Source organism: Streptomyces sp. NPDC002032 (assembly GCF_042890765.1).
In the GTDB taxonomy this organism is placed as follows: domain Bacteria; phylum Actinomycetota; class Actinomycetes; order Streptomycetales; family Streptomycetaceae; genus Streptomyces.
On record NZ_JBIASM010000001.1, the window covers coordinates 528,148 to 754,519 of the forward strand.

Below are 226,372 nucleotides of genomic sequence, written 5' to 3' on the forward strand. Positions count from 1 at the left end.
CAACAATAACAACAACAACGGAGGCGGCGGAGCGAACAACAACAATAACAACAACAACAACGGTGGAGGCGGAGCGAACAACAACAATAACAACAACTGAACTTCACAGTCCGGCGGCAGGTGGCGTGAGATCACCTGGCCGCCGGACTGTCATGTGAGCGAGTCGTGGTGCACGTCACTGTTCGCCCGTGGCTCAGCTCCTGTGCTTCCCAAGGGCGACGGCCGAAGGGCGACGGCGGTGCCGGCGGAGGCGTCGACTACAGCAGTCAGTTCTGGGTGCAGTGGATTTGCAGAGCGCTCGAGATGACGGTGCTGTTCTGCACGATGTACCCCATCGAGGAGGAGCAGACCTGGCGCTTGGTGTAGGCCGCCTGGTTCAGCAGTGGGGCGAGCTTTCCGCTGCTCAGGGTGCGGGTATCGCGATAGGCGCGACGTCCATTGTTGTTGTTGTTATTGTTGTTCGTGGAGGCGCCACCTCCGTTGTTGTTGTTGTTATTGTTGTTGTTCACGCCCCCGTTGTTGTTGTTATTGTTGTTGTTGTACGTGCCGCCGCCATTGTTGTTGTTGTTATTGTTGTTGTACGTGCCGGCGCCGGTGTTGTTATTGATGTTGTTGTTGATGTTCTGGGTCCCGATGTAGGTGTTGCCGCCTCCGACCTGTACCGGGTACGAGATCTCCTGGAGTGCCGAGCGGCCCAGGGTCGATGAGGTCCCGCCGGCCTGGCTCCCAACTCCGTTGTTGTTGTTATTGTTGTTGTTGGCGATACCCTTTCCGCTGTTGTTGTTGGTGTTGTTGTTCGTGTTCTGCGTGCCGGTGTAGGTGTTCCCGTCTCCGAGCTGTACCGAGTACGAGATTTTTTGCAGCGGGGTGTTGCCGAGAAATGAAAGGAACTCCCCGTCGCCTTGAGCCTGGGCGCCGCCGGCGCTGAAGAGAACCGTCGCCGCCGCGGCGACGCTGATCGCGGCAAACTGCTTGGTGAGCTTCACTCGGCCAACCTTTCGTCGTCCCTGAAGTCCGGATCCTGAGACTCAGTCGACAGGATGCGACGGCAGGGGATGAACGATCACCAGGCACGCTGGCGGGGTCGCCTTTTCCCCCGTACAGCCCCCCGAGGCTTTCCGGTGGGGCCACATGCGAGAGATCTGTCTTCCCGAGGCGGCTGTTGGGGATTCGAGGGCGTTCCCGGCCCCCGACCCGGCTCCGGTTCAGGTGGTCGTAGAGTTGCTCGGCGGCGTCGCACACGAGGGTGGGCACCGGACCCGCTCCGGGGTGCCGTCGGGGCGGGTGCGGTCACGGCGGGGGCGCTGAGGGGACCGCGAACTGTCCACGCCCCGTCACGTACGTGCCCTGGTCGATCGCCCCCCGACCCGCCGCGTCCGGGTCAACCGATGCGCGGCCGCCGCCGCCCTCGGTGTCCTGGAAGAGGGTCCGTCCGCCTGCATCCCCCAGCGCCTGGAGGACACGCTGACGAGCTTGCACGGGGCGGTGGAGGCGCCGTTCCCGCGTTCAGACCGGCGCATCGGACGGCATCGAAGCCAGGCCGGCCCCCCATACGTCCGAGGGGTACCGTGGGCGCATGAGCGCCGAGAGCGACCTGCGGAAACTGCTGAGCGGCATGCGCCCCGAACTGAACGAGGGGCGGTACGTGTTCTGCACCCTCCCGGGATCCGCGCCGGTCCCCGCCGGACTCGCGCCCGTCGCCACCGTCCGCGAGGCCGAGGGACTGACCCTGGTTTTGCGCCAGGAGGAGGCCGATGCCGCCGGGCTCGCCTACCCATACGTAGCCGGCTGGATCACGCTGCGGATCCACTCCGCCCTCGACGCCGTCGGCCTCACCGGAGCCTTCGCCGCCGCGCTGGCCGCCCGCGGACTCAGCTGCAACGTGATCGCCGGCTACCACCACGACCACCTGTTCGTGGCCGCCGACCGGGCCGCCGAAGCCGTCGCCGTACTGGAGGAACTGGCCGGCCGATCGGCGGAATAGGCACATCCCGAAAGCAATCCGACCGGGCCCGACCTGGCCCTCCTGCTGCGCGTACGCGAGCGTACTCCGGGCCCGAACCGGCCAGGGCGGTCTCCGCATGACGGAACGTCGGAGCCAGAGCCGCAGGCGCGCGCACGCCCTTCGAACGCGAAGTCGCCGCCGACGAGGCACCGGACCGGCTCACCGCCACAGGTCCCGGCGCGGGCGGCTCGCCGCCGCCGGGGAACCGGCTCGCGCCGGGCTGCGGCTCGCCGAGCGGGCGTGACGCCGTAGGCCCTTGCACTGGTTGGTACGCCATGGCCGTCCCCGTCACCACCCTGCCGGCGCGCGGCCGCACCGACGAGGGCGGGGGCTGGCCGGGGAGCACTGCTATGGCGAGCCGTTCGCGGCGGCCGTGGCCCGCCCCGACTCGCAGACCGCTTGCGCCGAACTCCTGCTGGCCCGAGGCGAGACGAAGGCGGCCGTCGCCGTTCTCGAAGGGGTCGGCCGGCGGTTCACCCCGCGCGGCATCCAGAGCCCCGCATCGTGCCCCTGCCGGCTGGACCTGGCCCGCGTCGTGGCCCCCGACGACCCGGCCGGGGCCCCGCGCCCTCGCCGGAGAAGCCCCGCGGCGCGCCCGCGCCTTCGGCGCCCCCTCCGCCATCGGCCAGGCCCTGCGCGTCTCGGCCGGGGGCGCCGACGGCCCGCGGGAGCGGACCGCCCTGGCGCGGGAGGCCGTTTCCCCGCTCTCCGCCGCGCCCGATCGGTACGAACTCGCTCCCGCGCCGGCCGCCCCGGGCGCGGAGCCAGCGCCGCGTCAGGCAACGTCCGCTCCTCCACGGGCAAACGTTGCCTGACGCTGCACCAGGCGACCAGGACCCTGCTCGCCCGGGCGCTGATCACCAGTCGGGAGTGCGGCGCCGACGGCTTGGCGCGCACACCGCGGAGCTGCTCCGCCGGCTCGGCGGCGCCCTGCCCGGCGCCTCCTCCTGGCAGGACCGGCCCACCGTGGAGGAACTCGCGCGGGCGCGGACGCCGTACGCGGCGACCCGGCCCCCGGTCCCCGGTCCCGGTCTGTCCGCCCACTGCCGCGAGCCCGGCACCGACCTGACCGGACAGCGCGAGGCCTGGGCGGTCTTCGCCCGCAGCGCGCACTGAGTCCGCGCCGGCGGGGGCGGGCGGGAACACCGTTACGGATCGCCCCACCCGGCCCCCGCCGGTTCGCGATGCTCCCGCCGGCCTGCCGGGACCGCCCGGCAGGGCCTACGCGCGCAGCGCCGCTATCGCCGCCAGCTCCGTCGCCGCCAGTGGCGGGGCGGTCAGCTGGGCGCGGCGCGGGCCCAGCGCGGCCGCCAGCAGCACCGGCGGGGTGAACAGCCGCGCGGCCGGGCGCTCCAGGGTCATCACGTCGGTGACCGCCCGCGCCACCCGCCCGTTGCCGGTGCTCGTGTGCAGCAGCCGCCGTACGTAGGCCGCCCCCACCTTCTCGGCCAGCGTCGGGCCGCTCTCGGTGGCGCCCGGGTAGAAGACGTCGTTGCCGGTGGACAGCGCCCACGCGGCGGTCACGGGCGCCGCGACCGCCTTCTGCATGCGCGCGCCGAGCCTTTCCCCCGACCAGCCGTACCGGGCGATCACGGACCGCAGGGCCAGCGCGCTCTGCGCGGCCACCGACATGCCGTGCCCGTACACCGGGTTGTAGGCGGCGACGGCGTCCCCGATGACCACGAACCGCCGGGGCATCACGGCCTTCTCGTAGTGGTGCCTGCGGTTGACGGTCGTCCGGGTGACCACCACGTCGGTCAGCGGCTCGGTCTGCGCGATCAGCTCGCTGACGATGGGGTGGCGCAGGTCCCGCGCGAAGCCCTCGAAGGCCTCGGGGTCCTTGGTGGGCTCGCCGCCCCGCGTTCCCGAGAGGGTGACGAGCCAGCGGTCGCCCTCGATCGGGACCAGGGTCGCCGACCGGCCGGGGCCCGGCGCGCGGGCGTCGGCCTGGACGTTGACGATGACGGGGAAGGTGCTGGCGAGGTCCTTCGGGGCGCGGAAGATGCGGCTCGCGTAGACCAGGCCCGGATCGACGGTCCGCACCGCGGGCTCGGGCAGGCCGAAACCGGCCAGCCAGGCCGGGGTGTGCGAGGACCGGCCGGAGGCGTCGACCACCAGGTCCGCCTCCACCACCCGCTCCTCGCCGCCCCGCTCGCGCATCCGGACCCCGGTGACCAGGTCCGCGTCGCCCTCCAGTCCCAGCACCTCCGTACGGTCGACGACGCTGACTCCGGGCAGCGCCGCGACGGCCCGGCGCACGTGCCAGTCCAGGAGGTCACGGCTGGCGAGGACCACGTAGTGCGAGGCCTCCGCCCAGCGCCGGAACCAGCCCTCGGGGGAGTAGCCCACCATGTTCGTGGGCAGCGCGATCCGGTGCGCGCCGTCGTCCATGAGCCGCCGGACGGTGCCCGGCAGCAGGCTGTCGATCGCCGCGGCCCCGCCGGACCAGAGCAGGTGGGCGTGGTGGGCCTGCGGCAGCCCCCGGCGCGGCCGGGGGCCGTCGGGCAGCGCGTCGCGCTCCACGACGACGACGTCGCCCGACTCGGCGAGCGCGGCCGCCGCCAGCATCCCGGCGAGGCTCCCGCCGATGACGACCGAGGTGCGCGGTCTGCCGGGCGGGGAAGTGCTGCTCATGAACTCACGCTCTCTGGATGGTCCGCGGGCCCGGTCCGGGCACGGAAGGAGATGACGACGGGGGACCGGCGCAGGGCCTTGGAGACCGCGACCAGGTCCGGGACCTGTGCCGGACCCGTCGGAGCCGCGCCGTCCTCGGCGGGGGCGCCGCCGCCCCGCAGCCGGCGCAGCGCCGCGACCACGGAGACCGCGTCGGCGGTGGCCGCCGCCCGCCCGGGCGCCTCACCCTGGGCGAGGGCCTCGGCCAGGGCCCGCTCGCGGACCGCGGGGTCCATGTACGGCTGGAGGCGCAGCAGCCCGTCGCTGATCCGGGTCCTGCGCTGCACCAGGCGGCGACTGATGGGCGAGCGCCGGGGCAGCCGCAGCGAACCGGTGTCGAGCGGCTCCAGTTCCCGGACGAACGGGGCCAGGGCGCGGAAGTGGTAGTAGTCGGTTCCGATCCGCTGGAGCGCCTCGCCGGCGTGCGGCAGGATGAAGCCCACGGCGATGAACAGCGCGCAGACGGCGGCGATCGGCGGGGCCACGTACGTACTGAGCCAGTCCAGGTCGTTGCCGGTCCAGCGGGCGACCACCGCGGTGAGCTTCACGGTGTCGTAGCAGAGGTTCAGCAGGAAGCCGATGACCAGCAGCACCAGGCCGGAGCGCAGCCAGCCCGAGACCTGGCGCAGCCAGGACCAGGTGACCACCGAGGTGATCGCGCAGGCGACGGTGTGGGCGCCCAGGTAGAGCAGGATGTGCTCGCGCATCCAGGGGGTGTTGGCGTAGTACGTGTCCAGGTCCCGCAGCCGCTCCACCGGTACGTCGGCGAACGCGAAGGTGGTCCAGAGCCCGGCGACCACGGCCGAGTAGACGATCCCGATCGTCCAGCTGGTCCGCCGCACCCAGCGCGGGTCGCCGCCCCGCCAGTGGATGATCATCACCAGGCAGGAGGCGCAGAAGAGCGTGAGCAGCGTGTACAGCACCGGCGCCGCGAAGTTCGGGACGCCCGTCCCGCGGTTCATCGCCGCCAGGGTGTCGGGCCGCCCGAAGTAGAAGACGGCGGAGGCCAGCAGGAGCAGGCCGCCGACGGAGCGCACGTTGGGATCGATGCGCCAGAACCTCATCATCACGGGCAGCCGGATCGCGAAGGCCAGGGTGAGGATCGCGGCCGGGATGAGGTAAGGGATGTAGTACTTGTCGGAATTCACCGTCAGCCGATCGGTCCGCGATAGCCGAGGGCGTTGCCGATGCGCCCCGCCACGTCATTCCTGCGGACCGCTCCGGGGGCGTCGCCGCCCACCAGCCAGGGACGGCAGCGGTCGCCGAGCATCAGGCCGAAGCTCTCCGCCTCGATCTCCTGGGCGTCCTCGTAGTGGGAGCGCGCGGCGACGCTGGCGTACGTCAGGTCCGAGGCGTCCGGCAGAGACCGGGCCGCGGCCGCCGCCCCGCGTCCGTGCTCGGTGCAGTGGCCCGCCTTCATGTGCCACAGCTCGTGCCCGAGGATCACCAGTTGGTGGTCCGCGGTCGTGTACTTCTCCACGACGACGATGTCGTACTCCTCCAGGTTCAGCCAGAGCCCGGAGGTCGTCAGCTCGGTGGGGAAGCGCTCGAAGCGCAGCACGATGGGACGGCCGCCGCGCGAGCGGCTCATCGCGTCGCACAAGGCCCGGAAGAGGGTCTGCGGATCGACCGGCGCCTCCAGGTCGAGCGACGACGTCAGCGCGGTGCACAGCTTGCGCATCGAACGGGAGACGTTCACCGGACCTCCTCAGCGGACAGCATCGAGGTGATCATGCCCAGGAGAAGTGTCTCCTGTGTACGGGTGAGGGCTTTCCCCCGGGTCGATATCGAGACCAGCCCGTACTGGTCCATGAGGCCGGCCATCAGATCGCCCGATCCGTTGTTGAGGGACTGGACCGCGGGCTGGAGGGCCCGGTTCACGGCCTGGGCCGGTGTGTCCGTGAGGAAGGTGGCCTCACGGCCGAAGAAGGCGGCGAACTGCGCGCAGTGCCGCAGGTGCGGCAGTTTCCCGCCCGTCACCAGCTGGTTGACCCACCAGGGGGCGGCGCCGATGGCCGCCGCGATGTCCGCGACGGCGTACGGGCGGCCGTCGGTGTCGCGGGAGGCGGCGTACAGGTAGGCGGCACGCAGGCGGACCGTTTCCGCTGCCTCGTCCGGCGTGGGGTCCGCGAACTCCTCGCCCCGCAGGAGGGCGGCGGTCAGCCCGGCGGGGACGCCGGTCCGCTCCGCGAGGGCCTCCACGTTCAGGATCTCGTCCACGTCCAGTTGCCTCTCCTTGGCGAGCGCCCGTATGCGGGCGAGCGTCGCGGCGAGGGGCAGGACAGACTCCGCCATCTGTCTGTACTCCCATACGTCCGAAGGGCAGGTCCGTCTGCGTGCCTGGGGGAGGGTGCCCCCCCCGGGCTGCAAGGTCCACATCAGCGGGCCGGGCCGTCGTCGCTTCGCAGGACGGCCGGAGACCGATGGTGGGGACGGAGAGCAAGATACAGCCAGTGGGCGGGCCTGTGGCGAGAAAGGGAGCGTCTGCCCGGTCCCCCGGCCCCGGGCGCCCCGCGGGTAAGGAGTACCCCGCCGGGTCGGTCCATACCCGCAGGTCCGGGATCTTCGGCCGGTCCGCCCGGCCTCCCGCCACGGCCCCCGCGCCACCCCTCCCGCCGTCCTTCCCGCCCCGCCGGGCGCGCGCCGCCGGGCCGTCGTCCGGTCGTCGTCCGGTCGTCGTCCGGCCGTCGCCCGGCCGGAGCCCCCGGGGCCGGAAATGGTGCGCGGCCACGTACCATGGCCGCATGTCCTTCCTCCGCCGCCACCGCGCCGCCACCCCCGCCGGCCCGGACTTCGACGTCCTGGCCATGGACCCGGGGGACTGGCCGGGCAACCTCGGGGCCGGGCTGCTGCCCGCCCCCGACGGCAGCTGCCAGGGTGTCTTCCTCCGCTACGACCTGTTCGGCGGCCGCGGCCCCGCGATGATCATCGGGAACCTCCCCGAGGGATCGCCGGCCCGGGACCTCGCCGAGGGCCAGGTCCCCTTCGAGGTGGCCCAGCTCCTCGCCGCCCTGGAGAACGAAGAGGACGTCGAGGTCACCGGCTCCGAGGACTGCCCGGTCATGCAGGGCGACAACCTCCTCATCGTCCGCAAGGTCAAGCTCTCCGAGAGCCGGATCTCCTGCGTCCAGTTCGACCGCAGCGACAACGTCCTCGTGACCATCGCGAGCTGGGACCGCCCGATCACCGACGACCTGTACGCGCTGCTGAAGCCCCTCCCGGCCGAGCTCTTCCAGCAGGGCTAGCAGCAGGGCTAGGGGGTGTCCGCGATGTCGTTCGCCGCCACGTAGCCGAACGTCATCGCGGGACCGATCGTCGAACCGGCGCCCGCGTAGCTGTGGCCCATCACCGCCGCGCTCGCGTTGCCCGCCGCCCACAGCCCCCGGATCACCGAACCGTCCGCCCGCAGCGCCCGGGCCCGGGCGTCGGTGACGATCCCGCCCTTCGTCCCCAGGTCACCCGGCACGATCTTGAAGGCGTAGAACGGCGGGACCCAGACCGGCGCCAGGCACGAGTTCGGCCGCACGGCCGGGTCCGTGTAGTAGTGGTCGTACGCCGTGTCGCCCCGGTGCTGGTCGGGGTCCGAGCCGTTCCACGCCTGGGCGTTGAACCGGCTCAGCGTCGCCCGCAGCGCGGCCGCCGGGACCCCGATCTGGCCCGCCAGGGCGTCCCAGGTCCAGGCCTTCTTCGCGGCCCCCGCCTCGTACCAGGAGTCGGGGAAGGGGAGTGTCGGGAGGATGTCCTTGAACAGGTACCGGTCGCGGTAGTTCTGGTCCACGATCAGCCACGCCGGGATGTGCGAACCCGTGCCCCGGTCCTGCTCGTACATCACGTGCACCACGTCGCTGTACGGCGCCGCCTCGTTCACGAAGCGGGTCCCCGCCCGGTTCACCATCAGACCGCCCGGCAGGGTCCGCTCCGCCAGGCAGAAGTACGGCTCCCCGGGCAGCGGGATCGACGGACCCCACCAGGCGTCCTCCATCAACGCCAGCGCGGCGCCCGCCCGTTGCCCGGCCCGGATCCCGTCACCCGTGTTCTCCTTCGCGCCCACCGACCACTGCGTACCGATCGGCTGCTGCTGGTACTGCGCCCGCATCTGCGCGTTGTGCTCGAAGCCGCCCGAGCCGACGACCACCCCCTTGCGGGCCCGCACCACGCCCCGTACGCCCTCCTTCTCCACCACGACCCCGGTCACCGCGCCACCGGGGCCGCCCTCCTGGACCAGGTCGACCAGCGGGCTGTTCAGCCACACCGGCACCCCCGCCCGCTGCAGCCCGGCCCGCAGCCCGGCGGCCAGCGCCTGGCCCATGGTCAGCGGCTTCTCCCCGAGCAGCGCCGCCTTCGCCCCGCGCGCCAGGCACTCCGTGGACACCGCCAGCCCCTTCGCGCTGACCGCCGCGAGGTTGAGCCACTTGTAGTCCTGGCTGAACACCACCATCCCGGCGGGCACCGGCATGTACGCCGGGTTCAGGTGCGCGAGTTCGGCGCCCAGGACGTTCCCGTCGATCTGGTCCGGCTCGATGGAACGGCCGTTCGGCAGTCCGCCGGGGAGGTTGGGGTAGTAGTCGCTGTACCCGTCCATGAAGCGGAACCGCAGCGGGCTGTTCGCCATGACGAAGTCCAGCATCCGGGGGCCGTTGGCCAGGAACGCCCGCTGCCGGTCGGCCGGCACCTGGGGCCCCACCACCGCCGACAGGTACGCGGCCGCCTTCTCCGGTGTGTCCGGCACCCCGGCGCCCAGGATCACCGAGTTGTTCGGCAGCCAGATCCCGGCGCCCGAACGCGCGGCCGAGCCGCCGAAGGTGGGCGCCTTCTCCACCACCAGGACGCTCAGCCCCCGCCGGGCCGCGGTCAGCGCGGCCGTCATTCCCGACGCCCCCGACCCGACCACCACGACGTCGTACTCGCCGATCGGGGCTCCGTCCGCCCGCGCGACGGCGCCGGGCAGCACGGTGGCGGCGAGCGCTCCCGCCCCCGCCCCGGCGAGCACCGTCCGGCGGGAGGGGAGCGGGGGCAGCGCCCGGCCGGTGTTCCCGGTCGGCGGGCGGTCCTGGATCTGGGTCATGGGCGGGCTCCAGCGGGGTGGGAGGGAGGCGGCGCTCCAGCATTCTGATGCTGAGTCAGAAAAGGTGTTAGGGGGATCATGTGATGTCAAGGCACACGCACCCGAACCCGAACCGTCCCGCCCCCGGCCCGCGGCATGCCCGTGGCCCGCACACCAGGTGTGCGGGCCACGGGTGTCCTTCCGCGCCGAGGGAATGCGGTCAGCGGGTGCCGACCGCCGCCCGGACCGCCCTGCGGGCCATCCCGGCGTCGTCGTGCAGCCGGCGCAGCAGCAGCCGCTGCTCCTCCCCCGAGGACAGGGCCCCCGCGGGCAGCGGGTGGGCCGGAGCGGCCGCCGCCATCGACCGCTGCACCGCGGTCTCCGCCATCCGGATCTCCCGGGTCAGCACCAGCATCAGGTTGACCAGGAAGGAGTCCCGCGAGGCCGGGCCCGCCGACTGGGCGAGCCGGCTGATCTGGCCGCGCGCCGCCGGGGCGTCACCCAGCACCGTCCACAGCGTGGCCAGGTCGTAGCCCGGCAGGTACCAGCCCGCGTGCTCCCAGTCCAGGAGCACCGGACCGGCCGGGGAGAGCAGCAGGTTCGACAGCAGCGCGTCGCCGTGGTTGAACTGCCACGGGACCCCCGCCGGACGCAGACCGTGCAGCAGCTTCTGCAGGTCACCGAAGTCCCGGTCGGTCAGCAGCCCCAGCTCGTGGTCCCGGGTGATCCGGCGCGCGTAGTCCACCGGGTGCCCGAACAGGTCGGCCGGCGGCCGCCACTGGTTCACCCGGCAGATCGCGCCGAGGGCGGCCCGTACGTCCGTCCGCGGCGGGGCCTCCACCGGATGCCGCTGGAGCGCCGCGACCCGGCCCGCCATCCGCTCCACGACCAGGACGCAGTTCTCCGGATCGGCGGCGATCAGCCGCGGCACCCGGACGGGCGGGCGGTGCCGGACGAAGGTCCGGTACGTCGCTATTTCGTGGCGGTACCGCTCGCGCCATTCGGGGGAGTGGTCCAGTAAAACCTTCGCCACGGCGGTCATCCGTCCCGTCGTCCCCACCAGGAGGACCGAGCGGCCGCTGCGCCGCAGCACCTGCACCGGCGCGAACTCCGGACAGATCCGCTGCACCGACGCGAGCGCGGTGCGCAGTTGCGCCCCCTGCGGCCCCGACAGGTCGATCCTTCCGCTGAGCGGCTGCGACCCGGTCCCCGGCATCCGCCGGGCCCGTACGGCGCCGGCGGCCTGCGCCGGGGCCGCCGCGCGGCCGGGTTCGAGGTAGGGGCCGCCCCCCGCCTGGAGGGTGCGGTGCTGCCGGACCGGGGCGGACACGGAGGACGTTGCTGCGTACATGGCGTTTACGGTTCCCTTCGTGCGCCGACGAGTTGCGTACGCCACCCCGCCGGATCCCGTGCTTCACCCTGGGGAGTTCCGCCGGTGAACCGGGTCGGGGAGGCGCATTCCTACCTGACACCCGGGGGCCCCTGGCGAACCACGGGGCGTGCCCTGGCGAAGCCTGGCGAATAGTCCACGGGGAACTGACAGGGGGTTACTGTCAACTCAGCCGAGAACCTGGGGGCTTGACGTGAGCAAAGGTCCAAACACCCGCCTGAACGACCTGTTCGGCCTGGCCGGCTGGTCCAAGGGCGAACTGGCGAGGATGGTCAACCGGCAGGCGGCGGCCATGGGCCACCACCAGCTGGCCACCGACACCTCCCGGGTGCGGCGCTGGATCGACATGGGGGAGACCCCGCGCGAGCCGGTGCCCACGGTACTGGCAGCACTGTTCACCGAGCGGCTCGGTCGTGTCGTGACCATCGAGGACCTCGGGTTCGTACGGCAGCGGCGCACCACCAAACGGCAGCCGGACGGGGTGCAGGAGAACCCCGACGGAGTGCCCTGGGCGCCCGAACGCACAGCCGCGGTCCTCACCGAATTCACGGGAATGGACCTCATGCTCAACCGTCGCGGTCTGATGGGCGCGGGAGCCGCGCTCACCGCCGGCTCAGCCCTCAGCAACGCCATGTACGACTGGCTGCACACCGACCCCGCCGCCGCCAAGGACGCCCAGCGTTTCGGCGACCCCTACCAGGCCGACCAGGCGGGCTACGACCGCTACGAGGCCGCCCCCATCGGCTCCCAGGAGATCGAGGCCCTGGAGCGCTCGGTCGAGGTCTTCCGTGCCTGGGACGCGTCCCGGGGCGGCGGCCTCCAGCGCAAGGCCGTCGTGGGCCAGCTGAACGAGGTCGGCGGGATGCTTGCCTACCACCACCCCGACCACCTCCAGCGCAGGCTGTGGGGGGTGGCGGCCAACCTGGCGGTCCTCGCCGGCTGGATGTCGCACGACGTCGGCCTCGAACCCACCGCCCAGAAGTACTTCGTCATCGCCGCGCACGCGGCCCGCGAGGGCGGCGACCGGCCGCGCGCCGGCGAGGCCCTCTCCCGCGCCGCCCGTCAGATGGTCCACCTGGGCAAGCCGAACGAGGCCCTGGACCTGATGAAGCTGGCGCAGTCCGGCTCCGGCGAGCAGACCCTGCCGCGCACCCGCGCCATGCTGCACACCATCGAGGCCTGGGCACAGGCCGCCATGGGCAAGGGCCAGGCCATGCGCCGGACGCTGGGCGAGGCGGAGGAGCTCTTCGTCTCCGACAAGGGCGACGTCCCGCCGCCCTCGTGGATGCAGCACTTCGACGAGGCCGACCTGCACGGCATGCAGGCGCTGGCGTACCGCACGCTCGCCGACCACGACGCCACGGCCGCGCCCGTCGCGGCCCGGCACGCCCGCGAGGCGCTGCGGCTGCGCGGGGACGGCTACCAGCGGTCGCAGATCTTCGACTACATCTCGATGGCCTCGGCCTGTCTCATCGCAGACGACCCGGAACAGGCCGACCGGTACGCCCGGCTGGCCCTGGTCTCGATGAACGAGACCTCCTCGCACCGCACCTGGGACCGGCTCCGCGAGATGTACCGGCTGACCGGCCAGTACGCGGGCTACGGACGTGTCGAGGACCTGCGGGAGGAGATCGAGCGGATCCTCCCCGACGCCCCGGCGCGGCGCTCGGCCAGCGGTGCGCAGGCGTAGGGGCGCGGGGTGGCGCGCAGGGGCGCACGGGACGGGCCGGGCCGGTCGTCCCGCTGCTAGTCGCCGATCCGGGCGACCAGGACGCAGGCGTCGTCCTCGCGCTCGCCCCCCGCGAACTCCCGCGTCACCAGCCGTACGCAGTCCCGGGCCGACGGGGCCGAGGAGAACCCCGCGGCGAGGGCCAGCAGCCGCTCGGCGGCATCCGGGACGCCACCGGCGGACTCTGGGCCGCGCGGGGTCAGTCCGTCGGTGTGCAGGACGAGTACGTCGCCCGGTTCGAGGCGTTCCTCGGCCTGCCCGTACACGGCCCCCGGCGTCGCGCCCAGCAGCACGCCCTCGGGCGGCCGCAGTGCCCGGCCCCGGCCGTGGCGGAACAGCAGCGGCGCGGGGTGGCCGGCCTGCGCCCAGGACAGGACCCGGCGGCCGGGTTCGTAGCGGCAGCAGACGGCCGAACCGAGGGCCGGCCGCACGGAGTTGTCCAGGAGCTGGTTGAGCCAGCCCATCAGCGGGCCCGGTTCGATCCCGGCCATGGCCATCCCGCGCAGGGCGCCGAGCACCATCGCCATCCCGGAGGCGGCGCTCACCCCGTGGCCGGTCAGGCCGCCAGCCGTCAGGAGGGAGCGGCCGTCGGGGAGTTCGAGGGCGTCGTACCAGTCGCCGCCCATCAGTGCGCGGTTCGTGGCGGGCAGGCGGTGCGCGGCGACGTCCAGGGAGGAGGGGTGCGCCCGCGGGAACCGCAGGGAGCCGCGCCACGGGGGGAGCACGGCTTCCTGCAGTTCGACCGCCAGCCGGTGCTCGGTCCGCGCGATCTCCTGCCGGCGCTGCAACGAGTCCTGTGACTCGCGCACCGCCCGCCGGCTGCGGCGCAGTTCACTCACGTCGCGCAGCACGGCCCACATGGTGGCCGTGCAGCCGTCGGAGTCGAGCACCGGCTCGCCCCTCATGTGCAGCGTCCGGACGCGGCCGTCGGGCCGGACGATGCGGAACTCGCCGTCGATCGGCTTGCCGTCCACCAGACAGTCCGTGACCATCGCGGTCAGCAGCGGCTGGTCCTCGGAGAAGAGGGTGGAGCCCAGTTCGTCCAGCGGCAGCGGGCCCGCGCCGGGCGGCCGACCGAAGATCTCGAAGAGTTCCCCGGACCAGCTGACCTCGTCCGTCAGCAGGTTCCACTCGGCGCTGCCGACCCGTCCCCGGTGGTCCTCGGCGGTGGTCTCGGGGGCCGCCGGGGGGAGCCCGGCGGGCTCCGGTGCGGGCGGCAGGCCCTCCTTGAGCTGGCCGAGCTGTTCGCCGAGGTCGTCGAGGTGGTGCACGGCGAGGTCGCACAGCGCGCGCTGCCAGCGTCCCCGGGCGTCGTCCCCGTCCACGGCGGTGTCGCGGCGCACGGCGTCCACGTCGCCCCGCAGCCGGTGGGTCAGGGAGATCAGCGCGTCCACGGTTCCCGGCTCGGGCGGCTGCGCGGGGCGGTCCGCGTACAGATGGGACGGCATGGGCACTCCGATGCAGGCGCGGCGGTACGAACGCGTCACGGCCAGGTCCGTAAGCAGGACCGGCTACGACTGTGGCACAGGCCACGACGGGCCGTAAGGCGTTTGGCAACATCCGTAACGGCCTTGCTCCTGGCATATGCCGCAGGCGATCCGCGCGCCCGGCGCGCGTACGAACGAATCCGGTCAGCCGCGGCGGGGCCCGGCCGGAAGGCCCGCAGGGCCGCCGGGGGGGGGCTCCGGCGGCAGGGCGCCCCGTCCGGGCGCCGGAGCCGACGGCCGGAAACCGGCGTCCCGGGGGTGGTGCGTCGAGCGTACGGCCGAGGTGTACGAGGCCCCGCCCGGGGCCGGCGCGCGGCGGGAGCGGCGGCTCGCCCCGTTCGGGGGATCCCCCGAACGGAGGACCCGCCGCTGCGGGTTGTGGTCACCCAGGTCCCGCCCGCCTCCCGCTTCCCACCCCGCCGGGTGATCGCTACGCTACGTGCCGGTAATGAGGCGGGGTCGGTCCGTTCGGCGGGCCGGGGGCAGGGCGGGGACACGACCAGATGACCGAACAGGGCGGCGCGGCCGGACACGGCGGCGCGGACAGACCGGCCACGGCCGAACTCAGGGCCGCAGACAGGACGGGAACGGCCGGACCGGGCGGCTCCGGACCGGGCGGCTCCGGACCGGGCGGCCCCGCACCGGGCGCCGCCGGGAGCGCCACCGCGCCCGCGCGGAGCCGGCGCTCCTTCCTGACCCACCTCGTCGCGGCGCCGACCCTGGCGCTGGTCACGCGCGCCGCGGCCGACGTCCTCGCCCCCCAGCCCGCGCACGCGGTCGTTCCCAGCCTCCCCGCGATCGCCGACCTGATCGACCTCGGCGACCTGTTCATCCTGGCCGGCGCCCCCACCTCCGCCCTGCTGGCGCTCGCCGTGGACCCGGACGGCACCATCCGCTTCCGGCTGCCCCGCGAGGAGGTCGGCCAGGGCCTGACGACCGCCGTGGCCATGCTGGTCGCGGAGGAGCTCGACGCGCCCCTGGACTCCGTCCGCGTGGAACTGGACGACGCCCGCCCCGAACTGCTGTTCAACCAGCTCACCGGCTCCTCCAACGCGATCCGCTCGCTCTACGGTCCGGTCCGGCAGTGCGCCGCCACCGCCCGGGCCCGCCTGGTCGCGGCCGCCGCCGCGCGCTGGGGCCTGCCCGCGGCCCGGCTGAGCACCGCGGGCGGCGTCGTACGGGCCCCCGACGGCCGCAGTGCCGGCTACGGCTCCCTCGCCGCGGCCGCCGCCTCGCCCGCCCTGACGGTCCTCGGCGCCGCCCCCAAGCCCGCCGCGCGCCACACCCTCGTCGGCACCCCGGCCGGCCGGATCGACGCCCGCGCCATGGTCACCGGCGCGCAGCGCTACACCCTGGACCTGGACGTGCCCGGCGCCAAGCCCTGTGTGGTGCGGCGCCCGCCCACCCTCGGCGGATCCGTCCGCGCCGTCTCCAACCTCGCCGACGTCCGGGCCATGCCCGGGGTCCTGCACGTGGTGAGCGTCCCGACCGGCGTCGCCGTCGTCGCCGAGACCTTCGGCCAGGCCCTCGACGCCAAGGCCGCCCTCCAGGTCGTCTGGGGCCCCGGACCCGCGGACGGGCTCTCGGACGCGCAGATCCGTACGAAGCTGCGCGCGGCCACCCCGCCGCTGCTGGTGCCGCCGCTGCTCACCCCGTACGTGGACGCCGAGTTCGACTTCGCCTTCGTCAGCCACGCCCCGATGGAGACCAACTCCGCGATCGCCGACGTCCGCGAGGACCGGGCCGAGATCTGGTCCGGGCTCAAGTCCCCGATCGTGGCGCGCGAGACCATCGCGGCGGAGCTCGGCCTGCCGCTGGACCGGGTGAAGGTCCACGTCGTCCAGGCCGGCGGCTCCTTCGGCCGGCGGCTGTTCTTCGACGCCGCCCTGGAGGCCGCCCGGATCTCCCGGGCCTGCCGCCGCCCGGTGAAGCTGATGTGGACCCGCGTCGACGACACCCGGCACGGCCGGATGCGCCCCGCCACCCACCACAAGATCCGCGCCACCCACCTGCTCGGCGAGGTGCTCAGCTTCGAACACCGGGTCGCCGCCGCCGAGACGGACTTCCGGCACGGGCTCGGCGAGATCATCACCGCCACCGCCGCCAGCCTGCCCTCCGGCATCGGCAACGCCACCCTCGCCCAGACCCTCTTCCTGACCACGGTCAAGTCCCCGTACCACTTCGGACTGACCACCCAGGCCCTGTCCGAGGTGCCGACCGGGATCCCCACCGGGTCCTGGCGTTCGGTGTACTCGGCCAACACCCGGGGCGCCGAGGAGATCGTGGTCGACGAGCTCGCCGCCGCGACCGGCAAGGACCCGTACCGGTTCCGCCGCACCTTCCTCAAGACCGACGCCCAGCGCGCGGTCCTGGACAAGGCGGCCGCCGAGGGGGAGTGGGGCCGGGCCCTGCCGGCCGGCTGCGCGCAGGGCATCGCCTTCCACGAGGAGTACAAGTCCCGCACCGCCTGCCTGGTGGAGATCGACACCCGGGATCCGCGGCGCGCGCGGGTCACCCGGGCGGTCATCGCGGTGGACGTGGGCCTGCCCGTGAACCCGCGCGGACTGGAGGCGCAGATGATCGGCGGTCTCACCGACGCGATCTCCACCACCCTGCGGGCCGGTCTGCACCTGGACAAGGGGCTTCCCCTGGAGGGCAGTTACAGCCAGTTCCACTGGGCGCAGCAGCGCGACACCCCGCCGGACGTACGCGTCTTCGTGCTCCCGGCGACGGGGACCGAGCCGGGCGGTGCGGGCGAGCTCGGGGTGCCGGCCGCCGTCGGGGCCATCGCCAACGCCTGGGCCCGGGCCACCGGTTCCAAGCCGCGCAGTTTCCCGCTCGACTTCGACGTCGACTTCACCCCCTACCCGCGCTGACCGCTGGAGCACCCCGTGCCTTCCCACACCTTCACCGTCAACGGGCGCAGCGTCACCGTCGACGCGCCCGATTCCATGCCCCTGCTGTGGGTGCTCCGCGACCTGCTGGGCGTCACCGGTCCCAAGTACGGCTGCGGGGTGGACGTCTGCAAGGCCTGCACCAGCCACCTCGACGGCGCCGACGTCAGGCCCTGCGTCGTGCCGGTCTCCGCCTGTGCGGGCAAGGAGGTCACCACCATCGAGGGCCTGGCCGACGGGGACACCCTGCATCCGGTGCAGGAGGCCTGGCTGGAGCAGGACGTGGCCCAGTGCGGGTACTGCCAGCCGGGCCAGATCATGGCGGCCGTGGCCCTGCTGAAGCGGACCCCGGAGCCCACGGACGCCGACATCGACGCCATCGCCAACATCTGCCGGTGCGGAACCTACTTCCGCATCCGCGAGGCCATCCGCAGCGCCGCCGCCCGGATGTGAGGGCCGCGGCCCCGGACCCGGGCGGCGGGGCCGGGGCCACGGTGCTCAGGCCAGCAGCTTCTGCTTGGCCTGCTGGAACTCGGCCTCGGTCAGGTCGCCCTTCGCCTTGAGCTCGGAGAGCCGGGCGAGTTCGGCCGTGGTGTTCTTGCCGGTGGTCCCGGCGGTCTCGCGGATGTAGCTGTTGAGTGCCTCCTGCTGTTCCTGCGCGTGTTTGATCTCGCGCCGGCCCATGTTCTTGCCCCGGGCGATCACGTAGACCAGGACGCCCAGGAACGGGATGAGCAGGAGGAACAGCAGCCACACGGCCTTGAGCCAGCCGTTCATCTCGTGGTCACGGAAGAGGTCCACGATGATCCGGAAGAGCAGGATCAGCCACAGGACCCAGAGGAAGATCCACATCACGGTCCAGAAGGCACCCAGGACCGGGTAGTCGTAGGCCAGGTAGACGGATGCGTCCATGGCCGCCCTCCTTCGGTCGGGCGGCCGCCCGTGCCCGAAGCGCGTGGGCGGCCGATGTGATCACCATCGCAGCGGCCCCGCAAGATCGCCACTGGGCCGAACGGACCGGTAGGTTCCCCGCAAACCGGTCGTAAATGGACGATCATGCCGGAATGAGGCGTATCAATCTGAAACGCATGCTGGTCGGTGAGCCCCTGGACACCGCGCGCCTGGGCGAGACCCTGCTGCCCAAACGGCTCGCCCTGCCCATCTTCTGCAGCGACCCGCTCTCCTCGGTGGCCTACGCCACGGAGGAGATCCTCCTGATCCTCGCCCTCGGCGGGGTCGCGCTGCTCCACCTGGCGTGGTATGCGGCCGCCGCCATCGTCTTCCTGCTGGTCGTCGTCATCGCCTCCTACCGGCAGACCTGCCACGCCTACCCCGGTGGCGGGGGCGCGTACGTCGTCAGCTCCGAGAACCTCGGCCCGACCGCCGCCCTCACCGCGGCCAGCGCCCTCCTCGTCGACTACGTGATGACCGTCGCGGTCTCCGTGGTCTCCGGGGTGGCCGCCATCACCTCCGCGATCCCCTCCCTCAGCGACCACCAAGTCGCCCTGTCCGTCGCCTTCGTGGTGCTGCTCACCCTCATGAACCTGCGCGGCGTCCGGGAGTCGGGCCGGGTCTTCGCCATCCCCACCTACGGCTTCGTCCTCGTCATCTACGTGATGTTCGCCTTCGCCGCCGTCCGCCTCGCGACCGGCGACACCATCCGGGCCGAGTCCGCCCACCTGCCCATCACCGCCGTCGGCACCTACACCGGCTTCGCGGTGGTCCTCCTCGCCCTGCGGGCCTTCGCCTCCGGCTGCACCGCCCTCACCGGCGTCGAGGCCATCAGCAACGGCGTCCCCGCCTTCGCGAAGCCCAAGGCGAAGAACGCGGCCACGACCCTCGCCGTGATGGGCGTCCTGTCCGTGACGATGTTCGCCGGCATCACCGTCCTCGCCATGTCCTACCAGGTGCACGTCGCGGCCGACCCCACCGAACTCGGACTGCCCCCCGGCACCCCGATGTCCACCGCGCTCGCCCAGATCGGCCGCGCCACCTTCGGGGGCTGGCACTTCCTCTTCTACCTGCTCCAGGCCGTCACCGCCGGAGTGCTGGTCCTCGCCGCGAACACCGCCTTCAACGGCTTCCCCATGCTCGCCTCGATCCTCGCCAAGGACCGCTACGCGCCCCGCCAGCTCGCCAACCGCGGCGACCGGCTCGTCTACTCCAACGGCGTCGTCCTGCTCGCCCTCGCCGCCATCGCCCTGATCGTCGCCTTCGACGCCGAACTGACCCGCCTCATCCAGCTCTACATCATCGGCGTCTTCGTCTCCTTCACCCTCTCCCAGGCAGGGATGGTCCGGCACTGGCGCCGCGCGCTCGCCTCACCGGCCACGCCCCGGGAGGAACGGGTCCACATCCACCGCCGGCTCGCCATCAACGCGATCGGCGCCACCATGACCGCCGTCGTGCTGGTCATCGTCCTCATCACCAAGTTCACGCACGGCGCCTGGCTGGTCGTCATCGCCATGCCCGCCCTGTTCATCGGCATGAAGGGCGTCCGCCGCCACTACGACACGGTCGCCCGGCAGGTGTCCGTCGCCCCCGGCGTCAGACCCCGCAAGCCCGCCCGCCACCACGTCATCGTCCTCGTCGCCTCCGTCCACGCCCCCACCCTCAAGGCCCTCGGCTACGCCCAGGGGCTGCGGCCCGACACCCTGACCGCGCTCTCGGTGGCCGCGGACGAGCAGGAGGCGGACCGGCTGCGGGCGGCGTGGGCCGAGCACGACCCGGGGATCGCGCTGAAGATCCTGCACTCGCCCTACCGCGAAGTGGTCGCCCCGGTGATGGCGTACGTGGAGGAAGAGGCCGCCGCCGAGGGCACGGACATGCTCTCGGTCGTCATCCCCGAGTACGTCGTCGGCCACTGGTGGGAACAGCCCCTGCACAACCAGAACGCCCTCCGGCTCAAGGCGCGGCTGCTGTTCACCCCGGGGGTCGCGGTGATCGACGTGCCGTACCTGCTGGAGTCGGCCCAGCAGCAGCCGCAGGAGGCGTAGCGGGGGCGGGGGCGGGGGTTGTGGCCGTGGCCGCGCGCTGGCGGACCGCCGCGTGGGCCAGGGCCAGCTCCACCACGTGCGCCGGGTCCGACAGGGCCCGGCCCGTGAGCCGCTCCAGGCGCCGCAGCCGGTTGGAGACCGTGTTGCGGTGGCAGTACAGCCGCTGCGCCGCGTACGTGGTCGAGCCCCGGCAGGCCAGCCAGGTGCCCAGTGTGTCCAGCAGCACCCGGCCGTCCTCCGGGGGCAGGGCCAGGACCGGCCCCAGCACCACCCGGCGCAGCCGGGCCGCGAGTTCGGGGTCGGACGCCACCAGCGCCGCCGGCAGCCGCTCGTCGAGCAGCGCGGTCCCGGGCCCGGACGCCGCCGGGGCGGTGCGCAGGGCGAGGGCCGCGAGCCGCCGGGCCCCGGCCAGCTCGGCCGGGGCCGCCACGACCGGGCTGACCCCGGCGCGCACCGCGAGCGGTCCGAGGAAGGCGCGCAGCGACTCCAACGGATGGTGGCCCAGCTCCGCGAGGCCGGTCTCCCCGTCGGCGCGCACCCGCCACCACACGCGGGGCCCGTCGCCGGCGCCGCCCGCTCCGGGCCCGGCCCCGCCCGCGCCCGGCCCGCCTGCCGCGAGCCCGCCCGCCGGGTTGCCGTCCGCAGCGGCTCCGCGCGCCCCCGCCGGGCCGGGCGCCGCGAGGACGATCACGGCGAAGCGGCCCCGCTCGGGCAGGCCCAGCCGGGCGGCCGCCGCCGTGGCCGCGCCCTCCGCCGCCGGGCCGCCGCCGTCGAGCAGGGTGTCGAGCAGGGCCGCGCGCAGCTCGCGGTCGCGCTCGCCCCGCTCGGCCTCCACCCGCAGGTACGCCTCCGACGCGGCGTCGGCCATCTGGTCCAGTACGTCCCACAGCACCACCGCCCCCGGCAGCAGCCGCGGCAGCTCCGCCCGGTCGTGCGCGGCCACCGCCTCCGTCAGGGACTGCCACAACAGCCGCCCGCCGTACCGGTAGGTCCGCCGCACGGAGGCGAGCGGCACCCCCTGCCCGGCCCGCAGGGCACCGGTGGCCCGGGCGTCGGCCAGTTCGGCCGGCAGCCCCCGGGCGCCGCGGACCAGGCCCTCGACGGCCTGGCTCAGGGTGAGGTGGATCCGCTCGCGCAGTTCGGCCCGCCCGAGCAGGGCGGCGTAGGCGGGATCCTCGGTCAGCGTCCGGTCGGTGAGCCGGTCCGCCGCGACGGCGATCCGGCGGTTCAGGTCCTCGCGTATCTCCTCGATGATCCGCTCCATGACGGGCAGCGTGACACGGGCGAGGGGGCGCGGGGGAGGGTCCGGGGGCGCGAAGGTCCGCTAGCGTGTGCTGAGCACTGCGCATGCAGTGCTTTCGAGACGGCAGCCACGACCCCCGGGATCCCCCATGCGCCAGAATCCGCAACGCCGCGCCGCGCTCCTCGACGCCGCCATCGAAGTCATGGCGCGCGAGGGCTCGCGGGGCCTGACGCTGCGCGCCGTGGACAAGGAGGCCGGGGTCCCGACCGGCACCGCCTCCAACTACTTCGCCCACCGCGGCCAGCTGCTGGTGCAGATCCTGCACCGCACCCGCGAACGGCTCGCCCCCGGCCCCGCCGAGCTGGAGGGCCCGCTCGACACCGAGGAGCTCCTGCGCCGGCTGCTGGCCCGGATGCGCCGCGAACGCAGCGTGCAGATCGCCGTGCTGGAGCTGCGGCTGGAGGCCACCCGGCGGCCCGAACTCCACGAGGAACTGGCGCGGTTCCTCGGCGCGGAGCTGGAGGAGAACATCGCCGGGCACCTGGACGCGGGCCTGCCGGGGGACCGGGACGGCGTGCTGCTGCTCTACTTCGCCATGCTCGGCCTGCACCTGGACGACCTCACCCTCCCGGCGATGGCGGCCGCCCACCCGGCGGACCACCTCATCGGGGTGATGGTGGAGCGCCTGCTCCCGCACCGGCCCGCCGGCTGACGCCCCGGCCGGACTCCGTTTCGGGCAGGATGGGAGCGGGAGAACGGTCCCGATCGCTCCCCCGATCGCACTCTTGATCAAAAACGGATGCGATCCGGCCAAGCTGCCACGCGGTAACGCGCATGTTCCAGCGGAAAATGCCAGAACGCCCTTCCGCAGAGTGGAACTTGAGTAAGTTCCCTTCTTGTCGCGCCGTACGACCGTGCACACAGCACGTGCGGCCGGGAGGGGAGCCCGCGTGCCCGGGATCGACGAATGCCTGCTCGAAGCCATGGCCCTGCCTGGTGCGCGTGGGGCCGCGCTGGTCGACTGGAGCAGCGGACTGGCCCTCGGCACCGCCGGGGACTCACCCGTCGGTGACCACGAGACCACCGCCGCCGAGACCGCCGAACTGGCCCGGGCGGCCGCCGAGTACGAGTCCTTCGCACCGGCGGCGGGCGAACCCGGATCCAGCGGCGGCCCCCCGGCCTCCGGACCCCCCGTAGAGGACCTGATCGTCACCACCCGCTCCGGCTACCACGTGCTCCGCTTCGTCGACACGAGCTTCGACAGCAGTGTCTTCCTCCACTTGTGGCTGGACCGGACCGACGGCAACCTCGCCCTCGCCCGTCACAGACTCCGCGCACTGGCCGAAGGACTCGTGCTCAGATGACCACCGCCGTCTCCCCGCTGCTCACCCGCCTCGCCGCCGAACGCGCCACCGGCGCCCTGCTCCGCGACCGCGGCACCCTCTTCCTGGAGGACGGCCGCATCGTCCACGCCGAGAGCCCCGCCACCCCGGGTCTCGACGTGCTGCTCACCACCGGCGGCGGACTCGCCCCCGAGCGCTGGAAGGAGGCCGTGAACCAGGCCGGTGCCCGCCGCCAGGTCGCCCGCTTCCTCGTCGACAGCGGCGGCCTCGCCGGGGGCGAGCTGGAGATCTGCCACCTCGCCGCGATCTTCGACGCCGCCTTCTTCGCCCTCTCCCCGGGCAGCGGGCCCTCCCGCTTCCGCCGGGGCGCCACCCACTGGATCGGCTCGGTCCGCTCCGTCCCGGCGGCCGCCGTCGAACGCGAGACCAGCCGCCGCCGCGAACTGCTCGACGCCGTGTGGCCGTATCCGCTGCTGGACATCTCCCCGGTCGTGCCCCGCCGGGCCGCGCCCGGGCAGACCGTCACCGCCCGGCAGCGGACCCTGCTCGCCCAGGCGGACGGCGTACGGACCCCCGCGGACCTGGCCTGGGCGCTCGGCCGGCCCGCCTTCCACACCCTGCTCGACGTACGAAGACTCGCCGCCGCCGGGCTGGTCGAGACTCCGCACACCCGGCCGGTCCCGCTGCCGGCCCCACCCCTGCCCGCCTGGATCACCGAGGCCCAATCCCCGGACGTGGCTCTGCTCCGCCGGTTACGCGACGCACTGGAGGCAAGTCTGTGAGGCTCCCGCTGCGACCGGTTCTGCGAGCCGACCGCTCCGAGCGGAGGCTGCCCGAAGGGAGGAGCGCCGACATGAGTACGGCGATGGTGCCCGCCGAAGCCGAAGCCGAGATACTCGCCGAGCTCCGCCGGCTGCGGGCCCGGGTGCCCCAGCTCACCGGAGCCCTCGCCGCGAGCGCCGACGGACTGGTGCTCGCCCAGGACAGTGCCGCCACCGAGGCAGAGTCCGTCGCCGCGCTGACCGCCGCCGCCCTCGGCGTGGCCCAGCGGCTCAGCGACTGCACCGGCCAGGGCGGCTTCCGCGAACTGCTGGTGCGCGGTGAGCACGGGTACGTCGCCACCTATGCCGCGGGTGACGCGGCGGTCCTGACCCTGATCGCGGAACCGCGCGTCAACGTCGGCCGCCTGCACCTGGAGGCCCGCCGCTCCAGCCTGCGGATCACCGAGCTCATCGACCACAGCCTGGGACGGCGCGGGCCCGGCAGGATCCCGCCGCCCCCCGCCGCGATCGGACCGGCGTCCTGACCCCGTTCCCGTACCCCTCCTCCTTCCTTCCGCTCTTCTTCCGTCTTCTCGCCCAGCAAACGACAGCACGCCCGTCCGTCCCGACCCGGGACGGGGCACAGCAGAAAGAGGAACCCCTCATGGTCAACGTCGAGACCGCCCTCAAGGAAGCCACCAACACCATCGACGGAGCCATCGGCGCCGCCCTCGTCGACTACGGCAGCGGCATGGCCCTCGGCACCATCGGCGGCAGCAAGGAACTGGACCTTTCGGTCGCCGCGGCCGGCAACACCGACGTGGTCCGCGCCAAGGTCCGCGCGATGGAGATGCTCGGCCTGAACGACGAGATCGAGGACATCCTGATCACGCTCGGGAGTCAGTACCACCTGATCCGGCTGATGAAGGCGAGGGGCTCCAGCGGTTTCTTCCTCTACCTCGCGCTCGACCGCGGCCGGGCCAACCTCGCCATGGCCAGGCACCAGCTGAAGAAGATCGAGGCCGACCTGGAGATCTGAGGAGTCCGAGGGGGCCGCGACGGCGCGGTGGCGGGCGGTCGAATTCTTTGCCGTCCGCCCCGGCGACCCCCAGGCATATGTCCGAGATGGGCGGACTTTATCATCCTGTTACAGAGTAAGATGCTGTAATCAGCTGATCATCAACTCATCGACAAAGCAAAAAACGCTGGAGAACCCGCCACCCATGCCCCCGCGCCTGAGCATCGTCGTCCCTGTCTACAACGTCGAGCTCTACCTCGACGAGTGCCTGGAGTCCATCGCAGCTCAGACGTTCGACGACTTCGAGGTCGTGATCGTCGACGACGGGTCCACCGACACGAGCGCCGCCCTCGCGCAGGCGTTCGCGGAGCGTGACAAACGGTTCCGGGTGGTCCTCCAGAAGAACGCGGGCCTGGGCGCCGCACGGAACGTCGGCTTCCGGCACGCCGCCGAGGGCGCCGAGTACGTGGCCTTCGTCGACAGCGACGACACCATGCCCCCGTACGCGTACGAGCGCCTGATCGCGGCCCTCGACGAGACCGGCTCCGACTTCGCCGCCGGCAACGTCAGGCGCTTCCGCTCCGTCGGCATGCAGCAGTCCTGGGGCCACCGGCTCGCATTCGCGAACACGCGCCTCAAGACCCACATCTCCAAGTTCCCGGCGCTGGTCACCGACCGCACCGCGTGGAACAAGGTCTACCGGCGCAGCTTCTGGGACGAGCACGGCTTCGCCTACCCGGAGGGCATCCTCTACGAGGACGCCCCCGTCAGCATCCCCGCCCACTACTTCGCCAAGAGCGTCGACGTGATCGGCGACGTCGTCTACCACTGGCGGGTCCGCGAAACCGGAGAGCGCTCCATCACCCAGCGCTCCACCGACCCGGTCTCCGTCATCGACCGCGTCACCTCCGTCCGCCTGGTCCGCGAGGCCCTCCTCGCCAAGTCCGGCGAGAAGTACGCCCGCTACCTGCGCGAGTACGACCGCAACGTGCTGAGCGAGGAACTCCCGCTCATCTACAAGTACGTCGCCGAAGGCGGCCCGGACTTCCGCGCGGCCTTCGTCAAGGAGGTCGGCGGCCTCATCCGCGAGATCGGCACCGACCCCTGGAGCGACCTCACCGTCGCCGACCGGCTCAAGGCGTACCTGGCCCGCGAGGGCCGCGTAGAGGAGTTCATCGCCCTCCAGCGCCACCAGCGGGACTTCACCTACAGCGTGCCCGTCAAGGGACTGGCCCGCCCGCAGGCCGACTACCCCTTCCTCAAGGCACCCGTCCCGGCCAGGCTGCTCACCCTCGGCCCGCGCGAGCGCCGCGTCGTGAGCCGGCTGGAGCAGGCCGCGTGGAGCGACGGCAAACTGCTGCTGCGCGGCTACGCCCTGCCCGGGCACATGGGCGCGGAGAGCCGCCTCGGCTCCCGCAAGATGCTGATCTTCCGCGAGAACGGCAAGCGCCGCCGCACCGTCGTCAGCACCCGTACCGTCGCCTCCCCGATGGCCACCGTCAACAGCCCGCACCTCGCCCTGCGGCACGCGGACTGGGCGGGCTTCAGCGCCGTCGTCGACCCCACCGTCTTCCAGTCGGGCGGCAAGTGGCGCGAGGGCATATGGTCCACCTCCATCGCCGTCACCGGCCCCGGAGGCCTGCACCGGGCCCGCCTCAAGGGCGGCGAGCACGACAGCGCCCTCACCCCGCCCGCGTACTGGGCCACCCCCGACGTCCGGATCCTGCCGACCGTCAACAACGTCCTCACCGTCCAGGTCGAAATCGTCCGCGCCCGTGTCCTGGACGTCCGCGCCGCCGACGGGGACACCCTGGAGCTGACGGGCGAGCTGGCCGCCGAGGTCGGCGCGGACGCCACCCTCCAGGCCAAGCACGCCGGGACCGTCCTCACCTTCCCGCTCACCACCGCCCCCGCCCGCCCCGGCGGCCGGATCCCCTTCACCGCCGTCGTCCCGCTGGCCGCCCTGGGCGCCGTACCCCAGCGGGAACCCGGGACGTGGAGCCCCGAGCCCTGGAACCTGTCCGTGGTCCGCGGCGACGGCACCCGCCACCCCGTCGCACACGACGAACGCGGCGGCTTCACCGGCCTGGTGGTCCCCCTCCCCGGCGACCCCGGGGAACGCACCGTCTACGCCAAGCGGGGCATGAGCGGCCACCTGATCCTCTCCGTCCAGCCCTCGCCGCCGCGGGTCGACACGGTCAGCGCCCGGGAGGGCACCCTGACCCTCCGGGGCAGCTTCCGCGCGCCCGCCTCCACGGCCGGTGAACCGTACGAGCTGGTCCTCCACAACCAGTACGGCATGGAGTTCAGCTACCCCGTCACCCGCGACGGCGACCGCTTCGAGGCCTCCTTCGAGCCCGTCCTGCCCGAGCCGTACGCCGGCCGCACCACCCTGCCCCAGGGCCGCTGGTGGCCCACGCTGCGCCCGGTCGCCCGGGGTGGCGCCACCGCCGGGCTCCTCGGCGTCGACCGCGGGGTGCACGTACAGCTCTCCGCGTCCGTCATGGCCTCCGGACCGCACGCGATCACCGTCCTCGGCCGCCGGATGCGCGTCGAAGCCCGCCTCCACGACCGGATGGCGCTGGTCGCCGACCCGCTCCTGAGCCCGCACGACCGCTCCGCCTACGCCCAGCGCGTCGCGCGCGACGTGACCTACCCGGCCCAGCGCGCCCTGCCGGTCAAGGACATGGTCGTCTACGACACCTTCCAGGGGAACGGCGCCGGCGACTCCCCCCGCGCCATCCACGAGGAACTCCTGCGCCGCGGCGAGAAGCTGGAGCACGTCTGGCTGGTGCGCGACGGCCGCGCCGAGGTCCCGCCGACCGCGCGCGCCGTCCAGTACGGCAGCCTGGAGGCCTGGGACGTACTGGCCCGCGCCCGCTACTACGTCGTCAACGACAGCGTGCCGCTGCCCTTCTTCCGCCGCCCGGGCCAGACCGTCGTCCAGACCTGGCACGGCACGCCGCTCAAGCAGATCGGCTACGACTTCACGCACGACTACTACACCAGCCCCGAGGTCCTGGAGGGGCTCCGGCACGACAGCGCCCAGTGGTCGCTGCTCGCCTCCCCGAGCTCGTACGCCACCCCCGTCCTCCAGCGGGCCCTCGGCTACGACGGCCCCGTCGTGGAGGCCGGCAGCCCGCGCGCCGACGCCCTGGTGCGCCCGGACGCGGCGCGGATCGCGGAGGTCCGCCGCCGGCTCGGCCTGCCGGAGGGCAAGAAGGTCGTCCTCTACCTGCCCACCTGGCGCGAGAACCGCCTCGGCTGGACCGGCGGCTACAAGCTCGACCTGCGCATCGACCTGGACGCCGCCCGCCGCGAGCTCGGCGAGGACCACGTGCTGCTGGTGCGCGGCCACCACAAGGTGGGGGAACAGGTCCGCGACGGCGTCCGCGACGGCTTCGTCGTCGACGTCTCGCGCTGGCCCGACACCACCGACCTGCTGCTCGTCGCCGACGTGCTGATCTCGGACTACTCCTCCGCGCTCTTCGACTTCGCGCTGACCGACCGGCCGATCCTGCTGTTCGCGTACGACCTGGAGCACTACCGCGACACCCTGCGCGGCTTCACCTTCGACCTGGAGGCCAAGGCCCCCGGACCGCTGCTGAAGGATTCCGCGAGCCTGATCGCGGCGGTGCGCGACGCCGACGCGGTGGGCGCCGAGTACGCCGCTGCGCGGGAGGCGTTCCGCGCCGAGTTCTGCGACCTGGACGACGGCCGGGCCACCGAGCGGGTCGTCGACCGCATGCTCGCCATGTAGCCCGCCGGGGTGAACGTACGGACCGGTTCCGCGGCCGCCGATGAGTTCTGGGCGCGGAACCTGTCTGTAGGGATGGGGACGGCAGCCGCCGCCCCGCACGCTCACCCCCTCGGGAGGCAGTCATGGCCGGCAAGGGTTTCACCACCTGTCTGTGGTTCGACGGCGACGCGGAGGCCGCCGCCGACTTCTACCTGTCCGTGTTCAAGGACGGGAAGCGCGGCCGGACCGGCCACTACACCGCGGAAGGCCCGGGGCAGCCGGGTGCGGTGATGGTCGTCGAGTTCGAGATCAACGGGCAGAGCTTCATGGGCCTCAACGGCGGCCCGCAGTTCACCTTCTCCGAGGCCGTCTCCTTCCAGATCCGCTGTGCGGACGACGCGGAGGCGGACTACTACTACGAGGCCCTGACCAGGGACGGCGGCGAGGAGTCGGCCTGCGGCTGGGTGAAGGACAAGTTCGGGGTGTCCTGGCAGGTCACGCCGGAGGAGGCCATCGACCTGCTCAGCGACCCCGACCCGGGGCGGGCCGCCCGCGCGACCGCCGCCATGATGAAGATGGAGAAGCTGGACGTGGCGGAGATGCGGCGCGCGGCCGACGCCGCCTGAGACCGGCGGCCGGCGGCCGGCGCCCGCCGGGCCCGGCCCGGCCGCCGGCCGGACGGCTCCGGTTCAGGCGGGTCCGGGCCCACGCGGCTCCGGCTCAGGCGGGTCCGGGCCCACGTGGCTCCGGGGTCAGGCGGCGCCGGCCGAGAGGCGGGTCAGCAGGGCCGGCAGGGCGGTGCCGATCGGCTCGCGGACGATCTCGTCGGCCAGCGCGTCGTACGGGGTCTCCTCGGCGTTCACGATGATCAGACGGGCCCCCGCCTCCGCCGCCATCCCGGCGAGCGAGGCGGCGGGCTGCACCTGGAGGGTCGATCCGACGGCGAGGAAGACCTCGCACCCCTTGGCCACGGCCACCGCTCGCGCCAGCACCTCCGGGTCGAGCCGCTCGCCGAACATCACGGTCGCCGTCTTCAGGATCCCGCCGCAGGCCGTACAGGCCGGGTCGGGCTCCCCGGCGGCGACCCGGGCCAGCGCCTCGTCCAGCCCCGTCCGTGCGTGGCAGGCGGTACAGACCACCGACCGCGCGGACCCGTGCAGTTCGAACACCTTCCGCGCCGGCATCCCGGCGAGCTGGTGCAGCCCGTCCACGTTCTGGGTGATCACCCGGACCGGAGTGCCACCGCGCTCGAGCTCGGCGACCGCCAGGTGCGCCGCGTTCGGGCGCGGCGCGGCCGCCCAGACCTCGGCGCGCATGAGCCAGGACCGGCGGCGGATCTCCGGATCGGCCATGTAGTACGCGTACGTCACGAGCTTCTCGGCGTCGGGTTCGCGGCGCCACAGGCCCTGCGGCCCCCGATAGTCCGGGATCCCCGAATCGGTGGACATCCCGGCCCCACTGAACACTGCTACGAGCGGCTTCCCCATGCGCCGACCCTACGCAGCCCCCCGCGCGGCCCGCGACCGCATTTCGCGGGGTCCGGGGCCGGTCGGCGCAGGCGGAGGCACGTTCCTGCGGTGAATCTCCGCGCCCACCGGAGTGAGCCCCCGCCGCGCCCCTGCCGGTGCGGGCGGGCGAGCCGCTAGAACCCGGACATGACGCTCACGCCCCGCCGCTCCGGCGCGCTGCTCCTCATCCTGTCCGCGCTCCTGTCCGCCCTCCTCGCGTCCCCGTCCCGGGCGGCCGCCCCCGCCGATCCGGGGCCGCTGCGCCACCACCACCTGCACAGCGCCAAGGAGATCGAACGCTTCCTCCACTCCTTCTACCGCCAGCACGGGCCCACCGAGCAGGACCGTGCCCTGCGGATCTCGCAGCAGCTGAGCGAGAAGCAGGACCGCACCCCCGACTTCGACGAGCTGCTCTGCGCCCAGGACCTGCCGCGGCACATCACCGTCGGCCCGGCCACCGTGCTCCTGACAGCGCGCGTCGGCTGGGCCACCGTCACCACCGTCTGGGGATCGGGGAAGACCGACACCTTCACCGCCTACGTGCGCCTGGACTCCGTGCCGATCCAGCTCGACGACGTGATCTGCGCGGGCTGAGCCCCGCACGGGCCCGAACTGAGCTCGCGCGCACGGTTCCTGACGGCCGGTCGGGCACTCCTGCGGCGGCCGCGCCCCTTCTGGTACAACACCGGACATGACGGGACTTGAGATCGCCGCCGCGAGCGCGGCCGACATGGAAATGCTCCGCGGCTGGGCCGAGGCGGAAGCCTGGAACCCGGGGGACACCGACCGCTTCGCCTTCGCGGTCGCCGACCCGGCGGGCTTCCTCGTCGGCCGGCTCGGCGGGGATCCGGTGGCCTGCGTCTCCGCCGTCCGCTACGGGGACGCGCACGGCTTCATCGGCCACTACATCGTCCGCCCCGACCTGCGCGGCCGGGGGTACGGGATCCAGGTGTGGAACGCCGCCACCGAGCGGCTGGCCGGACGGCTCACCGGGCTGGACGGGGTGGTCGAGCAGCAGGACAACTACCGCCGGTCCGGGTTCCGTTCCGCCTGGACGAACCTCCGCTTCGAGGGGGTGCCGCGGCCCGCCGGGGACGACGACGGCGGGGACGGCGCAGGGGTGGAGACCGTCGACGCGGCCTCGCTGCCGTTCGCACGGCTCGCCGCCTACGACCGCCGCTTCTTCCCGGCCCCCCGCGACGCGTTCCTCTCCGCCTGGACCTCCCTGCCCGGCCGGACCGCCCTGGCCGCCGTCCGGGACGGGCGGATCGAGGGCCTCGGCGTGATCCGGCCCTGCGCCGGCGCCTCCCGGATCGGCCCGCTCTACGCGGCCGCCCCGGAGGTCGCCGCCGCCCTCGTGCGGCGGCTCGCCGGGTACGCCCCCGGAGGGGAGGTGTCCGTGGACGCACCCGACGTCAACCCGGCCGCGGCCGCCCTGCTGGCCGGGCTCGGGCTCGTGCCGTCCTTCGAGACGGCCCGCATGTACACCGGCCCGGCGCCCGAGGTGGACACCGCCGGACTGTACGGGGTCACCAGCCTCGAACTCGGCTGACGGCCGGGCTCGGCCGAGGGCCGGGAGCCCTGGGGCGCCCTCGGGCGTCTTCGGGCGTCCTCAGACGCCGAACAGCATCCCGGTGCTGGCGTGCAGGCCGCACGGGTTGGCGAACGTGTAGGTGTAGCTCAGCCGGCGCCCCTGCCACACGCCGTCGGCGGTGACGGTGACCGGGTTCCACTCCCTGGTGCAGCGGATGTTCGGGCGGGGCGCGGTGAGGGGGTCCAGGGCGGGGCCGTTCGCCTTCAACTCGGCGCAGGCGGCCGCGGGGTCGGGGTGCGTGCCGCCGGGGCGGGGCGCGCACACCAGCGTCGCCGCGCGCAGCACCGTACCGTGCGCGGCGTCCGGTCCGGCCGTCACGCTGACCACGAGCGCGGACGGTGCGTACAGGGTCTGCGTACCGGTCGGAGCCGCGTCGGCGGCGCCGGTGCCGGCCAGCGCGGTGAGGGCGGTGAGCGCCATGGCTCCGGTGGCCAGTCCCAGATTCCTGGTGATGGACCGCATTTCGAACACTCCTCGGGTCGGTGTTTCGGATAACGGACGGGAGTCTTGCCGATCCGGAGCGTGAACGCTCGTTCGTACCGCTGTTTTCCGTCACTGATCGTGAGTGCGTGAGTGCAGTCCGCAGCGGCGCACCCCGCCGTGACCTGTGGGGGAACGATGCGCCGAAACGGCTGAACACGCCCCCCGGAAAGGGGTTGGCCCGCTGCGGGAGGCGTCAGGAGGCGGTCAGCGGGTCGCCCCGGAGCGGGGGGCGTAGAGGTCCAGGAGCCTGGTCCGGGTCTGCTGGAGCCGTACCGCGAGGACCCGCCCCACCCAGTGGCCGACGGCCGAACCGAAGGCGGGATCGGCGTCCATGAGCAGCCGCACGGTCGCGCCGTCGAAGGCGTAGGCCCGCACCGGGGTCATCGCCTCGGCGCTCAGCTGCCACACGTACGGCGGGAACAGCCAGGACCAGCCCACGAGCTCGCCGGGTCCCAGGCTCTCGACCGGGGCGGCCCGGCGGCCGGGCACCGGAATCTCCAGCGTCACCGTGCCGGAGCGCACGATCCAGAAGGAATCCGCCGGGGCGCCCTCGTCGAAGAGCCGTGCGCCCTCAGGGAAATTGACCTCGCGGGCCTGGGACATCAGCCGCCCGCGGTGTTCGGTGGACAGGACGGCGGAGATCCGGATGGGGGAAGGTGTGCTCACGACAGCCTCCGATCACGCCCCCCGAACCTGCTGGTCCCCCCAGTGTCGCCGAACCCGGTCCGGGATGACGGCATGCCGCGGCCCGGATCGGGGCGGGCCGGTGCGGCCGGCCGCCCGCCGCCGGTCGGGGGCGGCGGCTCCCGCTCCGGAGGGTCACCCGCAACCCGCCGGAGCAAACCATTCCGGCCGGGTTCGGGAGCTACTCCTCGGCGTTGGCCTCCAGGCAGGCCAGCTCCATCGCGTCGAGCACCGCCTCGTGGCTGCGCCGGCTGAGCTCCGCGACGTTCTCGATCTGCGCCGTCGCCCAGGCGGCCAGGGTCATCACCAAAACCCGTAAGCCGTCCGTGCCGTGCTCGGCGAGGATCGCGTCGGCGACGAGCATGGCCTCCTCCGGCACCTGCTCCGGCGGCTCCAGCCCGGCCAGCCCGCGCAGCATCGCGAGCGTGCGCCGGGAGATCTCCGGGGTCATCCCCGCCAGCCGCATGTCTTCTTCCTCGTCCATCAGCCCCACCCTCCGACGCCCGTGCCGAGCCCTTGGGGCACCGTAGGCGGACCGGGCCGAGCGCGGGGCCGTTTCGGCGGCCGCCGCCGTGCGCGGGGGTGGCGCGGGCCCGCCCGGGTTGACGGGGCCGGCGCGCGCGGGCCCCGGCGCGGCGGCCGGATCCCGCCGGGTCCCGCCGGGTCCCGCCGGATCCCGCCGGATCCCGCCGGGTCCCCGCGCCGCCGTCCCGTGCCTTCCCCCGTCGGCGACCGGACGGTAACTTGTCGGCCGCAGCCGCCCGGGACCGGGGCGGCCGGAGCCGGCGGGAGCCGACATGAAGAGCCTCGTACGGGTGGTACTGAGCGCGCTGCTCCTGGCGGGCGAAGCGTTGCCCGCCGCCACGGGCAGTGCCGCGGCCGATGCCCCCGCCCCCTCCGCCTCCGCCGTTGGCCATCCGGCCCCGGCCGCGGATCCGGCGCCGGGCTCCGCCCCGGTGGACGCGCCCTGGACGCCGCCGCTGTCGACCCGGGGCCGCTACATCGTCGACGCCCAGGGCAACCGCTTCCGCCTGCGCTCCGGCAACTGGGACGGCGCCCAGGGCTCCTGGAACGGCTCCGGAGACCAGAGCGACCCCGCGAACCACCACGCGGGCCAGGACTCCCACGGCATACCCCTGGGCCTGGACCGGACCGCCCTGCCCGCCCTGCTCGCCGACTTCCGCGCCCTCGGCCTCAACAGCGTCCGGCTGCCCTTCTCCAACGAGATGCTCCACACGGCCGCCCCCGTCCCGGACGCCGCCGTCGCCGCCAACCCGGCCCTGCGCGGCCGCACCCCCCTCCAGGTCTACGACGCCGTCGTACGGGCCCTGACCGACGCCGGGTTCGCCGTCATCCTGAACAACCACACCGGCAGCACCCGCTGGTGCTGCGGCCTCGACGGCAACGAACGCTGGAACAGCGGCCGGTCGACCGCCCAGTGGGCCGACGACTGGGTCTTCCTCGCCCGCCGCTACCGCGACAACCCGCGCGTGGTCGGCGCCGACCTCTACAACGAGGTCCGCCGCGACACCTGGGACGACCCCAACTGGGGCCTGGGCGACGCCCACGACTGGCAGGCCGCCTCCCAGGAGGCCGCGGACCGGATCCTCACCGAGGCCAACCCCGGCCTGCTCATCGTCATCGAGGGCATCAACTGGACCGGCATCCCCCTCGACGGCCTCGCCCACGGCCGGCCCGCCCTCACCCCCGTCCGCGCCCTCTCCCACACCCTCGTCGTGTCCGGCAAGCTCGTCTACTCCGCCCACTTCTACGGGTACACCGGCCCCCACCACAGCGGCGCGACCGGCCTCGGCGAGACCCACGACGCCCGCTACCAGGACATGACCCCGGCCGAACTCCGCCAGACCCTCTACGACCAGGCCTTCTTCGTCTCCGCCGAAACCGGCACCCATTTCACCGCCCCCGTCTGGATCAGCGAGTTCGGCATCGGCGCCGACGAGACCGCCACCGCCCCGCGCGCCTGGTTCCAGAACTTCACCGCCGACCTCGCCGCCTCCGACGCCGACTTCGCCTACTGGCCGCTCGTCGGCTGGAGCACCACCGCACAGGGCGCCCCGGGCGGCGACAGCTGGGCCGTGCTCCGCTACGACGCCACCGGCCGCCGCAGCGGACTCCTCGACCCCGCCGACTGGCGCACCGCCCCCTGGACGGCCCTCGCCACCGCCCCCGGCCGCACCGGGCCCGTCCCCGCCACGGCCGCCTGGTACCAGCTGAGCACCGACCACCGCGACCACAACGCCTCGCTGCGCACCCGCGCCGCCGGGGACTGGGACACCGGTGCCCGCAAGGCGGTCTGCCCGGACGGCGCCCGCCTGGCGGGGCTCGGCCACACCGGTGGCCGGGGACTGTGCTCCACCTCGGACCTGCGGTCCGCCGCCCCGGGCCAGACGGTGGTCCGCGACGAGACGTACGTCCCGCCGGGCGGCGACTGGGCCGGCGGCTACACCAAACTCCAGTGCCCGGACGGGCAGTTCCTCATCGGCTACAGCCTGCGCGGCGAACGCGTCTCGGCGGCCCTGTGCGCCCCGGCCCGCGCCGCGCTGCCCGCGGGCGGCGGCCGTACGGTCTGGTTCGACCGGGGCGACAACCGCCCGGCGGCCGCCGGAGGAGGTGACTTCGCCACCGGAAGCTACAAGGGCCAGTGCGCGGCCTCCGAGTACGCGGCGGGCATCGCCTTCACCACCCGGGTCGCCGCCCGCCCGGGACCGGCCGCCCTGCTGTGCCGCCCCCTCCCGGCCGGCTGAGCCCGCCGGGGCGCACCGTCAGACCGGGCGCCCGGCCGGGATCCCCGCGTCCCCGGCCGGTCGTACCGTGTCCAGCCCCAGCAGGGCGGGCAGTTCGCGCATGTCGGTGAAGACGGTCGTGCCGGGGCCCGCCAGCGCGGAGGCCGGGGTCAGGCCGCCCGCGTAGCCCAGCGCGCGCATGCCCGCCGCGCGGGCCGCCTCGACGCCCGGCCGGCTGTCCTCGACGACCACGCACGCCGCCGGGTCGACCCCCATGCGGGCGGCGGCGTACAGGAACAGGTCGGGGGCCGGCTTGCCGCGCGGGACCTCGGTGGCGCTGTGGATACGGCCCGCGAAGCGCTCGTAGAGGCCGGTGCGGCCGAGGGTGTGGCGCATCTTCTCGTGGGAGCCGCTGGAGGCGACGCAGGTCGCCAGGGTGATCCGGTCGAGGGCCTCGGGCAGCCCGTCGACCGGGTCGAGCCCCGCGTCGACGGCCCGCGCGTGCAGCAGCGCGAAGGACTCCTCCCATGCGCGGGCCGTCTCGTCCCCGAGCCGGGCGGCCACCTGCTCGCGCACGGAGGCGCTGGAGCGTCCGATGAAGCGGCTCACCACCTCGTCCTCGGTGAGCGGCCAGCCCAGCCGCGCTCCCAGCTCCACCTGGACGCGGGCGGCGATGCGCTCGCTGTCGACGAGCACTCCGTCGCAGTCGAAGATCACCAGCTGGACGGGTTCGGTCTCCATGATCATGGAGTGCAGATTAGGCCACCCGGCGGCCTGCCCTCCAGGGCCGTGGCCCGCCTCCCGGCCCGCGCGCGGCGGGCCGGGAGGCGGACGGGGGAGTCGGCGGGGGAGCGGCGCGTCAGGTGTTGGGCGCGCACTTGAGCGTGAAGGTGAAGCTGTCCGACGCGTTGCCCACGGTGAGCGAGGCCGCGACCTGCGGCATGGCGGCGTTGGGCGCAGGGCGCCCGGGGAACTTCGCCGTGAAGGACGTCGCGGTGTCCGGGGCGGTGAACTTCACCGTCGGGACGCTCGTCTTGGCGCCGCTCCTCCAGGTCGCCTCGACGTCTCCGGTGCCGGTCCCGGTCAGCTTGCCGGTGAACACGACGTTCTGCGGCACCGCGCAGTTGACCTCCGCGGGGGTGGTCGCCGCACCCGAGATGTCCACGTCCGTGATCTTGACGGTGGTCGCGGGCACCCTGGCCGGTTTCGTACAGCCGACCGACCTGTTCTGGTTGCCGTGGTCCTGCCCCTGTCCGCCGCGGGCCTTCGCGGTGTAGTTGCCCTTCTTGACGTCCTCGGTGGTGGACTTGCCCTGCCCGTCGGTTGTGACGGTGAACTTCTCCGGACCCGTGACCGCGACGTTCTGGTTGGGCTTGAAGCCGGTCAGGGTGAGGTCGAATTCCTGGGGGTTGGTGTTGGGCGCGGCCACCAGAGCGCAGGCGGCGGCGGGGGCCGCGGCCGGGGCGGCCGGGGCCGCCGCGTGCGCCATCGTGGCGGGCATGGCGACCGCGGACACCAGGAGCGGGGTGAGCAGTGCGAAACGAGCGTGCCGATTCATGCGTTCCCTCCTCGCGGGGAAAGCATCGGGTGGGAGGTGCGGACATCGCGGTGGCGCGCGCCATCGGCGCGGAGCCGTACCGGGCCCTCGCCGGAGCCGGTCCGCGTACGGCGACCCCGGGGCCTGGACATCCTTTTTCACCCTATCCCCGCAGCCGGGCCCCAGCACCTCGAGTGGCCGCGCCCCGCCGCGTTCGGCATGAGATGCGTCAAGTGCGATGTCCGGGCCGTCGATTCGCCCTAGGGTGCGCGCGTATGTAGGGCCGTGCCGCCGCGCACCCCGCGCCCGGCACCACGCACACCGAACTGGGGGGTTCATGCGTAGACCCATGCGTAGGTCCAGAGGGCTGGCGGCCGCTCTCGCCCTGTCCCTGGCCGGATCCGCAGCGCTCGTCGCGGCCGGCCTCGTCCCGCCGGCGGCGGCCATCACCCCGCCCGTCGCCTTCACCGCCGACGCGCTGCCCACCTGGCAGCCCAACGGCGTCGTCTGGGCCCTCGCCGAGACGGGCGGCACGGTCTTCGCCGGCGGCACCTTCTCCGCGGTCCGCCCGCCCGCGGGTGGCTCGGGCAGCGAGCGGCCGGCGGTGAACTTCGCCGCCCTCGACGCCGCGACCGGGGCCCCCACCTCCTGCCGGCTGTCCTTCACCATCGGCAGCGGCACCGCCACCGTCCGCGCGCTCACCCTCTCGCCGGACAAGAAGACCCTCTACGCGGGCGGCTACTTCGGCGCCGTCAACGGCACGCCCGTCTCCAGCATCGCCGCCATCGATGTGGCGACCTGCACCGTGAAGCCCTCCTTCCGCCCGGCGTTCGCGGCCACCGTCCGGGCCATCGCCGTCACCGGCGACACCGTCTACGCCGGCGGCGACTTCCTCACCGTCGCGGGCCAGCCGCGCCAGAGGTTCGCCGCCGTCGACGCGGCCGACGGCGCGCTGCGCCCCTTCCGGGCCGACGCCGACGAGCCGGGCCGCGCCGTGGAGGTCACCCCGGACGGCGAGAACGTGCTGCTCGGCGGGGACTTCTTCACCCTCAACGGGACGGACACCCACGCGCTGGCCGTCGTCGACGCCACCAGCGGAACCCTCACCAAGGCCTATCCGGGCTTCATCGAGACCAACTCCGTCGTCAAGGACATCGCCACCGACGCGACCGGCTTCTACACCGCCAACGAGGGCACCGGCGGCGGTGTCTTCGACGGCCGCATCGCCCTGGACCTCGCCGGCTTCGGCCAGCGCTGGCGCGACACCTGCCTGGGCGCCACCCAGGCCGTCCTGCCCTACCGGAACGTGCTCTACAGCGCCTCCCACGCGCACGACTGCTCCAGCGTCGGCGAGTACCCCGACGGCCAGCGCCACCACCTCCTCGCCCAGCCGACCACCAGCGTCGGCAAGCTGGGCTGGGCGCCCGACACCAACGACGGCATCGGCGAGGGCATCGGCCCGCGCGTGATGACGGTCGCCTCCGCGGACGGCACCCCGTACCTGTGGGTGGGCGGCGAGTTCACCGCCGTCAACGGGGCGGCGCAGCAGAGCCTCACCCGCTTCTCCTCCACCGGCGACACGGGCGCGCCCACCACCCCCGTGGCGAGCGCGGCCGCCTTCCGGCCCGGCGAGGTCCAGGTGCGCTGGCGCACCAGCCTCGACCTGGACGACAGCGCGCTCACCTACCGCGTCTACCGCAACGGCGCGGCCACCCCGATCGGCACGGTCACCGCCGACTCGCTGTTCTTCCGGCGTCCGCAGGCCTCCTGGACCGACACCACCGCCCAGGCGGGCCAGTCCTACACCTACCGGGTCACGGCCACCGACGCGGCCGGCAACGTCAGCGCCCCCTCGGGAACCGTCGGCGTGAGCGTCCCGGTCTCGGCGGACGCGTACCCGAGCCGGGTCCGCGCGGACGGTGCCCAGCTGTACTGGCGCTACGACGACACCGCCCTGCCGTACGTGGCGGACTCCTCGGACGGCAACCAGGCGGGCGTGCACCACAACGCCCCGGCGCTGCGCCAGTCGCCCGGCGCGGTCGGCGGGGCCAGTACGGCGATCGGCTTCAACGGCACGACCAGCCACGTCTACGGCGACCGCCGGCAGACGGTGGGCAGCACCTACAGCATCGAGACCTGGTTCAAGACGGGCACCACCCAGGGCGGCAAGCTGGTCGGCTTCGGCAACCAGCAGACCAACGGCAGCGGCCAGTACGACAAGCACGTCTACATGACCGACGACGGCCGCCTCGTCTACGGCGTCTACACCGGCGCCACCCGCACCATCACCACCGCGGCCGCCTACAACGACGACCAGTGGCACCACGTCGTCGCCACCCAGGGTCCCGGAGGGATGACCCTCTTCGTGGACGGCGCCCCGAAGGGCACGCTCGCCGTCACCGCGCACGAGAACTACTCGGGCTACTGGCGGGTCGGCTACGACAACCTCAACGGCTGGCCGGACCGTCCGACGAGCGACCACTTCGCGGGCCTGATCGACGAGACCGCCGTCTACCCGGCCGTCCTGAGCGCGGCCCAGGTCCAGCAGCACCACGCCCTCGCCTCGGCCCCGGCCGACTCGGTCGTCCAGCTCACCGCGGCCGAGGACACGTACGCCAACGCGGGCGCTCCCGACGGCAACTTCGGCGGCTCCGGTTCCCTGGCGGTGCGCGGCACCCCGCTGTACGCGAGCTACCTGCGCTTCGACCTGCCGGCCGCCCCCGCCGGCACCGTCCTCAAATCGGCCTCGCTGAGCGTGAAGACCAGCACCATGACCGGCGCCGGCACCACGGACACCGTCTCCGTCGTCCCGGTCACCGGAGCCTGGTCGCAGGCCGGCACCACCTACAACAACCGGCCGGCCCTGGGCGCTCCGCCGCTCGGCACCTTCCCCGGCATCCCGGACGGCTCGGCGGTCCACACCGCGGGCCTCGACACGGCGCCCCTCGCCGGAGCCCTCGGCGGTTCGTACGGCCTGGCGCTCACCGGCGCGGGGACGGACGCGCTGTGGCTGTGGTCCTCGGAGGCCGCGGCGAACGAGGGCACACCGCGGCTGACGCTGACCTTCGGCGCCCCGTAGCCCGGCGGCGCCCGGCCGTTGGGCCGACGGCGCCCACCGCTTGGGCCGAACGCGCCCGCCACGGCCCCGCTTCACGCGCGGGGCCGTGGCGGGCGGCGGGGCGGACGCGGTGGCGGACGCGGTCAGCGGGGCGCTTCCACCTCCAGGAAGCGGCGGCCGCGCGGGCCCCGGTACAAGAGGCACTCCCAGCCGTGCCGCTCCAGCTCCGCCGCGCAGGCCGTCAGCCGCTCCCGCTCCTCCCGCGCCGCCCCGCTCCCCGGCGGCCCCTGCCAGCTCACCTCCACCCGGCCGGCCCCGGGCGCCCCGGCCGTCACCCGGTAGCCCGTCCGGCACCGCAGCCCCCGCGCGTCCACCGCCGACGGCGGGAACCCGGCCGCCTCCAGTACGAGGGCCACCGCGCGCGGCATCAGCCGCAGCTCCCACGGGGCGGGAACGTCCGGGCCGCCGCCCAGCAGGCGCCGGATCTGCACGAGCCCCTCGTACGCGGTGCGCAGCTCGGCCGCCCGCGCGCCGTCTTCCGCCGGCTCCGGGCCGTCGCCGCTCGCGGGCTCGAACGCCCGCTCCGCGGACTCCGCCACCGCCACCACCCGCCCCTCATCTGAGTACCCCGTACGCAACGGCCTGAGTATGCGCGCCGATTCCCGCGCACGCCGCCGCTGCTGGAATGACGCCATGACCACCGAGACCGCCCCCGGCGCCGGGCCCGGCACCCGCCCCCGCCTCCGCACCGTGAGCGCCGCCGGGTCGGCGCTCGCCGTGGCCCTCGTGCCGCTGGTGGCCGGCGTGCTCCTGGCCAAGGGGCTGGCCGCCGACCCGCACGCCCCGGTCAACGCCCTCATCACCGGCGGCGGGCAGCGCGCCGGGCTGCCGCGCGCCGAATGGAGCCGCCGGGGCCACCTGACGGCGCGCCGGCTGCGCACGGTCCGGCGGGACACGGCCCTGCGGACCCGCCGGACCGTGTCCCGCGCGGCCCGGCTCAGGCCGTCAGCGGCTCCTGGAGCTCGGTGACCCACTGGTCCCGGTCCTCGGGGCAGGCCAGGGCGAGCTCCCGCGCGTACCCGGTGCCGCGGTGTCCGTTCTCGTCGATCCACCGGGCCAGGGCCTGCGCCGACGGCAGCACCCCGTCCATCGACCCCCGGTGGACCACCGTCGCCGCCCGCTCGACCCCGGGCAGCACGACGATCCGCACCCCGCCCCCGAGGTCCTCGGCACGGACGGCCTCGGCGACGGGGAGCCCGGCGTGCACCAGCACGGAGCCGGGCTCACCGCCGGGAGCGGGCTCGTAGTGGGCGAGGCCCGGACCGGTCGGGACGACCCCGGCGCCCTCCAGGCGGCCGCACAGCTCCTCGTACAAGGGACCGATGACCGGCCCGATGTCCTGCGGGGCGTACCCGGCGGCCACCCCGGTCAGTTCCGCCAGGCGGACGGGCGGCAGGCTCTTCACGACGACTTCTTCGGTGGGCATGGTTCCCTCGTTCTCGATGGTCCGGAGCCTCGTCTCGACCCGCGCCAGGCGGGCGGCGGCCTCGGCCGCGGCGGATTCCAGCTCCGCCCGGCGCAGCCGCAGCATGCCGCGCAGCTCCTGCGCGCTCACCCGTTCGTCGAGGAGCGCCCCCACCTGTTCCAGGCTGAAGCCGAGCTCCTTGAGCGCGATGACGCGGTTGAGGCGGGTGAGCTGGCCGGCCGCGTAGAACCGGTAGCCCGTCAGGGGGTCGACACGTGCCGGGCGCAGCAGTCCGAGCGCGTCGTAGTGACGCAGCATGCGGACCGATACCCGGCCGTGCTTGGCGAAGTCTCCGATGGTGAACATGACGCCTTCCAGTGGACGGCCTGACACGGTGTGAGGGTCAAGTCTGCCCGGAACACCGAGAAGGCCCGCAGGTCAGCGGCCGTACTGGCGCACGCAGAGATCGACGACGGACGGCGGGACCGCCCCCTCGGCCGCCGCGCACAGCTCCTCCCCGCGCAGCTGGCGCGGACCCGCCGGCCGGGGCGCGTGGGGGATGTGCGGCGGCACGGGGCCCAGCGGCCGGGCCCGTCGGGGCACGGCGGGCTTGCCCGCCCGTTCCCCCGGCGGACGGGCCTTGCGGACGGCCGCCGGATCCGGATCCGGGTCCGGCGCACCGGACGGCGGCTCCGGGTCCGGGAGCTCGCCCAGCGGCAGCGGGGCGGGCGGCGCCGCGGCGCGCTGTCCGGGGGGCGCGTCGGGGGCATCGGACGCGTCCGGAGCGTCGAGGGGCGGTACGGAGCCGCGCGCCGGGCCGGGGCCGCCGGACTCGGGACCGACGCTGACGCAGCCGGCGCTCGCGAGGAGCGCCAGGAGGGAGAGGGGCAGGGCGGCCCGGCGTAGCTGCATCCGACCACCATGCCGTAGTACGGGGCGGCTGGGCGGCGCTCCTCACGCGTCCGGGTGAAACGGGGGCGGACCGGCGGGAGCGCTGGGGGGCGCGGAGGGGTCGTGTGGGGATCACGGGGGTCACGGAGGGGTTCCGGCGGCAGTCCGGAGGGCTTGCGGGGGGGCCTCTATGTTTTTCGTCAAGCGTGTGGGCAGCTCCTGCCCGGGGTTCGATCTTCTCCGTGGGCATGAGACTGTCTGGTCGTGCCAGAGATGACGAGTGGGTTGGAGACGGCCTTGGCTGAGGCGTCGTCTCCTTCGTGGACGCAACGTGTTCGTGCCGGGCTTGATCTCGCTGCCTTCGCTGATGTCCCTGAGGCTGCGGAAACGCTGGTGGGACTGCTGCTGGACGTCGATGACACGGCGGTGACCCGGCAGACGGCAGAGGCCCTGGCCCGGGTGGGGACGGTGGCCGCCATAAGGCTCATCGCTCTCGCGGTTGCCGAGGCTGACGACCACCAGGCTGACTGGCTGCAGATCGGGGTGCATGACGCGCTCGTGGGACCGGGCGGTGTGCCGGACGTTGCAGCGGCCTGCGGGAAGCTCGCCCGGGACCTGGAAGAAGCTGTCCGTCAGGGGGCCGCGGACATCTCGGCATGGGCGGACGGCACAAGGTGTTGATCTGCATAGATCTGTCTGTGGGCTGGTTCATGCAGCCGTCGCCTCAGGGACGCGGGGTTCGTAGAAGGCGCCGTCGCGGAGCATGGCGAACAGGACGCTGATGCGTTGGCGGGCGAGGCGGAGGAGGGCTTGGGTGTGGGTCTTGCCGCGGGCCCGGCATCGGTCGTAGTAGGTGCGGGAGGCGGGGTCGTGCAAGGCGGCGAACGCGGAGAGGAACATAGCCCGTTTGAGCTGCCGGTTTCCGCCTCGGGGCGCGTGTTCGCCGTGGCTCGAGGTGGGCGGCGGTGGGGAAGCCGGTGCCGTCGCCGACGGTGACCAGCAGGACTGCGGCGGTCCTGACGCCGACGCCGAGCAGCGACGTCAGGACCTGGGAAAGAGGGTGGGCCTCCAGCAGTTCGTTGATCTGGGCTTCCAGGGCCCGGCGTTGTTCGTGGACGGCCGCTGGCGAGCGGGCCAGGGACGGGACAAGGATGTCGAGGGTGCTGGTGCCGGGGACCACGACGGTCTGTTCGTCGAGGGCGTCGAAGACGTCGTCGATGAGCCGGGTGGCCATGCGCGGGGCCTTGGGCCGGATCACCTCGACGAGTCTGCGTCGGCCGGCTTTCCGCAGTGCGGCCGGGGAGCCGTAGCGTTCCAGCAGCCATGTGATGGCCTGGTGGTCCAGACGTGGCCCGAGCACGCGCTCCAGGCTGGGGTGGAACTGGGTGAGCAGGCCGCGTATCCGGTTGGAGGTGCGGGTGGCCTCGGCGGCGAGGTCCTGGTCGAAGCCCACCAGGACTGTGAGCTCGGCGGTGATCTCGTCGGTCAACTCCAGCGTGCGCGGGGTGTGGGGCATGGTGCGGGCGGCATCCGCGATCACCGCCGCGTCCTTCGCGTCGGTCTTCGCCTCACCGGGGTAGAGGTCGGCGATCCGCCGCATGGCAAGGCTCGGCAGGTAGGCGACCTGGCAGCCTGCGTCGCGGGCGACGGTCAGCGGCAGGGCGCCGATGGAGGCGGGCTGGTCCACGACCACCAGGACGGTGCCGAATTTGTCCCGCAGCTTGTCGAAGACGGCCCGCAGCTTGGGTTCGCTGTTGGGCAGCGGTTTGTAGAAAACCTTCTTGCCAGCAGGGGTCAGCCCGTGGCCATGGTGTGTGCTCTTGCCGACGTCCAGGCCGAGGAAGACGCCCACGCCTTCGGTGTCGATCATCGTGCCCCCACTCGCTCGATACCGGTGCTGGCCTGGCGTCGGGGCCGTTCTCGCGCATCCACGTTATGCAGACCTGCCGCCCGGATACGACCGGGCATTGCGCCTGGTCAGGCGGTGGTCGGACCTCTCAACAGCGTCTCCGACGGCAACCCCTCGGGCCCGGTGACATCACCCCCCAGGTCATCCGATCGACAGGGGGCAACAGTCATGCCGGGCCCGGAGGCCAGCGGCCCTCTTGCAGGACCGCGAAAAACATAACGGGGCATCCGGGAGGGCTTTCGGAGGGCTTCGGAAAGCGATTCCGCACGCGGTGGTCCGCCGGGGCGCGCCCGGTCGCACCATGGGCGCGGCCGGCGACGGCGCGGGCCGGGGGAGGCGCTACCCCCGGTCCCGCCGACCGCTGCCCGCCATCCGCCACCCGAGGGAGACCCGCACATGCCCGACCCCACCGCGCCGGACGCCCTCGCCCCCGATCCCGCCGTCCCCGCGCCGCCGCCCGCGCGAGCCGCCGAGGCGGGCAGGAAGGGGTGGGCGGCGGTGGGGGCCGTTTCGCTCGGGATCTTCTGCCTGATCACCTCGGAGCTGCTGCCCGTCGGCCTGCTCACCTCCGTCGGCGACGCGCTCGGTGTCTCCGAGAGGACCGCCGGCCTCGACCGGCGCCACGTCCTGTGCGTGCTGATCGCCCTGTTGGCCGCCGCCAACTTCGCCGCCGCGCTCGCCCCGGCCTTCCCGGTGGTGCTGGCCGCTCGTCGGCGTCAGCGTCGGCGGGTTCTGGGCCGTCGCGGGCGGTCTCGCCGCCCGCCTCGTACCGCGGCGGCACATCGGCCGGGCCACGGCACTGATCTTCGGCGGCGTCCCCACGGCCTAGGTGCTCGGCGTCCCGGCGGGCACCCTGCTCGGCGAACTCGGCGGCTGGCGGAGCGCCTTCGCCGCGGTCGGCGCACTCGGCGCCGTCACCCTGGCCGCGCTGCTCCTGCTGCTGCCCCCACTGCCCCCGGCCCGCCGCGTGACCGCCCGCGAACTGCCCGACGTGCTGCGGCGCAACCGCCGGGTCCGGACCGGGGTCGCCGTCACCTTCCTGGTGGTGACCGGCCAGTTCGCCGCCTACACCTTCGTACGGCCCGTCCTGCGGGACGTCTCCGGGATCGACGCCTCGTACGTCAGCACCCTGCTCCTCGGCTACGGGCTCGCCGGAGTCGCCGGGAACTTCCTGGCCGGGCCGCGCGATTCCCGTCGGACGCTGCTCGCCGTCAGCGTCGTCCTGGGGGTGGTGCCGGCGGCGATCGCCCTCGTGCCGGGCGCCGCCCCGGGGACGGGGCTGCTGCTGGTGTGGGGGCTGGCGTACGGAGGGGTCTCGGTCAGCCTCCAGCGCTGGATGCTCCCGGCCGCGCCGTTGACGGGGGCCGCGCTGATGGTGCTCGCGGCGGCCACGGTCGGGACCGCGCTGCGCCGGAGCCGCCCCCGGCGCGGGGAACCGGACGGTGGGGCGACGGTGCCGGGCAGCCGGGGCCGTACCGTACCGAAGGGAAAGATGGGGCGGACCGGACATCCGGCTTGACCTGGGTGGCTCCGGGCGGAAAGAGTCCGTTCAGGAAGCCCCGTCAAGGGGCACCGTATGCGCTGCACTTCGGAGACAACTGGCATGTCGACAACCGTCCGCCCGGCCCCCGGTCCGGCCGCCATCGGCGCTTCGCCCGCCCGGGCCGGCGGGCCTTGGGCGGCCATGACGGTCCCGGTCCCGTTCGGCGGCGCCACCGCGCCGGCCGCGGGTCCGGGCACGGCCCCCGCCGCCCGGCGGCGCGGGGCCTGACCGGCGGGACGGGGCCGGTTCCGCACCGCCGCGCCGGCCCCGACCGTGCCGGGAGACGATCGTGTCCCCACACCCCGACGAGAGCGCCCCCGAGTCCGCCGACCGCCAACTCGTACGCCCCTACGCGCCCCCCGGGCCGGCTTTCGCGCACGTTTCCGAGCCGTCTTCCGGGCACGCTCCCGAGCCGGCCGGCGGGTGGCCCGCCGGGCACGCCCTCGGGCGCGCCGCCGCAGCCCGGCCGTTTCCCGGAACCGTCCTCACGGCGGGGCCGCCCGCGCCCGGGGCCGTGGCGTCAGCGTGGCCGCTGGATCCGGCCGTGGCCCCCGCGACCGCCCCGTCGGGGTCCGGGCCGCTCGGCGGAGCGGGCCTCGAACGGCCCGCGCGGCGTGGCAACCGGCTGCCGGTGGCCGCCCTCGCGCTGCTCGCGCTGGCTTCGGCGGCCGGGCTGCTGTTCCTGCTGCGCGACCCCGCACCGGAGCCCGCGCCCGATGCCCCGCACCCCGGGCTGGCGCTGCCCGCGCTGCCCGCTCGCAGCCCGGGAGCCGAGGACTCCGCCGAGCCCGGCGCCGCCCCGAGCAGCCGTGCGCCCTCGCGCGTGGCGTCCGGCTCCGGGGCGGCGGCTTCCCCGTCCGCCGGGGGCCGGGCGTCGGGCGACCCCCGGAGCCGTCCGCCCGGCCCGGGGTCGTCGAGCGCCCCCGTCGCGAAGCCGCCGGCCGAGCCCTCGGGGACCCTGCGCCCGGGTGACCGCGGGCCCGAGGTGCGCGCCCTCCAGGAGCGGCTCTACGGGCAGGGGTTCACGTACGTCTCCTCGAACGGGGTCTACGACGAGCAGACGCGGCGCGGCGTCGCGCAGCTCCAGCGGGACCGCGACATCAAGGGCGACCCGAGCGGGACCTACGGTCCGGCCACCCGCGCGGCCTTCGGCTGAGCGGGCGCGGGCGCGGGCGCGGGCGGAGGCCCGGGGCAGGGGGCTGCGGTCCGGTCCCGTCCTGTCCCCGTCACACCACGCGGGCGGCGATGAGCCGCGCCACCCGCTCCGGCGCGGTGCCCGTCGTGCGGATCACCTCGGCCTCCCGGCTCAGCCAGGGGCGGGCCGCCTCGTAGGCGTCGAGGTGGTCCAGGCGCCACTGCCGGGCGCCCGCCTCCACCGTGTCCGACTCGATCCGCCGGATCAGGGTGTCCCGGTCCGCGTCCAGTACGAACTGGCGGACGGGGACGCCGGCCTTTTCCAGACCCGTGCGGATCTCCGTCCAGTACCGCTCCACCAGCACCGACTGGGGGATGACCAGGATCCCGCCGACGTAGTCGAGCACCTGAACGGCGCTCTCCACGACCAGCGACCTCCAGGGGCGCCAGTCCTGGAAGTCCTCGACGGGTACGGACCGCAGGACGTGCCGCAGCATGAAGCCGACCTGCTCGGAGTCGAAGACCCGGGACTGCGGGAGCAGGGTGACGAGCTCTCGCGACGTGGTCGTCTTGCCGGCGCCGAACGTACCGTTCAACCAGATGATCATGGCGCTGAGCGTAACCAGCCGTCAGCCGTCAGCCGTCAGCCGTCCCCCGTCCCCCGCCCGCCGTCAGCCGCCCGCCCCGTCCCTCGGCTCCGCTCAGCGGCCGCCCGAGACGCGCAGGACCGTCCCCGTCGTGTACGAGGCGTCCGGCGATAGCAGCCAGGCGATGGCCCCCGCGATCTCCTCCGGCTGCCCGGGCCGCCCCAGCGGGATCCCCGCCGCCGCCCGGGCGGGGCGGCCGGGGTCGCCCATCGCCGCGTGCATCCCGGTTTCGATCATGCCGGGAGCCACCGCGTTGACCCGGATGCCGTCCGGTCCCAGCTCCTTGGACAGCCCCACCGTGAGCGCGTCGACGGCCGCCTTCGTGGCCGCGTAGTGCACGTAGTCACCCGGACTGCCGAGGGTCGCGGCGGCGGAGGACACGTTGACGATGGCCCCGCCGCCGCCTTCCGCCATGTCCCGCGCGGCCCGCCGGCAGCACAGCAGGTAGCCGAGCAGGTTCACCTCCACCACCCGGCGCAGGTCCTCGACGCGGGCGTCGGCGAGTCGGCCCAGCGGCCCGGTCACCCCGGCGTTGTTGACCAGGCCCGTGACCGCGCCGAGTTCGGCCCCGGCGATGTCGAAGAGCCGCTCCACCGCGCACTCCTCGGAGGTGTCGCCGCGTACGGTCACGCACCGGGCGCCGGCCGCCCGTACCCGCTCGGCGACGGCCTCGGCCGCCGCGCGGTCCTGCGCGTAGCCGAGCACCAGGTCATGGCCGTCGGCGGCGAGCCGCACGCTGGTCGCCGCGCCGATGCCGCGGCTGCCGCCGGTGACGACCGTGATCGGACGAGGTGACATGAGTGCCTCCTGAGGACTGGTACGCGAGCCAGCCGGCCCTTCGCGCGCCGCAGGCTAACACCGCGATATTCGCTGGACCAGCGTAAAGGGCCGCCGGACAGTGGTGCGACACACCCACCACGCCCCCGCCCACGAGGAGCCCCGCCATGTCCACGCTGCGCGTCACCGTCGAACGGCTCACCGTCCTCGGCCACCCGAACGCCGACGCCCTGGAGCTCGCCCAGGTCGGCCTCTACCGGGCCGTCGTCGCCAAGGGTGCCTTTCGCACCGGGGACTTCGCGCTCTACATCCCCGAACAGGCCGTCCTCCCCGCCGCGTTGATCGAGGAGCTCGGACTGACGGGGCGGCTCGCCGGCGGCGCCCATGACCGGGTCCGGGCGGTCCGGCTGCGCGGCGAGCTCTCGCAGGGCCTGGTGTGCCGGCCGCGTGCGCTGGCCGCCGTGGACCTGGAGCTCGCGGCGAGGGAGGGCACCGACTTCGCCGAGGCGCTCGGCATAGTCAAATGGTCGCCACCCGTGCCCACGACGATGAACGGGGACGTCGAGCCGGCCCCCGAGCTGCTGCCGTGGACGGACATCGAGAACCTGCGGCGCTACCCGCACGTCTTCGCGGAGGGCGAACCCGTCGTCCTGACCGAGAAGCTGCACGGCACGGCCTGCCTGCTGACGTACGTCGCGGAGGGCGAGCGCGTCCTGGTCTCCTCCAAGGGCTTCGGCGCCAAGGGCCTCGGCCTCAAGGAGGACGACCGCAACCTCTACTGGCGCGCCGTACGCGGCCACGGCGTACCGGGGGCCGCCGCCCGGCTGGCGGCCCGGCTGGGCGCGACCCGGGTCGGGATCTTCGCCGAGGTGTACGGATCCGGGGTGCAGGACCTGGGCTACGGCGCCCGCGGCGGCGCGGCCGACGAGCCGCCCGGCTACGCCGTCTTCGACGTGGCCGCCGAGATCGACGGACACGTCCGGTGGCTGGACCCGGCGCTGGTGCTGGCCGACGGCGAACTCCCGCTGGTGCCGAGGCTCTTCGAGGGCCCGTACGTCCTGGAGGGGGTGCTGGAGCTGGCGAACGGGCGGGAGACCGTCTCGGGGCGCGGGCTGCACCTGCGCGAGGGCGTCGTCATCCGCGCGGCGACGGAACGCCACAGCCCCGTCACGGGGGGCCGCGCCCTCGCGAAGGCGGTCAGTCCGGCCTACCTCACCCGCAAGGGCGGCACGGAGTACGAGTGAGCGGGCCCCGGGTCCCGTCCGGGGGCACCGGCCGATGTGGGCGCCCGAACGGGCGCTTCGCGCACGGGCGTTGACAGGGGCGCCGGTGCGTCGGGATCATCTGGGAGAGCGCTCTCCCATCACCCGTGACGACCGGAACAAGGGGCCCGTACATGCGCGACGGCGGCGACGGCTGTGCAGTGGAACGGGCCATCGGCGAGCTGGACCTGCGGCGCCGGGTCAGGCCGCTCACCGGCGCCGACACCTGGCACACGCATCCCGAACCCGCCCTCGGGCTCGCCCCGCTGGTGTTCTCCGACGGCCCGGCCGGGGTGCGCGGGCCCGGCTGGGACGCGTGTGACACCTCCGCCCTGCTGCCCTGTCCGAGCGCGCTCGGCGCCCTCTGGGACGAGGACCGCGTACGCCGGCTCGGTGAGCTCCTCGGCGACGAGGCCCGCCGCAAGGGTGTCCACGTCCTGCTCGCCCCCACCCTGAACCTGCACCGCAGCCCGCTCGCGGGCCGCCACTTCGAGTGCTTCTCCGAGGACCCGCTGCTGGCGGCCCGCACCGGGGCGGCGCTGATCCGCGGCATTCAGTCGAGGGGCGTGGCCGCGACGGCCAAGCACTACGTCGCCAACGACTCCGAGACGCAGCGGCTCACGCTCGACGTACGGGTCGACGAGCGGGTGCTGCGCGAGGTGTACCTCGCGCCGTTCGAGGCGGCGGTGCGGGCCGGGGTGTGGGTGGTGATGTCGGCGTACAACAAGGTCAACGGCACGACCATGAGCGAGAGTTCCCTGCTCGCGGAACCCCTGAAGGGGGAGTGGGGCTTCGACGGGGTGGTCGTCTCGGACTGGGGGGCCGTGCGCTCCACCGCCGCGGCGGCGCTCTCCGCGCAGGACCTGGCCATGCCGGGGCCCGGGGGGCCCTGGGGCGAGGCCCTGGCGGAGGCGGTCGAACGCGGCGAGGTCCCCGCCGGGGCGGTGACGGAGAAGCTCCGCCGCCTGCTGCGCCTGGCCACCCGCGTCCACGCCCTCCCGGCCCCCGCCCGGCCGGAGGCAGTGGCCCCGGCACCCGGTGCCCGGGCGGGCGCGGCCCTGCCGTCCGGCGCCGCAGCGGAGGCGGGCGCGGCAGCCGCCGCTCCGGCAGCCTGTGCCCCGCAGGCTGTGGCCCCAACGGCGTTGCCCCTGCCGTACGGCGACCTGGCGGGGGCGGCCGCGGCAGGTCTCGCTCCGGCGGGCGGCGGCCCGGCGGGCGTGGGCCCGGCACCTGCCGCTCCGGCGGAGGCCGCCTTGGAAGACGGCGCCCCGGTGGGCGGCGCCACGGGGGGCGTGCCCCGCGCGGGTTCGGCTGCGGCGGGCGTGGCTCTGGTACCCGGTGACCCGGTGGCCGTGGGCCTGCCGTCCGGCATCTCGGCGGGGGCGGCCTTGGCGGGTCTCGCTCCGGCGGGCGGCGGCCCGGCGGTCGCGGGCCCGGCACCCGCCTCTCCGGCGGAGGCCGCCTTGGAAGACGGCGCCCCGGTGGGCATGAACCTGTCGGCCCGCGACCCGGCGGGGGTGGCCTCGGCAGGCGGCGGGCCGGGGGGTGGGGCTCCGGCAGGCGGTGGAGCGGGGGCTCCGGGGGGTGGGGCCTCGGGGCGCGGCGTCTCCGGGGAGGCGACGGGCACGGCAGCCGGGGACGAAGGGGCAGGCGTGTGCCGCGTGTTGCGTGAGGGGGCCGCCGCGTCCTTCGTGTTGCTGGAGAACCGGGGGGTGCTGCCGCTCGACCCCGGGTCGCTGCGGCGGGTCGCCGTGATCGGCCGGCACGCCGTCGCGCCGCGCGTGCAGGGCGGCGGGAGCTCCGAGGTGTTCCCGCACCGGACGGTCACCCCCCTCGCCGGGCTCCGGGCCGCGCTGCCCGGCCGGGTCCGGATCGCGTACGAGCCCGGGCCGCAGCCCGCCGCCGACCCCGAGCCGGTCGGCCCGCGGCACGCCCGGGACCCCGTGACCGGCGCGCCCGGGGTACGGCTGCGGGTGCTCGACGCCGACGGGGCCGAGCTCGCCACCCGCGCGCAGCCCTCCGGACGCGTCCTGGAGCCCGAACTGCCCCCGGGCGCCGCCACCGTCGAGCTGACCACCCTGCTCCATCCCGACGCCACCGGACCCTGGACCCTCGGCCTCGGCGGCTTCGGCCCGCTCCGCCTCACCGTGGACGCGGCGCCCGTCCTGGAGGGCGAGTTCCCGCCCGGCACGGACGACCCCGCCGTCATCCACGTCAGGCCGCCCCTGCACACCGCCCGCGTCCACCTCACCGCCGGCCGGCCCGTCCGCGTCGTCGCCCGCCGCGGGCTGGCCCCCGGCACCGGCCGTGCCACCGTCCTCGCCGCCGCCCCGCCCGCCGCCGGTCCCACCCTGGCGTCGGCCGCCGCGCTGGAGGCCGCCCGCGGGGCCGACGCCGTCGTGGTGGTCGTCGGCACCGACGAGGGCGGGGAGTCGGAGGGGCGCGACCGTGACACGCTCCGCCTGGATCCCGGGTACGGGCGGTTCATCGGCGAGATCGCCCGCGCGAACCCCCGTACGGTCGTCGTCGTCAACTGCGGCGGGCCGGTCGAACTGCCGTGGCGCGCGGACCCCGGCGCCGTGCTCCTCACCTGGTTCCCCGGCCAGGAGGGCGGCGCCGCCCTCGCCGACGTGCTCCTCGGCCGCGCCGAACCGGGCGGCCGGCTCCCCACCACCTGGCCCGCCGCCCTCGCCGACGCCCCCGTCCGCACCACCCGGCCGCGTCGCGGCGTCCTCCCGTACGAGGAGGGCCTCCACGTCGGGTACCGCGGCTGGCTGCGCTCCGGCGCGGCACCCGCCTACTGGCTCGGACACGGACTGGGCTACACCACCTGGGAGTTCGAGGGGATCGGCCGCCCCGAGCCGGTGCCCGGCGGCTACGAGGTCCCCGTGCGGCTGCGCAACACGGGGGGCCGGCGCGGCCGGGAGGTCGTCCAGGTCCACCTGGCCCGCCCCGGCTCGGCGGTCGAGCGCCCCGCGCGCTGGCTCGCCGGCTGGGCGGCCGTGGAAGCGGACCCGGGAGCGGCGGTCACCGCCCGCGTACGGATACCCCTGCGGGCGCTGGAGCACTGGTCGGCGCGCACGCGCGGCTGGGAGCTGGAGCCGGGCCGGTTCACGCTGCTGGCCGGCCGCACCGCGGGCGACCTCCCGCTGCGCTCCGTCCTCGACGCGGGGGCGCCGCACGGGTCATGACACCGGGACGGACGGGCGGCGCTACAGTGCCGCCATGGACACGCGGCGGGGGCGTAGGGGCACGGGCGCGGCGACGGGATCGGCGCCGACCCTGGAGGACGTGGCCCGGGCGGCCGGAGTGTCGCGGGCGACGGTGTCCCGCGTGGTCAACGGGGTCCGCAACGTCGACCCGGCGATCCGCGAAGCGGTCCGGCAGGCCGTCACCGCGACGGGGTACGTGCCCAACCGCGCGGCCCGCTCGCTCGTGACCCGGCGCTCGGGGGCGGTGGCCCTGGTCGTCTCCGGTACGGGCGCCGGGGCCGGCGCCGGGGCCGGGGCCGGGGTCGGCGCCGGAACGGGGGCCGGAGCGGACCGGGACGATGACGACGCCGCCGCGCGCGTCTTCCAGGACCCCTTCTTCGGACGGGTCGCCGGGGCGGTCGTGCAGGCCCTGCGGCCGCGCGGGGTGCACCCGGTGCTGATGTTCGCCGACTCCGCGCAGGACCGGGCGCAGGTGCTGGCGTACCTGGGGCAGGGCGGCGCCGACGGGGCGCTGCTCGTCACCACGCACGCCGACGACCCGTTGCCCGGGATGCTCGCCGGGGCCGGCCTGGCGGCGGTGCGGTTCAGCCGCCCGGAGCCCGGCGCGCCACCGCTGGACTGGGTGGACCTGCGCCACCGCGAGGGCGGGGCCCTCGCCGCCGGGCACCTGGCGGGGCGGGGCCGGCGACGGCTCGCGGTGATCGCGGGCCCGGGGCGGCTGGCGGCGAGCCGGGAGCGCGTGGCGGGGTTCCTGGACGGGGCCGGGGCGGCGACACCCGTCGTGGAGGGGGACTTCACGGTGGAGGGCGGCGAGCGGGCGATGCGCCGGCTGCTGGCCGAACGGCCGGACCTGGACGGCGTGTTCGCCGCCAACGACCTGATGGCCCAGGGGGCCTGCCTGGTGCTGGGGGAGCACGGGCGGCGGGTCCCGGACGACGTGGCCGTGGTCGGCTTCGACGATTCCAGCGCGGCCACGGCCGGCCGGCCGAGGCTGACGACGGTCCGCCAGCCGGTGGAGGCGATGGCGACGGAGATGGTCCGCCTGCTCCTGGACCGCCTCGCGTCCCCCGCCGCACCCCCGGCGGAGGTCCTGTTCGCCCCGGCCCTGATCGTCCGAGACTCGGCCTGACCCGCCGCCCCCCGGCCCGGCCGCCGCGCCGACCCGCGGCCCCCCCGACGGCCCGGCCGCCGCGCCGACCCGCCGCCCGACGGCCCGGCTGCCGCGCCGACCTGCCGCCCGACGACCCGGCTGCCGCCCCCGCCCGCCCCCTACCCCGCCGCCGGCCCCCCGCTGCGGACCTTCAGGGACGTCTGCCAGCCCGGCTGTTCCGCCGGCGGCACGGGGAGCGGGCGGCGCCCGCCCGCCGTGAAGAACGCCGACAGGGGGAGGGTCGCCGCTCCCACCGTGACGGCGTCCGGGCCCAGCGCGCTCAGGTCGATCGACACCCGTGCGGCCGGGTACGGCAGCGCGTAGCGGGTGGCGTGCTCGCGGACCGCGGGCAGGACGTGCGGGCCCAGCATCAGCCCCGCCCAGCCGCCGATCAGGATCCGCTCCGGCTTGAACAGGTTGATCAGGTCGGACAGCCCCGCGCCCAGGTACTCCGCCGTCTCCTCCAGCACCTCCCGCGCGAGCGCGTCCCCCGCCCCCGCCGCCGCGAGCAGTGCGGCCAGCGCCTCCTCCTCGTCCGCCTCCTCCGCGTCCACCGCCCCGCCGGCCGCGCCGGCCGCGCCGGCCGCGCCGGCCGCTCCCGCCGCGCCGCCGCCGCGTTCCGCCCAGCGGGCGAGCACCGACTCCGCTCCCGTGTAGGCCTCCAGGCAGCCCAGCGCCCCGCAGCGGCAGCGCCGGCCGCGCACCGACACCGTCAGGTGGCCCCATTCCAGGGCGGTGCCCGAGCCATCGGTGATCAGGCTGGCGCCGACGCCCGAGCCGAACAGGACCACCACGGCCTCCCGCGCGCCCCGGCCGGCCCCGAACCACATCTCGGCCTGGCCCAGGGTGCGGGCACCGTTGTCGATGAGGTACGGGACCTCGTCCGGGAGCGCCTTAGTGGCGCGCAGCAGCGCCTCCAGCGGCACCGCGTCCCAGCCGATGGTCTGCCCGTGCACGACGGTCCCGCCCGGGGCGTCGCGGTCGACGATGCCCGGCACGCCCACCCCGACGCCGAGCAGCCGGTCGGTGCTCACGCCGGCCTCCGCGAGGACGGTGGCGATGCCGGTGCGGACGTGGTCCACGATCGGCCCGACGTCGTAGCAGCCGCGCGGCGACAACGGCAGCTCCGTGCGGGCCAGTTCGGTCAGCGTGAGGTCGAACAGCTCGACCCGGACCCGGGTTTCCCCGACGTCCACGCCGATCATGTGCGCGCTGTCGGGGGAGACCCGCAGCAGCGTACGGGGGCGGCCGCCGTCCGAGTCGACGATGCCGGCCTCCTCCAGGAGTCCGTCCGCGATCAGTTCCCCGACCACGTTGCTGACGGACCCGGAGCTCAGTCCGGTCGCCGGCCCCAGTTCCTGACGGCTCATCGGCCCGCCGAAGTACAGCTGCCGGAGCACCGCGCTGCGGTTGCCGCGCCGCAGGTCCCGTACCGTCCGTCCGCCCCGCAATGTGGTCATCTGGCCCCTTCCGCCCGTGACTTCGCTCGCAACATACCCCTGCGGGACCCCTTGACGCGACCCTTTCCCGAGGCTTAACTCACGTCCTAAATTAAGGCCTGGACGCGAACGGGTGCCACCGGGGTCCGGGGCCGACACCCCGGCGCCCGCCCGCCGGCCTTCCCACGACCCTGCCGAAAGGGGCCGATCCGCCATGCGCAGAACCCGAGCCGCAGCCGCCGCCGCCGTGACAGCCACCCTCCTCGCCGCCACCGCCACCGCGTGCGGCGGCGGCACCGCCGACAGCGGGGGCGGATCCAACACCGCCCCCAAGGAGCTCACCTACTGGGCCTCCAACCAGGGCCCCGACATCGCGACGGACCAGGCGGTCCTCACCCCCGAGCTGAAGAAGTTCGAGCAGCAGACCGGCATCAAGGTGAAGCTGGAGGTCGTCCCCTGGTCGGACCTGCTCAACAGGATCCTCGCCGCGACCGCCTCCGGCCAGGGACCGGACGTCCTCAACATCGGCAACACCTGGTCCTCCTCCCTCCAGGCCACCGGCGCCCTGCTGCCCTGGGACGCGAAGAACTTCGACGCCATCGGCGGCAAGGACCGCTTCGTCGGCTCCGCCATCGCATCCGCCGGCGCCGCCGGCCAGGACCCCGCCGCCGTCCCCCTCTACTCCATGGCGTACGCCCTCTACTACAACAAGAAGATGTTCCAGGAAGCGGGCATCGACAAGCCCCCGGCCACCTGGGACGAGATGGTCAGCACCGGCCGCAAGCTCTCCAAGGACGGCAAGTGGGCCCTGGGCGCCGAGGGTTCCAACCTCTCCAACAACATCCACCAGGCCTTCGTCTTCTCCCAGCAGCACGGGGCCGCCTTCTTCGACGCCGCGGGCAAGCCCGTCTTCGACAGCCCGGCGAACGTCGACGCCGTCAAGCAGTACGTCGACCTCATGGCCAAGGACAAGATCATCGCTCCGGGCAACGCGGAGTACGACAAGAACCAGTCGCTCCAGGACTTCGCCAACGGCAAGACCGCCATGGTCCTGTGGCAGAGCGCCGCCACCAGCTTCAAGGCCAACGGCATGAAGGACGGCGACTGGGGGGTCGCCCCCGTGCCCGTCCCGGCCGGCGGCGCGCCCGGCTCCGGCACGAACACCAACTCCATGGTCGCCGGCATCAACATGGCCGTCTTCAAGAACACCGACAACCTCGACGGCGCCCTGAAGTTCGTGAAGTTCATGACCGGCGACGAGGAGCAGAAGCTCCTCAACAAGACCTACGGCTCCGTCCCGCCCGTCAAGGCCGCCCAGAACGACCCCGCCTTCGCCGCCGCCGACCTCACCGTGCTCCGCCAGACCCTCGCCACCAGCGCCGCGCCCCTCCCGCAGGTGCCGCAGGAATCCCAGTTCGAGACCGCGGTCGGCACCGCCGTCAAGGAACTCTTCGCCGACGCCGCGGCCGGCCGCCCCGTGACCACCGAATCGGTCAAGGCGAAGCTCACCAAGGCCCAGCAGCAGATGTCGAACTGAACCCGGCCCCCGCGATGACCTCCGCGCCCACCACCCTCGCCCCCGGCACCACGCCCCCGTCGAAGCGCCGCGGCGCACCCCTCCCCGGCCGCCCGCGCCGCCGGGGCGGCCCGCGCCATCCCGGCAGGGCCCGCCGCACCGCCCTGCCCTACCTGCTGCTCCTGCCCGCGCTCGTGCTCGAACTGCTCATCCACCTGGTCCCGATGGTCATGGGCATCGTCGCGAGCTTCCGCGAGCTCACCCAGTTCCACATCCGGGACTGGACCGGCGCGCCCTGGGCGGGCTTCGACAACTACCGGCTCGCCGTCGACGTCAACCGGCCCGTCGGCGAGGCCCTGCTCCGCTCCTTCCTCACCACCTGCCTGTTCACCCTGCTCTCCGTGGCGCTGTGCTGGCTGATCGGCACGGCCGCCGCCGTGTTCATGCAGGAGACCTTCCGCGGCCGCGGGATCCTGCGCGCCCTGTTCCTGGTCCCGTACGCGCTGCCCGTGTACGCGGCGGTCATCACCTGGTCGTTCATGTTCCAGCGCGACAACGGCCTGGTGAACCACGTCATCCACGACCAGCTGGGCATCGGCGGCGCCGAGCACACCTTCTGGCTGCTCGGCGACAACAGCTTCTGGGCCCTGCTGACCGTCTCCGTCTGGAAGGGCTGGCCGTTCGCCTTCCTCATCGTGACGGCCGCACTCCAGAACATCCCCCGGGAGCTGTACGAGGCCGCCGCGCTGGACGGGGCGAACACCTGGCAGCAGATCCGCCGGATCACCCTGCCGTCCGTCGGCCCGGTCAACCAGGTCCTGGTCCTGGTGCTGTTCCTGTGGACGTTCAACGACTTCAACACGCCCTTCGTGCTGTTCGGCAAGTCCGCCCCGGAGGCCGCCGACCTGATCTCCCTGCACATCTACCAGTCCAGCTTCGTCACCTGGAACTTCGGCACGGGCTCGGCCATGTCCGTCCTGCTGCTGCTCTTCCTGCTGCTGGTCACCGCCGTCTACCTGTTCGTCACCACCCGAGGAAGGAGGCACAACGATGCCGGCCGCTGAACGCGACCCGCTCCGCCCGCCCGCGTCCTTCCGGGCCCTGCGGGCGGTCTTCCTGACCCTGCTGGCCGGATTCGTGCTGCTGCCCGTCTACGTGATGGTCACCAGCTCCCTCAAGCCGCTGGAGGACGTCGCCGGACGCTTCCGGTGGATCCCCAGCGGACTCACCGTCCGCCCCTACGTGGACATCTGGCACACCATCCCGCTCGCGAAGTACTTCGTGAACTCGCTGATCGTCGCGGGCGCCGCCACCGTCTGCTCCGTCGTCGTCGCCGTCTTCGCGGCCTACGCCGTCAGCCGCTACCGCTTCCGCGGCAAACGCCTCTTCACGGTCACGGTGCTCTCCACCCAGATGTTCCCGGGCATCCTCTTCCTGCTCCCGCTGTTCCTGATCTTCGTGAACATCGGGAACACCACCGGCGTCGCGCTCTACGGCTCCCGGGGCGGCCTGATCCTCACCTACCTGACCTTCTCGCTGCCCTTCTCCATCTGGATGCTCATCGGCTACTTCGACTCCGTCCCCCGGGACCTGGACGAAGCCGCCACCGTGGACGGCTGCGGCCCCCTCGGCGCCCTCTTCCGCGTCGTGGTGCCGGCCGCCGTCCCCGGGATCGTCGCCGTCGCCGTCTACGCCTTCATGACCGCCTGGGGCGAAGTGCTCTTCGCCTCCGTCATGACCAACGACACCACCCGCACCCTCGCCGTCGGACTGCAGGGCTACTCCACGCAGAACGACGTGTACTGGAACCAGATCATGGCCGCCTCGCTCGTCGTCAGCATCCCCGTCGTCGCCGGATTCCTGCTGCTGCAGCGCTACCTGGTGGCCGGACTCACGGCAGGAGCCGTCAAGTGACCCTCTCCGAAAGCCTCCCCACCGCCGCGCGCCCCGCCGCCGCGCGCCCCACGACCGCAGGCCCCACCGCCCCGGCCGAGCACGCGAGCGGCATCGACCTCGCCGCCCTGCCCCGCGACTTCGCCTGGGGCACCGCCACCTCCGCCTACCAGATCGAGGGCGCCGTCGCCGAGGACGGCCGCGCCCCCTCCATCTGGGACACCTTCTGCCGCACCCCCGGCGCCGTCCACGGCGGCCACACCGGTGACACCGCCTGCGACCACTACCACCGCTGGCAGGACGACATCGCCCTGATGCGCGGGCTCGGCACCAACGCCTACCGGCTCTCCGTCGCCTGGCCCCGCGTCGTGCCCGGCGGCGACGGTCCCGTCAACGCCAGGGGCCTCGACTTCTACGACCGGCTCGTCGACGGCCTCCTCGCCGCCGGCATCGCCCCCTCCGTCACCCTCTACCACTGGGACCTGCCCCAGTCCCTCCAGGACCGCGGCGGCTGGCCCGAGCGGGCCACCGCCGAGCACTTCGCCGCGTACGCGGGGACGGTGGCCGCCCGGCTCGGCGACCGGGTCACCCAATGGGCCACCCTCAACGAACCCCTCTGCTCCGCCTGGATCGGCCACCTGGAGGGGAAGATGGCGCCCGGCCTGCGCGACCTGACCGCCGCCGTCCGGGCCTCCTACCACCTGCTGCTCGGCCACGGCCTCGCTGTCCAGGCCGTCCGGGCCGCCGCCCCCGGCGCCCGGATCGGCATCGTCAACAACCTCTCCACCGTAGAACCCGCCACCGCCTCCGACGCCGACCGCGCGGCCGCCCGGCGCATGGACGGTCACGTCAACCGCTGGTGGCTCGACCCCGTCCACGGCCGCGGCTTCCCCGCCGACATGCGCGAGGTCTACGGCGTCGACCTCCCCGAACGCCCCGGCGACCTCACCGCCATCGCCGCCCCCCTCGACTGGACCGGACTGAACTACTACTTCCCCCAGGTCGTCACCGCCGACCCGGCCGGCCCCGCCCCCCACGCCCGGCAGATCGAACGCCCCGGCGTCCCGCGCACCGGCATGGACTGGGAGGTCGACGCGAGCGGCATCGAGACCCTGCTCATGCGCCTCACCGAGGAGTACGGAGCCCGCCGCATCCACGTCACCGAGAACGGCTCCTCCTACCCGGACACCGTCGCCCCGGACGGCAGCGTCCACGACCCGGACCGGGCCGCGTACCTGACCGCACACCTGGCCGCCTGCGCGCGCGCGGCCCGCCGCGGCGCCCCGCTGGCCGGCTACTACGCCTGGTCGCTGCTCGACAACTTCGAATGGGCCTACGGCTACGACAAGCGCTTCGGCCTCGTCCACGTCGACTACGCCACCCAGCGCCGCACCGTGAAGTCCAGCGGCCGCCACTACGCGGAGGTGATCGCCGCCCACCGGGCCCTGTGAGCCCCCGGCCCGGCCGCCGCCGGGCCCCCGCACCGCACCCCCCGCACCACACCCCACGCACCGCACCCGCCGCGCCGTGCCCGCCCCGCCTCCCGGGGCGGGCACGGCGTTTCGTGATGGGATGGGGAAGGGGTTCTTCCACACGGCCAGAGGAGAGGGCGCGCACATGCCGGAGGACACCGCGGCCACCATGCGGGCGATGACGTACGAGACCTACGGCGGGACGGAGGTGCTCTCCGAAACCAGGCAGCCCGTCCCCAAGGTCGGCCCGGGCGAGGTCCTCGTCCGCGTGCGCTACGCCTCCGTCAACCCCGTCGACTGGAAGATCATGGCGGGTGGCCTCGACGCCCTGATGGACGTCGTCTACCCGGTCGTCCCGGGCTGGGACGTGGCCGGCACCGTCGAGCGCGTCGGCATCGACACCCCCGAGTTCACGGCCGGCGACGAGGTCATCGCCTACGCCCGCAAGGACTACGTGCACGGGGGCACCTTCGCCGAGTACGTCACCGTCCCCGTCCGGGCCCTCGCGCCCAAGCCGCTCTCGCTCAGCTGGAAGCAGGCGGCCGGCCTGCCCCTGGCCGGGCTCACCGCCTACCAGCTCCTCACCCGTCTCGGCGCCGGCGAGGGCGACACCGTCCTGATCCACGGAGCGGCCGGCGGCGTCGGCTCCCTCGGCGTGCAGATCGCCCGTGCCCTCGGCGCCCGCGTCATCGGCACCGCCTCCCCGCGCAACCACGACCGGCTGCGCGCACTGGGCTGCGAACCCGTCGCCTACGGGGACGGCCTCACCGAACGCGTCCGGGCCCTCGCCCCCGACGGCGTCTCCGTCGTCGCCGACTTCGTCGGCGGGGTCCTCGACGTCACCCTGGCCGTCCTCGCCGAAGGCGGCCGGCACGCCTCCATCACCGACCACGCCGTCCTCGGCGCGGGCGGGCAGTGGATGTGGGTCCGCCCCGCGGGCGTCGACCTCAGGGCCCTGGGAGCCCTCGCCGACGCCGGGCAGCTGACCGTCACGGTCGCCGAGACCTTCCCGCTCGCCGACCTCGCGGCCGCCTTCGCCCTCAGCCAGGCCGGCCACACCGCGGGCAAGATCGTCATCGAGGTGTGAGCCCCGGCCGGGGCCCGGACGCACGACCGCGCGCCGCCCGGCGGGGTACGGGGGCGGCGCGCGGAGTGGTGGGCCCGACCTGACGGTCAGGCGTAGACGCCGAACTGGAACAGGGAGTAGCCGTAGCCGGTCCCGCGCTGCGTCAGCTCCAGCCGGACGTAGCGGCCCGAGGCGGAGAGGTCGAAGTCGTCGATCCCGCCGTCACCGGCCGAGGTCGCGTACGCCGTCCGCCAGGTCTGGCCGTCGTCCGACACCCGGATCGTGTAGGCCTTCCCGTACGCCGTCTCCCACACCAGCTGGGCGTGCTTGAGCTGCTTCACCGCGCCCAGGTCCACCTGGAGCCACTGCGGATCGGCCCAGGTGCTCGCCCAGCGGGTGTCGGCGCGCCCGTCCGTGGCGAGCTGGGGGCCGCAGGGGCAGCCCCCGTACCCGTCGTTCTGGTACGTGGACGCCGTGGTGGGCCGGTTCAGGGCCACGTCGGTACCCGCCACCGGAGGCGGGACCACCCGTACCGACCGCTGCTCGACGCCCACGTTGCCCCGCCCGTCCTTCACCTTGACGTACAGCTTCCACACCCCGGTCTTCGCGGGCGCCGTGACCTTCAGCGTGCCGCCGCCGAGGTGGACCGAGGGGACGGAGACCAGACCGCTGCCGCCGTCCACGTACTTGCTGCCCCACAGGACCTCGTAGGACAGCTGGTCGTTCTCCGGGTCCGTCGCCGGAGCCTGGACGGTGATCTCCTTGCCCGCGGGGACGGCGGAGGCGTCGGCCACGGCCGGGACCTGCACGGTGGGCGGCAGGTTGTCCCCGGCGGTGTTCCCGCCGTAGGCCCGCTTGACCGCGTAGTAGGACTTGCGGCGCTCGCCGGCCGGGGTCAGGTTGAACCAGTGGCCGCCGAAGTCGTACTCGGTGCCGTAGTGGAAGAGCGTCGCGCCCAGGGCCACGCCGCGGTGGCCGCTCACGCAGTTCCAGGCGTTGGTGTAGCCATCGGCCTTGGCCTGGTCGCCGGGCTCCAGCGGGACGCCGTTGGCGTCGTTCGGCACCTCCCACTCACCGGCCGGCCCGGTCTCGGTGACGAGGTAGGGCTTGGTGTAACCGCCTTGCTCCCAGGCGGCCTTGATCCCGCAGACCTCCTTGTAGGAGTTGACGGAGTACAGGTCCAGGGCGGGGGAGTTGCGCTTGTAGTACGTCCAGGCCCCCACCCAGGCGTCGGTGGAGGTGACGGGGTGGTTGGCGTCGATGGCGTGGATGGCCTTGGCCACGTCGTTGACGAAGGTGGTGTAGGCGTTGCGCTGGTTCTCCAACTCGGTCCCGGAGTAGCAGTTCTGCAGGCCGAGGACCGATTCGTTGCCCACGTTCCACATCAGCACGCCCGGGTGGTCGCGGTAGGTCTGCACCCACTTGGTGAACTCGGCGAGCATGTTGTTCTTGTAGGTCGTGTCGGTCACGTAGTTGGTGCAGCCTCCGCTGCCCGGGCCGCCGCCCGGCTGGAGCCAGAAGCCGGCCACGACCTTGACGCCGTTGGCGGCGGCCGCGTCGAAGAGCTGGCGGCTGGTGCCGTCGGTCCCCCAGGTACGGATCGTGTTGGCGCCGAGGGACTTCACGTCCGGCAGCAGCCGGGCCGCGTCCGCCGGGGACGGGCCCCAGGTGACGCCCTTGACCGTGTACGGGGAACCGTCCACGGAGAGCTGCCAGTTGCCCTGGCCGCCGGTCACCTTGACCACGCTGCCGGCGGCCTGCGCCGGAGCGGCGGGAAGTGCGGTCACGGCGCCCGCCAGGAGCGCGGCCGTGACGAGGGAACGCATGCGGGAGTGCATGCAGGGCCTCCTTGGAGGGGGTGGGGGGAGGGACGGGGACGGGGCCGTTACGGGAGCCGGTAGTCCGGGCCCAGGACGGCGCCCGCCGCCGGGTGGGTCTCGTCGTAGCCGCGGGCGTTGCACTGGAGGCCGCCCTTGATGCAGTGCTCCACCAGCGCGTTCAGCGTCCGGTCGTCCCAGGCGTTGAAGAAGTCGTAGTGGAAGGAGTGGCCGCTGCCGCTGGCGAGCCTGACCTGAGACATGTCCCCGCTGACCGGGAAGGCCATCTTGAACTCCACCATCGGCAGGGCGACGGGGTGGTCGTTCGGGCAGACGTTGTCGTTGGTGCCGGGCTTGACCACCGGATAGGCCATGTGTGCCTTGTGGTCCGGGGTGTCGAGGTACTTGCCGTCCCAGCAGCTGGGGGACTGCATGCGGATGTTGAGCTGGGTGCCGGCCGGACAACTGGCCGGGAACTCGACGTTCTTGAAGCTGTCCCCGCACTCCCAGCCCTCGACCCAGCCCCGGTGGCCGCGGAACTCCGCCGCCGTCTGGGTCGGGCTGCCGACGACGAAGCGAAGGCCCTTGGGGAAGGGGCGCACGCTCGTGTAGTCGGTGACGCCCGCCTTGTAGTAGATGACTTGCGGGCCGGTCGGCAGGACCTTGGTGCTGCCGTTGAACAGGGACGGCATCCAGTACCCGGACAGGTCGCCGGGCGCGTTGCAGGCGGTACCGCCGGCGCTCAGCGAGGCGGTGGTGCTGAAGGCGTCGGTGGTGGTGTTGCCCATGAAGGTGTGGTCGTGCGAGGCGCCCGGCCGGCCGGCGAAGACGATCGGGTCGTCCGGTGCGGTCCGGGAGACCGCGCAGTTGGCCTGGAACTCGTGGAAGTAGCGGTCCGGCGGGTTGTTCCAGGACGGGCTGACGCCGGTGACCTGCGGGACCGCGGGGATGTAGCCGTCGCCGTCGGGGTCGTCGCCGGTGGCCAGCGGCGCGGCGGCGGCGTGGGCCGCGTGGGGCGCCGCGGCGCCGGTGTCGGGGGTGGCCTGGGCGGTCAGGGTGAGGCCGCCGAGGCCGGCGACGGTCACGGCGAAGGCCGTGGACACCAGCAGGGCGGACAGGGTGCGTGAACGGAGTTTCACTGTTGCTCCTCCTTGGGAGAGCGCTCTCTCGTTCGGTCCGGAAAACGCGGGGCGGCGGCGCCGCCCCGCGTGCTCCGGGGGTCGGTGTGCGGGGGGATCAGGGGAAGGAGACCACCGTGGAGGGGGTGGTGGAGGTGCCCGAGGTGGGGGCCCCGGTGCTGTTGACCACGTGTTCGTACTGGCCGTTGCCGCCCAGCGAGACCACGAGCAGGTCGTGGAACTTCACGCCCGGCTTCACCGGGACCTCGAAGCCGTGGTCCTGGCGGATCGTCGGGTCGACGTTGTAGTAGCAGTAGCTGCCCAGGCCCCAGCCCTCGTGGGTGTTCACCGCGTCGGCGACCTTGTACGCGGCGTAGCCCTTGACCGAACCGTTCTGCACGGCGGCCTGGTTGGGGGCGTCGTAGGCCTTCTCGTTCTGGAAGAACACCGTCCGGCCGCGCTCGCCGTTCCACTCCACGTCGTACTTGTTGAAGTGCTCCACGAACAGGCCGGTGGCCAGGACGTCGTCGCCGTTGACGCGGAAACCGTAGTCGGCGCGGTTGGTCTCCCAGCCGACGCCGTCACCGTGGTCGGCCCGCCAGATCCAGGTGTGGTCGACGATCGTGTCGTGGTTGTTGATCACCATGCCCACCGTGGCCTTGCCGGGGCCGGCCCCGCCGACGCGGATGAACACGTCCTGCACGGTGGTCGGGTTGGCGGCGTGGTCCGTGGTGGTGCCGGCCGGGCCGACCTCCAGCAGGCTCGGCGAGTTGACCGGTCCCGCGTCGATCAGGAAACCGGCCAGTCTGACCCCGTCCACGTCGGCGACCTTCATGGCCGTGACGCCGTTGTCCGGGATCAGGGTGGCCAGGCCCAGGCCCAGCACCACCGTGTCGGCGCGGTTGACCTGGATGGTCTGGTTCAGGTGGTAGACGCCGGGCGTGAACAGCAGGTGCAGGCCCTGGGCCAGCGCCTGGTTGATGGTGGCGGCGCTCGCGCCCGGCTTGACCACGTAGAAGCGGTTCAGCGGGATCGAGGTCCCCTGCGGCGCGCCGTTGCCCCAGGAGGTGCCGCGGGCGCCCGTGCGCTTGGCCGGGACGAACACCTTGTACTCGGCGCCGTCCAGGTAGAGGAAGGGCTTCTCCCGGGAGACGGGGGTGGTGTCGAGGGTGGTGTACGGCGGGTTCGGGAAGGTCTGCGCGGGTGCGCCCTGGACGCCGGAGAAGACCTGGTTCCAGACCCCGTTGGACCAGCCGCCGATGGAGCTGTCCCGGGTGTACCACTGCTGCTGCGAGTAGTTGCCGATCTGGCCGTCGACCTTCGAGTCGGCGATGTACCCGCCCGAGGCCCAGCCGTAGCCGTCGGGGGCCAGGTTGAGGCCGCCCTTGACGTGCATGCGGCGGAAGGGGGCGGCCTGGGAGACGGCCCAGCGGTCGGTGCCGTTGACCGGGTTGAGCGCCAGGTTCTCGGCCGAACGCCAGAAGTTCTGGGTGGCGTTGCCGTTGAACCAGCCGGCGTCGACGGTCACGTCACCGTTGATGGTGGTGTCGTCCGGGCTCAGACCGAGGCCGGAGACGGAGGTGTAGAAGCCGATCTGGGCGTTCAGCCCGTTGTAGGTGCCGGGCTTGAAGAGGAACTGGTAGCGGCCGGTGCCGAACTGGGCCGATTCCTGCTGGTGGAAGACCTCGTCGAGCTTGGCCTGGATGTTGGGCGTCGAGGGGTCGAAGACGATCACGTTCGGGCCCAGGTCGCCGCCGCCCGGCAGTTGCGGGCCGGTGCCGCCGGCGGTCCCGTAGACCTGGAACTCCCAGAGGGAGTAGCCGTAGCCGGTGGTGCGCTGGGTGCCGTACACGCGTACGTAGCGGGCCGTGCCCGTGATGTCGTGCGTCACGGTCCCGCCGGTGGCGTTGGCGGTCGAGTACGCGGTGGTCCAGGCGCTGCCGTCGGTGGACAGTTCGACCCGGTACGCCTTGGCGGCCGCGGTCTCCCAGCGCAGGACCACCTGGCTCAGCTGGGCCGGCGCGCCGAGGTCGACCTGTATCCACTGCGGATCGGCGAACTGGCTGGACCAGCGGGTGCCGTTGTCGCCGTCCACGGCGGCGCCGGCCGGGGTGCCGGCGCCCTCCACGCTGGAGGCGGTGACCGGCTTGCCCTGGGAGAGCAGCGCGGGCGCCGCGGTGGCGGCGGTGGCGGGGAGCAGGGCGAGGAGGGCCGCGACCAGCACGGCGGCGAGCGCCGCGGCGGTGAGCCGCGGCGGACGATCGGAGAGGAGGGGCATGCGGGGTCACTCCTGACGTGAGGATCCGGGGGGATCGAAGCGTGAGTGAACTGCCCGTGGCCGAGGGCGTCAAGGGGTTGAGCGTTCATGAACCGAAGGTCAGACGGGGTGTCAACTGCCTTTCGGTGCTGTGAACTCGGGGTTTCTTCAATCCTTGTGAAAAGTGTTGACGAAAATTCCCCGTGAGGCTGTACTGACGCCCAGGACGGCTCCGTCCCGCCGTGCCCGCTGCGGCGTGGCGGAGCTCGCCACCGCCTTCGGGAAATGACCGTTCCGGGGGCCCCGAGGGCGGTGGCGCCTTCGTTGGTTGTCGGCAGCCGCTGCCGTTCGTCGGTTGTCGTCGGCAGCGGCCCGGCCGCGGTCGCCCGAGCCGGGCCGGCCCGCGCTACGGGAGGTCCGGGACCTCGCCGCCCGGGGTCCAGCTCACCGTCACGCCCGGCAGCCCCGCCGACCAGGGGCCCGCGAGGACCGCGAGGGCGGCGGCGTCCGGCGGGGTGGGGCCCAGGCCGATCGCGTACCGGGCCGTCGTCACGGAGCGCTCGAACGGGCGGGGCCAGGCGTGCGCGTCCCGGCAGCCCGCGTCCGCGAGGGCGCCGAGCAGGGCCCGCAGACGCCCCCGGGCCCGGCCCAGCCGCTCCTCGAACTCCCGTGGCGCGTGCGCCCGTACGTCCACCACCGCCCACGCCGCGTGCCGGCGGTGCAGCGGCGGCGCCGACACGAGCCGGCCGAAGCCCTCCGGATCCGCCTCCAGCGCCTCCCAGGCCCGGTACAGCTCCAGGACCAGCAGGTCCCGCATGCCCTCGCCCACCTGCCCCGTACAACTGCGGACCGGCGCGGAGGGCGTGAGGACGGTGACGGGATCCGGCGCGGCCGGGGACGGGGACGGGGACGCGGGGCCGGGGAGGACGGCGGAGCCGGTCACTGCGGCCAAACGCGCGTCCAGGGCCACCGGCCGGGTCCAGTCCCAGGCCGCCCACGTACCGAAGAACTCCCGCAGCAGCGCCCGCGGGGACCGGTCCCCGGCCTCGCGGACGGTCCGCGCCGCCAGCACCGCCCAGGCCAGCCCCGGAAGCCCGCCGAAGGGCGCGCAGTCCAGGCCGCGCGCCCGCGCCCAGGCCTTCACCTCCCGCGCCAGCCGGGCGAAGGCGGCGTGGTCCGCCCCCACCGCTGCCCGTACGGCGTCCGCGTCGCCCAGCGCGCTGAGCGCCACCGCCGTCGCTTCGTCCGGCTCAGCCCGCGCGGCCGCGCCGACCAGCACCAGGTCCACGTCCAGCCCCGAGGTGCGCAGCCGCACCCCCGGCACCCGTGCCCCCGTCACCTCCCGCAGCCGCTCCGCCCCGGGCAGGGCCGCCGCGAGCCGGGCCCGCACCGCGCCGCCGTCCGGGGCGCCGGGCAGCACGGCCACCAGGTCGAGGTCGGAGTCCGGCAGCGCGCAGCCCATCCGGCGCGACCCGGCCACCCGTACGAGGGCCCCGGGCAGGGCGGCCGCGATCCGCGCCTCGACCCGGGCGGCGAGCGCCGCCGCGCCGGCCTCCGACGGGGTCGCGCTGCCCTCCGGCGGAGCCTCCGACGCCGCCCCGGGCGGAGTGGCGGACGGTGCCTCGGGCGGCGTCCAGCGGATCTCGCCCGTGCCCAGGGCCACCGTCGCCCGGACCCGCATCGGGCCGTCCCCGCGCCGCGACAGCACGGCCAGCGAGCCCACCGGAACGCGTCGCCCGCCGCCGAGCCGGGCCGCGCAGGCGCGCAGGTCCCGCTGCGGGTCGGCGCTCCGGCCCAGCGTCAGGTGCGGGGTCCAGTCGCCCGCCCGGCCCCGGCAGCCCGGGAACCGGTCGGCCAGGGCCTGTCGCAGCCGCCGCCACGGCGCTTCGCCGCCCTCGCCCGCCGCCGGGTCCAGCCACAGCGTCGCCTCCTCGCGCTGTCCGAAGGAGTGCACCCCCTCCAGCCGGGCGGTGAACGGCGCCACCCCTGCGGCGCCTTCGGCCAGCAGCGGCAGCGCCCGCTCGAAGTCGGACTCCGGCACGAAGCCGAACAGCAGGTTCACGTGGGCGGGCCAGCGGTCCGCCCGGGGGTCGTACGCCCGGCGCAGTTCCCCGACCGCCGGGTCCTCGGGCGGCAGCCAGGCCACGGCCGTCCGTGCCGTCGCCGGTACGCCGAGCCGCGCGGGCCCGTCGGCGCCGCGCGCGTCGCCCCCGGCCCGGGCCCCGTAGCCGACGCTCGCCTCCACCCCGAAGTGGTCGGAGGCGAACAGCCCCTGCGCGTCCGGTCGTTCGCCCAGCAGCGCGGCCCGCCGCACCCGGGCGCCACCCGACGGCCGCACCAGGATCCGGTCCAGCCGGGCCGCCCGCCCCGACAGCGAACCGACGGCGGCCAGCGGGTTCACCCCGGGGTCGAAGGTCGGGCTGTCGTCCGCCGGGCCGTGCACCTCGTTCCAGGCGTCCCGCATGCCGAGCACGGCGGCCGGTCCCTCGGCCCCGGAGCGGCCGTCGTTGAAGTCGCCGAGCAGCGCGACCTCCGCCTCGACGCCGCCCAGTCCCTCGCCGATCAGGGCCAGTTCGGCCTCCCGGCGGGCGCCGCCGTCCGCCGTGTGGTCACTGGTCAGGTGCGTCGCCGCCACGACCAGCGACCCGCCCGCCGTGTCCACGGTGACGGCGGTGACCGCCTTGTGCGCGCGCAGCGCGTGCACGCCCGCCTCGCGCACCGGCAGCCGGCTCAGGATCACCAGCCCGTGCCCGGCCACGTCCGGGCCGGCCGGATCGGTGCCCAGCGTGTACCCGGCCCGTACCCACGGAGCGGCCAACAGCATGGCGAGCAGGGCCGGTTCCACCTCCTGGAGCGCGATCACGTCGGCGTCGGCCGCCGCCAGGGCGGCCAGCAGCAGCGGCCTGCGCCGGGCGGTGGCGATGAGCGGGGCGTCGTAGCGGTCCCACAGCGTGTTCCAGGTCAGCATCCGGACGACCTCCGGCGGGGCCGCCCCGGGTCCGGCCCGGTCCGGCCGCCAGCCGCCGCCGTCCGACGGGTCCCACGCGTGCGGGGTCCGGGCGCTGAAGAAGGGCGGCGCCAGCAGCCGGGTCTCCCGTACCCGCCCGGCGCGCGTCGTGTCGATCAGGTCGACTCCGGAGGCCCGGTCCCAGACGAGTTCACCGTCCGCCTCGACGAACAGCACCCGGTGCCAGGGGATGTCCCCGCCCGGCACGAAGGACGGCAGGGGCACCCGCGCGGGCCCGGCTCCGCGCTGGAGCAGCCCCAGCGTGAACCGCGCGGCATCGAAGCGGGGGTCCCAGCGGACCTGGTGGTAGAGCTGCTCACTGGTACGCATCAGAGGTCCTCCCCCTCGCCGCGCGCCGGCCCCAGGCCGCCCGCGGTGTCCTCGACGGCGCCGCCCGCGCCCACGTAACGGGTGCGGTGCGCCTGCCCCGGGTACGGCGGGGCGAACCGGCGCAGCTGCGCCGCCAGCACGGCCTCCGGTACGGGGTGCGGGCGCACGGCGTTGCGCCGCGCCAGCTCCGCTTCCCCGACCAGCACCACCACCTGGGTGACCAGCGCGTTCCGGCGCCGGGCGACCGCACCGGCCAGGCCGCGTTGCCGGTCCGTCAGCGAGGTGGCGTCCCACACCACCGTGCCGCCCGCGGCGAGCGCCCGGTCCAGCCGCTCCAGCCCCTCGCGCAGCACCTGGGGGTTGGCCCGCTGGTCGGCGCGCGATCCCCGTGCGGAGCGCAGCTCGTCCAGGCTCACGTACGCGTCGACGCCCTCCAGGCTCCGCGCGTACGTGCTCTTCCCGCTCCCCGAGGGGCCGCACAGCTGCACCAGCCGGGGGAAGGAGGCCGGGTCGCGCCAGCGCCAGGTCGCCGCGAGGGCCTCCTGGACGGTCGACAGGGTGCCCTGCCCGAAGGCCTCGCGGGCCTGCGCCCAGCACCGGTCGGCGGCGTCTGCGTCCAGCCCGGCGAGGGCCTCCCGCAGGCCGGTCCGCAGACCGCCCAGGGGATCGGGGGCGAGCAGCCCCGCGTCCTCGGCGGACAGCGCCGACCACTCCACGCACTCCCGCGCCGCGGCCCCGTCGGCGCCGTCCGGGAGCGGCAGGGCCGCCGCCAGCGCGTGCAGCACCCCGAGGTCGGCCGCCGCCGCCATCCGTACGAGTCCGGCCCGGCGTTCGTCGTCCGGGAACGGCCTGCGCAGGGCCGGGTACAGGCCGACCAGGTCCGCGACCCGGCGGGCGGTCCGCATTCCGAGCGGTCCCGCCGCCAGCCGGGCGGCGAGCGCGGCTCGCGGCTCGCGGTGCAGCAGGGCGGCCAGCACCCCGGCCAGCCGGGCGTCCCCGGTACGGCCGGCGCCGTCGAGGAGGGCGGTGACGTCGGCGACGGCGCGCGCGGTGGCGGCCGCGACCCCGGCCCCTTCGGGACCGACCGCGCGCAGCAGTCCGGCCACGTCCGGTTCCGCGCCCGAACGGACGTCCCACAGCGGGGCGTTCGGGCCGAGCCCGTTGGGGACGACGGGGGCGTACATCCAGTGGGTGTCGGTCCGGACGTGGCCGCCGCGCACCCACTTGGCCACGTACCGGCCGAAGTCCTCGCGCCGGAAGCCCGCCACCGTCCGGACGACGTAACCCTCCTGGCGGGAGGTGTCGACGCGCAGCCGGCGCAGCGCGCGTTCGTCGTAGACCCCGCGCCACAGGACGCGCGGGGCGGGGATTCCGAGCCGTCCGAGGAAGCGCACCGTCCGGTCCCAGTCCAGGCAGTGGTCGCCCTCCCACACGGAGAACCCGTAGAACCAGCTGTCGAGTTCCTCGTAGCCGAGTGAGTGGCGGGCGTAGAGGTTCTCCCCGCACACGCGCACGCCCGCCGGTATGCCGGCGCCGATCCGGCCCTGGAGGCCCTTGACCCAGGCGCGCGAGGGATGGTGGCCCGAGTCGAGGGAGCGGGCGTGCAGGCCGTCCGCGTAGAGCGTGGTGTTCTCGCCGTCGAGCTTCTCGGTGACCACCACCTCGCGCCCGGCCAGCGCCGACGGCCCGCTGACGCGCACGTCGTCCGGCGTGGCACCGGGGGACCACGGCAGGTGCGCCGTACGGGGGTAGTGCGTACGCATGTTCGGGCTCCAGCTCGTGACGGGGTGCCCGTCACTCTAGGTATCCGGACTCCCCGGATCCACCCGATTAGCCGCCGCCGCCCGGCCGGTCAGTGGCACAGGGCGACGATGGACGGCGAGACCGTGCCGCGCGCCGCCTCGCACAGGGGGGCCATGTCGAACGTACGCCGCGGGCCGGGCGCGGGCGCGGGACGGGGGCCCGGGCGCCGCGCGGGCTGCCGCGTACGCGGCTTCGCGGCGGGCGCGGGTGCGGGTGCGGGGGCGGCGGCCCTGCGGGCGGGGGCGTGTGTACGGGGCGCGTCGCCCCGCTCCGGCGCGGCGGCGGGCGCGGCCGAGGCGACCGGGGCCGGGTCCGGGTCCGGGGCCGGGGTCTGCGGCGCGGACGCAGGCAGCGGCCCGAGCGGCAGCTCCCGCACCACCGGCCGGGCCGGAGCGGACGCGGGCACCCGGGCGGGCGCCGCCCGCACGGTCACGCACCCGGTGGTGAGCACCAGCAGCGCGAGTGCCAACGACACGTAACGGGAAGGCGGCAGGGCCCGGTTGAACGGCATGCGCCCACCCTGCCCCACCCCCACGCCACCTCCCGCACCCCTCACCCGGAAGAGTGAGCCACCCCGCCCAGCCGACATCCCCGATCCCCGCGGCCGAAGCCGCCCCCGCCCCCGCGGCCGGCCGCCCCGCTCCGGACGCGGGCTCAACGGCCCCTGCCGCCCGGCCCCGCCGCCCGGTCTGCCTCGGTCCGGATCAGGGGGAGGCGGCGGCACGGCCGTGCGGCGCCGTCCCGCTCCGAAGCGCCGCCCGCGGACAAGGGCAGCAGGACCGCCGACAAGGTGGGGGCCGCCGCGGCAGGCGTACTGGTGCGAGTACGGCCACCCTCCGCCGCATCGGGCCAAGGCCGCGCTCGGCCGCCGGTGCCGCCCGGTCCGCCTGGCGGCGGAGGGGTGGTGGTCGCAGGCCAGGCCTCGCGGGCCGCCGGGCCGAATGCCGCGGCCCGGCCTCGCGGTTCAGTCCGCACCCCGGGCCGGGGTCGTGCCCCGCCCCCGGGTCCGTTGCCTCGTCCGAGGGGGAGGCGGCGGGGTCGGCGCCGGGGCGGTCTGCCGTGGGGGAGCGGCTGGCCGCGCCCGCGCGGGACGGGGCTCCCTCGCCCCGCCGCCCCGGCGGTGGGCGGCCCGCGCCGCTTACGTGGTCGGACCGGCGGTTTTCACGCCGCCAGTCCGCACCGCGCACAGTAGCAAGATCGGCATAACCGGGTAATAAGGAGGTATAGGGTCGGCAAAGCGAATCCGGTCGACGGTGGGGCCGTCGCCGTAACCCGGGGCGGGCGCCCGCTGTTGCACAGCCGGCGGGTCCACCCACGGTGAACGGAGTCCCATGCCCCAGCTGACCGATGACCCCGAGCGCGCCGGCACCTGGATGACCCCGGAGGAGTACGGGGCCTCCCGCGCCGCCGTCTGGACCGCCGCGGTCGTCCTCGTCACCGACCCCGACGGCCGCGTCCTCGTTCAGAGCGTCGACTACCGCGCCGACCGGCTGCTGCCCGGCGGCGCCGTGGACGCCGGGGAGGCGCCCGCCGCGGCCGCCGCCCGCGAGGTGCGCGAGGAGCTCGGCATCGACGGCTACTACCCGCGCGGACTCGCCGTCGACTGGATCCCCGCCGACGCCCCCGGCTTCCCTCCCGAGATGCGCTTCCCCGGCGAGATCCTGCACGTCTACGACGGCGGCACCTGGACCGCGGAGCGGATCGGCTCCGTCCGGCTGCCCGCGCAGGAGATCACAGGCATCGACTTCGCCGAGCCCGCCGACCTGCCCGCCCTGATGGACCCGGGCGACGCCCGCCGCGCCCTGGCCGCCCTGCGGGCCCGCATCAACGGCTCCGGCCCCGCCCTCCTGGAGGACGGCCGCCCCACCAACCCCACCGCCCTGGACCGGCTCGGCGTCCTGCGCACCCGCCGCACCCCGCAGCACGGCCCCTGGCGGCCCGGCCCCGTCCCCGCGCACCTGCCCGTACGCGAACGCTCCGGCTGGCTGTTCGCCCCCGACGGCCGGGTCCTGCTGCTCGTCGCCCGCGCCACCGGCGCCGCGCACCTGCCCGCCCCCGCCGCGCAGCCCGCCACGGGGGCCGTCCCGCTCGGGTACCGGTACGCCGACGGGGGCGCGGCGGCCCGCACCGTGGCCCGGCTCACGGCGGTGGCTCCGGCCGCGGACCCGGCGTACGCCCGCCTGCTCGCCACCCCGGAACAGGTCCGCGAGCTCAGCGACTGGGGCCCGGCCGGGCGGGAGGAGCTCGCCGCGGTGCACGCGGCCCGCGCCCAGCTCTGCCTGCCGGCCCCGCCCCGGACCCCGCCCACGGAACTCCCCGAACAGGGACTCCGCTGGTGACGCCCCCGCGCCCCGCCCTCGCCCCCGGCCACCCCGCCCCTGGCCACCCCGCCCCCGGCCACCGCCCCCCGCCGACGCCCCGCCGCAATACCGGGTCCGCGGCGGCCGGTCCCGCAGCATGGGGGGCATGACCGACACCGTGATCGACTACACCCTCTACATCCAGGCCGATCCCGCCCGGGTCTGGCAGGCCCTGACCGAGCCGGCCCTCACCCGCCGCTACTGGGGCCTCGGCTTCGAGACGGACTGGGCGGTGGGCTCGCGGATGGACTGGGTCGAGCGCGGCGCCCGCACCAGCGACCCCGCCCAGGTGGTCCTGGGCTGCGTCCCGGACCGCATGCTCTCCTACACCTGGCACACCTTCACCCCCCAGTGGGCCGAGGCCGCGGGCGTCACGCAGGAGCTGCGGGCCGAGCTGGCGGCCGAGCCGCGCACGAAGGTGACGTACGAGATCGAGCCGGTCGGCGACACCCTCGCCCGGCTGACCATCCGGCACGAGGGGTTCCTGCCGGGCGGCACCCTCATCGGGATGTGTGCCAGGGCCTGGCCGATGCTCGCCTCCAGCCTCAAGACCCTCCTGGAGACCGGCGCCCCGCTGCCGGACCCGGGACACGAGCCCCACCAGGGCTCCGGCGGCTACGAGGCGCACCGGAGCTGAGGTCCCGCGCGGCCGGCGAGGGCCCCGGCCGGGGACGCGCGGTGGATGTGATCATGAATGCCGGACGTCGAACGGAAGCGCTGACATGACCTTCGAACACCACCGCGTCGTCATCACCGCCGCAGGGCGGGACTTCGGCCGGACCCTAGCCGTGAGCTTCGCCGCGCGGGGTGCCGAGGTCCACCTCTCCGCCCGCAGTCTCGAAGCCGCCGAACGCGTACGCGGCGAAATAGCCGCGCAGGGCCACGACGCCTCCCGCGTTCACGCCTACGCCTGCGACCTGACGGACCCGGCGTCCGTCCGGGACTTCGCCGCCTCGGTCGGCGCCCGCGCCGGGCACGTCGACGTGCTGGTCAACAACGGGGCCCGCTACCAGCACGGGACGGACCTGCTGTCCGCCTCCGACGAGGACGTCGTGGAGACCCTCGCCGCCGGTGCGACCGGCACCGTCCTGGCGACCAAGGCCTTCCTCCCGCTCCTCCTGAACTCCGCCAAGCCCGACATCGTGACCATGGTCTCCGGCTGCGGGGAGAAGGGGAACCAGCGCTCGGACGCGCACGACTCCTTCTACGCGGCCAAGAGCGCCCAGGCGGGATTCACCGAGGTCCTCTCCCGCCGGCTCCGCGGCGAGGGCGTCCGCGTGATCTCCCTCTACCCGCCGGACTTCGACAACCACGACCCGCTGTCGCCGCAGTGGGAGGGCGCCCCGCGCACCGCGAAGGACCCGCTCACCGCCCAGTCGCTGGTGGACTGCGTGTTCTTCGCCATCGGCCAGCCCCGTGACTGCTTCATCAAGTCGTTCCACTTCGAGCAGGTCTGACCGGCACCGCCCGCGACACCGCCTGCCGGCACCGCCTGCCGGCACCGTCCGCCGGTCCGGGCACCCCGGGGCGCCCCCCGTTCACGCGGATCGTGTGGAATGGGACCCATGGGGAGACGCGATCACCAGACGGGCCGGACGCCGGGGAGCGGTCCGGCGTACCCGGCGGCAGCGCGCGCGGGCCGCGAGCCGGCCTCCCGCCGACCCGTGCCGGCGCCGGTGCCCGTACCGGCGGCGCCGGCCGAAACCGGGGTTCCCGGGCGGTGGCGCTACGCCCGGCATCTCGACCGGCTGGCCGCCACCGCCGCCACGGCCGGGCCGGCCGGGCGGGCGGGGGAGGCCGAGGCGGTGGCCGCCGTCCTGCGCGATCCGGACCCGGTGATGGCCGAGAGCGCGGTGGTCACCCACCTCGACCGGCGCGCCGCCGGCCTGCGGCCCGGGACCGAGTTCCCCGACTGGGCCCGCGTCCTGCACCCCGTCCTCGCGGGCCACGCCTTCCCGGCCCGCCGGCTGCGCGAGTGGACCCTGCTCAAGGCCGTCGCGGCGGGCGCGCCCTGGTCCCCGGCGGAACTCGCCGCCGCCTCCGACTGGTGCCAGCACACCGCCGCGAGCTCCCTCGACGCCCCGGAGGCACTGGTCCTGCTCGCCGCTTCCGCACGCACCCGGCGCGTGCGCAACACGGCTGCCCAGCGCCTGCGCAGACGGGCCGCGTAAGAGCCGTACGGGGTCTCGCCCCGCCCCGAACCCGGCCACACACCCACCCCCGGGCGCCTGTGGGACCGGCCGGCGCCGGGCGGACCGGGGCGGGGGAACCGGAGGGCGTAGTACCGAGGGGCTCGCCATACGCCGCCGGGCAGATTATCTTCTCCCTACCTGGCCGGGTATCAGCGTTGAACCGATGCCATTCCGCTGGAGGATGACTCTCCGTGCAGCATGTTTCACAGGCTCCCGCCACCACCCCCGACGCGGAGCCCGCGCCGCCCGAGCCTCGCGCGTTCAGCGAGGTCAAGGGCTGGTTCTCGGCGTACGACCAGGTCCTCTTCGACTGGTTCCTGAGCCGTCAGAACGCCACCCCGGAAGCGTCGGGCGACATCCTCGAACTGGGCGCGTTCATGGGCAAGAGCGCGATCTTCCTGGCCCAATACCTGAAGGAGGGCGAGGAGTTCACGGTCTGCGACCTCTTCGACTCGCCCGCGCCCGACGACTTCAACCTGGCGGAGATGAAGGACTCCTACCCCACCCTCACCCGGCGCGGGTTCGAGACGAACTACCTGGCCTTCCACCCGGCCCTGCCGACCGTCATCCAGGCTCCGACCTCGGTGGTGGCGGACCGGGTGCGCCCCGGCAGCTGCCGCTTCGTCCACGTCGACGCGTCCCACCTCCACGAGCACGTGGTGCAGGACATCGCCTCCTCGCGCATCGTCGCCGCCCCCGACGCCGTCGTGGTCTTCGACGACTACCGCTCCGCCCACTGCCCCGGCGTCGCCGCCGCCGTCTGGGCGGCGGTGGCGACCGGCGGACTGCGCGTGATCGCCGTGTCCGCCTCGAAGCTGTACGCGACCTGGGGCGACCCGGCGCCGCACCAGGCGGCCCTGCTCGGCTGGCTGGAGGGCCGGACCGACCTGTGGCACGGCGTGGACGTGGTGGCCGGGAGCCCGCTGGTGCGCATCGGGGACGAGGGGGTGAGGGCCCCGGCCGCGCCGCGGCTGCTGCGCCCGCCCGCCGAGCCCGTCGCGGCCCCGTCGGCCGCCCCGAAGCCGCCGGCCCCGAAGCCGGTCCGCTGGCGCCGGCTGGCCAAGGACCTGCTGCCGCCGCTGGTCACCCGGGCGATCGTGACCCGGCGCCGCCGCCGGGCCTGAGCGGCGCCGCCCACGACGCGTACGGCGCCGGCCCCCTTCCCGGGGACCGGCGCCGTACGCGTGGTGCGTCACCGCCCCCGAGCGCGGTGTCAGGGTGTCAGGGGGTCAGACCCTTGCGGACCCGGGCCGCACGACGGGCCTCGGCCGCCTGGCGCGCCTCGATGGTCTTGCGGGACTCCTTGCCCTTGCCGGGCCGCCCCGGACGGGTGCCGATGCCGCGGAACCCGAGGTCCGTGCCGCTCGGCCGGCCCTTCGCGTCGGTCGGCGCGGCCCCGGCCAGCGGGACGCCCGAGGGCGCCTTCGCGCCGGTGATCCGGCTCAGCGCCGCCTCGCCCGAGCGCACCTGGGTGATGGTGGGCCGGATCTTCGCGTCGGCCATCAGACGCGTGATGTCGCGCCGCTGGTTGGGCGTGATCAGCGTGACGACCTTGCCGGACTCCCCGGCCCGCGCGGTGCGGCCGCCGCGGTGCAGGTAGTCCTTGCTGTCGGCGGGCGGGTCCACGTTGACGACGAGATCGAGGTCGTCGATGTGGATGCCGCGGGCCGCCACGTTCGTCGCGACCAGGACGGTGACCAGGCCGTCCTTGAACTGCCCGAGGGTCCGGGTGCGCTGCGGCTGCGACTTGCCGCTGTGCAGGCCCTCCGCCCGTACGCCCATCGCCCGCAGGTGCTTCACGAACTGGTCCACGCCGTGCTTGGTGTCCAGGAACATCAGCACCCGGCCCTCGCGCGCGGCGATCTCGGTCGCCGCCGAGATCTTGTCCGCCGCGTGGATGTGCAGGACGTGGTGGTCCATCGTGCCGACCGAGGCCGACTGCGGGTCCACGGAGTGCGACACCGGGTCCTTCAGGTAGCGGCGCACGAGCTGGTCCACGTTGCGGTCCAGGGTGGCCGAGAACAGCATCCGCTGCCCGGCGTGGTGCACCTGGTCCAGGATCTCGGTGACCTGCGGCATGAACCCCAGGTCGCACATCTGGTCCGCCTCGTCCAGCACCGTGATCTTCACCCGCTCCAGGTGCACGTCACGCCGCCCGACCAGGTCGCTCAGCCGGCCCGGGGTGGCGACGACCACCTCCACGCCGGTGCGCAGCGCGCCCGTCTGGCGGCCGATCGACAGCCCGCCGACGACGGTGGCCATGCGCAGCTTCAGCGCCCGCGCGTACGGGTCCAGCGCCTCGGTCACCTGCTGCGCCAGCTCGCGCGTGGGGACGAGGACCAGCGCCAGCGGCCGCTTCGGATCGGCCTGCTGCCCCGCCGTGCGGGCGAGCAGGGCCAGGCCGAAGGCGAGCGTCTTGCCGGAGCCGGTGCGGCCCCGGCCGAGGATGTCGCGGCCCGCCAGGGAGTTGGGCAGGGTCGCCGCCTGGATGGGGAAGGGCGCCCGCACCTCCTGCTCGGCCAGGGTCGTCACCAGCTCTGGGGGCAGGTCCAGCTCCTCGAAGGCCGCGACCGGCGGCAGCGCCGGGGTGGTCGTCGCGGGCATGGCGAACTCGCCCTGCGGTCCGAGGGTCCGGGGCGTCTTGCCGGAGCCCTTGGCCCCCGGCTTGGAGCCTGCCTTCGCTCCGGCCTTGATGCCGAAACGCCCGTGAGGTGACGGGTTCTTCATGCAGAACCTTCCGTGAGGAGTGCGCACGCGGAATGCGGACAGGGGTGGTGAACGGCGACGAGCCGGGGCCCGTACCCCTCGGTACGGCCCCGGCTCGTCGTACGTGTCCGCACCGGGCGAATGCGCCCCGCGCTTCAAGTTTCCCGCCCATTTTACCAGTCGGCGGCAGGCCCTACGGGGCGACGGCCCCCAGCTCGCCGGACCGTACCCGGGCCAGGTGGGCGCGCATCTCGGCCGTCGCCCGGCCGAACCAGTCGGCGATGACGGCGATCTCGTCGGGGGAGTACGCGGCGAAGAGGGCGCCGAGCCGGTCGTAGAAGGGCTCGTAGACGGCGAAGACGCGGGCGGCGGCGGCCGGGTCGGCCACCACGCGGACCCGGCGCCGGTCGGCCGGATCCGGCTGCCGGTGCGCGTACCCGGCGCGTTCGAGGCGGTTGAGCACACCGGTGACGGCGCCGGTGGTGAGGTTGGTCAGTGCGGCGAGGTCGCCGGCCGCGAGCGGGGTGTCCCCGGCGCCCAGGATGTGGCCCAGGCAGGTCAGATCGGTGACGTTCAGCCCGAGCAGCTGCGCCACTTCCTGCTGTCCGATCAGGCCGAGGGCCACGTACTGGTCCATGCGCGAGATCGCCTCCGCGGCCGTGGCCGGGGGGCGGGGCTTGCCCTGCACGCGAATACTCCTTAGCATCTAAGTTACTTAGCTCGTGAGATAAAAGATCCTGCTCCGAGCGTACTGCCGACCACCCCTCCAGGGAGAACCATGAGTGCGCACGGTCACGTCGACCTCGGCCACACCGTCGCCGGCTGGACCGGCACCACCCTCGCCCTGCTGGGTTGCGCCGGAGCCGGCGCGGCCGTGTGTGCGGCCTGGACCCCGGGCATCTGGCTCGGCCTCGGGCTGGTCCTGGTGGCGGGGGTGGTCACCTGGCTGCTCCACCTCGCCGGCTGGGGGAAGCCGACGGGGCCCCGCCCGGAGGCCGAGTGGGACTGGCGGGTCCGGGACGCGGGCGCCCGTACGGGGCACCCGGACTGCCTGGGCTGCCGGGCCGGCGGCCCGCGCCGGGCCGCCGCCGCGGCCGCTGCCGTGGCCCCGGCTTCCCGGGCCGCCGCCTCGCTGCCCGCCCCCGACGGCGGCGCCTGAGCCCCGCCGCCCCGGTTGGCCGCGCTCGGAGTGTGGCGGGCGGGACGGTTGGGCAGGATCGGAAACGGCCGCACGTGCGGCCCGAGTGGAACGTTGAGAAGGATCAGCCAGATGGCAACAGGCACCGTGAAGTGGTTCAACTCGGAGAAGGGCTTCGGCTTCATCCAGCAGGACGACGGCGGCCCCGACGTGTTCGTGCACTTCTCCGCGATCCAGACGACCGGCTTCAAGGAGCTGGCGGAGGGCGCGAAGGTCGAGTACGACGTCACCCAGGGGCCCAAGGGGCCCCAGGCGGAGCAGGTGGTTCCGATCTAGCGCCGCTTCACGAGCCAGGCCCGTGAGGGAGCCCCCGCCGGTCACCCGGCGGGGGCTCCCGCGCGGTGGAGGGACAGCAGCAGGGGCCAGATCCGCCCCGCGAGCTCCTCGGGGGAGGAGGGGGACGCGGGGGATGCGGGGGTGTCCGTCTCATCGGGGCCGGGTGGAGATCCGGCCGGGATCAGGCCGTGCAGCCAGTCCGCGAGCACACCGGTGAAGGTCGCCGCCACCGCCGAGGCCACCAGGTCCGCGTTCGGGGCGCCGACCGCCAGCCGCTCGGCGCGGGCCCGGGCCCGCAGCTCCCGGTGCAGACGCTCGCCCAGGGGGCCGCCGCCGCCCGGCAGCAGCAGGGTCCGGTACAGGGCGCCGTGGTCCGCGGCGCCGGCGAGGAAGGCGGCGAGGGCGGCCGGGGGGCGGACCGGGGGAAGCGCCGCCGGGCCGGTCTGCCAGGCGTGCAGGGCGTCGACCGCCGCGTGCACGACGTCCGCGCAGGCGTCGACGGCCAGTGCGGGGAGGTCCTCGTAATGCAGGTAGAAGGTGGCCCGGCCGACGCCCGCCCGCCGCGCCACCGCCGAGACGCTGACCCCGGCGAGCCCGTCTCCCGCCGCGCACTCGGCGAGCAGGGCCGCGCGCAGCCGCGCCTTGGTACGGGTGGTACGCGGGTCTCCTGCGCGGGGCGGGGCGGGGGGAGGTGCGCCGGGGGGAGTGTCGGCGGGAGTGCCGGCGGTGTTCACGCGGCGAGGAGCGCTGCGCCCAGGGCGAGCGCGCCGGGCAGGGCCTGGGCGACCAGGATCCGGCGGTTGGCGGTGGCGGCGCCGTACACCCCCGCGACGATCACGCAGGCCAGGAAGAAGACCTGGGTGGCGAGGGCGCCGCTGACCACGCCCCACACCAGGCCGGCGGCCAGGAAGCCGTTGTAGAGCCCCTGGTTGGCGGCGAGCGGCGCCGTCAGGCGGGCCGTGTCCGCGTCGAACCCGGACAGGGCCCGTCCCGGCGGCCGCTGCCACAGGAACATCTCCAGCACCAGGAAGTACACGTGGAGCGCGGCGACGAGGCCGATGAGTATCCGAGCGACCGTGTCCACGGCCACCCCCCTCTCCATGACGGGATCCGGGCGGGATCCGATTTCCTGGACAACTGTACAGGAACTCGGATCCCGCCCGCCGGTGGATGCCGGGGGCGTCGGGGGGTGCCGGGGGTCAGCCCTCTTGCACGGTGATCGCCGAGACCGGGCAGGCCCGGGCGGCCTCCCGTACCAGGGGGCTGCCGTGGCCGTCCTCACGGCCCGGGAGCACCTCGCTGAGCCCGTCGTCGTCCTGGGTGAACAGCTGGGGCGCGGTCAGCGCGCACTGACCGGCGCCGATGCAGACGTCGCGGTCGACCGAGATCCGCACGCCGCTCACCAGGCCACGGGGAGTTCGAGCATGCCCTGGATGGTGTCCCCGGGCTTGAAGGGGATCTCGTCCGGATCGGCCGCCAGCCGCAGGCCGGGCAGCCGCCGGAAGAGGGTGCCCAGGGCGATCTCCATCTCGGCGCGGGCCAGGTTCTGGCCCAGGCACTGGTGGATGCCGAAGCCGAAGGCCAGGTGGTGGCGGGTGGGCCGGTTCCAGTCGAGCGAGTCCGGCTCTGCGAAGACCGCCTCGTCGCGGTTGATGACGGAGGTGGAGAAGACCACCCCGTCGCCCGGGCGGATCGTCGCGCCGCCGATCCCGATCTCCTCGGTGGCCAGCCGCAGCATGCCGTCGGCGATCGACAGGAAGCGCATCAGCTCCTCCACCGCCTCCGACATCAGGGAGGGGTCGGCGCGCAGCTCGGCCAGCTGCTCGGGGTGGCGCAGCAGGGTGAAGGTGCCGAGGGAGATCATGTTCGCCGTGGTCTCGTGGCCCGCGATCAGCAGGATCAAGGCCAGGGCGACCAGTTCCTCCACGTCGGTCTCGCCGGATTCCAGGCGGGTGGCGATCAGTTCGTCCAGCAGCCCCTCGCCCGGAGCGGTGCGCTTGCGCCGGATCAAGGCCTCCAGGTAGGTGTCCAGTCGGGTACGGGCCTCCTCGACATCGGCGGGCTCGGGGCCGCGCAGCAGCCGCCGCGACTGCTCCTCGAAGAACTCGTGGTCCTCGTAGGGCACGCCCAGCAGGGCGCAGATCACCATCGACGGGACCGGCAGGGCGAAGGAGCCGACGAGTTCGGCCCGCGGGCCCCGCGCCACCATCTCGTCGATCAGCCGGTCCACGGTCTGCTGGATCTGCGGACGCAGGGCCGCCATCCGCTTGACCGAGAAGCTCGGGATCAGCATCCGGCGCTGCCGGTTGTGCTCGGGATCGTCCACGCCGAGCAGGGCGGTACGACGGCCCGTCGCGCCCTTGAAGCGACGGGTGGCCATGGGGAAGGCGGCATTGGTGCGGTCGCTCGACAGCCGCGCGTCGGCGAGCAGGGCGCGCGCCTCGGCGTGGCCGGTGACCACCCAGACGGAGCGGCCGTCGTAGAGGGTGACCCGTGAGAGGGGCCGGCTCTCCCGCAGTGGCTGGTACGCCGCCGGGGGGTGGTAGGGGCAGGTGCGGTCCTGGGGGAAGGCGACGGCACCGGGCAGGGCGCCAGGCAGGGCGCCGGGCAGGGCACCGGATACGGCATCGGACATGGCCTCGGTCATGGAGAGCAACACCTCGCAAGCGATGGTTCCGTTCACGCCGGACTCCATTACATGCCTCAGGCACCTATCTCATCCATGCCAGTTTCGGCCAGTCTGCCCAGGTTCACCCGGGCGCGCGTTCCCGGGCCCCGCAGGCGAGCGGAGTCAGAGGTGGCCGTCGAGGAACGTCCGGAATTCCTCCCCCGTCAGCGGACCGGCGTGCGTCGCCACCGCCTCGCCGGACCGGATCAGCACCACGGTGGGGGCGCCGGTCACCTCGTAGCGGCGGGTCGTGCCCGGGCAGCGGGTGATGTCCGTGCGGACGGCGGTCAGCCGGCTCCCGTACTCCGTCAGCAGCTCCGCGACGACGGCGTCCATCGCCGCGCACGCCGCGGCGGCCTTCGGCCAGGTGCCGGTGAAGTAGGCGAGGACCGGCCCCGGCGCCATACCGGCGATGAACTCGAATTCCTGGTCCTCCAGCGGCCGGTGTGCCCGACTGGTCATGGGTGGTGCTCCTCGTTTTCGCATCCGTCGTGACCGCCAGCGTAGGCGGCTCGACCGGCCCGGTTGCGGACGGCACCCGTCGACGGCACCGCCGGCCCGGTGGCCGCCACCGATGCGGCGGCTCGTGCGGGTCCCCGGCAACGCCGCCGACGCCCACCTCCGGGTCCGAGGCGTCTGCCCTGTCCGTGGCGCCGCGCCGGGGGAGTGGGTGGGGCAGGCCCTGCCGGAGGGGTGACGGGCCCCGGGCCGGGCGCCGTTGTCAGTGCCGGCTGTGAAGCTTGGGCCCATGGACGACAGGATGCTGCGGCGCCGGGTCTACGGCGCCGACCACGACGACCCCGATCCGGGCCCGCGCCTGGGTCACGCCTACGGCGAACTCGTGGGCGGCCCCCTCGACGGCCTGCTCCTCGACGTCACCGGCTGGAGCGCGCGGCAGCTGACGGAGGAGGCCCGGCTCCCCACGGAGATAGGACGCTACGGCCCGGGCGGGCGCGCCCACTACCGCCGCAGGCCGGCCGATCCGGACCGCTGGGACTGGGCGGGGGACAGCCGTTAGGGGCCCTCTCGGATCGTGCCGGGCGACGCGGGTCCGGCAGGAGCGGAAGGGACGGCCCGGGGACGGGCCGTCCCGGGGCGTGGGTGAGCCCCCGGTCCGCCGACGTGCGACCGGGGACTCAGTGCGCTCTTCCGCAGCCGCACCGGGGGTGGATGCGCCGACGGGACGGAATCCCCCGAACGGCTCAGCGGCCCGGGGTCCGGCAGGGCGCCGCCGAGCGGCTCACGCTGCGGGCCCACAGCACCAGCGGCACCTGGAGCGGCAGCCGCCCGATCGCCGCCGCCCGGAAGGCGGGGGAGCGCCGGCGCGCGTCGACGGCCATCTTCACGTTCGCCGGGAAGACGCCGACGAAGAACCCCGCCGCGGCCAGCGCCGCCACCCGGCGGGTGCGCGGGTGGGCCACCCCGGCCGCCAGGGCCAGCTCGGCCGCACCGCTCGCGTACGTCCACCGGCGCGGGGTGCCGGGCAGGGAGCGGGGGACGAGCGCGTCGAACTGCTGCGGCAGGGCCGCGTGGGCGAGCGCCGCCCCGGCCAGCAGTCCGGCGAGCAGCAGGGGGGAGGAGGGGGTGCGGGGCATCAGGATGCGGATCCTCTCGCGGGGGCGTGGAGCCGGAAGCCGGGGTCGAAGCCCGGGCCCCGCGATCCTACCCGCGAGTAGCTCCCGAGCCGAGGCCCTGGACCGGCCTGCGGGCCGGGTCGGTGCGGTGGACGGGGTGGAGAAGTCTCCGAAGAATTTCCATCGGAGCTGTCGATCCGGGCGCCTCCCGTTCGACGCAGGGGTGAGAGGCGGGGAGAGACCCCGCCCTTCCGACCGAGGAGTCACCATGCCGCGCTTCCTGAGCCTGATCCGCATCGACGAGCAGAACCTGCCCCCCGAGAGCTTCCCCGCCGACTTCGAGCAGCGGATGGGCGCCCTCATGGAGGAGATCACCAAGGCCGGGGTCATGCTCGACACCGCCGGACTGCTCCCCACCTCCGAGGCCACCCGCGTCAACTGGTCCGGGGGCAAGCTCAGCTTCACCGACGGCCCCTTCACCGAGACCAAGGAGGTCGTCGGCGGCTACGCCCTGCTCCAGTGCAAGGACAAGGCCGAAGCCCTGGAGTGGACCAAGCGGTTCCTGTCGATCCACCCCGACAGCTGGGACGTCGGCGCCGAGCTCCGCGAGATCCAGGAGATGTGACCCCCGGCCCGGCTGACCTGCGCCGGGTTTGCCCTGCTCCGTCACGGCTGCTCTGATGGGTGGCCGTGACGGAACACAGCACGGAGCGGACGGTCGAGGCGGTCTTCAGGATCGAATCGGCCCGGATCATCGCCGGCGTCACCCGCATCGTGCGGGACGTCGGCATCGCCGAGGAACTCGCCCAGGACGCCTTGGTCGCCGCCCTCGAACAATGGCCCCGCACCGGAGTCCCCGACCGGCCCGGCGCCTGGCTGATGACCACCGCCAAGCACCGGGCCGTCGACCTCGTCCGGCGCCGCGAGACCTACGCGCGCAAACTCGCCGAGGTCGGCCGCACCCTGGAGGACGTCCCCCCGCCCGCCGAGCCCGCGGACCCGGACGACATCGACGACGACCTGCTGCGCCTGGTCTTCACCGCCTGCCACCCCGTCCTCGGCACCGAGGCCCGGATCGCGCTCACCCTGCGCCTGGTGGGCGGCCTCACCACCCAGGAGATCGCCCGCGCCTTCCTGACGTCCGAGCCCACCGTCGCCCAGCGCATCGTCCGCGCCAAACGGGCCCTGGCCAAGGCCGGGGTGCCCTTCGAGGTCCCCTACGGCGCCGACCGCGAACAGCGGCTCGCCTCCGTCCTGGAGGTCATCTACCTCGTCTTCAACGAGGGGTACTCGGCCACCGCGGGCGACGACCTCGTCCGGCCCGCCCTGTGCGAGGACGCCCTGCGCCTCTCCCGGGTACTGGCCGGGCTGATGCCCGCGGAACCGGAGGTGCACGGCCTCTGCGCGCTGCTGGAGTTCCAGGCCTCCCGCACCGCCACCCGCACCGGCCCCGACGGGGAACCCGTCCTCCTCGCCGACCAGAACCGCTCCCGGTGGAACCGGCTCCTGATCCGGCGCGGCGTCGACGCCCTGCACCGCGCGGGCACCGGCCCCTACGCGCTCCAGGCCGCCATCGCCGGCTGCCACGCCGCGGCCCTCCGCTACGAGGACACCGACTGGACGGCCATCGCCACCCTCTACGGGCGGCTCGTACGGCTGGTCCCCTCACCCGTGGTCGAACTGAACCGGGCGGTCGCCGTCTCCATGGCCCAGGGCCCCGCCGCCGCCCTGCCCCTGGTCGACGCCCTCGGCCGGGAGGACGCCCTGCGCTCCTACCACCTGCTGCCGAGCGTACGGGGAGACCTGCTGGAGCGGCTCGGACGCGGACCTGAAGCCCGCGCCGAGTTCGAGAGGGCGGCCGCGCTCACCCGCAACGCCCGCGAACGGGACCTGCTGCTGGCCCGCGCCGCCGCCCTCCCGCCCGTCAGCCCCTGACCCGCGCCGGCATCTCCGCGGAGCGCCGCGGCGGCCCGAGCGCGACGGGCCGGCCGAAACCGCCCGAGCGGGCGACGCTGCGCACCGTGCGGCGCAGCGCCTCCTGGAAGTCGCCCATCGTCCGGCGGGCCGCCGGCGTGTCTACGTAGAGGGAGTTCATGTGGAGCCCCTCCGCGTCCCGCTGGAACCAGGAGCAGGCCCCGTTCGCGCGCGCCGACCACACGTGCGTGGCGGGCCGCCACTCGGGGTGCCGTTCGGCGCCCCGGCACTTGCGCATGTCGATGTACGAGAAGAAGTTCACCGGGTACGGCCAGGAGCGGGCCGCGAACTCCTCGGGTGCCAGCAGCTCCCAGGCCCGTACGAACGGCACGTCGATGTGGCCGATCATCTCGCCGAACCCCGCCCGGACCGCCGCCATCACCTGCGTGAAGTCCTGGCCGGGAGAGGCGTCGAACTCGATCGGCATGGTGTTGACGAACCAGCCCACCGCATCGTTCCAGGAGCCGCGCCCGCGCTCGCTGACCGGCATGAACCCGCGGTAGACCCCCGGGCCCCCGGCCTCGCGCAGGCAGACGGCGACCGAGCCGAGCAGCCCCATGAACGGCTTCGCGTCCGCCTCCCGGCAGGCCTTCTCGAACACCTCGGCCTCGGCGGCGTCCAGCAGCTCCGAGGCCTCGTTGACGATCGGGTACATCCGGCCGGGCTCCACGCCCAGGTCCAGCGGGAACCGCGGGAAGAACTCCCCGTTGCGGGCGATGAACGACTTCCAGTAGTCCAGGCGCGCGTCGTCGGCGTCGATGGACAGGTAGCGGCCGCGCTGCTCCTCGGCGAAGTCGAGGTAGCTCGGTGCCGGTTCCGGCGCCGGTTCACCGCCGTCGCACAGGGTCTCGTACGCGGTCATCACCTCGCGGACGACGATCGGCATCGACATGCCGTCGCAGACGATGTGGTCGAAGGCGAGGTAGACGGTCGCGGAGTCCGGGCGCAGCACCGCCCCCATCGTGAACAGCGGCCAGGACAGGGTGTCGATGCAGCGCTTGAAGCGCTCGACGAGGAACTCGCGCAGCCGGTCGGAGGAGTCGAAGAAGGCCAACTCCTTAGACTCCAGCGTGAGTTCGTCGGCCGCCAGCGGCTCGCACGCCACCTCGCCCGCCAGCCGCCGGAACGCGCAGCGCAGTACCTCGTGCCGCTGGACGAAGCTGAGCAGCGACCGGGCCAGGGCCTCTTCGTCGAGGGCGCCCTCCACCTCGAAGGTGACGGCCAGCCACGAGGCGACCGGGTCGTCGGCGCCGCGGCTCTCCTCGGCGACGGTGAAGTGCTTGTCCTGGTTGAAGGAGGCCCATCTGCCCGCCGCGTCAGCCCGGTCCGTGCCCAGCGGCTCGGCCGTGGACCGCAACCGCCACTCGACCACGCGCCCGGGCGCCACGTGGCGCATGTCCAGAGGAAACTGCCGCATTCCGTCATCCCTTCGCCCCCGAGTCAACCCCGAGCGCCTAACGACACCCGGGGCGCGGAAGTGACGCCCGTGCCCCGGTGACGGGTACGGACACGGGTGTGGGAGGGAGGGGAGGGGGCTACGGAGTCTCCGCGGGGTCCTCCGCGTCGTCGCGGCGGATCTCGATGTGGTCAAGGGCCCGGTCGACCGCGACCCGGTGCTCCATGCCCAGCGCCTCCAGGAACTTCTGCGGCAGCTGGACCCGGCCGGTCCGGTCCAGCATCACGTACTCGCGTTCGCTCACCGACTCCGTGCCGTGCTCGTCGGTGACCGTGCGGCGCAGCACCTCGCTGCTCGTGCGGCCGTCGCGGATGGCCACCGTCCGGCGCACCTCGCCCGCCACCAGGGGGTCGTGGGTGACGATCACCACCGTGGCGCCCAGCTCGCGGTTCACGGTGCGGAACGCCTCGAAGACGGCGGCCGCGGTCTCCGAGTCCAGCTCGCCCGTCGGCTCGTCCGCGAGCAGCACCGCGGGCTCGTTGGCCATGCCCACCGCGATGGCCACCCGCTGCTGCTGGCCGCCCGAGAGCTCCTGCGGACGCCGCCCCGCGAGCGGGCCGATCTCCAGCGCCTCCATCAGCCGTTCGACCCGCTTCGCCCGGCGCGCGGCCGCGCCGGGGCGCCGTCCGCCCTTCAACTGCATGGGCAGCGCGATGTTCTGGGCGACCGTCAGGAACGGCATCAGGTTCCTGGCCGTCTGCTGCCACACGAAGCCCACCGTCTCGCGGCGGTAGCGAAGCCGGTCCCGGGAGGACATCTCCAGCAGGTCGAAGCCGCCCACCGAAGCCGTTCCCGCCGTCGGCACGTCCAGGCCCGCCAGGATGTTCAGCAGGGTGGATTTGCCGCTGCCGGAGGCGCCGACCAGGGCCACCAGGTCGCCCTGGGCCACCGTCAGTTCCAGCCCCTGGAGCGCCTGCACCTCGACCCCGGCCGAGGTGAAGATCCGCACCAGCCGGTCGCAGGCGATGGCGGTGCCCGCCGCGCTCGCCCGGGGCGCGGCGGCGGCCAGGGCCTCGCGCCGCAGCTCCTCGTACGTGGGTGCTTCGGTGTTCAACGTGGGTCTCCCGCTCTCAACTCGGTGGTGATCTGGCGCCGCCCCGAGACCGCCGCCTCGGCGAACACCGCCAACGCCAGCAGTGCGGCCAGGCCCAGTGCCAGGGTGAGCACGGGCCGCGGCGTGAGCCGGACGCCGGTGGGCACGGCGGAGCCGACCAGCGTCGACAGGTCCACGGAGGGGCCCAGCAGGGCGACCGCAGCCGCCGCGACCAGACCGCCGCCCAGGGCCGCTGCCAGGGCCTGCGGCAGCGATTCCGCCAGGATCAGCGCCAGTCCCTGACGGGGCCGCAGCCCCATGGTCCGCAACCGGGCCAGCAGGGCCGCCCGTTCGGGCGCCGTCCGCAGCAGGTTCAGCAGTACGGCGAGCAGGGCGAAGGCGGCCGCGCCGGCGAGGGAACCCCAGAACAGCCGGGCCGCCGAGGCCTGGAGCGGGTCGTGGGCCAGCCGGTCGGCCGCTCCCGCGCTGGTGCGCACCAGGTACCCGCCGGCGTCGCCCTTCGGGACGGACGCCGCCAGCAGGCCGCGCAGCGGGCCCTCCTCGACGGCGCCGAGGCCGAACCAGTGCGTGGGGAGCCCCGCCCGGGGCAGCCGGGCCGTCGTCGGGCCGGCGGGCAGGACCACCGTGAGCGTGCCGCCGCCGGGCAGGGCCGGAGTGCCGTCGATCACCGCGGCGGCCCGCACCGGCAGCGTCGCGCCGTCGCCGAAGCGCAGTTCGTGCACGTCCCCGCCGGTGATCTGCGCCGCCAGTGCCTTGCCGAACAGCGCGGGCAGCGGGGCGTCGGCGCCGCCCGCCCCGCCGGCCAGCACGCCGGGGTCGAACCGGCCGCGTCCCACGGCCCCGGAAAGCTCGGCGTACGTCTGCGGGTCGGCCACGATCACCGTGACCTGGGTGCCCTGCTGGGAGGTGCCGAGGACGATGCCCCAGGTGTCGATCCACACCGGGACGGAGGCCCGTACGCCCGGCAGTGCGGTGGCGGCCCGGGCGAACTCCGGCGGCAGGGTGGCCGTCGGCGGCGCGGCCACCTGGGCGTCGCCGCCGACACCGGCCCGTGCGACCTGGTGGCGGGCGGTGTCCACGGACTCCAGGACCGTGGCCCCGAAGCCGCCGGTGGTCACGGCCAGCAGCAGCGCCGTCAACGGCAGGAGGGACGGGTGGTAAGCGCCCCCGCCGCCGCGCGCCGCGCGGGCCAGGCCGACGAAGCCGACCACCCCTCGCCCGCGTCCGGCCGCCCGCGAGAGCGCCCGTACGAGCGGGGGCAGCAGCCGGGCCAGCAGCAGCCCCCCGCACAGGGCCAGCAGCAGCGGGGCGGCCACCAGCAGCGGGTCCGGGCCCGCCCCGGCGGGGGCGACCCCGCGCCGGCTGGTCTGGACGAGGGCCGCGACCGTGGCGGCGAGCACCAGCAGTTCGGCCACCAGCCGGCGGCGCGGGGCCGCCGCACCCGGCCCGGACAGCAGGACGAGGACCCGTACGGGGAAGGCCAGCAGGATCAGCAGGGTGACGGCGCCGGCCGCCACCAGGGCCGGCGCCAGGCGCGGCACCGGCAGCAGCACGACCGCCAGGGCCGTGGCGAGCGCGGCGGCGGGCAGGACGGTGACGGCCCCTTCGGCGAGGAGCCTGCGCAGCACGCCCCACCGCGAGGCGCCCCGGGCGCGCAGCAGCAGCAGTTCGGCCGCCCGGCGGTCCGCGCCGAGCCCCGCCGCCAGGCACAGCACCACCAGGGCCTCCCCGGCCAGTCCGGCCGGGCCGAGCGCGGCGAGCGGTGCGGCGGCCTGCTGGCGGGCCTGCGCCTGGGTGAACAGCCGCGGCAGGTCGGAGGTGATCTGCAGTTCCAGGCGGTCGGTGGTCCGCCGGAGTTCGGTGGCGGTGGGCCCGGCCACGTACGAGGCCACGGCGGCGGACACGGCGGGCAGCCGGTCGGCGCGCAGCGTCCCGGTGTCCAGCGGCAGCCGCCAGAAGTCCTGTACGGAGCCGCCCCAGGAGCCGAACCGCTCCAGCCCGTCGGCCCCGACCACGGCGGTGACCCGCCAGGTGGGCGACAGGCAGGCCGCGGTGGGACAGGGCAGGCCGGTCCAGTAGGGGTCGGCGGGATCGTCGGCGGCGTAGAGCCCGACGATCTCGGCGAGGAAGGGGGTCCCGACGCCGGGGGAGGTGCGCAGCACCGTACCGACCTTGGCGCCCAGGGTGTCGGCCGCGCTCTTGGCGAGGGCGACGGGCAGGGGTGCGCCCTCGGCCGCGCCGCCGGGCCAGTGGCCCTCGACGATGCGGGCGTGGGAGGTCATGCGGGGCAGGTGGAGCAGGTTCAGCAGGGTGGGCGGGGGCGGATCGCCCGGCATCTGCTTCAGCTCGGGGTTGGTCAGCCCCCGCGGGGTCAGCGTGACCGTGCCGTGGACAGGGCCGGTCGCCGCCAGGTCGATGCCGGTGCCCGGGCCGGTGCGGGCGCGCAGTGCCTCCAGTACGGAGTCCAGCGCCTGCGGGGTCCGCTGGCCGGGGACGGGGCGGGCGCTGGCGTACAGGCTGGTCGGGGCGGGCCCCTGCTGGCGCAGGAAGGCGCGCAGGGCGTCGTCGGCGCCCCGGTCCAGGGCCCGCGGCAGGGCGGCCGCCAGCAGCACGGCGACGAAGGCCAGGGCCGCGGCGAGCACCGCCGCCATCGGCATCGCACGCAGCCGCGTCCCCACCCACCCCACCCCGCCGGCCCCCCTCTTGAACCCCGCCCCCGCTCCGGACCCGGCGTTCGTGGCGGGCCCGGAGCCCGCCCCCGGGGCCGGCCGCGACCTGGCGTCCGGGGTCGGCACGGGGCCCGCCCCTGGGGGCGGCTGGGATCCGGCGTCCGGGCCCGGGGTCGGTTCGGGGGTGGGGGGTGGGGTGGTCACATGTCCTCCACGTGCCGCAGCCGGGCGGCCGGGCCTCGGTTGGTGCGGTCGGCCCGGCCGCCGAGCACCGCCGACAGCAGGGGCAGCACCGCGACCGCGGTGGCCAGCAGCAGCGTCTGGCCGCCCGGCAGGTCCACCAGGACCCCCGGCACCGGGCGCCGTGCGGCGGGCGTCAGGACCATCAGCGGCACTACCAGATGGACGATGGCCGCGCCCAGGCCCACGCCGACGGCCGTGCCGAGCCCCACCAGCAGGCAGCCCTCGGCGGCGGCCGTCCCGGCGAGCCGCCGCCGGGAGGCGCCGAGGGCGGTCAGGATCGCGTGCTCCCGGGCCCGTTCGCGCCCCGACGCCGCCGCCGAGGCGGCGAAGCCGATCGCGGCGAGCACCGCGCAGGCCACGGCCAGCGCGGCCAGCGCCGCCTGCGGGCCCGCGCTCAGCGGGTCGCCCAGCAGCGCGGCGGCCACCTCCTCGCGCACCAGCACCTTCGGCGAAGCCGCCCCCGCGCGCAGCTCGGTGGCGGCCCGCTCCGAACCGGGGTCGCCCGGGGCGGCGGCGGGCAGCCACCACTCGTCGGCGGCGGGCAGCTCCTGCGCGCCTTCCGCGCCGAGCAGCCTCCCGGCCGCGCCCAGGTCCACGGCCAGGGCGGTGTCCCCGGCCACCGGCAGCGACCCGACGGCGCCGGTGATCCGTACCCGTACGGTGCTGACGCCGATCCGGACGGGCACCTTGTCGCCCACGGCGGCCCCCACGGAGCTCAGGTACCCGCGCGTGGCGACCCCGAGGAGCTCGGCGGGCGGGCCGCCCGCGCTCAGCGAGAGTTGCAGGGGGGTCCCGGGCGGTCCCCGGTAGCCCAGCCGCAGCAGGTCGGGGCCGGCCGGGCGCAGGGCCGGGGTCAGCAGGCTCTCGGAGACGCCGTCCGCGACGGGGGCGCGGAGCTTCCAGTCGGGTGCGGGGGCCGCCACGGGGACGCCCGGCCCGTCCGCGGCCCCGCTCACCGCGACGCGGCGCAGGGCCAGTTCCCCGCTCACCGGGGCCAGGCCCTCGCCCGGACTGAAGTACGAGGGCGCGGTCCCGTACGACATCAGCAGGCCGACGATGCGCAGCGGCCCGGCGGCGGACCCCACGGGCGCCCCGGTCAGCGGGTCGAGGCGCATCGAGACGGTGCCGTCGCCGCTCTCGGGTAGCACCGAGGCGGGGGTGCGGTAGGTGAGCCCGTACCGGTCGCGCAGCAGCAGGGCGAGGGAGGGCCGGCCGCTCGCCCCGGCGCCGGCCCGCACGGACACGTCGAGGTCGATGCGCCGGGGCGTCCCCGGCAGGGCGATCCCGTCGGCTCCGGCCCGGCCGGCGTCGGCGCCGGCGCCCGTGCCCAGCGGGGCGAACAGTTCGCGCATCGGGCGGCCGTCGCGCAGGTCGGCCCGGAGCGGGAGCCGGTCGGCGGCGTGGGTGTCGAAGGCGAGCAGACGGCCGGGTTTCCCGTCCGGCAGGTCCAGGTCGGTGTGGATCACCGGGAGGATCCGGTCGCCGCCGGGCAGGGCCGCGTACCGGCCCGCCCGGCCCATCGGGGTCAGGTCCCCGCCGGTGATCCGCAGGCCCCCGGCGGTGGCGAAGTCGGCCTGGTCGCGCTGGGAGGCGGACCAGGCGGAGTGCTGACCGAGGGCGAGCACCCCGCTGGACACGGCGAGGACCAGCAGCAGCACGGGCCCGGTGGCCCGCTGCGGACGGCGGGCCAGCTGCCAGCCGACCAGCGCCGGACCGAGCCCGCGCCCCCGGGCGGCGACCCGTCCGCCGAGCCGCGCCGCGAAGGGCAGTATCCGGAGCACCAGCAGGGTGCCCGCGCACAGCGCCAGCGTCGGCGCCGCCACCAGGACGGGGTCCACCCCGAGCGGGCCGCCGGCCCCCGGACCGGCCCCCTCGCCGCCGCTGTACCGGGAGAGCTGGCGGTAGGCGAGGAAGGCGAGCGCGACCAGGGCCAGGTCGGCGCCGGAGCGGGCGAAGCCGGAGACCACGGCCCGGCGGCGTCCGCCGCGCCCCAGGGCCGCGGCCGTGACCCCGCGCAGGACGGCGGGCAGCGCGGTCAGCAGCACGCACAGCAGCGCGCAGAGCGCCGCGACGGGCCACAGCAGCCAGGAGCCGCCCGTGTCGAACGGGACCCGCGCCAGCGGGCCGTACCGGCCCAGCAGCCGCAGCAGCGGCGGGGCGAGCAGCGGGGCGAGCACGGCGGCGGGCACGGCGAGCAGCAGGGACTCGGCCGTGGAGAGCAGGCCGAGCCGCCGCCGGGAGGCCCCGCGCGCGGTCAGCAGGACGCGTTCCGGTTCCTGTCGCTCCCGCAGCAGGGAGGCCACCAGCAGCAGGGCGGCCGAGGCCAGGACGGCGAGCTGGAGCGCGCCGACCAGCAGGGTGGACCGCGAGACCCGCAGGCCCGACTGCAAGTCCGTGATGAAGGAGGGGAGTTCGGTGGTGACCACGAGCCTGGAGGGGTGCGTCGCGGCCAGCTGCGCGGCCCGGCCGCGCACGCCCTCGACCTCGGTGCGCGAGGCGCCCGCGAAGTCCGGGGTCAGCAGCGAGGCCCGGCTGCCCTGCGGCAGACCGCCCACCGTGAAGGCGGAGTCGTCGACGAGCAACGGGCCGTAGGTGGTGAAGCTGCCGACCTGCAACTCCCGCCCGGCGAGCGGGTCGAGGCGCCAGTACGGGGCCTCCGGATCGGCGGCCCGGTAGACGCCGGTGACGAGCACCTCCAGCGCCGGGCCGCCGAGCCGGTCCTCCAGGCGGACCCCGGCGGGCAGCGCCGCCGCGCTCAGCCCGAGCCGGGTCAGGGCCGCCTCGGGCACCGCGACGGCCACCTTGCCCGGGTTCGGGCCGACGGCCTCGGGCCACCGGCCCGCGAGCAGGCGTACGCGGTCCCGGCCGAGGCTGGCGAGCAGGGTGAGGTCGGCCTGCCCGCCGGGGGAGCGGTCGCCCGGCAGCCCGTACGAGCGGCTGCGCGCCACGCTCTCCACGCCGGCCGGCAGCGCGCCGAACACCTGCTCCGCAAAGGTCCGTACGGCCGCGTCGTCCGCGGCGCGGGCGGCGAGCCCGTGCTCACCGCTCAGGACGACGGCCGTGCGCGCCCGGTCGGGTCCGGTCAGGGCGCGGCGCATGCCCGCGTCGCCCACGCCGCGGGTGAACGCCAGCAGGGCGGTCAGCGCGGTGGTGGTGATGAGCACGGTCAGCAGCACAGCGGCCGCGAGGGGCAATCGCCCGCGCAGCCGGCGCATGACGAATCCCAGCATGTGCCTGTTCCTCCCCCATCCGGACCAGAGGCCCCGGATAGCGGACGATGCTGTCAGATTCGATCAGGTATCGGAAGGGACTTGCGATAGGGATGTGACAGATGAGCAGAATCGGACGCGAGGGCAGGAGAACACCGGATGCGCTCTCGCGGCGGCGGCTCTGCCGTCAACCGAGTCGAGGGGGAGCACCATGACGCAGCAGCAGGCCGGCACCACCGGCCCCGGGACCGCGGCCACCGCCCCGCCCATGGTGGTCGTACGGGACCTCCGGCGCAGCTTCGGAACCGGGGAGCGGGCCGTACACGCCCTGCGCGGCGTCTCGTTCGAGGCGCGGCGGGGCGAACTCACCGCGCTCAAGGGACGGTCCGGATCCGGGAAGACCACCCTGATGAACCTGGTCGGCGGACTCGACCTGCCCACCGGCGGCACCGTCGAACTCGACGGCACCGACCTGACCGCGCTGGACGAGAGCGGCCGCCTCGCCCTGCGCCGTGACCGGATCGGCTTCGTGTTCCAGTCGTTCGGTCTGATCCCCATGCTCACCGCCGCCGAGAACGTCGGGGTCCCGATGCGGATGCGCGGGGTGCCCGCGAAGCGGCGCGAGGAACGCGTCCGCACCCTGCTGGCCCTGGTCGGACTGGCCGACCACGCCGGACAGCGCCCCGGGGAGCTGTCCGGCGGTCAGCAGCAGCGCGTCGCGGTGGCCCGCGCGCTGGCCAACGAGCCCGACCTGATCATCGCCGACGAACCCACCGGCCAGCTGGACTCCGAGACCGGCCGCTCGATCATGCGGCTGCTGCGCGCGGTGGTGCGCAGCGAGGGGGTCACCGCCCTGGTGGCCACCCACGATCCGGAACTGATGGAACTCGCCGACCGGGTCGTGGAGTTGCGCGACGGCCGGATCGCCCCGGCGGCCGGCTGAGCGGCGCCGGGCGGGGCGGATGGTGCGGCCGGGGCGAATGGTGCGGCCGGGGTGGCGGGGGGAGCCGCCGGGCCAGGAGGACGGCCAGCAGCAGCGGGACCAGGGTGAGCGCCGTGAACGTCACGCCTCCACCCGCTTCCATCCGGACCGCGGCGGCCGCACGCGCGAGGCGAGGCGGAGCAGCAGGCGCAGGGCCGGCGAGGTGGCGGCCGTCTCCCAGGAGCGTCCGGCGCGGGCCCATGCGTCGAGCACGTCGAGGAGGGACGAGTCGCAGAAGGTGACGAGGGCCGCGTCGAGGAGGAGGCGGCGGGCGCCGCGGGCGGCGGCTTCGTCGAGGAGGCCGCGCAGGGGGCGGCAGGTGTGGAGGTCGAACTCCCCGGCCAGGCTGACGGCGAGGACGCCGTCGCGGAGCGTGGACCGTATGCGGGGCACCGGGTCGGGCGGGGCGGGGGCCGGTGAGGTCGGTGCGGTGAGGGCGTCGGGATGCGCGGCCGCGGGCAGTAGCGGGGCGTTTATCGCCTTTATGGGAGCCTTCATGCCCCCTCCAACGGTCCCGGAGGCGGACGGGAACGGGCGCGGCACCGCAGGTCACCCGCGCGGGGCTGCCCGCTGACCCGTTCCGGCGATCTTCCTCACCCGCCCGGGCCCCCGGTGCGTTCCCGGGTGTCGGGCCGCCGCCGATGCCCGAGAGTGGGTGCGTGGACGCGGACGGAACTCCGGACGAGGTCGTCGACGCGCTGTACGCGGACCCCCCGGACGGGTTCACGGCCGCGCGCGACGCCGCGGTGGCGCGCGCGAAGGCGGACGGCGACACGGCGACGGCCAAGCGCGTCGCGGGGCTGCGGCGGCCCACGCTGGCGGCCTGGGTCTCGAACACCCTGGTCCGGGCCCAGCCCGAAGAGGTCGAGCTGTTCCTCCAGCTCGGCCAGGCACTGCGCGAGGCCCACCGGTCGCTCGACGGCGAGCAGCTGCGGGAGCTCTCGCACCAGCAGCACGTCGTGGTCGGGGCCCTGGCCCGGGAGGCTCAGCGGCTGGCCGGGGAGGCGGGCACGGCGGTGTCGGAACCGGTGGTGCGGGAGGTGGAGCGCATCCTCTACACCGCCCTCGCCGACCCGGACGCGGCCACCGCGTGGGCCTCCGCCCGGCTCACCCGGGCCCCCGCCGAGGCCGCGTCCTTCCCGCAGGCCGACCCGTCCGCCGTCCGGGACCACCGCCCGCCGCCCGGACCGGCCGGGGCAGGCGCGGTGGAGGACACGGACGCGGCCACGGGCTCCCGGAGCGCCCACGCCCGTAGCGAGGCGGCGCGCGAGGCGGCGCGCGAGGCAGGCCGGGAGGCGGCCGCGCGGGAGGCGGAAGCGGAAGCGGCCGACGGGGCCCGGCGACGGGCGGTGGACCGGGCGGCCGAGGCCGACGCCGAACTCACCCGCCTGGAGGCGGCCGCCGAACGGGCCCGCGCCGAGCGGGACCTCGCCCACGCGGCGGTGAACGAGGCCGAGACCCGCCTGCGCGAGGCCACCCGTACGGCCCGGGAAGCCCGCCGCGCCGCCACCGGGGCCGAGCACCCCTAAACCGTCTCCCGGAGGGCGGCCGCCAGGGCGGCGGCGGGGGAGCCGGCGGGGGTGTGGGGGGCGGTGGCCACGCCGATGTGCCGGGCGGGACCGGGGGCCGCGAGGGGGACCACCGCCGACCCGGCCGCCGCGGCCAGGGCGATGCGCGGGATCAGCGCGACCCCGACGCCCGCCCCGACCAGGGTCTGCGCGAAGAAGTAGTCGGTGGTCGAGGCGGCGGTCCGCAGCTCGAACCCGGCCCGGTCCGCGTACCGCCGCAGGAAGGCCTCCGTTTTGAGGCAGCCCAGCACCCAGCGGTCCGCCGCCAGTTCCGCCGGCTCCAGCACCTGCCGCCCGGCAAGCCGGTGCCCCGGCGGCAGGACCGCGTACAGGGGGTCCTCTATCAGCGGCAGCCAGTCCGGGCCCGTGCGCCCCGCCGCGCCGGACGGCAGCGGTCCGTCGAAGTGGTAGGCCAGCGCGAGGTCAGCCGCGCCGCCGCGCACCATCGGCAGCGACACCTCGGGCTCGGCCTCCACGACCGTCAGCTCCACCTCCGGCCGCGCGGCCACGAACGCGCCGAGCGCGCGCGGCAGCAGGTGCCTGCCGCCGCTGGTGAAGGTGGCGACCGTCAGCCGGGGCCGGCCGGCCGCCAGCCGGTCGACCCGGGCGCGGACCAGGTCGATCTCGGCGGTGATCGTGTCCGCGGCCTCCACCAGCAGCCGCCCGGCCCCGGTGAGGGTGACCCCGCGCGTGCTGCGTTCGGCCACGGGGTGGCCGAGGCTCCGCTCCAGGACGGCGATGTGCTGGGAGACGGCCGAGGGGGTCAGCCGCAGGGCGGCCGCCGCGCGGTTGAAGCTGCCGTGTTCGGCCACGGCCCGCAGGATGCGCAGCCGGTGCACGTCGATCAATAGTTTTCCTTCATACGTGTTCAGTATCCGATCGGTTCTGCTGGTGATCCTAGGGCGGCAGGATCGACGGCATGAGCGAATTCCTGGTCATCGGCGGGAGCCGGTACTTCGGCAGGCACCTGGTCACCCTGCTGCGCGACGCGGGCCACGCGGTCACCGTCCTCAACCGCGGCTCCTCGGCGCCGCCGCCCGGCGTGGCCCACCTGGCCGCCGACCGCGACGACGAACCCGCCCTGCGCGCAGCCCTCGGCGCCCGGAGCTTCGACGCCGTCATCGACCAGGTCTGCTACACCCCGCACCAAGCCGCCGTCGCCCGCCGGGTCTTCGCCGGGGGCCGGGCCGGACGGTACGTGATGACCTCCACCATGGAGGTGTACGACCCCGCCACCTTCGCCGGCCCGCGGGCCCAGGCCCCGGCCGGCGGGATGACCGAGAGCTCGCTGGACCCGCTGCGCGGCCTTCCGCGCGCGGCCGGGGCCGCCGCCGCCCGTTACGCCGGGGACAAGCGGCGGGCGGAGGCGGTGTTCCTGCGCGAGCCCGCCTTCCCGTACGTGAGCGTCCGCTCCGGGCACGTCCTCGGGGGCGGCGCCCAGGACTTCACCGGCCGCCTCGCGCACTACGTGGAGCGGATCGGCGCCGGCCTTCCGGTCGACGTGCACGAGGCTCCGTACGCCACCTCCTTCATCCACCACCTGGAGATCGCGCGGTTCCTCGCCTGGGCCGCCGAGGGGACCTTCACCGGGCCGGTCAACGCCGCCTCCCACGGCCCGCTCACCGTGACCGGCCTCACCGGGGCGGTCGGCGAGCGGCTCGGACGCGGGCCGCGCCACCGGATCGTGGCGGACGGGGGCCAGGCCTCGCCGTTCTCCTTCGACCGGGCCTACGCCCTCGACAACGGCCGCGCCACCCGCCTCGGTTTCCCCTTCGGCCACACCGACGACTGGCTGCCGGGGGCGATCGACGAGACCGCGCCGCCCCGCTGACGAAGCCACCACCCCGGCCCCCGCCTCAGCCCCCACCCCGGCCCCCGTCTCAGCGCTCGCCGCCCCCCGGATGGCGCTCCAGGGGAGCGGCTACCGCCGAGTTGCTCACACTGAAGGTGACGCTGCCGGCCCGGTAGCGGTCGTCGGACCACTCGATCGGGCGGCCCGTGCGCGTCGCGGAGACATGGCGTTGGCGCAAAACCGGGCTGCCCCGCCGTATCTCCAGCAGCCGGGCGTCCTCGCTGCCCGCGGCGAGCGCGTCGATCAGGTGCTCCCCGTAGTGCGCCACGATCCCGGAGTCCGCGGCCAGGCTGTCCATCACGGAGCGGCAGTCCTCGGGCAGTGCCTCCACGGCCGCCGCGACCCAGTCGGCGTAGGCGGTGCGCTCCACCATCGTCGGCTCCCCGTCGAGCAGCCGCAGCCGCAGCACGGCGAGCACCTCCGTGCCCGGCGGCAGTGCGAGCCGCTCGGCCTCCTCGGCGGTGGCGGGCCGCCGGGTGCGCGTCAGGAACCGGCTGCGCACCTCGTGGCCCACCCCGTCGGCCCACTGCGCGAAACTGTTCAACTCGCCGAAGCTGTGGCGGCGTTCGTGGCGCAGGACGATCCTGCGCGCACCCTGGCTGGAACCGATCAGCCCCTCGGCGGCGAGCGTGGCGACGGCTTGGCGCACCGTGCCGCGCGAGGCCGACCAGCGGGCGGCGAGATCGCTCTCGGAAGGCAGCCGACCGCCCACGGGGTAGGCGCCGGACAGGATCGCCCGGCGCAGTTCCTCCGCGATCTCCAGATACCGCACCGTTCCCATGCCGTTCCCCCTCGCTGCGACGTACCGCGGCCGGCCTCCGGGAGCCCGAAGGTCTTGATCATCATCGAGGATCGCCCGGACCCGTTCTGTCACGACGCCTTTCGGTCATTCTCTTGTCTTCCTCTTCTCTTCCTTGAGCCGTGCTCCCGGGTCCAGCCGCCGTTCACCGTCCGTACAGCCGGCCCGGGCGAACTGGAGCCAACTTGTTCAGACAAGTGAATCTGACAAGCGCAGCCCCCTTCGTCTCCGGGAGAGACCGTGCTCAGTTCCTCCGCCCGCCGCGGCGCGGCCGTACTGCTCGGCGCCGCCGTCCTGACCACGCTCAGCGCGTGCGGCGCAGCGCCCGACCCGAAGCCCGGCGCCACCGCCCCGGGCGACGCCAAGGGCAACGCCCAGCCGGGCACCGCGGCCTCGGCGGCCGACCTCGGAGGCATGGCGGCCCTCGTCGCCGCCGCCGAGAAGGAGGGCCAGCTCAACGTCATCGCGCTGCCGCCGGACTGGGCGAACTACGGCCAGATGATGAAGGCCTTCCAGGCGAAGTACCCCAAGGTCAAGATCAGCAGCGAGAACCCGGACGCCGCCAGCGCCGACGAGATCGCCGCCGTCAAGTCCCGCAAGGGCCAAAAGCGCGCCCCCGACGTCCTGGACCTCGGCATCGCCTTCGCCCGCAGCGGCGCCGGCGAGAACCTCTTCGCCTCCTACAAGGTCGCCGCCTGGGACAAGATCCCGGCCGGCCAGAAGGACGCCGACGCCCGCTGGTACAACGACTACGGCGGTTACGTCTCCATCGGCTGCGACGCCGCGCGCGTCCCCAACTGCCCGCAGAGCTTCGCCGATCTCCTCAAGCCCGAGTACAAGGGCAAGGTCGCCCTCAACGGCAACCCGACCAAGTCCGGCTCGGCCTTCGGCGGCGTCTACGCGGCCGCCCTCGCCAACAAGGGCTCCTTCGCCGACATCCAGCCCGGCATCGACTTCTTCGGCCAGCTGAAGAAGAGCGGCAACTTCATCCCCGTCGAGTCCACCCCGGCCACCGTCGAAAAGGGCGAGACCCCCATCTCGATCGACTGGGACTACCTGAACGCCGGCTACGCCGAGCAGTTCAAGGGCAAGGGCGTCGACTGGAAGGTCTCCGTCCCCTCCGACGGCGTCTACGCCCAGTACTACTCCCAGGCCATCAACAAGGACGCCCCCAACCCGGCGGCCGCCCGCCTGTGGATGGAGTTCCTCTACAGCGCCGAGGGCCAGAACATCTGGCTCCAGGGCCACGCCCGCCCCGTACTGCTCCCCGTGATGGCCGCCGACGGCACCGCCGACAAGGACGCCGTCACCAAGCTCCCGCAGGTCCAGGGCACCCCGGCCGTCCCGGCCTCCGCCGAGCTCGACAAGGCCAAGGCCACCCTCGCCGAGAAGTGGGACAAGGCCCTCAGCTGATGTCCGCACCCATCACCCCCCAGCAGGGGACCGCCGGCGGCACCACCCCGCGCCGCCGGCGGCGCGGCCCGCGCACCTGGCTCGCCGCCCTCCCGCTCCTCGTCTTCACCGGGCTCTGCTTCGGCGTCCCGCTCGGCGCCATCGCCTTCGGCGCGGTCACCCGCACCGACCCGGCCACCGGCGCCACCAGCCTCACCGGAGAGCACCTCGCGCGCTCCCTCCAGGGCCCCTACCTCGACTCGCTGGCCGGCAGCGTCCAGCTCGCCGCCCTGACCGCACTCCTCGGCGGAGTCCTCGGCGTGCTGATCGCCCAGGCCCTGGTCAGCTCCCGCTCCACCGCCCTGCGCTCCGCGGCGCTGACCGCCTCCGGCGTCCTCGCCAACTTCGGCGGGGTACCGCTCGCGTTCGCGTTCATCGCCACCGCGGGCATCTCCGGGGTCGTCACCCAGCTCGCGAACCTCACGGACCTGGGCTGGGACCTGTACTCCTTCACCGGCCTCACCGTGGTCTACCTGTACTTCCTGATCCCCCTGATGGTCCTGGTGATCGTCCCCGCGCTGGACGGACTGCGCCCGCAGTGGCGGGAGGCCGCCCAGAACAACGGGGCCACCGGAGCGCAGTTCTGGCGACACGTCGGCCTGCCGGTGCTCGCGCCCTCCCTGCTCGGCGGGTTCGTCCTCCTCTTCGGTACGGCCTTCGCCGCGCACGCCACGGCCGCGGCCCTCGTCGGCGGCTCCGTACCGCTGGTCACGCTGAAGATCGCGGACGCCCTCTCCGGCAACGTCCTCACCGGCCAGGAGAACGTGGCGCTCGCCCTCGGCCTCGACATGATCCTGATCGCCGGCCTGGTCATGGCGGTCTACCTGCCCCTCCAGCGACGGAGCGCCCGATGGCTGCGATGACCCCGACCGCCCCCCGGGCGGACAGCACCGAAGCGAGCGCACCGGCCGCCCCGGCACCGGCCGCACCGGCCGCCCCCGCGCGGGGCCGCCGCCCCCGGCCCCGGGTCTGGCGCGGAGCCGTCCTCGCCCTCGCGGGCGCGTACTTCCTGCTCCCGCTTCTCGCCTCCTTCGTCTTCACCGTGCACGTGCCCGGCCAGGGCCTCACCTTCGAGGCGTACACCGAGCTGCTCGGCGCCGAGGGCTTCACCCGGAGCCTGCTGCTCTCCCTCGGCCTCGCCGCCGCCACCATCGCGCTGTCCCTGCTGCTGGCCGTGCCCGCGCTGGTCGCCGTACGGATCGGCTCGCCGAGGCTGCGGCCCGTCGTGGAGGTGATGTGCATGCTGCCGCTGGTCGTACCGCCCATCGCCCTGGTCACCGGCATCACCACCGTGCTGCGCTGGGGGCCCGACCACCTCTCGCGGACCCCGCTCTACCAGACCTTCATCGCCGTCCAGGACGAGGACTTCCCCCTCGTCCTGGTCCTCGCGTACACGGTGCTGGCGCTGCCCTTCGTCTACCGCTCGCTCGACGCGGGCCTGCGCGCCGTCGACGTCCCCACCCTCGTGGAAGCCGCCCGCAGCTGCGGCGCGAGCTGGCCCCACGTGGTCCTGCGCGTCCTGCTGCCCAACCTGCGGGCCTCGCTCGCCGGAGCGGCCTTCCTCACCCTGGCCCTGGTGCTTGGCGAGTTCACCATCGCCTCGCTGCTGGGCTTCCAGCCCTTCGCCGTGTGGATCGTCTCCATCTCCGGCGCCCAGGCCCGGATGTCGGTGGCCGTCTCCATCCTCAGCCTCCTCATCACCTGGCTGCTGCTGCTCGTCCTCTCGCGGGCCGGAACCGCCCCCGCCACGGTCTCCTCCGCCCCCGCCACCTCCCGCAAGGAGTCCTGACCCACATGTCCACGACCCTCCTCGCGCCGCGGAAGCCGGCCGACCCCGCCGCCCCCGCGGGCGCGCGCGTCGAATTCCGGTCCCTGCGCCGGGCGTTCGGCTCCACCATCGCCCTCGACGGTCTCGACCTGAGCGTCGAGCCCGGCGAACTCCTCGCCCTGCTCGGCCCCTCGGGCTGCGGCAAGACCACCGCCCTGCGCGTCCTCGCCGGCTTCGAGACGCCCGACTCCGGCGAGGTCCTGGTCGACGGCGAGGACATCACCCGGGTGCCGGCCAACCGCCGCGACGCCGGGATGGTCTTCCAGTCGTACAGCCTCTTCCCGAACCTCAGCGCCCGCGACAACGTCGCCTTCGGCCTGCGCGTGCGCAAGGTCCCCGCTGCCCGGCGCCGGGAGCGCGCCGCGGAACTCCTCGACCTGGTGGGCCTGCCCGACCACGGTGAGCGCTACCCGCACCAGATGTCCGGCGGCCAGCAGCAGCGCGTCGCGCTCGCCCGCGCCCTGGCCCTGCGCCCGCGCGTGCTCCTGCTCGACGAACCGCTCTCCGCGCTGGACGCCAAGGTACGGGCCAACCTGCGCGAGGAGATCCGGCGCCTCCAGCTCGACCTCGGCATCACCACCGTGTTCGTCACCCACGACCAGGAGGAGGCCCTGTCCATGGCCGACCGGGTCGCCGTGCTGAACGCCGGGAAGCTGGAGCAGTGCGCCGCCCCCGCCGAACTCTACGAACGCCCCGCGACGCCCTTCGTCGCCGAGTTCGTCGGCACCATGAACCGGCTCCCCGGACGCCTCACGGACTCCGGCCTCGTGGAGGTCTCCGGCACCCGGCTGCCCGTCGACGGCCCCGTCCCGGCCACCCCGGACGTGGAGGTGCTGGTCCGCCCCGAGAACCTCACGGTCACCGCCGATCCCGAGGGCAACGCCACCGTCACGGCCGCCTCCTTCTTCGGCGCCGTCACCCGCCTCCACCTCGACCTCGCCGACGGCACCCGCGTCAAGGCCGACCTGCCCTCGCGCGACGCCGCCGGCCTGGCCCCGGGCGCGCGGGCCGCCGTGGGACCGGCCGAGCGGCCCGTGCTCGTCGTGGCGAGGACCGCGTGAACGCACTCGCCGCCGTGCTCTTCGACATGGACGGCACCCTCGTCGACACCGAGGTGCTGTGGTGGGAGACCACCGCGCGGACCGCCGAGCGGCTCGGACACCGCCTGGGGCCGGCCGACGCCCCCGAGGTCGTCGGCCGCGCCGTCCCCGACACCGCCGCCCACCTCGTACGGGTGGCCGGACGCGGGGAGGCCGGGGAGGTCGCCGCCGAGCTGACGGAGGGCTTCTTCCGCCGGGTCGCGGCCGGGGCGCCCGTACGCCCCGGGGTCCAGCGGTTGCTCACCGCCCTGGAAGCCGAGGGCATCCCCTTCGCGCTGGTCAGCGCCTCACCGCGGGTGGTCGTCGACCAGGTGGTCGGGGGCGCTCTGGCGCACGTCCCCTTCGCCTTCACCGTCTCCGCCGACGACACGGTACGGACCAAGCCGCATCCCGACCCCTACCGGGCGGCCGCCGCGCGCCTGGGCCGCCCGCCGGCGCGGTGCGTCGCCGTGGAGGACTCCCCGGACGGCGCCGCCTCCGCCGAGGCCGCCGGCTGCCCCGTCCTGGTGGTGCCCTCGCTGCTGGAGGTGCCCGCCTCGGCGGCCCGCACCTTCGCGCGGTCCCTGGAGGACGTCACCCCGGAGGTCCTGCGCGGCTGCGTCACCGGCGCCGGTCCCGGGGCCGGCGCTCAGGCGGACAGGACGAGCAGCTCCAGGATGCCCTCCGCGTAGGCCCCGCAGACGGACCCCGGGCCGGTCTCCAGCACGCCGACCAGCAGCGGCAGGCCGGTCCGGACGTGCGCGGCGACCTGCCCGTAGAGGCCCGCCCCGTGGGTGTCCCCGTCGTCCTCGGCGCTCAGCAGGGACAGCAGCGTCCACAGCAGCGCCTCGCGGCCCGACTGCCGGGGCGGCCCGGCGGCCCAGACCGCCATCAGCACCGCGCAGGCGGCCGGTGCCGGGGGCCACAGCCGGGTCCCGGTGAACACGTGCCCCTGCAGGGCGTGGAACGCCGCCGGATGCCCCTCCGCCGCGTCCCACAACGTGTCCTCCAGGTGCGCCGCCGGACGGCCGCAACCGCAGGTGACGGCCGCCCAGTCGTGCCGCGCCAGCTCGGCCCGCACGCCGTCCGGCACCAGCGGGCTGCTGCGCGGCATGTCCTTCCCTCTCATGTGGCTCCTTTCATGCGGCCCCAGTATGGGAGGCGGGCGGGGACCGGGTCGAACGGGGCGCCCGCCGCCCCGGCCGCCGTGGCAGGCTGGACCCCGTGAACGAGGCACCGCAGGCAGCAGCACCCGCACCCGCCCCCCGGGAACCGCGCCCGCCGCAGGAGGCTCCCGCACCCCGCCGGGCCCCCGGCCGGACGCCGCTCTACCTGAAGCTCGCCGAGGAGCTGCGCGCGGCCATCACCGCAGGGGAGTACGGATCGGGCGCCCGGCTGCCCGCCGAGGACGAACTCGCCCGCCGCCACGCCGTCTCCCGGGGCACCGTCCGCCAGGCCCTGGCGGCGCTGCGCACCGATGGGCTGATCACCTCCCGCCGGGGCACCCGCCGGGTGGTGCTCGGCGGCCCGGCGGAGGAGAACGCGGCCTGCGAACTGCGCAGCTTCACCCGCTGGGCGCGTTCCCTGGGGGAGGAGCCGGGCGGGCGGACCGTCGCGGTGGACCGGGGCGCGGCGGACGCCGAGGAGGCGGAGCAGCTGCGGATCCCCGCCGGGGCGGCCGTGTACCGGGTGCGGCGGCTGCGGACCCTGTCCGGTGCGCCGGTGATGGTGGAGCGCACCACGTACCCGGAGGCGGTCGGCGTCCTGGTGGCGGCGATGCCGGCGGACACCGTCTCGTACTCGGAACGGCTGGCCCGGCACGGCGTGCTGTTCACCGACGCCCACCACACCATCGACATCGCGCCCGCTGACGCGGAGGACGCGCGGCTGCTGGGCTGCCGGGTGGGCGAGGCGCTGCTGCGCGAGCGCCGGCGCGCCACCGACCCGGCGGGCACGCCGGTGGAGTGGTCGCAGGACCGCTACCTGCCGGGGACGGTGGCCTTCACGGCGCACTCGACGGCGGCCAGCGCGCTGGGCCGCCGACTGCGGCCCTGACGGGCGCGGCCGCGCGGGCGGCGCGGGCCGCGCCGCCCGGCGCGCGCGTCCGCCGGACCGGTGGGCTCAGCCGTGTGCACGGAGCAGCCGTTCCAGCAGCGGCCGGAAGTGCGCGAAGTCCGGGGGGTCCATCAGCGGGTCCTTGGCCCGCTCGTCCCAGCGCCGCACGGCAACCGCGTCGGCCGCTCCCGGCAGGGCCTCGAAGGCCCGTACCTGCTCCGGGTCCATCGGCCCGCCCTGGACGCGCAGGGTGTGCACCGAGGCCTCCGAGAGGAGGCCGAAGTAGCCCGGCTCGGCCGTGCACAGGTACCGCTTGGCGGCGACGTGCAGCCGTACCGGTTCGGTCACCTCCGGGCCGAACCAGCGGGCCAGCCAGTCGGCGCCGGTGTGGCTGTGCCGGTTGTCCAGGCCGTCCTCCATCAGGTCGCGGCCGGTGACCGTCCCGTGGAAGTGGCCGATGTCGTGCAGCAGCGCGGCGGCCACCAGGTGGTCGGGGGCCCCGGCCGCCTCAGCGAGGGCGCCCGCCTGGAGCATGTGCTCGGCCTGGGTCACCTCCTCGCCGAAGTACTCGGCGCTGCCCTCGCCCTCGAAGAGTCCGGCGAGCAGGTCGAGGGGGCCGGGTCCGCCGGTCGCGGCGCTCACGCGGCGGCCCCGTCGCGGCGCAGGACGGCCAGGGCGGAGCCCAGCCCGTCGAGATCGGCGTACGCCCCCTGGAGGTGGCGGGCGCCGGTCTCGGCGAAGGCCGTACGGGCGTGCAGCAGACGGGTGTTGTCGAAGATCAGGCAGTCTCCGGGGGCGAGCCGGAAGTCGAGGCGCAGCTCCGGGCGCAGCAGCAGCTCGCCGAAGCGGCGGTAGGCGGCGTAGAACTCCGCCAGGACCGGGGCGCTCTCGTGGAGGGTCCCGATGGAGCGGTTGTTGAAGCGGATCTCGCGGATCCGGCCGAGCGGGTCGACGTCGATCAGGGGCCGCTGGGCGCGCAGTTCGGTACGGGTGTCGGTGAAGGTGAACTCCACCGGCACGCGGGCCAGCACGTCGAAGGCCCGCGGGTCCTCGCGGCGCAGCAGCGCGGCCGCGTGGAAGCCGTCCACCAGCCCGGAGTCCCCGCCCCGCGCCTCGTTGCGCAGGCAGTGCAGCAGCTGCACGGTGGGGACGGGGTCCCGGTACGGGTTGTCGGTGTGCGGGGTGATGAGGGCGCTGGTGAAGGCCAGGTTGTTCGGGTCGGGCTCGACCCGGACCTCGAAGAGCTCCCCGTAGTTCGTCCGGCGCACGAAGCCGAAGGTCGCCGCCACGTCGAGCACCATCCGGTCCCGGCGCGGCACGTCCCGCAGCAGGACGAAGCCGAGGCGCCGCACGCTCTCCAGCGCCCGGATCCGTACCGAGCGGTCGCCGATGTAGGCCTCCCACGAGGCGCCGGGCAGCCGTCCCGCGAGGTCGGCGGCGGCCCACAGCTCCTTGTCGGCCTCGGTGCGGCCGTCGCCGCCGGTACCGCGCGGGCCCCCGGGGGCGTGGGCGTCGAGCCAGTCGGCCGGGTAGAACGAGCGGTGCCCGTCCGGCTCCCACACCACCTCCCATCCCGCGCCGTCCGGGCCGGCCGCCCCGCTCACCTCGCGTACGGAGCCGACGGAGAGGCCGGCGGGCAGGTCGGTGATCTGGAACAGCTTCTGTCCGTTGCGCGGATCGCGGCAGGCGCCGCAGGGGCAGTTGTCGCGCAGCCAGGGCGCGGGCGAGTCGGTGATCGCGGTCGAGGACATCGGGACTCCCGTCGGGGTCGGGGCAGGGGGGGCGGCCGGCCGGTGAAGTTGTATGTACAACTTTGCTTCCGGTCGGCATGCTGGCAGTCCCGGATGGCCACGAGGTGGCAGGCAGATGGCCGGAAACCATCGGTGCCCCCGGCCGTCCGACGGGCGCGCCGGAAGCGGTCAGGAATGAAGAAGCGTGCCCACGGGGGCGCGACTAGCGTGACGGAGGACGACACACGACCTCAGGAGCGACCATGAACGGCTCTTCCACCCAGGGCATCAAGACCGTCCTGCACCCCGTCTCCGACCTGGCCAAGGCCACGGAGGTGTACGCCGCCCTGCTCGGCGTGCGGCCGACGACCGAGAGCCCCTACTACGTCGGCTTCGAGGCGGCGGGCCAGCAGATCGGCCTGGTGCCCGCCGGCGGTCCGCAGAGCCCGGCCTCGCCCGTGGCGTACTGGCACGTCCCGGACATCGAGGCGAAGATCGCCGAGGTGACCGCCGCGGGGGCCACCGTGCTCCAGCCCGCCCAGGACGTCGGCGGCGGCCGGCTGACCGCCACCGTGACCGACCCCGACGGGAACGTCCTCGGGCTGATCCAGGACCGCTGAGCCCGGGGCGGCCGCGGCCGTCGCCGCGGCCGCCCCCGACGCCGTAGAACCGCACGACGCACGACGCACGACGCACGACGCACGACGACCGGCGGCGCCCCAGGCCGGCCCCGTCCGACAGATGGAGACACCATGAGCAAGGCCCCGAGGACGGACACGGCCACGGCCACGGACACCCCCACGGACGCGGCCACGGACGCGGACGCCCCGGCGCGGCACGCCGCCGACCGCCACGCGCTGATCCGCGTCCACGGCGCGCGCGTGAACAACCTCAAGGACGTCAGCATCGAGATCCCCAAGCGCCGCCTGACCGTGTTCACCGGAGTCTCCGGCTCGGGCAAGAGCTCCCTGGTGTTCGACACGATCGCCGCCGAGTCGCAGCGGCTGATCAACGAGACGTACAGCGCCTTCGTCCAGGGCTTCATGCCGACGCTGGCCCGCCCCGAGGTCGACGTGCTCGAAGGGCTGACGACCGCGATCGTCGTCGACCAGCAGCGGATGGGCGGCGATCCCCGCTCCACGGTCGGCACCGCCACCGACGCCAACGCGATGCTGCGCATCCTCTTCAGCCGGCTCGGGCAGCCGCACATCGGCCCGCCCGGCGCCTACGCCTTCAACGTCCCCTCCGTCCGGGCGAGCGGGGCGATCACCGTCGAACGCGGGACGAAGAAGACGGTCAAGGCCACCTTCCACCGCACCGGCGGCATGTGTCCGCGCTGCGAGGGCCGGGGCTCCGTCTCCGACATCGACCTCACCCAGCTCTACGACGACTCCAAGTCGATCGCCGAGGGCGCCTTCACGATCCCCGGCTGGAAGTCCGACAGCTTCTGGACGGTACGGGTCTACGCCGAATCGGGGCTCCTGGACCCCCACAAGCCGATCCGGGACTTCACCGAAAAGGAGATGCGGGACTTCCTCCACCGCGAGCCGACCAAGGTGAAGGTCGAGGGCGTGAACCTCACCTACGAGGGACTCATCCCCAAGATCCAGAAGTCCTTCCTGTCCAAGGACAAGGAGGCGCTGCAACCGCACGTCCGGGCGTTCGTGGAGCGGGCGGTCACCTTCACCACCTGCCCCGAGTGCGAGGGCACCCGCCTCACCGAGGGGGCGCGGTCCTCGCGGATCGGCGCGCTCAGCATCGCCGACGCCTGCGCCCTGCAGATCAGCGACCTGGCCGCCTGGGTCGCGGACCTCGACGAGCCCTCGGTCGCGCCGCTGCTCAGGACGCTGCGGCACACCCTCGACTCGTTCGTGGAGATCGGCCTGGGCTACCTCTCCCTCGACCGGTCCTCGGGGACCCTGTCGGGCGGCGAGGCGCAGCGCGTCAAGATGATCCGCCACCTCGGATCCTCGCTCACCGACACCACGTACGTCTTCGACGAGCCCACCACCGGCCTGCACCCCCACGACATCCAGCGGATGAACGGCCTGCTGCTGCGGCTGCGGGACAAGGGCAACACGGTGCTGGTCGTGGAGCACAAGCCGGAGACGATCGCCATCGCCGACCACGTCGTCGACCTCGGCCCGGGCGCGGGCACGGCGGGCGGCACGGTCTGCTTCGAGGGCACCGTCGAGGGGCTGCGGGCCGGCGGGACCATCACCGGCCGCCACTTCGACGACCGGGCCCGGGTCAAGGAGACGGTGCGCGAGGCGACCGGCGCGCTGGAGATCCGCGGCGCGAGCCGGCACAACCTGCGCGACGTGGACGTGGACGTCCCGCTCGGGGTGCTGACCGTCGTCACGGGCGTCGCCGGCTCCGGCAAGAGCTCGCTCGTGCACGGCTCGATCCCGGCGGGCGCGGAGGTGGTCTTCGTGGACCAGAGCCCGATCCGCGGCTCGCGCCGCAGCAACCCGGCCACGTACACCGGACTGCTCGACCCGGTCCGCAAGGCCTTCGCCAAGGCGAACGGCGTCAAGCCGGCCCTGTTCAGCGCCAATTCCGAGGGCGCGTGCCCGGCCTGCAACGGCGCCGGTGTCATCTACACCGACCTGGCGATGATGGCCGGGGTCGCCTCCACCTGCGAGGACTGCGGGGGGAAGCGGTTCGACGCGTCGGTGCTCGACTACCACCTCGGCGGCCGTGACATCAGCGAGGTGCTCGCCATGCCGGTCACCGAAGCGCAGGAGTTCTTCGGCGCGGGCGAGGCGCACACCCCGGCCGCCCACCGGATCCTGGGCCGCCTCGCCGACGTCGGGCTGGGCTACCTGACCCTCGGACAGCCGCTCACCACGCTGTCGGGCGGCGAGCGGCAGCGGCTCAAGCTGGCGACGCACATGGCGGAGAAGGGCGGGATCTACGTCCTGGACGAGCCGACCACCGGCCTCCACCTCGCCGATGTCGAGCAGTTGCTCGGGCTGCTCGACCGGCTCGTCGACTCCGGCAAGTCCGTCATCGTCGTCGAGCACCACCAGGCGGTCATGGCGCACGCGGACTGGATCATCGACCTCGGCCCGGGCGCGGGCCACGACGGAGGCCGGATCGTCTTCGAGGGCACGCCCGCCGACCTCGTCGCCGCCCGCTCCACCCTCACCGGAGAGCACCTCGCGGCCTACGTGGCCCCCTGAGCCGGAGCCGGGCCCTGGCCCCGGGGCCGGTCAGCCGGCGGGCAGGATCACCGTCACTCCGGGCTCCGGCGCCGAGCCCATCGCGGCGAGGGCGGCCGGGGCGGCGGCCAACGGGAGGGTACGGGTGACCAGCAGGTCCGCCCGCAGGGCTCCCGAGCGGACCAGTTCCAGCATCGGCGGGTAGGCGTGGGCGGCCATGCCGTGGCTGCCGAGCACCTCCAGCTCCCAGCCGATGACCCGGTCCATCGGGAGCGGCGCCGGGCCGGACTCCGCCGGGAGCAGCCCGACCTGGACGTGCCGCCCGCGCCGGCGCAGTCCCGCCACCGACGCGGCGGCCGTCGCGGGGGAGCCCAGGGCGTCCAGCGAGAGGTGGGCGCCGCCGCCGGTGAGGTCCCGGACCGCCCCGGCGGTGCCCCCGGGCCCGGTGCCGCGGGGGTCCACGGCGTGCGCGGCCCCGAAGGCGCGGGCCAGCTCCCGCGCGGCCGGGGCGGTGTCGACGGCGACCACCCGGGCGCCCGCGGCGACCGCGATCATCACCGCGGACAGGCCGACCCCGCCGCAGCCGTGGACGGCGACCCACTCGCCCGCCGCGACCCGGCCCCGCACGACCACCGCCCGGAAGGCCGTCGCGAACCGGCAGCCCAGGGCGGCGGCGGTGGCGTACGAGAGCTCCTCGGGCAGGGCCACCAGGTTCACGTCGGCGTGCTCCAGGGCCACGTACTCGGCGAAGGAGCCCCAGTGCGTGAATCCGGGCTGCGTCTGGTGCGCGCACACCTGGTGCTCGCCCGCCGCGCAGTCGGCGCAGCCGCCGCAGGCGCAGACGAACGGGACGGTCACCCGGTCCCCGGGGCGCACGCGGGTCACCCCGGGGCCCACCGCCTCGATCACCCCGGCCAGTTCGTGCCCGGGGACGTGCGGGAGCGTGATGTCGGGGTCGTGGCCCTGCCAGCCGTGCCAGTCGCTGCGGCACAGGCCCGTCGCCTCGACGCGGACGACGGCTCCGCCGGGCGACGGCGCCGGGTCGGGCACGTCCCGTACCTCCGCCGGTTCCCCGAACCGTTCGAACACCACCGCGCGCATCGGACCGCCTCCCGTCGACTTCCCCGCACGCTACAGGCCCGCCCCGGCCTCGGCGGCGGCCCGCCGGAAGCCGGTCAGCGTGCGGCCCCGGCCCGCCGCAGGGCCAGTGCGGTGAGGGCCTCGGGAGCTCCGGCCTGGCCGCGGATGCCGGGGAAGGCGTTGACGTCCACGATGAGCGGGGTGCCGTCGCCGGTGTCGATCACGTCCACCCCGTAGACGTCCAGGGCGAACACCGCGCCGACCCGCAGGGCCAGTTCGGCCCGGCCGTCGGCCTGACGGTCCGCGCTGCGCGCCGGTTCCCCGGGCCCGGTGGCGAGTTCGGAGCGGCGCAGGCCCGCGAAGACCCGGTCCCCGACCACCCACAGCTTGTGGTCCCAGCCGCTGTTGGGCGCGAACGGCTGGACGACGACCGGCTCCCGGCCCCATGCGGCCACCAGCGCCCGAAGCCCCTGCGGGCCGTCGACGCGGGTGACGAGGTCGTGCTTGCGGCTGGCCCGGCTCTTGACCACCATCGGCCACGGCAGCTCGGGGGCCGGCGCCCCCAGGCCCCCCGGCTCCGCCGGTTCCGTCCGCTCCGCCAGTTCCGCCAGTTCCGCCACCGAACCGAAGGTACGGGTGGGGGAGAAGGGCAGTCCGGCGCGCAGCGCCAGGGCCGCCATGCCGGTCCGGTCCTGGCAGGCCGCGGTGGCGGCCGCCGAGTTGAGCACGGGCGCGCCGCGCCGCTCCAGCTCCCGCGCCAGGTCCAGCGCGGCCGGCGTACGTGACTTCAGCAGGTAGACGTCCGCCGGCCGGCCGGTCGCCGCCGCGGCCCCGGCCGCCGGGTCCAGCACCTCCACCGCGTGCCCGGCGGCGGTGAGCAGCCGGGCGGTGGCCGCCAGCAGCGGATGGCCGGCGTCGGGGGTGATCAGGCCGGCCCTCACGCGCCGTCCCCCGCCCCCGCCGCCACCTGGAGCGGGATCGACACGGGCAGGGCGAACGCCGGGGCGGGCGGGCAGTCGAGGCCGCTGCCGGTGCGGGCGAGGGTCAGGACGGCGCGGGCCACCCGGGCGGCCGCGTCGGGGACCTGCCGGAAGCTCGGGAAGTCGTTCACGTCGACCACCACCGGCCCGTCGGGGCCCAGCAGCACGTCCACCCCGTACAGGTCCAGTCCGTAGACCTCGCCCACGCGGGCGGCGATCCGCGCCACCTCGGCGGGCAGCGGTATCCGGCGTTCGAGGGCCCCGGCGTCCGGGTGCAGGGGGGAGCGGCGCTCGGTCGCGAAGAGCTCCCCGTCTACGCAGTACACCTTGATGTCGGTGCCCCGGTTCGGTACGTACGGCTGGGCGATGAGCATGCCCTCGCCCGCGAGCTCGGGCAGCAGCGCGGCGAGCCGGTCCGGCGAGGGCACCAGGTGCACGGCCCGGCCGGAGCTGCCGTCCGCGGGCTTGACGACCAGCGGGTACGCGGAGTCGGGGAGCTCCGCGAGCAGTTCGGGGCGGGCGACGGCGTAGGTCTGCGGCTGGGGCAGGCCCCGGGCGGCGCCGATGGCGGCGGCCAGCGCCTTGTCCCGTACGCCGCGGATCGAGCGGGCGTCGTTGACCGTGGTCAGGCCCGCGGCGGCGGCCGCTTCGAGCAGGGTCAGCCCGGGGCCGCCGGAGACCGTCTTGAGCACCCAGGCGTCGTGCGCGCCCGACCGTACGACGTCGCCCATGCACAGCAGCGAGCCGCCCGGCCGCACCACGTCCACCTGGTGCCCCCACGCGGTCAGTTGCCGGATCACCTCGTTCGGCATGCCGTCACGACGGTAGTGCTCCTCCACCAGGAAGCAGAGCCTCATGACCTTCCCCATATTCCCCGGACGCCCCTCCGCCGATTCCGTCCGGCGAGCTGTGACGTCACAGGATGCCATGGCATAGCCCCGAAACCGCGCCAGAAGCAGCCTAAGTGGGCGCTACTCAGCGTGATAATCGTCAAGACCTTTCCTAAACGATCAGCAATCCTCTTATAGTTGTGCCTCGTTGCCACAGGAACCCTCTCTTCCATTTACGCCCGGTTTGAGGCTTTGACTACATGACGGCGTCGCCCTCCCCCTTCCGCCCCTCCGCACTCGCGCTGCTCGTCACCGCGGCCGCGTCGGGCGCCCTTTCCGCGGCGGCCGTGTCCGCGGCCCCGGCCTCGGTCCAGACGCCCCTCGGGTGGTTCTCCGCCTGCGGGTCGTTCCTGCTCGCCGTGTCCGCCTGCGCCGTCACCTGGTGGTCGCGCAGCGCCCGCCTGCTGCGCGGCCGGCTCACCGCCCTCGCGGGCGAGATGGCCGCCCGGGACGCGTACATCGCCCGGCTCACCGCCGACGCGGCCCGCGACGCGGCGGCGCACACCTCCGAACGCGCCCGGCTCCTCGCCGCGCACGCGGCCGAGGTCGAGCAGCTGACCGCCGGCCGCGCCGCCGAGGTCGAGCAGCTGACGGCCCACCACGCCGCCGAGCTCGACAGCATGACCGCGGCCCAGCTCGCCACCCGCGAACGGCTCGCCGGGGAACTGCGGCGCGCCCAGTCCGGACGGGCCGCCGCCATGGCCGCGGCCGCCAACGCGGCCGGCCGGATGCAGGCGCTCGCCACCGGAATGCTGGCCGACCTGCGGGAGATGGAGCACAAGCACGCCGACGAGGCGGTCCTCGGCGACCTGCTGTACCTCGACCACCGCACCGCCCAGGCGGGCCGCCTCGCCGACTCCATCGCCGTCCTCACCGGCGCCCGCTCCGGCCGCCGCTGGGCGAAGCCCATCGTCATGGAGTCCATCCTGCGCGGCGCGATGGGCCGCATCGGCGGCTACCAGCGGGTCCGGCTGCACTCCACCAGCGACGCCGCCGTCGCCGGACACGCCGCCGAAGGCGTCATGCACGCCCTCGCGGAACTCCTCGACAACGCCGCGAACTTCTCGCCGCCCACCGCCGAGGTCCACGTGTACGTGGAAGAGGTGCCCGCCGGGATCATCATCACCGTCGAGGACAGCGGACTCGTCATGAGCGAGGTCCAGCTGCGCCGCGCCGAACAGGCCGTCAGCGCCGAGTCCCTGGACCTGGCAGGGCTCTCCGGCACCCGCCTCGGCCTCGCCGTCGTCGGCCGCCTCGCCCGCAAGCACGGGCTGACGGTCTCCTTCCGGCCCTCCGCGCGCGGCGGCACCGGCGCCCTGATGATGCTCCCGCAGGAGCTGATCAGCCGCAGCCCCGCCGAGCTCGTGGCCGCCCCCGCGCTCCCGGCCGCCCCGGAGCCCCCCGCGCCCCGCACCCGGGCCCTCCCCGCCGCGCCCGGGCCCGTCGAGGCCGAGCCCGTCCACGACGCCGCCGGCACCCCCGGCGCCCCCGGCGACGATCCCGCTTACGACTGCGAATCCACCGGCGAGACCCCGGTGCTCGGCGAGAGCGGACTGCCCCAGCGGCGGCGCGGCCGGACCCTGGCCGCCGCCCATCCCGAGGGGCCCGACGCCGACACGGCGGCCCGCACCCCGGCCGCCCCCGCGGCCGCCTCCCGGTCCGCCGCCCGCTTCGGCAGCTTCCGCCAGGCCGTGCGCGGCACCTCGGAGCAGCAGCCTTAGGGGTGCCCCGCCGGCCCGGCCGGGCCCCCGCCCGGCCGCCCCGAACGCCCCCACGACCCCCTCGTACCCGGAAGGCATCACGCAATGACCGGCTCCACCACCGACGAGACGCTCAGCTGGCTCCTGGAAGGCCTCCTGGAGCGCACCCCCGGCGCCCGGCACGCCCTCGTGCTGTCCCGCGACGGCCTCAAGCTGTGCCGCACGCCCGAGCTCTCCGTCGACCAGGCCGACCAGCTCGCCGCCATCGCCGCCGGCATCCAGAGCCTGTCCCACGGAGCGTCGATCGAGTTCGGCGACGGCACCGGCGGGGTCCGCTCCGCCATGGCCGAGTTCTACGGCGGACTCCTCTTCATCGTCGAGGCCGGCGAGGGCGCCCACCTCGCCCTCGTCGCCACCGAGGACGCCGACGCGGGCCTCGTCGGGCACAACATGTCCGAACTGGTCGAGCAGCTGAGCGAGCATCTGATCGCCAGGCCCCGGGGATGAGCCGCGGCAGGCCGGGCCGGGACGACTCCCCGGACCGGCTCTACACCCTCACCGGCGGCCGCAGCAGCTCCGGTTCCGACGCCTTCGACCTGGTGACGCTGATCGTCGCCGAATGCGACCCGGTACCCGGCATGCAGTCCGAACACGCGGCGATCCTGCGGATGTCGGCCTTCCCTACGGCCGTCGTGGAGATCGCGGCGGAACTGGGCCTGCCGGTGTCGATCGTACGGATCCTGCTCGCCGACCTGCTCGGCACCGGCCGCATCAGTGCCCGGCACCCGCGCGCCACGGCGTACCGCCTTCCCGACCTCGACATCCTGGAGCAGGTGCTCGTTGGACTCCGCAACCTCTGACCGGGGCGAGCCCCGGCAGACCCTCAGCAGCACCGCCGACAACGGTCTCAAGATCGTGATCGTGGGCGGTTTCGGCGTCGGCAAGACCACCATGGTCCGCTCCGTCAGCGAGATCCGCCCGCTGAACACCGAAGAGACCATGACGAAGGCCGGTGAGGCCGTCGACGACACCGAGGGCGTGGGCGCCAAGACCGCCACCACGGTCGCCTTCGACTTCGGCCGCATCACCCTCGACGCCCACAACGTCCTGTACCTCTTCGGCGCCCCCGGCCAGGAGCGGTTCTGGTTCCTGTGGGACCGCCTCTTCTCCGGCACCCTCGGCGCCGTCGTCCTCGTCGACACCCGCCGGCTCGCCGACTCCTGGTACGCCATCGACCGCCTCGAACACCACGGCACGCCCTTCGTCGTGGCCTGCAACGACTTCGGCGGCCCCGGCCACACCCCGGAACAGATCCGCGCCGCCCTCGACCTGCCGTCCGAGGTCCCGCTGCTGTTCTGCGACGCGCGCTCCCGCGAGTCCAGCAAGGAGGTGCTGATCTCCCTCGTCCAACACCTCCAGCGCCTCCAGGGCGAACACCACCCCCAGACGGCCCTCACGTCCCCGATCCCGGAGCCCACCCCGTGACCACCCCCGAGCCCCAGCCCGTCTACCTCGGCGGCCCCCGCTTCCAGACCGACCCCGCCGAGCTGTACCGGGAGATGCGCCGCGACCACGGCGCCGTCGCCCCGGTCGTCCTCGACGGCGACGTCCCGGCCTGGCTGGTCCTCGGCTACCGCGAACTCCACCAGGTCACCAGCGACCCGCAGCTCTTCTCCCGGGACTCCGACCTGTGGAACCAGTGGGACCGCATCCCCGCGGACTGGCCGCTGCTCCCGATGATCGGCCGCAAGCAGCCGTCCATCCTCTACACCGTCGGCGAACGCCACCGCGAGCGCGCCGCCGTGATCTCCGGCGCGCTGGAGGCCGTGGACCCCTTCGAACTCAAGGGCCACGCGGAGCGCTTCGCCGACGAGCTCATCGACCAGCTGTGCGGCAAGGGCGAGTGCGACATCGTCGGCCAGTACGCGATGCTCCTGCCGCTGCGCGTCCTGGCCCGCCTCTACGGCTTCTCCGACGCACAGGGCCCCGGCCTCGTCACCGCCATGAACGACATGATCAACGGCCGGGAGGGCGCCCTGGAGGGCCAGCGCCACCTCGGCGAGTCGATGTACGCGCTGCTCGCCGCCAAGTCCGCCGAGCCCGGACCCGACGTCGCCTCCCGGATGCTCGCCAACACCGCGGGCTTCACCGTCGACGAGATCGCCCAGGACCTCATGGTGATGATGGCGGCCGGCCACCAGCCCACCGCCGACTGGATCGGCAACTCGCTGCGCCTGATGCTCACCGACGACCGTTTCGCCGCCTCCCTGGCCGGCGGTCGGCACAGCGTCGGCGAGGCCATGAACGAGGTGCTCTGGGAGGACACCCCCACCCAGAACGTGGCCGGCCGCTGGACCACCCGCGACACCAAGCTCGGTGGACAGCGCATCGGCCGCGGCGACCTGGTCCTGCTGGGCCTGGCCGCCGCCAACGGCGACCCCCACGTCCGGACCGACGCGGGCGCCCTCACCGGCGGGAACAACGCCTTCTTCTCCTTCGGCCACGGTGAACACCGCTGCCCCTTCCCGGCCCAGGAGGTCGCCGAGGTCATCGCGCGGACCGGCATCGAGGTGCTCCTCGACCGGCTCCCCGACGTCGACCTCGCGGTCCCCGCGCAGGAGCTCACCCGGCGCCCCTCGCCCTGGCTGCGCGGGCTCAGCGCCCTTCCCGTGACCTACACTCCCACCCCCGCGCTTGGAGCCGCCCGATGACCTGCCCGATCGACCACACCGGCCCCGCCCCGCTGGTCCTCGACCCCTTCGTCACCGACCTCGACGCCGAGAGCGCCGCGCTGCGCGCCGCCGGCCCGCTGGTCCCCGTCGTGCTGCCCGGCGGCGTCGGCGTGTACGCGGTCACGCACCACGCCGAGGCGCGAAGACTGCTCACCGACCCCAGAGTGGTCAAGGACATCAACGCCTGGGGCGCCTGGCAGCGCGGCGAGATCCCCCTGGACTGGCCGCTGATCGGCCTCGCCAACCCCGGCCGCTCCATGCTCACCGTCGACGGCGACGAGCACCGCCGGCTGCGCACCCTCGTCGCCCAGGCCCTCACGGTGCGCCGGGTCGAGAAGCTGCGCGCGGGCATCGAGGAGCTCACCACCGAGATGCTCGACCGGCTCGCGGCCCTCCCGGCCGGGGAGAGCGTCGACCTGAAGGCCGGGTTCGCCTACCCGCTGCCCATGAACGTGATCAGCCGGCTGATGGGCGTGGACGCCGCCGAGCACCCCCGCCTGAAGGCGCTCTTCGAGAAGTTCTTCTCCACCCAGACCCGCCCCGAGGAAGTCCCGCAGATGATGGCGGACCTCGGCGCGCTCTTCTCCCGCATCGTGGAGTCCAAGCGCGAGAACCCGGGCGACGACCTCACCAGCGCGCTCATCGCGGCCTCCGAGGACGGCGACCACCTCAGCACCGAGGAGATCACCAACACCCTCCAGCTGATGGTCGCGGCCGGCCACGAGACCACCATCAGCCTGATCGTCAACGCGGTCGTCGCCCTGGAGACGCACCCCGAGCAGCGCACCCTGGTGCTGGCGGGCGAGGTGCCGTGGGAGAACGTCATCGAGGAGACCCTGCGCTGGTCCACCCCCACCTCGCACGTCCTCATCCGCTTCGCCACCGAGGACATAGAGGTGGGCGACCGGATCCTGCCGCGCGGCGAGGGTCTGATCGTCTCCTTCGGCGCCCTGGGCCGCGACGAGGCCCAGCACGGCGAGACCGCGGGCGCCTTCGACGTCACCCGCACCCCCAACCGGCACATCTCCTTCGGCCACGGCCCCCACGTCTGCCCCGGCGCGGCCCTGTCCCGGCTGGAGGCCCTGGTCGCCCTCCCGGCGCTCTACGCCCGCTTCCCGGACCTGGCCCTGGCCGTCGCGCCGAAGGAACTGCGCAACAAGCCGATCCTCACCCAGAACGACCTGTTCGACCTGCCGGTGACGCTCACTACGACCGCAGGCTGACCCCGGGTCAGACCCGGAGCTGACGTACGGTCACGGCGGCCCGCATAGGTTCGGTGTCATGCAGATCAGACACCGCACCGCGGCCGCCGTGGCCCTGCTGGCCCTCTCGCTCCCCCTCCCGCTCGCCGGGGCTCCCGCCGCGCTGGCGGCCCCCGCGGCGGCCCCGGACACCCGCGTGAGCGGCCCCGAACTCCCGCGCCCCACCGGCCGGTTCGCCGTCGGCCAGGAGGACCTCCACCTCGTCGACCGCAGCCGGACCGACCCCTGGGCGCACTCCGGTCCCCGCGAGCTGATGGTCACCCTGCGGTATCCGGCCGAACGCGGGACCGGAGGCGCCCCCGCGCCGTACATGAGCACGGAGGAAGCCCGGCTGATCCTCGCCGACCACGGCCTGGACGGCGCTGTCGACCCCGCCGCGTACGCGGCCACCCGGGGCCACGCCCGCACCGCCGCCCGGCCCGTCCAGGGCCGCTACCCGCTGGTGGTCCTCTCGCCCGGCTTCACCGTCCCGCGCGCCACCCTCAGCTCGCTCGCCGAGGAAATCGCCTCCCGGGGCTACGTGGTGGCCGCCGTCGACCACGCGTACGAGAGCGTCGCCACCGCCTTCCCGGGCGGCCGCGTCCTGACCTGCCTGGCCTGCGAGCAGGCCGAGGGCCCGGGTGGCCGCGAGGCGGTCACCGAGGTCCGCGCCCGTGACACCTCCTTCCTGCTGGACCGGCTGACCGGCCGCCACCCGGCCTGGCAGCGGGCGGGCCTGATCGACCCCACGCGCATCGCCATGGCCGGCCACTCCATCGGCGGGGCCTCCGCCCTCCCGGCGATGGCCGCCGACCAGCGGATCCGCGCGGGCATCAACATGGACGGCACCCTGCCCGAGCCCTACCCGGCGGCGGGCATCGGCGGGCGCCCCTTCCTGCTGCTGGGCTCGGCCGCCAGCGTGCCGGGGGACACCCCGGGCAACTGGGCCGGTCCCTGGCGGCACTTCGACGGCTGGAAGCGCTGGATCACCCTGGACGGCAGCGACCACTTCGGGTTCACCGACTTTCCCGTCCAGCGCGACCAGCTGGGCCTGCCGCACCCCGAGGCGCCGCTGCCCGGAGCCCGCGCCGTCGAACTGACCCGGCGCTACGTGACCGCCTTCCTCGACCGGCACCTCAAGGGACAGGACCGGCCCGTGCTGAACGGTCCGTCCGCCGACGTCCCCGAGGCCCGCTTCCACGACCCTTCGTAAATCCGATGGTCATGTCCTCGACGCCTCGGAGTCCTGGAACCCGGCCCCGTCCACGGACTCCTGGCGGACGGAGGCCGTGCGCACGATCCGCACCAAGAAGGTCCCGCGCCACCACGTCAAGGCCGAGGCCACCACCGGCACCGACGTCACCGACCAGCGCGTCGGCGACGCGGTGTTCGGCTACCTGTTCGGGTAGCCCCGAGAACGCAAACGGAAACTGATATCGCAGCTGAAAGCGGGGGTGTCGATTGGGGGTTCGAATCCTTCCCCCGGCACACGCGCCGGGGTGGCCCAAGCGGGCAGAGACGGCCCCTTTCGCATTCGGACCATCGCTCCAGTCTCAGTATTCGCCGCCTTCCACGAACCGCGGAAATGTGACCGTTCCAGAACGTCGCCCCCCGCACCAGCGCGGCACCGTCGCGTTCCCACGGTCGGATTATCCGCTCGTCGGTCTGGACCGCCCCGCTACCTGATCAACTGACTTTGGTGCCGTCCTGGGGGTGCATGGCTGAATCCTGTAATTCGGCCATCCATTCTGGACAGCGGATCGTGAAGTGGGGAGGCGGCGGGGAGCGGATTCGGTCGTCTGAAAATGCGCTGGCCGAATCGATTCTCCGAATGGCCCTTCGGCCGGCTGTCCGCTTCCGGTGGTCCGTGAAATATGCTAAACCTCCTCACGTGAAAGCGTGTTTGGCGGGAAAAGGGTGTCCATTTCCAGGTCCCTGGCCGGTTTTTTCCAGACGTAATGGCCGGATGGCTGTGCCATGCACCCGCTCCGTATTGCTGTTTCCGTGACCCTCGCCTATTTTATTTTCCGTAGCGGCATATACCGGAACAGGGGCCCCGCAGTTCTGCGGGCGCCTCACCTAACCGTGTCCACAGGCGGGGGTCACCCATGGCGCTGACGGTCGACGAACTGGTTGCACTGTTCCCGGCGGGGGGTGCCGGTACGTTCGAGCTCGACACCGGGAGGCTCGGGCTGAGCGGCGAGTCCGAGTCCCTGGAGCACCTACCCGGCGGCATTCTGACCCTCACTGAGGCGACTGCCGACAACGCCGCTCTGACAGTGACCGGCAAAGTCACTTTGGCCGGTGAGGAGATGCCGGCCAGCGCCCGGTTCTTCGCCACCGGCACGGCGGTCGACGCGCTGCTCTTCGAGGCGAGTCCGGCGACCTGGCTGCTCCAGACCGCCGTCGCCCGCGTCGACTTGTCCGGACTGTCCGGCGGCCGGTCACTGCGGGTCCTGCTGGCCGCCGGACAGGCCGCGGCCGCGGCAGGACGGTGCCCCGGCACCGGGCCCTGGGTGGGCTTCCAGCTCGGCGGGGCGGTCGCCGACCCGCTGGAGTTCCGCGCCGAACTGCGCAAGGAGTCCATCGGCCCGGCCCAGCCCCTCGACGGACCGCCGCTGCTGATCACCCCGCTGCTCGAAGCCCTCGGCGAGTACGGCGTGGAACTGCCCGGACCGCTGGTCGACTGGCTGGAGCGGGTCCAGCTGCACCAGCACCCGATGGGCAAGATGGACAACCTGATGGTCACCGCCGAAGCGCCGGTGGACCACGGCACCGGGGCGAACCCCGTGGAACTGCTGGTGCTGCGGACCACGGTGCTCGGCCGCACCGGCCAGGACGGCAAACCCAAGGCCACCACCGTCGCCATGGTCCGGGCCCGCACGGACTGGGACGGTTCCGGGCTGCCGGTGGTCGGGCCCATGATCGGCAACGGGCTGCTGTCCCTGCCCGCGCTCCAGATCATGTACGTCTCCGAGAACCTCAGCGCCGAAGACGTCACCAAGATCAACCGGGTCGTCACGGAGTACGACCTCGGCCCGCTCCAGCAGTTGCCGGTGGTGAACGCGGCGGCAGGGGTCCCGCTGGGCAAGAACGTGAGTGCGGCGGTCTACCTCGCGGTCATGGGCCATCCGACCCCAGCGCTGGTGATCACCGTCCCGCCGAAGTTCGGACCGGCTCCGGAGAGCCCGGACAAGCCGAAGCTCGAATACGAGTTCGTGATCGGCAAGCAGTTCGGGCCGGTCTACCTCTCGTCGATCGTATTCCGCTACGACCGCAAAAAGGGCCTGCTGATCGAGCTCCAGGGTCAGGTCACGATCGGTTCTCTCACCTGGCAGGTCGCCGGCCTCGGCTTCTACGTCGGCATGAGCGGCGGCTTCCCGCTGCTGCCCTTCCTGCACGGCATGAACATCGAAGCCACCGCCGCCGACGGACTCATCGGCCTCAAGGGCGGCCTGCTCAACAAGACACCCGACGACCCCACCCTCGACTTCGAACTCGCCGGACTGATCCTAGTCCAGGCGATGGCGGTCGAACTCGGCGCCCAGGCCGTATGGGCACGCAGCGTCGAAGGCTGGCACTCGGTCTTCATCTACGGCGAGATCTCCCTCCTCGGCGGCGCCTCGGTCTTCGGCCCGCCGCCCTTCACCGTCACCGGTTTCTCCGCCGGATTCGGGATCAACAGCTCCTTCAAGAAGGTCCCCACCGGCGCCGAGATCGCCGAATTCCCCCTGGTGGCACGGCTGGATGCGGCCCAAGCCCTGCCCGGCATGCCCGCCCCGACGCCGTACACCCCCGAGGACGCGCTCAAGGCCCTCACCGGACCCACCGGCTGGATCCGCCCCACCGAGGGCCAGTACTGGATCGCCGCCGGAGTGAAGTTCACCAGCTTCGGCTTCATCGAGACCAAAGCCCTCGCCGTCATCGAACTCGGCGACTCCGTCAAGGCCATGCTGCTCGGCCGCACCTCCGTCAGCCTGCCGCGCACCCTCAACCCGAACGCCCGGGCCATCGCCAGGGTGAACATCGGCCTGAGCCTCGGCTTCAGCTCCGCCGAGCACTGCCTGTCCATGGACGTGGCTCTGCTGCCCGGCAGCTATGTGCTCGATCCGTCGATCGAACTCACCGGTGGCATCGCCGTCTACGTCTGGACTGGCGCAGGCCGCGCCGGGGACTTCGCCATCAGCCTCGGCGGCTACCACCCCGCCTACAACGTCCCCGCCCACTACCCCCGGCCCAAGCGACTCGGGTTCGTGTGGTCCCCGGCCGGCGACATCACCGTGCGGGCCGAGGCCTACGCCGCGATCACCCCCGCCGCGTTCATGTTCGGCGGTCGCCTGGCCGCCGTCTACGACAAGGGCGTCTTCTCCGCGTGGTTCACCGCACACCTCGACGTGCTGGTCCAGTGGAAACCCTTCTACCTCGACGTCCGGCTCGGCATCAGCATCGGTGTTGCGGCCACCATCAAGGTCTGGTTCGTCCGGGTCCGCATCTCCGTGGAGGTCGGCATCGACCTCCACCTGTGGCTGCCACCCTTCGGGGGCCGGGCCACCGTCAAACTCTGGTTCATCTCCTTCAGCTTCGGCTTCGGCTCCTCCCGCGACAGCACCCCCACCGTGGACTGGCCCGAGTTCCGCACCCAGATCCCCGCGCCCGCCCGGGTCATCCCCAACGAGGGCCTGCTCGCCGACGCCGACCAGGGCGAGATCGCCCGGCGCGCGGCCGCCAAGGAACCGACCCTCGTCTCCTCGGCCGGATTCACCTTCACCACCGAAGCCGGCATCCCCGCCTCGCACCTCTACATCAACGACCGGCTGATCAAGCAGTCCGACGAGGGGACCATCGACATCCGCCCCATGCGGAAGACCGGTGTCACCTCCGCCCACCGGGTCACCATCACCAAGGACGGCACGACCTTCCACCCCACCGACCATCACTGGGTGGTCAAACCGGTCACCGGCACGGTCGCCCCCGGCCTGTGGGGCAAGCCCCTGGCCAAACCCGGTGACGCGCTCGACGGCGACCAGCTGCTCGAAAACCGCCTCACCGGGCTGAGGATCACCCTCCCCGAGCCGGACTACGGCACCGACACCGGGCCCGTCACCTCACAGGCGCTCTCGTACGAAGGACTCCCGGACGGCCGCATGCCCCTGCGCGTGCCCGACCCCGCCGGGCCCGAGCCGCGGGCCGACCGCCAGAGCATCCGGACCATCGTCAACACCGTCGCCGCCCCCACCGTCAAGGACCGCCGCACCGCCGTGCTCAGCACCCTCGCCCGGTTCGGCGCGGGACCCGGCGCCGACACCGACAGTCCGCTCACCGGCTACGCCGGACTCGCCGGCCGCAGCCTGACCACCCCGCCCCTGACCACCACCGCGACGAGGTGACCGGCCGTGCCCGCTGAACCGGATCTGCGCATCCACTTCCTCGACCACCTGATCCCGCGCGCCACCCCCGGCGACTACCGGGTCGTGGTCAAGAACACCCTCAGCGACCCCGGCGGCGAACTGGACGCCCAGGACAAGCTGCTCCCGTCCGAGGAGACCTTCGAGATCAAGGCCGCCCGCTTCGTGCTCAGCGAAGCGTCCGTCCACGCCTACTACCCGCCGCGCGAGAGCACCGGCGCCTACACCAGGACCCTGCCCCACATCACCCTCAGCCGGTCGATCCTGCCCTGGGAACGCAATCTCGCCGGAACCCGCGCCGAGCAGCCCCCGGCCCGCCCGCCCTGGCTCGCTCTGCTCGTCTTCGGCGAGAACGAACTGCCCGACGACCCAGCCGCGTCCGGGGACACCGTGCTGCGCACCGTCGAGGAGCTCCGCAACCCTGCCGAGGCGGGGGTCAAGGGCCCGAACCTGCCGTCCGGCGGCGTCGACGAGGCCGAGGCCCGGAGCAAGTGCCAGACCATCGACGTCCCGGCGGACCTCTTCAACGCGGTCGCCCCGCGCGACGACGAGATGTACTACCTCGCCCACGTCCGCAAGGTCGTCGACGCGAACAAGACCCGGGCCGACGGCGAAGTCCTCGAAGAAGGGGAGTACGCGGTCGTCAACGCCAACCGCTTCCCCCACAACCCCGGCAACTACGCCGTCCACCTCGTCTCCCTCGAAGGCTTCGAGGGCCGCCTGTCCGGCACCCTGCCCGGCGGCACCACGGCCGTCCGCCTGTGCTCGCTGCACAGCTGGAGCTTCACCAGCAGCGAAGGGCCCGCCGCCGACCCCGGAGCGCTGCTGGAGAACCTCGTCGCCCCCGGCGCCGAGGACCCCGAAGAGCTCGCCCTGCGCCTGCCGGTGACGACACCGGTCACCGACGACCCCGAGGACGAATACGTCCGCGACCGCCTCGAACGCGGCTACACCGCCGTCCCGCAGCTGACCCTCTCCGGCGAACGCACCTTCGCCTGGTACCGCGGCCCTGCCACCCCGGTCACCGCCTTTGACGTGCCCACCGAGCACAGCCCCGGCCCGCACACCACCTCCGACCACGCGCTCATCTACGAGCCCGAGCACGGGATCTTCGACGTCAGCTATGCCGTCGCCTGGACTCTCGGTCGCACCATCGGCCTGGCCGACCCCGAATACACCACCGCCGTCGGCCGGGCCCGCCGCGAACTCGCCAACCGGGCGACGACGCTGATGGCCCTGGCCGGAGATCCGGCGCGCGCCTCGGTCGACCCGGATGCCCCGCCCGCCCTCGGCGCGCTGCGCGAACTCGCCTCCGCACGCTTCCGCGAGCGGCTCAGCACCGGGCTCACGAGCCCCCAGCTCCCGGACGACGCCGGACGCAGGACACCGCAGCCGCGAGTGACACGTGCACAGTCAAGGTCCGTGCTCGCGGAAGAACGCGCCGTCTCCCTGCTGCGGACCACCGCGGAACGCAACGCCGGGGCCATCGCCGCCTGGCAGGCCCGCCTCGGCCTGCTCCAGGGCGTGCCGTTCCACCACCTCGTGCCCGACCCGCGCATGCTGCCCCTGGAATCCCTGCGGATGTTCCGCCTCGACCAGGGCTGGCTGGACGCGCTCGTCGCCGGCGCCGCCGATGTCGGCGTGCACACCTCCGTCGACAGCCGCCTCGCCCCCGAACTCAACCGGGCCACCGCCCGGTCGGGCCACACGAAGCGGGCCGCCGGCGGGCTGCTCATCCACTCCGAACTCATCCCCGCCTGGCCGGACATCAAGGTCAACGCCTACCTCAAGGACGGCACCGTCCTCACCGAACTGCGCCGCGGCCAACCGGACAAGAGGATCCTGCTCGTCCTCTGGGACGGCGTTCCCGACAAGGTCGTCATCCGCGAACCGGGTCAGGGAATCCACTACGGCATCGACGCCGGGAACCGCCTCGGCCTGCGCAGCCTGACCACCGACCCGCCGATCGGCACCCCGCTGGAGACCTACTACCCCGCCACCGGCAGCCTCTTCGACCTCCACCTGCGCTCCGACCCGGACACCGGACCCGCGGTGCTCCAGATGTTCGGCACCGGCGGCCTGGTGCCCGCCCTGGCCCGGGAGTTCGGTCTCACCGACCTGGACCCCGGACAACTGGCCCTGGAACTCGTCAACGCCCCGCTGGAACAGGAAATCCTCAGCCCCACCGGCACCGCTGCCCGGACGGAGACCGCGTGATGAGCGCCACGGATCTGATCGTCCCCGTCAAGGTGAACGCCCTCGTCGTCAACCGGCTGACCCGCACCGCCGAGACGTTCAACCGGTGGACACCGAACTTCGACGCCATGATCGAGGAGGGCGCGAGCGCGGAACCGCCCCCCGGCGTCGGCACCGAGACCATGGGCCCGGACAGCGAAGGCGTCTACGTCCACTGGCAGCTGCCCGAGGCGCTGGCCAACGGGCACTACGACCAGACGACGGGGGAGACGACCTTCCCCTTCGTCCCCAACCGCTGGCTGGTCGTGCGCTACAGCACCACAGCGGCGGCGGCGGACCGCAAGGCCATCGGGTGGATCGTGCAGAGCGACTACCTGGAGAGCCGCCCGGTCCAGGACGCCGACGGCAACGACATCTACGGCACCAACAAGCACCCGAACCCCGATTCGCCGGAAGGCGCTCCGCTGGAGCTGACCTTCCTCGGCCGCCGCCACGACCTCACCCAGGCGCCGTGGACCGAACCACCCGCCCAGAAGCCGCACCTGACCGCGGCCGGGCCCGGACTGCCCGGCTTCGCGGCCTACCAGCCGTACAACAAAGACGTGTTCTCCATCCACGACACCCTTGAGGACCTCAAAGGCGACCTGGACAACTACCCGCCCGACGCGACGCTGAGCTACTTCGTCGTCGGCTGGTACAGCGACGACGCACTCGACTACCTCAACCGCGCCGCGTCCGTGCCCGGCCTGCTCCCGCCGGACGCGGACGGGACGGCCGGCCTCCTCGAAGCCCTCGGCTGGAACATCCCCGAAGGCACCGCCGCCGACGCCCTGGACCGCACCCTCTACAGCGGCTCGGCGCTGGGAGTCGACTGGCAGCGTGAAGGCGCCACCCACGAGTCCGACAAACCGAGCAACATCGAACTCAGCAAGATCCTCACGCTGGGCAGCAGCAGCGCCGAAGCCCTCGGCCGGCTGGCCGCCCGCCAGACCCGGTCCGCGCGCACCGGGGACCTCGTACGCTCCCTCTTCCACGGCACCCTCGAAACACTCGACACCGCCGACGGCGAAGAAGACCTCGACACCCTCACCCATCACTCCTGGTTCTCCGGCTCCGACGGTGGCCATGTCTGGAAGGTGACCGCGCGCCCCGTCGAAGGCGACAACGAGCTGCCGCCCCCGCCGCCGGAACCCGGATGGCTGACCGAACTCAACGATGTCCAAAGGCAGTACGACGAACTCACACCCAGGCTGCGCCGCTCCCAGCAGCGCCTGTGGAACATCTGGTGGCTGCGCAACAAGCCGGTTCCCCCGTTCACCCCCGAGCACCCCGCGGGGTTCGACGCCGCGGCTGACGTCCAGCTCAACGAGAGCGATGCGACGAGTCTGGCCGGGCGGACCAAGGCTTTGCTCGACGAGCAGTTCGTGCTGTCGAGGCAACTGCCCACGGGAGGCACCCCGGAGGAACTCGCGGCCGACATCGAGAGGTACGCGACCGAACGCGGACTCGACCCGCGCTACCAGCTGGAGCGCACCGCCCGCGAGTCCTACTACCGCCCCGCCGACCCGGTCGTGCTCATCAAGGACACCGGCGCCAAGGAACCCCTCACCCGGGACACCCCGCTGCCCTGCCGCCTTCCCGAGGCCCTGATCACCCGGATCACCGTCGGCGGCACGACCTACGACCGGCCCACCACCCCGCCCAGCCCCGGACTGGCCGGTCTCCCCGGCGCCTGCACCCCGCTGCTCGCCGAGTTCGCCCTCCTGGACCAGGTGGCCCGGGTCCCCGGCGCTCTCGACGCGGCTCTCAAGGATCCCGCCGCCGTCACCGGGCCCGTCCCCGAGCACACCGCGCCGTGGCAGCAGCCCTGGCTGCCCATGCACCTCGAATACGAACTGAAGTACTGCCCGACGCCCTTCCAAGCCGGCGACACCACCTACTGGACCTTCAACGGCAGCCGCTACGAATGGTCCGGCCGAGGAGCCCAGACCGGCGGTGGCGAAGCCGACCTGCGGTGGCTGACCTTCAAGAACCGGGCGTTCCTCACCCCAAGCGCGCCGTTCGTCCTGCAAAAGCAGATCGACCGCTACCTCGACACCTACTCCGGCGCTCCCACCGAAGGCCTGCTCGCCCTGCGCGAGGAACTCGGCGACCCCGGAATGCTTTCCCAGCGCCTCGACGGCTTCCACGACTGGCTCCTCCAGCAGGACGGCACCGCCAGGACCACCGTGCACGTCCCCGAGGCCACGGCCAGGCTCGTCGGCGACATCCAGAGCGTCCCGGACGGCGGCCCGCTCGAACCGCCCGCCGACGACCCCGGAACACCGTTCCAGCCCGTGCGCGCCGGGCAGTTCACCTTTCACGACCTGCGCATCGTCGACCGCTTCGGCCGCACCTACGACATCGTCAACAGCGGCAACTACGAGCAGGTCTCCCTCACCCTCGCGGAGAGCGTTGCCCCCGACAGCGTCCTGCACGAGGACCTCATCGGCACGGCCCGCTTCGTACAGCTCGGCCCGCGTCTCCTCCAGGGCGCCCGACTGCGGCTGGAGACCGTACGCGCCGTGGACGGGCAGCGGCTCTCGCCGATGGCCCGCGCGGCCACGACGGAAAACCCCCTGGCCGGCTGGCTGCTGCTCAACCATCTCGACCAGACCCTCGTCGTCCACGGACCCGACGGCGTCTGTCTCGGCGAACTCCGCGTCGTCAAGGACATCGACGGCGCGGACGACAGCGTGTGGCTACCGCTCCCCGGCTCGCCCCATCCCGACGTCGACGCCCAGGAGTTCGAGGACGCCATGCCGCACCTGGCCCGGTTCGTCCGCACCCTGAAGGACAAACCCGCCGCCGCACTCACCGGTCTGCTCGACACCATCGACCAGACCCTCGACACCATCCTCGACGACGCGGCCCAGGAGGACGGCTCTCCACTGCGGCTCATCGGCCGCCCGCTCGCACTGGTGCGCGCCGATCTGGGCGTCGAGCTCGAAGGGCCGCTGCTGAGCAACCCGAGCTGGGACCAGGTCCTCGGGGAGTCGGAGGAGGAGTACGACGGCTACCGCTGGCCGGTCCGCCTCGGCAACGAGAAGCGGCTCGGCGACGGCCTCATCGGATACTTCGCCGGGGCGACCGGACCCGACCAGGAGACTTCGTACGAGCTCTTCCACGCGGTCATGCCGCAGGGCGGCGGGGGCTATCTGACCCCGATCGACAAAGGCCACGGCCTGGCCGTGCCCGCGCGCACCCCGGACCAGCCGGTGACGCACCACCTGACACTGCTGATGGATCCCTACGCGGCGGTGCATGCCACCACGGACATCCTCCCGGTGACCAAGGTCCAGCTGCCCGACGACCTGGTGTCCGAGGCGATGCGGCGGATCCGGGCGTCCTTCCGGCTCGGCCCCCTGCTCGCGGCCGAGCGGGTCGACAAGGCCGAGGAAGCCCGGCGGGCACGGGCGGGGGAGGAACCGACGGAGGCAGGTGTGGTGCTGCCGCAGCCCGCGTCGTGGCACGGAGCGTGGAGTTGGGCCGAGCCGCGCGGCTCGGAGACCGAGTGGGTGGAGCTGCCGATCGTTCCGGCTGATTCCGCGGCGCACTTCGGGGATCCGCAGGCGGAGGCCCGGTACGGACACCTGCTGCTCGACGCGACCGAAACTTCCTGAACCTCCGAACTTCCGCTTACAGAGAGGCTGTTGCATGAGCGTTGTGATGGTGAACGCCACCAACCTGCTGCCGTACGAACCGTCGACCGACCCGAAGCCGCTGCGGGTGAGCTCCGCCGAGGAAACCGAATACGGCTCCGTCAACATCAATGTCGGCGGCGGGATCACCACGTCGGCCTGGTGCAACAAAATCACCGTCCGGGTGCCGGTCGGCGCGGGGGCCGAGCACCTCACCACCGAAGGCGCCGACATCAAGACCGGTGCCAGCACCGGCTGGACGCCGTCCGCCCCCGCCGTCTCCGGCGGCTTCGCGGTCATCACCTTCACCCCGGCCCGCGCGGTGCAGTTCACCGGGCAGATCATCACCCTCACCCTGTCCAACATCGCGGTCAACCGCACGGCGGGTCAGGTCTCCATCGCGATCGTGGAGAGTTCGTCAAGGACGAACGGGAGCTTCACCAACAAGGACGCTTCGGTCGAGGTGGACAAGTTCCCGGCCGGGTTCGTGTTCCGGAATTTCGCGCCCGAGAAGATCATGGTGGAGAACGGTGAGGTCGCCGTGCTCCGCTGGGAGGGCTCGGACGCGAAGTACACGATGCACTGGGGCGACACCCCCGCCGGAGTCTCCCTCGACAAGGAACGTGTCTGGTCCACCCCGCGCGGCCTGACCACCGTCACCGGCTTCATGCTCCGCGCCGAAGTCACGGCCGGTGGCGTCACCCTCAACCACACCCTGACCACGGCGGTCACCGTACGCATTCCCGACCTCGTCGTCAGGAACCTCACCGTCCAGGGTCCGGCCACGTTCGCCGACAGCGTCAGCCTCAGCAACACCGCCAAGGACCTGACGGTCGCCGGATCGGTGCGCGGTGCGGGCAGCAACCCGCTGCGGGTCAGCCAGCCCGCGGGCCTGAAGGTCGACGCGGCCCTGAACGTCATCGGTTCGAGCACGTTCGCCAACAACGTCGCGGTCACTGGGACGGAAACGACGACGGTGACCGTCACCGGCTCACTCCGGGGCGCGGGCAGCAACCCGCTGCGGGTCAGCCAGCCCGCGGGCCTGAAGGTCGACGCGGCCCTGAACGTCACCGGGGCGAGCACCTTCAACAACAGCATCACGACCACCGGAGAGGTCACCGCCGCAGGCAATATCAAAGCCGGAGGAAATCGGGTGCTCCGGGCGGGCGACACGCTCCGCTTCGTGAGCCACGCGAACAGGTACCTGCAGGAGGGTCCCGACTACGGCGGCGAGAAGGAGCTGGCCCAAACCTCCAGGACCCTCTACAGCAACGCCTCCTGGCGGACACAGCATGTCTACTCTGCCAGTTCGTCCGGAAAGGAGCCCGAGGAAATGCAGGAGCCGGAAGACCTCGCACTGGATGAGCGGACCGTCACCCCAGACCCGAAACTCTGACCCGGCCGCCGGGGGGGCGCAGCTCACGCATCGGCCCCGGTCACCGTCAGTTCTGCCGGCGCGGGCACCGTCCTCATCGGGGTGAGTGCCCGACGGCGAGCCGACCCGGTGCGCGGGCGCGGGGTCGGCTCCTGGGCCCGGTGCGGCGGGACCTTGCCCGCCGGCTGATCACTTCGCCTGGGAGAGCGAGACCGCGTCGGGGCCGGCGGGGAAGCGCAGCTGGCCGGTCGTGTCGTGCACGGCTCGCCACACCGTCTCGGCGACGTCGCTCTCCTTGGTGAACAGATCCTGCGCCGTGAAGTCGCCCATGGCCCTCTCCGCCCATGACGCGTAGGGCGCCGGGATCAGCTCGTCCAGCGGTGCCCCGTCCGCCGCCTTGGCCGCGTTGGCTGCGAAGTTCGTCGTCAGGCAGGCGCCCGGCTCGACCGTCTTCGCCTGGACGCCAAAGGGCGCGAGTTCGAGCGCGAGGGATGCGGTGAACCCTTCGACGGCCATCTTGCTCGCCTTGTAGACGGCTGTGAGCGGCATGTGCCCCAGCACCACGCTCGAGGTCACGTTGACCACCACCCCGGAGCCGCGCTCACGGAACTGGGGGAGCACCGCTTGTGTCACCGCCATCACGCCGAACGTGTTGGTCTCGAAGACCTCCCGCACCCGGGCCATGGGGGTGCCCTCGAACACGCCGATCGATGGGACGCCCGCGTTGTTGACCAGGACGTCGACGGGCCCGGCTGCCTGGAACGCGGCGGTGACGCTCTCGGGCCTGGTCACGTCGAGCTCGATGACGCGGAGCCGGTCCGACTCAGGAAGGACGCCTCGACGCGGCGTCCGCATCGTGGCGATGACGTTCCACCCCTGCGAGTGGAAGTAGAGGGCGGTCTCCCGCCCGTACCCGGATGAGGTACCAGTGATCAGAACCGTCTTCATGCTGTGCCCCTTTGCGATGTGATGGGATCCCTACGGGTGGGCAGGCATTTTCCTGCTCCACGGGAGAACCGGTGATCCCATTGAATCGCTCTGACCTGCGGAGATAATAGAACTATTCTCGCTCCTCCTTGCACGATCCTCCAGTAAGGCCCATCCGCTCAGGGCAGGACTCCTGCCGGCGCACGCACGGCCTGGCGCAGGCGGGCGGCGTCCTGGCTGGGGGGCGCGCCGAACTGGCGGCGGTACTCCCGGCTGAACTGCGACGGGTTGTCGTAGCCGACGCGGTGGCCGACTCCGGTGACGTCTCCGGGGTGGGTGGCGAGCAGCAGCCGGGCCTCCTGGAGCCGGATCTGCTTCTGGAACTGGATGGGGCTCATCGCGGTCACCGCTTGGAAGTTGCGGTAGAAGGCGGAGACGCCCATGCCGGACTGCCGCGCCACGTCCTCGACCCGGAAGGGCTGCGCGTAGTGCTCGCGGATCCAGCGCACGGCCCGCGAGATGTGGCTGAGGCTGCTGTCGGCCAGGCCGAGCTGGCGAACCGTCGCACCCTGCTCGCCGGTGATCAGACGCCACAGGATCTCGCGCTTGACCAGCGGGGCCAGTACGGCCCGGTCGCGGGGCTCGTCGAGCAGGCGCAACAGCCGGACCACCGCGTCCAGGAGCGCGGCCGGAGCGTCACTGACGGCGATCCCCGACGGCGCGCCCCCGCTGCTCCGGGGGGCGCCTGCGGGCCCGGCGTCGAGCAGCAGCTCGGCAACGGCGGACGGTTCCAGGACGAGACCGAACCCCAGCGCCGGCTGCTTGGGGTCGGCCCGGGTGAACTGCCCTGTGACAGGCAGATCGACGGATGCGACCAGGTACTGCCCGGGCCCGTACTCGAACACCCTCTCACCCAGGGCGAGGCGTTTGGCGCCCTGCGCGATGACCGCCAGGAGCGTGCCTGACATCGAAGGCGCCGGCGGATCGGGGCGGTCGACCTTCGAGATGAGGACGCCGTCGACGGCGGTGGTCCAGTCGGGCCGCGCATGGCGGGCCAGCAGGGTGCGGAGTTCTTCGAGGTACATACGTCCATTGCAGCACCATTCCGCGCCGCGGTTCCCAAAGTCGCGAGGATCGTGCAAGCGCGAACGAGTAACGGTCTAACGTTCCCGCAGGTCAGCCCGCTTGAATGGAATCACCGCACTCCATCACCGAAGAGGAAGAGAAGGAATCCATGATCGTCGACTACGGCTTCGGCGCCACCCTGACCGCCAGGCCCGGTATGGGTGACCAGCTCGTCGACCTGCTGCTGACCGGACTGAACGAGGGCAGCCCCGGCGCGAGCGAATACTGCCTCGTCTACCTCGTCTCCCGCTCCGCGTCCGACCCCGACGTCGTCCACGTCGCCGAAGGCTGGACCAGCGAGGAGGACCACCACCGCGTCTTCGCCGGCAAGACCGCCCAGGCCATCGTGGCGCAGATCGACCCGCTGCTCGCCAAGGACTCCGAGTACACCGACTACGTTCCGGTCCGCGGCAAATCCGCCCTCTGACCCGCCAAACCGCCGGCGCCCCACACCCCACACCTCAGCCCCTGCCGCCTCGGTGCCCGCCGAGGCGGCCCCCGTCCTCGCCCGATCGTCCCGCCCCCACCCACGAGAGGCAACGACCATGACCACAGCACGCCCCTCCCTCGACCCCGAACTGCATGAACTCCTGGCCGACATGCCGCTGATGTCCGAGCTCAGCCCGGAAGTGCTGGCGCAGGTACGCCCCCTCTCCTCGGTGCCCGTCGAACCCCTCCTCGAAGGCCGCGCTGTCGACCGGCGCGAGGTCACCGTTGCGAGTCCGGACGGCACCCCGATCCCCTTGTCCGTCTTCAGCCCCGCGAACAGCGATCGCACCGCTGCCGCACCCTGCGTCTACTGGATGCACGGCGGCGGGATGGTCATGGGCGACCGCTTCTCACAGATCGACATCCCGCTGGAGTGGCTCGACGAGTTCGGCGCCGTCGTGGTCTGCGTCGAGTACCGGCTCGCGCCCGAGTCCACCGGCACCATCCCGGTCGACGACTGCTACCGGGGACTGCTCTGGATCGCCGACCACGCCGCCGAACTGGGCATCGACCCCGCCCGGATCATCGTCGCAGGCGCCAGCGCGGGCGGCGGCCTCGCCGCCGGCGTCACCCTGCTCGCCCGCGACCTCGGCACCCCCACGATCGCGGCCCAAGTCCTGATCGGCCCCATGCTCGACCACCGCAACACCACCACCTCCAGCCTCCAGTACTCGAACGGGCCCGGCGTCTGGACCCGCGAGATGAACGGATTCGGATGGCACTGCCTCCTCGGCGACCTCACCGACGACGAGGTACCCGCATACGTCTCACCCGCCCTGGCCGACGACCTCGCGGGCCTGCCGACCACCTACATCGACACCGGCTCCGCCGAAGTCTTCCGCGACGAGGACACCGAGTACGCCACCCGCATCTGGGCGGCCGGCGGCCAGGCCGAACTCCACGTCTGGGCAGGCGGCTTCCACGGATTCGACGCCCTGTACCCGCAGGCACACATCTCGGCCACAGCCCGCCGGACCCGCACCGACTGGCTCGCCCGGCTCCTGCCCACGAACCCCGCCGCATAGGTGAGGGATCAGCCGGCCCTGTGCCGGGCCCGGGCGACCTGTGACCGGGTGGTGGACCGCGCTCTTGAGCGCGGCCGGTGTGCGCAATGGGTGGCACACAGGAGCCCGGGAGCCGGACATGCTCCCGGGCTCCGTCACGTCCGCGGCTACACCGGTACGGACACGAAGGTCCGGCCCGACTCGTTCTCCACCAGGACCTCCTTGACGTTCGCGGGATCCACCGCCGCCGACCCGTCCAGGGACGCCCCCTTGCCCTCGCCGTGCTCGGCCGTACCCACGACCCAGCCGCCCGCCGTGGACCGCGTACCGTCCCGGGCTACCACCACCAGCCGGCAGCGCTCGCCCGCCGGGATCCCGGTCACCGCCGCGTGCACCCGTACCCACTTCGCCGCGGGCGTCACCTGTACGTTCATCCGCGCGCCCGTGCCCCGGTCCGTCGCGGAGGCCACCTTGGTCCCCGGTACGGGCGAAGGCGCCGCGGAAGCGCTCGGCGTCGGCGGCCCGGGCAGCGCGCCGGCCTGCTCCCGGTCGGCGCCCATGTGCGCCCCGGCCCAGAACACGGCCGCCAGCGAGGCCGCCACGGCCAGTCCGGCCAGCCCCACCCGGCGCCGCGCGGACGCCACCCGCTCCCCGCGCACCTGCCGCAGGGTCCGCTGGAGCAGCAGGTCGCCGCCCTGCGGGGGCCCGTCGAGGAACGCCTCCTCCGGTACTTCGCCCAGCACGCTCTCCATCTCGCGCAACGCGGCCACCTCCTCACGGCACCGCACACAGTCGCCGATGTGCTCCTCGACGCGCCGTACGTCCTCCTCGTCCAGGACACCGAGCACGTACGGTCCGAGCAGTTCCTCCTCGTGCCGCTGCCGGTTCATGCCACCACCTCCCGCAGTCCGCCGGGCTGCTGGGGCGGCCGGCCTGATCGTCTGTTCCCGGTGCCGTCCCCGGCGCCGTCCGCGAAGACCTCGCGCAGGGCCTTCAGCGCGTAGTGCGAGCGCGATTTGACCGTGCCGGCGGGTATCCCGAGCCGGTCGGCCGCCTCCGCGACACTGCGCTGGCGGTAGTACAACTCCGTCAGCACGTCCCGGTGTTCCGGCGACAGCCGGTCCAGGGCCCCGAGCACCGTCATCGTGTCCACGACGGAATCCGCGTGGTCCCCCTCGACGGGCGGCGAGGCCGCCGCGCCCGAGACCTCCGGCGGCCGGGCGGCCTTCGCGCGGTAGCGGTCCGCGATGATGTTGCGGGCCACGGTGAGCAGCCAGCCGCGCACCGACCCCTTCCCGTTGACCAGGACCTCGGAATGCCGCCATGCGCGGATCAGCGTCTCCTGGACGACGTCCTCGGCGGCGGCCCGGTCCCCGGTCAGCCGGGTGGCGTACGCGAGCAGGGCGTTGCCGTGCTCCTCGTAGACAGCCCTGATCAGTGCCTCGTCGGTCGAGCCCCGCCGAGTGCGGGGCCACAGTGGTCCGGCCATCTCACCCTCTCCGTCCGCCTGGTGTTACCTGGTGCGGTCGGAACACGCCGTGGGTACACGTCCGGTTCACGTGACGTGCGTCACTGGCGTCCGTCACTCGCGTCCGTCGCCCGCGTGCGCCGCGCGTTTTCCGGTCAGGTGCGGCAGGCGCGTCCCTCGTTGAGGCAGGCGACGAGCGCGTCCATCTGCCCGTCGGTCATCACGTCCACGAACATCGCGTGGTCCGTGCGCGGGCTGTGCCGCTGCTCGGGGAAGGAGTCCAGCGCGACCGGCACCCCCGGCGCCACCGCGTACGACAGGGAGATCCGCAGCTCGGGCACCGGGAAGGTGCCCTGGGGGCACACGCCCTGCGGGGAGGGGAACAGCAGGTGCGAACGGTGGTCGCGGGCCTGGGTGTCCAGCCCGTTCCAGCAGCTGGGGAAGACGAGCGTACGGGTGATCAGCGAACCGGCAGGACAGCGCGGGTAGTCGGTGGTGGCCCGCCCGGGGAAGCCCGTACAGCCCCAGCGGGCCCGGACGTCGGCGGCCGCCCCCGCCGTGTACGCGACCGCGTCGCCGGTCATCGCCCGCAGGAAGCGGGGCATCGGCACGACCTTGCTGACCGGGCTGCCCCGGAACTCCACCTCCACCGAGGCCTCCGGCAGGATCTCGCCGGTGTTGCCGTTCCCCGCCGTGTGCTCGTGCGCACCGCCGCCCGGGCGGTCCACCCGGCGCAGCACGGGCCAGTAGTAGGCGGAGCGGTCGCCCCCGGCGCAGCTGGTGGCGGCCGCGGCCAGCGAGGCGTCCGTCGACATGGCGTCGGTGGACAGGTTCCCCACGTAGGCGTGGGTGTGGTGGGCGCCCGCCCGCAGACCCGGCGAGACCACCAGGTTGTCCTCGTTCCAGTGGCCCTCCTCGTTGCGCCCGCATTCCACGCGCACCGAGCCGGCGGAGGCCCCGGAGCCCGCCGGGGGCGGGGTCCGCGGATCGGGCGGGACCCGGCGTATGTCCACGGAGGAGCCCGCCACGGCCGCGCGACGGGAGTCCGCGGCGCGGGAGGCGCCCAGCACGGCGGCCGCCAGCCCGGTGCCCAGCACCAGGCAGACGAGCAGTGCCAGAAGTCGGTGTTCGTTCCCCATGGCGGTCACGGTCGCCGGTGCCCGGCACGGCCGTCAACCCGGTGTCCATACCCGCGGGGCTCCGAGTGCCGTACCGGACCGGGGTTGGCCCGTCCGGTGCTTGTCCGGCCCGGCGGTGACCACGCAGAGTGGTCCGTATGACACCGGAAGAACTGCTGCACGACTTCGCCCGCACCCGCGCCTCCCTCGACGGGGAAGAGGTGACCTTCTGGTGGTCCGGCGACGTGTACTCCTCGGCCCCCGACGAGCCGTACCGCCGCCTCTTCGGCTTCGAGGGCCTCAACGTCGCCCGGATCGAGGCCGGAGCGGATCCGCAGGACGGCGGGAGCGGCGGCTACCGCATGCTCTCGCGCGAGGCCGCCTTCTACCTCGACCCCGGCACCCGCGAGATCCTCGATACGTGGGAGGGCAAGCCCGTGGTGCACGTCTGGAACGACCCGGCGAACCAGAAGTGGCGCCCCTTCCCGGTCCCGCGGACCGTGCTCGGCGACCAGGTCTGCTTCAGCCTGGAGATCCCCCTCGCCTACCCCTCCCCGCTGCCCGTCGCCGACTACCCGCTGAACTCCGCCGACGACACCTACCGGGCCCTGGAGCTGTTCCAGTTCTTCGTCCCCGCCGCGGCCCTCGCCGGTGACGCCCCGAGCGTGCCCGCCACGATGTCCTGGACCCGCCGCTCGCCGTGGCTGCCCTGGATGGAGCAGGGGCAGCGGCCCGGCGGCCTCACCTTCCACTGCCGGGGCGTGAAGCTCGGCACCTACGCCGAGGTCCCCGAGCGCACCCGGGCCCACATCGCGGCGCACCACCCCGAGTTCGCCCACGCCCCGGAGAAGTGGAACGAGCCGAACGAGACCAGCTGGACCTACTTCCGCAAGCTCCACCCGAGGTAGGGGAGGGGCAGGAGGGGCGTGGGGCAGGGGGGCGTGGGGCAGGGGGGAGGGCCGGCCGGGGGAGCGGGGCGGGGTCCGGCAGGGTCCGGACAAGGGTTTTCCCCGTATCGGGTTCACCCCCGCGTTGCCTACTGTCTGCCCACCGGCGATCTTCCGGCCCGCGAACGGCCCCGCACCAACCCCACATGGTGTGAAGCCGTACGAGGACGCGCGGACCGCCGGCACCACCGTTGCCGAGGCCCCGCCGTCGTGGCCGGGCAACGAGGCGCGCGGCGGCGGCCGGAGCGGGCCTGACCAGCCCACCCCCCGGTCCCGCGGCCGCCGACCCACCTCCCACACTGCACCGACCGGCCGCTCCGGCCTGCCCGGGGACGGCCTCCAAAGGGGAACACGTGCACGCATCAAGACGTCGGCTGATATCCGTGGTGGCCATGTCCGTCACCCTCCTCGCGGGCTCCGCCACCGCCTCCGTGGCCGTGACGGCGGGGAACGACCCGGCCGCCACCCTCCCGGCCGCCGCGGCCCCCGCCTCGCCCGCCGCGGCCCCGGTCGAGAACCTCATCGTCGGCTACAAGTCCTCGGCCTCCGAGGCGAGTTCCAACGCCGCGGCCGCCGACGACGCAGCCGCCAAGGGCAAGAAGGCGGGCAAGAAGGCGAAGTTCGACCGCCGTCTCGGCACCGGCGCCGCCCTCGTCAGCCTCGGCGGAGCCGTCGCCCCCTCGGACGCGGCCGGTGTCATGGCCCAGTTCCGCGCCGACCCCGACGTCGCCTACGTCGAGCCCGACTCCCGGGCCTACGCGATGAGCACCCCCGACGACACCGAGTACGCCAAGCAGTGGGACCTCTTCGAGCCCACCGCCGGCATGAACGTCCCCGCCGCCTGGGACAAGACCACCGGCTCCGGTGTCACCGTCGCCGTGATCGACACCGGCTACGTCACCCACTCCGACGTGGCCCCCAACATCGTCGCCGGCTACGACTTCATCTCGGACTCCACCGCCGCCCGCGACGGCAACGGCCGCGACAACAACGCCGCCGACCAGGGCGACTGGAGCGCGGCCGGCGAGTGCGGCACCGGCTCCAAGGCCAGCGACTCCTCCTGGCACGGCACCCACGTCGCGGGCACCATCGCCGCGGCCACCAACAACGGCAAGGGCGTCGCGGGCATCGCGTACAACGCGAAGATCCAGCCCGTCCGCGTGCTCGGCAAGTGCGGCGGCGCCACCTCGGACATCGTCGACGCCATCACCTGGGCGTCCGGCGGCTCCGTCCCCGGCGTCCCGGCGAACGCCACCCCCGCCAAGGTCATCAACATGAGCCTCGGCGGATCCGGCACCTGCTCCAGCAGCTACCAGAACGCCATCAACGCGGCGGTCGGCCGCGGCACCACCGTCGTGGTCGCCGCCGGCAACAGCAACGCGGACGCGGCGAACTTCACGCCCGCCAGCTGCAACAACGTGATCACCGTGGCCGCCAGCAACCGCACCGGCGACCGCTCGTTCTACTCGAACTTCGGCACCCGCATCGACGTCACCGCCCCGGGCGGTGAGACCCGCCGCGCCACCGACACGCCCGGCACCGTCACCACCCCCGAGAACGGCATCCTCTCCAGCCTGAACGCGGGCACCACCACCCCCGGCGCCGAGATCTACAAGCCGTACCAGGGCACCAGCATGGCCTCCCCGCACGTCGCCGGCCTCGCCGCGCTGCTGGTCGCCGCCAAGCCCTCGCTGACCCCGGCCGACGTCAAGTCCGCCATCAAGGCCAGCGCCCGGCCCCTCGCCGGCACCTGCACCGGCGGCTGCGGCGCCGGTCTCGCCGACGCGGCCGCGGCCGTGAACGCCGTGACCTCCACGCCCACCACCCCGTCGTTCCAGAACACCACGGACTTCGCGATCGGTGACAACACCACCGTGGAGAGCCCGATCACCGTCTCCGGCGTGACCGGCAACGCCCCGGCCACCCTCAAGGTCGGCGTGAACATCGTCCACACCTACATCGGTGACCTGAAGGTCGACCTGGTCGCCCCCGACGGCACCGTCTACACCCTGCACAACCGGGCCGGCGGCAGCACCGCCAACATCAACCAGACCTACACCGTCGACGCCTCCTCCGAGGTGGCCAACGGCACCTGGAAGCTCCGCGTGAACGACAACGCGGGCGGCGACACCGGCAAGATCGACTCCTGGAGCCTCGGCTTCTGACCGGTCCCGGCCCCTCTGCGGAGCCCCCCAACTCCCTTCTGACGGGCCGATAGTACGGACCATCCCCCAGCGCGCGGACCTGCCGGTACCTCCCGTACCGACAGGTCCGTCGTGCTTTCCGGTCCGGCGACTGAATTCTGCGTCACAATCCGGGTCCGTCCGGCGGCCGACCTCGTATTGTCGCGTTTCACAGGAAGGGCACAGAACTGGGGCGCGAAAGGCTGGTGGCTGTGCGTGGCGGCGACGGGGCACGCTGACACCGATTTCGGACACACCAACGTCGGACACACCAACGTGGGACACCGGGAACTCATCGAGGCGGTCCACCGTGCGCTGACCACGCACGGACGGGCCGTCCTCACCGGACCCGCCGGAGCGGGCAAGACCGAGGTGGCGGGCGCCGTCGCGGCCGCCGCCCGGGGCCGGGGCGAGACCGTGCTGCGGCTCGCCCCGGAAGCCGCCGACCAGTGGATACCCGAGGCCTCGGCGGCCGCCCTGCTCGCCTCCGTCCCCCGCACCGCCCTCGAACGGCTCGCCGGACCCCAGCGCACCGCCATCGCCCTGCTCCGCCGTGAGGCCGACGCCCCCGGCGCGGGCCGCGACCACGTCGCCCTGCGGCTGGCCGTCGTCGAGGTGCTGCGCACCCTGTCCGCCCCCGGCCCCGTCCTCCTCGTCCTGGACAACGCCCAGTGGCTCGACGCCGAGAGCACCGACCTGCTCCGGTTCGTCCTGCGCCTGACCCCGCCGCGCGTACGGGTCCTCGTCGCCGAACGCGTCCAGGGCGGCGCCCCCGTCGCCGAACCCCTCTGCGGACCCGGCACCCCCGCCGTCCGCGTCCCCGCGCTCGGCGCCGACGAGGTCGCCGAACTCCTGCTCCGCCACGGCCTGCCCGCCCGCCTCGCCGGCCGCATCCACCAGGCCAGCGGCGGAAACCCCAGGCTCGCCCTCGCCCTCGGCCACTCCCTCGCCGAAGCCTGCGCAGGCCCGGGCGGCGGCGCCCACCACGCCGACACCCTGCCCGTCTCCGGGCAGGCCCGCGACGTCGCCCGCCGCCTGCTGGCCGGGGCCCCGGCCCGGGCCCGCCGGACCCTGCTGCTCGCCGCCCTCGCCGCCCGCCCCACCACGGCCCTGCTGCGCCGGGCCGGACGCCCCGACGCCGAAGAGGAACTCGCGGAGGCCGAGCGGGCCGCGCTGGTCACCGTAGGAGAGGACGGCGCCGTGACGTTCACCGCCGGCGCCCTGCCGACGGCCCTGGCCGCCGACGCCGGCTGGCCCGAACGCGCCGCCGGACACGCCGCGCTCGCCGCCGCCGTGGACGACCCCGTCCAGGCCGTTCGCCACCGCGCGCTCGCCGTCGACACCCCCGACGCGCGGCTCGCCGCCGAGATCACCGACGCGGCCGCCGCCTGCCGCCGCCGCGGCCAGCGCGCCCTCGCCGCCGAACTCGGACTCCTCGCCGCCGAACGCACCCCGGCCTTCCAGCACCGCGAGGAACTCGCCCGGCTCGTCGCGGCCGCCGAGGACGCCGGCTGGGCCGGCCGCGCCGACCTCGCCCGCCGCGCCACCCGGGCCGTCCTCGCCCGCGACGCCTCGCCCGCCCAGCGGGTGCGCGCCCGGCTGGCCGTGATCGACGCCGCCGGACAGGCCCTCGCCGACCTCGACGAGACCATCGCCCACGCCCTCGCCGACGCCGCCGGGGACCCCTCCCTGCGGGCCGCCGTCCAGCTGCGCATCGCCTGGAAGCACAACATCGGCGACGGCGACCCGGTCCGCTCCCGCGACGCCGCCGCCGAAGCCGGCGCCCTCGCCAAGGCGGGCGGCGACCAGGTCGCCGAGGCCATGGCGCTGACCGTACGGGCCCGCATGGGCCGCATCCTCGGCGACCCCGACGCGGAGGACATCCTGGCCGAGGCCCTCGCCCTGCCCGCCCCCGAGGTCCCCCTCGGCATGCGCAACGCCCCCCAGTACCTCGCCGTCCGCCACGCCCTCTTCGACGACCGGCTCACCGACGCCCGCCGCCAGCTCCTCGTCCTGCTGCCCGCCGTCCAGCGCACCGGCTCCGCCGAGGACGTCTTCGAAGTGCTGCGCAGCCTCACCGAGGTGGAACTGCGGCGCGGCCGCTGCGCCTCCGGCGCCGCGCACGCCCGCCGCGCCCTGGAGCTCACCATCGAGGCGGGCCTCTCGCCCGGCCCCGCCTGGTACGTCGCCGCCACGGCCGAGGCCGCGGGCGGCAGCTTCGCCCGCGCCGCCGGATACGCCCGCCGCGGCATCCGGGCCTCCGAGGAGGAACAGGACCAGGTCTTCCTGTCCCGGGGCCTGTACGCCCTCGGCACCGTCGAACTGGCCACCGGCGACGCCGCCAAGGCCGTCGCCACCCTGCGCCGGGTCGCCGAGCTGGAGGAGGCGCAGCAGGTGGTGGACCCCTCGGTGCTGCGCTGGCACGGGGAACTGGCCGAGGCCCTGATCGCCGCGGACGACCCGCTGGGGGCCGCGGAACTCCTCGACCGGGTCACGCCGGTGGCCCGCTCCCTCGGCCGGACCGCCGTCGTCGCGTCCCTGGACCGGGCCCGGGCCCTGTGCCGTTCCGCCCAGGGCGAGCCCGAACCGGCCGTGGCCCTCCTCGCGCGCACCGCCCAGCGCTTCGAAGCCCTCGGGCTGCCCCTGGAACAGGGCCGTACGCTGCTGGCGCTGGCCCGGGTGGAACGCCGGCGCCGCCGCCGGGCCCCCGCCCGGACCGCCCTGGCGGCGGCCGCCGAGGTCTTCGGGCGGGCGGGGGCGAAACCCTGGCTGGAGCTGGCCCGGGAGACTCCGGGGGACGGCGTCGCCCCGCACCCGGGGGCGGCGGCGCTGACCGAGGCGGAGGCCCGGCTGGCGCTCCTCGTCGGCGGCGGGGCCAGCAACCAGGAGGCCGCCGCGAAGCTCTTCCTCAGCGTGAAGACGGTGGAGGCCCGGCTCACCCGGATCTACCAGAAGCTCGACGTCCGCTCCCGGGCCCAGCTGGCCACCGCGCTGCGCGGGGGCTGAGCGGGGGGCCGGCCGGGCCCGGGGCGGCCGGTCAGCAGCTGAGGTTGTTGCCCGGGGTGACGCCCAGCAGCTGGGTGAAGCTCTGGTACTTGCTGACCCGGCTCTGCACCTGGGCCGGGTTGCCGCCGTTGCACTCCAGCGACCCGTTGATGGAGCGGATCGTCTCGCCGAAGCCCGCGCCGTTGACCATGGCGGCGTGGGCGGTCATCGTGCCGGGGCCGTTCTGGGTGTTCCAGTACCAGAGGGCCGTCTTCATGGCGACCGCCGGGTCCTGCTCGACGAGGTAGGGGTTGGCGAGGAGGTTGATGCCCAGGGCGTCGCCCGCCGCCTTGTAGTTGAAGTTCCAGCTGAGCTGGATCGGGCCGCGGCCGTAGTAGGCGGCCTGTCCGGCGGGACAGCCGTAGGGCTGGCTCGCGTCACAGTAGTGCGGGTAGTTCGCGGTGTTCTGCTCCACCACGTACACCAGCCCGCCCGTCTCGTGCGAGACGTTCGCGAGGAAGGCCGCCGCCTCGCGCCGCTTGACGGTGTCGTCGCCGGTGTTGGCGAAGCCGGGGTACGCGGACAGCGCCGCGACCAGGCCGTTGTAGGTGTAGAAGGAGTTCCGGTTCGGGAACATCTGGTTGAACTGGGCCTCGCTGACCACGAATCCGGACGGGTTGCCGGTGCCGGGGTCGGTGCCGCCGCCACCGCCGCAGGCGCCCTGGTCGGACCAGACGCCCCACTGGCCGGTGGTGCCGGGCGTCTCGCCCTGCGTCCACCACTTCGCCTGCCAGTTGTGGCCGTTGTACGAGGCGTTCGTGCCGCCCGTGTAGACGGCGGAGGAGGCCCAGGCCCCGGCGCAGGCGGGGGCCGCGGCGGCGGGGGAGGCGGGCAGGGCGACCGCGAGGCCGAGGGTCACGGCGGCGGCCGCGGCGAAGGACAGGGTGCGGCGGCGGAGGGTGCGTATCACGTAACTGCTCCTGGAGTGGGGGGACATGTCGCGGGAGGTGGGGGGCGCGACGACTACCGCCACTGAAGCGAAGTGGTCTGGACCTGTCAAGGTCTAGACCAAATGTTTCCGGTTCGGCCCCACCGTGCGCCCCCCGCACCCCGTGAACGCCGGAACGGCGTGACGACCGGGGTCGTCACGCCGTTCCGGATGCCGCTGCCGCCCGGATCAGCTGCCGGCGGACAGGTTCCCCGACAGGACCGGGATGTTGTCCACGATGTGGGACAGGGACTCGTCGCCCTTGGCCTGGGTGGAGTTCTCGGTGCACTGCTGGTTCTGCGGGTTCGACAGGACGTTGATGTCCTGGACGCCGACGTTGATGGCGGCGAGGATCGACTGGGCGTTGACCTTCGCGGGCAGGCCGACGCAGAGCTTGTTCAGCGAACCCTGGATGGCGCTGAGCTGGGGGCTCTGGTCGCCCGAGGTCTCCTGGTTGCCGTAGATCTGCGCGGCACCGTTGCCGTTGACGGTGTTGACGCCGTTGTCGTTGCCGATCGCCATCGCCGGGGAGGCCACGAGGGCGCCCGTACCCAGTACGGTGGCGGTGACCGCGGCGGTGGCCATGAACTTCTTGAGCATCGTGGAGATCCTTCTGTCGCATGAGCTGTCCCCGGCGGGACGTCCTGATCAACTGCCCCCGGCGCCAGGGGTTATCGCCCATCACCCATGCGGCCCAACGATCCCTTCCGTACGGCTCCCGCGACCCGCGCCGTCCCGGCGAACGCCGGGGGCCGCCGGAGTTCCCGGCGGCCCCCGGCGATCCCGGGCGGCGGACCCGCCACCTCAGCCGGTCTTGCGGCGGACCTTCTTGTTCTTGCCGCCGGCCCCGCTGCTGGAGCCCTGGACCTTCGAGCGGTTCTGGTGCCCCTGCTGGGCGTGCGCGTTCGCGGCGTTGCGCTCCAGCGCCTCGCGGAACTTGCGCTTCGCGGCGTCGGCCGGGGACTCGTCCTGCGGAACGTCCGCCTGCGCCGCGTCGGCCTGCGGGGTGTCTGATGCGTCAGCCATGTGTGCCTCCTGGAGTGATCAAGTCAGCCCAGTCTGTCAGCCGCGCTCCCCGGAGGCCATCGGGATCGGTCCGGGCGGCCGTCAGGCGGGCGGGGCCGGGGCCTGCGCCCCGCCGCCGGCCCGGATCGCGGCCAGCGCGGCCCGGTGCAGGGCCTGCGGGTCGCCGTGCGCCACCGGGCTGCCGGTCAGCGTGTACCACTCGTCGGCGTCCGTGTACTGCACCTCGAAACCGACCTTGCCGTCGGGGCCCGCGGTCGTGCGCAGCGTGAGCGGGCCGGTGATCACGCCGACCTCGTCGGTCATCGCCCCGCCCGGACCCGCCGGGACCTCGTCCTGCCACTGCCGGGGCCCGCTCATGAGGCGCAGGTGTCGAGCATGGAGGTGAGCTTCGCCTTCTCGGCATCGGTCACGGTCAGACCGTAATGGGATTTGACGGTGGTCCAGGCGCGCCCGTACTGGCACCAGGCCGCCTTGTCCGTGGGCTGCCACAGGTCGGGGCTCTGGTCGCCCTTGGAACGGTTCGAGGCCGCCGAGACCGCCAGCAGCTGCGGCCGCGTCAGATCGTTGGCGAAGGCCTTGCGCCGGGCCGCGTCCCATCCGGCGGCTCCGGAACGCCAGGCCTCGGCGAGCGGCACCATGTGGTCGATGTCCAGCTTCGACGCCTCGGTGACCGTCGCCCCGTCGTAGAGGCTCTTCCAGCGGCCGGTCAGGGCACGGCACTCGGAGTCCTGGGTGACGTCGGCGCCGTCCCGCTTGAGGACCACCTCACGGGTGTCGCACTTGTTGCCCTGCTCGGCCCAGTGCGTGAACTTGTCGCGGCTGTAGCCGGCCATCGTGCCGGGCTTGCCGACCGTCAGCGCCGCCAGCTGGGTCCGGGCCACGGCGACGGTGACCATCCCCGGCAGCACGTCACCGGGGGCCGGCTGGCCGGCCGCGCCGGAGGGCGCCGGGGCGCTCGCGGCGGGCGGGGCGCCGCTCTTGCCGGTCTTCCCGTCCGGCCCGGAGGGCTGCTGACCCCCGCAGCCGCTCGCTCCGAGCAGCAGCACCACGGCCAGCGCCGCACCGCGTACACCTGACTGACGACCCATGACCCCACCCCGCGCAGACTCCACCGACCCGGGGAGCCTACCCATAACCGGACATCCAACCCGGCATCCGGCCGGACGGAGTGTCCGCGTACGCGATCGGCCGCCCGGCAACCCGGGCGGGCACGCACGCCGTTCGGCCCGGCGCCGCCGTCAGCGGCGTCAGCGCCGGGCGGCGGCCGTACGGGCCGGGGCGCCGACGGGCCGGCGGGCCGCCGCGTGCAGGGCGTGCCGGCACACGGCGGCGGCCGCCGCGAGCGCGACGGCCAGCACCACCGGCCGGCCCGCCCCCGTGGCCAGGACGGCCCCGGCGACCAGGAGCACCGCCAGGGCGGCGAACTGCCCGGGCCCCCAGGGGCGCACGCGCGGAGGGCGGCTCCGGCGGCGGCTCCGGCGCCGGCCGGCCGCTGCGCGGTGACGAACCTCCCGTGGCATCGGACCCCCTCGGCTCAGGGGCCGGCCGCGGTGCGGGGCCCTTCGGGGAAGAGTGTGGCCACGCCGCGAGCGAGAGGGGCCGGATTCGCGACGGAGACCGGGCCGGGGGGCGCGATCCGGCCGCGCCCACGGCCCCGCGCAGGCTCCCGTCCGGTCCCTCCGAAAGCCGCCGCAGGGATCGACCGCACCGCCGAGTTGGCCGAAATCCACCGGCGCGCACCCTTCCCCGCTCCACGCCGGAGCCGCCGCCCCCGGCCGCCGGACCCCGGCGGGGGAGACACCGCGCGCGGGGTGACGGCGTCGCCTCCGGCATCAGGTCCAGGAGGCGGTGACCAGGGTGCGCCGGGCTGCCGTCAGGTGGACGGAGGCCGCCAGCCAGGCCCGGGCGTAGGCATCGGCCGAGGGATCGCCGAGACGGCCGAAGACGTCCCGGGGCCGGCGGTCCGCCTCGCCGACGAGGGTGGCCGCGAGCTCCGCCGCCGTGGTGAAGCCGGCCCGGCGCAGCGGGCCGTACGCCGTCAGCGGCTCCGGGCCCCGAGCGGCCTCGGCCACCGCCCGGCGGCCGCCCGCAACGCCCGTCTCCAGCAGCCGCCGGACCCGCCAAAGCGGCGCGTCGGCCAGCGGGTCCGGCCCGGGGACGGCGGCGAGGGGGGCGGCGGCGGGGGCGGCGGCGGCCGGGAAGTGGGCGCCCTGGAGGCGGTCATAGCCGAGGTCGGCGCGCCCGCGCCACTCCTCGGGCAGCCGCAGCGTGTACGCCGCGCCGGGCACCGGTCCCACGGCGAGCGGGCTCAGGGTCGCGGCCCGGTCCGGATCGGGGCGCCCCAGCACGCGCACCGCCAGCCCCGGATACCCGGCCAGGCGGCGCAGGTTGACGCCGTGCCCCAGCTCCGGATGCGGATGGGCGGGGCGCAGCCGCAGCAGCGGGGCGTCCGCGCGCGACTCCCGCACCAGGAGGTCGTCGCCCGCCGCGCCGACGACCTCGACGTCGCAGCCCAGCAGCCCCGGTTCGTCCCACAGCCCGGCCACGGCCTCGGCCGCCGGCCGGGCGAACAGGGCGGCCAGCGGATCCTCGGCCCACGAAGCCCCGGGCGCGGGCGTGGCGCGTACGCCGCGCCCGGCACCGAGCCGCCCGTCGGCGGACACCGTTGCCCCGACCACGCGCAGGCCCGCCCGGGCCAGGCCGGCGTGGTCCAGGGCGCCGCCGCCCAGGGCCACGGAGGCGGCCCCCGCCCCGCGGGCACGGGCGAGGCCGCCGGGCCGGACGTCCGACAGGGAGTAGCCGCGGCCGTCGGCGCCGAGCAGGTGGGTGACCACGCCTCCGTAGCCCGTCGCGGTGAGCACCGGCTCCCGGCACAGGCCGTACACCCGCAGACTGCCCCCGGCAACGTAGGGCCGGCGGCCCCCGGACGGCCCGGGACCGGCCGTGCCGGACGCCAGCAGCGCGGCGGTGTGCAGCAGTTCGCGGAACGCGGTGGTGAGGTCGCCGAGCCGCTGGGCGGCCTCGCGCTCCCGGGAGCCGCGCAGACCGCGTACGACCCGCAGGGCGGCGGCCTCCGCCTGCGGCAGCCCGGCGAGGCGTGCGGTGTGCGCGGCGCGCAGCAGCTCGGCCTGGGTCACCGCGCCGGCGGCAGTGACCCCGGCGGCCAGCGCCTCGGCGGCGGCCGCCCACAGCCCGGCCCCGGCCGCGACCTGCGCGCCCGTCAGCCCGGCCGCGACCGGCTCCGGGGCCGGCTCCGGGCTTCCGGCGACCGGCTCCGCGGCGGGGTCCGCGACCGGCTCCGCGGCGGGGTCCGCGGCGGCGTCCGCCAAGGGGGCCGCCCCCAGGGCCGCTGTGCGGTGCAGGCAGCGCGGGGCCAGGAGGCAGCTGCACGACGCCTGGCCGGGTTCGGTGATGGTGCCCGCAGGGCCCGGGCGGAGCGTCACCACCGCGTCCTCACCGAAGCGGAGGCTGACGCTTCCCTCCGTCGCGGTGACGGCCCCCGCCCCGCACTCCGCGATGGCCGCGTCGAGCCGTCTGCGCAGCCGGGCGGTCAGGCCCTCCACCGCCTCCGCCAGTACCTCGGGCGCGACGGGGGGAAGCAGGGCACGGCTCATCGGGGCTCTCCACGGAGTCGGTCGCCCACCCAGCGGGCGAGGGCGAGGGGGCTGAGGGCGGCCACCGGCATGCCGGCCGCCACGAGTTGCCGCGCCACCGGCACCGAGTAGCGGGGCGCACCCGCGTCGTCGAGGGCGGCGCAGCCCAGCAGATGGGCCCCCGAGGCGGCCAGCGCCCGTACCTCCCCGAGCAGGCCCGCGAGCGGGGCGCCCTCCTCGAAGTCGCTGACCACGACCACCAGGGTGCGGCTCGGCACCGTGACCAGCGTCCGCGCGTGTGCGAGGCCCGCCGCGATGTGCGTGCCACCGCCCACCCGGACGCCGAGCAGCAGCGACAGCGGATCGTCGACGCGGTCGGTGAGGTCGGCCACCTCGGTGGAGAAGGCCAGGAAGTGCGTGGACAGCGTCGGCACCCCGCCCAGCACCGCCGCCGTCAGCGCCGACCAGATCACCGAGGCCTCCATGGACCCGGAGACGTCGACCACCAGGATCAGCCGCCAGTCCGCCTCGCGGGAGGCGCGCGTGCGGAACACCGGGCGCTCCGGGACCACCACGACCCGGCCGTCGGCCGTGCGCCGGGTGTGCGCGAGGTTGGCCCGCAGGGTGCGCGCCAGGTCGAGCCGGCCGCCCGGACGGCGCGTCGGGCGCGGGGTGGCGACCCCGGTGAGGGCCGGCCGCAGCCGGGTGGCCAGCTCCTTGGCCAGCTCGTCGACGAGCCGGCGCACCAGGGGCCGCAGCCGAGCCAGTTGCTGTTCCGGCATGCCGCCCGCCAGCGAGAGCACCGAGGTCAGCAGCTCCACGGAGGGGCGTACCGAGGCCGGATCGAGCTGCGCCAGCACGTCGGTACGGCCCGCCCCGGCCGCGTCGGCCAGCACCTCCTCCCGTACGTCCGCCCCGAACAGCGACTCCAGTTCCGCGGACCACTCCCGCGCGGTCGGGAACGAGGGCTCGTCCCCGCGGCCCTCGCCGTACAGCTCGTCGAGCGCCCGGGCGTAGCGGTGCGCACCGGCCGGAAGCCGGTCGCGCTCCCGCCCGAGCAGCAACCGCCACCGCTCGCCGCCCCCAAGCCGCCGCCCACCCCCCGCCGGTACGACCGCCGCCGGGGCGGCCCCCGCGAGTTCGGGCGCCGCCTGGGTGGTTCCCGCAGGGGTGGGTCCTGCCGGGGTGGGCGTCGCCGGTACGACCACTACCGGGACGGCGCCTGCGGGTACAGCCACCCCCGGGACGGCCCCTGCGGGTACGAGCGGCGCCTGGGTGGGCTCTGGCTGGGTAGGCCCTGCCGGGGCGGGTACCGCCTTGGTGGGCCCCGCCGGTAGGGGCGCCGTCGGGGCGGGTGTCGCCGGTACGGGAGCCGCCGGGGCGCGCCCTGCGGGTACGGCCACCGCCGGTTCGGACCCCGCCGGTACGGCTCCTGCCCGTCCGGACCCCGCGGGGACGGGCATTGCCGGTACGGCCCCTGCCGGTCCGGGTCCCGGCGGGAGGGAGGCGAGGGCGGTTTGGCCGGCCGCGTCGGCGGCGGACCAGAGCGCGAGCAGGGCGGGCGGCGCGTCCAGCGACAGGTCGACCCGGTCGCCGAGCCGCTCCGTCACCGTCGCCAGCAGCCGCTCCCGCGCCGCCGGGGCCAGCACGTCGAACCCGGCCCGCAGCGCGGGCAGCCGCTCCAGGAACTCCGCGTCGGCGAGGCCCTCCACCCGGTCCAGCAGCGGGGTCAGCGCCGCGGCCGAGGCGTCGAGCAGCGGTCCGGCGGCGCTGAGCAGGCCGGTGAGCCGGCGGGCCAGCGTGCGCCGCCCCTCGGCGCTGGCCGCGCCGTCGACCCAGGCGGCGGCGCGCGCGCCGAGCCCGGCCGCGGGGTCGAGGTCCAGCAGCACCCGCACGGCGAGGGCTGCGCCCCGCATCAACGGGCTCCCCTCGGCGCCCAGTTCCGCCAGGGCGGCGTCCATGCGCAGCCCCAGGCGGCGGGCGGCGGCCCGGTCGGCGAGCGCCACCAAGGCGCCCGCGTCGGCGGGGTCGTCGCTCCCGGCGAGACCCGGCAGGGCCCGTACGGCGGTGTCCAGCAGACCGCCGACGAGCGCGCCGGCCCGCTCGCGCGCCCCGGGGGCGGCGGGCAGGTGGCCGCGCCGCAGCCCCTCCAGCAGGTCGACGGCCGCCAGGAGCTCCGGCAGCCCGGCAGTGGCCGGCAGGACCTCCGCCACCTCCTCCAGCCGTACGTCGACCAGCTCGGGCAGGTCACACCGCGCGGCGGCGGCCAGCCCGGTCAGTACCTGAGCCGCCGTCGGGCCGCCTTCGGCCGCCTCGCGGCGCGCCACCTCGCGCAGCGTCCCGGCGGCCGCCTGGGCGGCGGTGACGCCGCGGACGCCCGCCAGGTCGAGGCGGGCCGGGACGGACGGGGTCCAGGACAGCCGCCACTTGCTCCCCAGCGCGGTGCCGTCGCCGGCGGCGGCCACGCCCACCGGCTCCCCGTAGGCCGCCCCGCACACCAGCAGCCGCTGGAGCAGCACTTCGCGGCGTCCGTCGAGCTCGGAGCGCAACGGATCGAGGCGGACCTCCCGGGCGGCCGGGTCCTCGGGCGACGGCAGCCGGAGCCCGGCCAGCTCCGCCTCCACGGCGGGGCCCAGCCCGGAACGCGGGGCGTGCGGGGTGGTCCGGCCCCGGCCGGCGCCCACCAGTACGGCCTCCAGGGCGCGGGCCAGCGCCCGCCCCCGGCCGAGGGGGTCACCGTGCCCCAACACCGTCTGGACGGCCTCCACGAGTTCGCCCCGGCCGGGTGCGGGCAGCCCCCGCAGCACCGCCAGGTCGCAGGCGAGCCGCAGCGTCTCGGCGGCCTCCCCGGTCCCGGCGGTGTGCCCGGCGCGGCGCAGCTCCCGGCACACGCCGGTGACGGCGACCGAAGCCGCCTCCCGCACCCGCTCCGGGTCCCCGCCCGCCGCGAGGACGGCCTGCTGCCAAAGCGGATCGCGGATCCCGGCGGGGTACCCGGAACGGGAGTCGAGCAGGTCGAAGGAGTAGGGCACGAACGAGGTCACCACCTCCGCGCCGCCCCCCGCCCCCACGACGGCCTCCGCGTCCGCCGCGCCGCCCGCTGCCCCGGCGGCCCGCGGGTCCGGCTCGCGGCCCGCCTCCCTCGCCGTCGGGCCGGCGTGCCCCGGCAGCAGGGCCGGGGCGTGGAAGGCGCCGATCACGGCCGCGACGCGGCGGCCGCCCGCCGCCGCGGCGGCGAGGGTCCGCCGCATGTGGGCCTCACGGGCCAGATCCACACCGGGCACCGCGTCCGCGTCGACGCGCAGCGCCCAGCCGACGCCCAGCGCCGCCCGACGCACCGCCTCGGGGGTACACCCGGGCGCCGGCACCTCGACGGCCCGGTCCCACAGGTCGTCCCCCGCGCGCCCGGAGGCGGCCGCGACGAGGCCGTCCGCGTAGCGCCGTCGCCCGCTTCCCTCCTGCGGGCCGCCCGCGTCCCCGGGGCCCTCCGGCTCCGCGCACCACCCGCGGTCGGCGAGCGGCAGGTCGCAGCAGACGACCTCCACGCCCCGGCCCCGCGCCCAGCGGACCGCGGCCAGTTCGGGGGAGAAGTCCGCGAACGGGTAGAAGGCCAGGCGGCCGTCCCGGCCCAGCCCGGCCAGGGCCACCGGCGCGAGCGTCTCCGGGTCGGCCAGGTGCGCCAGCCACGGCTGGAACTCGGCCGGCAGCTCCACGCAGACGACCTCCGCCCCCGACTCCTCCAGCAGCGCCGGCACCACCGCCGCCAGCGCGGGACTGTGGTGGCGTACGCCCAGCAGGTACGGCTCGCGCGAGGCGGCCAGCGCCGCCACCGCCGCCCGCGGATCGGTGACCGTCAACGCAGGCTCCCGCGCAGGTCCCAGAGCCGCCGCCACATCGCCGAGCCGTCCTCGGCCCGGCGGCGGACCGGGCCGTCCCAGTACCCCAGCAGCCGGCCGTGGTCGGCCGGGTCGTCCTTGCGCACGACGCCCAGCAGGTGCCCCGGCAGCAGGTCCAGTACGTCCCCGCCCGGCAGGTACGCGGCCGCGACCCCCAGCGAGGCCGCCACCTGCACGGCCTCGGCGGTGGACATGACCGTGCCGGGCCGCTCCACGTCCCAGCCCTCGGCGCTGCGCCCGGAGCGCAGGTCACGGAAGACGGTGACGAGCGCGTCGAGCACCGCGTCGTCCACCCCGAAGGCCGCCCCGGCCCGTTGCACGGCGGCCACGGCCTGCCGGCGCACCAGCGTGGCCTCGGCGTCGGCGTCCGCGATCGGCGCGACCGTCTCGAAGTTGAAGCGCCGCTTGAGCGCGGCAGACATCTCCGAGACGCCCCGGTCGCGCAGATTGGCGGTGGCGATGACCGTGAAGCCGGGAGCCGCGCTGACCGACGCGTCCTCGGTGGCGGTCAGTTCGGGCACGCTGACCCGCCGGTCGGACAGGATCGACACCAGGGCGTCCTGCACCTCGGGCAGGCAGCGGGTGATCTCCTCGACCCGCGCCACCCGCCCGCCGCGCATCGCGGACAGGACGGGGGAGTCCACCAGCGCCTGCGGCGTCGGGCCCTGGGCGAGGAGCAGCGCGTAGTTCCAGCCGTAGCGGAAGGCGTCCTCGGTGGTGCCCGCGGTGCCCTGCACGGTCAGGGCGCTGGTGCCGCACACGGCGACCGCCAGCAGTTCGGACAGCATCGACTTGGCGGTGCCCGGCTCACCCGTGAGCAGCAGCCCGCGCTCCCCGGCCAGGGTCACCACGCACCGTTCCACCAGGGCGCGTTCGCCGACGAACTTCGGCGCGATCACCAGCTTCGACGGCAGTCCGGCCGGCCGCTTCGCCAGGGCCAGCTCCACGCCGTCGCTGCCGCAGACGAAGGTCACGACCGCGCGCGGGGTCAGTACCCAGCCGGGCGGGCGCGGCCCGGTGTCCTGGGCGGCGAGGAAGGCCAGCTCGGCGGCGTACCGCTCCTCGGCGGGCACGACCTGCCGGGCGGCGGTGGGCTGTTCGGTGAGGGTCATCGGTTCCTCGGGTTCTCGGGTTCTCGTTCTGGAAGGCCGCGAAGGCCGCGAAGGCCGCGAAGGCCTCAAGGGCCGCGAAGGGCTCAAAGACCTGGAGGGCCTGGAAGGCTCGGGACATCGGGTGCCCCGCACCTGGGGCTCCCGGGACGGGGGCGGGCCCGGGCGGGCACGTCCCGTCCCCCGTCCGGTGTGCTCAGCGGCGGCGCGCCGCCGTGCGCTTCACCTTCAGCTGCTCGAAGCGCGGCGCGTCGCCCTCCCGGACCCGCGCCCACGCCCGGCGGTACAGCTCGGCGGCCGGCTCGGTGGGGACGAGCACCCCGAGCACCGGGTGGCCGCCCGGCGCGGCCAGGGAGTACATCGGCAGCTTCCACCGTTCGACCGGCAGCACCGGCGACGCCGGCTCCGCCCAGCCGCCCGGCAGGAACAGGGTGCGCCCGGCCCGGGTGCGGCCGGCCGTCACCACCAGCTCCGTCGCGGCCAGTTCGGCCCGGGCGGCCTTCATCCGGGCCGGCTTCCAGCCCGTCCAGCGCACCGTGTTGCGGTCGGTGGGGTCCGGCATGGCGAGCAGGACGAGGTACAGGGCGGCCGCGTCGGCGCCCAGCCCGTACGCGTCGGCCGCCTGCGCCACCAGCTCCGGCACGCTGCGGCTCGGATCCTGCGCCCACCAGGTGCCGTCCTTGTCCACCGCGCCCGCCACCGGCGCCCCCGGGTCGGCGAGCAGCGCCGCAAAGCCCGGGTCGTGCGCCAGGCGCAGCGCCGCCTCAGGCGCGGAAGGCTGCTGGTCGGTGCCGCGCAGCAGGGGCAGGTACGGGTCCGAGCCGGTGGAGTCCAGCAGCGAGGTCCGTAGCGCCGGCCGGGGCCGGTCGTCGTGGGTGGCCAGGACCACCGCGCCGTACCGCTCGAACCCCGGGCCGGTCTCGGTCGGGGCGCCGGCCGCCTTCCGGAAGCCGGACAGGCTCGTGTAGTGCCCCGCCGCCAGCAGCAGTCCGGGCGCGGCGAGGCGCTGGCGGACCGCGGTCAGCACGGGCGGCAGGCAGGCCCGTACGGGATGCCCGGCGGGCAGCCGGTGCGCGAGCCAGGCGGTCAGGGCCGCCGCCCCGGTCAGCGCCGAGGCGTCGAAGGGCCGGGTGACGGGGGCCACGGGCTCGGCGTGGTCCCCCTTGACGGCCCACTCGACGTCGGCGGACAGCACCGCCGACGCCGCCGGGTCCAGCAGGGCGGGCAGCGCGCGGTGGGGCCGCCAGCCGGTGCGCACCTCGCGGGCGGCGTCGGCGAGCAGCCACTCGGGCACCGGCGTACGGCGGCCCACGCGCTGGTTCCACACCCGCGCGGCGGCGGCCGCGTCGGGGCCCTCGGTCCACAGCAGTGCCGGGTCGGCGGGCAGCAGCGCGGCGACAAGTTCGCGGCGCACGTCGAAGCCGAGGTCCTTGAGGTCGTCGCGGGCGTGCACGGCCTCGGTGGCCTTCACCCCGAGGGCGGCGCGCAGTTCGGGGGAGAGGAACCCCTGCTCGTACGAGTCCACGCGCGGCAGACCCGCGAGCACCAGCCGCGCCACGGCGGCCGACACCCCGGTCAGCCGCCCGAACTCCTCGGCGGCCTGCGGGAACCAGGGGGCCGGTCCGCGTACGTCCGCTTCCGTGAGGAAGGCCGCCAGCCAGCCCGCCGCCCGGTCCGGGTCTCCGACGGTCGCGCCCGGCCCCACCCCGGTGTAGGGCGCCGGAAGGGTGAACGCCCCGGCCGGGTCGTGCAGCAGCGCCTCGAACTCCAGCCCCCCGGGCAACTGTTCGCCCTGCCCGGTGACGGCGAGCAGGGCGCCCCCGCCGAGCGGCATGACGCAGCGGTGGCGCAGGTCGCGCTCGCGCCCGGTGTCGCCCGTGAGCCGGCCTTCCTCCAGCCGGACCCGTACGCGCCGCCAGCGCGCGGCGGATCCCGCGGCCGCGTCCAGGCCCAGCGCGTCTACCTCGCCGAGGACGCGGCGCAGGGCGGCGCGCTGCTCCTCGGTGGTGCCGGTGACCGCCATCCGGTACGCGACCGCCGCGGGCTGCTCCAGGAACGGAGCGGTCCACGGGAACGCCGAGTACGCCACCTTCGGGACGTCCAGGTGGAGCCGTCCGGGCACGCCCGGGGCGGCGGTGTCGGCGGCCGCCCGGGCCAGCTCCCGCAGGAACCGGTAGGTGGCGTCGTTGTCCCCGCCGTAGCGGTAGTGGCCGGAGCCCACCAGGCCGTCCAGGGCGCCGTCGAGCAGGTGGTCGCGGGGGCCCCGGTCGGCGGGGGCGGTGCGCGGTCCCTTCGGCCCCCGGGTCAGGGAGTCGGCGACCTGGGCCAGCGCCCTGCCCTGGACGCGGGCGGCGTGCACGGCCGCGACCACGCCGGCGAGCAGCGCGGGCGCGGTGACGCCCGGCAGGGCGGCCCGCACCAGCGGGACCACGTCCTCGCCCTTCGCGGCCGCGTCGGCCGCCTTCCACAGGGCGGTGGCGGTGGCCGTGTCCACCGCGCGCAGCGCCGCCGAGCCCTCGGGGTCACGGGCGCGCAGGCAGTACCAGTAGGGGAGCGGCGGGAGTTCGGCGCCCCGCGCGGAGTACGCCTCGGTGTGGTGGTCGCCGGTGATCCGCGAGACGGGGACGCCCTCGGGGTCGTGCAGGGTGAGGGTGCGCCAGTCGCAGGAGACGGCGCGGGGCCGGTCGTCGCCGGGCAGGGTCACCGCGTGGCGGGGGTGGTGGTGCCCCTCGCCGAGGGCGACGGCCCGTCCGGCGGTGTCGCAGCCGTGCCAGCCCTGTCCCGGCAGGCGTACGGTGCGCCAGCCGAGCACGCCGCTCACGGGCGCGCCCAGCACCGAACCCGCGACGGTGGGCGTCGGCCGCAGCCAGTTCTGGCCGGGCTCGCCGCCCAGGGTGGCGCCCGCGGGGTGGTCGCGCAGGGCGTCGGCGAAGAAGCCGGGCAGGGAGCGCCGGCCGTGGACCCCGGTGGCGGGGTCGTACTCGGCCCAGCCAGCCTCGTCGTGCTCCCCGCCCCGCCGTCCGCCGGGCTCCCAGGTCCAGTACGAGGTGCCGTCGCCGATGACCGGCCGCTCGGCGGGCAGCAGACTGTCGCCGCGGTGCAGCACCCCGGCGCCGGTGGTGCGGCCGCCGCCCGGCAGGGGCAGCGTCACGTGCTCGGAGCGCACCGACCAGTAGGTGGCGCGGGAGTCCAGGGTCAGGACGTCACCGGGGGCGCTGAGCCAGTAGCCCTGTACGGCGCCGTCGTAGCGGACCCAGAACACCAGCAGGTCGCCGTCGGCGTAGTGGAAGCCGTGCCGGTGGTGGCCGGTGTTCGTGGGGATGCGCAGGTCGTGCGTGAGTACGGTGGAATCCGCGTCGAGGACGCGGACCTGGGTGGCGTTGGCGACGATGACGTACGGCCAGGCGTCCATCACCGTCAGGTGCCGGCGCCCGTTCGCGGGGGACAGCTCGGCGACGGCGCTTTCCCAGGCGGGCCAGGCCAGTTCCTCCAGCAGGCCGCCGCGCAGGGTGCGGGCGAGGATCTCGCCCAGGTCGGCCGAGGCGGCCCGGGAGACCTCCCGGGGGGCGAGCGCGAGCGCCTCGGCCGGCAGCCAGGTCAGCCGCCGGATCGCCTCCGGCAGATCCGGCAGGGCGGCCGCGGTGGACTCGGCGGCCACCTGGCGGACCCAGTCGGCGACCAGCGGGCTGCTGCCGGGGCATGCGGCGAGCTTGCGGACGGTGTCGCGGTGGGCCGGGCCGTGCTGGTGGCGGGTGCTGTTCAGGGTGCGCAGGAACGCGGGCCGCAGCCGTTCGTCGGCGCACAGCGCGCGCAGGTCGCGGGGCTCGGGCGACTGCGCCCACCGGTCCAGTCCCATGAACCCGGACCGGTCGGCGCCGGGGTCGGCGACGGGCAGGCCGAGGGAGAGCAGCAGGTCGATGAGGTTGACGTCCTGGAGGGCCAGGCGCAGGCCCTCCTCGCGGCCCGGGGCGGCGAGTTCGGCGCGCAGCTGCTCGGCGCAGCGGGTGACGAGCGCCAGCAGGGCGGGCAGGGCGGGCGGGTTGCCCCAGCCGGAGTGGCGGGCGGTGTGGAAGCGCTCCAGCCAGCCGGCGGTGCCGTCGGCGCAGCGTTCCCCGGCGGGGAGGCTGCCGTCGGCCAGTGCGGCGGTGGCGCCGGACTCCTCCAGCACCTCCAGCCAGAACGCGGCCAGTTCGCCCGCCTCGCCGCCGCTGCCCGGGGTCATCCCGAGCAGGGTGCCCCGTACGGAGGGCACGCGCCGGGCCAGCGCGACGAGGGCGGTGCGGTGGGACTTCCACCAGCCGGCCGCCGCCCGCAGGGTGGCGGGGAGCGGCAGCAGTTCGGCCAGGTATTCCTGTTCGGCCTCGCCGCCGTCCAGCCGGGCGGCCCGGGCGAGGCGGCGCAGTTCGGTGGTGGCCTGCGCGGACGGGGCGAGCCCGCCCGCGGTGCGGCGTACGCACAGGCGGCGGAAGCGGGTGAAGGCCTCGGCGGGGGAGACCCGCAGGGCCAGCTCCTTGCCGTATCCGGTGAGGACCTTCACCGGGAGGGCGCCGGCCAGGGCGAATTCGAGGAAGACGGCGTCGAGGCGGTCCTCGTCGACGGTCAGCCCGTACCGCGCCTCGCTCGCGCGGGCCCGGCCGAACAGCTGGGCGGCGTAGGTGGTGTTCTCGACGCCGAGGAAGATCCGGGCGGCCTGTTCGTGGAAGACGGGCAGGAAGTGCGGGACGGCGGCGGCGAGCCGCTCGGCGAGCTCGTGGCAGGCGTCCAGGGCGGCCTTCGGCTTGGTCTTGGCCTGCCGGGCGAGCCGGTCCAGCTCGGGAACGACGGCGAGGGCGTGGTGGCCGTCCTCGGGGTGGTGCACGAGCACCCACTCGGGGAAGCCGAGCGCCTGGCGCCGGCCGAGACCGACGACGGGCGGTTCGCCCTGCGGCACGAGGCCCAGGAAGCCCGCCGCGAGGTCCTCGGCGGCGCCCAGCTCGGCGGCGGCGAGCCGTACGACGACCCGCTCGTCCCCGAGAGCGGGGTGGCGGTATGTCCGCGCGGTGAGCGGCACCGCGGACGGCCCGGCACCGGTGGCGTCGGCGGGCAGCACGGCGCCCGCGGCGAGCAGCCCGGCGTTCTCCCCGACGGTGGTGTCAGTGGTGTTCATGGTGTCGGTGGTGCTCATGCGTCCCCGCCCTCTTCGATCGTGCGCCCGGCGTACAGCGCCGCGGCCATCCGCATCCCCTCGGACCAGGCCACCGGCCCGACCTCGCCGAGCCGGACGGCCCGGCCCTCCCCGTCGTGCCAGTTCAGCGGCCCGGTCCGGGTGTCGTCCTCCCAGTACGGCTCGCCGATCCACACGGCCGCCTCCACCGCCCGGCCCGTGTCACGCACCTTGCAGGTGGCGTAGCCGCCGGAGACCCGGTAGCCGAGGCTCGTGGCGCGGGCCGCGAGGCTGAACCGGGTGGGGAAGACGCCGCCCGCGTAGTCCTGGACCTCGGTCGCGGCCGGTGCCGGGTCGGCGGGCTTCGCCCAGGTCGCCCGGTGGATCTGCTCGACCCGCTGGACGATGCCCAGCTCGGCCGCGAACTCCCGTACGTCCTCCAGATCGGGCAGCAGCACCGGGTGCGGCAGGGTCACGGTGCGCGGGCGCAGGCGCACCGTCTCACCGTCGAGGTTGACCACCTTCAACTCGCCCTCGGCGGTGGCGTCGCGCAGGAAGCCCACCTCGTCGGGGTCGGAGTCCGGGACGACGGCCAGGTCGCGCAGGGCGGCCTGCCAGGCCGTGTCGGGCCACACCCGGGCGAGGAGGACGGTGGGGACCGGCAGGGAGGACACCATCCAGGTGTCCACCTGGGCGGCGCAGGCCGCCTCGTGCCGGTCGAGCCACTCGGCGAGCCGGCGCAGCCGGTCCACCTCGGGGTGGTCGCGCAATGCCTTCGGGACCGTCTTCAACTGCCGCCCCGCGGGCCGCCGTACCGCGACCCGTCCCTCCACGAGGGAGATCTCGTACCCCTCGTCCAACGCCAGCCACGCCATCAGCCGTGCCCCTCCCGCCCGTCCGGAAATGCTCTTGCGCAGCCCGAAGGAGGGCGTCAACGCCCGGTGAGCTGCGGTATGTCGGGAGACTAGCGAGGCCCACTGACAACGCGGCCCGGAGGGCGGCCGGGCGTCCCTTCCAGGGGTTTCGGCCCCGGACGCGCCGCTGCCCCCCGGTCCGGGGGACCGGGGGGCAGCGGGGGGAAGCGGTACGGAATCAGACGGCGTCGGCGGTGTCCGCGACCTTCGCCGCGACCTTCGCCGCGACCTTCTCCGTGGCGGCCGGCTTGGCCGGAACGGAGCCGGCGGTCACGTCCTTGCGCGGGCCGTGGCCGGAGCGCAGTCCGAGCCAGCTGATCAGGGCGACCAGTGCGAAGGCGGCGGCCCCGATCCCGAAGGTGAGGGTGAAGCCGGACTCGGCGGGCAGGGCGGGAACGCCCGGCGGCAGGTGCTCGATCGTCTTGGAGGCCAGGATCGTGGTGACGATGGCGCTGCCGATCGCGCTGCCCGTGCTGCGGGAGATCGAGTTGATGCCGTTGGCGATGCCGCTCTGGTGGTGCGGGACGCTGGACATGATCACGGCCGGCATGGCCGCGTAGCCGAAGCTGACGGCCGCGCCGACGACGAGACCGGCGCCGATCACCGAGAGGGTGTGGCCGTGGTCCAGGGCCAGCCAGCCGAACCCGGCGGCGCCGAGCGCGGCGGCCAGGGCGAGCGCGATCCGCGGACCGCGGTGGCGCACCAGCTGCCCGCCGACGGGGGAGGCGAGCAGCGAGACGATCGCGCCGGGCAGCAGGAACTGTACGGAGGCGCGCAGGATGGACGCGTCGAAGCCGTAGCCGGTGAGCTTCTCGGGCATCTGCACGAGGTAGGAGACGCCGAGGAAGTTCGCGAACATGCCGAAGCCGACGAGGATGCCGGCCAGGTTGGCCATGAGCACCGGGCGGTGGACGAACATCTTCATGTCGACGAGGGGTTCGCGCACCTTGCGCTCGACCAGGACCCAGACGGCGGTCATGACGGCCGCGCCCGCGAAGCTGCCGAGGGTGCGGGCGGACGCCCAGCCCCACTCGTGGCCCTGGGAGATGGGCAGCAGGAGCAGCAGCAGGGCGATGCCGAGGGTCAGCGCGCCGAGGAAGTCGGTACGGCCGCCGGTCTTGTGGCGGGTGGCCGGGACCAGGAAGACGACCGCGAGCAGGGCCAGCGTGGCGAAGCCCGTGGCCATCCAGAAGGCGTTGCGGTAGTCGGCGTCCTCGCCGGAGGTGAGCAGACCGGTGGCGACCAGCGCCAGCCCGCTTCCGAACGCGAGCGTGCCGCTGACCAGCGCCATGGCACCGGGCAGCTTCTGCGGCCGGACCTCCTCGCGCAGCACGGACAGGGCCAGCGGGAAGATCGCGGTGGCCGCGCCCTGGAGCACGCGGCCCAGGATCAGCAGCGGCAGCGAGGTCGCCAGCGCCGCCACGACGGACCCCGCGACCATGACACCGAGGACGGCCACCAGCGTGGGCTTCTTGCCGTGCTGGTCGCCGAAGCGGCCGAGCAGGGGGGTGAAGACGGCGGCGGACAGCAGGGTGGCGGTGGTCACCCAGCTGACGTTGGCGGTGGAGGTGCCGAGGTCGTTGCGGATCAGGCCCAGGATCGGTACGGGCAGGGTCTGCATCATCGACACGACCATGGCGGCGAGGCTCAGGGCGAAGACGATGACCGTCTCGTTCCTGTTCCTCGCTTCGGCGGGGGCGGATGCGGCGGAGCTCATGACTGGCAGGACCTTCTTTACTGCTTCAGGACGCAGATGTTTGATGTCATCAAGTACTTGGTCGAAGGTAGCCATCAATAGTTAAGGTGGTCAAGTAAAAGGTTGATAATGTCAAGCATCCTGGAGTACGCTCCGAAGGTATGAGTGCCACTGCCCCACAGGGCCCCGCCGGCCCCACCAAGCTCGAACTGCTCGAACTGCTCGCCGCGATCGGCACCGCGCAGTGGCGGGACTTCGCCGCCGCGGCCGCCCGGCACGGGCTCACCTCGACCCAGGCCAAGGTCCTCGCCCAGCTCGACGGCCCCGTGCCGATGCGCGGCCTCGCCACCCTCCTGGCCTGCGACGCCTCGAACGTCACCGGGATCGTGGACCGTCTGGAGGCGCGCGGACTGGTCCGCCGCGAGGCCGCGCCGGCCGACCGGCGGGTCAAGAACGTCGTGGCGACCGACGAGGGCCGCGAGATCATCCGCCGGGTCCGTGAGGAGATGCAGGCGACGCACGGCGCGCTGGACACCCTCGACCAGGCGGAGAGTGCCACCCTCCACGCCTTGCTGGAGCGCCTGCGCCCGACCATGGAGCGCAGCTCCTGAGCGAGCCCCCCGGAGCTCGGCCGCCCGAAGGCCGGCCCCCGAAGCTCAGCCCCCCGGACCTCAGTCCTGCGGGGCGGCGGCGTCCAGGGCGGCGGTGAGGCGGCCCAGGCGTACCTGGAGGTCGCGGATCTCGGCGAGGTCGAAGCCGGTGGCCGCGGCGATCCGGCGCGGCACCTCCACCGCGCGCTCGCGCAGGGCGGTGCCCTCCTCGGTCAGGACCGCGCGCACGGAGCGCTCGTCGAGCGTGCTGCGCTCGCGCCGGATCAGGCCCGCCGCCTCCAGCCGCTTGAGCAGGGGGGAGAGCGTGCCCGAGTCCAGGCGCAGGCGCAGGCCCAGCTCCTTGACCGGCGTCGTGCCCCGCTCCCAGAGCACCAGCATCACCAGGTACTGCGGGTAGGTCAGCCCGAGGTCCTTCAGGACGACGCGGTAGAGGCCCCCGAACGCGCGGGTCGCGGCGTTGAGCGCGAAGCAGATCTGCCCGTCGAGGCGGAGGAAGTCCTGGTCGCGGAGGGTGTCCACGGGCTGCTCGGTCATGGGGCCAGTGTACCGGAGCACACCCGTAAGCGATTGAGTTGTGCACAACTGAATTGTGTGGTCTATTAGTGAGCGAGGAACGGCCACCGGCCGCTCCGCCCCTCTGAAAGGACCTCCCGATGGACGCGCTGTACACCGCCGTCGCCACCGCCAACGGCCGTGAGGGCCGCGCCGTCAGCTCCGACGGCCAGATCGACCTCGCGCTCGCCATGCCTCCGGCGCTGGGCGGCAACGGCCAGGGCACCAACCCCGAGCAGCTCTTCTCCGCCGGTTACGCCGCCTGCTTCGCCAGCGCCCTCGGCCTGGTCGGCCGCCAGTCGAAGATCGACACCGGCGACATCTCGGTCACCGCCGAGACCTCCATCGGCCAGGACGCCGGCGGCTTCGGCCTCGCCGTGACCCTGCGCATCGAGCTCCCCGAGTCCCTGGCCGGCGAGACCGGCGCCCTGCTCGTCAAGCAGGCCCACGAGGTGTGCCCGTACTCCAAGGCCACCCGCGGCAACATCCCGGTCGAGCTCGTCATCGAGTAACCGCGCGCCGGGCGGCCACCGCCGCGCACAGCCCCGCCATCGGCAGCTCCGCCGCGAGCGCCAGCACGAGCGCCATGCCCTGACCGCTCGTGCCCGCCGAGGTGGTGACGTCGAACCAGGCGTCCATCAGGAGCAGTGCGGCGGTGGCCGCCGCCACCGGCGAGACCCGGGGGTCCCCCTTGCGCAGCAGCGCCCCCGTCCCGGCGAGCCCGACGGCCAGCATCGCGTCCAGCCCGATCCACGCGGCCGACCAGTGGGACACCCCCGCCGTCGCCGGCATCGTCATCGCGAGCACCGCCATCCACGGCACCAGCGCGATCCCGGCGCCGGTGAGCAGCGTCGAGAGGCGGCCGGTGCGCCGGACCTGGATCCGCGGGGCGACGAGGCTCATGGTGACGGGGCTCCCTCCGGCCCGCCGGACCGTCCGCCGGGCACACCCCCACTCTGGTTCCCCGCGCGGCGAAGATCAGTAGCTCCACCGTCCGAACCGGGGGTGGTGCCTGCGCCACCCCCCACCGGGCACCAGGGTGATGGCACCGCCCTGACCAGTGCGATTACCGTACGGGCATGGCAACTCGCGGCGCGTTGAGGCGTACGTACACCTGGATCGCCGCGCACACCCCCTGGTCGGCGTGGGCCCGGCGCAACACGGCCTTCGCCGCCGCCGCCATCCCGCCGGCCCTGCCCCTCCTCCTCGGCTGCCTGCTCGTCGCCACGCGGCCCGGCCACAGCCCCGGCCCGCTGCTGCCCGCCGTCGTGCTGAGCCCCCTGCTGACGGCGCTCCAGCGCAGCCGCTTCTGGTCGCTGCTCGACCTGGACGTCCCGGCCGTCCGCCACGCGCACCCCTGGTGGACCCCGTCCGGGACCGCCGAGCGGCTGCGCTCCGAGTCCACCTGGCGCCAACTCGGCTACCACCTCGCGGTCAGCCCCTTCATGGCCACCGCCGCCGTCCTCCTCGTCCTCGCCTGGGTGGGCGGCGCCGCCGCGGCCGGCGTGTACGGATGGTCCTGGCTCTTGCGCCCGGACCAACTGCTGCACCTGCCCGGCCTGGCCGCCGAGTACGACGTGATCACCGTGCTCGGCGCCCTGCTGCTGTGCGCCGCACCCTGGGCCGCGGCGGCCCTGACCCGGCTCGACACCCTCGCCGCGACCGCCCTCCTCGGCCCCAGCCGAGCCCGTGAACTGGAGCGGCGCGTCGAGGACCTCGCCGAGAGCCGCGCCGGCGTCCTGGACGCCGCCGACCTCGAACGCCGCCGCATCGAACGCGACCTGCACGACGGCGCCCAGCAGCGGCTGGTCTCCCTCGCCATGAACCTCGGCATCGCCCGCGCCACCCTCCCCGGCCTGCCTCCCGAAGCCCGGGCCGTCATCGACGAGGCCCACCGCGAGGCCAAGGAAGCCATCGAGGAACTCAACGACCTGGTACGGGGCCTGCATCCGGCCGTCCTGGAGGACCGCGGCCTGGACGCCGCGCTCTCCGGGATCGCCGCCCGCGCCCCGCTGCCCGTCGACCTCGCCGTGGACCTCACCGACCGCCCGGGCCCCACCATCGAGGCCGTCGCCTACTTCGTCGTCTCCGAAGCCCTCGCCAACGTCGCCAAACACGCCCGCGCACACCGCTGTTCGGTGCGCGTCACCCGCGTCCCGGCCGGCCGCGCGGACCTGCTGCGCGTCGTCGTCACCGACGACGGCGTCGGCGGTGCGGACCCGGCGGGCGGCACCGGACTGGTCGGCCTGCGCAAACGCGTAGGGTCGGTCGACGGAACGATATTGATCAACAGCCCCGTCGGGGGCCCGACCGTCGTCACTGTGGAGCTGCCGTGCGGGCTGTGATCGCCGAGGACTCCGTCCTCCTGCGCATAGGTCTTGTCAAAGTCCTCGAAATGGCCGGATTCGAGGTGTGCGCCGAGACCGGCGACGCCGAGGGGCTGCTCGCCGCCGTCGAGGAACACCGCCCCCAACTCGCCCTCGTGGACGTCCGGATGCCCCCGGGCTTCACCGACGAGGGCGTCCGGGCCGCCCTCGTGATCCGCGGCCAGTACCCCGGCACCGCCGTGCTGCTGCTGTCCCAGTACGTCGAAGAGCGCTACGCCGCCGACCTGCTGGCCGCCCGGAGCGGCTCCGGCATCGGCTACCTGCTCAAGCAGCGCGTCGCCGACGTCGAGGAGTTCATCGACGCCCTGCGCCGCGTCGCCGCGGGCGGCACCGCCCTCGATCCCCAGGTCGTCGCCCAGCTCCTGCTGCGGCGCGGCGGCCCGGACCCGCTGGAGCGGCTGACCCCGCGCGAGCGCGAAGTCCTCGCGCTGATGGCGGAGGGCCGCTCCAACGCGGCCATCGCCGGCGCACTCGTCGTCAGCGAGAGCGCGGTGGCCAAACACATCAACAACATCTTCGCCAAGCTCGACCTGCCCCCGGCCGCCGAGGCCCACCGCCGCGTCCTCGCCGTCCTGCGCTTCCTGGACGGCACCCCGTGACGCCGGCGGCGGACCGTCCGGCGCCGGACCCGGCGGCCCGCCGCAAGCACCGCGGGGCCTGGCACGGTGCCGCCGCCCTCGGCTGCGTCCTGGTGCTGCTGCCGGCCGGCTGGCAGGTCTGGACGCACGGCAGCGGGCAGAGCGGCGTCCTGCGCGGCGGCAGCGACGGCCGGACGGCGGCCGCCGTGGAGATCGTGGCGGGCGCCGCCGACATCCGCGTCACCGCGCGCGGAGACGGCGAGGTCGGCTACCGCGCCGATGTCCGCTGGGCGTTCGGGCGGCCCGAGATCGAACGGAGCTGGCTCGGCGACACCCTCCGGCTGACCCCGCACTGCCCCGGCGACACCCTCGACCGGGCCGACGGGCCCGGCTGCTCGGTACGCCTCGCGGTGAGCGTGCCCACCGGGACCCCGCTCAAGGTGTCCGGCACCTCGGGACACATCACGGTCAGCGGCCTGGAAGGGCCCGTCGACGCGGACACCGACTCCGGCACCCTGGTCCTGGAGGGCCTGCGCGGACCCCTGCGGGCGACGGCCGACACGGGCCTCCTGCACGCCTTCGGCCTCGCCTCCCGACAGGCCGACGTCCGCACCGGATCCGGCCGGGCGGACATCCGCTTCCTGACTCCCCCGGACCGGGTCACCGCCCGCGCCGGAACCGGCCGACTGGACCTCACCGTCCCCCCGGCCACCCGCTACCGCGTCACCAGCCGCGCGGGCACCGGCCGGTGCGAGGTACAGGACGGCCTCCGCGACCCCGAGGCCCCCCATACGCTCGACATCTCCGCGGACACGGGCTGGGCCGGCGCGGCCGACCACGCCCCGGCCGACTGAGGCGGAACGCCGGACGCCGGACGCGGCCGGGCGTGCTCCGGGCACGGATCAGGCGTGCCCGCCCAGCGTCATCCGGATGTTCGCGATGCGGCCCAGCTCGTCGAACTCGACCACGGCCGTCACGTCGCCGGGCAGCGCGGCGCTGATCCGGCCGGGCTCCTGCCGCTGCGGCAGGCCGAAGCGCTCGAAGTAGCCGGCCACCAGGGCGTACGGCGAATGGCCGATCAGGCCCGTCGCCGAGGTCAGCGAGTTCGGGAGGGACACCGGGTCGAAGGCGGCGTACGGCACCCGGGGGTCGTCGGGCAGCAGGTACAGCCGCGTGTCCGGACCGGCCTGCACGCCGATGTAGCCCGGCGCCCCGAGCACCCCCATCGCGGCGAAGGCCAGCGTCTCCGCGGCCCGGCCCGGGTCGGCGAACCCCGACAGGTCGAGCACCTCGTGCGCGAACTCGGGTATGCCGTAAGCCCGCCCGTACTCCCCGGCGCGCGCGGCCAGCGCCACCACCGGGGTGCCGCTGAGGCCCGGGTTGGCCCAGCCCCACATCCAGGACCCCGCGGCGGCGTCGTACGTACCCAGTACGGACACGCGCAGCTCCAGGCCGCCCTGCCGGTAGAGGCAGGCGTCGAGGTCGGCGCTCCAGTCGCCCTCGGGGAGGAAGGCCATCAGGGTCCGCAGCTGCGCCGCGCCCCACGCGGCGTGCCGTTCGGCCTCGAACAGGAAGGGGTCGCCGAACCGGGAGTTCACAGGTGTCGTCACAGGTCACCACCCTAAGCCCGCTACTCCAGGCGTTCGATGACGCCCCGGACATAGGCGGCCTGGCCCGCGTGCTGGAGGTCGTCGGCGATGACGCTGACCAGACGGGTGCCCAGGGTGACCGGCGGGTCCCAGCGTTCGTCGACGACGCGGTCGAGGGCGGTCTCCGCGAGCCCGCGCACGCAGCCCAGGGTCTGTTCGTGCACCGCGTCGAAATAGCCCAGCAGGAGCTCGTACGAGTCCACGCGCACGGCCCCGGCCTGCCGCGCGGTCTGTCCGTACCCGGTGGCCCCGGCGGGCAGCCCCAGCGCGAAGCGCTCCTCCCAGCCCCCGGCCGTCCACACCTGGTCGAGCCCGGCGGCTTCGGCCACGTGGTCGTCCTGCACCCGGGTCAGGTGCCAGACGAGCCACGCGACCGAGTTCGCCGCCGGGTCGATCCGCGCGTTGAGCCGGTCGGCCGAGAGCCCCTCGACCGCCGCGTGGACCACCTCCCGGACGCGTCCGAAGCCGTCCGCGATCACCTCGGTGCCCTTCATGTGCCTCTCCCGCCAGGTCCGTCGAACCGTTCCGGCCGCTGCCGGGACCACCATGCAGGGCCCGGGCCCGGGACGCGGGGGCGACACTCCGTCAGCGGTGGCGCAGCCGCCTGCGGCGCAGCAGGACGCCCGCGGCCGCGCCGGCCAGGGCGATCCCGGCCACCCCGGCGGTCGTCCACCAGGCGGCGCCGCCCGTACCGGGGCCGGTGCCGCTGCCCGTCCCGGCGTCACTGCCGGTGGAGGCGGGCCGGGCCGGTACGGGGGCCGGGGCCACCGGGCCCGGGGGAGGCGAGGTCACCGGAGCGGGCGGGGCGGCCGTCGGGGCCGGGTCCACCACCGGGACGGCGATCTCCCGCTCGGCGTGGCCCAGCGAGGGGAAGCCCGCGTCGACGGTCACCGTCCAGCTGCCGGGCGGCAGCGTCTCGGCCGTCGTCCACGCGGCGGCCCCGCTGCCCGCGAGGTCGCGGACCAGCCGCCACGGGCCCGCCGTACGGGTGCCGTCGGCGCTGACCGCGTTCACGGTGGCGGCCACGGCCTCCTCGACGGGATCACCGTCGTTCTCCCAGGTGACGTCGGCGGTGACGCGGGCGTCGCGCTGACCGGTGATCACCACCTTCAGGGTGTCGCCGTGGGCGTGCGCGGTGCCGGCCAGTGCCACCGTCAGGGCCTGCGCGAGGAGCAGCAGGGCGAAGACGGGGGCGGCGAGGGACGGGCGCAGGGGTCGGGGGCGCATGGTCATGGTGCTCCAGGCGGGAGGAGGGAGGTAGGGGTGAGGCGTGGGGGAGGGGGGAGGGGACGAGGGGACGAGGCGCGGTACGGGGAGTCGCCCGCGTGGGGAGGCGCGGGGTGGGGCCGGAGGGCGGCCGTGGGGGTGACCGCCCTCCGGACCGGCGGGTCAGCCCGCCTTGCGGACCGTCCAGGCCTGCGCCGGACGGCCGTCCGCGCGCTGGAGGTCGAGCAGCCAGTTCCCGTAGTAGGGCCGGCCGCTGACGGTGAGGGCGAAGCCGCCGCCGGGGTCGGTGACCGTCACCGCGCCGTCGCGGGAGGCCAGCCGCCACTGCTGGGCGGCCGTGTCGCCGCAGGGCCGCTGGGCGACCCACATGCCGGCGGCCGGGGCGCCGCCGGGCTGGAGGCACTTGCCGGACACGGCGGAGCGGATCCGTACGAGGCCGCTCCCGGCGTCGTCGAAGTACCACTGCTGCTGCGCGTAGCCGTTGGTGCGGCCCGCCACGAGGACGGTCCCGTCGGCGGTGCGGCCGTCCCACAGCTCGGCGGACATGCCGCTGCTGCCGTTGCCGAGCACGTAGCGGGTGCCGGGGGCGGTGGTGGTGCCGCCGGGGGCCGTCGTACGGAAGGACGCGCTCTTGCCGGGGCCGCTGTCACGGCCGGAGGCGTCCCGGACCGAGACGGACGCCGTGTACGCGGTGCCGGGCTTGAGGTGGTAGACGCGCAGCGAGGTGGACTGCACCCAGGTCAGGTGCTTGCCGTCGAGCAGGACCTGGTACCAGGCGGCGCCCTCGGTGCGGGGCCAGCTCAGCACCACGGAGTCGGACTGGATCTGGCCGGCCGTCACGGCCGGTCCGCCGCCCGGCTTCTTGGTGGGCGAGGGGGAGGGAGTGGGCTTCGCCGTCGGGCCGGGGTTCGGGTTCGGGCCGGTGCCGCCGCCGTCGGTGCGCATCAGGAACTGGTTGTCGGCGATGTTCCAGTGGGTCGCGAGGTAGCTGCCCGGCTTCGGGCTGGTGTGGAAGTAGTCGTCGTGGTTGCAGTCCAGGATGTTCTCGGAGGCCTGGTTCGTGCACACGTTGCGCATCTGCGGGTAGTACGGGGTGTCCGAGTAGCACATGACGTCGTACTCGTCCGTGCAGTGCGCGCCGCGGCTGGTGTTGGGGGCGCTGTTGTTGACCGCGCCGAGGTTGTGGCCGAGTTCGTGCGCGGCGGTGTGGCCGCCCCAGCAGCCCGAGTCGGTGCGCCCGTAGGAGGGGCCGAAGTTGCTCAGGTTGTTCTGGCCGGGCCGCTCGTCGCCGTTGAAGGTGCCGATGCCGCAGTAGATCTGGGTGTCCGCGAAGATCATGTACTTGCGGTCGCGGCGGTCGAAGCCCTTGGCGGCGAGCGCGGCGTTGGTGGCGCTGAACTCCGCGAGCGCGGAGTCGGGGAGCTCGATGCCGATCACGGACGGGGTGCAGTCGGCGGCGGTGACGTAGCGGATGTGCCGGATCCCGCCGGTCTCCTTGGCGCTGGCCGCGTAGATGACGTCGGCGTCGGCCGCCCACTTGCGGAAGGAGGCCAGGTACTCGGCGTACCGGTCGCGGCCCGGGCCGTGCGCGTAGACGACCTGGACGCGGTTGCCGGAGGTGCCGTCGCCGTCGCACTGGACGGTCTGTCCGGCCGGGCCGGCCGCGATGCCCTGGCTGCCGGAGGCCGGCGGGGCCGGGGCCGCGGCGGCGCCGCCCGCGCCGCGGGCGTCGGCGGCGGGCGCGTCCTGAGGACGCCCGCCGCCTTCCGTGGCGGCCGGGTCGGCGGCGGCGGGGGCCGCGGGGTCGGCCGCGGGGGCCTTGGTGCGGACCACGGGCTGGACGTCCTTCTTGATGTCCACGCCCCCGGGGGGAGCGTCGGGCCCGTGGGTGCAGAGGCCGGCGTCGGTGCGGTAGACGCCGACGCAGCGGTCGCCCCGGGGGGCGGCCGCCAGTCCGTCGTAGACCATGCCGCGGGCGTTCTCGTTCGCCGGTGCGGAGGAGAGGGCGGCGGGTTCCGCGTCGCGGGCCGGTGCGGCGGCCGGTGCGGCGGGGGCGGCGTCCCCCGAGGCCTGTGCGGGGGTGGTCGCCTCGGCGTCCGGGCCGAGGCCGGAATAGGCGATCCCGCCCGCGATCACCGCCGCCGTGGCCATGGCGGCGGTGAGGAGTATCAGGCGCCGGGGTTTGCGCCGGTGATCACGCGGTCTGCGTCGTCGTCCGGCCGTGCGTTGTGCTGTCATGCGCACCTCAAGTCCTGGTCAGGAGAGTGGGTGCGCGGAAGCTTGCCAGACGTACGCCGCGGAGAATTCGGACAAACGGGAGCCGGGTCCGAGAAATCTATCCGTTACCTGGTGGCGCGATTTGATGAACTGTCAATTCGCAATGAAATCAAGGGAGTTACGCGCGTCGACCCGGAAAGGTCCAGGCCTTTCGGGAGATGTCGTTATCGAATCGAGATAGAGAGGGAGTGCTTATTGACGGCAATTCAGTCAGGTATTCATGTAAAAACTACCTGCCGAATTCCCCCCGTTACGAGCGGTGGCCGTGGGTGCCCAGGCCGGCCTGCCGGAGCGGCGGCGGCAAGGGCACCCGTACGCACTAGCGGACGGCGCCGCGCTCCCAGCGGTAGAAGCGCTGGGCCATGGCGTCCTTCGGCCCCCGCCAGGTCTGCGGGTCGTGCGGGCTGATGAACGCCGAGAGCCGGTCGCTGAGGTCGCGGAACTCCGGGTGGTCGGTGACCTGCGCGATGGCCGGACCGGGGTCCTTGTCGGACTCGATCAGATGCAGGTACACGTCCCCGAACTGGAAGAGACTGCGGCGGCTGACGCCGACCAGATGGGGCAGTTCACCGGCGTCCGAGGCGGCGAAGAGGCCGGCGATGTCGGGCGCCGAACCGGGTGCCATGCGGGCCACGATGAGGGCTTGGTGCATCGGGAGGATTGCCTTTCGGCTCGGAGGAGCGGAGGGAGTGCGGGGCCGGACGGGGCGGGACGGGACGGGCGTCGCCTCAGCGCCGGGCCGTCGCGGGCTGACGCTTGCCGTGGTGACCCCGCTCGATCTTGTCCCGGATGAGTTCCATCTGGATGCGGGAGTTCTGGTTGATGCGCTCGGTCATCCCCGCGTCGTCGATGGGCGCCTCCGGCTTCATCGCGAAGTCCTGCACCCAGCGCATCCGGGTGCCGCCGCCGGGCGCCTCGCCGTACTCCCAGTGGATGTCCATGTGGGCGAACGGGCCGGTCTCGACGCGGCGGGCCTTCACCGTGAGGCCGTCGCGGTCGAGGGTCCGCTCCGAGACCCAGCTCCACACCACCCCGTTCTCGTCGGGGTGCATGGCGAGGCGGAACCGGGTGGTGTTCCCGGCCTTCTCCAGGATCTCGATCGACGCGTACTCGCTGAACAGCTCCGGCCAGTTGGGGAGGTCGTTCGTGACGTCCCAGACGACGTCGACGGGCGCGTTGACGGTGATCTCGTTGTCGGTGTGTCCAGGCATGTCAGGCTCCGGTCATGAGGCTGTTGTTGACGAGGTCGATGAACTCGCGGGGGCTCTTGCAGCGGTCCGCGTCCGTGGGCAGCGCGCGGCCCCGCCGGTTCTCCAGCTCGCCGACGATGCCGAGCAGGCCCAGCGAGTCGAGGCCGTAGTCGTCGAACTGGGAGTCCGGACGGTTCGCGAGCTCGGTGGGGTCGACGGTGATGCCGGCGGTCTTCATGAGCTTCGCCAGCTCTTCGATGGTCAGTCGGTCGGACATGGTGCCTTCTCTCTGTTCCTTGTTCCGGGGGCCGCGCCGAACCCTGCGCGGCCCTGACCAACCGGGGTCCCGCTCCCTAGGCACGGGATGCGGGCCCTTTGCGCAGGACGAGCGCCGCGTTCGACCCCATCCGGCCCCGGCTCAGCACGAGCGCGGTCCGCAGGGGGGCGACCCGGGCGCTGCCGGTGACCACGTCGAGGTCGTGGCAGACGTCGAAGACGTTCGGGGTCGGCGGCACCACCCCGTGTTCCAGGGCCAGGACGGCCGCCGCCGCGTCGAGGGTGCCGGCCGCGCAGTACGCCCGCCCGGTCCCCGTCTTGGGAGCGGTGACCGCCACCCGGGAGCCGTGGCCGCCGAGCGCGTCGTGGATCGCCCGCGCCTCCGCCGCGTCGGCCTCGGGGGTGCCCAGGGCGTCCGCGAAGACCACGTCCACCTCCTCGGGCGCGCAGCCCGCCTCCCGCAGCGCGCCGCGGATGGCATGGGCCAGGCCCTCGCCGGAGGGGTCCGGCCGGTTCGTCCCGGTGAAGGTGGCGGCGTGCCCGGCCAGCAGGGCCCGGACCGTCGCACCCCGCCGCCGGGCGGCCTCCGCGTCCTCGACGACGAACATCGCGCCGCCCTCGGCCGGTACGAACCCGCACGCCTTGGCCGTGAAGGGCCGGTAGGCGCGCTGCGGGTCGTCCCAGGTGCTGAGGCCCTCGTAGCCGAGCTGGCAGACCACCGAGTACGGGGCGAGCGGGGCCTCCGTCGCACCGACCAGCATGGCCCGGCTGCCCTGGCGGATCGCCCGGGCGGCGTGCGCGAAGGCGTCCAGCCCGCCCGCCTCGTCGCTCGCCACGACCCCGCACGGGCCCTTGAACCCGCGCCGGATGGAGATCTGGCCGGTGCTGGCCGCGTAGAACCAGGCGATCGACTGGTACGGGCCGACGTAGCGGGGGCCCTGCCCCCACAGCCGCTGGAGCTCGCGCTGCCCGAACTCGCCGCCGCCCGAGCCGGCCGCCGTGACGACGCCCACCGCGTACGGGTCGTCCTCGTAGTCGGCCCGCCCGAGCCGGGCGTGTTCCAGCGCCAGGTCGGCGGCGGCCAGCGCGTAGTGGCTGAACCGGTCGGTCTGGACGAGGAACCGCTCCTCGACCAGCGCCGCGGGGTCGAAGTCCCGCACCTCGCCGGCCACCCGCACCGGAAGGTGCTCGCAGCCCTGGCGGGTCACCCGGTCCAGGACGCTGTCGCCGGACTGGGTCGCCTTCCAGAAGGCGTCCGCGCCGATCCCGTTGGGCGCGACGACCCCGATGCCCGTGACGGCCACCGTCTCGCCGGCAGTACGGCTGTTCACGCGCGTACCTCCTTGGGCTGGGTCAGGACGACGGCGGACTGGAAGCCGCCGAATCCGCTGCCGACGGACAGCACGCTGCGCAGGGTGTGGCTGCGGGCGGTGCGCGGCACGTAGTCCAGGTCGCATTCGGGGTCGGGGGTCTCGTAGTTCGCGGTCGGCGGCACCACGTGATGGGTCATCGCCAGGACGCAGGCCGCGAGCTCGATCGCCCCGATGGCACCGAGGGAGTGCCCCACCATGGATTTGATGGAGGTCATCGGCGTCTTGTACGCGTGATCCCCGAGCACCCGCTTGACGGCCGCCGTCTCGTGGCGGTCGTTCTGCTTGGTGCCGGAGCCGTGCGCGTTGACGTAGTCGATCTCGCCGGAGCCGATTTGGGCCTGGGCCAGCGCCGTCTCGATGGCGCGGGCCATCTCCAGGCCCTCGGTGGTCAGCCCCGTCATGTGGTGGGCGTTGCCGAAGGTGGCGTACCCGCCTATCTCGCAGTAGACCGTGGCCCCGCGGGCCCGGGCGTGCTCCAGCTCCTCCAGCACCAGGACGGCGCCGCCCTCGCCGAGGACGAAACCGTCCCGGTCGGCGTCGAAGGGCCGGGAGGCGTGGGCCGGGTCGTCGTTGTTGGCCGAGGTCGCCTTGATGGCGTCGAAGCAGGCCACGGTGATGGGGGAGACCGGGGAGTCCGACGCCCCCGCGATGCACACGTCCATCCGGCCCTCCTGGATGGCGTGCACGGCGTACCCGACGGCGTCCAGCCCGGAGGTGCAGCCCGTGGAGACGGTCTGTACCGGGCCGCGCGCCCCCGTCTGCTCCGCCACCGCCGAAGCGAGCGTGGCGGGCGTGAACGCGCGGTGCAGGAAGGGCGAGGACAGCCGGTGGTCCACGTCCCACCACTCGCCCCGCTGGCTCACCGCGACGTAGTCGTGCTCCAGCCGGGTGGTGCCGCCGACCGCCGTGCCCAGGGAGACGCCGGTGCGCCAGGCACCGTCGCCGTCCAGTTCCAGGCCGGCGTCGGCCACCGCCTCGCGGGCGGCGACCAGGGCGAACTGGATGTACCGGTCCGCCCGGGCGGCCTCGTCCTCGCCCAGGCCGTGCTCGGCCGGGTCGAAGTCCACCTCCGCGGCTATCCGGGAGCGGAACCCGGCCGGGTCGAAGAGGGTGATGCCCCTGGTCGCCGTACGGCCGTTGGACAGCAGGTCCCAGAAGGCGGGGGCGCCTATGCCCCCGGGGGCGACGACGCCCACCCCCGTCACGGCCACCCGCCGGCGGGTCACGAGACCACTCCCGTGCGCTCCGGCGGCCGCTCCGCCCACCCGGAGGCCTCGGGGTTCGGGGCCTCCTCGGTGTCGACGTGCCCGAGCTCGGGGCGCGGGGCGAGCGGACCCAGGTGGAAGACCATCCGGGCTTCGGTGTCACCGACGTTGCGGAAGCGGTGGCGCATGTTCAGCGGTACGAGCAGGCCCTGGTCGACGCGCAGCGGGTGCGGCTCGCCGTCGAGGTCGACCTCCAGGCTGCCGGCCACCACGTACACGAACTCCTCCGAGTACGGGTGGTAGTGCTCGGCGATCGACTCGCCCGGGGCCATCACCGCCAGGCCCATGAAGCCGCTGGTCGAGCCCACCGACGTCGGGGTGAGCACGGCGCGCAGGTCGCCTCCGCGCCTGCGGTTGGGCTGGGTCTCGCTGAGGTCGACGATGCGCGGGTGATGTCTGGTCATGCTGACTTCCTCCTGGCGGGTCGGGAGCCTGGCGGTGCGCGCATGGGCTGCCGGGTGGGGGTGAGGGGTGGTGCGGGGAGTGGTGCGGGGGCGGTGCGTTCCGGATCAGTCCCGCTCCGGCGCGTGCCGGTCGGTGATCGGGTTCATGGGGTGCGGGGCGTCGGCCGCACCGGAGGGCTCCCCGGCGAGCAGGCGCCGCAGCACCGCCGCCTTGCGGGGTCCCTCGATGCCGAAACCGCCCGCGAAGCGGCCGTCGGCCGGCCCGCGGACGTCCAGGAGCCGCACCACGACGTCGTCGCGCTGGAAGATGCTGCTGCTCAGCACGGGACTGGTCGGGAGCTTCGCGGCCGTCTCGTCCTGCCGGGCCAGGAAGCGGGCCACGAGCGGACCGCAACCCGGCTTGGCCGGGTAGAACAGGGCGTGCCGCGTCACCTCCGACGGCTGCGCGCCCTGCGCGGCCACGTGGTGGACGGCCGGCAGCGCCGCGCGCATGAAGAACATCCGGGCGGACTCCGGATCGGCCAGGTCCCGGTCCTGCTCCAGGTACGGGTTGATGGCGTGCTCCACGGCACGCACCTCGGGCTGCTCCGACACGTGCCGCAGGGCCGCCGTCAGGTCTCCTTCGACCTCGACCGCCCGCACCACCCGGTTGCCGTGCATGAACAGCGAGGTGCGGCACAGCCGGGTGTGGTCGTCGACGCGGGCCTGCGGCGAGTCGTACGAGGACAGGATCTGCGCGACCCGCTCCTCGCTGCCCGGCTTGACCGTGAACGTCAGCGCGTGCCGCACGATGCCCGCGCCGAGCCGGGGCGCCCCCTGGAGCCGGGCTCCCACCGGCCCCTGCGGGCTCTCGTAGCGCTTGCCGGTCTCCCGCAGCACGGTGAAGGTCAGCGGGCGCATCGAGCGGGCGCAGGCGCCCAGCGGCCGGACCTGCTCGGCGTGCGCCTCGCTGTTCACCCAGGCGAGGTACTGCGGCGCGCTCTCCCACTCGCTGGTGATCAGCCACTGCGAGGGGTTGGAGAAGGACTGGCAGAGCTGGTCGCCGAGGTGCCCGGGCACCGAGGCGATGTCGTGGCGCAGCTGTTCGTAGGCGTCGAAGAAGCGCTGCTGCGCGCCCTCGTGCAGATCCATCAGCAGGACGACCCGGAGCATGGAGCCGTCGAAGGCGGACTGCGACACCCGCTCTGACAGGGTGGTTGTCATTTCCTCACTCCTTCGTGAGTGCACTTCGTCGGTGCACGGAGACCGGCACGTACGCGCTCACATGCGTCAGTCGGCGGCGACTGCCCGGGGGTGCGGGGCCCGCAGGCCGGTGGGCCTGCGGGTCCGCGGGCCTCCGCGGTCGGGGACGGCGGAGGTGTGGCTCGAGGGGCCGCCGCTGTCGCTCATCGTCATCCGGCCGGGTACGGATCGCTACATCTCCGGATCAAGCGGGTGACAAGACGCGACTCGCCAGGGCGGGAACCCCGATCGGGGGCATAAAGCGTCCACTGCCCCCCACAGGAAACAGGAGCCCGCAGCTGATGGAAGAGCATGCCGATGTTCGTGTACCGGTCCTCGTCGTGGGCGGCTCCCTCGTGGGCCTGTCCACCTCGCTGTTCCTGAGCCGCCACGGCATCAGGCACCTGCTGGTCGAGAAGCACGCCGGTACGTCCGTCCACCCCCGAGGCCGGGGGATCAACGCCCGGACGATGGAACTGTTCCGCACGGCGGGGGTCGAACCCGCCATCCGCAAGGAGGCCTCCGCCCTGGAGGCCAACCAGGGCATCCTCCAGAGCGAGTCCTCGCTCGTCGGCGGGGAGCACAAGTGGCTCATCAAGGCCGTCGACCCGTCGGGCGCGCTGAAGAAGTTCAGCCCCACCGGCTGGTGCCTGTGCAGCCAGAACAACATCGAGCCGGTGCTGGCCGAACAGAGCCGCGCACAGGGCGCCGACGTCCGCTTCTCCACCGAACTGATGAGTTTCGACCAGGACGAGGAGGGCGTGAGCGCCGTCGTCAAGGACCGCGAGAGCGGTGAGCACCTCACCGTCCGCGCCGACTACCTGATCGCCGCCGACGGCCCGAGGAGCCCCGTCCGCGAGGCCCTGCGCATCCGCCAGACGGGCAACGGCGAGCTGTTCCACAACGTGAGCATCGTCTTCCGCTCCGAGCGGCTCGCCGGCGTCCTGGGCGACCTGCGCTTCATCGTCTGCTACCTGCTGAAGCCGGGCGCCGACGGAGCGCTGCTGCCGGTGGACAACGAGACCCAGTGGGTCTTCCACGCCCCCTGGCACCCCGAGACGGGCGAGACCCTGGAGGACTTCACCGACGAGCGCTGCGCGGCGCAGATCCGCGCGGCCATCGGGGTGCCCGACCTGGACGTGGAGATCGGCGGCAAGGCGCCCTGGCACGCCGCCGAACGGGTGGCGCAGAAGTACCGGGTCGGCCGGGTCTTCGTCGTCGGCGACGCGGCCCACGAGATGTGCCCGACCGGCGCCTTCGGCTCCAACACCGGAATCCAGGACGCGCACAACCTCGCCTGGAAGGTGGCGGCCGTCCTCAGCGGCGCGGCCGGGCCGGAACTGCTGGAGACCTACGAGCAGGAGCGCCTCCCGGTGGCCCGCGCCACCAGCGAGCGCGCCTCCGCCCGCTCGGCCGAGCACAGCCACCCGGGGTACGTGCCGCCGCCCACCATGGGCGGCGGTCCGGGCAGCGGGGTCCTCACCACCGCGATGGGCTACGCCTACGGGCAGGGCGCGGTCCTCGGCGGCGACCCGTCCCGGCCGGTCATCCCCGAGACGATGCGGCTCAGGGGCGACGTCGGTACCCGCGCCCCGCACATGTGGCTGACCCGGACGGGTGAGCGGATCTCCACGATCGACCTGTACGAGCGGGCGTTCGTGCTGCTCAGCGGCGAGGGCTCGCCCTGGAAGGCGGCCGCGGCCGCAGTGGCGCGGCAGACGGGCGCCCGCCTGGACGCGTACGCCATCGGCTCCGGCGCCGGCGCCGACCTGGTCCAGCCGGAGGGCGCCGACTGGGCGGAGCTGCACGAGCTGCCGGCCGACGGAGCGGTCCTCGTACGCCCGGACGGGTTCGTCGCCTGGCGCTCGGAGGGCGCCGCCGCCGACCCGGAGGCCGTCCTGCTCGACGCGATGAAGCGGCTGCTGCGCCGTCCCTGACGGCGTCAGCCGCAGGCCCAGCACCCCGCCCAGCAGCCGTGGCCGGCGGCCCGCGGCCGCGGGCGGTGGTGCGCGGTCCGCGCGGGCCGGGTGGCGGCGCCGGCCGCAACCCGGCCCGCGAGGCAGGCGACGACCACGGTGATCGCGGCCAGTTCCTCGGGTTCGGCGGTTCCCCGGTGGACCCGGAGCAGGCTCGATATCGCGGCTTCGTCTCGCATCGGCACGCCCTCTCATCAGGAGAGTTCACCTCGCCGGGCCGTCCGGGCCCGCGCTGCCGACGCTACGAGTCCGCCGCCGGCCTGTCGTGCCGGGAAGCGTCGTCCACAGCCATCCGTGCGACGGGCCCGGGCCGGGCGTCCCTCCCGGCCGGCGACTCCTAGTGGCCGAGCTTCACCCAGCGGGCCCGGCTGGGGACGCCGTCGGCGTCGAGGAGGAAGAGCATGTAGTAGCCCGGCGGGGCGTCGGCGGCGGTGGGCGGGGTGCGCAGGGCGATCGTGTCGCCGCGGGTGCCCGTGATCCGCAGTTCGAGGTGGCGCTGGCTGGTGTTCACGGCGTGGGTGACCGTCGTCGGCGCCAGCAGCACGGCCCGCCGCACGGCGGACGCCGTCGAGCTGCGCACCTCGAAGCCCGTGTCGTGGGCGAGTGCGGCGGCGGGGACCCGGTCGAGGGCGGGGCGCGGGCCCCGGTGCAGGTAGGCCGGCTCGTACAGCTCGATGCTGCCGTCCATCGCGTCGCGGATGTCGGGGTCGTTGGCGATCTGCTGGAGCTCGTCGCCGGTCACCATCACCCGGCCGTCCGGCATCACCAGGGCGTTGGAGTGGTAGCCGCGCGGCAGCCGCTGCGCCGGGCCCAGCCGCCAGTGGCCGGCCGCGTCCCGCAGTTCGGTCTGCCGGTACTTGAGGTCGGCCTTCGGGTTGAACGGGCCGTTGCCGTAGTCCCGGGTGCTCAGGGCGCCGTTGACGGTGAGCAGCGTGGCGTCCGGCAGGATCAGGGTGTCGTCCTGGGTGCGCCCGAAGGCGCGGGGTTCGCGGGTCCGCCAGCCGGCGCCGGAGAGTTCGTACGTGTTCGGGTCGTGCGGGTCGCCGCCGAGGACCAGCACGGAGTCCGGGCCGCGCAGTCCGGCGGGGAGCGGCACGGCGGACCCGTAGCCGCGGAAGTCGGCGGGCCGCCGGGGCAGGTCGGTACGTGTCTCCGCGGCCGGGTCGAACCGCCACTGCTGGTCGGCGTCGCGCCCCAGCCCGTAGATCATGCCGTCCCGCAGCGAGAAGAGGTGCGGGTAGTCGTTGCGGAAGGGGGCGTCCGCGCCGAACCGTTCGGAGGCGATGTCGAGCGGGACGTCGTACGTCCGCCGGGGCACGGGCAGCCGCTTGGCCGGGAACCGCTCCACCACCGGCGTGGGGGTGCCCGTACCGCGCTCGGACTGGCCCGACATGATGATCTGGCGGCCGTCGGCGCCGGTGACCACCGAGGGGTACCAGCGGCCCACCGACATGTCCCGGTTGCGGTACCAGGTCTCCGTCCAGGGGTCGAAGACGAAGGACAGCCGGGCTCCGCTGCCGCCCTTGCCGCCGGTGTTGCCGCCGAAGACGGCGACCATCCCGTTGGGCAGGAAGGCGTGCCCGGCGCAGAAGAACGGGGCCGGGCGCGGGACGTGCGTCCCGTCGGGCATCAGCACGGTCGGCGGCCGGACCTCCTTGAAGGCCCGGGCGCCCGTCCCGCGCGCCGGGTCCCACAGGTAGGCGCGTCCGGCGTTGGTCGGCCCGATCCGGTCGGTGGGGCCGGTCTCCTTGGTGGGGTCGGTCTCCACCCGCTCGAAGGAGAACAGCAGCACCTTGCCGGTCGGCAGCTGGGCGAGGTGGACGCCGAAGTCGGGGGAGGGGAAGTACTCCGCGAACCGGCCGTACTCGGCCGCGGTGAAGCCGGCGTTGGCCCGGGCCTGGGACTCCGTCAGCGCGATGAGCGACGCGGTACGGGTGGTCTGCGGATAGCTTCCGGCGCTGCGGGCGGCGGCGCGCCGTCCCGCGTGGGCCCGCGCGTGCTCCGCGCCGATCAGGGCGGCCTCGGCGTCGCCGGACCCGTGGGCCCCGTCGTGCCCGGGCCGGACCCGCTGCACACCGGCGGCACCGGCCGCGGCGGCGGGGGCGGCGGGGGCGGACACGAGCAGGCCCGCGGCGAGGAGGGTGCCTGCCGCGAGGGCGGCGGACCGACGGGTTCGGGACATGCGTCTCCTCGGGGGCGGCGGACGGAACGGGCCGTGCCAGGAGAGACTAGGAGAAACCGCCCCGAACGCCCCGTGCGGCGCGAGGATCGTTCCCCGTGCGGCGGAAGCGGGGCAGGGAATACGAAAAACGCCCCGGACGAATTGACGTCCAGGGCGTGCATTCACGTATATTCGATGGTTCACGCCTTCTTTGCGGGCAGGCGTGAACAAGGTTTACAGAGGCATCGTATCGCGCCGGGAGTGGAATTGTCAAACATCGAATTTCAAAGTGAGCAGCAATTCCTCACGGAGCTGTACGCCCGGCTCGAAGAACTCCGGGACCGGGCCGACCGCGCCGTGCGGACGGCCCTGCGCCAGGGTGGGAACGGGTTCCAGGAGCGGCTGGAGCGGGACGTGCTCGTCGCCGAGCAGTCCGGCCTGTCCGCCGCGCTGAACGCCGCCGAACACGGACTCTGTTTCGGCCGGCTGGAGTTCTCGGACGGCCGGGACCACCACATCGGCCGCATCGGAATCCGCCAGGACGACGCGGAACGCACGCCTCTCGTACTGGACTGGCGCGCCGAAATGGCCCGCCCGTTCTATCTCGCGACCGGGCACGTGCCGATGGGGCTGCGCCGCCGCCGGCACATCACCACCCGGGGCCGCGAGGTCACCGGCCTGCACGACGAGATCCTCGACCTCTCCGACACCGAACGCACCGGCCACGAGGGCGCCGACGCGGACGCCGTGCTGCTCGCCGCCCTCGACGCCGCCCGCACCGGCCGCATGCACGACATCGTGCGGACCATCCAGGCCGAGCAGGACCGTGTCATCCGCTCGCCGCACCGGGGCGTCCTCGTCGTGGAGGGCGGCCCCGGCACGGGGAAGACGGCCGTGGCCCTGCACCGCGCCGCCTACCTCCTCTACGCCCACCGCGAGCTCCTCGCCAAGCGCGGCGTACTGATCGTCGGCCCCAACCCCGCCTTCCTCGGCTACATCGGCGAGGTGCTGCCCTCCCTCGGCGAGACCGGGGTGCTGCTGGCCTCCCCGGCGGACCTGTTCCCCGGCGTCCGCGCCACCGGCACCGACCGCCCCGGCGCCGCGGCCGTCAAGGGCCGCGCCACCATGGCCGACGTCCTCGCGCGGGTCGTCGCCGACCGGCAGACCCTCCCCGAGGGCGTGCCCGCCGGCAGCGGCGAGGAGCACGACGTGGTCCCCGAACCGGCCCTGGAGATCGACCACGACGACTACGGGACCCTGCTGCTCGACCGGACCATGGCGCACGCCGCCCGCGACCGGGCCCGCGCCACCGCCCTGCCGCACAACCTGGCCCGCCCCTACTTCGCGTTCGCCGTCATCGACGCCCTCACCGCGCAGCTCGCCGACCGGCTCGGCGCCGACCCCTACGGCGGCCCCAACCTGCTCGGCCCCGACGACGTCGCCCAGCTCGGCAAGGAGATCGCCACCAGCACCGAGGTGCACGCGGCCATCGACACCCTGTGGCCGCACCTCACCCCCGAGCGGCTCGTCGGCGACTTCCTCGCCGGCCCCTCGCACCTCCCCGAGGCCGACGCCGCGCTGATCCGGCGCACCTCGGGGCCGTGGACCCCGGCCGACGTGCCGCTCCTGGACGAGGCCGCGGAACTCCTCGGCGTCGACGACAGCGCCGAGCGGGCCGCCGCCGAACGCGACCGGCTGGAACGCGTCGCCTACGCCCAGGGCGTCCTCGACCTCTCCCAGGGCTCCGAGTCCTACGAGTTCGAGGACGCGGAGAACGAGTACCTCGCCGCCCACGACCTCATCGACGCGGAACGGATGGCGGAGCGGCACGAGGAGGACGACCACCGCACGACCGCCGAACGCGCCGCCGCCGACCGGACCTGGAGCTTCGGGCACGTCATCGTCGACGAGGCGCAGGAACTGTCCGAGATGGCCTGGCGGCTGCTGATGCGCCGCTGCCCGACCCGGTCCATGACCCTCGTCGGCGACCCGGCCCAGACCGGCGACGAGGCGGGCTGCGGCTCGTGGCGGCGGATCCTGGACCCGTACGTCGGCGAGCGCTGGGAGCGGGTGCGCCTCGGCGTCAACTACCGCACACCGGCGGAGATCATGGAGGTCGCGGCAGCGGTGCTGCGCGCCCACGACCCCGGCTTCGAACCGCCCCGCTCGGTGCGCTCCACCGGGGTACGGCCCTGGGTGCGCCGGGCCGCGGACCTGCCGGGCGCCCTCGCCGAGGCCGTCCGCACCGGCGCGCCCGCCGAGGGCCGCCTCGCGGTGATCGCCCCGCGCCCCCTGCACCCGGCCCTGGCCGCCGCCCTGCCCGGGGTGACGGCGGGGGAGGAACCGGACCTCACCCGGGCCGTCGTCCTGCTGGACCCGCGCCAGGCCAAGGGGCTGGAATTCGACACCGTCATCGTCGTCGAACCCGGGCGGTTCCAGCCCAGCGACCTGTATGTGGCCCTCACCCGGGCCACCCAGCACCTCGGCGTCCTGCACACCGGCCCGCTCCCCGAGGGCCTCGCCGGCTGACGGCAGGGTCCGGCCGCGCCGCCGCCACGTGGCCGGATCCGCCCGTCTCCGGAGGGCGTTCGCCGTCGTACGGTGGGTCCATGCCCGTAGTCGACATCACCTCCGCGGCCCGGAACTTCGACGCAGACCCCTACTCCTACTACGCGGCGCTGCGCGCGGCCGGACCGGTGCACCGGGTCGGCGGGGGTTCTCCCGACGAGGCTCCGTGCTGGCTCGTCGTCGGGTACGAGGAGGCCCGCCAGGCCCTGGGCCACCCCGCGCTGCGCAAGGACTGGCGCAGCGCGGGCCTGTTTCCCGAGATCGAGGCCACGGCGGCCAACTCCAACATGCTGGAGGCCGACCCGCCGCAGCACACCCGGCTGCGCCGCCTGGTGGCCCGCGAGTTCACCGCGCGCCGGGTCGAAGGGCTGCGCCCGCGCGTGGAGGGGATCACCGGCGAACTCCTCGACGCCATGGCCGCCCGCCCCGAGCGCTCCGCCGACCTGATCGAGGAGCTCGCCTTCCCGCTCCCGATGACGGTCATCTGCGAGCTGCTCGGCGTGCCCGACCTGGACCGGCACCGTTTCCGCGGCTGGTCCAACGCCGTGGTCGCGCCCGTGCCGGGCGTCGTCGGCAACGAAGCCCACCAGCAGCTGAGCGGCTACCTCGCGGAGCTGATCGCGCTGAAGGCCGGGGCGCCCGGCGAGGACCTGCTCAGCGCGCTCATCCGCACCCGCGACGAGGACGGCGACTCGCTCTCCCCGGACGAACTGATCGGCATGGCCTTCCTGCTGCTGGTCGCGGGCCACGAGACCACCGTCAACCTGATCTCCAACGGCGTGCGCGCCCTGCTCGCCCACCCCGATCAGCTGGCCGCGCTGCGCGCCGACCCCGACGGGCTCTTCGACGGGGCCGTGGAGGAGATGCTCCGCTACGACGGTCCCGTACAGAACAGCACCTACCGGCACGCCGCCACGGACGTGGAGATCGGCGGCACGCTCATCCCCGCCGGAGCCGTCGTCCTCGTCTCGCTCGCCGGCGCCGACCGGGACCCCGGCCGCTTCGCCGACCCGGACGTCTTCGACATCCGCCGCGCCCCGCAGGGCCACCTCGCCTTCGGCCACGGCCTGCACTTCTGCATCGGCGCCCCGCTGGCCCGGATGGAGGGCCGCATCGCGCTCCGCCGACTGCTGGAGCGCTTCCCCGGGCTGGAGACGGACCCGGCCGCGGGGCCGCCGCAGTGGCTGGCGGGCAGCCTGATGCGCGGGGTGAGCCGGCTGCCGGTGCGCTGGTAAGGACCCCGGCGGCACCGCCCGCAGGGCCGCCGTCGCGCCGCCCGGCGGGTGAACGGCGCCCGCCGGAGCGCGTTTTGGTTTGCCGTCGGATCCTCAATACGATCCGGCGATGATCACAAGAAAACGGCTGGCGGTCCGGGCCTGCGGCCTGTTCGTCGCCTTGACCGCGGGGCTCCTGCCCTCGAACGCCGTCGCCGCCGACGGACCCGTGAAAGAGCCGCCCAAGGTCGAGCTGGTGCTCGATGTCAGCGGCTCGATGCGCGCGGCCGACATCGACGGCCAGTCCCGCATGGCCGCCGCGAAACAGGCCTTCAACGAGGTCCTGGACGCCGTGCCCGACGAAGTCCGGCTCGGCATAAGGACCCTGGGCGCCACCTACCCCGGCGACGACCGGGCGCTCGGCTGCAAGGACACCAAGCAGCTCTACCCCGTCGGCACGGTCAACCGCACCGAGGCCAAGACCGCCGTCGCCACCCTCGCGCCCACCGGCTGGACGCCCATCGGACCGGCCCTCCAGGCCGCCGCCCAGGACCTCGACGGCGGCAACGCCACCCGCCGGATCGTGCTCATCACCGACGGCGAGGACACCTGCGCCCCGCTCGACCCCTGCGAAGTGGCCCGCGACATCGCGGCCAAGGGCATCCACCTCGTCGTCGACACCCTCGGTCTCGTCCCCGACGCCAAGACCCGCGCCCAGCTGACCTGCATCGCGGAGGCCACCGGCGGCACGTACACCTCGGTGGCGCACACGGCCGAACTCTCCGGCAGGGTCAGACAGCTCGTCGACCGCGCCGCCGACCCCGTCGTCACCCCGGTGGCCACCGAGGGCGCCCGGCAGTGCGAGGGCGCACCGCAGCTGAAGGCCGGCCTCTACAGCGACCGCGAGGCCTTCGGCGAGCACCGCTGGTACCGCGTCGACGTCCGCCCCGGCCAGGAACTGCGCGCCTCGGTCAGCATCGGCGCCGACCGTGCCGTGAACAACGACTACGGGGTGCTGCTGCGCGCCTCCACCGTCCACGGGCGGGAGATCGTCCGCGGCTCGGAGGCCGGTGACGGCCGTACCGACGTCGTCTCGACGGGCCTGCGCTACCCGAAGGCCCCGCTGGACGGGAACGCCGCCGACGCGCCCGAGACGGTCTGCCTCCAGGTCAGCAACTCCTTCTCGGCCGGCCCGGCCGTCAAGACCGCGCCCGGCATGCCGCTAGAGCTGACCGTCGACCTGGTCGACGGCCCCGACGAGCCCTCCGACGTGGCCTCCTTCGGCCTCGGCCGGGGCTGGTGGCTGCTCGGCCTGCTGGTGCTCACCGGCCTGCTCGCGGGCCTGGTCTGGGGCTGGATCTCGCGCTGGCGCATCTCCGTCTGGAGGACCAACTGATGCAAGCCGTACGCACCCTGACGGCCGCCCTGCTGGCGGGGGCCGCGCTCCTGGCCCCCGCGGCCGCCGCCACCGCGGCCCCGAGCCCGACGCCGAGCACCGGCGCCAAGGGGGACGGCCCGACCGAGGCGGGCACGGGCTTCCGCACCGCGACCCCGTTCCGGCCCGGCCAGAAGGCCACCGCGTCCGCCTCCAGCGGCGACTACCTGTACTGGGTCCTGCCCGTCGACGCGGGCCAGCGGGTCACCGTACGGGCCGCGGTCACCCTCCCGGAGGCCGCCGCCCGGCACGGCGCCTCCACCTGGCGGCTCGACGTCTACGACGGGCTGCGCCGCCGCCAGGCCTGCACCTACGGAACCCAGAGCGCGGCGGCCGCCAAGGAGGAGTCCACCGTGGAACTGGCCTGCGTCCTGCGCACGGTCAGCTCCGGGGCCGAGGCCTGGTCCAACGACCCGCTCCCGGGCAGCTACTACGTCCGCCTCACCGTCGTCGGGCTGCCCGAGGAGGACCTGGGCCTGCCCGTACGGGCGCAGGTCGAGGCCGACGTGAAGGAGGCGGGCGGGGCCCGGGCGGTCGACGCCGTCCTGGCCGAGCCGCTGGTCCCCGGCATCGCGGGGGCCTCGGAGGAGCAGCGCGCGGCCCGCGCGCCCGAGGACGGCTGGTCTGGCGGCTGGTGGTCCGACCGCTGGCTGTGGACCGCCGCGGGCGGGGTGCTCGGAGCCCTCGCGGGCATCTACGGGTACACCCTGACCCGGGGCCCGGGCCGGCCCGGACGGCCCCGGTCCGAGGCCTGACGGGCCTGCCCGGCCGGGGGGCCGCCGCGTCCACGGGAGCGGCGGCCCCGCACGGCACAATGATCATCCGACCACGGAGCGTGGGCTATGTTGGAACAAGAGTGACGTGAGAAGGAGGCCCTCCGGTGTCATCGGGGCAGCAGGCACGCGCACAGGCGGCCGCGATCACGCCGGGCACGGCCGCACCGGAGCAGGGCAAGCCGGCGGCCGACCGGCTGCTCGCGCTCTTCGACGGGCACCGGCTGTCACCGGGCCAGCGGCGGATCGCCCAGTACCTGATCGACCACCTCACCGAGGCCGCCTTCCTCTCCATCACCGAGCTCGCCGAACGGGTCGGCGTCAGCCAGCCCTCCGTCACCCGCTTCGCGGCCTCGCTCGGCTTCAGCGGCTATCCCGCGCTGCGCGACGTGCTCCAGCCCATCGCGCTGAGCGCGGTGGCCCGCACCCCCGACAGCCGTGAGCAGATCCGCCACAACGAGCTCCAGGCCGCCGTCGACGCCGAGATCGAGAACCTGGAGAACGTCCGCAGGCTCCTCGCCGACACCAACCGGGTGCTGGAGATCGGCCGGGACCTGGCCCGCTCCGTCCCGCTGACCGTCCTGGGCCTGCGCATCTCGGTCTCCCTCGCCGAGTACTTCGCCTACGCGGCCCGGCGCATCCACCCCGACGTCCGCCTGGTGACCCGGGGCGGCAGCGTGGCGTACGACGCCCTGCTCCAGTCCCGGGCGGCCGGCGGCAGCTGGGTGCTGGCCTTCGCGATGCCCCGGCACGCCAACGAGACCCTGGCGGCCCTGCGCGCGGCCCGCAGCACCGGGCTGCGCGTGGTGCTGATCACCGACCCCACCCTGGGCCCGCTGGTCGAGGAGGCCGACGTGGCGCTCACCGCCGGCACCGGATCCCGGCTGGTCTTCGATTCGTACGCGGCCCCCGGCATGCTGTCCGCCGCCCTGCTCCAGGCGATGGCGGACGCCGATCCGGAACGCACCCAGGCGCGCCTCGAACAGTACGAGCAGGCCGCCGACCAGCACGGATTCTTTCTCTAGGGCCCCACGGGGACACCGCCCGGTCACCCGTCGGAGGCCGTTTTCGCAGCGGGATATTCAGAGCCCGGCCATGTATGAAATTTTTCATACGCTTGCGTACTCGACGGTATATATGTTTACTGACGGCGGCGCTCCGGATCCAGCAGACGCCAGGGAGGACGTCCCCACGTCCTCTTGAACGGACACCCAGTACGCCGCTCCTCCTCACGGCGGAACCGGGTGACAGGTCAGGGCTTTCGGATCCCCGGAGGAGCGCTCCCGGCGGCCTCGGTCAACCCCTGGGCCGAGGCCGCCCCCACCCTCTCGATCAGTGCTTCGACACCATTCGGAAGTGACGAGAATGTCCCAGACGGCCACCCTCACGCGCAGCCCGGACTGGCCCCTCCAGGTGAAGGCCCCCGGTTCGCACGACTGGGAGCGCACCGCCACCCGCTGGCTGCGGGACCTGCTCCCGGCCCGCTACGGCGGCTACCTGACGCTGACCCGTCACCACGCCCTCCTCGCCCGGCACGCTCAGCTCCAGCTCCAGCACGAGATGCGCGCGGTGCGGGTCGCCCTGCACACCAGCCGGGCGGAACTGCCGATGCTGGGCGTCGCCGAGTCGGTGATCGAGAACACGATCCGGATGTACGCCATCGAGCTCGAACAGCTGGGACGGCTGTCCCGGGGCGTCCGTCTGGTCTCCGAGGCGCTCCTGGTGGGCACCCCGGGCCAGCGCAGGCGCTGACCCGGGGTTCCGGTCAGCCCTGGCAGATGCCGCGGGCGTAGTCGTAGGTGGCGGTCGCCTGCGAGTACTGCCATTCCGGGGCCAGCAGACCGCTCGCCAGCTGGCGGGCGGCGGCCGGGCTCTCGACGACGTAGCCGAAGTCCTGGAGCCAGGACGGGTAGAGGTTCTTCGAGCCGGTGTAGAAGGCCGCGTCGTCCACCGAGACCAGCTTGTGGTGCAGGGCGTACGGCTTGCCGTCCGCCCACGTCGCCCTGTCGGAGGCGCGGAACGTCGCCAGCTGGAGACCGTCGCACATCGCGGCCTTGGCCTTGCCCGCATCGCCGGTCAGGGCCGTCAGCCGGCCCTTCAGGGCGTCGCTGACCTCGGAGAGCGACTTGATCTGGGAGTAGCCGTCGCTGCCGACCGCGCCCCGGTTGGCCGGATCGCTGACGACGATGCGGACCTTCACCCCTGCCACCAGCTTCGCGGCGAGGGTGTCGTAGAGCCGGATGTCGTAGCGGGGCAGCGGCGGGCAGGTCGCGTGCAGGTCCTGCTGGGAGATCTCGATGTGCCCGGTCGCGCTCGCGACCAGCGCCCGCAGCGCGCTCTCCTCCGGGTTGACGGTGTCGTAGTCCCGGTCGGCGTTGGTGTTGTCGTGCACGCCGACGCCGCACTTGGTGTCGGAGGCCGTCGGCAGCACGGGCCGGAAGGCCGAGGCCGGGTCGCTCTGCCGGATGCCGACGCCGAGGCCGCCCACCGCCACCGCGGGGACGTCGCCGCCGCCGCCCGCCGGGGCGGCCGGCCGGGGCAGGGTGGGCAGGCAGCCGGCGCCGTTCGAGGAGGCGAACCAGACACTGGTCCAGCTGCCCTTGTTGCGGCAGGTCCAGTCCCACAGGGTGTCGAGGTAGCGGCCGGCCGAGCCCGCCGCCGGGCCGGACAGCGCCAGGTCGACGTCGTTGACCGGGTGCGCGGTGTCGAGGTAGTCGTCCTTCCAGCTGTTGATGCCACCGGTGATCACCGAATTGCCGTCCACCACCACCAGCTTGGAGTGGTTCCAGGAGAAGCCGGTCTTCGAGGTGGTCATCGAGGCCACGTTCAAGGTGATGTTCGCCGCCGCCGGGCCCAGCTTGGCCACCATCTCGTCGCGGTACGAGGACGGGATCACGTTGGCGTGGTAGACCGGCGCCGCGCCGACCATGATGCGGACCTGGAGCCGGTTGCCCTTCTGCGCCGCCTCCTTCAGGCCGGCCACGATCGCGTCCTGGAACCCCCCGTTCGGGAAGGGGGCCAGGGTGGATATGTCCACGCTCTGCCGGGCCTGGGCGATGTCCTGGCGCATCTTGTCGAGCAGCCGGGCGGAGCCGGGGCGCTCGGCGCAGGCGGGGTCACCCCAGCAGCCCGGGCTCTGCAGCAGCCAGTCGGCGCCGCCGGGGGCGGTGGCGCCGAGGCGGTTGCCGGCGGTGCGCTCCCAGACGGAACCCTCCAGGCCGGGGGAGACCTGGCGCAGGGTCTGCTCCACCGCGTCCAGGTGCGGGGTGGGGGAGTCGGCGGCGAACGCCGGGGCGGCGGGCAGCAGGGCCAGGGAGAGCGCGAACGTGAGGGCCGTCGTGCGGACGGTGCGTGCCAATGTGGTTCCTTGGATGGGGGTGGCTCCGGCCGGGCGGCACCGCGAACCGGGCCCCGGCCTTGATCAACTCGCGCAAGTTACCAGCCCGTAGCCCACCGTTCACCCCGGTCCGTCGGCTTCCGGCCACCCGCCCCCGCCCCCGGCCGGGCGTGGCCGAAAAGCGGTGGCGGAATCGAGTCGTCCGGTGGGCCGTCGGGGGATCCGGGGTGTCGGCCATTCGGATGGGGCTCGGCCCGGCGCGGAATGCCGCCGGGACAGGGGCGGTCCGTCGTCCTACCTTCGGGGACTGTTCCTGTTCCTCCCGAAAGGTGTGTTTCATGCGATCTGTCCGCTCCGTATTCGCCGCCCTCGCCACCGCCGCCATCGTGCTCGGTGGTGCCGGCGCCGCGAGCGCCGACGTGAACGTGACCATCCCGGAAGGCCCGACCTACACCTTCGTCTTCGGTGACTGGCTGCAGTTCGCCGCCGACGACGTCTTCAACGCGGGCCACAACAACACCGTCGGCTCGAACAACTGACGTCCCGGACGCAGACGCCAGGCCCGGTCCGCCCCCGCCACAGCCTCGGGGGCGGACCGGCCCCGGTCCGGCCGGATCAGAGCCAGGGGACCTGCTCCGCCGCGTACCGGTAGGCGCGGAAGACCGCGTTCTGCGCCCCGCGCGAGGACTCCAGTCCCGTGCCCCGGCTGAACGCCCCGAACTCCGGGACGACGAACTCCCACACCACGTCCCCCTCGGGCGTCACCTCGAAGAGCCGCCCGAACGACCCCTCCGCGACGAAGGTGTTCCCGTTCGGCAGGCGCTGCGCGCTCGACATGTACGGGCTGTAGAAGTTCTGCGGCGGATTGTCCTCGTACGACCACACCTGCTCCCCGCTCACCGGGTCGAGCTCCAGCACCCGCGAGTACGGCACGGACGTCGTGTCGCGGTACGTCCCGTTGTCGAACACCAGGATCGTGCCGCCCGGCAGTTCGTGCGGGTGGTGCTGCTGCGCCAGGACGTCCGGGCCGATGCGCCAGCGCACCGAGCCGTCGGCGCGGTCCACGGCCACCGTCGTCGAGGCGCTGCGGAAGCCCACCACGATGCCCCCGTCGGCGAGTTCGTTGACGGTGTTGGCCATCGGCCAGTGCTCGCGCGCGAAGTGCGGGTTCAGCGGGACCTCCGCCGGATCCAGGTGCTCGATCGCCGCCCAGCGCCAGAGGACCTCGCCCTCCCAGGTCATCTCGTAGACCACGTCCCCGTAGATCACCCCGCCCGCCGCCTCCGAGCCGGGTATGCCGCCCTGGATCCGGGCCGCGTCCGCCGGGGCCAGCGGCTCGACGGCGCAGATCAGCAGGTTGCCGTTGCGCAGGACCGAGGCGTCGTGGTGGTGGAAGGGGTGGCGGGCCTCGCGCAGCACGGTGGAGTCGGGGGCCAGTTCCTGGAAGATGCCGCCGTGGTAGACGTCCCAGATCGGGAAGAGGCTCGGGCCGGTGGTGTCCTTGGCCGCGTAGAAGAGGGTGCCGCCGGGCAGCAACTGCGCCTGCCGGCCGGGCGGGTGGGGGGAGTTCCAGGTGTGGGCGGGCCGGCCGTCGATGTCGACGAGGTGGATCCGGCCGTCGCCCGCGATGGGCGTGTAGAGGGTGTAGCCGCCGAAGCTCCGCTCGGAGTCGTGGGCGCGCAGGCCGGTGCCGCGGCGGCGCAGGGTGTTCTGGTCGATGGTCACGGGGTCCTCCTGGGGGATTACGGGGTTCGGGGTGCGGGGGTGCCGCAGGCCTCGGGGGTGTTGGGTGCGGGTCAGCGCAGGGTGACGGCGCCGGGGTCGGCCGCGCGCAGCGGGGCCGGGTTCAGCCGGGTGCGCAGGGCGGCCGGATCGGCGGCGCCCGGCAGGGACTGCGCGGCCCTGGCCCAGGCGGCCTCGTCCGAGAGGTCGGTGAGGAGTTCGGGGGACAGGCTCGCCCCGTACGCGTAGCGGGGGTGGAACGCGTCGACGTACCCGGCCTGGAGGGCGCCCTTGGACTGGGCCACCACGGCCGCCCGCGCGGCGGCGGGGTCGGCCTCGGCGGCCCGCTGCGCGCGCAGCACCGTACGCAGGACGGCGGTGGCCGCCCCGTCGTCGGCGCCGGGGCCCGCGACGAGCAGGGTGCGTGCGGTGTAGCCGGTGAAGGGGAGTTCGGCGTAGCGGGGGCCGAGGGCGGTGCGGGCGGCGTCGTAGAAGCTGGGGAAGGTGACGCCGGCGTCGACGTCGCCGCGGGCGAGGGCCGGAGCGACCTGGTTCGGGGCCAGGTTGACCACCGTCACGTCGGCCGGGGTCAGCTGTGCGGAGGCGAGCATCCGGGAGAGCGCGTACTCGACGTTCGTGCCCTGCGGGACCCCGACCTTGCGGCCCTTCAGCGCGCCGAAGCCGGTGATCGCGCGGTCGGCGCGGGTGAGCAGGCGCCAGTCCGAGAAGCGGGAGAGGTCGGCGAGGATCCGTACGTCGCGGCCGCCCAGCGCCGCGGTGACGGCGGGCAGGTCGCCCACGACGCCGAACTGGGCCTGGCCGCCGAGGACGGCGTTGAGGGCGTCGCGGCCGGTGGGGAGGGTGGTCACGGTGGCGTCGAGGCCTTCGGCGGACCAGAGCGAACGCTGCTGCGCGAGGGAGACGGGCGCGGCGGCCAGCTGGTCACTGCCGGCCACCGTCACGGCCCGCCGCCCGGCGCCGCCCTCCGGATGGCCGGAGCCGGCGCCGGAGCCGGAGCCGGCCCCGCAGGCGGTGGCGGTGGCGGTGAACAGCGGGAGCAGGACGAGGAGCAGGAGTCCGGGGACGGTCCGGGTTCTGGGTCTGGGCATGGGAGGGGTCCTTCCTTGGTGGGGTCCCCCTAAGGGGGAGCGGGTGGGGTCAGGGGGTGGAGAGGTGGGCTTCGATCCGGGGGCGCAGGGAAGCGGGCCGGGGTCCGGTGGGCACCGGGTGGTCGGCCAGGACGCGGGACGGGGAGCCGCCGAGGACCACCACCCGCCCGGCCAGGGCGAGCGCCTCGTCGAGGTCGTGCGTCACGAACAGCACCGTGGTTCCGCTGCGTTCCCACAGCTCCCGCAGCAGCACCTGCATCCGCGTCCGCGTCAGCGCGTCCAGCGCCCCGAACGGCTCGTCCATCAGCAGCACTTCCGGCCGCGCGGCCAGCGCCCGCGCCAGGGCCACCCGCTGCTGCATGCCGCCCGACAGCTGCGCCGGGTACTTCTCGGCGCCCTCCGCGAGCCCGACCTCCGCGAGCGCGGCCAGCGCCCGCGCGCGCCGCTCCGCCCGCGGCAGCCCGAAGCGCTTGAGGGCGAACTCGACGTTGCCCCGGGCCGTGCGCCACGGGAAGAGCGCGTAGTGCTGGAAGACGATCCCCCGCTCCGGTCCCGGCCCGCTCACCTCCGCCCCGCCGACCGTGACCCGGCCCGCCGAGGGCCGGACGAAGCCGGCCACCGTGTTCAGCACCGTCGACTTGCCGCAGCCGCTCGGCCCCAGCAGCGCCGTGAACGACCCCGCCGGGAACTCCAGGTCGGTCGGCGCCAGCACCGGCGCGTCCCCGTACCCGGCCGACAGCCCTTCCAGCCGTACGTCCAGGCTCATGACGCGCTCCAGTGCGCGAAGCGGCGTCCGGTGGCGGCCAGGACCAGGTCGGCGGCCACGCCGAGGAGCCCGAGGACGAGCAGCCCCGCGAACATCCGGTCCACCCGCAGGAACTGGCCGTCCACCTGGAGCCGGTACGCCAGCCCGCTGTCCGCGCCGCCCAGTTCGGCGGCGACCAGGGCGAGCAGGGCCACCGACGCCCCGTAGCGCAGGGCGGCCAGCAGTGCGGGCGCGGCGGCGGGCAGCAGGACCTCGGTGAACCGCCGGTGCAGCGGCGCCCCCAGCGAGCGGGCGGCCCGCAGGTACGAGTCCGGCACCCGCGAGACCCCGTCGTGCACGTAGAGCCAGACCGCGAGGAGGACGGCGTAGGCGATCAGCAGCCGTTTGGCGCTCTCCCCGATGCCGAACCAGGCGGTGGCCAGCGGCACCAGTGCGACGGCCGGGATGGGCCGCAGGAAGGAGACCAGGGGGGTGACGGCGGCGGACAGCCGGGGCAGGTAGCCGGTCGCGAAGCCGAGCGTGCCGCCGGCCACCGCCCCCAGCGCGAAGCCCTGGCCCGCCCGGGCCAGACTGGCGGCGAGGTCGGTGGCCAGGGTGCCGTCACGGGCGCCGGCCACCAGCGCGGCGGCCGTGTCGGCGGGGCCGGGCAGCAGCCCCGGGGCCACGGCGCCGGACCGGGCGAGCAGGGCCCACAGCGCGAGCACCACGCAGGCCGTGCCCAGGGCCGGGGCGAGCCGGCCGATGGCCCGGCCGGCCGGGGATGGAATGGCATGCACCGAACGACTCCTCGTATTCGATAAGTGAGGTCAATAATTGACCACGCTTATCAACGGGGTGTTGCAGCGATGTGAAACCCTCCGGGCCCGCCCGGGCGCGCCGGGGCGATGGGATACGTTCACCAGCGTGTCTCGACCCGAACCCACCCCCGAAGCGCTGGAGGTCGGGCGGGCGATCCGCGAGTGCCGCACGGCGCGCCGCGTGTCCATGGCCGTCCTGGCCGCCCGCTCGGGCCTCTCGCAGCCCTTCCTCAGCCAGCTGGAACGCGGACTGGCCACCCCCAGCCTCAGCTCGATCTACCGCATCGCCGAGGCCCTCGACGTCGCACCGGGAACCTTCCTGCGGGCCCCGGACCGCCCGGGCTTCGTCAGCCACGAGAGCGACCCGCAGGTCATCCGGGTGACCGAAACCGCCGGACAGGTGGCGCGGGTGCTCATCCCCGGCGGGCGCAGCGGCCTGATGGAGGCCTACGAGCACCACTTCGAGCCCGGCCGGGGCGAGCGCGGCTGGTTCGCGCACCCGGGGGAGGACTTCCTCTACGTGCTGGAGGGCGAGATCCTCCTGGAGGTGGAGGGCGAGGAGCCGCTGCGGCTGCGCCCCGGACAGAGCGCCCACCACCGGGGCGACGTCCCGCACCGGTGCTCGCTCCCGGCGGGGGGAGCGGCGGCCCGCACGCTGCTCGTCATCGCGAACGCGTGAGCGGCGCCGTCCCGCCGGCTAGGAGGGGCGGGGTGCGGGGCTGCCCGTGGGGTGGTCCGCGGGGGTGTCCGTGGGCAGGCCCGCGGGTGCGGCGTAACAGCGCACGGTGACCGTACGGGTGGGGCTCCAGCGCTGTTCGGCGGTCCCCAACAGGGCCCAGCCGAGGCGCTCGTAGAGCGCGGCGGCCGCCGTGTCGGAGTCCAGTACGTCGAGCACCGGGTGCAGTCCGTGCTCTCCGGCCGCGCGCACGGCCCGCTCCATCAGCAGCGCGCCGGCCCCCCGCCCCCGGGCCGCCGGGGAGACGAACAGCCGGCCGATCACGGCGGCGGCCCCGGCGGGCGCCCCCGTCCGGCGGCTCCACAGCTCCGGCGCTGCGTCCCCCGGTCCGCTGCGGGACAGGGTGATGTGACCGGCCGGCGGCCCGTCCCGCTCCACGGCCACCCACGCGCCGAGGAGCGCGGGCGGCGACAGCCACCGCGCGGGGGAACCCGGCCAGTCGGCGGGGTAGCCGTCGCCGTGGTGGACCTCGGCGAGGACGCGCACGCACGCGCCGAGGTCATGGGGTTCGCGCGGCCGGATGTCCATCCGGCCATCGAACCACGACGGGTCCGGCTCAGGACAGCCGGGTGACCCGCGCGCCGAACGAGGGTTCGGACAGGGCCGAACCCACCGCCACCGGAACGCTCTTGACGCCGCTGCCGTCGCCGACCGTCAGCGTGCCGACCTCGGTCCCCGCCTTCGCCTCGTGCGGCACCGGCTTGCCGCCCGTGCTGCCGAGCGCGAGCCGCAGCCGCTGCCCCGGCATGGCGGGTACGGTCAGGTCCTTCGTCGCCACCAGCGGGGTCCGGCCGCCGAGCCCGTCGGACACGTAACCGACCGTCTGCCCCTTGCGGATGACCTGGGCCGGGGCGAGCGCGGTACGGACGGCCTCGATGACCTTCCGGGCGTTCGCCTTCACCAGCTTCAGGCTGTTCGCGCCGTCCGGGTCGGGGCCGTCGACGTGCTGGTCCATCAGCGTGCCGAGGATCAGTGGGGTCTCGCCGCCGACCGTCTTGTACGCGGCCCACGACAGGGTGCCGCCGGCCGCGCTGCTCGAACCGGTCTTGATGCCCGAGATGCTGAGGCCCGTGGCGACGAGCAGGTCGTTGTTGTTGATGAGCGGGGCCGCCAGTCCCGGGATGGGCGCGTTCGCCAGCGAGACGACCGCGCGGAAGGCGTCCTCCTTCATCACGGCCTCGGCGAGCTTCAGCTGGTCCACGGCGGTGCTGACGGTGCCGGCGTCGAGGCCGCTGGGGTCCGTGTACGTGGTGTCCGTCATCCCGAGTTCCTTCGCCGCGGCGTTCATCTTCGCGACAAAGGCGTCCGGGGTGGTGGAACCCGTGTCCCAACGGGCCAGCAGCCGGGCGATGTTGTTGCCCGACGGGATCATCAGCATCTTCAGCATGTCCTGCTCGCTGAACTTCGTCCCGGCGGTGAGGCCCTCGATGCGGGACTCGTCCTTGGCGGTGCCTTCGGCGACGGCCACCGCGTCGACCTCGATACCGGGGCCCGGCTCGTTCTTGCGCAGCGGGTGGTTCTTGAGGATCACGTACGCGGTCATCACCTTGGCCACGCTGGCCGTCGGCACCGGCTTCTGCTCGCCGAAGGCGACGACGTCGCCGGAGCCGGGGAGGCGGACCGCGCCCTGGCCCTTGGCTGGCCACGGAAGGGGGGTCTGCCCGGGCACGGTGTACGAGGGCTCCCCGGCGATCACCAGCTGCGGCGCGGGCAGCGGACGCACCAGCTGCACCCCGGCGACGGTGGCGGCGAGCAGCAGCACGATCGGCGTCCACACCTTGACGCGGCGGGCCGCCGTACGGCGCGGGGTCTCCGGCGGGGGCGGGGTGTTGGTCAGCTCGGCCAGCAGATCGAGCGCGGGCAGCGGGGCCTCGCGCGTCACCTCGACGGGGTCGGGCCGTGCGGGCCGGTCCGGCGCTTCCACCGGGGCGGGCTTGACCTCCAGCGGCTTGAGCGCCACGAACTGACTGGTCCGCTCGGCGTCGGTTTCGACGGCGTCGGGGTCGGCGTCGGGGTCGGGGTCGGCGTCCGTGTCGGGGTCGGCGTCGGCCTTGGCCCAGGCGGGCTTGGCGGGCCGCGCCGGGGCAGGGCCGTTCTTCGCGGCCCAGGCCGGGCGGCGCGGCCCGTCCGCGGCGCCGCCGCTGCCGTCCCGACCGGCCTTCGCGCCTGCGGCCCCCTCGGCAGGGGATACCGGGCCCGAACCGGCCGGGGTCCGGGCGGGACGCGCCGCGTCCGTGGCGTCCGCCCGGGCGGACGCCCCCGACCCGCCGTCGCCTGCCGCCGTCCGGCCGTCGCCGGTCTCCTCCGGGGCCGGGGCGGATTCCGGTTCGCCGGCCTTCGCCGGTGCCGGGGCAGCCTCCGACTCGGCCCCGGCGGGGGACGCCTGGGCGTCGCCGTGCTCGTCCGGGGCCCGGGCGGGCTCGGGTTCGGCGTCGGCAGGAGAGGCTTCCGCTTCGGAGGTCTCCTCCGGGGCTGCGGCGGGTTCCGGTTCGGTCTTGGCCGGGGGTGCTTCCGCTGCGGCGGCCTTGGGGTCGGCGTCGGCGGGCGGCGCCTGGGCGTCGGTGGACTCGTCGCGGACCGGGGCGGGTTCCTCAGCGGTTCGGGCAGGCGCCGGTTCGGCGTCGGAGCGGGCCCCCCGAGCATCGCCGCGCCCCTCCGCCGCCGGGTCGGCCTCCGAGGCGGGCCGGGCAGGGGAGGCTTGGGCGTCACCGGGCTCGTCCGGGGCCTGGGCGGGCACGGGTTCGGCCGTGGCGGGGGCTGCCTGTGCGTCGGCGGGTTCCTTCGGGGCCTGGCCGGCCCCGTGTTCGGCGTCGGCGGCGGGTGCCGCTGCTTCGGCTGGGTCCGTCCGGGTCTGGGCGGGCTCGGGTTCGGCGTCGGCAGGAGAGGCTTCCGCTTCGGAGGTCTCCTCCGGGGCTGCGGCGGGTTCCGGTTCGGTCTTGGCCGTGGGTGCTTCCGCTGCGGCGGCCTTGGGGTCGGCGTCGGCGGGCGGCGCCTGGGCGTCGCCCGGTTCGTCCCGGGCCTGGTCACCCTCGTGTTCGGCGTCGGCCGCGTCCGTGCCGCCGGGCGCCGTCGCAGGCTTGGCTTCCGCCGGGTCGTCCGGGCCCGGGGTTGCCGGGGGTGGGGCCGGCTCCCGGTCCTGGTCGGGCGCCGGGCTGGAGCCCTCGGCCTCCTGGGTCTGCCCGGCCGGCGTCGCCGCCCCCTCCTGGTCACCCTCAGCCCGTGACCGCGCCGCCGCCCCGGCCCCCGCGTCCGCCACCGTTTCCGCCTTCATCCCGCGCCCCACCTTGCTGCTCACACCCGGTCCCGCCGGTTCTCGCCATCATCGTCAACCATCGGCGTGACCGCCGTACGGCCCGCCGATCACCTAGATGTCCGGCACCCCCCACGCGTTCCCTCCGCCGTGAGCTGTGACGGTTCGGTCATACTCCGCCTGCTCAGGGCCCGGTTTGACGCGCCCGCTCCGACTCTGCACTATTCCACTAACGTGTTAGTGGAATGAGGTGGAGGATGGAGTTCCGAGTCGACCGGCGCAGTGGCGTCGCCACCTATCTGCAGCTCGTCACCCAGGTCAAGCAGGCCCTGCGCCTGGGCGTGCTCGAACCGGGCGACCGGCTGCCGACGGCCCGGGAGGTGGTCGCGGCCACCGCGATCAACCCCAACACCGTCCTCAAGGCGTACCGGGAGCTGGAGCGCGAAGGGCTCGTCGAACCGCGTCCCGGCGCGGGGACCTTCGTACGGAGGTCCCTGTCCCACCCCGAGGCCGCGGCGGACTCCCCGCTGCGGACCGCTCTGGCCGCCTGGATGAGCCGGGCCCGCGAGGCGGGCCTGGACCGGGAGGACATCACGGCGCTCATCGCGGCCGCCGTGGACGAAAGCTTCAGCAACTCCGGGCCCCCGCCCGGACCGTCGAGAAAGGACACGGCGTGAGCGATCCGACCCACGCGCCGGCACTACGAGCCACGCGGCTCGGACGGGAGTACGCAGGACGCCCGGCCCTGCACGCCTGCGACATCGAACTGCCCGCCGGTCACGTCACCGCCCTGGTCGGCCCCAACGGCGCGGGCAAGAGCACCCTGCTCCGGCTCGCCGCCGGCCTGGCACGCCCCAGCGGCGGGCGGATACGCGTCCTCGGCGCTGCCCCCGGCACCGCCGAGGCCCGCCGCCGTACGGCTCACCTCGCCCAGGAGAAGCCGCTGCACGCCGGCTTCACCGTCGCGGACACCCTGCGCCTCGGCCGGATGCTGAACCCGGGCCACTGGGACGAGGCCGTCGCCGAACGCCTCGTACGCTCCGGCGACATCCCCTTCCACGCCCGGGTCGGCTCGCTCTCCGGCGGCAACCGCACCCGCGTCGCCCTCGCCCTGGTCCTCGGCAAGCGCGCGGACCTGCTCCTGCTGGACGAGCCCCTCGCCGACCTCGACCCGCTCGCCCGCCACGAGGTGATGTCCCTGCTGATGGCCCAGGCCGCCGAACGCGGCGCCAGCATCGTGATGTCCTCGCACGTCCTGGCCGAGCTGGAGGAGGTCTGCGACCACGTACTGCTCCTCCAGGGCGGCTTCGTCCGCCTGGCCGGGGACATCCAGGACCTCTGCGACGCGCACACCTGGCTCACCGGCCGCGCCGATCCGATGGAGCGCGACGGACTGCCGCGGGCCTTCGACCGCAGCACCGTCGTGCACGCCGCCGTCACCGGCCGTCAGGTCACGGCCCTCGTCCGCACCGCCCCCGGCGCCCCGCGGCCCGTCGGAAGCGACGACCGCTGGGTGGCCGAAACCCCCTCCCTGGAAACCCTGTTGCTCGCACACCTGCGCACCGCCGCCACCCCCGTCATTCCCGCCACGGCGACCGCGCCCACCGCGCCCACCGCGCCGACCGCCGGCCCGACCAGCCCGGAGGCCGCCGCGTGAAGGGCGTCATCTGGCTGGCCTGGCGCCAGCAGCGGCTGCTGATCCTCGCCGCCACCGCCGTGCTGCTGCTCTGCGCGGGCTGGGTGGTGTACCGGCGCTCCGAGATGGTGTCGCTGATCGATGCCACCGGCTGGACGCCCTGTCCGGGCTGGAACGGCGGCTGCGAGGGCCTGGACACCTTCCGGATCATGGACGGCAACACCACCGGCATCCGGATCCTCGGCACCCTCGGCCTGGTACTCCCCGCCCTCATCGGGGTGTTCTGGGGCGCTCCGCTGATCGGCCGGGAGCTGGAGACCGGGACGTTCGGGCTGGCCCTCACCCAGGGCGTCGGCCCGCGCCGCTGGTTCGCCGCCCGCTTCGGCCTCGCGGCGCTCTGCACCCTGCTCGCCTCGCTCGTCATCGCGGCCCTCGTCGCCTGGTGGTGGGCGCCGATCGCCAACACCCTCGACGGCCCGTACTGGCACGACGCCGTCATCTACAACGCGACCGGCCCGGCGAGCGTGGCCTGCGCCCTGTTCGCCCTGACCGTCGGCACCCTCGCCGGACTGCTGGTGCGCAAGGTGGTCCCGGCGATGGCCGTCTCCGTCGTGGCGATCGGTACCGCGATGGCGTTCGTGACGTTCTTCCGCCGCAGCTGGATCGACCCCGAGACCCGCATCACCCCCGGTATGACGCCCAAACGGCCCGTCGGCAGCGCCTGGTCCACGGGGGAGTTCGGCTACCTCACGCCCGACGGCCGCGAGCACTCCATCTGGAACGTCTGCCAGACCTCGGGGGAGGAGCTGCGGCGGTGCATGGCCGAGCACGACTTCGTCGCCCGGTACCACAAGGTCTACCCGAGCAGCGATTTCTGGACGTTCCAGTGGATCGACACCGCCCTGTACCTCGGCGCCGCCGCCCTGCTGCTCGCCCTCGCCGTCGCCGTCCTGCGCCGCCGCACGGCCTGACGGCCCGCACCGCAGTACCCCGTACGTACGCACGTACTTGCGTACGCACGTACACCACCGACCGTCGTCCGGATTCCCGGGGGGACCCCTCATGGCAACCAAGAAGAACCTCACCGCCGACCGCGCCAGCGTCGGCCACAAGGTCCGCTACGCGCTGAGCAACCCGACCCGCATCGCCCCCTACGTCAAGCGTGCGGCGCGCGACAGCTGGCTGCGCCTCAAGCACCCCGACCACGTGGACTACTACCGGGCCGTCATGGCCTCCGACGCCGGCCGCAGTCCGGAGGCGGCGGTCGGCAGCCAGACCCACGAGCGCTGGCTGGCCCTCGGCAAGATGCAGTTCGACTACCTCGTGGGCCACGGCCTCACCCCGCAGCAGCGGATGCTCGACATCGGCTGCGGCAACCTGCGCGCGGGCTGGCGCTTCATCGACCACCTGGAGACGGGCCACTACTACGGGATCGACATATCGCCCGACATCCTCATCGCGGCGAAGCACACCCTCGCGGACCGCCGGCTCCAGGACAAGCTGCCCTACCTCACCCTCACCCACGACCTCACCTTCGACTTCCTGCCCGACGGCCACTTCGACGTGGTGCACGCGCACAGCGTGTTCTCCCACTCGCCGCTGCCGGTCATCGACGAGTGCCTGGCCCACGTGGGGCGCGTGCTCGCGCCCGGCGGCCGGTTCGACTTCACCTTCGACCGTACCGAGGGCGCCGAACACCAGGTGCTGCGCGAGGACTTCTACTACCGCACCCAGACCCTCGTCGACCTGGCCGCCCGGCACGGACTCCGGGCCCGCTTCATGGACGACTGGGAGCGGCTCGGGCACGGCCAGTCCAAGATCCGGGTCACCGCCGCCTGACATCCGTACGCCTACGCCTACGCCTACGCCTACGCGTACGCGTACGTGACCGGCGGACGGGAGCGCCCTTCCGGGGCTGTTTCCGTCCGCCGGATGCTCAAAACTGCGTGGTGACAGACGACTTCGAGCAGGTTCCTTCAAAAGCACCGCCCGGGTCCGCTATCTTGCCGGGTGCATGCCAAAGCGGTGTGTCCGTGATCCGGACCGCACGAGGAGCTGCCCGATGAGTTTCATCGACCCACCACCCCGCCGCCGCCGCGCCCGCCGGTCCCCGCTCGCGGCCCTGCTCGCCGCCGCCCTCGCGGTCGCCGGACTGGCCGCCGCCGGACCCGCCACCGCCCGCGCCGCGTCCGCCGCCCCCGCCTCCACGGCCGGTTCGGTCACCGGCCTCTCCCAGGCGGGCGGCACCTTCACCGTCAGCACCTCCAGCGGCGCCAAGGCCCGCGTGGTCGTCGCCCGGGCCGACATCTTCCGGCTCTGGCTGTCCCCCGACGGCTCCTTCCGCGACGACCCGGCCGGCTCCGACCTCGCCCCGACCACCGACTTCGGCCCGGTCACGGCGGCCTCCACCGACGCGGGCCCGTACTACCGGATCACCACCGGCTCCGTCTCGATCCGGGTCTACAAATCCCCCCTGCGCTTCGCGGCCTACCGCGCCGACGACTCCGCCCTCCTGTGGGAGGAGACGAAGCCCACCGCCTGGGGCGGCGGCCACACCACCCAGTACCTGGCCCGCGGCGCCGACGAGCAGTTCTACGGGACGGGCCTGCGCCTCGGCGAATGGGCCCTGCGCGGCAAGACCGTCCCGGTCGCCGTCGACAACAAGTGGCGCGAGAACGACAACGCCAGCCCCGCGCCCTTCTACATGTCCACCAACGACTACGGCGTCATGCGCAACACCTGGGCGCCGGGCTCGTACGCCTTCGACGCGCCCACCGCCCTGACCCACGACGAGAACCGCTTCGACGCCTGGTACTTCACCGGCGGCTCCCTCAAGTCCGTCCTCGACGCGTACACCGACGTCAGCGGCAAACCCTTCATGGCCCCGGCCTGGGGCTTCGAACTGGGCAACGCCGACTGCTTCAACGCCTCGAACCCCGCCTACCAGGGCGACCACGCCCGGCTGCGCCACCAGACCACCCCCGACGTCGCCGGGTACGCCGCCGACGCCCGCGCCGCCGACATGCCCTCCGGCTGGTTCCTGCCCAACGACGGGTACGGCTGCGGCTACACCGCGCCCCTGAAGTCCACCGTCGACGCCCTGAAGGCCAAGGGCTTCCAGACCGGCCTGTGGACCTCCACCGGCCTCGGCTCGATCGCCGACGAGGTGGGCACGGCCGGCAGCCGGGGCGTCAAGACGGACGTCGCCTGGATCGGCGGCGGCTACAAGTACGCCTTCGACGGAGTCCAGCAGGCCGTCGACGGCATCGAGAAGAACTCCGACGCCCGCCGCTACGTCTGGACCGTCGACGGCTGGGCCGGCACCCAGCGCAACGCCGTCGTCTGGACCGGCGACACCAACGGCACCTGGGACGACATGCGCTGGCACGTCCCCGCCCTCGCCGGCGCGGGCCTGTCCGGCATCAACTACGCCTCCGGCGACGTCGACGGCATCTTCGGCGGCAGCCCCAAGACGTATGTCCGCGACCTCCAGTGGAAGGCCTTCACCCCCGCCTTCATGACCATGTCGGGCTGGGGCGCCACCAACCCGTCGGCCGGCTACCAGGACAAGCAGCCCTGGCGCTTCGCCGAGCCCTACCAGTCGATCAACCGCAAGTACCTCCAGCTCAAGATGCGGCTGATGCCCTACCTCTACACGATGAGCCGCGTGGCCCACGAGACCGGCGTCCCCAGCACCCGCGCCATGGTCCTGGAATACCCCGACGACCCGGTGGCCCGCGGGAACCTCACCAGCGGCCAGTTCATGGCGGGCGACTCCTTCCTCGTCGCCCCCGTCGTCTCCGACACCTCCGTGCGCGACGGGATCTACCTGCCCGCCGGGACCTGGACGGACTACTGGACCGGCAGGACGTACGCCGGGCCTGGCTGGCTGAACGGCTACCGGGCCCCCCTCGACACCCTCCCGCTGTTCGTCAAGGGCGGGGCGATCGTGCCGATGTGGCCGCAGATGAACTACACGGGGGAGAAGCCCCTCTCCACCCTCACCTACGACATCCACCCGCGCGGAACCTCCTCCTTCAGCCTCTACGAGGACGACGGCCGCACCCGCGCCTACCAGTCCGGCGCCTACGCCCGCCAGCGCGTCGACGTCAGCGCCCCGGCCGCCGGCCCCGGCACGGTCTCCGTCTCCGTCGGCGCCCCCACCGGCCGCTACGCCGGACAACAGGCCTCCCGGGGCTACGAGTTCACCCTCCACGTCGCCTCCGCCCCCACCGCGCTCGCCGTGGACGGGACCGCGCTGCCCCGCCTCGCCTCGAAGAGCGCCTACGACGCCGCCGCCACCGGCTGGTTCCACGACCCCGCCGACCGCTCCGGCGTCCTGTGGGTCAAGACCGGTACGCGGACCGGCGCGTTCACCGTCACCGCCACGGGCACCTCCGTCCCCGCGGCCGAGCCGGTCCCCACCACCTCGGCGCCGATCCCGCAGACGGCCTGGAGCCTGGTCTCCGCCGACAGCCAGGAAACCGCCGCCGAGAACGGCGCGGCCCGCAACTCCTTCGACGGCGACCCGGCCACCCTCTGGCACACCGCCTGGTCCGCCGGCACCCCGGCGGCCCTCCCGCACGAGATCCGCATCGACCTCGGCGCCCGCTACGCCGTCGACGGCCTCGGCTACCTGCCCCGGCAGGACGGCGGAGCCAACGGCCGGATCGGCGGGTACGAGGTCTACGTGTCCGACACCACCACCGACTGGGGCACCCCGGTCGCCACCGGCACCTTCGCCGACACCCCGGCGGCCAAGACCGTCGCCCTCGCCCCCAGAACGGGCCGCTACCTGCGCCTGAAGTCCCTGACCGAGGCGGGCGGCCGCGGCCCCTGGACGAGCGCCGCCGAGATCACCCTCACCGGCCGCCCGGCTGCGCCGCCCACCGACGTCACCCTCGTCAACTCCGCCTCCGGGAGCTGTCTGGACCTCCCTCACAGCGCGACCGCCCCCGGCACCCGGCCCACCCTGTACTCCTGCCACGGCGGCCCGAACCAGCGCTGGACGCTCCAGCCCGACGGCCGCGTCACCGGCCTCGCCGGGGTCTGCCTCGACGGCGGCGACCCCGACGCCGTCACCGTCCAGGCCTGCTCCGCCGGCCCCGGCCCCGGCCAGACCTGGCAGGCCGGCCCGGACGGCAGTCTGCGTACGGCCGGACAGTGCCTGACCCCGGCCGGCTCCGGCGCCGCCAACGGCACCGAGCTCACCCGCACGGCCTGCGCCGGCACCCCCGCCCAGCGCTGGACCCCCACCCCCTGACCCCGGCCGGGCCGGACGCCTCCCCCACGGGCGCCCGGCCCGGCAGCGGGCACGGTACGGGGGGCTGCCTACTTGGGGATCACCTCGAAGCCGACGGTCGCGCTCCCGGTCTGCGACCAGTCGGTGGTGACATCGGCCGTCAGGGTGTACGAACCGGGCTGCTGGAGGCTGCCGCTGTCGAAGTTGAACAGCGTGATGCTCGGCGGCCGGCAGCGTTCGCTGCGCTCCAGCTGCACCACCTCGCCGCCGCGCTTGAGCGTCCACTGCACGTAGCAGCCGCGGTCCAGCCGGCCCCCGGCGTCCTGGACGTAGGTGTCGGCGCCGGGCGTGGACCGCGCCCGGTAGGTGTTCGGCCCCACCTTTCCGCCCGAACCCATGTCGATGCGTACCACCAACGGCCCGGAGTGGCCGGGCGGCTGGGCCTTGGCACTGGGAACCCTGGGGGCCGGGGGCGCCGGATCGCCGCCGCCCGGAAAGGGGTCCTCAGGCTCGGAGGTCTCCGGGGCCGGCCCGGGACCGGGTTCGACCGTCCGGGTCCGGTCCGGCGACGGCGTGGGCGCCGCGCCCCCGCCGTCGGCCCCGCCCTCGGCGCCGGGCGGCGACGCGGGGCGGGAGACGGACGGGACCGCGTCCGCGGCCCTGGGCGGAGGATCGTTGGACCCGAACAGGTCCTTGCCGGCGGCCAGTGCGCCGATGATCGTGGCGACGACTCCGATGAAGATCAGTACCGGGTGCTCGGCCAGTTTGGTCTGCCCACCACTCAAGGCGGCCTCTTTCTCCCCTGCCCCGCCCGGTCCCGGCCCCTGCCCATGACCGCCGTGGCGAAGCTGCGCGGGGCTGACCCTAACGCTCCGTGGTGCGCCCGCGCGGCCGAATCCCGAAGGCTGACCCCGCGCGGTGGCGCCGGCTCCGGTCGCCTCACCCGTACACGACTCCGTGGCGGGGAACGCACCGGCTGGTGGATCATCCCCGGATGACCACGACCACGGAAACGACCACGGAAACGATCACGGAAACGATCACCGCCGCCGCCTCGGGTACCTGGAAACTCGGCGACCTCGACGTCAACCGCATCGGCTTCGGCGCGATGCGCCTCCCGCAGAGCGGCGCGGCGCTGCGGGCCGACGCGGCCCCCAGCGACCGCGCCCGGGCCATCGCCGTCCTGCGCCGCGCGGTCGAACTCGGCGTCAACCACATCGACACCGCCGCCTTCTACTTCTCCCCGCTGCGCTCCGCCAACGAGCTGATCAACAGCGCGCTGGGCGGCCCCTACCCGGACGACCTCGTCATCGCCACCAAGGTCGGCCCCGCCCGCGACCTCTCGGGGGAGTGGACGGAGCACGCCGGCCCAGGCGACCTGCGCGGCCAGGTCGAGGAGAACCTCCGCCAGCTCGGCCGCGACCACCTCGACCTGGTGAACCTGCGCGTGCTCGGCACCGCCTCCGTCGCCGAGCGCTTCGGCGCCCTGGCCGAACTGCGCGAGGCCGGACTCATCCGTCACCTCGGCGTCTCCAACGTCACCCCCGAACAGCTCGCGGAGGCGCGGACCGTGGCCCCGGTGATCTGCGTGCAGAACCCGTACGGCATCGGCATGCGCCCCGACCAGGACGCCTTCGTCCGCCACTGCGAGGAGCAGGGCATCGCCTTCGTCCCGTTCTACTCGATCGCCACCACCGGCCGCGAAGGCGGCGCGAGCGGCACGGAGGACCCGGCGCTCCTCGCCGTCGCCCGGGCACACGGCGCCACCCCCGCCCAGATCCGGCTGGCCTGGACCCTGCACCGCGGCCCGCACGTCCTCGCCATCCCCGGCACCGGCAACCCGGACCACCTCACCGCCAACGTGGCCGCCGGAGCCCTCCGCCTCACACAGGAGGACCTCACCACCCTCGACTCCCTCCACCACCGCCCCGGCCGGCCGTAGGCCGTGACCGGCCCGGGGGCGGGCCGGGGGGTGAGGGGGTCGGGCACAATCGTCGGATGAGCGACGAAGCCGGCGGCGGCATCCGGGAGCACGAGCACGATCCCTACCTCTGGCTGGAGGAGGTGTCCGGCGAGGACGCCCTCGCGTGGGTGCGGGAGCGCAACGCCGAGACCGTGGAGGCGCTGACCACCGGCCCCGGATTCAAGGCCGTGGAGCAGGAGGTGCGCGAGGTCCTCGACGACGACGGGCGCATCCCCTACGTCGTCCGGCGCGGACGTCACCTCTACAACTTCTGGCAGGACGCCGAGCGTCTGCGCGGCGTCTGGCGGCGCACCACCCTGGAGCAGTACCGCACCGAGCACCCGGACTGGGAGACCGTCCTGGACCTCGACGCCCTCGCCGAGGCCGAGGGCGAGAAGTGGGCCTGGGCCGGCAGCAGCGTCCTGCCGCCCGGCCACCGGCACGCCCTCGTCAAGCTGTCGCGCGACGGCGCCGACGCCTGCGTGGTCCGCGAGTTCGACCTGGAGACCCTCCGTTTCGTCGAAGGCGGCTTCGCGGTCGAGGAGGCCAAGACCCGGATCGGCTGGATCGACCACGACCACGTGTGGATCGGCACCGACTTCGGCCCCGGCTCGATGTCCCCGTCCGGCTACCCCCTCCAGGTCCGCCGCTGGCGCCGCGGCACCCCCCTCGAAACCGCCGAAACCCTCTACGAGGGCCACCCCGCCGACCTGTCCGCCTCCGGCTGGCGCGACCACACCCCCGGTTTCGAACGGGACTTCGTCTCCCGCCAGATCGACTTCTGGAACCAGGAGCTGTTCCTCCTCCCGGACGGCCCGGACGGTTCGCACCGGCAGCCCGAGAAGATCGACGTGCCCGACGACGCCGTCGCCTACGTCCACCGCCAGTGGCTGGTGGTCACCCCCCGCTCGCCCTGGCTCGGCCACGCCCCCGGCAGCCTCCTCGCCTTCGACTTCGACGCCTTCCGCGCCGGCGGACGCGAGCCCGACGTGCTGTTCACCCCCGACGCGCACACCGCGCTCGGCGGCCACAGCTGGACGCGCAACCACCTCCTGCTCACCACCCGCGCCGACGTCTCCTCCCGGCTGGAACTCCTCACCCCCGGCCCCGGCGGCTGGAGCCGCGCCCCGCTGGCCGGCGTACCGCCGCTGTCGACGGCCTCCGTCGTGTGCACCGACCCGGACGAGAGCGACGAGTACTTCCTCAACGTCACCGGCTTCCTCCAGCCCTCCACCCTCCACCGGGGCACCGCCGGATCCCCCGACGGCGGCGAGACCGTCAAGCAGGGCCCCGCCCTCTTCGACACCGCCGGACTGACCGTCGAGCAGTACTTCGCCACCTCCGCCGACGGCACCCGGGTGCCCTACTTCGTCGTCGGCCCCGAGGACCGCCCCGGCCCCGGACCGGCCCTGCTCTACGGCTACGGCGGCTTCGAGATCTCGATGGTCCCCCAGTACAGCGCCGTCACTGGCCGCACCTGGCTCGCCCGCGGCGGGACGTACGTCGTCGCCGGCATCCGGGGCGGCCGCGAGTACGGGCCCGCCTGGCACCAGGCCGCCCTCGGAGCCCACCGCGTCCGCGCCTTCGAGGACTTCGCCGCCGTCGCCCGCGACCTCACCGCCCGGGGCATCACCACCCCCGCGCAGCTCGGCATCGAGGGCGGCAGCAACGGCGGCCTCCTGATGGGCGCCATGCTCACCCGCTACCCCGAGCTGTTCGCAGCCGTCGTCGCCCACGTCCCGCTGCTGGACATGCTCCGCTTCCACAAGCTCCTCGCCGGAGCCAGCTGGACCGCCGAGTACGGCGACCCCGACGACCCCGCAGACCGGCCCCACCTGGAGCGGATCTCCCCGTACCACCGGATGACCGCCGACGGACCCCCGTACCCGCCCCTGCTCCTGCTCACCTCCACCCGCGACGACCGGGTCCACCCCGGCCACGCCCGCAAGGCCGCCGCCCGGCTGCGCGAGCTCGGCCACCCCGTCCTCTTCCACGAGCACCTCGGCGGCGGCCACGCCGGAGCCACCGACCACCGGCAGACCGCCTTCAACGAGGCGCTCGTCCACACCTTCCTGTGGGAGCGGCTGACCCCGCGCGGGTGAAGGCGGCCCGGCGCGGTGCGCCGCGCGCCGGGCCCGGACTGGTGGAATGGACCGACCGGCGGCCTGCACGGGGCCGCCCGGCGGGCGGAGGTACTGTGCCGGATCGCGACAGCCGCGCTTTCGTCCCGTCCCCGGACGAGACCCTCGACGTGATCGGCACGACCGACGACGAGACCACCACCTGCCGTGAACTGGCCGCCCTCCTCTTCCGCGCCCTGTGCGACGCGGTGGCCGTCGACCTCGTCCGCGAGGGGGGCCGCGTCGAACGGGTGGCCGTCGCCGGCGCCACCGCACTGCTGCGCCCGCCGGTGCCGGCGGCCCGGCCCGCCGTACGCGCCGTCGACGACGGGCACCCGCTGCGCAGCTGGATCCTGCGGCCGGGCGGCCCCCCGGTGCACGGGCTGTCCGTCGCGCTGGCCCGCCACGGCACCTCGTACGGGAACCTCCTCGCGGTGCGCACCGGCGCCGCCTTCGCCGACCGCGAGGCCGCCGCCCTGCACTTCGCGGCCCGCGTCGCCGCCCTGCACATCGGCCACTCCCGGCGGCTCGCCGCCACCGAGAGCGTCGCGCTGAACCTCCAGCGGGCCCTGGTCTCCGACCCGGGCAGGCCCCACCCGAACCTCCTCATCGCGGGCCGCTACCTGCCGGTCGGACCGAGCGCCCTCGTCGGCGGCGACTGGTACGAGACCGTGCGCCTGCACTTCGGACGGACCCTGCTCGTCGTCGGCGACGTCATGGGGCACGGACTGGACGCCGCCGTCGACATGAACGCCTACCGCTCCACCCTGCGCGAGGTCGCGTCCACCGACCTGGCCCCGCACCGGGTGCTGCGCCAGCTCGACGCGCTGGTCGCCGAGGACGCCGGACGGCGCCCCGCCACCTGCCTCCTGGTCCGCGTCGACCCCGGGCGCGGCACCGCCGTCTACGCCAGCGCCGGGCACCTGCCGCCCGCGGTGTTCGCCGCCGACGGCACGGGCCGGCTCCTCGACGTGCCCGTCGGCCCCCCGCTGGGCACCGGCCTCGGCGGATACGAGTCGGCCGCGCACCCGCTGGCCGAGGACGAGACCCTGCTGATGTACACCGACGGGCTGGTCGAGCGGCGGGGTGAGGACATCGACGTCTCCCTGGCCCGGCTGACCGCCCTGCGGGTGCCCGCCGCGGGGACCATCGCCGATGCGGCGGACGCGATCGTCACCGGCCTCGACGCGCTGCACGCCGAGGACGACGTCGCCGTCCTCGCGGCCCGCGTCCGCTCCCGCCCCCCGCACCCGTGAGCGGTCAGGCCCGTACGCGGGCGATGAGGAGGGCCACGTCGTCGTGGGTGTCGGGGCGGCGCAGCGCGGACAGGAGCAGGTCGCAGGTCTCCTCGATGGGGCGGTGGGGGCCGGCCAGCAGGTCGGTGAGGGTCAGCAGCCGGGTGTCGATGTCCTGGTCGCGGGTCTCCACCAGCCCGTCGGTGTAGAGGACCAGCTCGTCGCCGGGCGCCAGGGTGAGCCCGGTGGTGCTGAAGGGGATGCCGCCGACACCCAGCGGGACGGCCGACTTCAGGCGCAGCAGGCGCGGGTGGCGGCCGCCGTGCAGGTGGACCGGCGGCAGGTGGCCGGCGGTGGAGAACAGGCACAGCCGGGTGTGCGGGTCGTAGACGGCGTACACGCAGGTGGCCATCGCCTCGCCGAGGTCGGTGGTGGCCGCGTCGAGGTGGGTCAGGACGGTGGCCGGGTCCAGGTCCAGGCGGCCCAGGGCGCGGGCCGTGGCGCGCAGCTGGCCCATGGTGGCGGCGGCGTTGATGCCGCTGCCCATCACGTCGCCGACGACCAGCGCCGTGCGGTCCCCGGTGAGCGGGATGACGTCGAACCAGTCGCCGCCGGTCTCGTCGGCCGCGCCGGCCGGCTGGTACCGGTAGGCGATGTCGAGTCCGGGGGAGGCCGGCGGGTGCTGGGGCAGCAGGTGCTGCTGGAGGGCGAGGGCGGCGTGCCGCTGCCGCTGGAACCAGCGCGCGTTGTCGATGGACACGGCCGCGTGGGCGGCGAGTTCCGAGGCCAGCAGTACGTCGTCGGGCCCGAACGGGGCCGGGTTGCGGGCCCGCTTCAGGTCGAGGGCGCCGAGCACCTGGCCCCGGGCGATCAGCGGCACCGCCAGGTACGAGTGCACGCCCGCCTCACCGAGCAGCCGGGCGGCGTCCGCGTCGCGCGCGATGCGGGGCAGGTCCTCCGGCAGCACGCGCGGTACGAGGACGGGCCGGCCGGTACGGGCGCAGCGCGACACCAGCCGGGCGGGGCCGTAGAGGGCGACGTCCCCGACCGGGTCGGCGGCCTCCTCGGCCGGGCTGTGGTAGGCGGACTTCACCGCCAGCGCGCGGAACCGCAGGGCCCCTTCGCCCGCTCCCTCGCCCGGCCGGGCGCCGGTGAGGATGGTGTCCAGGACGTCCACGGCGGCGATGTCCGCCACCTCGGGGACGGCCACGTCGGCCAGCTCCCGGGCGGTGATGTCCAGGTCGAGGGTGGTGCCGATGCGTACGGAGGCGTCCGCGATCAGCGACAGGCGGCGCCGGGCGTGGGCGGCGGAGACGGCCGTACGGTGCTGCTCGGTCACGTCCATCACCGAGATCGCGACGCCGATGACCCGGGCGGCCTGGTCCTCCAGCCGGTACACCGACACCAGCCAGGCGTGCTCGCCCTCCGGGTCACCGGGGATCAGGCCGGTGGTGAACTCGTCCAGCACCGGCACGCCCGTCTCCATGACCTCGCGCATCCGGCGCTCGATGGCGGAGCCGTCGAGGAAGGGCAGGATCTCCGCGATCCGCTGCCCGAGGTGGCGGTCGGCCGATACGCCGTGGAGGCGCTCCAGCGCCGGGTTGACCAGGACGTAGCGCAGGTCGGTGTCGAGGACGGCCAGACCGATGGGGGACTGGTCGACCAGCCGCAGGGAGAGGGCCAGGTCCCGCTCGACCCGGTGCAGGGTCGCCTGCTCGGAGGCGAGGCCCAGCGCGTACAGCCGGCCGTTGCCGGCCTGGAGCCGCATGTTGCGGAACTCCACGAGCACGGTCCGGCCGTCGCGGCGGCGGACGGGGAAGACGCCCGCCCAGGCGCCGCCGCCCGCCATCACCCGGGAGAAGAGGCCGAGGACCTCCTCCTGGTCGTCCTCCGCCACGAGCAGGGCCGCGGCGAGACGGCCGAGGGCCTCCTCGGCGGTGTAGCCGAACAGGGCGGCCGCCTGGGGGCTCCACAGGCTGATGCGCCCCTCGGCGTCGAGGACCACCGCGGCCACTCCGAGGACGTCGAGCAGCCCGCCCGCAGCCACCGAACCGGCCGCCGGAGATCTCACCGCCTCAGCCCCCGCCCCGGCGCCGGTGGCGCGCGGTGCGGGCTGCGCATCGGCCATCACCGGCCTCCTCACCCGGACGGACTTCCTTCCATGCTCCGTCCCCGCCCGGAGCCTGGCGACCCGGTACCGCCCCTCCGGGCCGCCGGAGCCCCGGCCGGCCCGTCCGTCCGGGCCGCCACGGCGGGCGATCCCGGCTGGTGGGGGGCGTGGCGCGGGCCCGGTCGCGGGGGGTGTGGGCCGGCTGCCGGGGCGGCTGCCGGGACGGCTGCCGGGACGGGGTATGGCGCGGGCCGGTCCCGCCGCCACACCGGGCGGCGCGACCGGCCCGCGGTCGGGCGGAGCAGGTCAGTGGAAGAGCATGGACGCGCCGCCGGCCGCCGTGGTGACGGAGCCCGGGCACAGGAAGCTGCCCGAGGCCTTGGTGGCGGTGAAGGCCCGGTTGACGTACTTCCCGGACGCCGCGTCGCGGTCCCACACGAGGTTGGTGGCCTTGTAGCGGCAGGAGACGAAGCTCTGCTGCCCGGTGATGTCGATCAGGTCGGTACGGGCGGTGCCGGCCGCGAGGTCGAAGGTGAAGGCCGGGTTGTTGTTGAGGGAGGCGCTGATGCCCCCGTCACAGGTGAGGTTGCCGCCGGGCTTGTTGACGGTGGTGCGGTCGACGGTGAGGGCGGTGGGGGGATTCGCGCTGGTGCGGGCGTTGCTCCAGGTGCAGGTGTTGCCCGCGACGACGATGACGCCGTCGACCTTCTGGTCGGCGGCAGGCGACGCGGTGGCGGTCGTGGCGCCCGCGACGGTGGCCGCGAGGGCCAGGGCCGCGATGCCGAGTTTCCGCAGGCGCGGTGGCGCGAGGTGCTGCATGTCGCTCCTCCTTGACACGTCCTTGTGGGGGTGTGGTGCGAGGGCGGTGCGGAGTGCGTGCGCCACGGAATGTCCCACAGGGAGCCAGAGATGTCATGACCACGTCATTGATTGGCCGGAATGCGGTCGCCCGCGTTGTCGCCTGCGCCCTCGCCCTCGCCCTCGCCCGCGCCGTCGCGGGCACTGGCCGAGGCCCGCCGACCCGCGTGGAGCAGGACGGCGTACTACCGGGGGAGTACACCCGAAACGCTACGCCGGGGGGACGCCGGTTACACGGGCCCGCGTCTAGCGTGACGGTATGGAACAACAGCGCGAACGCCCCGGTCCGCCGTGGCGACGATGGGTGGAAGGGGCCGGGCGGGGCCTGGGCTGGCGCTCCGCGCTGCTCGTCGCCGTCCTCGCCCAGGTCGGGACGGGCTGGGCCGCGCAGGCGCAGCCCGGCCGGGTCCCGCTCGACGCCTGGGCCCGGATCCTGCTGCTGCTCGGCCCCGCCCTGCTGCTCGCGCGCCACCGCCACCCGGTGGCCGTGGCCTACGCGGTCGGGGCCGTCACCCTGGTGTACCTCGCGGCCGGCTACCCCTACGGCCCCGTCTTCGTCAGCTTCGCCGTCGCCTGCTTCGCCGCCGTCATATCCGGACACCGCCGGGCCGCCTGGGGAGCCGTCGCCCTGCTGTGGACCGGCCACCTCCTCATCGGGCACTGGCTCTACCCCCGCCTCCCGCCCCCCGGGGACGGCCCGGCGCCCTGGGCTCGGGAACTGGGCATCACCGCCTGGGCCCTCGCGGTGCTCGCCGCCTTCGAGCTGGTCCGCGTCCGCCGCGACCAGTGGTCCCGAGAACGGTCCGAGCGCGCGGCGGCCGCCCGCCGACGGGCCGACGAGGAGCGCCTGCGCATCGCCCGCGAGCTGCACGACGTACTCGCCCACAGCATCTCGGTGATCAACGTCCAGGCCGGCGTCGGACTGGCCCTGCTCGACACCGACCCCGAGCAGGCCCGTACGGCGCTCGCCACCATCAAGGCCGCCAGCAAGGAGGCCCTCGGAGAGGTCCGCCAGGTCCTGGACACCCTCCGCGCCCCCGGCGCCGCCCCGCGCGCCCCCGCCCCCGGCCTCGACCGGCTCCCCGAGCTCCTCGAACAGGCCGCCGCCACCGGCCTCACCGTGGACACCGCCACCGAAGGGCGCCCCCGCCGCCTGCCGCCCGGCAGCGACCTCGCCGCCTTCCGCATCCTCCAGGAGGCGCTGACCAACGTGGTGCGCCACTCGGGCTCCCGCACCGCCCGCATCCGCCTCGGCTGGCTGCCGGACACCCTCGAACTGCGCGTCGAGGACGACGGCCCAGCCACCGGCACCCCCGCGGGCGGCAGCGGCAACGGCCTCGCCGGGATGCGCGAGCGGGCCGGCGGCCTCGGCGGCACCATCGAGGCGGGCCCCCGCCCGGACGGCGGGTTCCGGGTGATCGCCCGGGTCCCGCTGACGCCCGCCCCGCACCAGGAGGACCCGTGATCCGCGTGCTGCTCGCCGACGACCAGTCGCTCGTGCGGGCCGGGTTCCGGGCCCTGCTCGACGCCCAGCCCGACATGGAGGTCGTGGGCGAGGCGGCCGACGGGGAGGAAGCCGTCCGGCTCGTCCGCGCCCTGCGCCCCGACGTCGTCCTGATGGACATCCGGATGCCCGCCCTCGACGGACTCACCGCGACCCGGGCCCTCACCGGGGACCGGGCGCTGGGCGCCGTACGGGTGGTCATGCTCACTACCTTCGAGCTCGACGAGTACGTCTTCGAAGCCATCCGCTCCGGAGCCTCCGGCTTCCTCGTCAAGGACACCGAGCCGGAGGAACTGCTGCGCGCCGTCCGGGAGGTGGTCGACGGGAACGCCCTGCTGTCCCCCGGAGTCACCCGCCGCCTGATCGCGGAGTTCGCGGCCCGTTCCAAACAGCCGGCCGACACGGCCGGTCTGGAGCGGCTCACCGACCGCGAGCGGGAGGTCATGGCCCTGGTGGGCCTGGGACTGTCCAACGAGGAGATCGCCCGCCGCCTGGTCGTCAGCCCCCTCACCGCCAAGACGCACGTCAGCCGCAGCATGGTCAAGCTCGGCGCCCGCGACCGCGCCCAACTGGTCGTACTGGCCTACGAGTCGGGGCTGGTCCGGCCCGGCTGGCTCGGCTGACCGGCCCGCGCCCGCGTCCCGCCCCCGGACCGCCCCCGCCCCGCCCCTCCCGCCCGGGGGTACTCCCGCGGAAGTACCCCCGGTGCAGCCGGCCGTACGACGACCCCGGCCCCCTCCCGGAGCGAGTCTGAGAGCGAGACGAAAACCCGCGCTTCCGAGGAGCTGAACCGAGATGAACCCCCTGACCACCCTCGCGTACGACGGGCCCGGCCCGTGGGTGCTGTTCTTCCCGCTGGTCTGGGCGGCGGTCGTGATCACCGTCGTCACCGTGCTGCGCCGCACGGGCCGGCGCGGCGCCCGCCGCGGCCCGTGGCAGATCCGGGAGACCGCGTACGGCGAACGCTCGCCGATCGCCGTCCTGGGCCGGCGCTTCGCCTCGGGCGAGATCGACGAGGAGGAGTACTGGCGCCGGCTGTCCGTCCTGGACGAGCAGTTCGGCCGTGCCCTCAAGGACGGTGCCGCGTGAGCGCCCCCACCAGCGCCCCGGCCGCCCTCAGGTGCTGGTGAGGACGACGAGCCGCTGCGTTGCGCGGGTCATCGCGACGTAGCGGTCGACGGCCCCCGCGATCCCCTCGCCGAAGGCCTGCGGGTCGACGAGGACGACCAGGTCGAACTCCAGCCCCTTCGCCAGCTGCGGAGTCAGCGACCGTACGCGGGAGGTGGCCCGGAACTCCGGCGCTCCGATGACGCAGGCGACCCCGTCGGTATGGGCGGCGAGCCAGCCGTCGAGGACGTCGTCCAGGTCCGCGACGGATCCGTGCGCGACCGGGATGCCGCCGGCCCGGATGGAGGTGGGCACGTTGGCGTCGGGGAGCGCGGCGCGGATGGCGGGTTCGGCCTCCGCCATGACCTCTTCCGGCGTGCGGTAGTTGACGCTCAGGGAGGCCACGGTGATCCGGTCGAGCCCGGCCCGTTCGAGCCGTTCCCGCCACGACTCGGTGAACCCGTCCCGGGCTTGGGCACGGTCGCCGACGACGGTGAAGCTCCGGGACGGGCAGCGCAGCAGCAGCATCTGCCACTCGGCGTCGGTCAGTTCCTGCGCCTCGTCGACGATGATGTGCGCGAACGGCCCGGCGAGGAGGTCCGGCTCGACGGTGGGCAGCGCGCCGTCGTCGGTCAGGGAGTCCTGGAGGTCCTGTCCGCGCAGCATGCCCATCGCGCCTTCGCTCTCGTCGATCACGACGTTCTGGAGCAGGCTGTCGATGGCGTCTGCCCGCCGGGCCCGCTCGGCGGCGACGGCTGCCGCCCGGCGGCGCTCGCGCCCGGACGCCCGCGGGTCGCCGAGCCGCTGCCGTGCCGCGTCCAGGAGCGGCAGGTCGGACACCGTCCAGGCCTGGGGATCCGCGCGCCGCAGTGCGCGTACGTCGTCGGGGCCGAGCCAGGGGGCGCACCTGCGCAGGTAGGCGGGCAGTGACCACAGGTCTCCCACCAGGTCGGTCGCCTCCAGCAGGGGCCAGGCCCGCTCCAGGGCGGAGATCAGCTCCCGGTCGCGCAGCAGCGACCTGCGCAGCAGGTGCGCGGGGGCTTCCCCGTCGTCCTGGTCCATCAGGATCGTGAGCAGCTCCTCCAGGATCTGCTCACGCGCCTCGTTGTGCGGGGTTCCCGGTTCCACCGCTGCGAACGCGGTCGCCCAGTCGTCGGGGCCCAGCCGGAGGTCGGACCAGTGGGTGGTGACCGTCAGCACCTCGGTGGGCGGCTCCTCGTAGAGGGCGACGGCCGCCTCGATCGCCTTCACCAGCCCCGCGGACGACTTCAGCCGGGCCACCCGCGGGTCGGCCTCGGGCTGCGCCGTGGCGCCCTCGGCGACCAGGTCGCGCACGGTGCAGGTCTGCACGCCCTCCTCGCCGAGGCTGGGCAGCACGTCCGCGACGTAGGCCAGGTAGGGCTGGTGCGGGCCGACGAACAGCACGCCGCCCCGACGGTGACCGAGGCGCGGGTCGGAGTAGAGGAGGTGCGCGGCGCGGTGCAGGGCGACGACGGTCTTGCCGGTGCCCGGACCGCCGTCGACGACGAGGCAACCGCGGGAGCCGGCCCGGATGATCGCGTCCTGGTCGGCCTGGATGGTGGCGAGCACGTCGCGCATGCGGGCCGACCGGTTGCCGCCCAGGCTGGCGATGAACGCGGACTGGTCGTCGAGGGCGGCGTGCCCCTCCAGGCCGTCGGCCGTGAACACCTCGTCCCAGTAGTCCCCGATCCGGCCGCCGGTCCAGCGGTACCTGCGGCGGCTCGCGAGGCCCATCGGGTCGGCGTGGGTCGCTGCGAAGAACGGCGCGGCGGCGGGGGAGCGCCAGTCGAGCAGGAGCCGGCGTCCCGTGCTGTCGGTGAGGCCCAGGCGGCCGATGTACAGGGGCCCCGAACCGTCGGCGGGGACGACGTGCCCCAGGCAGAGGTCCAGTCCGAAGCGGCGCAGGGTGCGCAGGCGGGCGGTCAGGCGGTGGATCTCCGCGTCCCGGTCCATCGCCCCCCGGCCGATGCCGCCGGGCGCCCGGCGCGCGGCTTCGAGACGGCCGGACAGTTCGGCGACGGACTCTTCGAGGCTCTGCGCGATGGCCGCGAAGTGCAGCTCGTCGCGGCCGGTCAGCGCCGGGTCGGCCTTGGCGGAGAGGCGCTCGGGCAGGGCGAACGCGCTCGTGGTGGGACGGTCCGTGGTTTCCTCTGCCGACAAAAATGCAGACACTTCGTGAATCACCCATTTCAGCAGCTTCTGACCTCGGCCCGCGATTCTGCCCCACCCCCGGGGCCTTGCCGCAAGGCCCCCTGTGCGCTATAAGTTGAAAGTGGCAAGGAGTGGTTGTACCTCCCTGCCCCCCTCCCGTCCGGTCCGGACGGCCTCCTCTTCACCCTCATCCGCCAGGATTTTCCGGCGCTCCTGATGCGCGCCGCCCGGCCTGCGCTCGCCCACCCGAGAGCCCCGCCGGACCCCGGATCGTGGAGCAGCGTGGCAGGCTGGGGTCATGTGCGGTCGATACGCCTCCAGTCGCAGTCCCGAGGACCTGACCGGTCTCTTCCAGGCCGACGGCCCGAGCCCCGGCCTCCTCGTCCCGCCGAGCTGGAACGTCGCCCCGACGGACCCCGTGTGGGCGGTGCTGGAGCGCGCCGACCGGGACGGTGGCGCGGTGCGGCGGCAGTTGCGGGCACTGCGCTGGGGACTGGTGCCCTCCTGGTCGAAGGGCCCGGGCGGCGGCGCCAAGATGATCAACGCCCGCGTCGAGACGCTGGCGGAGAAACCCGCCTACCGCCGCGCCTACGCCAAGCGCCGCTGCCTCCTGCCCGCCGACGGCTTCTACGAGTGGGAGGCGGTCCCCGCCACCGCCACCGCCAAGGCGTACAAGCAGCCGTACTTCATCAGCCCCCAGGACGGCACGGTGATGGCGATGGCGGGCCTGTACGAGTTCTGGCGCGACCCCTCGGTCGCGGACCCCGACGACCCGGCCGCCTGGTGGGCCACCTGCACCGTGATCACCACCGAAGCCACCGACGCCGCCGGCCGCGTCCACCCCCGTATGCCCCTCGCCCTCGCCCCCGCGGACTACGACGCCTGGCTGGACCCCGCGCACCAGGACCCGCACGACCTGCGCGCCCTGCTCGCGACACCCGCCGAAGGCCTCCTGGAGGTCCGCGCGGTCGGCACCGCGGTCAACAGCGTCCGCAACAACGGCCCGGAACTGCTGGCTCCCGTCTAGGGGCTGTCGCCACACACGGCCCCCGCCCCGCCCCGCGACGCTGGGCGGCCCCCGGGCCGTGCGATCATGGCCGGAAACCGGCACACGGACGTGCGGGGCGCCCGCCGGACCGGCGGCGCGGCCGCCTCCGGCCCGGGCCCCGGCCCCCGAGGAAAGTGGCACCGCATGTGGTCCTGTGAACGCGTCGTCGGGGCCAATCTCGACGTCGAGGAGGTGCTCGGCCTCTACCGCGCCTCCACGCTCGCCGAGCGCCGCCCCGTGGACGACGTCGAGCGGTTCGCCCGGATGCTGTCCGGCGCCAATCTCGTCGTCACCGCCCGGGACGACCGGGGCCGCCTCATCGGCATCGCCCGGTCGATCACCGACGGGGCGTACGCGACCTACCTCAGCGACCTGGCCGTCGACGCCGCCCATCAGGGCGAGGGCGTGGGCCGCGAGCTGATCCGCGTCACCGCGGAGGCGGCCCCGCAGGCCACCATCGTCCTCCTCGCCGCGCCGAAGGCCCGCGCGTACTACCCCCGGGTCGGTTTCACCGCGCACGACTCCGCCTGGATGCTCGACGGCCCCGAAGCCTGAACCGGGCGCGGGCCGGAGCGCGGGCGGGGGCCCGCCCCCGGGCGGCCGGCGCGGCGGTCGGCGCGTTCAGTCGCGGCACAGGACGGGCACCCGCTGGACCGCGTTGTTGCCGAACCCCCCTCGGTTCCAGGCCTGTCCGAGCGGCTGGGTGCCACCGGTCGCGTCCGTGGCCCGCGCCACGAGGACGTGCCGCCCCGGCGTGGCCGTCCACCTGCCGCGCCAGGCCTGCCAGGCCAGGGCACCCCGCGTCCGCGCCTCCACCACGGCCTCGGACCAGGTCCGGCCGTCGTCGCCGCTCACCTCGACGCGGACGACCGGCCCCCGGCCCGACCAGGCCCGCCCCTCCAGCGCCACGTCCCCCGGGCGCACGACGCGCACCCGCGACATGAAGTCGGGGAAGCCCGGCGGAACCATCAGGGCGCGCGGCGCGATCAGCGTCACCGGCTCGCCGGGGTCGTCCGGGGTCAGCCGGTAGCGGTAGGCCACCGTCTGCTGGAAGCCGTCGAACGGAACGTCGGTGAGCGTGATCTCCCGCAGCCACTTCACGTGCGCCATCCCGTACCAGCCGGGGACCACCAGCCGCAGCGGGAATCCGTGCTGCGGCGGCAGCGGCTCGCCGTTCATCGCGTACGCGATCAGCACCTGTGGATCCGCGCCGGTGGCGACGTCCACCGGCAGGCTGCGCCGGTAGTCCTGCTCGACCCCGCGCTCCACCCCGTGGTCGGCGCCCGTGAACACCGCCTCGACGGCGTCCGGCGCCACCCCGGCCTCGGCGAGCACCGCCCGCAGCGGCGCCCCCGTCCAGTCGGCCGTGCCCACCGCCTCGACCAGCCAGGGCTGGCTGACCGGCCGGGGGGTCAGCCGCGCCCGCCCGTTGCCCGCGCACTCCATCGTGACCCGGCAGGTCACCGCGGGCAGGGCCCGCAGGGCCGCCAGGTCCAGCGTCAGGGGCCGGCGGACCCGGCCGCCGACGGTCAGCCGCCAGCTTCCGGGGTCGGCGGCGGGGATGTCGTAGTGCACGAGTACGTAGTGCAGCCCGGCCGGGGTGACCTCGTAGCGCAGGGCCTCCAGGGGCAGCCCGTGGTTGCGGGCGGCGAGCGCCAGCTCCTCCGCCCCGATGCCCTCGCCCCGCGCCGCGATCCGTCCCGGGGTGCTGATCCCGCCCAGAGGGGCCTCCATGTACCCATGGTCGCGCGCGGCGGCGGCCCCGGCAGCTCGGGCGACGGACCGGAAGACCGGAGGACCGGACCCGCCTGACCAAGGCAAACGCACTTCATCCGAACATGTATATGACATGCAATAGTTCGACTTCGGAGTCATCTCGTCGAAAGTCAGACAATCGGCCGGATCGTGTGGGAGTCTGCTCCGCACGCGCAGCGAGAACGTGCGCGCGGTCGTCACCGGGGAGGTCTCATGCGTGGATCACTGCTCCGCAAGTCCCGTGCCGTGCTGGTGGGTTCGGCTCTCACTCTGAGCGCCCTCGCGCTCGGCGCGGGCCCGGCCAGCGCCTGGTCGGGCGGCAACGTCTGGGTCAACTTCGGCAGCTGGAACTGCCCGGGCGGGGGTTCGGTGGTCGGCGTCTACTGGGCGGTGGACGCCTATTCCAGCGGTCCGGCGGAGGGGGACTGGGGGGACAACGTCATCTACCCGCGCGTGCGGGTGGGTTCGGGGGCGTACAACACCCTGAGCTACCAGACGATGTGCAAGAAGTGGGGCTGGTACACCTACCGCGGCGTGGTCGGCCAGCGGACCCTCACCCCGTACAAGTCGGGTCTGAGTTACACCTACTGACCCCACACCGGCAGCGGCGGCATCCCGGGAACCGGGGTGCCGCCGCTGCCGTCCGCCGGGGCGGTGCCGGGGGTGCCGGCGGTGCCGGCGGGGCCACGGGGCCAGGGGGTCAGCGCCTGAGGATCCGCCGCGAGACCCGGTCGCCGAGGAACTGCGCGGACTGCACCAGCGCGATCAGCACGAGTACGGTCACCACCATCACGGAGGTGTCGAAGCGCAGGTACCCGTACGTCATGGCCAGATTGCCCACGCCGCCCCCGCCGACGGTGCCCGCGACGGCGGAGAAGTCGATCAGCGCGACGAGCATGAAGGTCAGGCCGAGGACGAGCGGCCCGAGCGCCTCCGGCACCAGGACCGTCAGCAGGATGCGCAGCGGTCCGGCGCCCATGGACCGGGCCGCCTCGATGACCCCCGGCTCGACGGAGAGCAGGTTCGACTCCACGATCCGCGCGATCCCGAAGGTGGCCACGATCGTCATCGGGAAGATCGCGGCGTCGGTACCGATCATCGTGCCCACCACCGCCCGGGTGACCGGGGCCAGGGCCACGATCGCGATGATGAAGGGCACGGGCCGGATGACGTTGATGAACGTCCCGAGCACCGCGTGCACCGCCCGGTTGGGCAGGACGCCGCCCTTGCGGGTGGCGTAGAGGGCGAGGCCCACCGCGAGCCCCAGGACGGTGGACAGGGCCAGCGTCACGAGGACCATGTAGACGGTCTCGCCGGTGGCGTCGAGGACCTTGGGCCAGAAGGTGCTCCAGTCGGCCTTCACCGCACACCCGCTTCCCGCGCGGCGGGGAGGGCGAGGCCGCGCACGACCGCCTCGACCGCCGCGTCCTGCCCGCGCAGCGCCAGGGTCACGCTGCCGAGCGGACGGCCGTGCACCTCGCCGACGCCGCCGTGGACGAAGGTGAAGTCGACGCCGTGGTCGCGCAGCAGGGCCGAGAGCCCATCCAGGGCCGGAGCCCCGTCGACGACCGGTACCGTGACCAGCCGTCCCGGATGGCGGGCCCGCAGCCGCTCCAGGAGCGGGCCGTCGGGCTCGCCGTGCAGGGCGGAGCGGACGAAGGCGGCCGTGGTGGGGTGTGCCGGGCGCGCGAAGACCTCGTAGACCTCGCCGCTCTCGACCACCCGCCCGTCCTCCATGACGGCCACCCGGTCGCAGAGCGTGCGGACGACCTCCATCTCGTGGGTGATCAGCAGGATGGTGACGCCCAGTTCGCGGTTGACGCGGCGCAGCAGCGCCAGCACCTCGCCGGTGGTCTGCGGGTCGAGGGCGGAGGTGGCCTCGTCGCACAGCAGCACCTTCGGGCGGGTGGCCAGGGCGCGGGCGATGCCGACGCGCTGGCGCTGCCCGCCGGAGAGCTGTTCCGGGTAGCGCTCGCCGTGGCCGCCGAGGCCGACGAAGTCGAGGGTCTCCTCGGCGCGGGCCCGGGCGGCCGCGCGGTCCAGGCCGGCCAGCCGCAGCGGGTAGAGGACGTTGCCGAGGACGGTGCGCGAGCGGAAGAGGTTGAACTGCTGGAAGATCATGCCGATCTCCCGGCGGACCGGGCGCAGCCGGCGTTCGCCGAGCGCCGCGATGTCCTGGCCGTCGAGCAGGACGCTGCCCGAGGTCGGCTCCTCCAGCCCGTTGACCAGCCGCAGCAGGGTGGACTTGCCCGCGCCGCTGTGTCCGACGACCCCGAAGACGGTGCCCGGCGCGACCGACAGGCTGACGTCGTCGACGGCGACGGCCCCGCCGGGGAACTCCTTGCGTACGGAACGCAGTTCGACCGCGGCGGTCATCGCGCCAGCTGCTTCTGTACGCGGGCCAGTTCGGCCTGGAGCTCGGCGGCGGGCAGCTCGATGTGGTGCGCGGTGCCGTTGCTGGTGCGGCGGACCTCGTCCTGGACGGCCCGGGAGGCGTACAGCTTGATGATCTTCTGGAAGTCGGGGTCGTCCTTGTGGTCCGCGCGGGCGGCGATGACGTTCAGGTAGGGGACCGCCTGCGGGGCGGCCGGATCGTCCTTGAACAGGGCGGTCCCGGCGTCGATGCCGGAGAGTTCGGCGACCCCGTCGTTGATGACGGCGGCGTCCGCGTCCTTGAGGGTGCGGGGCGTCTGCTGCGCGTTCACCGGGGTGATCTTGATGTGCCTGGGATTGGCGGTGATGTCGTCGGGGGTGGCGAACAGCCCCGCTTCCTTCTTCAGCTCGATGACCTTGGCCTGCTCCAGCACGCGCAGCCCGCGGCCCTGGTTGGCGGGGTCGTTGGGCAGGGTGATCTCGGAGCCGTCGGGCAGGTCCGCGAGCTGCTTGTGCTTGCTGGAGTAGAGGCCGAGCGGAACCACCGTGGTGGCGGCGATGGGGGCGATGTCGGTCTTGTTCTCGCTGTTGGACTGCGCGAGGAAGACCAGGTGCTGGAAGGCGTTGAGCTCGATGTCGCCCGCGCTGAGGGCCTTGTTGGGCAGGGAGTAGTCGTCGAAGACGACCGTCTCCACCGTCAGGCCCTCCTTCTTCGCCTCCTTGGCGAGGACCTCCCACTCCGGGGAGTCGCCCGAGACGCCCACCCGGATGCGCTTGCC

General features: G+C 74.4%; 191 protein-coding genes and 2 pseudogenes (1 of these 193 cut by a window edge). 96 read left to right on the plus strand and 97 right to left on the minus strand.

The genetic code is table 11. The features are described 5' to 3' along the window. Positions 1-266: 266 nt before the first annotated feature. Positions 267-986, minus strand: coding sequence for a hypothetical protein (locus ACFYYT_RS02050; protein ID WP_351827449.1), 720 nt, complete (start codon positions 984-986; stop codon positions 267-269). A gap of 590 nt (positions 987-1,576) precedes the next feature. Here ACFYYT_RS02050 and ACFYYT_RS02055 point away from each other — a divergent pair. Next, complete coding sequence (locus tag ACFYYT_RS02055) at positions 1,577-1,984, plus strand: ACT domain-containing protein (protein ID WP_351827447.1); 408 nt, start codon at positions 1,577-1,579, stop codon at positions 1,982-1,984. Positions 1,985-2,875: 891 nt separating this feature from the next. Further along, positions 2,876-3,121, plus strand: a complete 246-nt coding sequence (locus ACFYYT_RS02060) for a hypothetical protein (protein WP_351827445.1) — start codon at positions 2,876-2,878, stop codon at positions 3,119-3,121. Positions 3,122-3,226: 105 nt separating this feature from the next. Here the strand turns inward: ACFYYT_RS02060 and ACFYYT_RS02065 are convergent, their stop codons facing one another. The 4 genes from ACFYYT_RS02065 to ACFYYT_RS02080 are packed head-to-tail and all read right to left on the minus strand — an operon-like array spanning position 3,227 to position 6,973. Then, a complete protein-coding gene (locus tag ACFYYT_RS02065) occupies positions 3,227-4,639 on the minus strand; it encodes an FAD-dependent monooxygenase (protein ID WP_351827443.1) in 1,413 nt (470 codons plus the stop codon). After that, positions 4,636-5,826 (minus strand): MAB_1171c family putative transporter, encoded by a 1,191-nt coding sequence (locus tag ACFYYT_RS02070; protein ID WP_351827441.1) that lies wholly within the window; start codon positions 5,824-5,826, stop codon positions 4,636-4,638. Before ACFYYT_RS02070 ends, ACFYYT_RS02065 begins: the two co-directional genes overlap by 4 nt. Positions 5,827-5,828: 2 nt before the next feature. Further along, positions 5,829-6,359, minus strand: coding sequence for a toxin-antitoxin system, toxin component (locus tag ACFYYT_RS02075; protein WP_351827483.1), 531 nt, complete (start codon positions 6,357-6,359; stop codon positions 5,829-5,831). A gap of 14 nt (positions 6,360-6,373) precedes the next feature. Beyond that, on the minus strand, positions 6,374-6,973 hold the full coding sequence (locus ACFYYT_RS02080) for a hypothetical protein (RefSeq protein WP_351827439.1): 600 nt from the start codon (positions 6,971-6,973) through the stop codon (positions 6,374-6,376). A gap of 449 nt (positions 6,974-7,422) precedes the next feature. Between ACFYYT_RS02080 and ACFYYT_RS02085 the strand changes: the two genes are divergently transcribed. Beyond that, on the plus strand, positions 7,423-7,923 hold the full coding sequence (locus ACFYYT_RS02085) for a hypothetical protein (RefSeq protein WP_351827437.1): 501 nt from the start codon (positions 7,423-7,425) through the stop codon (positions 7,921-7,923). Positions 7,924-7,931: 8 nt separating this feature from the next. Here the strand turns inward: ACFYYT_RS02085 and kstD are convergent, their stop codons facing one another. Both kstD and ACFYYT_RS02095 read right to left on the minus strand, forming a co-directional pair. Continuing rightward, positions 7,932-9,743, minus strand: a complete 1,812-nt coding sequence (gene kstD, locus ACFYYT_RS02090; RefSeq protein ID WP_351827435.1) for a 3-oxosteroid 1-dehydrogenase — start codon at positions 9,741-9,743, stop codon at positions 7,932-7,934. A gap of 199 nt (positions 9,744-9,942) precedes the next feature. Further along, positions 9,943-11,073: an aminoglycoside phosphotransferase family protein gene (locus ACFYYT_RS02095; protein WP_351827432.1), complete on the minus strand. Its 1,131-nt coding sequence runs from the start codon at positions 11,071-11,073 to the stop codon at positions 9,943-9,945. 232 nt (positions 11,074-11,305) lie between these two features. On the opposite strand from ACFYYT_RS02095, the gene ACFYYT_RS02100 reads away from it, so the two are divergent. Then, on the plus strand, positions 11,306-12,802 hold the full coding sequence (locus tag ACFYYT_RS02100) for a hypothetical protein (protein WP_351827430.1): 1,497 nt from the start codon (positions 11,306-11,308) through the stop codon (positions 12,800-12,802). A 56-nt stretch (positions 12,803-12,858) separates the two neighbouring features. Here ACFYYT_RS02100 and ACFYYT_RS02105 read toward each other — a convergent pair whose 3' ends face one another. After that, on the minus strand, positions 12,859-14,289 hold the full coding sequence (locus ACFYYT_RS02105) for a SpoIIE family protein phosphatase (protein WP_351827427.1): 1,431 nt from the start codon (positions 14,287-14,289) through the stop codon (positions 12,859-12,861). 542 nt (positions 14,290-14,831) lie between these two features. Between ACFYYT_RS02105 and ACFYYT_RS02110 the strand changes: the two genes are divergently transcribed. After that, complete coding sequence (locus tag ACFYYT_RS02110; protein WP_351827424.1) at positions 14,832-17,204, plus strand: molybdopterin cofactor-binding domain-containing protein; 2,373 nt, start codon at positions 14,832-14,834, stop codon at positions 17,202-17,204. 15 nt (positions 17,205-17,219) lie between these two features. After that, positions 17,220-17,675: a (2Fe-2S)-binding protein gene (locus ACFYYT_RS02115; protein ID WP_351827421.1), complete on the plus strand. Its 456-nt coding sequence runs from the start codon at positions 17,220-17,222 to the stop codon at positions 17,673-17,675. 45 nt (positions 17,676-17,720) lie between these two features. Here ACFYYT_RS02115 and ACFYYT_RS02120 read toward each other — a convergent pair whose 3' ends face one another. Continuing rightward, the gene (locus tag ACFYYT_RS02120; protein WP_351827419.1) at positions 17,721-18,134 is read right to left on the minus strand and encodes an SHOCT domain-containing protein; all 414 of its coding nucleotides are present in this window, start codon (positions 18,132-18,134) and stop codon (positions 17,721-17,723) included. A 152-nt stretch (positions 18,135-18,286) separates the two neighbouring features. Here ACFYYT_RS02120 and ACFYYT_RS02125 point away from each other — a divergent pair, with 152 nt between their 5' ends. After that, complete coding sequence (locus tag ACFYYT_RS02125) at positions 18,287-20,218, plus strand: APC family permease (RefSeq protein ID WP_351827416.1); 1,932 nt, start codon at positions 18,287-18,289, stop codon at positions 20,216-20,218. Here the strand turns inward: ACFYYT_RS02125 and ACFYYT_RS02130 are convergent. Then, positions 20,145-21,482, minus strand: coding sequence for a helix-turn-helix domain-containing protein (locus tag ACFYYT_RS02130; RefSeq protein WP_388606779.1), 1,338 nt, complete (start codon positions 21,480-21,482; stop codon positions 20,145-20,147). The genes ACFYYT_RS02125 and ACFYYT_RS02130 overlap by 74 nt on opposite strands. Positions 21,483-21,609: 127 nt before the next feature. On the opposite strand from ACFYYT_RS02130, the gene ACFYYT_RS02135 reads away from it, so the two are divergent. The 7 genes from ACFYYT_RS02135 to ACFYYT_RS02165 all read left to right on the plus strand — a co-directional run bounded on the left by ACFYYT_RS02135 (position 21,610) and on the right by ACFYYT_RS02165 (position 28,948). Next, positions 21,610-22,173, plus strand: coding sequence for a TetR family transcriptional regulator (locus ACFYYT_RS02135; RefSeq protein ID WP_351831223.1), 564 nt, complete (start codon positions 21,610-21,612; stop codon positions 22,171-22,173). A gap of 238 nt (positions 22,174-22,411) precedes the next feature. Next, entirely contained in the window at positions 22,412-22,825 is a 414-nt protein-coding gene (locus ACFYYT_RS02140; protein ID WP_351831226.1) for a hypothetical protein, read from the plus strand. Then, positions 22,822-23,586: a transcriptional regulator gene (locus ACFYYT_RS02145; protein WP_351831228.1), complete on the plus strand. Its 765-nt coding sequence runs from the start codon at positions 22,822-22,824 to the stop codon at positions 23,584-23,586. Before ACFYYT_RS02140 ends, ACFYYT_RS02145 begins: the two co-directional genes overlap by 4 nt. A gap of 71 nt (positions 23,587-23,657) precedes the next feature. Continuing rightward, positions 23,658-24,110: a roadblock/LC7 domain-containing protein gene (locus ACFYYT_RS02150; protein WP_351831230.1), complete on the plus strand. Its 453-nt coding sequence runs from the start codon at positions 23,658-23,660 to the stop codon at positions 24,108-24,110. A 119-nt stretch (positions 24,111-24,229) separates the two neighbouring features. Then, complete coding sequence (locus ACFYYT_RS02155; protein WP_351831233.1) at positions 24,230-24,604, plus strand: hypothetical protein; 375 nt, start codon at positions 24,230-24,232, stop codon at positions 24,602-24,604. Between the two features lie 184 nt (positions 24,605-24,788). Further along, entirely contained in the window at positions 24,789-28,343 is a 3,555-nt protein-coding gene (locus ACFYYT_RS02160; RefSeq protein ID WP_351831234.1) for a bifunctional glycosyltransferase family 2 protein/CDP-glycerol:glycerophosphate glycerophosphotransferase, read from the plus strand. Between the two features lie 122 nt (positions 28,344-28,465). Then, positions 28,466-28,948: a VOC family protein gene (locus ACFYYT_RS02165; protein WP_385321927.1), complete on the plus strand. Its 483-nt coding sequence runs from the start codon at positions 28,466-28,468 to the stop codon at positions 28,946-28,948. 126 nt (positions 28,949-29,074) lie between these two features. Here the strand turns inward: ACFYYT_RS02165 and ACFYYT_RS02170 are convergent, their stop codons facing one another. Next, on the minus strand, positions 29,075-29,809 hold the full coding sequence (locus tag ACFYYT_RS02170) for a Sir2 family NAD-dependent protein deacetylase (RefSeq protein WP_351831682.1): 735 nt from the start codon (positions 29,807-29,809) through the stop codon (positions 29,075-29,077). A 168-nt stretch (positions 29,810-29,977) separates the two neighbouring features. Between ACFYYT_RS02170 and ACFYYT_RS02175 the strand changes: the two genes are divergently transcribed. Beyond that, on the plus strand, positions 29,978-30,424 hold the full coding sequence (locus ACFYYT_RS02175) for a hypothetical protein (protein WP_351831684.1): 447 nt from the start codon (positions 29,978-29,980) through the stop codon (positions 30,422-30,424). Between the two features lie 97 nt (positions 30,425-30,521). After that, entirely contained in the window at positions 30,522-31,382 is an 861-nt protein-coding gene (locus tag ACFYYT_RS02180; RefSeq protein ID WP_351831687.1) for a GNAT family N-acetyltransferase, read from the plus strand. 60 nt (positions 31,383-31,442) lie between these two features. Here ACFYYT_RS02180 and ACFYYT_RS02185 read toward each other — a convergent pair whose 3' ends face one another. The 3 genes from ACFYYT_RS02185 to ACFYYT_RS02195 form a co-directional block, all read right to left on the minus strand. Then, on the minus strand, positions 31,443-31,886 hold the full coding sequence (locus ACFYYT_RS02185; protein WP_351831689.1) for a subtilase-type protease inhibitor: 444 nt from the start codon (positions 31,884-31,886) through the stop codon (positions 31,443-31,445). Positions 31,887-32,111: 225 nt separating this feature from the next. Then, positions 32,112-32,573, minus strand: coding sequence for a cyclic nucleotide-binding domain-containing protein (locus ACFYYT_RS02190; protein WP_351831692.1), 462 nt, complete (start codon positions 32,571-32,573; stop codon positions 32,112-32,114). A gap of 199 nt (positions 32,574-32,772) precedes the next feature. Continuing rightward, the gene (locus tag ACFYYT_RS02195; RefSeq protein WP_351831695.1) at positions 32,773-33,075 is read right to left on the minus strand and encodes a hypothetical protein; all 303 of its coding nucleotides are present in this window, start codon (positions 33,073-33,075) and stop codon (positions 32,773-32,775) included. 313 nt (positions 33,076-33,388) lie between these two features. On the opposite strand from ACFYYT_RS02195, the gene ACFYYT_RS02200 reads away from it, so the two are divergent. Next, positions 33,389-35,356: a cellulase family glycosylhydrolase gene (locus ACFYYT_RS02200; RefSeq protein ID WP_351829532.1), complete on the plus strand. Its 1,968-nt coding sequence runs from the start codon at positions 33,389-33,391 to the stop codon at positions 35,354-35,356. Positions 35,357-35,374: 18 nt separating this feature from the next. On the opposite strand, the gene ACFYYT_RS02205 is transcribed toward ACFYYT_RS02200, so the two are convergent. Together ACFYYT_RS02205 and ACFYYT_RS02210 are read right to left on the minus strand one after the other, a co-directional pair. Then, positions 35,375-36,082 (minus strand): HAD family hydrolase, encoded by a 708-nt coding sequence (locus ACFYYT_RS02205; RefSeq protein ID WP_351829535.1) that lies wholly within the window; start codon positions 36,080-36,082, stop codon positions 35,375-35,377. Between the two features lie 112 nt (positions 36,083-36,194). Further along, complete coding sequence (locus ACFYYT_RS02210) at positions 36,195-36,893, minus strand: hypothetical protein (protein WP_351829537.1); 699 nt, start codon at positions 36,891-36,893, stop codon at positions 36,195-36,197. A gap of 328 nt (positions 36,894-37,221) precedes the next feature. Here ACFYYT_RS02210 and ACFYYT_RS02215 point away from each other — a divergent pair, with 328 nt between their 5' ends. Further along, positions 37,222-39,951, plus strand: coding sequence for a DNRLRE domain-containing protein (locus ACFYYT_RS02215; protein WP_351829539.1), 2,730 nt, complete (start codon positions 37,222-37,224; stop codon positions 39,949-39,951). 122 nt (positions 39,952-40,073) lie between these two features. Here the strand turns inward: ACFYYT_RS02215 and ACFYYT_RS02220 are convergent, their stop codons facing one another. Beyond that, complete coding sequence (locus ACFYYT_RS02220) at positions 40,074-40,529, minus strand: hypothetical protein (protein WP_351829567.1); 456 nt, start codon at positions 40,527-40,529, stop codon at positions 40,074-40,076. 94 nt (positions 40,530-40,623) lie between these two features. Here ACFYYT_RS02220 and ACFYYT_RS02225 point away from each other — a divergent pair, with 94 nt between their 5' ends. Then, positions 40,624-40,959, plus strand: coding sequence for a hypothetical protein (locus ACFYYT_RS02225; protein ID WP_351829542.1), 336 nt, complete (start codon positions 40,624-40,626; stop codon positions 40,957-40,959). Here the strand turns inward: ACFYYT_RS02225 and ACFYYT_RS02230 are convergent. Together ACFYYT_RS02230 and ACFYYT_RS02235 are read right to left on the minus strand one after the other, a co-directional pair. Beyond that, positions 40,928-41,761: a MerR family transcriptional regulator gene (locus tag ACFYYT_RS02230; protein ID WP_351829545.1), complete on the minus strand. Its 834-nt coding sequence runs from the start codon at positions 41,759-41,761 to the stop codon at positions 40,928-40,930. The genes ACFYYT_RS02225 and ACFYYT_RS02230 overlap by 32 nt on opposite strands. A 72-nt stretch (positions 41,762-41,833) precedes the next feature. Continuing rightward, positions 41,834-42,307 (minus strand): hypothetical protein, encoded by a 474-nt coding sequence (locus ACFYYT_RS02235; protein ID WP_351829548.1) that lies wholly within the window; start codon positions 42,305-42,307, stop codon positions 41,834-41,836. Between the two features lie 252 nt (positions 42,308-42,559). On the opposite strand from ACFYYT_RS02235, the gene ACFYYT_RS02240 reads away from it, so the two are divergent. Then, a complete protein-coding gene (locus ACFYYT_RS02240; protein ID WP_351829569.1) occupies positions 42,560-42,967 on the plus strand; it encodes a hypothetical protein in 408 nt (135 codons plus the stop codon). A gap of 27 nt (positions 42,968-42,994) precedes the next feature. Here ACFYYT_RS02240 and ACFYYT_RS02245 read toward each other — a convergent pair. Beyond that, positions 42,995-44,156 (minus strand): annotated as a pseudogene (locus ACFYYT_RS02245) (IS110 family transposase). Positions 44,157-45,024: 868 nt separating this feature from the next. On the opposite strand from ACFYYT_RS02245, the gene ACFYYT_RS02250 reads away from it, so the two are divergent. Continuing rightward, on the plus strand, positions 45,025-45,714 hold the full coding sequence (locus tag ACFYYT_RS02250) for an MFS transporter (protein ID WP_351829551.1): 690 nt from the start codon (positions 45,025-45,027) through the stop codon (positions 45,712-45,714). A gap of 568 nt (positions 45,715-46,282) precedes the next feature. Then, positions 46,283-46,894 (plus strand): peptidoglycan-binding protein, encoded by a 612-nt coding sequence (locus ACFYYT_RS02255; protein WP_351829554.1) that lies wholly within the window; start codon positions 46,283-46,285, stop codon positions 46,892-46,894. 70 nt (positions 46,895-46,964) lie between these two features. Here ACFYYT_RS02255 and ACFYYT_RS02260 read toward each other — a convergent pair whose 3' ends face one another. Together ACFYYT_RS02260 and ACFYYT_RS02265 are read right to left on the minus strand one after the other, a co-directional pair. After that, positions 46,965-47,480, minus strand: coding sequence for an AAA family ATPase (locus ACFYYT_RS02260; RefSeq protein WP_351829557.1), 516 nt, complete (start codon positions 47,478-47,480; stop codon positions 46,965-46,967). Between the two features lie 93 nt (positions 47,481-47,573). Next, positions 47,574-48,317, minus strand: a complete 744-nt coding sequence (locus ACFYYT_RS02265; protein WP_351829559.1) for an SDR family oxidoreductase — start codon at positions 48,315-48,317, stop codon at positions 47,574-47,576. Between the two features lie 146 nt (positions 48,318-48,463). Between ACFYYT_RS02265 and ACFYYT_RS02270 the strand changes: the two genes are divergently transcribed. The 3 genes from ACFYYT_RS02270 (at position 48,464) to ACFYYT_RS02280 (ending at position 53,899) form a co-directional block, all read left to right on the plus strand. Then, positions 48,464-49,540, plus strand: a complete 1,077-nt coding sequence (locus ACFYYT_RS02270; RefSeq protein WP_351829562.1) for an RNA ligase (ATP) — start codon at positions 48,464-48,466, stop codon at positions 49,538-49,540. Between the two features lie 152 nt (positions 49,541-49,692). Further along, on the plus strand, positions 49,693-52,749 hold the full coding sequence (locus ACFYYT_RS02275; RefSeq protein WP_351829564.1) for a glycoside hydrolase family 3 C-terminal domain-containing protein: 3,057 nt from the start codon (positions 49,693-49,695) through the stop codon (positions 52,747-52,749). Between the two features lie 34 nt (positions 52,750-52,783). After that, entirely contained in the window at positions 52,784-53,899 is a 1,116-nt protein-coding gene (locus ACFYYT_RS02280; RefSeq protein ID WP_388606784.1) for a LacI family DNA-binding transcriptional regulator, read from the plus strand. 140 nt (positions 53,900-54,039) lie between these two features. Here ACFYYT_RS02280 and ACFYYT_RS02285 read toward each other — a convergent pair whose 3' ends face one another. Continuing rightward, the gene (locus ACFYYT_RS02285) at positions 54,040-55,380 is read right to left on the minus strand and encodes an ROK family protein (protein ID WP_388606786.1); all 1,341 of its coding nucleotides are present in this window, start codon (positions 55,378-55,380) and stop codon (positions 54,040-54,042) included. Positions 55,381-55,573: 193 nt separating this feature from the next. On the opposite strand from ACFYYT_RS02285, the gene ACFYYT_RS02290 reads away from it, so the two are divergent. The 5 genes from ACFYYT_RS02290 (at position 55,574) to ACFYYT_RS02310 (ending at position 61,327) form a co-directional block, all read left to right on the plus strand. Next, on the plus strand, positions 55,574-56,896 hold the full coding sequence (locus tag ACFYYT_RS02290) for a sugar ABC transporter substrate-binding protein (RefSeq protein WP_351831435.1): 1,323 nt from the start codon (positions 55,574-55,576) through the stop codon (positions 56,894-56,896). Between the two features lie 14 nt (positions 56,897-56,910). Then, a complete protein-coding gene (locus tag ACFYYT_RS02295; RefSeq protein ID WP_351831432.1) occupies positions 56,911-57,939 on the plus strand; it encodes a sugar ABC transporter permease in 1,029 nt (342 codons plus the stop codon). Further along, the gene (locus ACFYYT_RS02300; protein ID WP_351831429.1) at positions 57,926-58,789 is read left to right on the plus strand and encodes a carbohydrate ABC transporter permease; all 864 of its coding nucleotides are present in this window, start codon (positions 57,926-57,928) and stop codon (positions 58,787-58,789) included. The genes ACFYYT_RS02295 and ACFYYT_RS02300 overlap by 14 nt, the downstream gene beginning before the upstream one ends. A 92-nt stretch (positions 58,790-58,881) precedes the next feature. Beyond that, complete coding sequence (locus tag ACFYYT_RS02305; RefSeq protein WP_351831440.1) at positions 58,882-60,219, plus strand: GH1 family beta-glucosidase; 1,338 nt, start codon at positions 58,882-58,884, stop codon at positions 60,217-60,219. 190 nt (positions 60,220-60,409) lie between these two features. Further along, complete coding sequence (locus tag ACFYYT_RS02310) at positions 60,410-61,327, plus strand: NADP-dependent oxidoreductase (RefSeq protein ID WP_351830765.1); 918 nt, start codon at positions 60,410-60,412, stop codon at positions 61,325-61,327. A gap of 86 nt (positions 61,328-61,413) precedes the next feature. Here ACFYYT_RS02310 and ACFYYT_RS02315 read toward each other — a convergent pair whose 3' ends face one another. The 6 genes from ACFYYT_RS02315 to ACFYYT_RS02340 all read right to left on the minus strand — a co-directional run bounded on the left by ACFYYT_RS02315 (position 61,414) and on the right by ACFYYT_RS02340 (position 72,149). After that, entirely contained in the window at positions 61,414-63,144 is a 1,731-nt protein-coding gene (locus ACFYYT_RS02315; protein ID WP_351830753.1) for a discoidin domain-containing protein, read from the minus strand. A 47-nt stretch (positions 63,145-63,191) separates the two neighbouring features. Further along, positions 63,192-64,262, minus strand: a complete 1,071-nt coding sequence (locus ACFYYT_RS02320; protein ID WP_351830755.1) for a DUF1996 domain-containing protein — start codon at positions 64,260-64,262, stop codon at positions 63,192-63,194. Between the two features lie 97 nt (positions 64,263-64,359). Next, positions 64,360-66,519: a discoidin domain-containing protein gene (locus ACFYYT_RS02325; protein WP_351830758.1), complete on the minus strand. Its 2,160-nt coding sequence runs from the start codon at positions 66,517-66,519 to the stop codon at positions 64,360-64,362. 385 nt (positions 66,520-66,904) lie between these two features. Beyond that, positions 66,905-69,835 (minus strand): poly(A) polymerase, encoded by a 2,931-nt coding sequence (locus ACFYYT_RS02330; RefSeq protein WP_351830760.1) that lies wholly within the window; start codon positions 69,833-69,835, stop codon positions 66,905-66,907. Further along, a complete protein-coding gene (locus ACFYYT_RS02335; protein ID WP_351830763.1) occupies positions 69,835-71,598 on the minus strand; it encodes an RNA ligase family protein in 1,764 nt (587 codons plus the stop codon). Before ACFYYT_RS02335 ends, ACFYYT_RS02330 begins: the two co-directional genes overlap by 1 nt. Before the next feature lie 89 nt (positions 71,599-71,687). After that, positions 71,688-72,149, minus strand: coding sequence for a hypothetical protein (locus ACFYYT_RS02340; RefSeq protein WP_388606789.1), 462 nt, complete (start codon positions 72,147-72,149; stop codon positions 71,688-71,690). Positions 72,150-72,969: 820 nt separating this feature from the next. Here ACFYYT_RS02340 and ACFYYT_RS02345 point away from each other — a divergent pair. From ACFYYT_RS02345 to ACFYYT_RS02365, 5 genes are all read left to right on the plus strand, one after another. Continuing rightward, entirely contained in the window at positions 72,970-73,977 is a 1,008-nt protein-coding gene (locus ACFYYT_RS02345) for an NUDIX domain-containing protein (RefSeq protein WP_351831251.1), read from the plus strand. A gap of 127 nt (positions 73,978-74,104) precedes the next feature. Further along, positions 74,105-74,635 carry an SRPBCC domain-containing protein gene (locus ACFYYT_RS02350; protein ID WP_351831254.1) on the plus strand — a complete coding sequence of 177 codons (531 nt, stop codon included), beginning with the start codon at positions 74,105-74,107 and terminating at the stop codon, positions 74,633-74,635. 85 nt (positions 74,636-74,720) lie between these two features. Beyond that, the gene (locus ACFYYT_RS02355) at positions 74,721-75,455 is read left to right on the plus strand and encodes an SDR family oxidoreductase (protein WP_351831257.1); all 735 of its coding nucleotides are present in this window, start codon (positions 74,721-74,723) and stop codon (positions 75,453-75,455) included. Positions 75,456-75,563: 108 nt separating this feature from the next. Continuing rightward, positions 75,564-76,169, plus strand: a complete 606-nt coding sequence (locus ACFYYT_RS02360) for a hypothetical protein (RefSeq protein WP_351831260.1) — start codon at positions 75,564-75,566, stop codon at positions 76,167-76,169. A gap of 212 nt (positions 76,170-76,381) precedes the next feature. Then, on the plus strand, positions 76,382-77,314 hold the full coding sequence (locus ACFYYT_RS02365) for a class I SAM-dependent methyltransferase (protein ID WP_351831263.1): 933 nt from the start codon (positions 76,382-76,384) through the stop codon (positions 77,312-77,314). 97 nt (positions 77,315-77,411) lie between these two features. Here ACFYYT_RS02365 and ACFYYT_RS02370 read toward each other — a convergent pair whose 3' ends face one another. Continuing rightward, the gene (locus tag ACFYYT_RS02370) at positions 77,412-78,917 is read right to left on the minus strand and encodes a DEAD/DEAH box helicase (protein ID WP_385324456.1); all 1,506 of its coding nucleotides are present in this window, start codon (positions 78,915-78,917) and stop codon (positions 77,412-77,414) included. A 172-nt stretch (positions 78,918-79,089) separates the two neighbouring features. Further along, positions 79,090-79,584 (minus strand): MarR family transcriptional regulator, encoded by a 495-nt coding sequence (locus tag ACFYYT_RS02375; RefSeq protein ID WP_351831266.1) that lies wholly within the window; start codon positions 79,582-79,584, stop codon positions 79,090-79,092. A gap of 90 nt (positions 79,585-79,674) precedes the next feature. Here ACFYYT_RS02375 and ACFYYT_RS02380 point away from each other — a divergent pair, with 90 nt between their 5' ends. Then, a complete protein-coding gene (locus ACFYYT_RS02380; RefSeq protein WP_388606792.1) occupies positions 79,675-80,055 on the plus strand; it encodes an HGxxPAAW family protein in 381 nt (126 codons plus the stop codon). A 111-nt stretch (positions 80,056-80,166) separates the two neighbouring features. Further along, a complete protein-coding gene (locus tag ACFYYT_RS02385; RefSeq protein ID WP_351828433.1) occupies positions 80,167-80,370 on the plus strand; it encodes a cold-shock protein in 204 nt (67 codons plus the stop codon). 41 nt (positions 80,371-80,411) lie between these two features. Here the strand turns inward: ACFYYT_RS02385 and ACFYYT_RS02390 are convergent, their stop codons facing one another. The 5 genes from ACFYYT_RS02390 to ACFYYT_RS02410 all read right to left on the minus strand — a co-directional run bounded on the left by ACFYYT_RS02390 (position 80,412) and on the right by ACFYYT_RS02410 (position 83,500). After that, positions 80,412-81,005, minus strand: coding sequence for a TetR/AcrR family transcriptional regulator (locus ACFYYT_RS02390; RefSeq protein WP_351828446.1), 594 nt, complete (start codon positions 81,003-81,005; stop codon positions 80,412-80,414). 95 nt (positions 81,006-81,100) lie between these two features. Continuing rightward, positions 81,101-81,454 (minus strand): DUF1304 domain-containing protein, encoded by a 354-nt coding sequence (locus tag ACFYYT_RS02395; RefSeq protein WP_351828431.1) that lies wholly within the window; start codon positions 81,452-81,454, stop codon positions 81,101-81,103. 115 nt (positions 81,455-81,569) lie between these two features. Next, positions 81,570-81,764, minus strand: coding sequence for a ferredoxin (locus tag ACFYYT_RS02400; protein ID WP_351828444.1), 195 nt, complete (start codon positions 81,762-81,764; stop codon positions 81,570-81,572). 5 nt (positions 81,765-81,769) lie between these two features. Then, a complete protein-coding gene (locus ACFYYT_RS02405) occupies positions 81,770-83,017 on the minus strand; it encodes a cytochrome P450 (protein ID WP_388606896.1) in 1,248 nt (415 codons plus the stop codon). A 144-nt stretch (positions 83,018-83,161) separates the two neighbouring features. Further along, complete coding sequence (locus ACFYYT_RS02410) at positions 83,162-83,500, minus strand: thioredoxin domain-containing protein (RefSeq protein WP_351828428.1); 339 nt, start codon at positions 83,498-83,500, stop codon at positions 83,162-83,164. A gap of 286 nt (positions 83,501-83,786) precedes the next feature. Here ACFYYT_RS02410 and ACFYYT_RS02415 point away from each other — a divergent pair, with 286 nt between their 5' ends. Then, positions 83,787-84,056 carry a hypothetical protein gene (locus ACFYYT_RS02415; RefSeq protein WP_351828425.1) on the plus strand — a complete coding sequence of 90 codons (270 nt, stop codon included), beginning with the start codon at positions 83,787-83,789 and terminating at the stop codon, positions 84,054-84,056. A 184-nt stretch (positions 84,057-84,240) separates the two neighbouring features. Here ACFYYT_RS02415 and ACFYYT_RS02420 read toward each other — a convergent pair whose 3' ends face one another. Further along, positions 84,241-84,633, minus strand: coding sequence for a hypothetical protein (locus ACFYYT_RS02420; RefSeq protein WP_351828422.1), 393 nt, complete (start codon positions 84,631-84,633; stop codon positions 84,241-84,243). A gap of 247 nt (positions 84,634-84,880) precedes the next feature. Between ACFYYT_RS02420 and ACFYYT_RS02425 the strand changes: the two genes are divergently transcribed. After that, entirely contained in the window at positions 84,881-85,237 is a 357-nt protein-coding gene (locus ACFYYT_RS02425; protein ID WP_351828419.1) for a YciI family protein, read from the plus strand. Positions 85,238-85,302: 65 nt separating this feature from the next. Next, on the plus strand, positions 85,303-86,547 hold the full coding sequence (locus tag ACFYYT_RS02430) for an RNA polymerase sigma factor (protein ID WP_385322599.1): 1,245 nt from the start codon (positions 85,303-85,305) through the stop codon (positions 86,545-86,547). On the opposite strand, the gene ACFYYT_RS02435 is transcribed toward ACFYYT_RS02430, so the two are convergent. From ACFYYT_RS02435 to ACFYYT_RS02450, 4 genes are all read right to left on the minus strand, one after another. Next, the gene (locus ACFYYT_RS02435; RefSeq protein WP_351828414.1) at positions 86,537-88,003 is read right to left on the minus strand and encodes a condensation domain-containing protein; all 1,467 of its coding nucleotides are present in this window, start codon (positions 88,001-88,003) and stop codon (positions 86,537-86,539) included. The genes ACFYYT_RS02430 and ACFYYT_RS02435 overlap by 11 nt on opposite strands. A gap of 118 nt (positions 88,004-88,121) precedes the next feature. Next, positions 88,122-89,096, minus strand: coding sequence for an ABC transporter ATP-binding protein (locus ACFYYT_RS02440; protein ID WP_385322601.1), 975 nt, complete (start codon positions 89,094-89,096; stop codon positions 88,122-88,124). After that, a complete protein-coding gene (locus ACFYYT_RS02445; protein WP_351828412.1) occupies positions 89,093-91,774 on the minus strand; it encodes a hypothetical protein in 2,682 nt (893 codons plus the stop codon). Before ACFYYT_RS02445 ends, ACFYYT_RS02440 begins: the two co-directional genes overlap by 4 nt. A gap of 191 nt (positions 91,775-91,965) precedes the next feature. Beyond that, complete coding sequence (locus tag ACFYYT_RS02450) at positions 91,966-95,238, minus strand: FtsX-like permease family protein (RefSeq protein WP_351828409.1); 3,273 nt, start codon at positions 95,236-95,238, stop codon at positions 91,966-91,968. A gap of 190 nt (positions 95,239-95,428) precedes the next feature. Here ACFYYT_RS02450 and ACFYYT_RS02455 point away from each other — a divergent pair, with 190 nt between their 5' ends. Further along, the gene (locus ACFYYT_RS02455) at positions 95,429-96,160 is read left to right on the plus strand and encodes an ABC transporter ATP-binding protein (RefSeq protein ID WP_351828407.1); all 732 of its coding nucleotides are present in this window, start codon (positions 95,429-95,431) and stop codon (positions 96,158-96,160) included. A 120-nt stretch (positions 96,161-96,280) separates the two neighbouring features. Here the strand turns inward: ACFYYT_RS02455 and ACFYYT_RS02460 are convergent, their stop codons facing one another. Continuing rightward, complete coding sequence (locus ACFYYT_RS02460) at positions 96,281-96,697, minus strand: STAS domain-containing protein (protein ID WP_351828406.1); 417 nt, start codon at positions 96,695-96,697, stop codon at positions 96,281-96,283. Positions 96,698-96,858: 161 nt separating this feature from the next. Here ACFYYT_RS02460 and ACFYYT_RS02465 point away from each other — a divergent pair, with 161 nt between their 5' ends. Next, a complete protein-coding gene (locus tag ACFYYT_RS02465) occupies positions 96,859-97,728 on the plus strand; it encodes a hypothetical protein (RefSeq protein WP_351828403.1) in 870 nt (289 codons plus the stop codon). Here ACFYYT_RS02465 and ACFYYT_RS02470 read toward each other — a convergent pair. Next, positions 97,725-98,615: a LysR family transcriptional regulator gene (locus tag ACFYYT_RS02470; protein WP_351828401.1), complete on the minus strand. Its 891-nt coding sequence runs from the start codon at positions 98,613-98,615 to the stop codon at positions 97,725-97,727. The genes ACFYYT_RS02465 and ACFYYT_RS02470 overlap by 4 nt on opposite strands. A 71-nt stretch (positions 98,616-98,686) precedes the next feature. On the opposite strand from ACFYYT_RS02470, the gene ACFYYT_RS02475 reads away from it, so the two are divergent. Continuing rightward, complete coding sequence (locus tag ACFYYT_RS02475; RefSeq protein WP_351828398.1) at positions 98,687-99,598, plus strand: NAD-dependent epimerase/dehydratase family protein; 912 nt, start codon at positions 98,687-98,689, stop codon at positions 99,596-99,598. Between the two features lie 49 nt (positions 99,599-99,647). On the opposite strand, the gene ACFYYT_RS02480 is transcribed toward ACFYYT_RS02475, so the two are convergent. Further along, positions 99,648-100,400, minus strand: a complete 753-nt coding sequence (locus ACFYYT_RS02480) for a GntR family transcriptional regulator (RefSeq protein ID WP_351828395.1) — start codon at positions 100,398-100,400, stop codon at positions 99,648-99,650. A 258-nt stretch (positions 100,401-100,658) separates the two neighbouring features. Between ACFYYT_RS02480 and ACFYYT_RS02485 the strand changes: the two genes are divergently transcribed. The 5 genes from ACFYYT_RS02485 to ACFYYT_RS02505 are packed head-to-tail and all read left to right on the plus strand — an operon-like array spanning position 100,659 to position 105,469. Continuing rightward, positions 100,659-101,831 carry an ABC transporter substrate-binding protein gene (locus tag ACFYYT_RS02485; protein WP_388606796.1) on the plus strand — a complete coding sequence of 391 codons (1,173 nt, stop codon included), beginning with the start codon at positions 100,659-100,661 and terminating at the stop codon, positions 101,829-101,831. Then, on the plus strand, positions 101,831-102,733 hold the full coding sequence (locus tag ACFYYT_RS02490) for an ABC transporter permease subunit (RefSeq protein WP_351828392.1): 903 nt from the start codon (positions 101,831-101,833) through the stop codon (positions 102,731-102,733). Before ACFYYT_RS02485 ends, ACFYYT_RS02490 begins: the two co-directional genes overlap by 1 nt. Further along, positions 102,721-103,659, plus strand: coding sequence for an ABC transporter permease subunit (locus ACFYYT_RS02495; RefSeq protein ID WP_351828390.1), 939 nt, complete (start codon positions 102,721-102,723; stop codon positions 103,657-103,659). Before ACFYYT_RS02490 ends, ACFYYT_RS02495 begins: the two co-directional genes overlap by 13 nt. Positions 103,660-103,664: 5 nt before the next feature. Continuing rightward, positions 103,665-104,759 (plus strand): ABC transporter ATP-binding protein, encoded by a 1,095-nt coding sequence (locus ACFYYT_RS02500; protein ID WP_351828388.1) that lies wholly within the window; start codon positions 103,665-103,667, stop codon positions 104,757-104,759. Continuing rightward, the gene (locus tag ACFYYT_RS02505; RefSeq protein ID WP_351828386.1) at positions 104,756-105,469 is read left to right on the plus strand and encodes an HAD family phosphatase; all 714 of its coding nucleotides are present in this window, start codon (positions 104,756-104,758) and stop codon (positions 105,467-105,469) included. The genes ACFYYT_RS02500 and ACFYYT_RS02505 overlap by 4 nt, the downstream gene beginning before the upstream one ends. Here the strand turns inward: ACFYYT_RS02505 and ACFYYT_RS02510 are convergent. After that, positions 105,427-105,906 carry a hypothetical protein gene (locus tag ACFYYT_RS02510; RefSeq protein ID WP_351828383.1) on the minus strand — a complete coding sequence of 160 codons (480 nt, stop codon included), beginning with the start codon at positions 105,904-105,906 and terminating at the stop codon, positions 105,427-105,429. The genes ACFYYT_RS02505 and ACFYYT_RS02510 overlap by 43 nt on opposite strands. Before the next feature lie 95 nt (positions 105,907-106,001). Between ACFYYT_RS02510 and ACFYYT_RS02515 the strand changes: the two genes are divergently transcribed. Continuing rightward, on the plus strand, positions 106,002-106,832 hold the full coding sequence (locus ACFYYT_RS02515; RefSeq protein ID WP_351828380.1) for a GntR family transcriptional regulator: 831 nt from the start codon (positions 106,002-106,004) through the stop codon (positions 106,830-106,832). A gap of 66 nt (positions 106,833-106,898) precedes the next feature. On the opposite strand, the gene ACFYYT_RS02520 is transcribed toward ACFYYT_RS02515, so the two are convergent. Both ACFYYT_RS02520 and ACFYYT_RS02525 read right to left on the minus strand, forming a co-directional pair. Continuing rightward, entirely contained in the window at positions 106,899-107,474 is a 576-nt protein-coding gene (locus ACFYYT_RS02520; RefSeq protein WP_351826563.1) for a phosphonate degradation HD-domain oxygenase, read from the minus strand. Next, a complete protein-coding gene (locus tag ACFYYT_RS02525; protein ID WP_351826562.1) occupies positions 107,471-108,583 on the minus strand; it encodes a TauD/TfdA family dioxygenase in 1,113 nt (370 codons plus the stop codon). The genes ACFYYT_RS02520 and ACFYYT_RS02525 overlap by 4 nt, the downstream gene beginning before the upstream one ends. 242 nt (positions 108,584-108,825) lie before the next feature. Here ACFYYT_RS02525 and ACFYYT_RS02530 point away from each other — a divergent pair, with 242 nt between their 5' ends. Together ACFYYT_RS02530 and ACFYYT_RS02535 are read left to right on the plus strand one after the other, a co-directional pair. Next, positions 108,826-109,182, plus strand: coding sequence for a VOC family protein (locus tag ACFYYT_RS02530; protein WP_351826561.1), 357 nt, complete (start codon positions 108,826-108,828; stop codon positions 109,180-109,182). Positions 109,183-109,314: 132 nt separating this feature from the next. Continuing rightward, complete coding sequence (locus ACFYYT_RS02535) at positions 109,315-111,747, plus strand: excinuclease ABC subunit UvrA (RefSeq protein ID WP_351826560.1); 2,433 nt, start codon at positions 109,315-109,317, stop codon at positions 111,745-111,747. Between the two features lie 30 nt (positions 111,748-111,777). Here ACFYYT_RS02535 and ACFYYT_RS02540 read toward each other — a convergent pair whose 3' ends face one another. The 3 genes from ACFYYT_RS02540 to ACFYYT_RS02550 all read right to left on the minus strand — a co-directional run bounded on the left by ACFYYT_RS02540 (position 111,778) and on the right by ACFYYT_RS02550 (position 114,643). Further along, the gene (locus ACFYYT_RS02540) at positions 111,778-112,827 is read right to left on the minus strand and encodes a zinc-dependent alcohol dehydrogenase family protein (RefSeq protein WP_351826559.1); all 1,050 of its coding nucleotides are present in this window, start codon (positions 112,825-112,827) and stop codon (positions 111,778-111,780) included. A 74-nt stretch (positions 112,828-112,901) separates the two neighbouring features. Next, on the minus strand, positions 112,902-113,747 hold the full coding sequence (locus ACFYYT_RS02545) for an alpha-L-glutamate ligase (protein WP_351826558.1): 846 nt from the start codon (positions 113,745-113,747) through the stop codon (positions 112,902-112,904). After that, positions 113,744-114,643, minus strand: coding sequence for a hypothetical protein (locus ACFYYT_RS02550; protein WP_351826557.1), 900 nt, complete (start codon positions 114,641-114,643; stop codon positions 113,744-113,746). The genes ACFYYT_RS02545 and ACFYYT_RS02550 overlap by 4 nt, the downstream gene beginning before the upstream one ends. A gap of 233 nt (positions 114,644-114,876) precedes the next feature. Between ACFYYT_RS02550 and ACFYYT_RS02555 the strand changes: the two genes are divergently transcribed. The 12 genes and pseudogenes from ACFYYT_RS02555 (at position 114,877) to ACFYYT_RS02610 (ending at position 133,026) form a co-directional block, all read left to right on the plus strand. Beyond that, positions 114,877-116,397 (plus strand): ATP-binding protein, encoded by a 1,521-nt coding sequence (locus ACFYYT_RS02555; RefSeq protein WP_351826556.1) that lies wholly within the window; start codon positions 114,877-114,879, stop codon positions 116,395-116,397. Positions 116,398-116,481: 84 nt separating this feature from the next. Beyond that, positions 116,482-116,883, plus strand: coding sequence for a roadblock/LC7 domain-containing protein (locus ACFYYT_RS02560; RefSeq protein ID WP_351826555.1), 402 nt, complete (start codon positions 116,482-116,484; stop codon positions 116,881-116,883). Then, positions 116,880-117,236, plus strand: a complete 357-nt coding sequence (locus ACFYYT_RS02565) for a DUF742 domain-containing protein (RefSeq protein ID WP_351826554.1) — start codon at positions 116,880-116,882, stop codon at positions 117,234-117,236. The genes ACFYYT_RS02560 and ACFYYT_RS02565 overlap by 4 nt, the downstream gene beginning before the upstream one ends. Further along, positions 117,217-117,861: an ATP/GTP-binding protein gene (locus tag ACFYYT_RS02570; protein WP_351826553.1), complete on the plus strand. Its 645-nt coding sequence runs from the start codon at positions 117,217-117,219 to the stop codon at positions 117,859-117,861. Before ACFYYT_RS02565 ends, ACFYYT_RS02570 begins: the two co-directional genes overlap by 20 nt. Then, on the plus strand, positions 117,858-119,087 hold the full coding sequence (locus tag ACFYYT_RS02575; RefSeq protein WP_351826552.1) for a cytochrome P450: 1,230 nt from the start codon (positions 117,858-117,860) through the stop codon (positions 119,085-119,087). The genes ACFYYT_RS02570 and ACFYYT_RS02575 overlap by 4 nt, the downstream gene beginning before the upstream one ends. Next, positions 119,084-120,331 carry a cytochrome P450 gene (locus tag ACFYYT_RS02580; RefSeq protein ID WP_351826551.1) on the plus strand — a complete coding sequence of 416 codons (1,248 nt, stop codon included), beginning with the start codon at positions 119,084-119,086 and terminating at the stop codon, positions 120,329-120,331. The genes ACFYYT_RS02575 and ACFYYT_RS02580 overlap by 4 nt, the downstream gene beginning before the upstream one ends. A 58-nt stretch (positions 120,332-120,389) precedes the next feature. After that, complete coding sequence (locus ACFYYT_RS02585) at positions 120,390-121,562, plus strand: alpha/beta hydrolase (RefSeq protein WP_351826550.1); 1,173 nt, start codon at positions 120,390-120,392, stop codon at positions 121,560-121,562. A 13-nt stretch (positions 121,563-121,575) separates the two neighbouring features. Further along, positions 121,576-121,758, plus strand: a pseudogene (locus ACFYYT_RS02590) (hypothetical protein); the annotation flags it as partial. 699 nt (positions 121,759-122,457) lie between these two features. Continuing rightward, positions 122,458-125,736, plus strand: coding sequence for a DUF6603 domain-containing protein (locus ACFYYT_RS02595; RefSeq protein ID WP_351826549.1), 3,279 nt, complete (start codon positions 122,458-122,460; stop codon positions 125,734-125,736). A 6-nt stretch (positions 125,737-125,742) separates the two neighbouring features. Continuing rightward, positions 125,743-127,971 carry a hypothetical protein gene (locus ACFYYT_RS02600; RefSeq protein WP_351826548.1) on the plus strand — a complete coding sequence of 743 codons (2,229 nt, stop codon included), beginning with the start codon at positions 125,743-125,745 and terminating at the stop codon, positions 127,969-127,971. Further along, a complete protein-coding gene (locus ACFYYT_RS02605) occupies positions 127,971-131,612 on the plus strand; it encodes a hypothetical protein (protein ID WP_351826547.1) in 3,642 nt (1,213 codons plus the stop codon). Before ACFYYT_RS02600 ends, ACFYYT_RS02605 begins: the two co-directional genes overlap by 1 nt. Positions 131,613-131,646: 34 nt before the next feature. Continuing rightward, positions 131,647-133,026: a hypothetical protein gene (locus ACFYYT_RS02610; RefSeq protein ID WP_351826546.1), complete on the plus strand. Its 1,380-nt coding sequence runs from the start codon at positions 131,647-131,649 to the stop codon at positions 133,024-133,026. 168 nt (positions 133,027-133,194) lie between these two features. On the opposite strand, the gene ACFYYT_RS02615 is transcribed toward ACFYYT_RS02610, so the two are convergent. Both ACFYYT_RS02615 and ACFYYT_RS02620 read right to left on the minus strand, forming a co-directional pair. Continuing rightward, positions 133,195-133,953 (minus strand): SDR family oxidoreductase, encoded by a 759-nt coding sequence (locus tag ACFYYT_RS02615; RefSeq protein WP_351826545.1) that lies wholly within the window; start codon positions 133,951-133,953, stop codon positions 133,195-133,197. Between the two features lie 158 nt (positions 133,954-134,111). Then, a complete protein-coding gene (locus ACFYYT_RS02620; RefSeq protein ID WP_351826544.1) occupies positions 134,112-135,017 on the minus strand; it encodes an AraC family transcriptional regulator in 906 nt (301 codons plus the stop codon). A gap of 149 nt (positions 135,018-135,166) precedes the next feature. Here ACFYYT_RS02620 and ACFYYT_RS02625 point away from each other — a divergent pair, with 149 nt between their 5' ends. Beyond that, positions 135,167-135,484, plus strand: coding sequence for an antibiotic biosynthesis monooxygenase (locus ACFYYT_RS02625; RefSeq protein WP_351826565.1), 318 nt, complete (start codon positions 135,167-135,169; stop codon positions 135,482-135,484). Positions 135,485-135,602: 118 nt separating this feature from the next. After that, positions 135,603-136,571: an alpha/beta hydrolase gene (locus ACFYYT_RS02630; RefSeq protein WP_351826543.1), complete on the plus strand. Its 969-nt coding sequence runs from the start codon at positions 135,603-135,605 to the stop codon at positions 136,569-136,571. 146 nt (positions 136,572-136,717) lie between these two features. Here ACFYYT_RS02630 and ACFYYT_RS02635 read toward each other — a convergent pair whose 3' ends face one another. The 3 genes from ACFYYT_RS02635 to ACFYYT_RS02645 form a co-directional block, all read right to left on the minus strand. Further along, a complete protein-coding gene (locus ACFYYT_RS02635; protein WP_351826542.1) occupies positions 136,718-137,440 on the minus strand; it encodes a zf-HC2 domain-containing protein in 723 nt (240 codons plus the stop codon). Then, on the minus strand, positions 137,437-138,039 hold the full coding sequence (locus ACFYYT_RS02640; protein ID WP_351826541.1) for a sigma-70 family RNA polymerase sigma factor: 603 nt from the start codon (positions 138,037-138,039) through the stop codon (positions 137,437-137,439). Before ACFYYT_RS02640 ends, ACFYYT_RS02635 begins: the two co-directional genes overlap by 4 nt. Positions 138,040-138,173: 134 nt before the next feature. Beyond that, the gene (locus ACFYYT_RS02645) at positions 138,174-139,157 is read right to left on the minus strand and encodes a DUF1996 domain-containing protein (RefSeq protein WP_351826540.1); all 984 of its coding nucleotides are present in this window, start codon (positions 139,155-139,157) and stop codon (positions 138,174-138,176) included. A gap of 137 nt (positions 139,158-139,294) precedes the next feature. Between ACFYYT_RS02645 and ACFYYT_RS02650 the strand changes: the two genes are divergently transcribed. The 3 genes from ACFYYT_RS02650 to ACFYYT_RS02660 all read left to right on the plus strand — a co-directional run bounded on the left by ACFYYT_RS02650 (position 139,295) and on the right by ACFYYT_RS02660 (position 145,272). After that, positions 139,295-140,044 (plus strand): DUF1838 family protein, encoded by a 750-nt coding sequence (locus tag ACFYYT_RS02650; RefSeq protein WP_351826539.1) that lies wholly within the window; start codon positions 139,295-139,297, stop codon positions 140,042-140,044. A 431-nt stretch (positions 140,045-140,475) separates the two neighbouring features. Beyond that, complete coding sequence (locus ACFYYT_RS02655) at positions 140,476-142,248, plus strand: S8 family serine peptidase (RefSeq protein WP_351826564.1); 1,773 nt, start codon at positions 140,476-140,478, stop codon at positions 142,246-142,248. Between the two features lie 234 nt (positions 142,249-142,482). After that, the gene (locus tag ACFYYT_RS02660; protein WP_351826538.1) at positions 142,483-145,272 is read left to right on the plus strand and encodes an AAA family ATPase; all 2,790 of its coding nucleotides are present in this window, start codon (positions 142,483-142,485) and stop codon (positions 145,270-145,272) included. Positions 145,273-145,303: 31 nt separating this feature from the next. Here the strand turns inward: ACFYYT_RS02660 and ACFYYT_RS02665 are convergent, their stop codons facing one another. The 12 genes from ACFYYT_RS02665 to ACFYYT_RS02720 form a co-directional block, all read right to left on the minus strand. Then, positions 145,304-146,194, minus strand: coding sequence for a glycoside hydrolase family 19 protein (locus ACFYYT_RS02665; RefSeq protein ID WP_362868858.1), 891 nt, complete (start codon positions 146,192-146,194; stop codon positions 145,304-145,306). A 234-nt stretch (positions 146,195-146,428) separates the two neighbouring features. After that, positions 146,429-146,839 carry a rodlin gene (locus tag ACFYYT_RS02670; RefSeq protein ID WP_351826536.1) on the minus strand — a complete coding sequence of 137 codons (411 nt, stop codon included), beginning with the start codon at positions 146,837-146,839 and terminating at the stop codon, positions 146,429-146,431. Positions 146,840-147,043: 204 nt separating this feature from the next. Further along, positions 147,044-147,265 carry a DUF5302 domain-containing protein gene (locus tag ACFYYT_RS02675; RefSeq protein WP_351826535.1) on the minus strand — a complete coding sequence of 74 codons (222 nt, stop codon included), beginning with the start codon at positions 147,263-147,265 and terminating at the stop codon, positions 147,044-147,046. An 81-nt stretch (positions 147,266-147,346) separates the two neighbouring features. Further along, positions 147,347-147,622: a hypothetical protein gene (locus ACFYYT_RS02680; protein ID WP_351826534.1), complete on the minus strand. Its 276-nt coding sequence runs from the start codon at positions 147,620-147,622 to the stop codon at positions 147,347-147,349. After that, complete coding sequence (locus ACFYYT_RS02685; RefSeq protein WP_351826533.1) at positions 147,619-148,353, minus strand: HNH endonuclease family protein; 735 nt, start codon at positions 148,351-148,353, stop codon at positions 147,619-147,621. Before ACFYYT_RS02685 ends, ACFYYT_RS02680 begins: the two co-directional genes overlap by 4 nt. Positions 148,354-148,512: 159 nt before the next feature. Continuing rightward, entirely contained in the window at positions 148,513-148,713 is a 201-nt protein-coding gene (locus tag ACFYYT_RS02690) for a hypothetical protein (protein ID WP_385364351.1), read from the minus strand. Between the two features lie 384 nt (positions 148,714-149,097). Beyond that, positions 149,098-150,879 (minus strand): hypothetical protein, encoded by a 1,782-nt coding sequence (locus tag ACFYYT_RS02695; RefSeq protein ID WP_388606806.1) that lies wholly within the window; start codon positions 150,877-150,879, stop codon positions 149,098-149,100. Beyond that, positions 150,876-154,715 (minus strand): DUF5682 family protein, encoded by a 3,840-nt coding sequence (locus ACFYYT_RS02700; RefSeq protein ID WP_351829288.1) that lies wholly within the window; start codon positions 154,713-154,715, stop codon positions 150,876-150,878. The genes ACFYYT_RS02695 and ACFYYT_RS02700 overlap by 4 nt, the downstream gene beginning before the upstream one ends. Beyond that, positions 154,712-155,866: an AAA family ATPase gene (locus ACFYYT_RS02705; RefSeq protein WP_351829285.1), complete on the minus strand. Its 1,155-nt coding sequence runs from the start codon at positions 155,864-155,866 to the stop codon at positions 154,712-154,714. Before ACFYYT_RS02705 ends, ACFYYT_RS02700 begins: the two co-directional genes overlap by 4 nt. 193 nt (positions 155,867-156,059) lie before the next feature. Then, on the minus strand, positions 156,060-161,027 hold the full coding sequence (locus ACFYYT_RS02710; RefSeq protein WP_351829283.1) for a DNA-binding protein: 4,968 nt from the start codon (positions 161,025-161,027) through the stop codon (positions 156,060-156,062). Then, positions 161,024-161,881 (minus strand): DUF4132 domain-containing protein, encoded by an 858-nt coding sequence (locus tag ACFYYT_RS02715; RefSeq protein ID WP_351829282.1) that lies wholly within the window; start codon positions 161,879-161,881, stop codon positions 161,024-161,026. Before ACFYYT_RS02715 ends, ACFYYT_RS02710 begins: the two co-directional genes overlap by 4 nt. A 217-nt stretch (positions 161,882-162,098) precedes the next feature. Beyond that, the gene (locus ACFYYT_RS02720) at positions 162,099-163,637 is read right to left on the minus strand and encodes an MFS transporter (protein ID WP_351829281.1); all 1,539 of its coding nucleotides are present in this window, start codon (positions 163,635-163,637) and stop codon (positions 162,099-162,101) included. A 140-nt stretch (positions 163,638-163,777) separates the two neighbouring features. Between ACFYYT_RS02720 and ACFYYT_RS02725 the strand changes: the two genes are divergently transcribed. Beyond that, on the plus strand, positions 163,778-164,227 hold the full coding sequence (locus ACFYYT_RS02725) for a MarR family transcriptional regulator (RefSeq protein ID WP_351829278.1): 450 nt from the start codon (positions 163,778-163,780) through the stop codon (positions 164,225-164,227). A 60-nt stretch (positions 164,228-164,287) separates the two neighbouring features. Here ACFYYT_RS02725 and ACFYYT_RS02730 read toward each other — a convergent pair whose 3' ends face one another. Then, positions 164,288-164,761 carry a MarR family transcriptional regulator gene (locus tag ACFYYT_RS02730; RefSeq protein WP_351829276.1) on the minus strand — a complete coding sequence of 158 codons (474 nt, stop codon included), beginning with the start codon at positions 164,759-164,761 and terminating at the stop codon, positions 164,288-164,290. Between the two features lie 119 nt (positions 164,762-164,880). Here ACFYYT_RS02730 and ACFYYT_RS02735 point away from each other — a divergent pair, with 119 nt between their 5' ends. Then, entirely contained in the window at positions 164,881-165,291 is a 411-nt protein-coding gene (locus tag ACFYYT_RS02735; protein WP_351829273.1) for an organic hydroperoxide resistance protein, read from the plus strand. Here ACFYYT_RS02735 and ACFYYT_RS02740 read toward each other — a convergent pair. Then, on the minus strand, positions 165,281-165,682 hold the full coding sequence (locus ACFYYT_RS02740; RefSeq protein WP_351829271.1) for a hypothetical protein: 402 nt from the start codon (positions 165,680-165,682) through the stop codon (positions 165,281-165,283). The genes ACFYYT_RS02735 and ACFYYT_RS02740 overlap by 11 nt on opposite strands. Positions 165,683-165,858: 176 nt before the next feature. Between ACFYYT_RS02740 and ACFYYT_RS02745 the strand changes: the two genes are divergently transcribed. From ACFYYT_RS02745 to ACFYYT_RS02755, 3 genes are read left to right on the plus strand one after another with little or no spacing between them, the layout of a single operon-like run. Next, complete coding sequence (locus tag ACFYYT_RS02745; protein WP_351829270.1) at positions 165,859-167,124, plus strand: sensor histidine kinase; 1,266 nt, start codon at positions 165,859-165,861, stop codon at positions 167,122-167,124. Next, entirely contained in the window at positions 167,112-167,765 is a 654-nt protein-coding gene (locus ACFYYT_RS02750; RefSeq protein WP_351829268.1) for a response regulator transcription factor, read from the plus strand. Before ACFYYT_RS02745 ends, ACFYYT_RS02750 begins: the two co-directional genes overlap by 13 nt. Next, a complete protein-coding gene (locus ACFYYT_RS02755) occupies positions 167,762-168,598 on the plus strand; it encodes a hypothetical protein (protein ID WP_351829265.1) in 837 nt (278 codons plus the stop codon). The genes ACFYYT_RS02750 and ACFYYT_RS02755 overlap by 4 nt, the downstream gene beginning before the upstream one ends. Before the next feature lie 48 nt (positions 168,599-168,646). On the opposite strand, the gene ACFYYT_RS02760 is transcribed toward ACFYYT_RS02755, so the two are convergent. The 11 genes from ACFYYT_RS02760 to ACFYYT_RS02810 form a co-directional block, all read right to left on the minus strand. Further along, the gene (locus tag ACFYYT_RS02760) at positions 168,647-169,354 is read right to left on the minus strand and encodes a DUF6882 domain-containing protein (protein ID WP_351829262.1); all 708 of its coding nucleotides are present in this window, start codon (positions 169,352-169,354) and stop codon (positions 168,647-168,649) included. Positions 169,355-169,374: 20 nt separating this feature from the next. Beyond that, on the minus strand, positions 169,375-169,887 hold the full coding sequence (locus tag ACFYYT_RS02765) for a DUF664 domain-containing protein (RefSeq protein ID WP_351829259.1): 513 nt from the start codon (positions 169,885-169,887) through the stop codon (positions 169,375-169,377). Between the two features lie 91 nt (positions 169,888-169,978). Continuing rightward, positions 169,979-170,620, minus strand: a complete 642-nt coding sequence (locus tag ACFYYT_RS02770; protein WP_351829256.1) for a hypothetical protein — start codon at positions 170,618-170,620, stop codon at positions 169,979-169,981. A 162-nt stretch (positions 170,621-170,782) separates the two neighbouring features. Next, entirely contained in the window at positions 170,783-172,858 is a 2,076-nt protein-coding gene (locus tag ACFYYT_RS02775) for an RICIN domain-containing protein (protein ID WP_385364343.1), read from the minus strand. 358 nt (positions 172,859-173,216) lie between these two features. Beyond that, entirely contained in the window at positions 173,217-173,549 is a 333-nt protein-coding gene (locus tag ACFYYT_RS02780) for a TcmI family type II polyketide cyclase (RefSeq protein ID WP_351831202.1), read from the minus strand. Positions 173,550-173,625: 76 nt separating this feature from the next. Next, positions 173,626-174,108: an SRPBCC family protein gene (locus ACFYYT_RS02785; RefSeq protein WP_351831200.1), complete on the minus strand. Its 483-nt coding sequence runs from the start codon at positions 174,106-174,108 to the stop codon at positions 173,626-173,628. A gap of 1 nt (position 174,109) precedes the next feature. Next, the gene (locus tag ACFYYT_RS02790) at positions 174,110-174,364 is read right to left on the minus strand and encodes a phosphopantetheine-binding protein (protein ID WP_351831198.1); all 255 of its coding nucleotides are present in this window, start codon (positions 174,362-174,364) and stop codon (positions 174,110-174,112) included. Positions 174,365-174,440: 76 nt separating this feature from the next. Further along, the gene (locus ACFYYT_RS02795) at positions 174,441-175,694 is read right to left on the minus strand and encodes a beta-ketoacyl synthase N-terminal-like domain-containing protein (protein ID WP_351831196.1); all 1,254 of its coding nucleotides are present in this window, start codon (positions 175,692-175,694) and stop codon (positions 174,441-174,443) included. After that, entirely contained in the window at positions 175,691-176,962 is a 1,272-nt protein-coding gene (locus ACFYYT_RS02800) for a beta-ketoacyl-[acyl-carrier-protein] synthase family protein (RefSeq protein WP_351831194.1), read from the minus strand. The genes ACFYYT_RS02795 and ACFYYT_RS02800 overlap by 4 nt, the downstream gene beginning before the upstream one ends. Then, positions 176,959-177,405, minus strand: coding sequence for a cupin domain-containing protein (locus ACFYYT_RS02805; RefSeq protein ID WP_351831192.1), 447 nt, complete (start codon positions 177,403-177,405; stop codon positions 176,959-176,961). Before ACFYYT_RS02805 ends, ACFYYT_RS02800 begins: the two co-directional genes overlap by 4 nt. Before the next feature lie 105 nt (positions 177,406-177,510). Then, positions 177,511-178,608 carry a SchA/CurD-like domain-containing protein gene (locus ACFYYT_RS02810; protein WP_351831189.1) on the minus strand — a complete coding sequence of 366 codons (1,098 nt, stop codon included), beginning with the start codon at positions 178,606-178,608 and terminating at the stop codon, positions 177,511-177,513. A 320-nt stretch (positions 178,609-178,928) separates the two neighbouring features. On the opposite strand from ACFYYT_RS02810, the gene ACFYYT_RS02815 reads away from it, so the two are divergent. Next, positions 178,929-180,563, plus strand: a complete 1,635-nt coding sequence (locus ACFYYT_RS02815; RefSeq protein ID WP_351831187.1) for an FAD-dependent monooxygenase — start codon at positions 178,929-178,931, stop codon at positions 180,561-180,563. 5 nt (positions 180,564-180,568) lie between these two features. Here the strand turns inward: ACFYYT_RS02815 and ACFYYT_RS02820 are convergent, their stop codons facing one another. Further along, positions 180,569-180,781 carry an acyl-CoA carboxylase subunit epsilon gene (locus ACFYYT_RS02820; RefSeq protein ID WP_388606899.1) on the minus strand — a complete coding sequence of 71 codons (213 nt, stop codon included), beginning with the start codon at positions 180,779-180,781 and terminating at the stop codon, positions 180,569-180,571. Between the two features lie 158 nt (positions 180,782-180,939). After that, entirely contained in the window at positions 180,940-182,784 is a 1,845-nt protein-coding gene (locus ACFYYT_RS02825; RefSeq protein ID WP_351817042.1) for a galactose oxidase-like domain-containing protein, read from the minus strand. Positions 182,785-183,030: 246 nt separating this feature from the next. Between ACFYYT_RS02825 and ACFYYT_RS02830 the strand changes: the two genes are divergently transcribed. From ACFYYT_RS02830 to ACFYYT_RS02855, 6 genes are all read left to right on the plus strand, one after another. Next, positions 183,031-185,292 (plus strand): ATP-binding domain-containing protein, encoded by a 2,262-nt coding sequence (locus ACFYYT_RS02830; RefSeq protein ID WP_351817045.1) that lies wholly within the window; start codon positions 183,031-183,033, stop codon positions 185,290-185,292. Between the two features lie 80 nt (positions 185,293-185,372). After that, entirely contained in the window at positions 185,373-186,566 is a 1,194-nt protein-coding gene (locus ACFYYT_RS02835; protein ID WP_351817048.1) for a cytochrome P450, read from the plus strand. A gap of 109 nt (positions 186,567-186,675) precedes the next feature. Next, positions 186,676-187,941, plus strand: a complete 1,266-nt coding sequence (locus tag ACFYYT_RS02840; RefSeq protein ID WP_351817050.1) for a VWA domain-containing protein — start codon at positions 186,676-186,678, stop codon at positions 187,939-187,941. Continuing rightward, on the plus strand, positions 187,941-188,735 hold the full coding sequence (locus ACFYYT_RS02845; RefSeq protein WP_351817052.1) for a hypothetical protein: 795 nt from the start codon (positions 187,941-187,943) through the stop codon (positions 188,733-188,735). Before ACFYYT_RS02840 ends, ACFYYT_RS02845 begins: the two co-directional genes overlap by 1 nt. Positions 188,736-188,860: 125 nt before the next feature. After that, positions 188,861-189,778 (plus strand): MurR/RpiR family transcriptional regulator, encoded by a 918-nt coding sequence (locus ACFYYT_RS02850; RefSeq protein ID WP_351817054.1) that lies wholly within the window; start codon positions 188,861-188,863, stop codon positions 189,776-189,778. A 340-nt stretch (positions 189,779-190,118) separates the two neighbouring features. Continuing rightward, positions 190,119-190,505: a hypothetical protein gene (locus ACFYYT_RS02855; RefSeq protein WP_351817284.1), complete on the plus strand. Its 387-nt coding sequence runs from the start codon at positions 190,119-190,121 to the stop codon at positions 190,503-190,505. Positions 190,506-190,518: 13 nt separating this feature from the next. Here ACFYYT_RS02855 and ACFYYT_RS02860 read toward each other — a convergent pair whose 3' ends face one another. Further along, positions 190,519-192,111, minus strand: a complete 1,593-nt coding sequence (locus ACFYYT_RS02860; RefSeq protein WP_351817056.1) for a phospholipase D-like domain-containing protein — start codon at positions 192,109-192,111, stop codon at positions 190,519-190,521. Positions 192,112-192,428: 317 nt separating this feature from the next. On the opposite strand from ACFYYT_RS02860, the gene ACFYYT_RS02865 reads away from it, so the two are divergent. Continuing rightward, positions 192,429-192,629, plus strand: a complete 201-nt coding sequence (locus tag ACFYYT_RS02865) for a hypothetical protein (protein ID WP_351817059.1) — start codon at positions 192,429-192,431, stop codon at positions 192,627-192,629. Positions 192,630-192,705: 76 nt separating this feature from the next. On the opposite strand, the gene ACFYYT_RS02870 is transcribed toward ACFYYT_RS02865, so the two are convergent. The 4 genes from ACFYYT_RS02870 to ACFYYT_RS02885 all read right to left on the minus strand — a co-directional run bounded on the left by ACFYYT_RS02870 (position 192,706) and on the right by ACFYYT_RS02885 (position 196,463). Continuing rightward, positions 192,706-193,815, minus strand: a complete 1,110-nt coding sequence (locus ACFYYT_RS02870; RefSeq protein WP_351817062.1) for an aryl-sulfate sulfotransferase — start codon at positions 193,813-193,815, stop codon at positions 192,706-192,708. Between the two features lie 71 nt (positions 193,816-193,886). Further along, positions 193,887-194,921, minus strand: coding sequence for an NrtA/SsuA/CpmA family ABC transporter substrate-binding protein (locus ACFYYT_RS02875; protein WP_351817065.1), 1,035 nt, complete (start codon positions 194,919-194,921; stop codon positions 193,887-193,889). Positions 194,922-194,970: 49 nt separating this feature from the next. After that, positions 194,971-195,687 (minus strand): ABC transporter ATP-binding protein, encoded by a 717-nt coding sequence (locus ACFYYT_RS02880; protein ID WP_351817068.1) that lies wholly within the window; start codon positions 195,685-195,687, stop codon positions 194,971-194,973. Next, positions 195,684-196,463, minus strand: a complete 780-nt coding sequence (locus ACFYYT_RS02885) for an ABC transporter permease subunit (protein WP_351817071.1) — start codon at positions 196,461-196,463, stop codon at positions 195,684-195,686. Before ACFYYT_RS02885 ends, ACFYYT_RS02880 begins: the two co-directional genes overlap by 4 nt. 127 nt (positions 196,464-196,590) lie before the next feature. On the opposite strand from ACFYYT_RS02885, the gene ACFYYT_RS02890 reads away from it, so the two are divergent. Then, a complete protein-coding gene (locus ACFYYT_RS02890) occupies positions 196,591-197,163 on the plus strand; it encodes an XRE family transcriptional regulator (protein WP_351817074.1) in 573 nt (190 codons plus the stop codon). An 18-nt stretch (positions 197,164-197,181) separates the two neighbouring features. Here ACFYYT_RS02890 and ACFYYT_RS02895 read toward each other — a convergent pair whose 3' ends face one another. Together ACFYYT_RS02895 and ACFYYT_RS02900 are read right to left on the minus strand one after the other, a co-directional pair. Next, positions 197,182-197,748 carry a GNAT family N-acetyltransferase gene (locus ACFYYT_RS02895; protein WP_351817077.1) on the minus strand — a complete coding sequence of 189 codons (567 nt, stop codon included), beginning with the start codon at positions 197,746-197,748 and terminating at the stop codon, positions 197,182-197,184. A 28-nt stretch (positions 197,749-197,776) separates the two neighbouring features. Continuing rightward, entirely contained in the window at positions 197,777-200,491 is a 2,715-nt protein-coding gene (locus ACFYYT_RS02900; RefSeq protein WP_351817080.1) for a serine hydrolase, read from the minus strand. A gap of 236 nt (positions 200,492-200,727) precedes the next feature. Between ACFYYT_RS02900 and ACFYYT_RS02905 the strand changes: the two genes are divergently transcribed. The 5 genes from ACFYYT_RS02905 (at position 200,728) to ACFYYT_RS02925 (ending at position 207,369) form a co-directional block, all read left to right on the plus strand. Then, positions 200,728-201,147 carry a GntR family transcriptional regulator gene (locus ACFYYT_RS02905; protein ID WP_351817083.1) on the plus strand — a complete coding sequence of 140 codons (420 nt, stop codon included), beginning with the start codon at positions 200,728-200,730 and terminating at the stop codon, positions 201,145-201,147. Then, positions 201,144-202,127: an ABC transporter ATP-binding protein gene (locus ACFYYT_RS02910; RefSeq protein WP_351817086.1), complete on the plus strand. Its 984-nt coding sequence runs from the start codon at positions 201,144-201,146 to the stop codon at positions 202,125-202,127. Before ACFYYT_RS02905 ends, ACFYYT_RS02910 begins: the two co-directional genes overlap by 4 nt. Then, a complete protein-coding gene (locus ACFYYT_RS02915; protein WP_351817088.1) occupies positions 202,124-203,077 on the plus strand; it encodes a transporter in 954 nt (317 codons plus the stop codon). The genes ACFYYT_RS02910 and ACFYYT_RS02915 overlap by 4 nt, the downstream gene beginning before the upstream one ends. Positions 203,078-203,168: 91 nt before the next feature. Then, positions 203,169-203,945, plus strand: a complete 777-nt coding sequence (locus ACFYYT_RS02920) for a class I SAM-dependent methyltransferase (protein ID WP_351817091.1) — start codon at positions 203,169-203,171, stop codon at positions 203,943-203,945. 223 nt (positions 203,946-204,168) lie between these two features. Beyond that, on the plus strand, positions 204,169-207,369 hold the full coding sequence (locus ACFYYT_RS02925; RefSeq protein WP_351817094.1) for a TIM-barrel domain-containing protein: 3,201 nt from the start codon (positions 204,169-204,171) through the stop codon (positions 207,367-207,369). 68 nt (positions 207,370-207,437) lie between these two features. Here ACFYYT_RS02925 and ACFYYT_RS02930 read toward each other — a convergent pair whose 3' ends face one another. Then, positions 207,438-208,133 (minus strand): hypothetical protein, encoded by a 696-nt coding sequence (locus ACFYYT_RS02930; protein ID WP_351817097.1) that lies wholly within the window; start codon positions 208,131-208,133, stop codon positions 207,438-207,440. A gap of 209 nt (positions 208,134-208,342) precedes the next feature. Here ACFYYT_RS02930 and ACFYYT_RS02935 point away from each other — a divergent pair, with 209 nt between their 5' ends. The 3 genes from ACFYYT_RS02935 to ACFYYT_RS02945 all read left to right on the plus strand — a co-directional run bounded on the left by ACFYYT_RS02935 (position 208,343) and on the right by ACFYYT_RS02945 (position 212,687). Continuing rightward, positions 208,343-209,290 carry an oxidoreductase gene (locus ACFYYT_RS02935; protein WP_351817099.1) on the plus strand — a complete coding sequence of 316 codons (948 nt, stop codon included), beginning with the start codon at positions 208,343-208,345 and terminating at the stop codon, positions 209,288-209,290. Between the two features lie 56 nt (positions 209,291-209,346). Then, on the plus strand, positions 209,347-211,413 hold the full coding sequence (locus tag ACFYYT_RS02940) for a prolyl oligopeptidase family serine peptidase (RefSeq protein ID WP_351817102.1): 2,067 nt from the start codon (positions 209,347-209,349) through the stop codon (positions 211,411-211,413). A 95-nt stretch (positions 211,414-211,508) separates the two neighbouring features. Continuing rightward, positions 211,509-212,687, plus strand: coding sequence for a PP2C family protein-serine/threonine phosphatase (locus ACFYYT_RS02945; RefSeq protein ID WP_351817105.1), 1,179 nt, complete (start codon positions 211,509-211,511; stop codon positions 212,685-212,687). 4 nt (positions 212,688-212,691) lie between these two features. Here the strand turns inward: ACFYYT_RS02945 and ACFYYT_RS02950 are convergent, their stop codons facing one another. Both ACFYYT_RS02950 and ACFYYT_RS02955 read right to left on the minus strand, forming a co-directional pair. Next, positions 212,692-214,794 carry a SpoIIE family protein phosphatase gene (locus ACFYYT_RS02950; RefSeq protein ID WP_351817108.1) on the minus strand — a complete coding sequence of 701 codons (2,103 nt, stop codon included), beginning with the start codon at positions 214,792-214,794 and terminating at the stop codon, positions 212,692-212,694. A 288-nt stretch (positions 214,795-215,082) separates the two neighbouring features. Beyond that, positions 215,083-215,595: a hypothetical protein gene (locus ACFYYT_RS02955; RefSeq protein WP_351817111.1), complete on the minus strand. Its 513-nt coding sequence runs from the start codon at positions 215,593-215,595 to the stop codon at positions 215,083-215,085. Between the two features lie 298 nt (positions 215,596-215,893). Here ACFYYT_RS02955 and ACFYYT_RS02960 point away from each other — a divergent pair, with 298 nt between their 5' ends. The 3 genes from ACFYYT_RS02960 (at position 215,894) to ACFYYT_RS02970 (ending at position 218,227) form a co-directional block, all read left to right on the plus strand. Beyond that, positions 215,894-217,099, plus strand: coding sequence for a sensor histidine kinase (locus ACFYYT_RS02960; protein WP_351817114.1), 1,206 nt, complete (start codon positions 215,894-215,896; stop codon positions 217,097-217,099). Then, the gene (locus ACFYYT_RS02965) at positions 217,096-217,761 is read left to right on the plus strand and encodes a response regulator transcription factor (protein ID WP_351817117.1); all 666 of its coding nucleotides are present in this window, start codon (positions 217,096-217,098) and stop codon (positions 217,759-217,761) included. The genes ACFYYT_RS02960 and ACFYYT_RS02965 overlap by 4 nt, the downstream gene beginning before the upstream one ends. 172 nt (positions 217,762-217,933) lie before the next feature. Then, the gene (locus ACFYYT_RS02970) at positions 217,934-218,227 is read left to right on the plus strand and encodes an SHOCT domain-containing protein (protein ID WP_351817120.1); all 294 of its coding nucleotides are present in this window, start codon (positions 217,934-217,936) and stop codon (positions 218,225-218,227) included. A gap of 27 nt (positions 218,228-218,254) precedes the next feature. Here ACFYYT_RS02970 and helR read toward each other — a convergent pair whose 3' ends face one another. Beyond that, complete coding sequence (gene helR, locus ACFYYT_RS02975; RefSeq protein ID WP_351817123.1) at positions 218,255-220,426, minus strand: RNA polymerase recycling motor ATPase HelR; 2,172 nt, start codon at positions 220,424-220,426, stop codon at positions 218,255-218,257. A gap of 289 nt (positions 220,427-220,715) precedes the next feature. Between helR and ACFYYT_RS02980 the strand changes: the two genes are divergently transcribed. Next, positions 220,716-221,444, plus strand: coding sequence for an SOS response-associated peptidase (locus ACFYYT_RS02980; protein ID WP_351817126.1), 729 nt, complete (start codon positions 220,716-220,718; stop codon positions 221,442-221,444). A 66-nt stretch (positions 221,445-221,510) separates the two neighbouring features. After that, positions 221,511-222,020 carry a GNAT family N-acetyltransferase gene (locus ACFYYT_RS02985; protein WP_351817128.1) on the plus strand — a complete coding sequence of 170 codons (510 nt, stop codon included), beginning with the start codon at positions 221,511-221,513 and terminating at the stop codon, positions 222,018-222,020. Positions 222,021-222,086: 66 nt separating this feature from the next. Here ACFYYT_RS02985 and ACFYYT_RS02990 read toward each other — a convergent pair whose 3' ends face one another. Further along, on the minus strand, positions 222,087-223,199 hold the full coding sequence (locus ACFYYT_RS02990; protein WP_351817131.1) for a sulfite oxidase: 1,113 nt from the start codon (positions 223,197-223,199) through the stop codon (positions 222,087-222,089). A 234-nt stretch (positions 223,200-223,433) separates the two neighbouring features. Between ACFYYT_RS02990 and ACFYYT_RS02995 the strand changes: the two genes are divergently transcribed. After that, positions 223,434-223,811, plus strand: coding sequence for a hypothetical protein (locus ACFYYT_RS02995; protein WP_351817134.1), 378 nt, complete (start codon positions 223,434-223,436; stop codon positions 223,809-223,811). A gap of 109 nt (positions 223,812-223,920) precedes the next feature. Here ACFYYT_RS02995 and ACFYYT_RS03000 read toward each other — a convergent pair whose 3' ends face one another. The 3 genes in view from ACFYYT_RS03000 to ACFYYT_RS03010 are tightly spaced (each overlapping or abutting the next) and all read right to left on the minus strand, a layout consistent with a single transcriptional unit that may run on beyond the window. Next, on the minus strand, positions 223,921-224,583 hold the full coding sequence (locus ACFYYT_RS03000; protein ID WP_351817137.1) for a methionine ABC transporter permease: 663 nt from the start codon (positions 224,581-224,583) through the stop codon (positions 223,921-223,923). Next, positions 224,580-225,596, minus strand: coding sequence for an ATP-binding cassette domain-containing protein (locus ACFYYT_RS03005; RefSeq protein ID WP_351817140.1), 1,017 nt, complete (start codon positions 225,594-225,596; stop codon positions 224,580-224,582). Before ACFYYT_RS03005 ends, ACFYYT_RS03000 begins: the two co-directional genes overlap by 4 nt. After that, positions 225,593-226,372, minus strand: the 3' portion of a protein-coding gene (locus ACFYYT_RS03010; RefSeq protein WP_351817143.1) for a MetQ/NlpA family ABC transporter substrate-binding protein. Its footprint extends 102 nt past the window's final position; only the last 780 of its 882 coding nucleotides appear in the window; its start codon lies off the right edge, out of view — the gene reads right to left on this strand; the stop codon is at positions 225,593-225,595. Before ACFYYT_RS03010 ends, ACFYYT_RS03005 begins: the two co-directional genes overlap by 4 nt.

Coding starts and splice junctions, on each gene's coding strand:
- ACFYYT_RS02325 (WP_351830758.1), bottom strand. CDS start 66,519: ATGCCCCTCCTCTCCGATCGTCCGCCGCGGCTCACCGCCGCGGCGCTC.
- ACFYYT_RS02535 (WP_351826560.1), top strand. CDS start 109,315: ATGAGCAAGGCCCCGAGGACGGACACGGCCACGGCCACGGACACCCCC.
- ACFYYT_RS02330 (WP_351830760.1), bottom strand. CDS start 69,835: ATGCGTACCAGTGAGCAGCTCTACCACCAGGTCCGCTGGGACCCCCGC.
- ACFYYT_RS02745 (WP_351829270.1), top strand. CDS start 165,859: ATGGCAACTCGCGGCGCGTTGAGGCGTACGTACACCTGGATCGCCGCG.
- ACFYYT_RS02165 (WP_385321927.1), top strand. CDS start 28,466: ATGGCCGGCAAGGGTTTCACCACCTGTCTGTGGTTCGACGGCGACGCG.
- ACFYYT_RS02840 (WP_351817050.1), top strand. CDS start 186,676: ATGATCACAAGAAAACGGCTGGCGGTCCGGGCCTGCGGCCTGTTCGTC.
- ACFYYT_RS02630 (WP_351826543.1), top strand. CDS start 135,603: ATGACCACAGCACGCCCCTCCCTCGACCCCGAACTGCATGAACTCCTG.
- ACFYYT_RS02085 (WP_351827437.1), top strand. CDS start 7,423: ATGTCCTTCCTCCGCCGCCACCGCGCCGCCACCCCCGCCGGCCCGGAC.
- ACFYYT_RS02980 (WP_351817126.1), top strand. CDS start 220,716: ATGTGCGGTCGATACGCCTCCAGTCGCAGTCCCGAGGACCTGACCGGT.
- ACFYYT_RS02730 (WP_351829276.1), bottom strand. CDS start 164,761: ATGACCGAGCAGCCCGTGGACACCCTCCGCGACCAGGACTTCCTCCGC.
- ACFYYT_RS02360 (WP_351831260.1), top strand. CDS start 75,564: ATGGGGAGACGCGATCACCAGACGGGCCGGACGCCGGGGAGCGGTCCG.
- ACFYYT_RS02170 (WP_351831682.1), bottom strand. CDS start 29,809: ATGGGGAAGCCGCTCGTAGCAGTGTTCAGTGGGGCCGGGATGTCCACC.
- ACFYYT_RS02775 (WP_385364343.1), bottom strand. CDS start 172,858: ATGACAGCACAACGCACGGCCGGACGACGACGCAGACCGCGTGATCAC.
- ACFYYT_RS02310 (WP_351830765.1), top strand. CDS start 60,410: ATGCGGGCGATGACGTACGAGACCTACGGCGGGACGGAGGTGCTCTCC.
- ACFYYT_RS02895 (WP_351817077.1), bottom strand. CDS start 197,748: ATGGACATCCGGCCGCGCGAACCCCATGACCTCGGCGCGTGCGTGCGC.
- ACFYYT_RS02300 (WP_351831429.1), top strand. CDS start 57,926: ATGCCGGCCGCTGAACGCGACCCGCTCCGCCCGCCCGCGTCCTTCCGG.
- ACFYYT_RS02530 (WP_351826561.1), top strand. CDS start 108,826: ATGAACGGCTCTTCCACCCAGGGCATCAAGACCGTCCTGCACCCCGTC.
- ACFYYT_RS02225 (WP_351829542.1), top strand. CDS start 40,624: ATGACCACCGAGACCGCCCCCGGCGCCGGGCCCGGCACCCGCCCCCGC.
- ACFYYT_RS02240 (WP_351829569.1), top strand. CDS start 42,560: ATGACGAGTGGGTTGGAGACGGCCTTGGCTGAGGCGTCGTCTCCTTCG.
- ACFYYT_RS02435 (WP_351828414.1), bottom strand. CDS start 88,003: ATGCGGCAGTTTCCTCTGGACATGCGCCACGTGGCGCCCGGGCGCGTG.
- ACFYYT_RS02625 (WP_351826565.1), top strand. CDS start 135,167: ATGATCGTCGACTACGGCTTCGGCGCCACCCTGACCGCCAGGCCCGGT.
- ACFYYT_RS02490 (WP_351828392.1), top strand. CDS start 101,831: ATGTCCGCACCCATCACCCCCCAGCAGGGGACCGCCGGCGGCACCACC.
- ACFYYT_RS02585 (WP_351826550.1), top strand. CDS start 120,390: ATGCAGATCAGACACCGCACCGCGGCCGCCGTGGCCCTGCTGGCCCTC.
- ACFYYT_RS02555 (WP_351826556.1), top strand. CDS start 114,877: ATGACGGCGTCGCCCTCCCCCTTCCGCCCCTCCGCACTCGCGCTGCTC.
- ACFYYT_RS02480 (WP_351828395.1), bottom strand. CDS start 100,400: ATGGGAACGGTGCGGTATCTGGAGATCGCGGAGGAACTGCGCCGGGCG.
- ACFYYT_RS02970 (WP_351817120.1), top strand. CDS start 217,934: ATGAACCCCCTGACCACCCTCGCGTACGACGGGCCCGGCCCGTGGGTG.
- ACFYYT_RS02955 (WP_351817111.1), bottom strand. CDS start 215,595: ATGCAGCACCTCGCGCCACCGCGCCTGCGGAAACTCGGCATCGCGGCC.
- ACFYYT_RS02210 (WP_351829537.1), bottom strand. CDS start 36,893: ATGAATCGGCACGCTCGTTTCGCACTGCTCACCCCGCTCCTGGTGTCC.
- ACFYYT_RS02935 (WP_351817099.1), top strand. CDS start 208,343: ATGACCACGACCACGGAAACGACCACGGAAACGATCACGGAAACGATC.
- ACFYYT_RS02635 (WP_351826542.1), bottom strand. CDS start 137,440: ATGAACCGGCAGCGGCACGAGGAGGAACTGCTCGGACCGTACGTGCTC.
- ACFYYT_RS02080 (WP_351827439.1), bottom strand. CDS start 6,973: ATGGCGGAGTCTGTCCTGCCCCTCGCCGCGACGCTCGCCCGCATACGG.
- ACFYYT_RS02455 (WP_351828407.1), top strand. CDS start 95,429: ATGACGCAGCAGCAGGCCGGCACCACCGGCCCCGGGACCGCGGCCACC.
- ACFYYT_RS02460 (WP_351828406.1), bottom strand. CDS start 96,697: ATGAAGGCTCCCATAAAGGCGATAAACGCCCCGCTACTGCCCGCGGCC.
- ACFYYT_RS02205 (WP_351829535.1), bottom strand. CDS start 36,082: ATGATCATGGAGACCGAACCCGTCCAGCTGGTGATCTTCGACTGCGAC.
- ACFYYT_RS02720 (WP_351829281.1), bottom strand. CDS start 163,637: ATGAGCTCCGCCGCATCCGCCCCCGCCGAAGCGAGGAACAGGAACGAG.
- ACFYYT_RS02905 (WP_351817083.1), top strand. CDS start 200,728: ATGGAGTTCCGAGTCGACCGGCGCAGTGGCGTCGCCACCTATCTGCAG.
- ACFYYT_RS02200 (WP_351829532.1), top strand. CDS start 33,389: ATGAAGAGCCTCGTACGGGTGGTACTGAGCGCGCTGCTCCTGGCGGGC.
- ACFYYT_RS02350 (WP_351831254.1), top strand. CDS start 74,105: ATGACCGACACCGTGATCGACTACACCCTCTACATCCAGGCCGATCCC.
- ACFYYT_RS02785 (WP_351831200.1), bottom strand. CDS start 174,108: ATGCCTGGACACACCGACAACGAGATCACCGTCAACGCGCCCGTCGAC.
- ACFYYT_RS02855 (WP_351817284.1), top strand. CDS start 190,119: ATGTCCCAGACGGCCACCCTCACGCGCAGCCCGGACTGGCCCCTCCAG.
- ACFYYT_RS02705 (WP_351829285.1), bottom strand. CDS start 155,866: ATGACCCTCACCGAACAGCCCACCGCCGCCCGGCAGGTCGTGCCCGCC.
- ACFYYT_RS02260 (WP_351829557.1), bottom strand. CDS start 47,480: ATGATCATCTGGTTGAACGGTACGTTCGGCGCCGGCAAGACGACCACG.
- ACFYYT_RS02525 (WP_351826562.1), bottom strand. CDS start 108,583: ATGTCCTCGACCGCGATCACCGACTCGCCCGCGCCCTGGCTGCGCGAC.
- ACFYYT_RS02295 (WP_351831432.1), top strand. CDS start 56,911: ATGACCTCCGCGCCCACCACCCTCGCCCCCGGCACCACGCCCCCGTCG.
- ACFYYT_RS02105 (WP_351827427.1), bottom strand. CDS start 14,289: ATGCCGTCCCATCTGTACGCGGACCGCCCCGCGCAGCCGCCCGAGCCG.
- ACFYYT_RS02510 (WP_351828383.1), bottom strand. CDS start 105,906: ATGAGAGGGAAGGACATGCCGCGCAGCAGCCCGCTGGTGCCGGACGGC.
- ACFYYT_RS02620 (WP_351826544.1), bottom strand. CDS start 135,017: ATGTACCTCGAAGAACTCCGCACCCTGCTGGCCCGCCATGCGCGGCCC.
- ACFYYT_RS02405 (WP_388606896.1), bottom strand. CDS start 83,017: ATGACCGAGGCCATGTCCGATGCCGTATCCGGTGCCCTGCCCGGCGCC.
- ACFYYT_RS02315 (WP_351830753.1), bottom strand. CDS start 63,144: ATGCACTCCCGCATGCGTTCCCTCGTCACGGCCGCGCTCCTGGCGGGC.
- ACFYYT_RS02095 (WP_351827432.1), bottom strand. CDS start 11,073: ATGTACGCAGCAACGTCCTCCGTGTCCGCCCCGGTCCGGCAGCACCGC.
- ACFYYT_RS02500 (WP_351828388.1), top strand. CDS start 103,665: ATGTCCACGACCCTCCTCGCGCCGCGGAAGCCGGCCGACCCCGCCGCC.
- ACFYYT_RS02135 (WP_351831223.1), top strand. CDS start 21,610: ATGCGCCAGAATCCGCAACGCCGCGCCGCGCTCCTCGACGCCGCCATC.
- ACFYYT_RS02640 (WP_351826541.1), bottom strand. CDS start 138,039: ATGGCCGGACCACTGTGGCCCCGCACTCGGCGGGGCTCGACCGACGAG.
- kstD (WP_351827435.1), bottom strand. CDS start 9,743: ATGACCCAGATCCAGGACCGCCCGCCGACCGGGAACACCGGCCGGGCG.
- ACFYYT_RS02280 (WP_388606784.1), top strand. CDS start 52,784: ATGGACACGCGGCGGGGGCGTAGGGGCACGGGCGCGGCGACGGGATCG.
- ACFYYT_RS02815 (WP_351831187.1), top strand. CDS start 178,929: ATGGAAGAGCATGCCGATGTTCGTGTACCGGTCCTCGTCGTGGGCGGC.
- ACFYYT_RS02595 (WP_351826549.1), top strand. CDS start 122,458: ATGGCGCTGACGGTCGACGAACTGGTTGCACTGTTCCCGGCGGGGGGT.
- ACFYYT_RS02780 (WP_351831202.1), bottom strand. CDS start 173,549: ATGCACCAAGCCCTCATCGTGGCCCGCATGGCACCCGGTTCGGCGCCC.
- ACFYYT_RS02805 (WP_351831192.1), bottom strand. CDS start 177,405: ATGACCAGACATCACCCGCGCATCGTCGACCTCAGCGAGACCCAGCCC.
- ACFYYT_RS02960 (WP_351817114.1), top strand. CDS start 215,894: ATGGAACAACAGCGCGAACGCCCCGGTCCGCCGTGGCGACGATGGGTG.
- ACFYYT_RS03005 (WP_351817140.1), bottom strand. CDS start 225,596: ATGACCGCCGCGGTCGAACTGCGTTCCGTACGCAAGGAGTTCCCCGGC.
- ACFYYT_RS02770 (WP_351829256.1), bottom strand. CDS start 170,620: ATGCGCCCCCGACCCCTGCGCCCGTCCCTCGCCGCCCCCGTCTTCGCC.
- ACFYYT_RS02875 (WP_351817065.1), bottom strand. CDS start 194,921: ATGCCCAGACCCAGAACCCGGACCGTCCCCGGACTCCTGCTCCTCGTC.
- ACFYYT_RS02235 (WP_351829548.1), bottom strand. CDS start 42,307: ATGCAGCTACGCCGGGCCGCCCTGCCCCTCTCCCTCCTGGCGCTCCTC.
- ACFYYT_RS02150 (WP_351831230.1), top strand. CDS start 23,658: ATGAGTACGGCGATGGTGCCCGCCGAAGCCGAAGCCGAGATACTCGCC.
- ACFYYT_RS02355 (WP_351831257.1), top strand. CDS start 74,721: ATGACCTTCGAACACCACCGCGTCGTCATCACCGCCGCAGGGCGGGAC.
- ACFYYT_RS02560 (WP_351826555.1), top strand. CDS start 116,482: ATGACCGGCTCCACCACCGACGAGACGCTCAGCTGGCTCCTGGAAGGC.
- ACFYYT_RS02675 (WP_351826535.1), bottom strand. CDS start 147,265: ATGGCTGACGCATCAGACACCCCGCAGGCCGACGCGGCGCAGGCGGAC.
- ACFYYT_RS02685 (WP_351826533.1), bottom strand. CDS start 148,353: ATGGGTCGTCAGTCAGGTGTACGCGGTGCGGCGCTGGCCGTGGTGCTG.
- ACFYYT_RS02475 (WP_351828398.1), top strand. CDS start 98,687: ATGAGCGAATTCCTGGTCATCGGCGGGAGCCGGTACTTCGGCAGGCAC.
- ACFYYT_RS02265 (WP_351829559.1), bottom strand. CDS start 48,317: ATGTCACCTCGTCCGATCACGGTCGTCACCGGCGGCAGCCGCGGCATC.
- ACFYYT_RS02275 (WP_351829564.1), top strand. CDS start 49,693: ATGCGCGACGGCGGCGACGGCTGTGCAGTGGAACGGGCCATCGGCGAG.
- ACFYYT_RS02155 (WP_351831233.1), top strand. CDS start 24,230: ATGGTCAACGTCGAGACCGCCCTCAAGGAAGCCACCAACACCATCGAC.
- ACFYYT_RS02110 (WP_351827424.1), top strand. CDS start 14,832: ATGACCGAACAGGGCGGCGCGGCCGGACACGGCGGCGCGGACAGACCG.
- ACFYYT_RS02420 (WP_351828422.1), bottom strand. CDS start 84,633: ATGCCCCGCACCCCCTCCTCCCCCCTGCTGCTCGCCGGACTGCTGGCC.
- ACFYYT_RS02425 (WP_351828419.1), top strand. CDS start 84,881: ATGCCGCGCTTCCTGAGCCTGATCCGCATCGACGAGCAGAACCTGCCC.
- ACFYYT_RS02125 (WP_351827416.1), top strand. CDS start 18,287: ATGAGGCGTATCAATCTGAAACGCATGCTGGTCGGTGAGCCCCTGGAC.
- ACFYYT_RS02645 (WP_351826540.1), bottom strand. CDS start 139,157: ATGGGGAACGAACACCGACTTCTGGCACTGCTCGTCTGCCTGGTGCTG.
- ACFYYT_RS02725 (WP_351829278.1), top strand. CDS start 163,778: ATGAGTGCCACTGCCCCACAGGGCCCCGCCGGCCCCACCAAGCTCGAA.
- ACFYYT_RS02670 (WP_351826536.1), bottom strand. CDS start 146,839: ATGCTCAAGAAGTTCATGGCCACCGCCGCGGTCACCGCCACCGTACTG.
- ACFYYT_RS02790 (WP_351831198.1), bottom strand. CDS start 174,364: ATGTCCGACCGACTGACCATCGAAGAGCTGGCGAAGCTCATGAAGACC.
- ACFYYT_RS02940 (WP_351817102.1), top strand. CDS start 209,347: ATGAGCGACGAAGCCGGCGGCGGCATCCGGGAGCACGAGCACGATCCC.
- ACFYYT_RS02765 (WP_351829259.1), bottom strand. CDS start 169,887: ATGAAGGGCACCGAGGTGATCGCGGACGGCTTCGGACGCGTCCGGGAG.
- ACFYYT_RS02290 (WP_351831435.1), top strand. CDS start 55,574: ATGCGCAGAACCCGAGCCGCAGCCGCCGCCGCCGTGACAGCCACCCTC.
- ACFYYT_RS02735 (WP_351829273.1), top strand. CDS start 164,881: ATGGACGCGCTGTACACCGCCGTCGCCACCGCCAACGGCCGTGAGGGC.
- ACFYYT_RS02715 (WP_351829282.1), bottom strand. CDS start 161,881: ATGGCGTGGCTGGCGTTGGACGAGGGGTACGAGATCTCCCTCGTGGAG.
- ACFYYT_RS02835 (WP_351817048.1), top strand. CDS start 185,373: ATGCCCGTAGTCGACATCACCTCCGCGGCCCGGAACTTCGACGCAGAC.
- ACFYYT_RS02710 (WP_351829283.1), bottom strand. CDS start 161,027: ATGAGCACCACCGACACCATGAACACCACTGACACCACCGTCGGGGAG.
- ACFYYT_RS02880 (WP_351817068.1), bottom strand. CDS start 195,687: ATGAGCCTGGACGTACGGCTGGAAGGGCTGTCGGCCGGGTACGGGGAC.
- ACFYYT_RS02680 (WP_351826534.1), bottom strand. CDS start 147,622: ATGAGCGGGCCCCGGCAGTGGCAGGACGAGGTCCCGGCGGGTCCGGGC.
- ACFYYT_RS02180 (WP_351831687.1), top strand. CDS start 30,522: ATGACGGGACTTGAGATCGCCGCCGCGAGCGCGGCCGACATGGAAATG.
- ACFYYT_RS02410 (WP_351828428.1), bottom strand. CDS start 83,500: ATGACCAGTCGGGCACACCGGCCGCTGGAGGACCAGGAATTCGAGTTC.
- ACFYYT_RS02380 (WP_388606792.1), top strand. CDS start 79,675: ATGAGTGCGCACGGTCACGTCGACCTCGGCCACACCGTCGCCGGCTGG.
- ACFYYT_RS02215 (WP_351829539.1), top strand. CDS start 37,222: ATGCGTAGGTCCAGAGGGCTGGCGGCCGCTCTCGCCCTGTCCCTGGCC.
- ACFYYT_RS02075 (WP_351827483.1), bottom strand. CDS start 6,359: ATGCGCAAGCTGTGCACCGCGCTGACGTCGTCGCTCGACCTGGAGGCG.
- ACFYYT_RS02230 (WP_351829545.1), bottom strand. CDS start 41,761: ATGTTCACCATCGGAGACTTCGCCAAGCACGGCCGGGTATCGGTCCGC.
- ACFYYT_RS02825 (WP_351817042.1), bottom strand. CDS start 182,784: ATGTCCCGAACCCGTCGGTCCGCCGCCCTCGCGGCAGGCACCCTCCTC.
- ACFYYT_RS02580 (WP_351826551.1), top strand. CDS start 119,084: ATGACCTGCCCGATCGACCACACCGGCCCCGCCCCGCTGGTCCTCGAC.
- ACFYYT_RS02900 (WP_351817080.1), bottom strand. CDS start 200,491: ATGAAGGCGGAAACGGTGGCGGACGCGGGGGCCGGGGCGGCGGCGCGG.
- ACFYYT_RS02160 (WP_351831234.1), top strand. CDS start 24,789: ATGCCCCCGCGCCTGAGCATCGTCGTCCCTGTCTACAACGTCGAGCTC.
- ACFYYT_RS02055 (WP_351827447.1), top strand. CDS start 1,577: ATGAGCGCCGAGAGCGACCTGCGGAAACTGCTGAGCGGCATGCGCCCC.
- ACFYYT_RS02740 (WP_351829271.1), bottom strand. CDS start 165,682: ATGAGCCTCGTCGCCCCGCGGATCCAGGTCCGGCGCACCGGCCGCCTC.
- ACFYYT_RS02450 (WP_351828409.1), bottom strand. CDS start 95,238: ATGCTGGGATTCGTCATGCGCCGGCTGCGCGGGCGATTGCCCCTCGCG.
- ACFYYT_RS02285 (WP_388606786.1), bottom strand. CDS start 55,380: ATGACCACATTGCGGGGCGGACGGACGGTACGGGACCTGCGGCGCGGC.
- ACFYYT_RS02995 (WP_351817134.1), top strand. CDS start 223,434: ATGCGTGGATCACTGCTCCGCAAGTCCCGTGCCGTGCTGGTGGGTTCG.
- ACFYYT_RS02615 (WP_351826545.1), bottom strand. CDS start 133,953: ATGAAGACGGTTCTGATCACTGGTACCTCATCCGGGTACGGGCGGGAG.
- ACFYYT_RS02495 (WP_351828390.1), top strand. CDS start 102,721: ATGGCTGCGATGACCCCGACCGCCCCCCGGGCGGACAGCACCGAAGCG.
- ACFYYT_RS02175 (WP_351831684.1), top strand. CDS start 29,978: ATGACGCTCACGCCCCGCCGCTCCGGCGCGCTGCTCCTCATCCTGTCC.
- ACFYYT_RS02185 (WP_351831689.1), bottom strand. CDS start 31,886: ATGCGGTCCATCACCAGGAATCTGGGACTGGCCACCGGAGCCATGGCG.
- ACFYYT_RS02130 (WP_388606779.1), bottom strand. CDS start 21,482: ATGGAGCGGATCATCGAGGAGATACGCGAGGACCTGAACCGCCGGATC.
- ACFYYT_RS02695 (WP_388606806.1), bottom strand. CDS start 150,879: ATGAGCCGTGCCCTGCTTCCCCCCGTCGCGCCCGAGGTACTGGCGGAG.
- ACFYYT_RS02655 (WP_351826564.1), top strand. CDS start 140,476: ATGTCCGTCACCCTCCTCGCGGGCTCCGCCACCGCCTCCGTGGCCGTG.
- ACFYYT_RS02145 (WP_351831228.1), top strand. CDS start 22,822: ATGACCACCGCCGTCTCCCCGCTGCTCACCCGCCTCGCCGCCGAACGC.
- ACFYYT_RS02985 (WP_351817128.1), top strand. CDS start 221,511: ATGGCCGGAAACCGGCACACGGACGTGCGGGGCGCCCGCCGGACCGGC.
- ACFYYT_RS02565 (WP_351826554.1), top strand. CDS start 116,880: ATGAGCCGCGGCAGGCCGGGCCGGGACGACTCCCCGGACCGGCTCTAC.
- ACFYYT_RS02550 (WP_351826557.1), bottom strand. CDS start 114,643: ATGAGGCTCTGCTTCCTGGTGGAGGAGCACTACCGTCGTGACGGCATG.
- ACFYYT_RS02610 (WP_351826546.1), top strand. CDS start 131,647: ATGAGCGTTGTGATGGTGAACGCCACCAACCTGCTGCCGTACGAACCG.
- ACFYYT_RS02925 (WP_351817094.1), top strand. CDS start 204,169: ATGAGTTTCATCGACCCACCACCCCGCCGCCGCCGCGCCCGCCGGTCC.
- ACFYYT_RS02340 (WP_388606789.1), bottom strand. CDS start 72,149: ATGCCGTTCAACCGGGCCCTGCCGCCTTCCCGTTACGTGTCGTTGGCA.
- ACFYYT_RS02195 (WP_351831695.1), bottom strand. CDS start 33,075: ATGGACGAGGAAGAAGACATGCGGCTGGCGGGGATGACCCCGGAGATC.
- ACFYYT_RS02345 (WP_351831251.1), top strand. CDS start 72,970: ATGCCCCAGCTGACCGATGACCCCGAGCGCGCCGGCACCTGGATGACC.
- ACFYYT_RS02385 (WP_351828433.1), top strand. CDS start 80,167: ATGGCAACAGGCACCGTGAAGTGGTTCAACTCGGAGAAGGGCTTCGGC.
- ACFYYT_RS02540 (WP_351826559.1), bottom strand. CDS start 112,827: ATGCGCGCGGTGGTGTTCGAACGGTTCGGGGAACCGGCGGAGGTACGG.
- ACFYYT_RS02650 (WP_351826539.1), top strand. CDS start 139,295: ATGACACCGGAAGAACTGCTGCACGACTTCGCCCGCACCCGCGCCTCC.
- ACFYYT_RS02415 (WP_351828425.1), top strand. CDS start 83,787: ATGGACGACAGGATGCTGCGGCGCCGGGTCTACGGCGCCGACCACGAC.
- ACFYYT_RS02820 (WP_388606899.1), bottom strand. CDS start 180,781: ATGCGAGACGAAGCCGCGATATCGAGCCTGCTCCGGGTCCACCGGGGA.
- ACFYYT_RS02865 (WP_351817059.1), top strand. CDS start 192,429: ATGCGATCTGTCCGCTCCGTATTCGCCGCCCTCGCCACCGCCGCCATC.
- ACFYYT_RS02920 (WP_351817091.1), top strand. CDS start 203,169: ATGGCAACCAAGAAGAACCTCACCGCCGACCGCGCCAGCGTCGGCCAC.
- ACFYYT_RS02270 (WP_351829562.1), top strand. CDS start 48,464: ATGTCCACGCTGCGCGTCACCGTCGAACGGCTCACCGTCCTCGGCCAC.
- ACFYYT_RS02605 (WP_351826547.1), top strand. CDS start 127,971: ATGAGCGCCACGGATCTGATCGTCCCCGTCAAGGTGAACGCCCTCGTC.
- ACFYYT_RS02810 (WP_351831189.1), bottom strand. CDS start 178,608: ATGACAACCACCCTGTCAGAGCGGGTGTCGCAGTCCGCCTTCGACGGC.
- ACFYYT_RS02065 (WP_351827443.1), bottom strand. CDS start 4,639: ATGAGCAGCACTTCCCCGCCCGGCAGACCGCGCACCTCGGTCGTCATC.
- ACFYYT_RS02845 (WP_351817052.1), top strand. CDS start 187,941: ATGCAAGCCGTACGCACCCTGACGGCCGCCCTGCTGGCGGGGGCCGCG.
- ACFYYT_RS02950 (WP_351817108.1), bottom strand. CDS start 214,794: ATGGCCGATGCGCAGCCCGCACCGCGCGCCACCGGCGCCGGGGCGGGG.
- ACFYYT_RS02370 (WP_385324456.1), bottom strand. CDS start 78,917: ATGAAGAACCCGTCACCTCACGGGCGTTTCGGCATCAAGGCCGGAGCG.
- ACFYYT_RS02335 (WP_351830763.1), bottom strand. CDS start 71,598: ATGCGTACGCACTACCCCCGTACGGCGCACCTGCCGTGGTCCCCCGGT.
- ACFYYT_RS02990 (WP_351817131.1), bottom strand. CDS start 223,199: ATGGAGGCCCCTCTGGGCGGGATCAGCACCCCGGGACGGATCGCGGCG.
- ACFYYT_RS02120 (WP_351827419.1), bottom strand. CDS start 18,134: ATGGACGCATCCGTCTACCTGGCCTACGACTACCCGGTCCTGGGTGCC.